149 protein-coding genes, 1 tRNA gene, 1 pseudogene and 1 riboswitch are annotated in these 180,847 nt (G+C 66.7%); of the genes and pseudogenes, 57 read left to right on the plus strand and 94 right to left on the minus strand.

Features of this window, described 5'->3' with window-relative positions; translation table 11 throughout:
* Positions 1 to 166: 166 nt before the first annotated feature.
* Positions 167 to 295, minus strand: a complete 129-nt coding sequence (locus AWC25_RS27725; protein WP_280523413.1) for a hypothetical protein — start codon at positions 293 to 295, stop codon at positions 167 to 169.
* Positions 296 to 445: 150 nt separating this feature from the next.
* Positions 446 to 2,467, minus strand: a complete 2,022-nt coding sequence (locus AWC25_RS19970; RefSeq protein WP_085167334.1) for a serine/threonine-protein kinase — start codon at positions 2,465 to 2,467, stop codon at positions 446 to 448.
* Positions 2,468 to 2,660: 193 nt separating this feature from the next.
* Between AWC25_RS19970 and AWC25_RS19975 the strand changes: the two genes are divergently transcribed.
* The 6 genes from AWC25_RS19975 to AWC25_RS20000 all read left to right on the plus strand — a co-directional run bounded on the left by AWC25_RS19975 (position 2,661) and on the right by AWC25_RS20000 (position 9,111).
* Complete coding sequence (locus AWC25_RS19975; protein WP_085167335.1) at positions 2,661 to 5,276, plus strand: ATP-binding cassette domain-containing protein; 2,616 nt, start codon at positions 2,661 to 2,663, stop codon at positions 5,274 to 5,276.
* Between the two features lie 93 nt (positions 5,277 to 5,369).
* Positions 5,370 to 5,810 carry a ribonuclease FAU-1 family protein gene (locus tag AWC25_RS19980; protein ID WP_069399454.1) on the plus strand — a complete coding sequence of 147 codons (441 nt, stop codon included), beginning with the start codon at positions 5,370 to 5,372 and terminating at the stop codon, positions 5,808 to 5,810.
* A gap of 50 nt (positions 5,811 to 5,860) precedes the next feature.
* Complete coding sequence (locus AWC25_RS19985; protein WP_085167424.1) at positions 5,861 to 6,436, plus strand: DNA polymerase ligase N-terminal domain-containing protein; 576 nt, start codon at positions 5,861 to 5,863, stop codon at positions 6,434 to 6,436.
* Complete coding sequence (gene ligD, locus AWC25_RS19990; protein WP_085167336.1) at positions 6,433 to 7,443, plus strand: non-homologous end-joining DNA ligase; 1,011 nt, start codon at positions 6,433 to 6,435, stop codon at positions 7,441 to 7,443. Before AWC25_RS19985 ends, ligD (AWC25_RS19990) begins: the two co-directional genes overlap by 4 nt.
* On the plus strand, positions 7,443 to 8,333 hold the full coding sequence (ligD, locus tag AWC25_RS19995; protein ID WP_069399456.1) for a non-homologous end-joining DNA ligase: 891 nt from the start codon (positions 7,443 to 7,445) through the stop codon (positions 8,331 to 8,333). The genes ligD (AWC25_RS19990) and ligD (AWC25_RS19995) overlap by 1 nt, the downstream gene beginning before the upstream one ends.
* Positions 8,326 to 9,111: an Fpg/Nei family DNA glycosylase gene (locus AWC25_RS20000; protein WP_069399457.1), complete on the plus strand. Its 786-nt coding sequence runs from the start codon at positions 8,326 to 8,328 to the stop codon at positions 9,109 to 9,111. The genes ligD (AWC25_RS19995) and AWC25_RS20000 overlap by 8 nt, the downstream gene beginning before the upstream one ends.
* A gap of 9 nt (positions 9,112 to 9,120) precedes the next feature.
* Here the strand turns inward: AWC25_RS20000 and coaE are convergent, their stop codons facing one another.
* The 3 genes from coaE to polA form a co-directional block, all read right to left on the minus strand.
* Entirely contained in the window at positions 9,121 to 10,335 is a 1,215-nt protein-coding gene (gene coaE / locus AWC25_RS20005; protein WP_069399458.1) for a dephospho-CoA kinase, read from the minus strand.
* Between the two features lie 12 nt (positions 10,336 to 10,347).
* On the minus strand, positions 10,348 to 11,793 hold the full coding sequence (gene rpsA, locus AWC25_RS20010; protein WP_069399459.1) for a 30S ribosomal protein S1: 1,446 nt from the start codon (positions 11,791 to 11,793) through the stop codon (positions 10,348 to 10,350).
* Positions 11,794 to 12,000: 207 nt separating this feature from the next.
* The gene (gene polA, locus AWC25_RS20015; protein WP_069399460.1) at positions 12,001 to 14,742 is read right to left on the minus strand and encodes a DNA polymerase I; all 2,742 of its coding nucleotides are present in this window, start codon (positions 14,740 to 14,742) and stop codon (positions 12,001 to 12,003) included.
* A gap of 89 nt (positions 14,743 to 14,831) precedes the next feature.
* Between polA and AWC25_RS20020 the strand changes: the two genes are divergently transcribed.
* Together AWC25_RS20020 and AWC25_RS20025 are read left to right on the plus strand one after the other, a co-directional pair.
* Positions 14,832 to 15,275: a Zn-ribbon domain-containing OB-fold protein gene (locus tag AWC25_RS20020; RefSeq protein ID WP_085167337.1), complete on the plus strand. Its 444-nt coding sequence runs from the start codon at positions 14,832 to 14,834 to the stop codon at positions 15,273 to 15,275.
* Positions 15,272 to 16,471 carry a lipid-transfer protein gene (locus tag AWC25_RS20025; RefSeq protein ID WP_069399541.1) on the plus strand — a complete coding sequence of 400 codons (1,200 nt, stop codon included), beginning with the start codon at positions 15,272 to 15,274 and terminating at the stop codon, positions 16,469 to 16,471. The genes AWC25_RS20020 and AWC25_RS20025 overlap by 4 nt, the downstream gene beginning before the upstream one ends.
* Positions 16,472 to 16,761: 290 nt before the next feature.
* Here the strand turns inward: AWC25_RS20025 and AWC25_RS20030 are convergent, their stop codons facing one another.
* Positions 16,762 to 17,388, minus strand: a complete 627-nt coding sequence (locus AWC25_RS20030; RefSeq protein ID WP_069399462.1) for an ANTAR domain-containing response regulator — start codon at positions 17,386 to 17,388, stop codon at positions 16,762 to 16,764.
* Between the two features lie 113 nt (positions 17,389 to 17,501).
* Here AWC25_RS20030 and AWC25_RS20035 point away from each other — a divergent pair.
* Positions 17,502 to 17,575 (plus strand) — tRNA-Leu (locus AWC25_RS20035).
* 73 nt (positions 17,576 to 17,648) lie between these two features.
* Here the strand turns inward: AWC25_RS20035 and AWC25_RS20040 are convergent.
* Positions 17,649 to 18,758, minus strand: coding sequence for an oxygenase MpaB family protein (locus AWC25_RS20040; RefSeq protein WP_085167338.1), 1,110 nt, complete (start codon positions 18,756 to 18,758; stop codon positions 17,649 to 17,651).
* A gap of 381 nt (positions 18,759 to 19,139) precedes the next feature.
* Here AWC25_RS20040 and AWC25_RS20045 point away from each other — a divergent pair, with 381 nt between their 5' ends.
* From AWC25_RS20045 to cydC, 6 genes are read left to right on the plus strand one after another with little or no spacing between them, the layout of a single operon-like run.
* Positions 19,140 to 20,480 (plus strand): adenylate/guanylate cyclase domain-containing protein, encoded by a 1,341-nt coding sequence (locus tag AWC25_RS20045; protein WP_069399464.1) that lies wholly within the window; start codon positions 19,140 to 19,142, stop codon positions 20,478 to 20,480.
* A gap of 42 nt (positions 20,481 to 20,522) precedes the next feature.
* A complete protein-coding gene (locus tag AWC25_RS20050) occupies positions 20,523 to 21,098 on the plus strand; it encodes an HdeD family acid-resistance protein (protein ID WP_372513468.1) in 576 nt (191 codons plus the stop codon).
* 44 nt (positions 21,099 to 21,142) lie between these two features.
* Positions 21,143 to 22,597 (plus strand): cytochrome ubiquinol oxidase subunit I, encoded by a 1,455-nt coding sequence (locus AWC25_RS20055; protein WP_069399466.1) that lies wholly within the window; start codon positions 21,143 to 21,145, stop codon positions 22,595 to 22,597.
* Between the two features lie 31 nt (positions 22,598 to 22,628).
* A complete protein-coding gene (gene cydB, locus AWC25_RS20060) occupies positions 22,629 to 23,681 on the plus strand; it encodes a cytochrome d ubiquinol oxidase subunit II (protein ID WP_069399467.1) in 1,053 nt (350 codons plus the stop codon).
* Between the two features lie 56 nt (positions 23,682 to 23,737).
* Complete coding sequence (gene cydD, locus AWC25_RS20065; protein WP_069399468.1) at positions 23,738 to 25,351, plus strand: thiol reductant ABC exporter subunit CydD; 1,614 nt, start codon at positions 23,738 to 23,740, stop codon at positions 25,349 to 25,351.
* On the plus strand, positions 25,338 to 27,077 hold the full coding sequence (gene cydC / locus AWC25_RS20070) for a thiol reductant ABC exporter subunit CydC (RefSeq protein ID WP_069399469.1): 1,740 nt from the start codon (positions 25,338 to 25,340) through the stop codon (positions 27,075 to 27,077). The genes cydD and cydC overlap by 14 nt, the downstream gene beginning before the upstream one ends.
* On the opposite strand, the gene AWC25_RS20075 is transcribed toward cydC, so the two are convergent.
* From AWC25_RS20075 to AWC25_RS20125, 11 genes and pseudogenes are all read right to left on the minus strand, one after another.
* Positions 26,990 to 28,387 (minus strand): bifunctional lysylphosphatidylglycerol flippase/synthetase MprF, encoded by a 1,398-nt coding sequence (locus AWC25_RS20075; RefSeq protein WP_142278961.1) that lies wholly within the window; start codon positions 28,385 to 28,387, stop codon positions 26,990 to 26,992. The two genes, cydC and AWC25_RS20075, sit on opposite strands and share 88 nt — an antisense overlap.
* A gap of 148 nt (positions 28,388 to 28,535) precedes the next feature.
* Entirely contained in the window at positions 28,536 to 29,444 is a 909-nt protein-coding gene (locus tag AWC25_RS20080; RefSeq protein ID WP_069399471.1) for an acyl-CoA thioesterase II, read from the minus strand.
* A gap of 15 nt (positions 29,445 to 29,459) precedes the next feature.
* A complete protein-coding gene (pyk, locus tag AWC25_RS20085) occupies positions 29,460 to 30,878 on the minus strand; it encodes a pyruvate kinase (RefSeq protein WP_069399472.1) in 1,419 nt (472 codons plus the stop codon).
* A 95-nt stretch (positions 30,879 to 30,973) separates the two neighbouring features.
* On the minus strand, positions 30,974 to 31,414 hold the full coding sequence (locus AWC25_RS20090; RefSeq protein ID WP_069399473.1) for a DUF2752 domain-containing protein: 441 nt from the start codon (positions 31,412 to 31,414) through the stop codon (positions 30,974 to 30,976).
* A complete protein-coding gene (locus AWC25_RS20095; RefSeq protein WP_069399474.1) occupies positions 31,404 to 31,772 on the minus strand; it encodes a TM2 domain-containing protein in 369 nt (122 codons plus the stop codon). Before AWC25_RS20095 ends, AWC25_RS20090 begins: the two co-directional genes overlap by 11 nt.
* A 184-nt stretch (positions 31,773 to 31,956) precedes the next feature.
* Positions 31,957 to 33,234: pseudogene (locus tag AWC25_RS20100) on the minus strand (prolipoprotein diacylglyceryl transferase); the annotation flags it as partial.
* A complete protein-coding gene (trpA, locus tag AWC25_RS20105) occupies positions 33,231 to 34,037 on the minus strand; it encodes a tryptophan synthase subunit alpha (RefSeq protein ID WP_085167339.1) in 807 nt (268 codons plus the stop codon). The pseudogene AWC25_RS20100 and the gene trpA, both read right to left, overlap by 4 nt.
* The gene (gene trpB / locus AWC25_RS20110; RefSeq protein WP_085167340.1) at positions 34,034 to 35,308 is read right to left on the minus strand and encodes a tryptophan synthase subunit beta; all 1,275 of its coding nucleotides are present in this window, start codon (positions 35,306 to 35,308) and stop codon (positions 34,034 to 34,036) included. The genes trpA and trpB overlap by 4 nt, the downstream gene beginning before the upstream one ends.
* Before the next feature lie 64 nt (positions 35,309 to 35,372).
* Positions 35,373 to 36,203: an indole-3-glycerol phosphate synthase TrpC gene (gene trpC, locus AWC25_RS20115; RefSeq protein ID WP_069399477.1), complete on the minus strand. Its 831-nt coding sequence runs from the start codon at positions 36,201 to 36,203 to the stop codon at positions 35,373 to 35,375.
* A 104-nt stretch (positions 36,204 to 36,307) separates the two neighbouring features.
* On the minus strand, positions 36,308 to 36,985 hold the full coding sequence (locus tag AWC25_RS20120; RefSeq protein ID WP_085167428.1) for a TIGR02234 family membrane protein: 678 nt from the start codon (positions 36,983 to 36,985) through the stop codon (positions 36,308 to 36,310).
* Positions 36,978 to 38,540: an anthranilate synthase component I gene (locus AWC25_RS20125; RefSeq protein WP_069399478.1), complete on the minus strand. Its 1,563-nt coding sequence runs from the start codon at positions 38,538 to 38,540 to the stop codon at positions 36,978 to 36,980. Before AWC25_RS20125 ends, AWC25_RS20120 begins: the two co-directional genes overlap by 8 nt.
* A gap of 71 nt (positions 38,541 to 38,611) precedes the next feature.
* Between AWC25_RS20125 and AWC25_RS20130 the strand changes: the two genes are divergently transcribed.
* Positions 38,612 to 39,076, plus strand: coding sequence for a peroxiredoxin (locus tag AWC25_RS20130; RefSeq protein WP_069399479.1), 465 nt, complete (start codon positions 38,612 to 38,614; stop codon positions 39,074 to 39,076).
* A gap of 27 nt (positions 39,077 to 39,103) precedes the next feature.
* On the opposite strand, the gene hisI is transcribed toward AWC25_RS20130, so the two are convergent.
* Genes hisI through hisD form a run of 8 tightly spaced genes read right to left on the minus strand, consistent with a single transcriptional unit; the run spans position 39,104 to position 45,485 of the window.
* The gene (hisI, locus tag AWC25_RS20135; RefSeq protein WP_069399480.1) at positions 39,104 to 39,454 is read right to left on the minus strand and encodes a phosphoribosyl-AMP cyclohydrolase; all 351 of its coding nucleotides are present in this window, start codon (positions 39,452 to 39,454) and stop codon (positions 39,104 to 39,106) included.
* Entirely contained in the window at positions 39,451 to 40,236 is a 786-nt protein-coding gene (hisF, locus tag AWC25_RS20140; RefSeq protein ID WP_069399481.1) for an imidazole glycerol phosphate synthase subunit HisF, read from the minus strand. Before hisF ends, hisI begins: the two co-directional genes overlap by 4 nt.
* A gap of 1 nt (position 40,237) precedes the next feature.
* On the minus strand, positions 40,238 to 41,038 hold the full coding sequence (locus AWC25_RS20145; protein WP_069399482.1) for an inositol monophosphatase family protein: 801 nt from the start codon (positions 41,036 to 41,038) through the stop codon (positions 40,238 to 40,240).
* Positions 41,039 to 41,042: 4 nt separating this feature from the next.
* A complete protein-coding gene (gene priA / locus AWC25_RS20150) occupies positions 41,043 to 41,789 on the minus strand; it encodes a bifunctional 1-(5-phosphoribosyl)-5-((5-phosphoribosylamino)methylideneamino)imidazole-4-carboxamide isomerase/phosphoribosylanthranilate isomerase PriA (RefSeq protein WP_069399483.1) in 747 nt (248 codons plus the stop codon).
* Entirely contained in the window at positions 41,790 to 42,410 is a 621-nt protein-coding gene (hisH, locus tag AWC25_RS20155; protein WP_069399484.1) for an imidazole glycerol phosphate synthase subunit HisH, read from the minus strand. It lies immediately after the preceding gene.
* Positions 42,407 to 43,039 carry an imidazoleglycerol-phosphate dehydratase HisB gene (hisB, locus tag AWC25_RS20160; RefSeq protein WP_069399485.1) on the minus strand — a complete coding sequence of 211 codons (633 nt, stop codon included), beginning with the start codon at positions 43,037 to 43,039 and terminating at the stop codon, positions 42,407 to 42,409. Before hisB ends, hisH begins: the two co-directional genes overlap by 4 nt.
* Complete coding sequence (locus AWC25_RS20165) at positions 43,036 to 44,172, minus strand: histidinol-phosphate transaminase (RefSeq protein WP_069399486.1); 1,137 nt, start codon at positions 44,170 to 44,172, stop codon at positions 43,036 to 43,038. Before AWC25_RS20165 ends, hisB begins: the two co-directional genes overlap by 4 nt.
* Positions 44,169 to 45,485 carry a histidinol dehydrogenase gene (gene hisD, locus AWC25_RS20170; RefSeq protein ID WP_142278965.1) on the minus strand — a complete coding sequence of 439 codons (1,317 nt, stop codon included), beginning with the start codon at positions 45,483 to 45,485 and terminating at the stop codon, positions 44,169 to 44,171. The genes AWC25_RS20165 and hisD overlap by 4 nt, the downstream gene beginning before the upstream one ends.
* Before the next feature lie 153 nt (positions 45,486 to 45,638).
* On the opposite strand from hisD, the gene AWC25_RS20175 reads away from it, so the two are divergent.
* The gene (locus tag AWC25_RS20175; RefSeq protein WP_085167342.1) at positions 45,639 to 46,007 is read left to right on the plus strand and encodes a nitroreductase family deazaflavin-dependent oxidoreductase; all 369 of its coding nucleotides are present in this window, start codon (positions 45,639 to 45,641) and stop codon (positions 46,005 to 46,007) included.
* Positions 46,008 to 46,055: 48 nt separating this feature from the next.
* Here AWC25_RS20175 and nadC read toward each other — a convergent pair whose 3' ends face one another.
* Genes nadC through nadA form a run of 3 tightly spaced genes read right to left on the minus strand, consistent with a single transcriptional unit; the run spans position 46,056 to position 49,533 of the window.
* Positions 46,056 to 46,910 (minus strand): carboxylating nicotinate-nucleotide diphosphorylase, encoded by an 855-nt coding sequence (gene nadC, locus AWC25_RS20180; RefSeq protein WP_069399543.1) that lies wholly within the window; start codon positions 46,908 to 46,910, stop codon positions 46,056 to 46,058.
* Positions 46,911 to 46,918: 8 nt separating this feature from the next.
* Complete coding sequence (locus AWC25_RS20185) at positions 46,919 to 48,484, minus strand: L-aspartate oxidase (RefSeq protein ID WP_211281063.1); 1,566 nt, start codon at positions 48,482 to 48,484, stop codon at positions 46,919 to 46,921.
* The gene (nadA, locus tag AWC25_RS20190) at positions 48,484 to 49,533 is read right to left on the minus strand and encodes a quinolinate synthase NadA (protein ID WP_069399490.1); all 1,050 of its coding nucleotides are present in this window, start codon (positions 49,531 to 49,533) and stop codon (positions 48,484 to 48,486) included. Before nadA ends, AWC25_RS20185 begins: the two co-directional genes overlap by 1 nt.
* 56 nt (positions 49,534 to 49,589) lie before the next feature.
* Between nadA and AWC25_RS20195 the strand changes: the two genes are divergently transcribed.
* Together AWC25_RS20195 and AWC25_RS20200 are read left to right on the plus strand one after the other, a co-directional pair.
* A complete protein-coding gene (locus AWC25_RS20195; protein ID WP_085167344.1) occupies positions 49,590 to 50,312 on the plus strand; it encodes an NUDIX hydrolase in 723 nt (240 codons plus the stop codon).
* 111 nt (positions 50,313 to 50,423) lie between these two features.
* On the plus strand, positions 50,424 to 51,764 hold the full coding sequence (locus AWC25_RS20200) for a lipase family protein (RefSeq protein ID WP_085167345.1): 1,341 nt from the start codon (positions 50,424 to 50,426) through the stop codon (positions 51,762 to 51,764).
* 13 nt (positions 51,765 to 51,777) lie between these two features.
* On the opposite strand, the gene AWC25_RS20205 is transcribed toward AWC25_RS20200, so the two are convergent.
* Genes AWC25_RS20205 through bioB form a run of 3 tightly spaced genes read right to left on the minus strand, consistent with a single transcriptional unit; the run spans position 51,778 to position 53,732 of the window.
* On the minus strand, positions 51,778 to 52,446 hold the full coding sequence (locus tag AWC25_RS20205; protein WP_085167346.1) for a DUF2567 domain-containing protein: 669 nt from the start codon (positions 52,444 to 52,446) through the stop codon (positions 51,778 to 51,780).
* Positions 52,443 to 52,670 carry a biotin synthase auxiliary protein BsaP gene (bsaP, locus tag AWC25_RS20210; protein WP_069399493.1) on the minus strand — a complete coding sequence of 76 codons (228 nt, stop codon included), beginning with the start codon at positions 52,668 to 52,670 and terminating at the stop codon, positions 52,443 to 52,445. Before bsaP ends, AWC25_RS20205 begins: the two co-directional genes overlap by 4 nt.
* Positions 52,671 to 52,682: 12 nt before the next feature.
* Positions 52,683 to 53,732, minus strand: coding sequence for a biotin synthase BioB (gene bioB, locus AWC25_RS20215; protein WP_069399494.1), 1,050 nt, complete (start codon positions 53,730 to 53,732; stop codon positions 52,683 to 52,685).
* Between the two features lie 137 nt (positions 53,733 to 53,869).
* Here bioB and AWC25_RS20220 point away from each other — a divergent pair, with 137 nt between their 5' ends.
* From AWC25_RS20220 to AWC25_RS20235, 4 genes are all read left to right on the plus strand, one after another.
* Positions 53,870 to 54,049, plus strand: coding sequence for a hypothetical protein (locus AWC25_RS20220; RefSeq protein WP_069399495.1), 180 nt, complete (start codon positions 53,870 to 53,872; stop codon positions 54,047 to 54,049).
* 249 nt (positions 54,050 to 54,298) lie between these two features.
* Positions 54,299 to 56,026: a hypothetical protein gene (locus AWC25_RS20225; RefSeq protein WP_372513472.1), complete on the plus strand. Its 1,728-nt coding sequence runs from the start codon at positions 54,299 to 54,301 to the stop codon at positions 56,024 to 56,026.
* 19 nt (positions 56,027 to 56,045) lie between these two features.
* Positions 56,046 to 56,405 (plus strand): hypothetical protein, encoded by a 360-nt coding sequence (locus AWC25_RS20230; protein WP_372513471.1) that lies wholly within the window; start codon positions 56,046 to 56,048, stop codon positions 56,403 to 56,405.
* Between the two features lie 50 nt (positions 56,406 to 56,455).
* Positions 56,456 to 57,751: a hypothetical protein gene (locus tag AWC25_RS20235; RefSeq protein ID WP_244899565.1), complete on the plus strand. Its 1,296-nt coding sequence runs from the start codon at positions 56,456 to 56,458 to the stop codon at positions 57,749 to 57,751.
* On the opposite strand, the gene AWC25_RS20240 is transcribed toward AWC25_RS20235, so the two are convergent.
* From AWC25_RS20240 to AWC25_RS20255, 4 genes are read right to left on the minus strand one after another with little or no spacing between them, the layout of a single operon-like run.
* The gene (locus AWC25_RS20240; protein ID WP_085167348.1) at positions 57,748 to 58,254 is read right to left on the minus strand and encodes a 2'-5' RNA ligase family protein; all 507 of its coding nucleotides are present in this window, start codon (positions 58,252 to 58,254) and stop codon (positions 57,748 to 57,750) included. The genes AWC25_RS20235 and AWC25_RS20240 overlap by 4 nt on opposite strands.
* On the minus strand, positions 58,254 to 58,946 hold the full coding sequence (bioD, locus tag AWC25_RS20245) for a dethiobiotin synthase (protein ID WP_085167349.1): 693 nt from the start codon (positions 58,944 to 58,946) through the stop codon (positions 58,254 to 58,256). The genes AWC25_RS20240 and bioD overlap by 1 nt, the downstream gene beginning before the upstream one ends.
* The gene (locus tag AWC25_RS20250; RefSeq protein ID WP_069399500.1) at positions 58,943 to 60,091 is read right to left on the minus strand and encodes an 8-amino-7-oxononanoate synthase; all 1,149 of its coding nucleotides are present in this window, start codon (positions 60,089 to 60,091) and stop codon (positions 58,943 to 58,945) included. Before AWC25_RS20250 ends, bioD begins: the two co-directional genes overlap by 4 nt.
* Positions 60,092 to 60,095: 4 nt before the next feature.
* A complete protein-coding gene (locus AWC25_RS20255) occupies positions 60,096 to 61,412 on the minus strand; it encodes an adenosylmethionine--8-amino-7-oxononanoate transaminase (RefSeq protein WP_069399501.1) in 1,317 nt (438 codons plus the stop codon).
* 161 nt (positions 61,413 to 61,573) lie between these two features.
* Here AWC25_RS20255 and AWC25_RS27040 point away from each other — a divergent pair, with 161 nt between their 5' ends.
* The 6 genes from AWC25_RS27040 to treZ all read left to right on the plus strand — a co-directional run bounded on the left by AWC25_RS27040 (position 61,574) and on the right by treZ (position 71,564).
* The gene (locus tag AWC25_RS27040) at positions 61,574 to 61,969 is read left to right on the plus strand and encodes a hypothetical protein (RefSeq protein WP_069399545.1); all 396 of its coding nucleotides are present in this window, start codon (positions 61,574 to 61,576) and stop codon (positions 61,967 to 61,969) included.
* Between the two features lie 320 nt (positions 61,970 to 62,289).
* Entirely contained in the window at positions 62,290 to 63,027 is a 738-nt protein-coding gene (gene ripD / locus AWC25_RS20265; protein ID WP_069399502.1) for an NlpC/P60 family peptidoglycan-binding protein RipD, read from the plus strand.
* Positions 63,028 to 63,129: 102 nt separating this feature from the next.
* On the plus strand, positions 63,130 to 65,295 hold the full coding sequence (locus tag AWC25_RS20270; protein WP_085167433.1) for an acyltransferase family protein: 2,166 nt from the start codon (positions 63,130 to 63,132) through the stop codon (positions 65,293 to 65,295).
* A 34-nt stretch (positions 65,296 to 65,329) separates the two neighbouring features.
* Positions 65,330 to 67,543, plus strand: a complete 2,214-nt coding sequence (gene glgX / locus AWC25_RS20275; protein ID WP_085167350.1) for a glycogen debranching protein GlgX — start codon at positions 65,330 to 65,332, stop codon at positions 67,541 to 67,543.
* A gap of 3 nt (positions 67,544 to 67,546) precedes the next feature.
* Positions 67,547 to 69,847, plus strand: coding sequence for a malto-oligosyltrehalose synthase (gene treY / locus AWC25_RS20280; RefSeq protein WP_085167351.1), 2,301 nt, complete (start codon positions 67,547 to 67,549; stop codon positions 69,845 to 69,847).
* Entirely contained in the window at positions 69,840 to 71,564 is a 1,725-nt protein-coding gene (gene treZ, locus AWC25_RS20285) for a malto-oligosyltrehalose trehalohydrolase (RefSeq protein WP_085167352.1), read from the plus strand. The genes treY and treZ overlap by 8 nt, the downstream gene beginning before the upstream one ends.
* A 27-nt stretch (positions 71,565 to 71,591) precedes the next feature.
* On the opposite strand, the gene AWC25_RS20290 is transcribed toward treZ, so the two are convergent.
* The gene (locus AWC25_RS20290) at positions 71,592 to 72,182 is read right to left on the minus strand and encodes a TetR/AcrR family transcriptional regulator (RefSeq protein WP_069399546.1); all 591 of its coding nucleotides are present in this window, start codon (positions 72,180 to 72,182) and stop codon (positions 71,592 to 71,594) included.
* Positions 72,183 to 72,385: 203 nt separating this feature from the next.
* Between AWC25_RS20290 and AWC25_RS20295 the strand changes: the two genes are divergently transcribed.
* Positions 72,386 to 73,915, plus strand: coding sequence for a class I adenylate-forming enzyme family protein (locus AWC25_RS20295; protein ID WP_211281062.1), 1,530 nt, complete (start codon positions 72,386 to 72,388; stop codon positions 73,913 to 73,915).
* Positions 73,916 to 73,956: 41 nt separating this feature from the next.
* Complete coding sequence (locus tag AWC25_RS20300; RefSeq protein WP_069399507.1) at positions 73,957 to 74,748, plus strand: alpha/beta hydrolase; 792 nt, start codon at positions 73,957 to 73,959, stop codon at positions 74,746 to 74,748.
* Between the two features lie 128 nt (positions 74,749 to 74,876).
* Here AWC25_RS20300 and ilvA read toward each other — a convergent pair whose 3' ends face one another.
* Both ilvA and AWC25_RS20310 read right to left on the minus strand, forming a co-directional pair.
* Positions 74,877 to 76,190, minus strand: a complete 1,314-nt coding sequence (ilvA, locus tag AWC25_RS20305; protein ID WP_069399508.1) for a threonine ammonia-lyase IlvA — start codon at positions 76,188 to 76,190, stop codon at positions 74,877 to 74,879.
* 43 nt (positions 76,191 to 76,233) lie between these two features.
* Complete coding sequence (locus AWC25_RS20310; protein WP_069399509.1) at positions 76,234 to 76,671, minus strand: nitroreductase family deazaflavin-dependent oxidoreductase; 438 nt, start codon at positions 76,669 to 76,671, stop codon at positions 76,234 to 76,236.
* A gap of 853 nt (positions 76,672 to 77,524) precedes the next feature.
* Between AWC25_RS20310 and AWC25_RS20315 the strand changes: the two genes are divergently transcribed.
* Both AWC25_RS20315 and AWC25_RS20320 read left to right on the plus strand, forming a co-directional pair.
* Positions 77,525 to 78,358 (plus strand): mycofactocin-coupled SDR family oxidoreductase, encoded by an 834-nt coding sequence (locus tag AWC25_RS20315; protein WP_069399510.1) that lies wholly within the window; start codon positions 77,525 to 77,527, stop codon positions 78,356 to 78,358.
* A 37-nt stretch (positions 78,359 to 78,395) separates the two neighbouring features.
* Positions 78,396 to 79,064, plus strand: a complete 669-nt coding sequence (locus AWC25_RS20320) for a nitroreductase family protein (RefSeq protein WP_069399511.1) — start codon at positions 78,396 to 78,398, stop codon at positions 79,062 to 79,064.
* On the opposite strand, the gene AWC25_RS20325 is transcribed toward AWC25_RS20320, so the two are convergent.
* The 4 genes from AWC25_RS20325 to AWC25_RS20340 form a co-directional block, all read right to left on the minus strand.
* Complete coding sequence (locus AWC25_RS20325) at positions 79,042 to 79,359, minus strand: helix-turn-helix transcriptional regulator (protein ID WP_084229207.1); 318 nt, start codon at positions 79,357 to 79,359, stop codon at positions 79,042 to 79,044. The genes AWC25_RS20320 and AWC25_RS20325 overlap by 23 nt on opposite strands.
* Positions 79,360 to 79,478: 119 nt before the next feature.
* A complete protein-coding gene (locus AWC25_RS20330; RefSeq protein WP_085167353.1) occupies positions 79,479 to 79,847 on the minus strand; it encodes an AraC-like ligand-binding domain-containing protein in 369 nt (122 codons plus the stop codon).
* On the minus strand, positions 79,832 to 80,011 hold the full coding sequence (locus AWC25_RS20335; protein WP_084229209.1) for a hypothetical protein: 180 nt from the start codon (positions 80,009 to 80,011) through the stop codon (positions 79,832 to 79,834). The genes AWC25_RS20330 and AWC25_RS20335 overlap by 16 nt, the downstream gene beginning before the upstream one ends.
* Positions 80,012 to 80,033: 22 nt before the next feature.
* Entirely contained in the window at positions 80,034 to 81,959 is a 1,926-nt protein-coding gene (locus AWC25_RS20340) for a lysophospholipid acyltransferase (RefSeq protein ID WP_069399548.1), read from the minus strand.
* A 208-nt stretch (positions 81,960 to 82,167) separates the two neighbouring features.
* Here AWC25_RS20340 and AWC25_RS20345 point away from each other — a divergent pair, with 208 nt between their 5' ends.
* Positions 82,168 to 83,013: a class I SAM-dependent methyltransferase gene (locus AWC25_RS20345; RefSeq protein WP_069399549.1), complete on the plus strand. Its 846-nt coding sequence runs from the start codon at positions 82,168 to 82,170 to the stop codon at positions 83,011 to 83,013.
* Here the strand turns inward: AWC25_RS20345 and AWC25_RS20350 are convergent.
* Positions 83,010 to 83,384: a MerR family transcriptional regulator gene (locus AWC25_RS20350; RefSeq protein WP_372513466.1), complete on the minus strand. Its 375-nt coding sequence runs from the start codon at positions 83,382 to 83,384 to the stop codon at positions 83,010 to 83,012. The two genes, AWC25_RS20345 and AWC25_RS20350, sit on opposite strands and share 4 nt — an antisense overlap.
* Before the next feature lie 60 nt (positions 83,385 to 83,444).
* Here AWC25_RS20350 and AWC25_RS20355 point away from each other — a divergent pair, with 60 nt between their 5' ends.
* Complete coding sequence (locus AWC25_RS20355) at positions 83,445 to 83,885, plus strand: PPOX class F420-dependent oxidoreductase (RefSeq protein ID WP_069399513.1); 441 nt, start codon at positions 83,445 to 83,447, stop codon at positions 83,883 to 83,885.
* A gap of 120 nt (positions 83,886 to 84,005) precedes the next feature.
* Here AWC25_RS20355 and dnaE read toward each other — a convergent pair whose 3' ends face one another.
* From dnaE to AWC25_RS20375, 4 genes are all read right to left on the minus strand, one after another.
* The gene (gene dnaE, locus AWC25_RS20360; protein ID WP_085167354.1) at positions 84,006 to 87,557 is read right to left on the minus strand and encodes a DNA polymerase III subunit alpha; all 3,552 of its coding nucleotides are present in this window, start codon (positions 87,555 to 87,557) and stop codon (positions 84,006 to 84,008) included.
* 65 nt (positions 87,558 to 87,622) lie between these two features.
* A complete protein-coding gene (locus AWC25_RS20365) occupies positions 87,623 to 88,054 on the minus strand; it encodes a type II toxin-antitoxin system Rv0910 family toxin (RefSeq protein ID WP_069399515.1) in 432 nt (143 codons plus the stop codon).
* A gap of 168 nt (positions 88,055 to 88,222) precedes the next feature.
* Positions 88,223 to 89,026 carry an SDR family NAD(P)-dependent oxidoreductase gene (locus AWC25_RS20370; RefSeq protein ID WP_069399516.1) on the minus strand — a complete coding sequence of 268 codons (804 nt, stop codon included), beginning with the start codon at positions 89,024 to 89,026 and terminating at the stop codon, positions 88,223 to 88,225.
* 4 nt (positions 89,027 to 89,030) lie between these two features.
* Positions 89,031 to 90,047: an SDR family NAD(P)-dependent oxidoreductase gene (locus AWC25_RS20375; RefSeq protein WP_085167355.1), complete on the minus strand. Its 1,017-nt coding sequence runs from the start codon at positions 90,045 to 90,047 to the stop codon at positions 89,031 to 89,033.
* Between the two features lie 222 nt (positions 90,048 to 90,269).
* Here AWC25_RS20375 and AWC25_RS20380 point away from each other — a divergent pair, with 222 nt between their 5' ends.
* The 3 genes from AWC25_RS20380 (at position 90,270) to AWC25_RS20390 (ending at position 92,144) form a co-directional block, all read left to right on the plus strand.
* Entirely contained in the window at positions 90,270 to 90,680 is a 411-nt protein-coding gene (locus AWC25_RS20380) for a group I truncated hemoglobin (RefSeq protein ID WP_069399518.1), read from the plus strand.
* A 67-nt stretch (positions 90,681 to 90,747) separates the two neighbouring features.
* Entirely contained in the window at positions 90,748 to 91,368 is a 621-nt protein-coding gene (locus AWC25_RS20385; protein ID WP_069399519.1) for an MliC family protein, read from the plus strand.
* A 17-nt stretch (positions 91,369 to 91,385) separates the two neighbouring features.
* Positions 91,386 to 92,144: a class I SAM-dependent methyltransferase gene (locus tag AWC25_RS20390; RefSeq protein WP_069399520.1), complete on the plus strand. Its 759-nt coding sequence runs from the start codon at positions 91,386 to 91,388 to the stop codon at positions 92,142 to 92,144.
* A gap of 4 nt (positions 92,145 to 92,148) precedes the next feature.
* Here the strand turns inward: AWC25_RS20390 and AWC25_RS20395 are convergent, their stop codons facing one another.
* On the minus strand, positions 92,149 to 93,072 hold the full coding sequence (locus tag AWC25_RS20395) for an RluA family pseudouridine synthase (RefSeq protein WP_069399521.1): 924 nt from the start codon (positions 93,070 to 93,072) through the stop codon (positions 92,149 to 92,151).
* Entirely contained in the window at positions 93,069 to 93,707 is a 639-nt protein-coding gene (lspA, locus tag AWC25_RS20400) for a signal peptidase II (protein ID WP_142278962.1), read from the minus strand. The genes AWC25_RS20395 and lspA overlap by 4 nt, the downstream gene beginning before the upstream one ends.
* 75 nt (positions 93,708 to 93,782) lie before the next feature.
* Between lspA and AWC25_RS20405 the strand changes: the two genes are divergently transcribed.
* Positions 93,783 to 94,709 carry an asparaginase gene (locus AWC25_RS20405; protein WP_085167358.1) on the plus strand — a complete coding sequence of 309 codons (927 nt, stop codon included), beginning with the start codon at positions 93,783 to 93,785 and terminating at the stop codon, positions 94,707 to 94,709.
* On the opposite strand, the gene AWC25_RS20410 is transcribed toward AWC25_RS20405, so the two are convergent.
* A complete protein-coding gene (locus AWC25_RS20410; protein ID WP_069399524.1) occupies positions 94,674 to 96,092 on the minus strand; it encodes a DNA polymerase IV in 1,419 nt (472 codons plus the stop codon). The two genes, AWC25_RS20405 and AWC25_RS20410, sit on opposite strands and share 36 nt — an antisense overlap.
* A gap of 31 nt (positions 96,093 to 96,123) precedes the next feature.
* Here AWC25_RS20410 and AWC25_RS20415 point away from each other — a divergent pair, with 31 nt between their 5' ends.
* Both AWC25_RS20415 and AWC25_RS20420 read left to right on the plus strand, forming a co-directional pair.
* On the plus strand, positions 96,124 to 96,690 hold the full coding sequence (locus tag AWC25_RS20415; RefSeq protein WP_069399525.1) for a class I SAM-dependent methyltransferase: 567 nt from the start codon (positions 96,124 to 96,126) through the stop codon (positions 96,688 to 96,690).
* A 79-nt stretch (positions 96,691 to 96,769) separates the two neighbouring features.
* A complete protein-coding gene (locus tag AWC25_RS20420) occupies positions 96,770 to 97,576 on the plus strand; it encodes a class I SAM-dependent methyltransferase (RefSeq protein ID WP_069399526.1) in 807 nt (268 codons plus the stop codon).
* An 84-nt stretch (positions 97,577 to 97,660) separates the two neighbouring features.
* Here the strand turns inward: AWC25_RS20420 and ileS are convergent, their stop codons facing one another.
* The 7 genes from ileS to AWC25_RS20455 form a co-directional block, all read right to left on the minus strand.
* Positions 97,661 to 100,828, minus strand: a complete 3,168-nt coding sequence (gene ileS / locus AWC25_RS20425; protein WP_085167437.1) for an isoleucine--tRNA ligase — start codon at positions 100,826 to 100,828, stop codon at positions 97,661 to 97,663.
* Between the two features lie 253 nt (positions 100,829 to 101,081).
* Complete coding sequence (locus AWC25_RS20430) at positions 101,082 to 101,303, minus strand: Rv1535 family protein (RefSeq protein ID WP_069399527.1); 222 nt, start codon at positions 101,301 to 101,303, stop codon at positions 101,082 to 101,084.
* 271 nt (positions 101,304 to 101,574) lie between these two features.
* Positions 101,575 to 101,744: riboswitch (M-box (ykoK) riboswitch) on the minus strand.
* A 140-nt stretch (positions 101,745 to 101,884) separates the two neighbouring features.
* Positions 101,885 to 103,009 carry an NAD(P)H-dependent flavin oxidoreductase gene (locus AWC25_RS20435; RefSeq protein ID WP_069399528.1) on the minus strand — a complete coding sequence of 375 codons (1,125 nt, stop codon included), beginning with the start codon at positions 103,007 to 103,009 and terminating at the stop codon, positions 101,885 to 101,887.
* Positions 103,010 to 103,041: 32 nt separating this feature from the next.
* Positions 103,042 to 103,611, minus strand: coding sequence for a carboxymuconolactone decarboxylase family protein (locus tag AWC25_RS20440; RefSeq protein WP_069399529.1), 570 nt, complete (start codon positions 103,609 to 103,611; stop codon positions 103,042 to 103,044).
* A gap of 110 nt (positions 103,612 to 103,721) precedes the next feature.
* The gene (locus AWC25_RS20445; protein ID WP_085167360.1) at positions 103,722 to 111,392 is read right to left on the minus strand and encodes a non-ribosomal peptide synthetase; all 7,671 of its coding nucleotides are present in this window, start codon (positions 111,390 to 111,392) and stop codon (positions 103,722 to 103,724) included.
* Complete coding sequence (locus AWC25_RS20450) at positions 111,392 to 121,681, minus strand: non-ribosomal peptide synthetase (RefSeq protein ID WP_085167362.1); 10,290 nt, start codon at positions 121,679 to 121,681, stop codon at positions 111,392 to 111,394. Before AWC25_RS20450 ends, AWC25_RS20445 begins: the two co-directional genes overlap by 1 nt.
* Positions 121,682 to 121,725: 44 nt before the next feature.
* Positions 121,726 to 121,956, minus strand: coding sequence for an MbtH family protein (locus AWC25_RS20455; RefSeq protein WP_069399532.1), 231 nt, complete (start codon positions 121,954 to 121,956; stop codon positions 121,726 to 121,728).
* Between the two features lie 967 nt (positions 121,957 to 122,923).
* Here AWC25_RS20455 and AWC25_RS20460 point away from each other — a divergent pair.
* The 3 genes from AWC25_RS20460 to AWC25_RS20470 are packed head-to-tail and all read left to right on the plus strand — an operon-like array spanning position 122,924 to position 129,181.
* A complete protein-coding gene (locus AWC25_RS20460) occupies positions 122,924 to 123,343 on the plus strand; it encodes an MmpS family transport accessory protein (RefSeq protein WP_069399551.1) in 420 nt (139 codons plus the stop codon).
* Positions 123,340 to 126,237, plus strand: coding sequence for an MMPL/RND family transporter (locus tag AWC25_RS20465; RefSeq protein ID WP_085167364.1), 2,898 nt, complete (start codon positions 123,340 to 123,342; stop codon positions 126,235 to 126,237). Before AWC25_RS20460 ends, AWC25_RS20465 begins: the two co-directional genes overlap by 4 nt.
* A 22-nt stretch (positions 126,238 to 126,259) precedes the next feature.
* Positions 126,260 to 129,181, plus strand: coding sequence for an MMPL/RND family transporter (locus tag AWC25_RS20470; RefSeq protein WP_372513469.1), 2,922 nt, complete (start codon positions 126,260 to 126,262; stop codon positions 129,179 to 129,181).
* 79 nt (positions 129,182 to 129,260) lie between these two features.
* Here AWC25_RS20470 and AWC25_RS20475 read toward each other — a convergent pair whose 3' ends face one another.
* Positions 129,261 to 130,079: an FkbM family methyltransferase gene (locus tag AWC25_RS20475; protein ID WP_158089766.1), complete on the minus strand. Its 819-nt coding sequence runs from the start codon at positions 130,077 to 130,079 to the stop codon at positions 129,261 to 129,263.
* Between the two features lie 284 nt (positions 130,080 to 130,363).
* On the opposite strand from AWC25_RS20475, the gene AWC25_RS20480 reads away from it, so the two are divergent.
* Genes AWC25_RS20480 through AWC25_RS20490 form a run of 3 tightly spaced genes read left to right on the plus strand, consistent with a single transcriptional unit; the run spans position 130,364 to position 132,839 of the window.
* Entirely contained in the window at positions 130,364 to 131,311 is a 948-nt protein-coding gene (locus AWC25_RS20480; RefSeq protein WP_069399535.1) for an ATP-binding cassette domain-containing protein, read from the plus strand.
* Entirely contained in the window at positions 131,308 to 132,051 is a 744-nt protein-coding gene (locus AWC25_RS20485; RefSeq protein ID WP_069399536.1) for an ABC transporter permease, read from the plus strand. Before AWC25_RS20480 ends, AWC25_RS20485 begins: the two co-directional genes overlap by 4 nt.
* Positions 132,052 to 132,065: 14 nt before the next feature.
* Positions 132,066 to 132,839 (plus strand): ABC transporter permease, encoded by a 774-nt coding sequence (locus AWC25_RS20490; RefSeq protein ID WP_085167367.1) that lies wholly within the window; start codon positions 132,066 to 132,068, stop codon positions 132,837 to 132,839.
* An 8-nt stretch (positions 132,840 to 132,847) separates the two neighbouring features.
* Here AWC25_RS20490 and AWC25_RS20495 read toward each other — a convergent pair whose 3' ends face one another.
* Entirely contained in the window at positions 132,848 to 133,810 is a 963-nt protein-coding gene (locus AWC25_RS20495; RefSeq protein WP_085167438.1) for a GDP-L-fucose synthase family protein, read from the minus strand.
* Positions 133,811 to 133,818: 8 nt separating this feature from the next.
* Positions 133,819 to 134,841: a GDP-mannose 4,6-dehydratase gene (gene gmd, locus AWC25_RS20500; protein ID WP_085167369.1), complete on the minus strand. Its 1,023-nt coding sequence runs from the start codon at positions 134,839 to 134,841 to the stop codon at positions 133,819 to 133,821.
* A 185-nt stretch (positions 134,842 to 135,026) separates the two neighbouring features.
* Between gmd and AWC25_RS20505 the strand changes: the two genes are divergently transcribed.
* Positions 135,027 to 135,788, plus strand: a complete 762-nt coding sequence (locus AWC25_RS20505) for an FkbM family methyltransferase (RefSeq protein ID WP_085167371.1) — start codon at positions 135,027 to 135,029, stop codon at positions 135,786 to 135,788.
* On the opposite strand, the gene AWC25_RS20510 is transcribed toward AWC25_RS20505, so the two are convergent.
* From AWC25_RS20510 to AWC25_RS20545, 8 genes are all read right to left on the minus strand, one after another.
* Entirely contained in the window at positions 135,783 to 136,553 is a 771-nt protein-coding gene (locus tag AWC25_RS20510; RefSeq protein ID WP_085167373.1) for an FkbM family methyltransferase, read from the minus strand. The two genes, AWC25_RS20505 and AWC25_RS20510, sit on opposite strands and share 6 nt — an antisense overlap.
* A 49-nt stretch (positions 136,554 to 136,602) precedes the next feature.
* Positions 136,603 to 137,385, minus strand: a complete 783-nt coding sequence (locus tag AWC25_RS20515; protein WP_244899568.1) for a 6-hydroxymethylpterin diphosphokinase MptE-like protein — start codon at positions 137,383 to 137,385, stop codon at positions 136,603 to 136,605.
* A 21-nt stretch (positions 137,386 to 137,406) separates the two neighbouring features.
* Positions 137,407 to 138,129: an SDR family NAD(P)-dependent oxidoreductase gene (locus AWC25_RS20520; protein ID WP_085167375.1), complete on the minus strand. Its 723-nt coding sequence runs from the start codon at positions 138,127 to 138,129 to the stop codon at positions 137,407 to 137,409.
* Complete coding sequence (locus AWC25_RS20525) at positions 138,126 to 139,058, minus strand: phosphoglycerate dehydrogenase (RefSeq protein WP_085167377.1); 933 nt, start codon at positions 139,056 to 139,058, stop codon at positions 138,126 to 138,128. The genes AWC25_RS20520 and AWC25_RS20525 overlap by 4 nt, the downstream gene beginning before the upstream one ends.
* On the minus strand, positions 139,055 to 139,729 hold the full coding sequence (locus AWC25_RS20530; RefSeq protein WP_085167379.1) for an acylneuraminate cytidylyltransferase family protein: 675 nt from the start codon (positions 139,727 to 139,729) through the stop codon (positions 139,055 to 139,057). Before AWC25_RS20530 ends, AWC25_RS20525 begins: the two co-directional genes overlap by 4 nt.
* A 21-nt stretch (positions 139,730 to 139,750) precedes the next feature.
* Positions 139,751 to 140,710 carry a glycosyltransferase family 2 protein gene (locus tag AWC25_RS20535; RefSeq protein ID WP_085167381.1) on the minus strand — a complete coding sequence of 320 codons (960 nt, stop codon included), beginning with the start codon at positions 140,708 to 140,710 and terminating at the stop codon, positions 139,751 to 139,753.
* Between the two features lie 228 nt (positions 140,711 to 140,938).
* Positions 140,939 to 141,805, minus strand: a complete 867-nt coding sequence (locus AWC25_RS20540; RefSeq protein WP_085167384.1) for an SMP-30/gluconolactonase/LRE family protein — start codon at positions 141,803 to 141,805, stop codon at positions 140,939 to 140,941.
* Between the two features lie 12 nt (positions 141,806 to 141,817).
* Positions 141,818 to 142,579, minus strand: a complete 762-nt coding sequence (locus tag AWC25_RS20545; RefSeq protein WP_244899562.1) for an FkbM family methyltransferase — start codon at positions 142,577 to 142,579, stop codon at positions 141,818 to 141,820.
* A 258-nt stretch (positions 142,580 to 142,837) separates the two neighbouring features.
* Here AWC25_RS20545 and AWC25_RS20550 point away from each other — a divergent pair, with 258 nt between their 5' ends.
* The gene (locus tag AWC25_RS20550; protein ID WP_085167386.1) at positions 142,838 to 143,803 is read left to right on the plus strand and encodes a class I SAM-dependent methyltransferase; all 966 of its coding nucleotides are present in this window, start codon (positions 142,838 to 142,840) and stop codon (positions 143,801 to 143,803) included.
* Between the two features lie 14 nt (positions 143,804 to 143,817).
* On the opposite strand, the gene AWC25_RS20555 is transcribed toward AWC25_RS20550, so the two are convergent.
* Positions 143,818 to 144,588: a glycosyltransferase family 2 protein gene (locus AWC25_RS20555; protein WP_085167388.1), complete on the minus strand. Its 771-nt coding sequence runs from the start codon at positions 144,586 to 144,588 to the stop codon at positions 143,818 to 143,820.
* Between the two features lie 364 nt (positions 144,589 to 144,952).
* Here AWC25_RS20555 and AWC25_RS20560 point away from each other — a divergent pair, with 364 nt between their 5' ends.
* Positions 144,953 to 145,651, plus strand: coding sequence for a class I SAM-dependent methyltransferase (locus AWC25_RS20560; protein ID WP_085167444.1), 699 nt, complete (start codon positions 144,953 to 144,955; stop codon positions 145,649 to 145,651).
* On the opposite strand, the gene AWC25_RS20565 is transcribed toward AWC25_RS20560, so the two are convergent.
* On the minus strand, positions 145,632 to 146,708 hold the full coding sequence (locus AWC25_RS20565; protein WP_142278968.1) for a glycosyltransferase: 1,077 nt from the start codon (positions 146,706 to 146,708) through the stop codon (positions 145,632 to 145,634). The genes AWC25_RS20560 and AWC25_RS20565 overlap by 20 nt on opposite strands.
* A 389-nt stretch (positions 146,709 to 147,097) precedes the next feature.
* Here AWC25_RS20565 and AWC25_RS20570 point away from each other — a divergent pair, with 389 nt between their 5' ends.
* The 3 genes from AWC25_RS20570 (at position 147,098) to AWC25_RS20580 (ending at position 150,534) form a co-directional block, all read left to right on the plus strand.
* Entirely contained in the window at positions 147,098 to 147,859 is a 762-nt protein-coding gene (locus tag AWC25_RS20570) for a class I SAM-dependent methyltransferase (protein WP_158089767.1), read from the plus strand.
* Between the two features lie 119 nt (positions 147,860 to 147,978).
* Entirely contained in the window at positions 147,979 to 149,235 is a 1,257-nt protein-coding gene (locus tag AWC25_RS20575; RefSeq protein WP_085167394.1) for a glycosyltransferase, read from the plus strand.
* A 24-nt stretch (positions 149,236 to 149,259) separates the two neighbouring features.
* Positions 149,260 to 150,534, plus strand: a complete 1,275-nt coding sequence (locus AWC25_RS20580) for a glycosyltransferase (RefSeq protein ID WP_085167396.1) — start codon at positions 149,260 to 149,262, stop codon at positions 150,532 to 150,534.
* Here AWC25_RS20580 and AWC25_RS20585 read toward each other — a convergent pair.
* The 11 genes from AWC25_RS20585 to mutA form a co-directional block, all read right to left on the minus strand.
* On the minus strand, positions 150,531 to 151,340 hold the full coding sequence (locus tag AWC25_RS20585) for a class I SAM-dependent methyltransferase (RefSeq protein ID WP_198166680.1): 810 nt from the start codon (positions 151,338 to 151,340) through the stop codon (positions 150,531 to 150,533). The genes AWC25_RS20580 and AWC25_RS20585 overlap by 4 nt on opposite strands.
* Before the next feature lie 153 nt (positions 151,341 to 151,493).
* On the minus strand, positions 151,494 to 152,300 hold the full coding sequence (locus AWC25_RS20590) for a TylF/MycF/NovP-related O-methyltransferase (protein WP_085167398.1): 807 nt from the start codon (positions 152,298 to 152,300) through the stop codon (positions 151,494 to 151,496).
* A 227-nt stretch (positions 152,301 to 152,527) separates the two neighbouring features.
* Positions 152,528 to 153,829, minus strand: a complete 1,302-nt coding sequence (locus tag AWC25_RS20595; RefSeq protein WP_142278964.1) for a glycosyltransferase — start codon at positions 153,827 to 153,829, stop codon at positions 152,528 to 152,530.
* A 204-nt stretch (positions 153,830 to 154,033) separates the two neighbouring features.
* A complete protein-coding gene (locus AWC25_RS20600; RefSeq protein WP_085167402.1) occupies positions 154,034 to 155,302 on the minus strand; it encodes a glycosyltransferase in 1,269 nt (422 codons plus the stop codon).
* A 31-nt stretch (positions 155,303 to 155,333) separates the two neighbouring features.
* A complete protein-coding gene (locus AWC25_RS20605) occupies positions 155,334 to 156,140 on the minus strand; it encodes a TylF/MycF/NovP-related O-methyltransferase (RefSeq protein ID WP_085167404.1) in 807 nt (268 codons plus the stop codon).
* Between the two features lie 220 nt (positions 156,141 to 156,360).
* Complete coding sequence (locus tag AWC25_RS20610; protein WP_069401229.1) at positions 156,361 to 157,458, minus strand: class I SAM-dependent methyltransferase; 1,098 nt, start codon at positions 157,456 to 157,458, stop codon at positions 156,361 to 156,363.
* A gap of 191 nt (positions 157,459 to 157,649) precedes the next feature.
* Positions 157,650 to 158,729: an NAD-dependent epimerase/dehydratase family protein gene (locus AWC25_RS20615; RefSeq protein ID WP_085167405.1), complete on the minus strand. Its 1,080-nt coding sequence runs from the start codon at positions 158,727 to 158,729 to the stop codon at positions 157,650 to 157,652.
* 161 nt (positions 158,730 to 158,890) lie between these two features.
* Complete coding sequence (lipL, locus tag AWC25_RS20620; protein WP_085167407.1) at positions 158,891 to 160,177, minus strand: esterase/beta-lactamase LipL; 1,287 nt, start codon at positions 160,175 to 160,177, stop codon at positions 158,891 to 158,893.
* 64 nt (positions 160,178 to 160,241) lie between these two features.
* A complete protein-coding gene (gene meaB / locus AWC25_RS20625; RefSeq protein ID WP_085167409.1) occupies positions 160,242 to 161,231 on the minus strand; it encodes a methylmalonyl Co-A mutase-associated GTPase MeaB in 990 nt (329 codons plus the stop codon).
* A gap of 129 nt (positions 161,232 to 161,360) precedes the next feature.
* Positions 161,361 to 163,622, minus strand: a complete 2,262-nt coding sequence (gene scpA, locus AWC25_RS20630) for a methylmalonyl-CoA mutase (protein ID WP_069401177.1) — start codon at positions 163,620 to 163,622, stop codon at positions 161,361 to 161,363.
* Between the two features lie 4 nt (positions 163,623 to 163,626).
* The gene (gene mutA, locus AWC25_RS20635; protein ID WP_085167446.1) at positions 163,627 to 165,498 is read right to left on the minus strand and encodes a methylmalonyl-CoA mutase small subunit; all 1,872 of its coding nucleotides are present in this window, start codon (positions 165,496 to 165,498) and stop codon (positions 163,627 to 163,629) included.
* A gap of 201 nt (positions 165,499 to 165,699) precedes the next feature.
* On the opposite strand from mutA, the gene AWC25_RS20640 reads away from it, so the two are divergent.
* Both AWC25_RS20640 and AWC25_RS20645 read left to right on the plus strand, forming a co-directional pair.
* Positions 165,700 to 166,455, plus strand: coding sequence for a TVP38/TMEM64 family protein (locus AWC25_RS20640; RefSeq protein WP_085167411.1), 756 nt, complete (start codon positions 165,700 to 165,702; stop codon positions 166,453 to 166,455).
* Positions 166,456 to 166,505: 50 nt separating this feature from the next.
* Positions 166,506 to 167,498, plus strand: coding sequence for a S1 family peptidase (locus AWC25_RS20645; protein ID WP_085167413.1), 993 nt, complete (start codon positions 166,506 to 166,508; stop codon positions 167,496 to 167,498).
* 1 nt (position 167,499) lies between these two features.
* Here AWC25_RS20645 and AWC25_RS20650 read toward each other — a convergent pair whose 3' ends face one another.
* From AWC25_RS20650 to AWC25_RS20660, 3 genes are read right to left on the minus strand one after another with little or no spacing between them, the layout of a single operon-like run.
* Positions 167,500 to 167,859 carry a DoxX family protein gene (locus tag AWC25_RS20650; protein WP_085167416.1) on the minus strand — a complete coding sequence of 120 codons (360 nt, stop codon included), beginning with the start codon at positions 167,857 to 167,859 and terminating at the stop codon, positions 167,500 to 167,502.
* Positions 167,860 to 167,877: 18 nt separating this feature from the next.
* Complete coding sequence (locus AWC25_RS20655; protein WP_069401182.1) at positions 167,878 to 169,020, minus strand: SPFH domain-containing protein; 1,143 nt, start codon at positions 169,018 to 169,020, stop codon at positions 167,878 to 167,880.
* 48 nt (positions 169,021 to 169,068) lie between these two features.
* A complete protein-coding gene (locus AWC25_RS20660; RefSeq protein WP_069401183.1) occupies positions 169,069 to 169,497 on the minus strand; it encodes an NfeD family protein in 429 nt (142 codons plus the stop codon).
* A 56-nt stretch (positions 169,498 to 169,553) separates the two neighbouring features.
* Between AWC25_RS20660 and AWC25_RS20665 the strand changes: the two genes are divergently transcribed.
* The gene (locus tag AWC25_RS20665) at positions 169,554 to 170,492 is read left to right on the plus strand and encodes a hypothetical protein (protein WP_085167418.1); all 939 of its coding nucleotides are present in this window, start codon (positions 169,554 to 169,556) and stop codon (positions 170,490 to 170,492) included.
* Here AWC25_RS20665 and AWC25_RS20670 read toward each other — a convergent pair.
* The 4 genes from AWC25_RS20670 to AWC25_RS20685 all read right to left on the minus strand — a co-directional run bounded on the left by AWC25_RS20670 (position 170,489) and on the right by AWC25_RS20685 (position 173,968).
* On the minus strand, positions 170,489 to 171,526 hold the full coding sequence (locus AWC25_RS20670; protein ID WP_069401185.1) for a ferrochelatase: 1,038 nt from the start codon (positions 171,524 to 171,526) through the stop codon (positions 170,489 to 170,491). The two genes, AWC25_RS20665 and AWC25_RS20670, sit on opposite strands and share 4 nt — an antisense overlap.
* A 6-nt stretch (positions 171,527 to 171,532) precedes the next feature.
* Entirely contained in the window at positions 171,533 to 172,342 is an 810-nt protein-coding gene (inhA, locus tag AWC25_RS20675; protein WP_085167420.1) for an NADH-dependent enoyl-ACP reductase InhA, read from the minus strand.
* A gap of 19 nt (positions 172,343 to 172,361) precedes the next feature.
* On the minus strand, positions 172,362 to 173,117 hold the full coding sequence (gene fabG1 / locus AWC25_RS20680) for a 3-oxoacyl-ACP reductase FabG1 (protein ID WP_069401187.1): 756 nt from the start codon (positions 173,115 to 173,117) through the stop codon (positions 172,362 to 172,364).
* Positions 173,118 to 173,185: 68 nt separating this feature from the next.
* On the minus strand, positions 173,186 to 173,968 hold the full coding sequence (locus tag AWC25_RS20685; RefSeq protein ID WP_244899569.1) for an alpha/beta hydrolase: 783 nt from the start codon (positions 173,966 to 173,968) through the stop codon (positions 173,186 to 173,188).
* 155 nt (positions 173,969 to 174,123) lie between these two features.
* Here AWC25_RS20685 and AWC25_RS20690 point away from each other — a divergent pair, with 155 nt between their 5' ends.
* Positions 174,124 to 174,966 carry a type IV toxin-antitoxin system AbiEi family antitoxin gene (locus AWC25_RS20690; protein ID WP_069401188.1) on the plus strand — a complete coding sequence of 281 codons (843 nt, stop codon included), beginning with the start codon at positions 174,124 to 174,126 and terminating at the stop codon, positions 174,964 to 174,966.
* A gap of 64 nt (positions 174,967 to 175,030) precedes the next feature.
* On the opposite strand, the gene AWC25_RS20695 is transcribed toward AWC25_RS20690, so the two are convergent.
* The 5 genes from AWC25_RS20695 to ripA form a co-directional block, all read right to left on the minus strand.
* On the minus strand, positions 175,031 to 176,038 hold the full coding sequence (locus AWC25_RS20695; RefSeq protein ID WP_069401189.1) for a VWA domain-containing protein: 1,008 nt from the start codon (positions 176,036 to 176,038) through the stop codon (positions 175,031 to 175,033).
* Positions 176,035 to 176,997, minus strand: coding sequence for a DUF58 domain-containing protein (locus AWC25_RS20700; protein ID WP_069401190.1), 963 nt, complete (start codon positions 176,995 to 176,997; stop codon positions 176,035 to 176,037). The genes AWC25_RS20695 and AWC25_RS20700 overlap by 4 nt, the downstream gene beginning before the upstream one ends.
* Positions 176,994 to 178,121, minus strand: a complete 1,128-nt coding sequence (gene moxR1, locus AWC25_RS20705; protein WP_069401191.1) for a chaperone MoxR1 — start codon at positions 178,119 to 178,121, stop codon at positions 176,994 to 176,996. Before moxR1 ends, AWC25_RS20700 begins: the two co-directional genes overlap by 4 nt.
* Positions 178,122 to 178,237: 116 nt before the next feature.
* Positions 178,238 to 178,969, minus strand: a complete 732-nt coding sequence (ripB, locus tag AWC25_RS20710; RefSeq protein ID WP_069401192.1) for an NlpC/P60 family peptidoglycan endopeptidase RipB — start codon at positions 178,967 to 178,969, stop codon at positions 178,238 to 178,240.
* Positions 178,970 to 178,978: 9 nt separating this feature from the next.
* Positions 178,979 to 180,397, minus strand: coding sequence for an NlpC/P60 family peptidoglycan endopeptidase RipA (ripA, locus tag AWC25_RS20715; RefSeq protein ID WP_085167422.1), 1,419 nt, complete (start codon positions 180,395 to 180,397; stop codon positions 178,979 to 178,981).
* Between the last annotated feature and the right edge of the window lie 450 nt (positions 180,398 to 180,847).

Raw genomic sequence — 180,847 nt, forward strand, 5'->3', positions numbered from 1 at the left:
GCCACGTGAGCGATCGGACGATCAGCGCAACGGGCCACGAGTCGACGACGGCCTTCAACGGACAACGGGGCATTACCGTGGGTCACGGACGGGTTCCTTCGGTAGTCAGGACGAGGGGTTTGGCGATTTCTCATCCTGCCGCCGAAGAACCCGTCCCCCGAACACCTCAACCCGTGTCGGCGTCTACAACCTCATGACCCGCAACAGCTAGCATCTCCCGCAGCACGTCGGGGTGGCAGGTGGTGAGTCGTTCGGCCAGCACAGCAGGCAGGTCGATATTGTGGGCAGTGGTCATCGCGTCGATTCCTTTGCTCGAGAAACTTTGGACGGTCTCTCGAAGAATCACGCGATGACCTTCATCCACTCGGCTACGACACGCCGGTCACCAGAATCAGGTCCGACTCGTACACCACCTTGGTGGACGCAACCTCAGCCCGACGCTCACTCAGTGCCGGGTCCACATCCGGGTGACCGGGTCGCATTGCAGCAGATAGCCGTCGTTCGAGGTGGACATCGCGAACACCGGGACGTCGGGCAGGTCGCACGAGCTGCCCGCGGTGTGCACTCCGGCCGCGATCGGCGCCTTGTCCCAGGTGTTGCCCTCGCACACGACCTGCTGGTTACTGGTCGGGTCGTAGGCGAGCTTGTCGACGTCGGTGCACAACCCGCCGAGCACGGCTGGCGCCGGGTGCGCCGGTGCGGTCGAGGTGCTGATCACCTGGTTGGGGTCGGCCAGCGTCACCCCCGCCGGCGCGTCACCGACCCGGGTGGCCACCACCGGCACCCGCACCACGGCGCCCTGCGCGCCGCACTCGTTGCTGAGCACCGTCTCGGTTTCGGTGCCCCGCAGCGTCCCGTCGGGCTGGGGCGCCAACGACCAGGAGAGGGTTTCCTGTTGGGTCGCCCCGAGTTGCCCGTTGGGCTGTCGGCAGCCGACCCGCTCCTGCTGTGGCCCCCCCTGCCAATAGCCGCCGACATAACGCAAGGTGTCCGTCTCGCCGCCGTCGGCGGTGCTGGCCACCTGGTGGTTGGTGTCGTCCAGCTTGGTGCCGGTGGCCGCGCATCCGTTCGTGGTGCATGCCGAGCGAAATGCCCACCAGCCCGTGTCCGAGCCGTCGTGGCGGATCGGGATGCCGTTGGTCGTCCGCTTGGTCTGGTCGTAGCTCAATTGATAGGTGCCGCCCAACACCGGTCCACCGGGCCGCGGGGCGGCGCTGGCGACGGGCGCCGACGGCCGTGACGCCAACGCTGGCTTGGGTTGCGGACTTGCCGGCTCAAAGGAGTACAGCGTCGACCACGTCGCCGCGACGGCGATCAACACCGCGCAGACCAGCGCGGCCGACCAGCGGACCCGCGATGAGGACCTGCGGTACGCCGCCGGAATCAAACGTCGCCGGTGCGGCGTGGTCGCAGAGTCTTCGGCGACGGCGTCGACCTGCTCGCTGACGGCGGCGGCGAATAGGCGACAACGCTCGAAGCGCTCGGCGGCTTGCTTGGCAAGGGCTTTGGCGAACACGTCGTCCAGATACGCCAACTCCGGACGGTAGTCGCTGAGCCGCGGCGGATCCTCGTGGAGATGCTGGCCGATCACCGCGATCGGGTTGGCGTGCTGGAACGGCGGGGCGCCCGTGAGCAGATGAAATGCCGTGGCCGCCAACGCGTATTGGTCCGCGCGGCCGTCGATGTTGGATCCGGTCAACTGCTCGGGCGCCGCGTAGGCGACCGTTCCGACCGCGACATTGGTCTCGGTGATCCCGCTGATATTGCCCAGGTGTCGCGCTACACCGAAGTCCGCCAACAAGATTCGCTGATCGTCAGCACCGGGATGGGTGAGCAGAATGTTGGCGGGTTTGACGTCGCGGTGCAGCAACCCGCGATCGTGCGCGTAATCGAGTGCGCCCGCGACGGCTTGGAGAATCGCACACACCTCGCCGACCGGCATCCCTTCGTGGTAGCGCTCTTTCACCAGCCGGGACGCGTCGGTGCCCTCGACGTAGTCCATCGAGATCCACAGCCGACCGTCGAATTCGCCGCGATCGTGCACGCCGACGATGTGCGGGTGCCACAGCGTGGCGGCGAGATCGGCCTCCCTGTTGAACCTTTCGCGGAACTCGCCGTCGGCGGTGACGGGCTCGGCGAGGACTTTGATCACGTCGCGGCGCGGCAGCCGCGGATGCAACGCCAGATAGACCTCGGCCATCCCGCCCGCGCCCAGTGGCCGCAGGATGGTGTAGCCCGCGAAGGATGCGCCGTTGGTCATCGCCGGGTGCGATTCGCTGACCTGATCAGCGGCGGGTGCGGGGTTCGGCGTTGAGTTGACCGGAGGGACAAGGCGAAACAAGTTCGCGACGGTCACCGAGGAACGTGGATGAAATCCCGCACGCAGCGCCTCGCGCGCCAGTCGCGGGTTGGTCAGCAACCGCCGGCCGCGGCCTAGGCGCCAGGTCGGGCGCTTCAGCTCGTCCATGTGTGATGGCCCCCTCGTGTGTCGGCATTCGTGCGCACGTCGGCACAGCTCCCCGTCACGCATCCTGCCCGACGCGGATGGGCGAAAGGCCGTTCAACGCTATGAACCAGCTATGAGCCGTCGAACGGAAACAAAGCTAAGTCACAGGCGAATCCAATGGGGAGCACTGTCCCGGCGCACCGATACTTGAGTGGTGAGTCGACCCGCCCCACCTGTCCTGACAATTCGGCACGACGGGTCTCAGAGAACATTCGCCGCCGGTCGAGAAGTGATCGTCGGGCGCGATCGGCATGCCGATCTGCACATTGCCGATCCGCGGATATCCCGCGCCCACCTGGTCGTGCGCTTCGATCGGGGCCGCTGGCTGGCCATCGACAACGGCTCGCTGAACGGAACCTACGTCAACGGCTACCGGATGCCGGTCGTCGACATTCACGACGGCCAGAGCATTCACGTCGGCAATCCCCAGGGACCGCAGCTGACCTTCGCCATCGGCCCGCAGCAGGCCCGGGCCAACCGCCCAGCGCAGGGACGACCCACGCCGCAATCCGGCCCACCCACGATCGCCTGGTCCGCGCTGCCCGACCCGCCGACGACAACCTCGCAGCCCGTGCCCCCGCCGCCGCGGCAAAACGCGGCGCCTCGCACGCCCCCCGGGCGTCAACAGCCCCGAATGCCCAGCCCGTCAAGGCATCCCGACATGCCCCCGCGGCGCGCGACACCACCCGAGGAACTCACCGTCGTCCACGCAGCCCGGGACGCGACACCGCCCGCCGAGTCCACCGTGATCGACGCCAAGACCGCCGACGTGTCGAATTTGGCGACGCGGTTTGTGAAGTTGCTCTCACCGCGGTCGTCGTCGGCCGCAGGGACGGCGGGCGCGATGACGATCGGGCGCGCCCCGGAGAACGACATCGTCGTGCCCGACGTCCTGGCCTCCCGTCAGCACGCGGCGCTGATTCCCACCCCGCTGGGTCTGGAGATCCGGGACAACAGCATCAACGGAACGTTCGTCAACGGCACCCGGGTCGGATCGGCGATCCTGAGCGACGACGACGTGGTGACCATCGGCAACGTCGACCTAGTCGTGCGCGACGGCACCCTGTTGACACTTGGCGAGACCGCGACCCGCACCGGCGGCCTGCAGGTCCGCGACGTCAAGTACGTCGTCGACAACGGCAAACAACTGCTGGACAACATCTCGCTGACCGCCCGCCCGGGCACGCTGACCGCCGTCATCGGGGGATCCGGCGCGGGCAAGAGCACGCTGGCCCGGTTGATCGCCGGCTACACCAGCCCCAGCTCCGGGACGGTGACCTTCGCGGGCCACGACATTCACGCCGAGTACGCCTCGCTGCGCAGCCGGATCGGCATGGTCCCGCAGGACGACGTCGTGCACCGGCAGCTCACCGTCACCCAGGCGCTCAGCTATGCCGCCGAGCTGCGGCTGCCCCCCGACACCAGCAAGGCCGACCGGGCCAAGGTGGTCGCCCAGGTGCTGGCGGAACTCGAGCTGACCAAGCACGCCGACACCCGCGTCGACAAGCTCTCCGGCGGGCAGCGCAAACGGGCCTCGGTCGCTCTGGAGCTGCTCACCGGGCCGTCGCTGCTGATCCTCGACGAGCCGACGTCCGGGCTTGATCCGGCGCTGGATCACCAGGTGATGACGATGTTGCGCCAGCTGGCCGACGCCGGCCGGGTGGTGGTCGTCGTGACGCACATGCTGTCGTATCTCGACCTGTGCGACCAGCTGCTGCTGGTGGCCCCGGGCGGTAAGACGGCCTACTGCGGCCCGCCGGACCAGATCGGCGCGGCGATGGGCACCACCAACTGGGCCAAGATCTTCACCAAGGTGGGCGCCGATCCCGACGAAGCCAACCGGCGCTTCGTGGAACGCAAGCAGGCCGAGCGGCGGCGGCAAAAACCGTTGCCGGCCAACGACGATGAGCCCGGAGAACTCGGTGAGCCGGTGCACACCAGCGTGCGGCGTCAGGTCTCGACGATCGCGCGCCGACAGATCCGGCTGGTCGTGGCCGACCGGGCCTATTTCATCTTTCTGGCGGTGCTGCCGTTCATCCTGGGGTCGTTGTCGTTGACGGTCCCGGGGTCGTACGGATTTCACCTGCCCGGCGCCAACGCCGGCACCCCCGACGAATCCGCACAGATACTGGCGCTGCTGATGCCGGCCGCGGCGTTCATGGGCACCGCGCTGACGATCCGCGATCTGGTCGGTGAGCGCGCCATCTTCCAGCGCGAACAGGCCGTCGGGCTGTCCACGACGGCCTACCTACTCGCCAAGACGGCGGTGTTCTGCGGGTTCGCGGTCGTGCAGTCGGCGATCATCACCGCGATCGTAGTGCTCGGCAAAAGCGCACCGACGCGTGGCGGTGTGCTGCTGGGGCACAGCACGGTGGCCGCCACCGTCGAACTGTTCGCCACCGTGGCAGCCACCTGCGTCGCCTCGGCCATCCTCGGCCTGGCCATCTCGTCGCTGGTCCGCTCCAGCGAGCAGATCATGCCGCTGTTCGTCGTCGCAGTGATGGCGCAGCTGGTGCTGTGCGGCGGCATGGTCCCGGTGACGGGCCGGCTCGGACTCGACCAGCTGTCGTTCGTCACGCCCGCCCGCTGGGGTTACGCCGCGGCGGCGGCAACGGTCGACCTGCGCCACCTGGTGCCCGACACGCTGCTGCCGCAGGACCGCTTCTGGCAGCACACGACGAAGACCTGGCTGCTCGACATGGGCATGCTGGCCGGCCTGTCCGTGCTGTATCTGGGCTTCGTGCGGTGGAAGATCCGGTTACGCCGGTGACCGCCGCCGCCGGAGTAAGGTGACGCCATCCATCCGCCCAAGCACGAGACGTTCGACCTGCTCGCCCGCACCAACACCGATCCCAAGGGCATCGTGCGGGCGGTCGACGAGTATGCCGTGCGCCCGTGGGGCCTCTATGTCGCCCGGCCCACCCCCGGCCGAGCCCAGTTCCACTACCTCGAATCCTGGCTGCTCCCGTCATTGGGCTTGCGCGCCACCGTGTTTCACTTCAACCCCGGCCACGAACGCGACCACGACTACTACCTCGACATCGGTGACTACCGCCCGGGCCTGGACGCGTGGACGTCGGAGGACCACTACCTGGACATCGAGGTGCGTACCGGCGCCGGCGCGCACCTGGCCGACGTCGACGAGTTGCTCGATGCGGTGCGGCTCGGCCTGCTGCGCCCCGAGACGGCCGAGCAGGCGATCCGGCGAGCCGTTCACGTGCTCGAGGGGCTGGCCGGCAACGACTATGACTTGGCTCGCTGGCTGGCCGGCGACGGCATCGACCTCACCTGGCGCGGCCGATGACGATGCCGCCCCGCGGTTTTCCCAGGCTGTGCTGGGGTATTTCTCCCGCCATGCCTTTGAGCGAATACCGGCGCAGACCACGGTCCGGGAAAAGCCCAGAACCGCCCGGGCGGCTGCGGCGCAGACGCCGCGGCACCCCGACCGCGCCGTGTTTCGTCATCCAGCACCACGCCGCCCGCAGCGATCATTACGACTTCCGGCTGGAAATCGACGGCGTGCTCGTCTCCTGGGCGGTCCCCCGAGGACCGTCGACGAATCCGAAGGACCGACGAATGGCGCGCCGCACCGAGGATCATCCCCTGGCCTACGCCGGATTCGAGGCGGTCATTCCCGATGGCGAGTACGGCGCGGGCCCGGTGATCGTCTGGGACCGCGGCGCCTACGTCAACGCCACCGAGCACGAGATGCGCGAATGCCTGCGCCGCGGCCACCTCTCGGTCCGACTGCAAGGTGCCAAGTTACAGGGCGGATTTACCCTCACCCGGATTCGTGAGGGTAAGGACGAGACCTGGCTGCTGATCAAACGCAAGGACGCGGACGCCGACGCCCGACGCAAACCCGTCAAGAGTCAACCCGAATCGGTGTTGTCCGGCCGCACGCTGGACGACCTGACCGCCCCGTCATGACCGATCTCGCCGGTCTGCCCGACTCGGTGCGCGCCGCCTTGCGCGCCGAGCCGGTGCCGGATTGGCGGGCGCCGATGCTGGCCACGCTGACCGACAAACGGTTCGACGACCCGAACTGGATTTTCGAGCGCAAGTTCGACGGCATGCGTTGCCTGGCGTTTCGTGACGGCGATCACATTCGTCTGTTATCGCGAAATCGCCAGCCACTCAATGGAACCTATCCGGAGCTGGTCGACGCGCTTGCCGCCCAGCGCACCACCCGCTTCGTGGTCGACGGCGAGGTCGTGGCGTTTCAGGGACGCCGCACCAGCTTCGCGCGGCTGCAGGGCCGGCTGGGCATCACCGACGCCGAGGTGGCCCGGGCATCGCAAATCCCGGTGTACTACTACCTTTTCGACCTGCTGCACCTCGACGGCGAAGATACGACCGCGTTGCCGTTGCGGTGGCGCAAGCGCCTGCTGCGCACCGCCATCAGCTTCGACGATCCGTTGCGTAACACTGCCCACCGCGTCGGCCACGGCCTTGCCGCCTACCAGGCCGCGTGCAAACGCGGGGACGAAGGAGTGATCGCCAAGCTGGCCGACTCCCCCTACGAGGGAGGCCGGTCGAAGAATTGGCTGAAATTCAAATGCGTGCGCGACCAGGAGTTCGTCGTCGGCGGCTACACCAGCCCGAAAGGCAGCCGAATCGAGTTGGGCGCGTTGTTGATCGGCTACTATGCCGGCCCCAAGAAAAACCGAGACCTGGTCTACGCCGGCAAGGTCGGCACCGGCTTCGACGAGGCCACCCTGCGCGGCCTGCACCAGCGGCTCCGTCCCCTCGAACAGGACACACCACCGTTTAGCCGAGGACTGGTGCGCGAGAACGGCGCTCGCTGGGTCCGTCCGGAGATGGTGGTCCAGATCGGGTTTACCGAGTGGACCCGCGACGGCAAGCTTCGCCATCCGCGCTACCAGGGCCTGCGAACCGACAAGGAACCCGCCGAGGTGATACGGGAGACGCGCTGATGGCACGCATCATGGTCGACATCACCCACCCGGATCGCGTCCTGTTCCCGAAGGACGGGATCACCAAGCAACACCTGGCCGACTACTACGGCGATGTCGCCGAGACCATGCTGCCGCATTTGCGGGGCCGGGCGCTGACCGTGCAGCGATTTCCTCGCGGTATCGGCGAAAAAGGATTCGTGCAACAGGATTTCGCCGACGCACTGCCGGATTGGATGAACGGGGTCAAGGTCGACAAGGAGGGCGGCACGCTGGTCCATCCGCTGGTCGACCGCCCCGAAGCGCTGCGCTGGCTGGCCAACCAGAGCTGCATCACCCTGCATGTGTGGCAGTCTCGGCAAGACCGGCTGCACCATCCCGACCGGCTGGTGTTCGACTTCGATCCCACCGGCGGCGACTTCGCGGTGGTGCGGGCGGCCGCCCGCGCGGCGGCCGACGTGCTCGACGAGTTGGGTTTGGCCCGCTACGTGCAGACGACCGGGTCGCGTGGACTGCACGTGGTGGTGCCGCTACGCCCGGAGACCGACTTCGACACCGTGCGTCAATTCGCCCGTGACGTCGCCGAAGTCGTCGCCGCCGACGACCCCGCGCATCGCACGGTCCAGGCCCGCAAGGACAAGCGCGGCGACCGCGTCTACCTCGACATCATGCGCAACGCCTACGCACAGACCGCGGTCGCGCCGTACTCGGTGCGGGCCCGCGATGGTGCGCCGGTGGCCACCCCGCTGGAGTGGGACGAACTCGACAGCCGGGGGCTGCGCGCGGACCGGTTCACCCTCCGCGACGTCCCCAAACGCCTGGCCGCCCAAGGCGATCCGTGGGCCGACCTGTACCGGCACGCCCGCTCGCTGACCGGTCCGCTCGAGCGGTTGGCGAAGCTTCGTGCCTGAGCTGCCCGACGTCGAGGGGTTCCGGCGCGAACTGGCGAAAACTTTGCCCTGCCGCAAGATCGCGCACGTGCGGGTCGACGACCCCGGGATCCTGCGCAACACCTCTGCCACCGAGCTCGGTCGCCGCCTCGCCGGGCACCGCTTCAAGTCCCCACGCCGGCACGGCAAGTGGCTGATCCTGCCCACCGACGGCCCGACGCTGGTAGTGCACAGCGGCATGACCGGGCACCCGTTCTACGCCGAAACCGGTGCCGAGCCGGAAAAGTATGAACGACTGGTGGTCTCGCTGGACAAGGGTGAACTGCGCTACGCCGATCTTCGCAAGCTGCGCGGGGTGTGGCTGGCCGACGACGAGGACGACCTTGCGGACGTCCTGGGGCGACAGGGGCCCGACGCGTTGGGTATGGGCCTGCGGGAATTTCGCGAGGTTGTCACCGGCCGCCCCCGCAAGGCCGGCCGGCTGAAGCCGACGCTGATGGACCAGGCGGTGATCGCCGGTCTCGGAAATCTGCTCACCGACGAAATCGCTTGGCGGGCCAGGCTTCGGCCCACGCATCCGGTGGCCGACCTCGGCGCCGACGACGTGAAGCGGCTGCACACCGCGGTGACCCAAGTGTTGCGCACCTCGGTGCGGCATGGCCGGGTGCCCGGACTGCCCAACTGGTTGACCCGGGTGCGTGACGACCCCGACCCGAGTTGCCCGCGCTGCGGGACACGGCTGCGCCATGACCGGGTGGGCGGCCGAACGTCGTTGTGGTGCCCGCACTGCCAGCACTGACCGCGCGGGTTACGGCCGCCAGCCGGTGAAGTCCGCCCACCCCCACGCGCGGCGGTAGGCCCCGGCCAGCCACGGCTCCTTCGCCTCCGCGTAGCTGGCCGTGTCGCCTCCGGCCTGCTGTTCGGCCGACTTCTTGGCGGCCAGGTAGTCCGCCCGCTCCTGCGGGTTGGCGGCCAGCCAGTCCACGAACAGCAACCCGAACTGCTGGTTGGGCCAGCCATTCACCCGGATGTGCACGTTGGTCGGACGGCCGGGGTCAGCGGAACCATGAATTCGCTTGCGCCACAGCGCCGCATCGTCGTTGTGGTCGTAATCGGCGACGGTGCTGCGGGCCTCGGTATGCGCCTCATCCCGGTCGATGTGTTCGACGTGCGGGTAGCCTGCCGACAGCAAGGCACCGGCGAGTTCGTCGGCGACCGCGAGTGATTCGACGGTGACCTGGACGTCGATGACGTCCTTGGCGTCGAATTCCGGCACCGCGGTCGATCCAATGTGGTCGACGCGCAACGCGTTATGGCCACACGCCGTGGACAGCCGGGCGACGATGCGCCGGGCCTGGTCCGGCCAGGTCGGATCGGCTGCCACCACCCGCGTCGCAGCGCGGGCGGTTCGACGCTCGGACAGATTGTGTGCAAACGGCACGATCCGGTCGTTCCACACCTCGCGGGCGCGCTTGACCAGTTCCTCCTGGCTGCCCGAGTTGTCCATCCAGATATCGGCGACGGCACGCCGCTGATCGTCGTCGGCCTGGGCGGCGATCCTGGCCCGGGCGTCTTCCTCCGGCATGCCGCGGAGCTCGACGAGCCGCCGCACCCGCACCTCGACATCGGCGTACACGATGATCACGAGTGGAAACAGCGGTGCCATACCGGATTCCACCAGCAGCGGAATGTCCTCGACCACCACCGCGTCCTCGGGCACCGACGCGATGATCTCCGCGCGCCGCCGAGCCACCAGCGGATGGATGATCCCGTTCAGCTTCTGGCGTGCCGCGTCATCGGGAAACGCTCTGGCGGCCAACGTCGGACGATCCAGCGACCCGTCGGGCAGCAGGATGTCCTCGCCGAACGCCTCGACGAGCGACGCCAACCCCTCGGTGCCCGGTCGGACGACCTCTCGAGCGATGACGTCGCCGTCGACGATGACCCCGCCGCACTCCGCGAACGTGGCCGACAGCGCGGATTTGCCGGCGCCGATGCCGCCGGTCAACCCGATGCGCAGCATCCCGGACCGACGTTAGGCGTTGCCGGCGAGCTTTTCCCGCAGCGCGGCCAGCTGTGCGTCGCTGGCCAGCGAACCGCCTGCCGCCTTCTCCGCGGGCGCGCCGTTACCCGGCGCGTGCTCGCCGTCGCCGTGCCCGGCCGCTTCGGCCGCGGCGAACTTCTCCATCTGCGCGGTGTGCATCTTGTGCCGGCGCTCGGCCTCGGCGTAGCGGGCCTCCCACTCCTGGCGCTGGGCGTCGAAGCCTTCCATCCACTCGTTGGTTTCGGCGTCGAAGCCCTCGGGGAAGATGTAGTTGCCCTGCTCGTCGTAGCTGTCGGCCATGCCGTACTTCGCCGGGTCGAACTCTTCGGTGTAGTCCTCATTGGCCTGCTTGAGCGACAACGAGATTCGGCGGCGCTCCAGGTCGATGTCGATGACCTTGACCATCGCGTCGTCGCCGACCGCGACCACCTGGTCGGGCACTTCGACGTGGCGCTCGGCCAGCTCCGAGATGTGCACCAGGCCCTCGATGCCCTCCTCGACGCGGACGAACGCACCGAACGGCACCAACTTGGTGACCTTGCCGGGCACGATCTGCCCGATCGCGTGGGTCCGGGCGAAGTGGCGCCACGGGTCTTCCTGAGTTGCTTTGAGCGACAACGAAACCCGCTCGCGATCCATGTCGACGTCGAGCACCTCGACGGTGACCTCGTCGCCCACCTGGACCACCTCGGACGGGTGGTCGATGTGCTTCCAGGACAGCTCCGAGACGTGCACCAGGCCGTCCACCCCGCCCAGGTCGACGAACGCGCCGAAGTTGACGATCGAGGAGACCACGCCCTTGCGGATGGTACCCTTCTGCAGCTGGTTGAGGAACTCGCTGCGCACCTCGGACTGGGTCTGCTCCAGCCAGGCGCGCCGCGAGAGCACCACGTTGTTGCGGTTCTTGTCCAGCTCGATGATCTTGGCCTCGATCTCCTTGCCGATGTAGGGCTGCAGATCACGGACCCGGCGCATCTCGACCAGCGAGGCGGGCAGGAAGCCGCGCAGCCCGATGTCGAGGATCAGGCCGCCCTTGACGACCTCGATGACGGTGCCCTTGACGGCCTCGTCCTTCTCCTTGAGTGCCTCGATGGTGCCCCAGGCGCGCTCGTACTGGGCGCGCTTCTTGGACAGGATCAGACGGCCTTCTTTGTCCTCCTTGGTGAGAACAAGGGCCTCGACCTCATCGCCGACGGAAACGACCTCGTTGGGGTCGACATCGTGCTTGATGGAGAGCTCGCGGGCGGGGATGACCCCTTCGGTCTTGTAGCCGATATCGAGGAGCACCTCGTCCCGGTCCACTTTGACGATCGTGCCTTCGACGATGTCGCCATCGTTGAAGTATTTGATCGTTTTGTCGATTGCGGCGAGAAAGTCCTCGCTGGAGCCAATGTCGTTGACGGCTACTTGGGGCGAGGTGACGGTGGGACTCGGCATATTGTTGGGGTGCTCCGGACAGGTTGGGTCGTAGGGATTAATCAGGGATTTACGTGTTGAGGCTACTCGACTTGGCTCACGCTGGCCAAACTCGGGCTCTTATAACCGCTGGGTATCTGACGCGGACGTTACATCCGTGCGAATACGGGGACGCGTGAGCCGCCCCGGTCGGTGTCGCGGTGGCGTCGGGTCGCGCTAGTGCGCGGCTTAGTGTGCTGCCGAGTCCCAGGAGTGCCCGTAGCCGACGGAAACCTCCAGCGGGACGTCCAACGGGTAGGCGGACCCCATCTTCTCGCGCGCCAGCGCCTCGACCTGCTCGCGCTCACCGGGGGCGATTTCGAACAACAATTCGTCGTGGACCTGCAACAACATCCGCGATCTGAGTCCGGCGTCCTTGATCGCCTTGTCCACCTCGATCATGGCCACCTTGATGATGTCGGCGGCGCTGCCCTGAATGGGTGCGTTGAGCGCGGCGCGTTCGGCGGCCTCGCGGACGTTGCGGTTGCTGCTGTCCAGCTCGGGGAGATAGCGCCGGCGGCCGAACACCGTGGAGGTGTAGCCGTCCTTGCGGGCCTGCTCCACGACATCGCGCAGGTAGTCGCGGATGCCGCCGAATCGGGCGAAGTAGGCGTCCATCTGCTCTTTGGCTTCTTCGGTGGAGATCTTGAGCTGCGCGGACAGCCCGTAGGCGCTCAACCCGTACGCCAGACCGTAGGACATCGCCTTGACCCGGCGGCGCAGCTCGGCGGTGACGTCCAGGATCGGCACCCCGAACGCCCGCGACGCCACGAACGAGTGCAGGTCCTCGCCGGTGTTGAACGCCTCGATCAGGCCCTCGTCCTTGGACAGGTGTGCCATGATCCGCATCTCGATCTGGCTGTAGTCGGCCGTCATCAGCTCGGCATAGGCCCCCGACTCACCCGAGCCGACCACGAACGCGTCGCGGATGCGTCGGCCGGCCTCGGTACGGATCGGGATGTTCTGCAGGTTCGGCTCGGTCGAGGACAGCCGGCCGGTCGCCGCGATGGTCTGGTTGAACGTGGTGTGGATGCGCCCGTCGGAGGCCACCGCGTTGAGCAGCCCGTCAACGGTGACCTTGAGCCGGGTGGCGTCGCGGTGGGTGAGCAGGTGCTGCAGGAACGGATGACCGGTCTTGTCGAATAGCGACTGCAGGGCGTCCGCGTCGGTGGTGTAGCCGGTCTTGGTGCGCTTGGTCTTCGGCATGCCCAGCTCGTCGAACAGCACGGTCTGCAACTGTTTGGGCGAGCCCAGGTTGATCTGCTTGCCGATCACCCCGTACGCCGCCTCCGCCGCGTCGCGGATCTGGTGGGCGAAATCGCTCTGCAGCTCGCTCAGTCGCTCCATGTCCACCGCGATGCCAGTGTGCTCCATCCCGGCCAGCACCCGCTGCACCGGCAACTCCATGTTCGCCAACAGCGAGGTGGAGTTGATGCGCGCCAGTTCCTCGTCGAGCGCATCGGCGAGATCCAGCACAGCCACCGCCCGCAGGATCAGCGTCTGCACCGCCTGATCGTCGACGCCTTCGGAGTCGTCGAGCAACGAAAGCTGTTGCTGCTCAGGCGTTTCAGCGCGCAATTCGCGGCGCAGGTAGCGCAGCGACAGATCGTCGAGGGCGAAGCTGCGTTGCCCCGGCCGCACCAAGTAGGCGGCCAGCGCGGTGTCGGAGGTGACGCCGTTCAGCGTCCAGCCCCGCCCGGCCAGATCGTGCATCGCCAGCTTGGCTTCGTGCAGCGCCTTGGGCGGACCGGGGTCGGCCAGCCAGGACGCCAGCGCCGCCTCGTCCTCGGGAGCCAGCGTCGCGGTGTCGATGTAGCGGCCCTCGCCGTCGGCGGAGACGATGGCCAGCGCGGTGGCGTCCGCGTCGTAGGCCAGGTGGGTGCCGACGACGGCCAGGCCGAACCGCTTGCCCGAGCTGTGCTCGGCCAGCCAGACGGCCAGCTCGCCGGGCTCCAGCGCGCCGCCGCGCACGTCGAATCCCTCGTCGACCTCGGGCTCGACGGCGGCCAGGGTCTCGAACAGCCGGTCGCGCAGCACCCGGAACTCCAGGTCGTCGAACAGGCGGTGAATCTGGTCACGGTCCCATGGCAGCAGCCGCAGCGTGTCCGGGGTTTGCGCCAGCGGCACGTCCTTGACCAGCTCGGTGAGCTCCCGGTTGCGGATGACGTTGGCCAGGTGCGCCCGCAGCGCATCGCCTACCTTGCCCCGCACCGCGTCGGCGTTGTCGACCAGACCCTGCAGCGATCCGTATTCGATGATCCACTTCGACGCGGTCTTCTCCCCCACGCCGGGAATGCCGGGCAAGTTGTCGCTGGGATCGCCCCGCAGCGCGGCGAAGTCGGGGTACTGCGCGGGAGTCAACCCGTACTTTTCGACCACCGCGTCCGGGGTGAAGCGGGTGAGCTCGCTGACGCCCTTGCGGGGGTAGAGCACCGTGACGTCGTCGCTGACCAACTGCAGCGCGTCGCGGTCGCCGGTGACCACCAGCACCCGATAGCCCTCCTGTTCGGCCTGCGTGGCCAGCGTCGCAATCAGGTCGTCGGCTTCGAACCCGGGCTCGGCGAGCACCGTGATGCCCAGCGCGACAAGCACTTCCTTGGTGATGTCGATCTGGCCGCGGAACTCGTCGGGGGTTTCCGACCGGCCGGCTTTGTACTCCGGGTAACGCTCGAGCCGGAACGTCTGGCGGGACACGTCGAACGCCGCGGCGACATGCGTCGGCGTCTCGTCGCGCAACAGGTTGATCAGCATGGCGGTGAAGCCGTACACCGCGTTGGTGGTCAGGCCGCCGCGGGTCTTGAAGTTCTCCGCGGGCAGCGCGTAGAACGCGCGGAAGGCCAGCGAATTGCCGTCCAGCAACATCAGTGTCGGCTTGGTCTGTTGCTCGCTGGGAATGACGGTCGCGGCAGGCACGGCTCTCACTCTAGGCATCGGGTGTGACGGCCGGCCGCCCCCGACCGGCCGCGGATCAGAACTGCAACACGTTTCAGTTTTGTGTCCAGGCTGGGTAGTCTGACCGAGTGCCAGAGGTCACCAGTACAGAACCCGCGATCGACGGCTGGTTCGCCGTCGACGACGCCGGAAATCCGCATCTGATCGGCAGCAAGTGTCCCGCCTGCGGCACGTACGTTTTCCCGCCGCGAGAGAACAACTGCCCCAACCCGGCCTGCGCCAGCGACACCCTCGCGGCCGTCCCGCTGTCGACCCGGGGAAAGCTGTGGAGCTACACCGAAAACCGGTACCCACCCCCGGCCCCGTATCCGGCGGCAGATCCGTTCGAGCCGTTCGCCATCGCGGCGGTCGAGCTGTCCGACGAGGGGATCATCGTGCTCGGCAAGGTGGTCGAGGGCGCGCTCGCCGCGGACTTGAAGGTCGGCATGGAGATGGAACTAACCACCATGCCGCTGTTCACCGACGATGGCGGGGTGCAGCGGACGGTGCACGCGTGGAGGATCTCGTCATGAGTCCTGAGCCGTTGTACATCCTGGGTGCCGGCATGCACCCATGGGGCAAGTGGGGCCGCGACTTCACCGAATACGGCGTCGTCGCCGCCCGGGCCGCCCTGGCTGAGGCCGGGCTGGACTGGCGGCAGATTCAGCTGGTCGCCGGGGCGGACACCATCCGCAACGGCTACCCCGGCTTCATCGCCGGTTCGACGTTCGCTCAGAAGCTGGGGTGGAACGGTGTGCCGGTCAGCTCCAGCTATGCCGCCTGCGCCAGCGGTTCGCAGGCGTTGCAGAGCGCCCGCGCCCACATCCTGGCCGGTTTTTGCGACGTCGCGCTGGTGATCGGTGCCGACACCACCCCGAAGGGCGCCTTCGCGCCGGTCGGCGGGGAACGCAGAGGTGACCCCGACTGGCAGCGATTCCACCTGATCGGCGCGATGAACCCGGTGTACTTCGCGCTGCTGGCCCGGCGCCGGATGGACCTCTACGGCGCGACGGCGGAGGACTTCGCCGCCGTGAAGGTCAAAAACTCCCAGCACGGGCTGCAGAACCCGAATGCCCGCTACCGCAAGGAATCCTCGATCGAGGATGTGCTGGCCAGCCCGGTGGTCAGCGACCCGTTGCGGCAGCTGGACATCTGCGCGACCTCGGATGGCGCCGCGGCGCTGATCGTGGCCAGCGCCGAGTTCGCCCGCAAGCACCTGGGCTCCCTCGAGGGTGTGCCGTCGGTGCGCGCGGTCAGCACCGTCACCCCGCAGTACCCGCAGCACCTGCCTGAATTGCCGGACATCGCAACGGATTCCACTGCCGTGGTGGCCGCCCCGGAGCGGGTGTTCAAGGACCAGATCCTGGACGCCGCCTACGCCGAGGCGGGCATTGGGCCCGAGGATGTGAGCCTGGCCGAGGTCTACGACCTGTCCACCGCGCTGGAACTGGACTGGTATGAGCATTTGGGGCTGTGCCCCAAGGGTGAGGCCGAGCAGCTATTGCGCAGCGGCGCGACCACGATCGGCGGCAAGGTCCCGGTCAACCCGTCCGGTGGGCTGGCCTGCTTCGGCGAGGCCATTCCCGCCCAGGCGATCGCGCAGGTCTGCGAGCTGACCTGGCAGCTGCGCGATCAGGCCACTGGCCGCCAGGTGGAGAACGCCACGGTCGGTGTCACCGCCAACCAGGGGCTGTTCGGCCACGGCTCGTCGGTGATCGTCGCCCGCTAGCCGTACTCGGCAGCCGCGGCGCTGGGCCTCTTGGCGTCGAGTGTGCATCCGTAGCGCTGGGCCTCTCGGCGTCGAGTGTGCATCCGTAGCGTCGAGTGTGCAGCCGCGGCGCTGGGCCTCTTGGCGTCGAGTGTGCATCCGCGGCGTCGAGTGTGCGGCTACGGCAGGGCGCCGCGGCGTGTCGGCACCCGGAGCACACACGCAACGCCACCGGGTCACACTCAACGCCACCGGGTCACACTCAACGCCGTAAGCGCACACGCAACGCCGTAAGCGCCCACTCAACGCCGTCAGCCCGAGGCCTCGTCGGGTTGATCGCTCAAGGTCTCCAACACGACTTCGGCCACGCGTTTCATCGTGGTCCGGCGGTCCATCGCCGCACGCTGGATCCACTTGAATGCCTCGGGCTCGGTCATGCCCTGCTTGGCTTGCAACAGCCCCTTGGCGCGCTCGACGATCTTGCGGGTCTCCAACCGGTCGCCCAGCGTCGCCACTTCGTGTTCGAGGGCACGAATCTCACCGAACCGGCTGACGGCCAACTCGATGGCCGGAATGAGGTCGCTGATCGTGAAGGGCTTCACCAGGTAGGCCATCGCCCCGGCATCGCGGGCCCGTTCGACGAGATCGCGCTGGCTGAACGCGGTCAGCACCACGATCGGCGCGATGCGCTTGCTGGCGATCTCGGAAGCCGCGTCGATGCCGTCACGGCGGGGCATCTTCACATCCATGATCACCAGATCGGGCTTATGCTGCTCGGCCAGCTCGACGGCCTCTTGCCCGTCGCCGGCCTCGCCGACGATCTCGTACCCCTCCTCCCGGAGCATCTCGGCCAGGTCGAGTCGGATGAGCGCTTCGTCTTCCGCGATCAGGACCCGGCGCGGCACATCGACGTTGGTGTCGGTCGTGGAGCCTGTCATGACCGATATTCTGTCGTGGATCGTCGCGACCAGCCACGTCGGGGCCTGTGAGAACTGACCACCACACGGATCCTCTATGGTGGGAGGCTCGTTTAAGGTAGTAGGCCGGACACGCCCTCGTATCCCAACTGGCAGAGGAAACGGATTCAAAACCCGTCCAGTGTGAGTTCGAATCTCACCGAGGGCACTCTCAATCGAAGGCCAAAACCGCTGGACTCCGAACCGCCCGCCCGAGACGCGGCCCGAAGACCGCAACCGGGTTACCCGGCAGCGAGCACCCCGTGGGGCTCATTCGTTGGTGGACTTTCCGGGGCGAGGCGGCGGCCGCGGTTTTCCCGGAGTGCTCGCTGGGCCGACTCCAAGGTGATGCGGCGCGGATCGACCCCTTCACGCTCGAAGCCTTCCACCGCAACAGGCAAGTAGAGAAACTTCAGCGGCACCAGACGCTCGACGACTCCGTAGAACCGTCGGTACATGCGCATAAAGCGACGCGCCAACTCCTCGTCCTCGGGGGTCCACTCTAAATTGAACAGCTCCCGCGCGTGGGGCGGAAAACTATTGACAACGATTTGCCGGCGCGCCGCCACCCAGGGCCATACAAATTTTTTCATGGCCGACGGCCACCATCGCGGCGCCGGGCGAGGATCCATAAATTGTTCCAGCATGACCTGCGTTACCTGTGAGTTCACCAGGTAATTACGCTCGATGTTTTCCAGATACCGCTCGAAATCGTCGTAGGTGTCCGGCTGAGGAGTATCGTCCACGCCCCACATGCTGTACCACTCCTTAGATTCCTCGAATATCTGCTCCTTCATCGCCCGGGGCATGGACCCGTCGAAATACAGCTGTTCGGTGATTATTATCAATAAGTGGTAGAAGAAAGTGACATGCGCAAAATAGAAGGTTTCCGCATTGAGCGCGTGGTACGTGCCTTCACGCAGTTCGCCCTTGACGGATTTGTGCATGTTTCGCGTCTTCAGTCCGTATTTCTTTGCATCGTCGGCGGCTTCGTACACCGTGCCGTAAATGTATTCACGGGATCGCTGCCGTCGCACTTTATATATCTTGGCGCGTGCACCGAAGGAACTGTCGCCGGTAAAAAGAACCGAATTCGTGGTCGCTTTCGCCATCTGCGGCCAGGCACCCGCAATGGTGCCCACTACCCCGCTGCCGAAAAAGATCACATCAAGGCGGCCCCAATACTTCCAAATCAGGGAATCAGCGGGAATCGGGTGTTGAGAAAGGTCTTTGCGTGACAAGCTGTTATCGCCGGTGAATTCCGTCACCCTGGCTTCGTCCGGAATCACGAGCTCTGGATCAAATGTTGTCTGCATGATCTTCTTGAGCGCCCTAAGACCCCGAACCGCCATGTCAACTCCTTGCGTTGCAGATTCCCGTTGCCCGGTGAATCAGTACCCGGCTTCCGCCCCCGGCTTCGGGTAACCGATCGAATGTCCTCATCACCTAACCATCGCTGTGGCGGCGGTGTCTCGGGTTTGGCGGATGCCGCATCGCCGGAGTCGGGCTGCGCGCGCCACGCTGTGGCTCATTTGACGGGATCATCTGCCGGACAACGCATTCACCGGTGAAGTTTGCAGACGCGTCAATAAAGCGACGGAGCCTCGTAGCCATCCGCCAGAATTATTGGCGGACAACGTCGTTGCCCGGGTTGAAGCCGACCGCGAACCCCGGCAGCGAGCCAACGGACCGCCACGCTGGGTATATGCCGATTTTGCGGTTACGCTTTGACCGTGGTGGCTAAGAAATGCGGCGCCCCACCGAGTCGGCCGGGCGGGTCGACCCGCCCGGACTGTAAAGCGGCGGTGCGGGTCGAAACTCGCGCCCGCAGCCAGCACTACGCCGACAGCAACGCCCGACGGGTGCGGGTGCTCAACATCAACGCCTTGATGGGCGTGCTGGTGTGTTTGACCTTCGCCGTCCTCGGCTTCTGGTCGGGCCCCGGGGCCCACCCCATCCAAGTCGTCAACGTCTGCACCGGCATGATCTTCGCGTGCGTCCCGTGGCTTCATCGGTTCGGGGAACTGGTTGCGCCACTTACGTTTATCTTCACGGCCTATGCCGCCGTCGTGGTGACCTGCTGGCATGTCGGCACCGGCGGCGGAATGCAGTACTACCTGATCACCACGGCCAGCCTGGTGGTCTTGCAGCTCGGCATCGAGCGCATCGGTTTGGCGGCGCTGCTGGCGACGCTCGGGGCGGCGTTGGTCATCATGCTGCAGTTCCTCGTCCCGCGCACCACCGGTCTGGAACCGCCCTGGGCGATGACGATGAGCTTCGTGATCACCACTCTGTCGGCGTGCGCGATGGTGGTAGTGACGGTGTGGTACGCGATGCGCGACACCCAGCGCGCCGAGGCCGGGATGGAAGCCGAGTACGAGCGCTCCGAGGCGTTGTTGGTCAACATGTTGCCGACCAGCGTCGCCGAACGGCTTAAAGAACCCGAGCGCGACGTCATCGCCGACCGATACGACGAAGCCTCGGTGCTGTTCGCCGACATGGTCGGCTTCACCGAGCGCGCCAGCACCACCGCCCCGTGTGACCTGGTCAAGTTCCTGGACCGCCTCTACGGCGCGTTTGACGAACTGGTCGATCGGCACGGCCTGGAGAAGATCAAGGTCAGCGGGGACTCTTACATGGTGGTCAGCGGGGTTCCGCGGCCCCGGCCCCACCATGTGCAGGCCCTGGCGGATTTCGCCCTCGACATGGTCGCGACGGCGGCCGAACTCAAGGACCCGCACGGCCTGTCGGTGCCCCTGCGGATCGGCTTTGCGACCGGCCCGGTGGTGGCGGGCGTCGTGGGCTCGCGGCGCTTCTTCTACGACGTGTGGGGCGACGCCGTCAACGTCGCGGCCCGCATGGAATCGACCGATTCCGTGGGACAGATCCAAGTCCCCGAGGATGTCTACGAACGACTGAAGGACGAATTCGTGCTGCAGGAGCGCGGCCGCATCGAGGTCAAAGGCAAAGGTTTGATGCGGACCTGGTACCTGACCGGCCGTCGGCCGGCACCCCGCGACGAGGGCGACCTGGCGGTTGAGACCCCGCGCACAACGCACGGCGCCACGGTCTAAAGTCCCTACCCGCCATACCCAGGGTTATGCCAAAGTGTGGCTATGCAGCCCGCCGCAGTTCCGACCATGTTGCCGCACTTGTGGAAATCCACGCTCGCATCGGGAGCGCTGACCCTGATCGTCGGCGTCGTGGCGATCGCGTGGCCGGGCATTTCGGTGCTCGCCGCGGCGATCGCATTCGGGGCGTATCTGCTGATCACCGGCGTCGCGCAGGTGGTGTTCGCGTTTAGCCTGCGGGTTTCGGGGGGCAGCCGCATTTTGTTGCTCGTCAGCGGCGCGGCGTCATTGATCTTGGCGGTGTTGGCATTTCGACACTTCGGCAATGCTGTTCTGCTGCTGGCCATTTGGATCGGCATCGGATTCATCTTCCGTGGGGTCGCGACGACCGTGTCGGCGATCAGCGACGTGACGCTGCCGGGGCGGGTGTGGTCGATCGTGCTCGGCGTGCTCACGCTGCTGGCCGGCATCGTGGTGTTGGCGGCGCCGTTCGCGTCGATCATCACGTTGGCACTGGTGGTCGGTGCCTGGCTGGTGGTCATCGGCGTCTTGGAAGTCGTCGCCGCCTTCGGAATCCGGAAAGCCGCCAAGGTACTCGAACATGGCGCCGACCCCGCTTAGCTACTACACTCCGTCGTAGGTCCTGCAGCCATGGGAGATGACCGATGAATGTCGTCGACATTTCGCGGTGGCAGTTCGGTATTACTACCGTCTACCACTTCATTTTTGTGCCGCTGACGATCGGCCTGGCCCCCTTGGTCGCGGTCATGCAAACAATCTGGGTGGCGACGGGAAACGCGGCCTGGTACCGGCTGACCAAGTTCTTCGGCAAGCTGTTCCTGATCAACTTCGCGATCGGGGTGGCGACGGGGATCGTGCAGGAATTCCAGTTCGGCATGAACTGGTCTCAGTACTCGAAGTTCGTCGGCGACATCTTCGGTGCCCCACTCGCGATGGAGGGCCTGGCCGCGTTCTTCTTCGAATCCACCTTCCTCGGTTTGTGGATCTTCGGCTGGGGCCGGTTGCCGCGGCTGGTGCACCTGGCCTGCATGTGGGTCGTCGCGATCGCGGTCAACGTGTCCGCGTTCTTCATCATCTCGGCGAATTCGTTTATGCAGCACCCGGTCGGAGCGCATTACAACCCGGCGACGCGGCGTGCGGAACTGGACAGCATCGGCGCGCTGCTCAGCAATAACACTGCGCGAGCGGCGTTTTCGCATGCCGTGACCGGCTCCTTGTTGACGGCGGGCACCTTCGTCGCCGCAGTCAGTGCCTGGTGGCTGGTTCGTGCGCAACGCAACGGCGACGTCGACCTCGGCCGCGTGTTCCGCCCGGCGGCCGTCCTGGGCTGTTGGGTGGCGCTAGTGGCCACCGTCGGACTGTTCTTCACCGGCGATCAGCAGGGTAAGCTGATGTTCCAGCAGCAGCCGATGAAGATGGCCTCGGCAGAATCGTTGTGCGACACCGAAACCGATCCGGACTTCTCCATCCTGACGGTCGGCACCCACAACAATTGCGACAGCGTCACCCGCGTCATCGAGGTGCCTTATGTCTTGCCGTTCCTTGCGGAAAGCAAATTCACCGGCGTGACCTTGCAGGGCGTGCGTAACATCCAGCAGGACTACGAACAGCGGTTCGGGCCGAACGACTACCGACCCAACTTGTTCGTCACCTACTGGTCGTTTCGCACGATGATCGGGTTGATGGCGATCCCGGTCCTGTTCGCGCTCACCACATTATGGCTGACGCGACGCGGACGCACCCCGGACAAACCGTGGTACTCCTGGTTTGCGTTGCTGACCATTCCGGCGCCGTTCCTGGCCAACAGCGCCGGGTGGGTGTTCACCGAAATGGGCCGCCAGCCATGGATTGTCGTCCCGAATCCGACCGGCGATCAGCATGTCCGGTTGACCGTCAGCGCCGGCGTCTCCGACCACGCCGCCGGCATGGTCGTGACCTCACTGGTGACGTTCACGTTGGTCTACGCCGTGCTGGCGGTCATCTGGTTCTTCCTGCTCAAACGCTACGTCGTCGAGGGCCCGCTGGAACACGACGCGGAGCCCGCACCGCCGAAGGCCCCCGGCGACGATGAAGTGGCACCCCTGTCCTTCGCCTACTGATCCGCTAGATAGACCGGAAAGGAGCTCACCGATGGCATTGCAAGAGCTGTGGTTCGGTGTCATCGGGGTGTTGTTCCTCGGCTTCTTCATCCTGGAAGGCTTCGACTTCGGCGTCGGCATGCTGATGGAGCCGTTCGCACGCTCGACGCGGTCGGGCGCCGGTGGTGACGCGGAAATCCATCGGCGGACGGCGCTGAACACCATCGGTCCGGTGTGGGACGGCAACGAAGTGTGGCTGATCACCGCGGGTGCGGGGATGTTCGCCGCGTTTCCCGGCTGGTATGCCACGGTGTTCTCCGCGCTGTACCTGCCGTTGTTGGCGATCCTGTTCGGCATGATCGTGCGTGCCGTGGCGATCGAGTGGCGCGGCAAGATCGACGACACCGGCTGGCGCAGGCTGGCCGACCTCGGGATCGCGGCCGGATCGTGGCTGCCCGCCCTGCTGTGGGGCGTGGCGTTCGCCGCGCTGGTGCGCGGCCTGCCGGTGGACGCCGCCGGTCGCATCCATCTTTCGATCGGCGATGTGCTCAACGCCTACACCCTGCTGGGCGGCTTGGCCACGGCCGGGCTGTTCCTGTTGTACGGCGCGGTGTTCGTGATGTTGAAGACGTCCGGTGCGATTCGCGACGACGCGCACCGGTTTGCGCTGCGCCTGTCGCTGCCGGTGACGGGTTTGGTTGCCACCTTTGGGATTTGGACCCAGCTGGCGCACGGCAAGAACTGGACCTGGGCGGTGCTGGCGGTGGCCGTCGTCGCGCAACTGGGCGCGGTCGCCCTGGTGTGGCGACGCGGATCCGACGGCTGGGCGTTCACCTGCACGGCGCTGGTGGTGGCGGCGGTGGTCATCCTGTTGTTCGGCGTGCTCTACCCCAATCTGGTGCCCTCGACGCTGAACCCGCAATGGAGCGTCACGATCTACAACGCGTCGTCGACGCCGTACACGCTCAAGATCATGACGTGGGTGACCGCATTCCTGGCGCCGCTGGCGGTCGTCTACCAGGCGTGGACGTATTGGGTGTTCCGGCAACGTATTTCGACTGACCGGATCCCGCCACCGATCGGTCTGTCGAGGCGTCCGTCCTGAGTAGGCAGAGCTCCCGGGCGCCGCTGGACCCGCGACTGTGGCGGGCATCGGCCGCATTGCGGCGGTATCTGGCCGCCACGGTGAGCTGCGGAGTGCTGATCACCGCCTGCGCGATCGGATCTGCAGTCGTGTTGGCGCGCATCGTGGCGGGGGTCATCACCGACCCGTCGACCCGTCACGTGCCCGCGTGGCTGGGCCCGTTGTCGATCCTGGTGGCGCTGTGGGTGGTTCGCACGGCCGCGCACTGGCTGCAGGCGCGGCTGGGCCAGCGTGGCGCCAGCGCGGTGATCGCCGATCTCAACAGCCAGGTCCTCTCCGCCGTCACCGCGCGCCAGCCCGGCGAGCTCGCCGCGCAACGCGACGCGGCGACCGCGGTGGTCACCCGCGGCCTCGACGGGCTGCGGCCCTATTTCACCGGCTATGTGCCCACTCTGCTGCTGGCGGCGGTGCTGACTCCCGCGAGCGTGGCGGTGATCGCCTGCTTCGATCTGAAATCGACGGCGATCGTGGCGATCACGCTGCCGCTGATCCCGATCTTCATGGTCCTCATCGGGTCAGCGACCGCCGATCGGTCGGCGGCGGCGCTGGCCGCGATGACGACCTTGCAGGGCCGGCTGCTGGACCTGATCGCCGGCATACCCACGCTACGGGCCCTGGGCCGCGCCTCCGGCCCGGAGCGCCGCATCGCCGAACTGGCTGCGGCGCACCGACGTTCGGCACTTGCGACGCTGCGCATCGCGTTCCTCTCCGCACTGGTGCTCGAGCTGCTCGCCACGTTGGGGGTCGCCCTGATCGCGGTCGGCATCGGGTTGCGGCTGGTGTTCGGCGAGATGAGCCTGACCACCGGGTTGACGGTGCTGCTGTTGGCACCCGACGTGTATTGGCCGCTGCGCCGCATCGGGGTGGAATTTCATGCCGCCCAAGACGGCCGAACCGCGGCCGACAAGGCGTTCGCATTGATCGGCACACCCACGGACACGGCGGCGCGCGGCCGTACGACCACCGCGGCGGGCGCGCACATCAGGCTGGAGGGGCTCAGCGTTGCCGGGCGGGACGGCCGCGCGCCGTGCGAGCTGACCGCGGTGCTGCCGCCCGCCCGGGTGACGGTGCTGACGGGGCGCAACGGTGCCGGCAAAACCACCACGCTGCAGGCCATCGCCGGGCTCACCGTCCCGTCGAGTGGCCGGGTCACCGTCGACGGGGTCGACGTCACCGAGCTGGACCCGGCGCGGTGGTGGCGGCAACTGTCCTGGCTGCCGCAGCGGCCCGTGCTGGTCCCCGGCACCGTCGAGGACAACCTGCACCTGTTCGGTGAGCTGGACGACATCGAAACAGCCTGCGCCGCAGCCGGGTTCGATGCGGTGCTGGGTGAGCTTCCGAACGGCTTGAATACCGTGGTCGGCCGCGGCGGGGTGGGGCTGTCGCTGGGACAGCGGCAGCGACTGGGATTGGCCCGGGCGTTGGGAGCCGCCGCGCCGGTGCTGCTGCTCGACGAACCCACCGCGCACCTGGACGCCCGCACCGAAGAGCACGTGCTGCGGTCCATCGTCGAGCGGGCACGCGCCGGGGCGACCGTCGTGGTGGTCGGTCACCGGGAGTCGGTCATGGCGATCGCCGACCAGGTCGTCGAGGTGATGTCCGACGGGCAGGTGCGCTGTGCGCAGGTCTGATCCCCTGCTGGCCGCGGCCGGCTTGCTGCGGCCCCGACTCCCCCGCCTGTTGGCGGCCATCGCGCTGGGGGTGCTGTCGCTGGGTAGCGCGCTGGCGCTGGCCGGGGTGTCGGCGTGGCTGATCACGCGGGCCTGGCAGATGCCGCCCATCCTCGACCTGTCGGTCGCGGTCGTCGCGGTGCGGATGTTCGCGATCTCACGCGGGGTGCTGCACTACTGCGAGCGGCTGGCCACTCATGACACCGCGCTGCGCGCGGCCGGCGTTGCGCGCACCGAGATCTACCACCGGCTCGCCCATGGGCCGACCGCGGCAGCCGCCCGGCTGCACAGCGGCGAGCTGGTGGCCCGCGTCGGCGCCGACGTCGACGAACTGTCCAACGTCTTAGTCCGCGCGCTGGTGCCGATCGGCGTGGCCGCGGTGTTGGGAGTCGCGGCGACCACCGCCGTCGCGGTCATTTCCCCGGCGGCCGGTGCGGTGCTGGCCGGGTGTCTGCTCGTCGCGGGCGTGGTGGCACCCCGGCTGGCCGGCAAGGCCGCGGCGACGCAGGAAGAGGTTGCCCGCCAACATCATTCCGAGCGCGACACGTCGGCCATGATCGCCCTCGAGCACGCCCCGGAGCTGCGGGTCGCCGGCGCCTTGCCCGGCGTCATCGCCGACGCGCATCGTCGGCAACTGCAGTGGAGTGATGCCCTGGATGTCGCCGCGAAACCGGCCGCACTCGCCGAGGCCATGCCGACCGCCGCCGTCGGGATCAGCGTGCTCGGCGCGGTCGTCGCGGGCATCGGGCTGGCCCCGGCGGTCGCCCCCACCACGCTGGCGGTCCTGATGCTGTTGCCGCTGTCGGCGTTCGAGGCGATGACCCCGTTGCCCGCCGCCGCCATTGCGCTGACCCGGTCCCGCATCGCCGCGCACCGCCTGCTCAGCCTGACGCCGCGCCGCGTTGCGGCCGAACCCGCAGCGCCGGCACCGATACCCATCGGCACCGCGCGTTTGTCCGCCGACGCGCGCTGCGGCCATGTCGGTGCCGTCGCGGTTCCGATCAGGCTCGAACTCGAACCGGGCGCGCGCCTGGTCGTCACCGGACCCAGCGGTTCGGGCAAGACGACGTTGCTGATGACGCTCGCCGGATTGCTACCCCCGTTGGACGGTGCGGTGATGCTGAACGGAATTGACCTCGGCTGCTTCGACGGTGCCGAATTACCCTGCGCCATCGGCTTTTTCGCCGAGGACGCGCACATCTTTGCGACGACCGTGCGGGACAACCTGCTGGTCGCCCGGGGTGACTGCGCCGACGATGAGCTGGTCGAAGCCCTGCACGCGGTGGGGCTAGGCGACTGGCTCGATGGTTTGCCCGAGGGTCTGTCGACGGTGCTGACAGGTGGCGCGCAGGCGGTCTCCGCCGGTCAGCGCCGACGACTGTTGCTGGCCCGCGCGGTGCTTTCGCCGGCCCGTATCGTGCTGCTCGACGAACCCACCGAGCACCTCGAAACGGCCGATGCCGAGCGGTTTTTGGCGCAGCTGCTAACCCCGGATGCGGGGCTGATGACCGCGGACCGCACGGTGGTGATCGCCACGCATCACCGGCCCGCGGGCGTGCGGTGTCCCGAACTGCGCGTCGGAGCGGCCGATCGAACGGGCTACAGCGCGCGTCGACGTGGCATGAATTCCAGTGACAGCAAGACGACGATCAGCGGCAGCACCTGGGTCAGCGAGATGACCGCGTAGCGGCGCGCGTCCAGCGCGTGAAACTTTCGCACGTACCGGTACAGCGACTCGAGCGCGATCAACGGGTCGAGCAGATGAATCATCCGGTAGCAGATCCATTGCACCCGGCCACGGTGCTCGTCGTCGAAAATCTCCGGAAATGCCGCGAAGGCCAACGATACCCGTTGCGCCCCAGCGCTTTTACCGGCCACGATCATGTCGACGCTGAGCCGCTCGTCTATTCCGTTGGGCGCGCCGCGGCGACGCCACGGCACATCGAGGCTGATGTCGCTGCCGGCCCCGGCCGTCGCATAGCGGTGGAAGCCCTGGACTCGGCCGTCGGCGTCTCTGGCGATGATCAGCTGTATGCCGGGGAATCGGCCTTCGAGTACGCCGTCGAGGTTCATGTGGAACCCGCGGTCGGCATGGGCACCCCGCGTCGATGCCCGCACCACATCGGTCAATTCGGCTAGCAGCGGGCCGCCGAGTTCCTGTTCGGCCACGATCTCGGTGGTGATCCCCGCGTTGTGCGTGCGCTGGACCGCTTGCCGCAGATTGCGGAACTTGCGTCCCGCCATATCAAACTTCGACACGTCCACCACGACATCGCGGCCGATCGGCACCGCGTGCAGCTTCTGCTTGAGAACCGTTGAGTCAGTCCATAATTCGAGCTGGCGTTCGCTGCAGCCCACCACCGCTATCCGCCAGCCGCGGGTGCGGCACATCACGGCGAAGTCCGCCACCAGCTGAGCGAAAGCTGTCTGCTCACCGATCGGGTCGCCACCGACCACCGCGAACCCCATCCGCGTGCGGTAGGCGAGTGCGGCGGTGCCGGTGGCGTTGAAGAAGTAACTCTTCCCCGTCTGCATGGTGAACGGGGCCAGCGGGTCGTCGGTGGTCGCTTCGATCAACGCCCACGCGCGCGGAAGGTCTTCGGGCCGTGGATGCGACGACGTCGGCCACATCAACACCAGTCCGGATCCGGCGATCAGAAAGTTGCCGAGTAGTCCGATGCCCAGCACGTGTGAACCCAGCCCGCCGACCACGCACAGCGCGGCCAGCGCGGCGTGCAGGCTGGTCACCGGACGGCCCAGGAAGATGCCGCGCGCGATCAAGGCCGCCGCGGCGAGCACCGTCAACGACCAATCCAGTCGGTCGGCATAGTGCCACTGCGGCTGATCCCGGTGACGAGCAAGGATCAGGACCAGCCAGCACGTCGCGCTCAGCAGGGCGAATGCGCCGAGACAGCGCGCGGCGAGCGAATCGACATGCACCACAACACGTTCGCGCGCGCGGAGCTTCGGGAGGAGGTCGACTGACGGGCTTTTCACACTTCACCTCCCGATGGGCTGACACTAGGTGGCGCTGTCGGCGCACCACCTTTCCCACCGCATACCCGGCCGAACCGAATCTACGCTCAATTACCAGCCTGCAGAACCGAAATCGGACGGGTGTCAAGTAACTATTCGATAACCGTTATCACCGGGACCGCGGAAAGTATTTGAGCACACCCTCCTGCACGACGGTCGCGACGAGTTGCCCAGCGCCGTCGAAGAAGTGGCCGGTCCCCAACCCCCGCGAGTCCGCGGCTACCGGCGACGATGTCGAATACAACACCCAGTCGTTGAAGTTGACCGAACGGTGAAACCACACGGAATGGTTGGCCGAGGCCGCGAAGATACGGTCAAAACCCCACGACAATCCGTGCGTGGTGATCACCGAGTCCAGCACGGTGGTGTCCGACGAATACACCATCGTGGCGGTGTGCAGCACCGGGTCGTCGGGCACCGTGCCCAGGGCCTTGAGCCACACCCGGTTGTGCGCCAGCCGCTCGCCCTTATCGCGCATCACCCACGCGGGGTCGTTGGTGTAGCGCCATTCGATCGGCTGCAGGGCGTTGACGAAATGCGGGACGGTCTGCTCGTAGCCGCGCAGCAACTCGCCGATCGGCGGCTGGGTGTGTGGCGGCGGCACCGCCGGCGCATCGACGGCATGCTCGAGGCCGCGCCCGCCGGACATGTAGGAGATCATCGCCGTGGACAGCAGCACGCCGTCCTGTACGGCGTCGACGCGGCGGTTGGCGAAGCGCCGTTCGTCGCGCAGCCGCACCACGTGAAATTCGATGTCCTTGGCGGTGTCGCCGCCGTTGATGAAGTGCACCGACAGGGCGCTGGGCGGCAGATCGTCGCGGCGCAGGCTGCGGCTGCTGGCGACGAACGATTGCGCCATCAGCTGCCCGCCGAAGGTCCGCATCGGGTTCTTGCTGGGGTGAGAACCGACGAATAGGTCGTCACCGAGACGATTGAGGTCCAGCACCGCCAGCAGCTCTTGAAAATCAGGTGAGCAGTCGGTATTCGGCTCTCGGTCAGATTCCAAGCCGGCCGGCACGGGCTCTCCTTCGCGCTAGAGGTCGTCCTCCCCGATGCGGTGGACGTGGATCAGGTTGGTCGACCCTACTGTGCCAGGTGGTGCGCCGGCGACGATCACCACCAGGTCACCGCGCTTGTAACGGCCCAGTTCAAGCAGCGATTTGTCGGCCTGGCGGATCATCTCGTCCGTGGAGTCCACGATCGGGACGATGAACGTCTCGGTGCCCCAGGTCATCGCCAGCTGGCTGCGCACCTCGGGCCAGGCGGTGAATGCCAACAGCGGCAGCGGGGTGTGCAGGCGGGCCAGCCGGCGCACGGTGTCACCGGACTGGGTGAACGCGACCAGCGCCTTGGCGTCCAGCCGCTCGCCGATGTCGCGGGCGGCGTAGGAGATCACGCCGCGCTTGGTGCGCGGCACATGGGTCAGCGGCGGGGCGGCCGTGGAGTTCTCCTCGACCGCGGTGACGATGCGGGCCATGGTGCGGACCGCGGCCAGCGGGTACTTCCCGACCGAGGTCTCACCGGAAAGCATCACCGCGTCGGCGCCGTCGAGGACGGCGTTGGCGACGTCGGAGGCCTCGGCACGGGTGGGCCGCGAACTGTCGATCATCGACTCGAGCATCTGGGTGGCGACGATGACGGGTTTGGCGTTCTCGCGGGCCACCTGGATGGCCCGTTTCTGCACCAGCGGAACCTCTTCCAGCGGCAGCTCGACGCCCAAGTCGCCGCGCGCCACCATGATCCCGTCGAAGGCCAGCACGATCGCTTCGAGATTGTCGATGGACTCCGGCTTTTCCAGCTTGGCGATCACCGGCACGCGCCGGCCCAGCCGATCCATCACCTCGTGCGCCAGCTCGACCTCCGACGGCGACCGCACGAAAGACATCGCGACCAGGTCGACGCCCAAGTCCAGAGCGAAAGTGAGGTCGTCAATGTCCTTGTCCGACAACGCCGGAGCGGACACGTTCATCCCGGGCAACGAGATGCCCTTGTTGTTGCTGACCGGGCCACCCTCGACGACCCGGCACACCACGTCGTCGCCCTCGATGGCCTCGACAACGAGTCCGACCTTGCCGTCGTCGACCAGGACACGATCGCCCACCGCGGCGTCCTTGGCCAACCTCTTGTAGGTGGTCGACACCCGGTCGTGGGTGCCCTCGCAGTCTTCGACGGTGATCCGGACCGTTTCGCCGTCCGCCCAGAAGGTGGACCCGGTGGCGAAGCGCCCGAGCCTGATCTTGGGGCCTTGCAGGTCGGCGAGCACGCCAACCGCGCGTCCGGTGGCATCCGATGCGGCACGTACCCGCTCGTAGGCCGCCTTGTGGTCCGAATAGTCGCCGTGGCTGAAGTTCAATCGGGCAACGTCCATCCCGGCCTCGACCAACGCCAACGTCAGCTCATCCGTTTGGGTTGCGGGGCCTAGGGTGCAGACGATCTTTCCGCGTCTACTCACGCCGATCAGCTTAGTCGTGGCGCGCGCGGCGGGAGTGACCCTCAGGTGACCGCAGGTAAAGCCACAGGGAAATCATCCCGGCGCGTCGCACGCCATCAACCGCTCAGCATCGTCGGAACCAGCGGAAAGCCGCTTAAATTGCGCAACACCGTCCACCCGATTGTCGTGACAACGATCGCAGTCAGCGCCGCCAGCGGTACCGACCGCCGGGCGCGCCGCCACCGGAACAGCAGCCATCCGGCCAGCAGCGGCAGGCCGATGAGCAGAAAGACGTTGTCGTGGACGCTCGCGGCCAGATCGCCGTGCAGCAGGTCGTGGGTCATCCGCAGCCCGCCGCAGAACGGACAATCCCAGCCGGTGAGCGCCTTGAACGGGCACTGTGGGTACAGCGAAGCGGCGTTGTGCGGGTCGACCAGCGCGATGTAGCCCAGTGCTCCGCCCAGCAGCAGGCCGGTCCCGGCCGCCAGATAGCGGCGCTGCTGGGGTAGAGGCTGGCCCGGTTGTCCCGACGGGCGCGAGGCGGGTTCAGGTGCCATCGCGCAGCGGGCGGCCCTGCGGATCGTTGACTTTGTCGGAGAGGATCAGCACCGCGTCGACGATGCTCCAGATCAATCCGATTCCACAGGTCAGCAGGCCCACGAGCAGTTGTGCGACGCCCATTCCGACATCGCCGATGTAGAACCGGCCGATGCCGCCGATGCCGACCAGGCTGAGCAGTTGCAAGAGACCGGCGATGGTCTTCGATTTGTCCGAATACGGCAGCCCCGTCACCGGGTGGCGACCATAGGGTGCCGACGGATCGGCAAGCGGCGCTGCCGCCGGATGGGGCGGATACGGCGGTTGTTGCGGTTGTGCACCTGAGTCTGGGGCATCGCCCCATGACGGATCGGTCACGGTCTCAGCATGCCAGATCCGCCGGTGATACCCCAGCCTCGCGATTGAGGAATCTTCGCTAGGGGTGGCCCTAACGCTGGCTTCTGCGCCGCAGCGACCAGCGCCGTCGCGGTTGTTGAACATCGACGCCGAGCTCCAATGGTTCGGCGGCGGGTTTGTCGGTGTCCGGTTCCGCGGCCGCTTAGGTCTCCGCCTCTTCGGCCCCGGGCTTTTCGGACTCCGGCAGCTGGGATTCCGGCTCCTCGGCCTCCTCAGGCTCTTCCGCCACCGGTTTTTCGGCTTCTTTGGCCGCTTCGGTCTTTTCGGCTTCTTCGGTCTTTTCGGCCGCAGGCTCCCCGGCGTCCGGCTCCGAGACTTCCGGCTCGACTATTACCGCTTCGTCTACTACCGCTTCGTCGTCCGCGAGTGACGCGGCTTCGTCGCGCCCCTCGTCGGCGTCAGCCGATTCCACCGCCTCCTCGGCACTCTTCGGTTCGTCCTGATCGTCAGCACTCGCCGCCACAGCGGGGGACGCCGCGGAAGAGGACGCCACGGCAACGCTGGTCAGCTCGTCGGCCGGCTTCGCCTCCGCTTCGGATTCAGCGTCGACGACGTAATCCTTGCCGCGCAAACTCTCCGGATCCTCGCGGCCCTTGGGCGCCAACATGATGTACACCACGGCGCCGATGAACACGAACGTCGACGTGAACGTGTTGATCCGGATCCCGGCGATATGGGTGGCGGTGTCGTCTCGCAACAGCTCGACCCAGAACCGTCCGACGCAATAAAGGGCGACGTACGCCGCGAAAAGGCGGCCGTGACCCAGCAGGTAGCGCCGGTCGATGAAGATCAGGATCGCGAAAACGATGACGTTCCAGATCAATTCGTAGAGAAACGTCGGTTGCACCACGACCGCCAGCTGCCCCGTCGAGACACCATCGAGCGAGTGCGGGTCGATGTATCCGGACGGGTCGCGGCGATAGAAGATCTCGAGGCCCCAGGGCAGCGTGGTCTCGCGGCCGTAGAGCTCCTGGTTGAAATAGTTGCCGAGCCGCCCGATGGCTTGGGCCAAGATGATGCCGGGGGCAACCGCGTCGATGAAGGCGGGCAACGGAATGCCGCGGCGCCGGCAACCGATCCACGCCCCGAGCACCCCGAGGGCCACCGCGCCCCAGATGCCCAATCCCCCGTCCCAGATCCGCACCGCCGCGCTCAGCCCGGCACCGCCCGGTCCCCAGTACGTGCGCCAGTCGGTGGCCAGGTGGTAGAGCCGGCCCCCGATCAGACCGAACGGCACCACCCACAGCGCAATGTCGTAGATGACCCCCCGCTGCCCGCCGCGCGCGGCCCAGCGCCGGTCGCCGATCATCAACGCGACCACGATCCCGGCGATGATGAACAGGGCATATGCGCGGATCGGCAACGGCCCAAGATGCCAGACACCCTGTGGCGGGCTCGGGAAATACGTGGGCAAACTTCTCATGATGTCGACACTCGCACACCTTGAGCCAATTCCTGGCACAAGGCACGCAAGTGTGGCAGACCGTCGCCGAGTGCCGACACCAACGCCGAACCCGTGATGACCCCGTCGGCGTAGCTGCCAATTTCGGCGGCCTGCTCACGCGACCGCACGCCCAGCCCCACCCCAACCGGAATGTCGGATACCGCCTTGACCCTGCTCACCAGTTCTTCCGCGGCGTTCGACACCGCATCGCGGGCCCCGGTCACGCCCATGGTCGAGGCGGCGTAGACGAATCCGCGGGACGCCTCGACCGTGCTGACCAGCCGCTCGGGCGTCGACGACGGCGCCACCAGGAAAATACGATCCAGCCGATGTTCCTCGGACGCGACGAACCACTCGTCGGCCTCGTCGACGATGAGGTCCGGCGTGATCATCCCGTGCCCGCCCGCTGCTGCCAGATCACGTGCGAAGGCGTCAATCCCGTAGCGCAGCACCGGGTTCCAGTACGTCATGACGACCGCGCGCCCACCGGCCGAACTGATCGCCTCGACCGCCGTCAGCGCGTCTCGGACCCGCACACCACCGCGCAGCGCGGCCTCGGTGGCGCGGGCGATCGTCGGTCCGTCCATGCCCGGATCGGAATACGGGATGCCGACTTCGATGAGGTCGCAACCGGATTCGACCAGCGCAACCATTGCGTCCACCGAGGTGCGCACGTCGGGATAGCCGGTGGGCAGATACCCAATCAGCGCGGCCCGGTTTTCCGACCGGCACGCATCGAACAGCGGGCTTAGCCGGCTGGCCTGACCTTGCTCGACGGTCATCGGCTGCCCTGGTCGTCCAGCAGCCCGAACCACTTCGCGGCCGTCTCGACATCCTTGTCGCCGCGCCCCGAAAGGTTCACCACGATGATGGTGCCGGGCCCCAATTCGTTGCCGAGCTTTACCGCGCCCGCCACCGCGTGCGCGGATTCGATGGCCGGGATGATGCCTTCGGTGCGACACAGCAGCCGGAATGCGTCCATCGCTTCGGAATCGGTGATCGGCCGGTACTCGGCGCGCCCGCTGTCGCGCAGCCACGCGTGCTCCGGCCCAACGCCTGGGTAGTCCAAACCCGCTGAGATCGAATGGGATTCGACCGTCTGACCGTCTTTGTCCTGCAACAGATACGAGAACGACCCCTGGAAGGCGCCGGGCGATCCGCCGGTGAATGTCGCCGCGTGCCTGCCGGTCTCGACACCGTCACCACCCGCCTCGTAGCCGATCAACCGCACCGCGGGGTCGTCGATGAAGGCGTGAAAGATGCCGATCGCGTTGGATCCGCCGCCGACGCACGCCGTGACGGCGTCGGGCAGCCGGCCGGCCTGCGCCTGAATCTGCGCGCGCGCCTCCAGGCCGATGATTCGCTGGAAATCGCGCACCATCGTCGGGAACGGGTGCGGTCCCGCCGCGGTGCCGAAGCAGTAGTAGGTGGTGTAGGCGTTGGTGACCCAATCCCGGAACGCCTCGTTGATGGCGTCCTTGAGGGTCTGCGAACCCGCATCCACCGAGACGACCTCGGCACCCAGCAGTCGCATCCGCGCCACGTTGAGTGCTTGACGAGCCGTGTCCACCGCCCCCATGTAGATCAAGCACTCCAGGCCCAGCAGCGCGCACGCGGTGGCCGTGGCCACGCCGTGCTGCCCGGCGCCGGTCTCGGCGATTACCCGGGTCTTACCCATCCTCTTGGCCAGCAGTGCCTGACCGAGCACGTTGTTGATCTTGTGAGAACCAGTGTGGTTCAAGTCTTCTCGTTTGAGGAAGATGCGCGCGGACCCGGCGTGCGCACTCAGCCGGGTGGCCTCGTACAGCGGCGATGGCCGGCCCGCGTAGTTGGCCTGCAGGCCGTCGAGCAGGTCCAGGAACTCCGGGTTGACCCGTTCCTTCTCGTAGGCTGCGGTGACTTCCTCGATCACCGCCATCAATGCCTCGGCGACGTAGCGGCCGCCATAGCTGCGCGGGCCGCCGAAATGCCCACGAGCGTCGGGGTCGTGGCGGGTGGGTGTGGAGATGGCCTCGCTGGTAAGCGGCAGGGCGGGGCGAGTGCGATCCACCATCACCAATGCTCGACGCGGGGACGGCTCATGGGGTTCAACGTTTCACGACGGGGGTTCGTCACAGCTATTCGGAAGAATAGCGAGCCGGTTTCGGACAGGACGGATGGGTGCCGGCGGTCACCAGGTCGGCCACCGCCGCACGCGGGTCGCCACTTTTGACCAGGCCCTCACCGACAAGCACGGCGTCCGCACCGGCGCCGGCGTAGGCCAACAGGTCCCCGGTGCCCCGCACGCCGGATTCCGCGATGCGGATTACGTTGCTGGGCAGCCCGGGTGCGATGCGCGCGAAGCAATCCCGATCCACGTCCAACGTCGTCAGGTCGCGGGCGTTGACGCCGATCACGTTGGCCCCGGCCTTCAGCGCCCGGTCGGCCTCCTGTTCGGTGTGGACCTCGACGAGCGCTGTCATACCGAGGGATTCGGTGCGGTCCAGCATCGCCGCCAGCGCGGACTGTTCCAACGCGGCAACGATGAGCAACAACATGTCGGCGCCATGCGCACGCGCCTCGTGGATTTGGTACGGCTGGACGATAAAGTCCTTGCGCAGAACCGGGATTGACACCGCGGCGCGCACGGCATCGAGGTCGTCGAGCGAACCCTGAAAACGCCGCTTTTCGGTCAGCACGCTGATGATTCGCGCCCCGCCGTCTTCGTAGGCGCGGGCCAGCTTGGCCGGATCGGCAATGGGCGCCAACGAACCCGCCGACGGACTGGCACGCTTGACCTCGGCGATGACGCCGATACCGGGCTCGCGCAACGCGGCCATTACGTCCAGCGGTGGCGGCGCCGCCGCGGCGGCCGCCTTGATCTCAGAAAGTGGGATACGCGCCTCGCGCGCGGCAACATCGGCCCGGACTCCCTCAAGGATGGAGTCGAGGACAGTCGCCGGACTCATACCTGTCGTTTCCCTTCCCGCAGCCACACAGACGGTCACCTCACCGGTTCTGAGCCGATTTCGACGACGTCACGCAAGGGTAGCGACCGTCGGCTTGCAGCCCGTCACCGACCCTCGGTGTCCGCCCCCCCGGGCCGGTCCGTCGGGTCGTGTCCCTCATCGAGTGCGTCCCAGATCATCCGCTCCGACATACCGGGGGCTCCCGGTTGCTCCAGGATGGCGCCCTCGGCGCCTTCACGTTTCACATTCCAGCGGCGAGTCGCCGGCGCGGCGTACTTGGTGGCGCTGCGGCGGGCCGCCTCCGCATTCGAAGCCGAGCGCATCAACAGCACCGCCGCGATCAAGGTGCACATCGCGGCGCCCACCGCGACGCCCGCCCCCCAATAGCGCCGCTCGCTACCCACCAGCGTCACCAGCGAGACGTGGGCGAGTTCGGTTCCGCGCACCGCCACATCGGGCAGCACCCACAGCCCGACACCCAGATAGCCGACCGCCAGGCTGGCGACGGCCAGCAAACCCGCCAGCACCCGCAACGCCCAGCCGCGCACCGCGAGCGCGGCCACGGCGGTGGCGAGCAACAACAGCGCCAGCGGCAGCAGTGCCGCCGACCAGGTCCCGCCGGACAGGCTTACCTCCTTGGGCGGCCCCAACTCGTCAAACGACCGGATGATCACCCAGGGCAACCGCGACGACGCCCACAGCGCGGCGGCGGCAACGACCAGCAGCAGCTGAGCTACGCCGATCGTCACCCGGGCCTGCCGGTCCGGCCGGGCATCACCCATCGCGCGAGCCACCGCGAGAGCCCCTGCGCGGCGCGTCCGGCGCGCTCAGCGTCTCTGCGGCCGCGATCGCGTTCAACACCGCGCGCGCCTTGTTGGACGCCTCGTTGTGCTCGTAGGGGCCGTTGGAGTCGGCCACTACCCCGCCGCCCGCCTGGACGTAGGCCACACCGTTGCGCATCAGCGCGGTGCGGATGGCGATCGCGAAGTCGGCGTTGCCGGCAAAGTCGAGATAGCCCAGGACGCCGCCGTACACACCGCGACGTGTCTTCTCCACCTCCTCGATCAGCTCCATCGCCCGCACCTTGGGCGCACCCGAGAGCGTCCCGGCCGGGAAGCACGCGGTGACCGCGTCCAAGGCGGTACGGCCCTCGCCGAGCAGCCCGGTCACGGTCGACACCAGGTGCATGACGTGGCTGTAGCGCTCGATGTGGCTGTAGTCTTCGACGCGGACGCTGCCCGGCGCGCAGACCCGGCCGAGGTCGTTGCGGCCGAGGTCGACCAGCATCAGATGCTCGGCCCGTTCCTTGTCGTCGGAGAGCAGCTCCTTTTCCAACAGCTGGTCTTCTTCCTCGGTCTGTCCCCGCCACCGGGTACCGGCGATCGGATGGGTCGTCGCGCGACCTTCGGAGACGGTGACGAGCGCTTCGGGGCTGGAGCCGACGATCGAGAAGTCCGTTGCGCCAAGGCTATTCGGCACATGCAGCAAATACATGTAGGGGCTCGGGTTGGTCACCCGCAATATCCGGTAGACCTCGAACGGGTCGACGTCGGTGTCCATCTCGAAGCGTTGGGAGGGCACCACCTGGAAGGCCTCACCGGCGGCGATCTGCTCGACGAGGTAGTCGACGATCTTGCCGTACTCCTCGACCGTGCGCTGCGAGCGGAACGACGGCTCGGGGCGGCGGAACGTGGCGACCGTGGACGGCAGCGGCTGGCTCAGCGCCTCGGTCATGACGTTCACGCGGGCGACGGCGTCGTCGTAGGCCTCGTCGACGCGCTGGTCGGTGCCGTTCCAGTTCACCGCGTTGGCGATCAGGGTGATGGTGCCCTCGTGGTGGTCGACGGCGGCCACGTCGGTGGCCAGCAACATCAGCATGTCCGGCAGCCCCAGGTCGTCGACGGCCAGCTCGGGCAGGCGTTCCAGTCGCCGCACCATGTCGTAGGCGAAGAACCCGACCAGTCCGCCCGACAGTGGCGGCAGCCCCGGGACCGCGGCCGTGGCCAGCAGCTCCAAAGTTGCCCGCAGCGCATCCAGCGGGTCACCACCGGTGGGCGCGTCCTGCGGCGCGGCCCCCAGCCACACCGCCTGGCCGTCGCGCACGGTCAGCGCCGACGGCGCGCCCGCCCCGATGAACGACCAGCGCGACCACGACCTGCCGTTTTCCGCGGATTCCAGCAGGAAGGTGCCGGGGCGATTGGCGGCCAGCTTGCGGTAGGCCGACAGGGGTGTCTCGCTGTCGGCCAAGACCTTCCGGGTCACCGGCACTACCCGGTGTTCGGCCGCGAGCTGGCGAAACTCCTCCCGTGAGGTCGTATGAGCGAGGTCGGGGTGCACCGAACCATCCTCGCAGATCGCTTCGAGCCGACGTCGCGGCAATCCGGCGAGCCCGGCGTACCCTGACGCCCATGAAACCTGGTGACACGGTGCCCGACTTCGAACTTCCCGATCAGTCCGGGACACCACGCAGGCTCAGCGCGCAGTTGGCCGACGGCCCGGTGGTCTTGTTCTTCTACCCCGCCGCGATGACCCCCGGGTGCACCAAGGAGGCCTGCCACTTCCGCGACCTGGCCGCCGAGTTCGCCGCCGTCGGCGCCAACCGGGTCGGTATCAGCACCGATGCCGTGCAAAAGCAGGCCCGGTTTGCCGACAAGGAAAAGTTCGACTACCCGCTGCTGTCCGACGCCGATGGGGCGGTTGCCACACAATTCGGCGTCAAACGCGGGTTGCTCGGCAAGCTGCTGCCGGTCAAGCGCACCACGTTCGTCATCGACACCGACCGCACGGTACTCAACGTGATCTCCAGCGAATTCAGCATGGACGCGCACGCCGACCAGGCGCTGCAAACTTTGCGGGCGCGTTCGTCGGCCTAGACCTAGACCGCGAACGGCCGGCCCCGGTCAGGGTTCGGGTGCCAGCAGCACGTCCTTGTCGAAACAGCTGTGGTCGCCGGTGTGGCAGGCCCCACCCACTTGATCGACCGTCAGCAGCACGACGTCACCGTCGCAGTCCAGCCGCACCGAGTGCACGTGCTGGGTGTGCCCGGACGTCGCGCCCTTGATCCACTGCTCGCCGCGGGAACGCGAAAAGTAGGTAGCCTCACGGGTTTCCAGCGTACGGGCCAACGCGTCGTCATCCATCCAGGCAACCATCAGCACGTCGCCGCTGCTTCGCTCCTGCACGACCGCGGTGAACAAACCGTCGCCGTTGCGCTTGAGGCGGGCGGCGATGTCGGGATCAAGTCTGGTCATCGCACCGTGATCCCTTCGTCTGCCAGCGCGGCCTTCACCTGTTTGATGGTCAACTCACGAAAGTGAAAAACGCTGGCCGCCAACACCGCATCGGCGCCGGCAGCAACGGCGGGCGCGAAGTGGTCCACCGCCCCGGCACCGCCGCTGGCGATCACCGGAACCGTGACCGCCGCGCGGACCGCCCGCAGCATGCCGAGATCGAAGCCGGCCTTGGTGCCGTCGGCGTCCATCGAATTGAGCAGGATCTCCCCCACGCCCAGCTCGGCGCCGCGGGCCGCCCATTCGACGGCGTCGATGCCGGTGCCACGCCGCCCCCCGTGCGTGGTGACCTCCCAGCCGGACGGCGTCGGTGCCGAATCGGGTGGCACGGTGCGCGCATCGACGGACAGCACGATGCACTGCGAGCCGAATTGCCGGGACAGCTCGGCCAATAATTCGGGCCGGGCGATCGCCGCGGTGTTGACCGAGACCTTGTCGGCCCCCGCGCGTAGCAGCACGTCGACATCGGCGACGGTTCGCACCCCGCCGCCGACGGTCAGCGGAATGAACACCTGCTCGGCGGTCTGGCGCACCACGTCCAGCATCGTCGCCCGGCCCGACGAGGACGCCGTCACGTCCAGAAAGGTCAATTCGTCGGCCCCCTCGGCGTCGTAGGCCGCGGCGAGTTCCACGGGATCCCCCGCGTCGCGCAGGTTTTCGAAGTTGACCCCTTTGACGACGCGTCCCCCGTCGACGTCCAGGCACGGGATCACCCGCACCGCAAGGTCGGTGCCCGTGTGCATGTCAGTAGTCCTCCGGGCTGCCGACGCTGCGGACGATGTCGAGGACCTGCCCGTACGCGCCGGGCGCCGCAGCCAGCACCGAGCGCGACTCGGGCGTCCACGGCTGTCCGGCCAGGTCCGTAACGGTGCCACCCGCGGCCCGCACCTGCACGACCCCCGCGGCGTGATCCCATACATGCCCGCCGAAAGCGATTGCAGCAGAAAGTATCCCGTCGGCCACATAGACGAGGTCGATGCCGGTGGAGCCGTGCATGCGCAAGCGCGAACACACCGTGCTCAGCTTCTCCAACAACGCAATCCGATAACGCCCGGGGAACCGCCCGCGGGATTCGAAGTTGAACGTGCCGACCCCGATCAAGGTGTCGGCCAGATCCGTCTGAATCAACGCCGGTCGTGCGACACCGTTCCGGATCAGCGGACCATCGGCGATGGCGGTGTAGTAGTCGTCGGTGAACGGCATCCAGGTCAGGCCCGCCACCGGTTCGCCGTCGTGCAGCAGAGCCAACAGGATCGCGGCCATCGGCGATCCCGCGGCGTAGTTGAAGGTGCCGTCGATCGGGTCCAGCACCCACACCCACGACGAATCGACCGGTGCGCCACCGAATTCCTCGCCGTGCACCCCGATTCCGGTCGCCGCGTGCAGCGCGGCCACCACCTGCCGCTCGATTTCTAGGTCCACCTGGGTGGCGAAATCGTTACCCTTCTTGCGAACCGCCGAATCCGCCCGGTGGCCGGCGACGAACGGTTCTGCGGCGGCGTCGAGAATCGCCGACGCCTCGGCCAGCAGCCCGCTGAGGTCCATAGGTCTAGTCCCGTACCGCGTCCAGTGCCTGCGGCAGCGTGAACCGCCCCGCATACAGCGCCTTGCCTACGATTGCACCCTCGACGCCGCGCTCGGTGAGCGTGGCGATCGCGCGCAGGTCGTCGAGGCTGGACACGCCGCCCGAGGCGATCACCGGGGCGTCGGTGCGCTCGGCAACGCGGGCCAGCAGGTCGAGATTCGGGCCGCCCAGGGTGCCGTCCTTGGTGACGTCGGTGACGACGTATCGCGAACAGCCCTCGGCATCAAGGCGTTCCAACACATCCCACAGATCGCCACCGTCGGTTTCCCAGCCGCGCCCACGCAGCCGATGCTCGCCGTCTGGATGACTGTTGTCGATCTGCACGTCCAGGCCGACGGCGACTTTGTCGCCGTGCGCGGCGATGGCCTGGGCGCACCACCGCGGGTTCTCCAGCGCCGCCGTGCCCAGGTTGACCCGGGCGCATCCGGTGGCCAGCGCCGCCGCCAGCGACTCGTCGTCGCGGATCCCGCCGGACAGCTCCACGTGCACATCCAATTTGCCCACCACCTCGGCGAGCAGGTCGCGGTTAGAACCCCGCCCGAACGCCGCGTCGAGGTCCACCAGATGAATCCACTCGGCGCCGTCGCGCTGCCAGGTCAGCGCCGCGTCCAGCGCGGAGCCGTACTCGGTTTCGCTGCCGGCCTTGCCCTGCACCAGGCGTACGGCACGGCCTTCAACGACGTCGACGGCGGGAAGCAAAATCAGCGGCATCTACAGTCCCTCAACCCAGTTGCTCAATACGGCCGCCCCGGCGTCCCCACTCTTCTCGGGGTGAAATTGCGTGGCGGAAAGCGGCCCGTCCTCGACGGCGGCCAGAAACGGCACCTGATGGGTGGCCCACGTCAGCACGGCCTCCGGCGCCCCGTCCCAGTGTTGTGCCGCATAAGAATGCACGAAGTAGAACCGGGCGGACGGGTCCAACCCCTTGAAAAGCTGGCTGCCGGAACCGGTTTGCACGACGTTCCAGCCCATGTGCGGGATCACCGGGGCGTCCAGCCGAGTCACCGCACCCGGCCACTGCGCGCAGCCGGTCGACTCCACCCCGAATTCAACACCGCGTGCGAACAGAATCTGCATGCCGACACACACCCCGAGCACCGGCCGGCCGGCGGCCACCCGCTCGGCGATGATCCGCTCCCCGGCAATCTGGCGCAGTCCGGCCATGCACGCTTCGAAGGCGCCGACGCCCGGGACCACCAACCCGTCGGCGGACGCCGCCGCCTGAGGGTCGGCGGTGACTTCCACTTTGGCCCCGGCGCGCTCCAGCGCACGCTGCGCCGAGCGCAGATTTCCCGAACCATAGTCCAGGACGACTACGGATTTCTCTGTCACAGAACACCTTTGGTGGACGGCACCCCGAGCACCCGGGGGTCGGGTTCGACCGCCTGGCGCAGGGCGCGTGCCACGGCCTTGTATTCGGCTTCGGTGATGTGGTGCGGGTCGCGCCCGTACAGCACCCGCACGTGCAGGGCGATGCGGGCGTTGTACGCCAGCGATTCGAATACGTGCCGGTTGATCACCGTGTGATAGGGCACCGAGTTGCCGGCGATGGTGGTGTGTTGCAGGTGATCCGGTTCTCCGGTGTGCACACAGTACGGCCGGCCGGACACATCGACGGCGGCGTGGGCCAGCGTCTCGTCCATCGGGATGAAAGCGTCCCCGAACCGCCGGATGCCGCGCTTGTCGCCGAGGGCCTGACCGAGCGCCTGCCCCAGCGCGATCGCGGTGTCCTCGATGGTGTGGTGGCCTTCGATCTCGACGTCACCCTTGGTGCGCACGGTCAAGTCGAAGCTGGCGTGGCTGCCCAATGCCGTGAGCATGTGGTCGTAGAACGGCACACCGGTGTCGACGTCGACCTGTCCGGTGCCATCGAGGTCGAGCTCGATGACGATGTCGGATTCCTTGGTGCGGCGCTCGATCCGGGCACGGCGCGCCGCGCTGTTGGTCTGCGAGGTGGTCACGGCGCTCCTACTATGACGGGGGCCAGCTCGGTCGTGGCGATCCGGGCGCTCGCCTTCAAAAACGCGTCGTTCTCCTCGGCCAGTCCGACGGTGGTACGCAGATAGCCCGGAATCCCGACGTCACGGATCAGCACACCGTCGTCCAGGTAGCGCTGCCATGCCGCCGAGGCGTCGGGGAACTGACCGAACAGGACGAAGTTGGCATCGCTGGGGATGACCCGAAAACCCAAGCCGCCCAAGGCCGCCACGACTCGCTCGCGTTCGGCGATCAGCGTGGCCACGCTGCCCAGGGTGTCGTCTGCATGCCGCAACGCGGCGCGGGCGGCGGCCTGCGTGACCGAGGACAGGTGATACGGCAACCGCACCAACAGCATCGCGTCGATCACCGCTGGGGTGGCAACCAGGTAGCCGAGCCGACCGCCGGCGAAGGCGAACGCCTTGCTCATGGTGCGGCTGACCACGAGCCGGGTCGGGTACTGCTCGATCAGGGCCACCGCGCTGGGCTGCGACGAGAACTCACCGTAGGCCTCATCCACGATCAAGATGCCCGGCGCCACGTCGAGCAGCCGGCGCAGGTCCGGCAGCGGAATGCTTTGCCCCGAAGGGTTGTTCGGGCTGGTCACAAAGACGACGTCCGGCCTCCGGTCGGAGATGGCGGCCACGGCCGCATCGACGTCGAGGCGGAAATCGTCGGCACGCGCGGCCACCAGCCATTCGGTGTGGGTGCCGTCGGAGATAAGCGGATGCATCGAGTAGGACGGGACGAACCCGATGGCGCTGCGGCCGGGCCCGCCGAATGCCTGCAGCAACTGCTGCAGGATCTCGTTGGAACCATTGGCAGCCCACAGGTTGTCGACGCTGAGCGAGGTCCCGGTCTGCGCCGTGAGGTAACTCGCCAGATCGCTGCGCAACGCCACCGCGTCGCGGTCGGGATAGCGGTGCAGGTCGCCGGCGACCGCCTGCACCGATCGGACCACGTCGTCGACCAGCGCTTGGCTGGGCGGATGCGGGTTCTCGTTGGTATTCAACCGCACCGGGACCGCCAATTGCGGTGCGCCGTACGGTGATTTGCCGCGCAAGTCATCGCGCAACGGCAGGTCGTCGAGGGTGACCCGCCGGTCGGTCGCCGTCATCGTTCGAACCTCCGCCGTACCGCCTCGCCGTGCGCCGGCAGATCCTCGGCCTTCGCCAGGCTCACCACGTGACCGGAGACATCCTTCAGGGCGGCCTCGGTGTAGTCCACGACGTGGATGCCACGCAGGAAGGTCTGCACCGACAGGCCGCTGGAGTGGCGGGCGCTGCCGGCGGTCGGCAACACGTGGTTCGACCCGGCGCAGTAGTCGCCGAGGCTCACCGGCGACCACGGTCCGACGAAAATGGCTCCGGCCGAACGTATCCGGCCGGCCACCCGGGGCGCGTCCGCGGTCTGAATCTCGAGATGCTCGGCGGCGTAGGCGTTTACCACCTTGATCCCGGCGTCCAGGTCGTCGACCAAGATGATCGCCGACTGTGGTCCGCTCAGCGCCGTCGTCACCCGCTCGCGGTGCACGGTGGTCTGCAGTTGAGCCGCGACCTCGGTGTCGGTGGCCGCGGCGAGTTGCTCGCTTGCGGTCACCAGCACGCTGCCCGCCATTTCGTCGTGTTCGGCCTGACTGATCAGGTCGGCGGCCACGTGTGCGGGGTCGGCGGTGTGGTCGGCCAGGATCGCGATCTCGGTCGGCCCGGCTTCGGCGTCGATGCCCACCAGCGAGCGGCACAGCCGCTTGGCCGCCGTGACGTAGACATTGCCCGGCCCGGTGATCATGTCGACCGGCGCCAGCGCGGCACCGTCGGTGTCGACACCGCCGTAGGCCAGCAGCGCGACCGCCTGGGCGCCGCCGACCGCCCAGACCTCTTCGACCCCCAGCAGCCGGGCCGCGGCCAGGATCGTCGGGTGGGGCAGGCCGTCAAAGCGGGCCTGGGGCGGGCTGGCCACCACCAGCGACTCGACCCCCGCGGCCTGCGCGGGCACCACATTCATCACCACGCTGGACGGGTACACGGCGTTGCCGTCGGGCACATACAGACCCACCCGCTCGACCGGAACCCAGCGCTCGGTGACCGTCGCACCCGGCCCGAGCACGGTGGTGACGTCGGCACGGCGCTGGTCGGCGTGGACCGCGCGGGTCCGCTCGATCATCACCTGCAGCGCGTCGCGCACGTCGGCGGCCAAGGCGTCCAGCGCGGCCTGCAACGCGCCCGCGGGTACCCGGACGGCGGCCGGACGCACGCCGTCGAACGACTCCCCGAACTCCAGAGCCGCTTCGGCGCCCCGTTCGGCCACGGCGTCCACGATCGGACGCACCTGCGGCAGCACCGTCTCCACGTCAGCACCACCGCGCGGCAGGGCCGCCCGCAGCCGGGCAGCGGTCAGCTCCGCGCCCCGCAGGTCGATGCGGGTCAGCACAGAGGGTGGTGAGGCAGTCACAACGTCCATTGTCCCAGAGGAGCTCAAATCAATAACCGACCGGTAGTCTGCCGGTGATCAGGCCTACCGACGCCCCGCAAAGGAGCAGGCAGGTCGAGCAAGGATCACCCGAACAACGCGCCGGGCATTCCCATGGTGTACCCGACATGGTTCGAGAACTTCCAGGTCAAATACGTCAACCCGGCGCTGAAGCCGATCGCACGCTTTCTGCCGGGGACGGGAACCATCGAGCACCGCGGACGTACCTCCGCCAAACCGTACAAGACCATTGTCACCGCCTACCGCAGCGGCAATGTGCTGTGCATCGCACTGGGCCACGGAAAGACCGATTGGGTGAAGAACGTGCTGGCCGCGGGCCAAGCCGACCTGCGCTTTGGCCGCAAGACCGTGCACCTCACCAATCCCCGGATCCTGCCCGCCGGCGCCGACGGTACCGGCCTGCCCTGGCTGGTGCGCCTGCAGCTGCACCGGATGGCGGTGCTGGTCTGCGACCTCGACTAACCGGGCATGACATGGGCATGACGTGGGCCTAAGCGCCTTGGGACGGGGCTACATGTCCAGGCCGATGTCGAGCACACGCACCGAGTGCGTCAGCGCCCCGACGGCCAAATAGTCCACTCCGGTCGCGGCGTAGTCCGCCGCGGTTTCCAGGCTGAGCCCGCCCGAGGACTCCAGTAGGACGGTCGGCGCACGCGAATCCCGACGCTGCACCGCGATCTGGGTCTGCCACACCGGGAAGTTGTCCAGCAGGATCAGCTCGGGCCTTTCCGGCAGGACATCGTCGAGCTGGTCGAGGGAGTCGACCTCGACCTCGCAGGGCAGCTCGGGTGCGGCCGCACGCACCGCCCGCAGCGCCGCGACGACCGAGCCCGCGGCCGCGACGTGGTTGTCCTTGATGAGCGCGGCGTCGCCGAGGCCGAGGCGGTGGTTGGTGCCGCCGCCGACCCGCACGGCGTACTTCTGCAGGGCGCGCAGCCCGGGCAGGGTTTTGCGGGTGTCGCGAACCTGCGCCTTGGTGCCGCTGACGGCGTCCACCCAGGCCGCGGTGGCGGTCGCGATGCCCGACAGGTGACAGATCAGGTTCAGCATCGTGCGCTCCGCGGTGAGCAGGCCGCGGGTCTGCGCCCGCACGGTCAACACCGCCTGCCCCGGTTGCACCCGGGCGCCGTCCTCGACGCGGTCGAGCACCTCGTACGCCCCCGCGCCCAACACCTCGTCGAGCACCAGCACCGCGACGTCGAGCCCGGCGATCACGCCCGGTTCACGCGACACCATCGATGCCGAGGCGATGCCATCGGAAACCGTTGCGAGCGTGGTGATGTCGGGCCCGTAACGCAGATCTTCCTCGAGACCGCGCCGCACGGTGTCATACGCGGCGGCAAGTTCGGCGTCCGACAGTGCCATCCGGGCCATCAGGACACCGCCGCCAACGCTTCCGCGCACACGGTGTCGTCCAGCCGGACCACGATGCTGCGGGCTTGTTCCGGTGCGGTGTCCGGGAATTCGGCGCGATGGTGACAGCCGCGGCTTTCGTCGCGAGCCAGGGCCGCCGCGGCCACCGCGCGGGCGGTCAGCGTCAACGCCACGTCCTCGAAATCGCGGCGCCCCTCGACGACGCGCACCCGGGCCCGCGACAGCATGTCGGACAACCGTTGCAACCCCGCGGCGTCGCGCACCACCGAGGCGTCCCTCGTCATCGCGGTCTGCAGCTCGCGCCGCTTCACCGCGGTGTGGGTGAGCGGCTCCGGCACGACGACGGGCGTCGGCCCGGCGGCCTCGGCATGCGCGGCCGCCGCCTTGCCGGCTCGACCGCCCACGACCAGACCCTCCAGCAAGCTGTTGGAGGCCAACCTGTTCGCGCCGTGCATGCCGGTGCGGGCCACCTCGCCGGCCGCGAACAGGCCGGGCAGCTCGGTTTGACCGTGCACGTCGGTGATCACGCCGCCGCAGCTGTAGTGCGCGCCCGGCAGGACCGGAATGGGCTCGGTGACGGGGTCGACGCCGGCGTCCCGGCACGCGGCCGTGACGTTGGGGAATCGCACCGCGAAGTCCTTGATGTTGCGTGCGTCGAGATAGACGCAGTCGTCGCCGGTGGCCCTCAGCCGCGCGTCGATGGCGCCGGCGACAACATCGCGCGGCGCCAGGTCGCCCATCGGGTGGACGCCTTCGGTAACCGAATTCCCATGCCGGTCAACCAGTCTCGCGCCCTCACCGCGGATCGCCTCGGTGATCAACGGCCGGCGACCGCCGGTGTGGCCGGCGAACAACATGGTGGGGTGAAACTGGATGAATTCGAGATCGCCGACTCCGACGCCGGCCCACAAAGCCAGCGCGATGCCGTCACCGGTGGATCCGTCGGGATTCGTGGTGGCGCTGTAAAGGTGGCCGAGCCCACCCGAAGCCAGAATTACCGACGGTGCGCTGATGATCCCGACGCCGTCCGGGTTCCCGACGGCCACCCCGGTGACCGCGGCACCGTCGTGCAGCACCTGCAGCGCCACGTGACTGGTCCGGATGTCGAGCTGATGCGCCGCGTGGTCGAGCGTCCGCTGGACCTCGGCGCCGGTGGCATCGCCACCGGCATGCACGATCCGCCGCCGCGAGTGCCCGCCTTCGCGGCTCAGCGCCCACCGGCCGGGTGTCGATTCGTCGAATCGTGCCCCGTCGCCGACCAAGTCGCGAACCGCGCGGTGGCCATCGGCGACGATCGAATACACCGCGTCGGCATCACACATACCCGCACCGGCGGCGAGAGTGTCGGCGACATGGGCGTCGACAGAATCGTCGTTGTCCGGCAACACGACCGCGATGCCGCCCTGCGCGTAGTGCGTAGCGGTGACGGCGTGGGTCTGGTCGGCCTTGCTGAGCACGACGACACTGCGGCCGGCCCGATGGGCGGCCAGCGCGGCGGCCAATCCTCCGACGCCCGTGCCGATCACCACCACGTCGGCCGCGTGAGTCCAGGCGGGACGGGTGATCATTCGCCGCCGCCCGGCTGACCGATCGCGATCATCCGCTGCACGCTGCGCCGTCCGGCCGCGGCGACCTCCGGGTCGACGTGCACCTCGTCGGCGCCTTCGACCAGGCAGCGCAGCAACGCAGCCGGGGTGATCATCTTCATGTATTTGCAGGATGCGCGGTCATTGACGGCGCGAAAGTCGACTTCCGGTGCGGCGCGGCGCAATTGGTGCAACATGCCGACCTCGGTGGCCACCAGGACCTTGCGGGCGTGGGTCTGGTGCGCGGCGTCGAGCATGCCGCCAGTGGACAAAATCTTCACCCGGTCCTCCGGGAAGGCACCCTCGCCCGCGAGGTACAAGGCCGAAGTGGCGCAACCGCATTCGGGGTGGACGTACAGTTCCGCGTCGGGGTTGGCGCGGGCCTGCTCGGCGAGTTCATCGCCGTTGATTCCAGCATGCACGTGGCATTCCCCGGCCCAGACATGCACATTCGTGCGGCCGGTCACCCGCCGCACGTGGGCGCCGAGGAACTGATCCGGGCAGAACAGCACCTCACGGTCGGGGTCGATTGACTCGACCACATCGACGGCGTTGGCGGAGGTGCAGCAGATGTCGGTCAGCGCTTTGACGGCCGCCGTGGTGTTGACGTAGGAGACGACGACGGCACCGGGGTGTTCGTCCTTCCAGGTGCGTAACTCGTCGGGCGTGATCGAATCGGCCAGCGAGCAACCGGCCCGCTGATCGGGGATCAGCACGGTCTTGTCGGGGCTCAAGATCTTGGCCGTTTCGGCCATGAAGTGCACGCCGCAGAACACGATGGTGTCCTCCGGGGCCTCGGCCGCGATGCGGGACAACGCCAGCGAATCGCCGACGTGATCCGCGACGTCCTGAATGGCCGGCAATTGATAGTTGTGGGCAAGTACCGTGGCACCGCGCAGTCTGGCCAACCGTCGAATCTCGTTGGCCCACTGCGCATCCGCATCGACACCGTGGTAGCCGACGTCGGAGTTGGTGACGTTGGCGATCATGTCTTCGGCGAGCGTGTCCATGCGATTAAGAATCGTCACGGCGGCTCCTTTCGACCCAGTACTGCCCGAATGGTTTTCGACTTATAATCGAAAACATGGCCCATACTAGCACCGCGCACGAAGTGCTTGCGGTCGTGTTCCAGGTGCGCCGGCCCTCCGGGCCGGTTACCGGAACCTCCCCGGCCGGGAAACCGCAGCTTAACGTGCTGTTATGGCAGCGTGCCCGCGAGCCACAGCGGGGCGCATGGTCACTGCCCGGCGGGCAGCTGCGGACCGACGAGGACATGACCACCTCGGTGCGCCGCCAGCTGGCCGAGAAGGTGGATCTGCGGGAATTGGCGCACCTGGAGCAGCTGGCCGTGTTCTCCGACCCGCACCGTGTTCCCGGTGCACGGGTCATCGCGTCGACCTTCCTGGGGTTGGTGCCCTCCCCCGCCACGCCGGAACTCCCGCCGGACACCCGCTGGCATCCGGTGAATGCGTTGCCGCCCATGGCGTTTGACCACGGCCCGATGGTTGAGCATGCTCGCACCCGGCTGGTCGCGAAGATGTCCTACACGAACATCGGATTCGCCTTGGCACCAACGGAATTCGCGCTCTCGACGTTGCGTGACATCTACGGCGCGGCGCTGGGCTACCAGGTGGACGCGACGAATCTGCAGCGGGTGCTGGCGCGGCGCGGCGTCATCACGAAGTCCGGCACCGTGGCGGCGTCGGGACGCAGCGGCGGCCGGCCGGCGGCGTTGTACCACTTCACCGATTCCCGGTTGCGGGTCACCGACGAGTTCGCCGCGCTGCGCCCGCCCGGCCAGCCCTGATCCGCGGCGTTTCCGATAACGCAGCAGACCCGATTCACAGCTTCGGCCATTACGTTTTGGTTACCCGTCGTTCATACGCGAAAATGCCGGGTGGCCTAGAAGGGACCCTGAATGGTTGAACTCGGCAATTTGGCGGGCACGGACGGTGCGGAGTGGATCGGTCGGCCGCCACATGAGGAATTGCAGCGCAAGGCGCGACCGCGGCTGCCCTCGGACGACCCGTTCTACCGGCCGCCTGCGGGCTTCCAGCACGCCGAACCCGGTACCGTGCTGCGTTCCCGCGACGTCGAACTGGCGTTTTTGGGCCTGATCCCGCAACCCGTCTCGGCCGTCCAACTGCTGTATCGGACCACGGACATGAACGGCAAGCCCGAGGCCGGCGTCACCACGGTGATCGTCCCGACCGAGCGGGTGGGCGGGCAGCACAGCCCGCTTCTGTCGTATCAGTGCGCGATCGATGCCATGTCGTCGCGCTGCTTTCCGTCCTACGCGCTGCGACGCCGGGCCAAGGCCTTCGGTTCGCTGGCCCAGCTGGAGTTCTTCCTGATCGCCGCCGCGGTCGCGGAAGGCTGGACGGTGTCGGTACCCGACCACGAGGGTCTACTGGGCATGTGGGGCGCCCCGTATGAGCCCGGGTACCGCACCCTGGATGGCATCCGGGCCGCGATGAACTCCGATCGGGTGCCCTCGACGTCGTCGGCGCCGGTGGGATTGTGGGGATACTCCGGCGGCGGGCTGGCCAGCGCCTGGGCCGCCGAGATGTGTGCGGACTACGCGCCCGAACTCGACATCGTTGGGGCTGTGCTGGGGTCGCCGGTCGGCGACCTGGGGCACACCTTCCGTCGGCTCAACGGCAGCTTCCTGGCCGGGCTGCCCGCTATGGTGGTGGCCGCGCTCGCCCACGTCTACCCCGACCTGGACAGGGTGATCACCGAGCACACCAACGACGAGGGACGCGAGCTGCTGGACCGGCTGCAGTCGATGACGACGGTCGAGGCCGTGTTGCGGATGGCCGGCAAGAACATGGGCGACTACCTCGACGAGCCGCTGGAGGGCATCCTGTCGACGCCGGAGGTCTCGCAGGTGTTCGACAGCATCAAGCTCGGCGTGGCCACCCCGGCGCCGCCGGTGCTGATTGTGCAGGCCGTGCACGATTATCTGATCGACGTCCACGACATCGACGCGCTGGCGGATGCGTATTCCGCCGGCGGTGCCGACGTCACCTACCACCGCGACGCGTTCAACGAGCACATGTGCCTGCACCCGCTGTCGGCGCCGATGACGCTGCGCTGGCTCACCGACCGGTTCGCTCGCCGTCCGCTGAAGGACCACCTGATCAGGACGACCTGGCCGACCGCGTTCAACCCGATCACCTACGCCGGCATGCTCCGGTTGGGCGTGATCGCGGCAAAGGTGCTCACCGGCCGCCGAATCCGCCGCCGGCCGCTCTAGCTCTTGGGCCGCGTCAGTGGCTGGAAAACCCTAGCGAACCGGCCTGGGGTGCCGTCGGCACGGCAGGTGACGGCTGACCAGGCGAGTCCGAAGCACCGAGGTCGTCATGTGGGCTGGCCGCCGCCAGCACGGCGTACACCAGCGCCGCGACGCCCGCCGGCCACAACAGCGTGAGGGCGACCTGCAACGCCCCCGATCCGAAGAACACCGGCGGCGCCTGGACGACGTAGGACACCGATGGGCTGCCCACCAGCGGCACCCGGTCGATGTCCAGCGCGCCGTACCGGGTCAGCACCAGCACCGCCCCCACCCCCGCGGCCAGCGCGGCGGCCAGCACCATGCCGGTCACCAGCCCGAGGACCATGCCCGGGCCGCGCAGCCGACGCCACTGCCAGGCCAGAACCGGCGCCGCCACGGCCAGCACGCTCAGCAGACCCAGCATCAGGCACGGCACGTCGAAGAAATGCTCGGATTCGGTGCCTAGGTACTCGTGCACCCGCTCACCCGCGCGCGTCATCGCCACCACCAAGTGGATCGGCGGGGCCATCCACGCCCACAGCGCGCCCAGCAGCACCCCACTGGCCGCGAAGCCAAGCGTCGCAAGGACAATCGTGCGCCTGCCCGACGGCGCTGACTCGCCCGCGGTCGCGGGTGTGGCGGCTAACCCCCCGGGTGCGGTCACCGCTGCGTCTCCAAGTCTGTCGAGTCCACCTCACCGTGCCGCGAGCACCGTGCCCGCCAGCCGTCCGGACGGACCTGAACGATCATCCGGCGCCCGCACTGAGCGCAGAACCGCGGGGGCTCAAGGCCCAACTGCGCCGCCGTCGGCACGACGGTGCCCCCCAACTCTCCGGTATAGACGTTGTACACGCCGGCGCTGACCGGGGCGCCCAGATCGCCAACCACGCTTCCAGTGTCTTACAGCGTGGCGTTCAGCGCCTTGATCGGCATCTGCAGATCTTCGAGCAGCTCCAGATCGGATTCGGCGGGACGGCCCAGGGTGGTCAGATAGTTCCCGACGATCACGGCGTTGATGCCGCCGAGGATGCCCTGTTTGGCGCCCAGGTCGCCCAGGGTGATCTCGCGGCCGCCCGCGAACCGCAGCATGGTGCGCGGCAACGCCAGCCGGAACGCGGCCACCGACTTCAGCGCCTCGCTGACCGGCATCACCTCAAGGTCGCCGAACGGTGTGCCGGGACGCGGGTTGAGGAAGTTCAACGGCACCTCGTCGGGGCCCAATTCGGCCAGGTCGGCGGCGAACTCGGCGCGCTGCTCCAGCGTCTCGCCCATGCCCAGAATGCCGCCGCAGCAGACCTCCATGCCGGCGTCCCGCACCATCGTCAACGTCTGCCAGCGTTCTTCCCAGGTGTGGGTGGTCACGACGTTGGTGAAGAACGAACGGGCGGTCTCCAGGTTGTGGTTATAGCGGTGCACGCCCATCGCGGCGAGCTCGGCAACCTGCTCGGCGGTCAGCATGCCCAGCGAGCAGGCGACGTTGATCTCCACCTCGTTGCGGATCGCCTCGATCCCGGCTGCCACCTGCGCCATCAGCCGCTTGTCCGGGCCCCGCACGGCGGCCACGATGCAGAACTCGGTGGCACCCGACTTCGCGGTCTGTTTGGCGGCCTCGACCAGGCTGGGAATGTCGAGCCAGGCGCTGCGCACGGGCGACGCGAACAGCCCGGATTGGGAGCAGAAGTGGCAGTCCTCGGGGCAGCCGCCGGTCTTGAGGCTGATGATGCCCTCGACCTCCACCTCGGGGCCACACCAGCGCATCCGCACCTCGTGCGCCAGCGACAGCAGTTCCTCGAGCCGCTCGTCGGGCAGCTGCAGCACCTGCAGGACCTGGTCGCGCGTCAGCCCGTCGCCACCGTCCAGCACCTGCCGCCGGGCCACCGCCAGGATGTCTTCCGGAATATCTCCGCCGTGGCCGGCCCCGGCCGCGGGTCGAGTTGCCGCTTGAGTCACCAAGTACTCCCCTGCATGTTGGTCGCGCCCGCCCCTGCGGTCACATCAGCCACGGCGTCGTGGCCGCCTGAACGAAACGGTGTTCCAAGAAGGGTAACGGCCGTAGTACGACGAGCCCGTTGGGGTATACCGCCATCATGTCCGCTTCGCACGTCGAGTACCTGGCACACCACATGCTGCTGCTGGCCGCTCCGGCGTTCCTGCCGGCGGTCGTCGTCGTCGCGGTGATCCTCTACGTGGCGTTGCGGGACCGTCGCGACGGGCAAACCGACGAGACCTCTGCGGAGGACGACATTCCGGCCGAAAAGCGTGATTAACCGCCCCGGGATTGGGGCATTACACCTTGGACCAGTGAACTTACCTGCCGGTAATAAGTGATCTCCCGGGACGTCCCGGCGCAGAGGGAGGACATGACGGACATGACAATGGTGTCGGAGCTGTCGGAAACGTCGCAGGCGTCAGAAGTCTCCGGGGCGCTGCAGCTTATCGCCGAACCGGCGGCGCGCGGCGCCGGACTCAATCAAGTGATCGGGCTGTCCGTCGCTGCCCTGGTGATCACGCTGATCATGCTGTGGATTGGTTACGCACATCGGACTCATCGGATCACCTGGCTGACCCGCGTCGCCGACAAGCTCGGCGAAAAGTTCCGCCGGCCGAACTGGGTGGCGCTTCCGGTGCTGATCTTCACCACCTCGATCATCTGCGCCCTATTCGGGTTCATCTGGGACGTCAGCTGGCACATCGGCAACGGCCGCGACCCGGGGCCGCTGGCCAACCCGGCGCACTACTTCATCATCATCGGTTTATTCGGGGTGTTCCTGGGCGGCGTGGTCTCGATGGTGATCCCGTTCGAAAAGCCCGGTCCGGCCGCGGTGCGCATCACCCGCAACTGGTACGCGCCGGTCGGCGCCGTGCTGATGGCGGCGTGCGGACTGTACGCGATGATCGGATTCCCGCTCGACGACATTTGGCACCGAATCTTTGGTCAAGACGTGACCCTTTGGGGCCCAACGCATTTGATGATGATCGGCGGAGCCTGTTTCTCGCTGTTCGCGGTGTTGATGCTGGAGCGTGAAGGCGAAGCGGTGCAGGCCATCGAGGCCGCCCATGGGGCATTCATCACCTTCCTGCGCTACCTGTCGTTCGGCGGGATGTTCATCGGATTATCGGTCTACCAAATCGAATACGACTTCGGCGTTGAGCAGTTCCGCCTGGCGTTGCAACCGATGATGATCTCCTTCGCAGCCGCGCTGGCGGCCGTGGCCGCCCGCATCACCATGGGCCGTGGCGCGGCGATCATCGCGGCGTTGTTCGCCATCGCGCTGCGCGGTGTGGTCGCGTTGCTGGTGGGCCCCGTCCTGGGTGCGCCGATCAACTGGTTCCCGCTGTACTTGGGCCCCGCCCTCGTGGTCGAGGTGATCGCGCTGACTCCACTCTTCAAGCGCCCCATCGTCTTTGGGGTCGTCTCCGGTCTGGCGGTGGGCACCGTCGGGCTGTGGCTGGAGTCGCTGTGGATCGGGGCGGTGTACCACTACCCGTGGCCGGTCAGCATGTGGGGCGAGGCCCTGGCCATGGCGGTGCCGGTGGCGGTGCTCGCCGGAACCTGCGGCGCGCTGTTCGGCATGGTGCTCACCGGTCAGCGGCTGCCGCGGCGTTCGGTCGGCATCTCCGTGGTGGTGGCGACCGTCCTGGTCGTCGGCGGCGCGGTGGCCAACGGACTGCACATCGTGGTGCCCCAGCACGCCAAGGCGGCGATCACGCTTACCAAGTTGCCCAGCCCGCCCGGGCAGCGCATGGTGTCGGCCGACATCCAACTGACACCGGCGAATATCGTTGGTGCTCAACCGGATTGGGTGACCGTGTTGTCGTGGCAGGGCCGAATGGAAAACCAGCGCGGACTGGTCATCGACCGCCTCGAAAAGGTCGGCCCCGGCCACTACCGCACCACCGCGCCGGTGCCGGTCTGGGGATCGTGGAAGACGCTGCTGCGAATTCAGGACGGCTACACGATGACGGGCGTCCCGATCTACGAACCGGCCGACGACGCCATCCCGGCGGCCGAAGTGCCCGCCCTGTCGTCGATCGACCGGCCTTTCGTCCCGGAGATCACCATCTTGCAGCGGGAGCGCGACCAGAACACCCCAACCTGGCTGTTCACCGCCGGAGGCATCGTGGTGCTCATCCTGTCGCTGCTGGTGATTGCCGGCCTGACCTGGGGCGCGGGCCGCATCAACAATGCCCTGTCCGAGCCGGAACCGGTCGAGCAAAAGCAGCCGTTACCGCGGGCGGCGTGAGGCGATGACGTTGCGGACGATGCACGGCACGCTGGTTGCGGTGTGGGTGACGGTGTTGACCTGCGCGCTGGTGGGCTGTAGCGGCAAAACCGATCAGGCCGGCGCGCCCGGCGCGTTGGACGTCAACGTGACCATCTCGCACGGTCAGGTCGACCCGACCAACGCCACGTTGCAGGCCAAGGTCAAGCAACCGATCACCCTGCACGTCGCCAGCGACGTCACCGACGAGCTGCACGTCCACTCGGTGCCCGATCACAAGTTCCAAGTCGCGGCCCAGCCCGACCAGATCTTCCGTTTCACCGTCGACGTCCCCGGCAATGTCGACGTCGAGCTGCACCACCTGGACCGCACGATAGCGACCATTCACGTCCAGCCGTGACGCTGCTCGCGCACGGTTTGGGCGGGTCGAGCGATCTGCCGGTGCCCTACATGTACGCGATGGTGGGCGCGGCCTGGGCGCTGACGTTCACCTTCGCCCTGGTCGCCTTCGCGTGGAAGCGTCCGCGGTTTGATCCGGACGCACCCGGTCGCCCCCTGCCGGCGTGGGTGACGAAGGTGGTCGACGCGCGCGCCACCCGCTGGACGGCGGCAAGCCTGGCCCTGGTGTTCGCGGTGTGGGCGGTGCTGGCCGGCGTGTGGGGTCCGCAAACCCAACGCAATCCCCTGCTGGGGTCGTTTTACGTGCTGCTGTGGGTCGGGTTGGTGCCGCTGTCGCTGGCCTTCGGACCGATGTGGCGGGTGCTTTCCCCGATCCGCACGGTGTATTTGCTGCTGCGTCGCGTCATGCCGGAGGCGCTGAGCCGTCCGCGTGCCGCCTATCCGCAGAGTTGGGGGTACCGCCCGGCCGCGGTCGGCTTGCTCGCGTTCGTGTGGCTGGAGCTGGCGAGCCCGAATTCGGCGTCACTGACGTGGGTGCGCGGCTGGCTGTTGATCTACGCGGTGCTATTGCTGGTCGGGGCGTGGCTGTGCGGGCAGCGATGGCTGGCCCGGGCCGACCCGTTCGCCGTGTACAGCATGGCGGTGTCGCGGCTTTCGCCGTTTCGCCGCTCGACGGCCAGCGGACGAATCGTCCTGGGCAACCCGTTCGACCATCTGCCGTCGCTGCCGGTGCGACCCGGTGTGGTTGGCGTGCTCGCGGTGCTGCTCGGTTCGACGGCTTTCGACAGCTTCTCGTCGTCGCCGACGTGGCGCAACTTCGCCGATGGGCTGTCCCGGTCGGCTCATGTCGTACCGGCGTCGCTGATGCCGTCGGCGTTGCGAACGGCAGGCCTGCTGGTCTTCATTTCGGTTGTCGCGCTGACCTTTTCGTTGGCAGCGCGGGCGACCGGCGGCGTGGACCGGGCACAGCGTCGCGCGTTGCCCGGGCAGCTGGCGCACTCGCTGATCCCGATCGTGGTGGGCTACATCTTCGCCCACTATCTGTCCTATCTGGTGGAGCGTGGCCAGCAGACCGTCATCGCCCTCGCCGACCCGTTCGGGCACGGCTGGAACCTGTTGGGGCTGGCGCATCTGCAGGTGGCCTACGTGCTGTCCCAGCACCCGCCGGTGCTGGCCGCGATCAAGGTGATCTGCGTGGTGACCGGGCACATCGTCGCGGTCATCGCCGCCCACGACCGAGCGCTGCGGCTGTTGCCGGCCGGTCACCAGCTCACCGGGCAGCTCACCATGATGCTGGTGATGGTCGGTTACACCTTCACCGGGCTGTACTTGCTGTTCGGTGGCTAAAGCAGGTGCTCGACGCGCTTGCTGCCGTCCCAACGGCGCAGGCCGGCGAAGCTGCCGTGCAGTTGGGCTGGTCGCCCGGCGATGCGCAGCGCACGGCCCAGTTGGCCGGCCCCGACGCGGCGCGCCAGCGTCACGTGCGCGGTCCACTGCCCGGGCAGGCTATTGGGCAGCGCGGCGGGCATCAGATACGGACCGCACAGCCGGTGCACCTCCGCGTGCAGCGCCAGCAGCTCGACGCTGGGCACCAGCAGCCGGGCGAACACGGCGTCGGACCGGCCGAACAGCAGGGGCGCGCCGATGAGCGCACCGATCGGCAGTCGTGCGGAGACCGGGCGCAGCAGGTCGTCGACGTCGGCGGCGATGTTTTCGGCAACCGCAAGCGTGACGTGTGGACGGCTGGCCGGGGCCTGGCTGGGAATGCCGGCGCCGGCCAGCTCGTCCCAGATCCGGCGGACCGCGTCCTCGGTGTCGCGGTCGAAGATTAACTCGATCGAGTGCACCATCAGCCGGCCAGCGCGGTCACCCAGTCGCGGTCGAACGCCGCGGTGCTCAGCGCCGCGAACTCGTCGGGGCTCATCGAGCCGGCCCCGGCGGGCAGCACGGCCCGCACTGGCGCCAGCCGGCCCAGCGCCGACCGGTTCGAGGTGTGCACCGCCCCGGGCTGTGGCGGCCAACTTCCGAGCACCAACCCCGCACACGGAACTCCTTGTCCGGCAAGCGATTCCAGAGTCAGCGCGGTGTGGTTCAGGGTGCCCAGTTCGGCGGTGACGGTGACCAGGACGACGGCCCCGAGGTCGACCGCGAGATCGCGCAGGGTGACGCCGGCTTGACCGTCTCGTCGGCCGAGCTCGACCAGTAGCCCGCCGGCCCCCTCGACCACGGTCAGTCGCCCGGGCCGGTCCAAGTCGCGGATTAGGCGCAGCAGGTCGTCGCCGGTGGGCAGCGACAGCCCGGCCTGTTCGGCCGCGGCGACCGGCGCCAGCGGCTGCGGGTAGCGCGCCAGCCCGGCCGTCTGCGTCACCCCGGACAGCCGCGCGACCTCGGCGAGGTCGTCGTCACCGCAGGCGGTGCCGGTCTGCACCGGCTTGCACACCGCAACGTCGATCCCGGCCAGCCGCGCGTGACAGGCCAGCGCCGCCACGGCGACCGTCTTCCCCACCCCCGTGCCGGTTCCGGTGACGACCAGGACGGTCAACGGCGCGCCACGGCCAGCACCTCGGTCAGCACGCGGCGCGCCACCGCCAGGTCGGCGGCATCCAACGAGGCGCGGGCGGACAGCCGCAGCCGCGAGGTCCCGGCGGGAACGGTCGGCGGCCGGAAGCAACCCACCCGCACCCCCGCGTCCAGGCACGCCGTCGCCGCGGCCAACGCGACCTCCGGCTGCCCGAGGATCACCGAAACCACCGCGGACTCCGGGGAGTCCGGCACCCCGCAGATGCGGGCCAGTTCGCGGGCGTGCCGCAGCACCGCCGCGGGGCGCCAGGCCTCGGCCCGCAGCACGTGCAGCGCGGCCAGCGCGGAGCCGACCGCGGCCGGTGCCAGGCCGGTGTCGAAGATGAACGGGCGTGCCGCGTCGATCAGGTGGGCGCGCACCTCGGGGGGGCCCAGCACCACGCCGCCCTGACTGCCCAGCGCCTTGGACAGCGTCGTGGTCATCACCACGTCGGGAGCACCGGCGAGTCCGAGTTCGTGCAGCAGGCCGCGGCCGCCGCCGCGCACGCCGAGCCCGTGGGCCTCGTCGACGATCAGCAGCGCCCGGTGGCGACGGCAGACCTCATGCAACTCGTGCAGCGGGGCCAGGGCCCCGTCGGCGCTGAACACCGAATCGGTGATGACGACGGCCCGCTCCTCGTCACGGCCGGCCAGCGCCGACGCGACCGCCGCCACGTCGCGGTGCGGCGTCACCACCACGCGGGCCCGGGACAGCCGGCACGCGTCGACCAGCGAGGCGTGCGAATGCGCGTCGGAGACCAGCAGCGAGCCCGGGCCCGACAGGCCGACGACGACGCCGAGGTTGGCGGTGTAGCCCGACGAGAACAGCAGAGCGGCGGCGGCGCCGACGTACTCGGCGAGCTCGGCCTCGAACTGCTGGTGCAGCTCGGTATCGCCGGTGACCAGCCGCGATCCGGTGGACCCGGCACCCCAGATCCGCAGCGCCGCGACGCCCCCGTCGATCACGTCGGCATGCTGTGACAGACCGAGGTAATCGTTGGAGGCCAGGTCCAGCTCGGTGGCCACCGGCGGGCGCGGCCGCAGCGAACGACGCAGTCCCGCCTTCCGGCGCTGTTGTGCTACCTCGTCCAGCCAGGCCAGCGGGGAAACCTCGATCGGTGCCTTCATCGCCCTAGAGCCTACGAGAGCCGGCACGCGTGGCGACTTCGACCATCGCGGAGGTGATCTGGGCGATCTCGGCGGGCGTGCAGATGTAGGGCGGCATGGCGTAGATCAGGTTGCGAAACGGGCGCAGCCAGATGCCGTGGTCGAGTGCCGCCGGGGTGGCCACGGCCAGGTCGACGGGCTTGTCGCATTCGATGACGCCGACGGCCCCGCACACCCGCACGTCGGCGATGCCGGGCTGGGCGCGCGCGGGCTCGAGTCCGGATGCCAGACCCGCCGAGATGTCGGCAACGCGGGATTGCCAGTCCTGCTCCAACAGCACCTGCACGCTGGCCACCGACACCGCACAGGCCAGCGGGTTGGCCATGAATGTCGGGCCGTGCATCAGCGCACCGGCCTCTCCGGTGCTGATGGTGTGGGCGATCCCGGCAGTGCACAGCGTGGCGGCCAAGCTGAGATAACCTCCGGTCAGGGCCTTGCCGACGCACATGATGTCCGGGCTGACCCCGGCATGGTCGGCGGCGAAGAGCTGTCCGGTGCGTCCGAAGCCGGTGGCGATCTCGTCGAAGATCAGCAGCACACCGTGCCGGTCGCAGATGTCGCGGAGGTCGCGCAGGTAGCGCGGATCGTGAAACCGCATGCCGCCGGCGCCCTGCACGACGGGTTCGACGATCACCGCCGCCAGCTCACCGGCGTGCCGGGCCAGCTGGGCTTCGAACGCCGCGCTGTAGGCCGCGTCGTAGTCACGGGGCACCTGCGGGGCGAACAGCTGGCGCGCCAGGATGTCGGTCCACAGCGAGTGCATGCCGCCGTCGGGGTCGCAGACGCTCATCGGGGTGAACGTGTCCCCGTGGTAGCCGCCGCGCCAGGTCATCAGCCGGTGCTTTCCCGGCCGGTGCCGGCTGCGCCAGTACTGCAACGCCATCTTGACCGCGACCTCGACCGATACCGAGCCGGAGTCGCTGAAGAACACCGTCTCGAGGCCGGCCGGGGTGATGTCGACCAGCAGCTCGGCCAGCCGGGCGGCCGGCTCGTGGGTCAGGCCGCCGAACATGACGTGATTCATGGTTTTCAGCTGGGCGGCGAGCGCCGCGTCCAGCACCGGATGCCCGTGCCCGTGGATCGCGGTCCACCACGAGCTCATCGCGTCCAGCACCTCGATCGGCGCGCCATCCCTGATCAGCTTTAACCAGGGGCCGCGGGCCCCGACGGCAACCAGCGGCGCAAGGCTTTCATTGCCGATGGTGCTGTAGGGATGCCACAGATGTGCGGCGTCGATCGCGCTGATTTGCTCGGGCGTCAACCCGGATCTTGCCGCAGGCATAGAGACCGAGCGTAAAGCAGCCGGCTCGCACAAAACCCCCCCATCGGGGAGCATCTATCGGCATGGCATTGCCCTACCCGTTCGAAGACCCGCACGGCGGTGACCGCCCCGACTCCCGGCACGCGCCCCAGCAGCCGGACGGCGCGGTCGACTTTCAACCAATGCCTTACGGCGACAACAACTTTGACGCTGCGAAGACGCACGTAGTGCGGGTGCGGGTGGCTCCGTGGGATTTGATCGCGACGGTCACCCTGGTGGTGCTGCTGATCGTCCTGGCGACGGCGACGACGTGGCCGACCCGGCTGTACGGCTTCCTTGGCGAGGTGTGCTCGGACGAAACCTGCGGAATGGTGCCGTTTCAGCTCGACGTGTACATCTACCCGGTGGTGTGGGGCGGTATCGGGGCGGCGATCGCCGCGGCCGGCATCGGTCCGTTCGTTTCGCTGCTCAAGGGCTGGTATATGTCCTTCTGGCCGGTGCTCTCGCTGGCGATCATCATGGTCAGTTCGGCCATCGGCGACTCGCTGACGGTGTTCAGTTCGCGGTACTGGCACTGACCGCAACCCATCGCGATCGCGTACCGGCGTGAGACCGAAATCACAACTGCCGATAAAGATTTGAGCTCGGCGGTCTCCGTCCGGTTACGGTCCGACAAAAAATCTTTCGTGGAGCTCAGCGGCTATTTTCGGGCGCGCTGTTCTGTTGTAAAAAGTGTCTGCAGTGACTGGTGTGACTCACCGGGTTAACCGACTGATTCACGTCCCCGCAAGGAGGCGGCGTTCGACCCTCGGGTCGTCGCGAGTCATCGCACGGCGGCCGAGGCGACCTACCGCGCCAAGGCCTTGACCCGACAGAGTTCAGGAAGGGCGGAACTCCCATGAAGCGCATCTATACGTTTGCTGTCGGCCTCGCCATCTTGGCGGCGCCGATGGCCGCCGCCCCGGTGATCGCCGCGGCCGACCCGGGAATCCGGGCCACGGACTACCAGCAAGTCACCGACGTGGTGATCGCCCGGGGCCTGTCGCAGCGCGGCGTGCCCTTCTCGTGGGCGGGCGGCGGAATCAACGGCCCCTCTCGAGGCACCGGCACCGGCATCAACACCGTCGGCTTCGACGCGTCGGGCCTGATGCAATACGCCTACGCCGGCGCCGGCATCAAGCTGCCACGCTCGTCCGGGGCGATGTACCGAGTCGGGCAGAAGGTACTGCCGCAACAGGCACAGAAGGGCGACCTGATCTTCTACGGCCCGGAAGGCACCCAAAGCGTCGCCATGTACCTGGGCAACAACCAAATGCTCGAGGTGGGTGACGTCGTGCAGGTCTCGCCGGTACGCACCAACGGCATGACGCCCTATCTGGTGCGGGTGCTCGGCGCCCAGTCGCCGCTGCAAACGCCGCTGCAGCAAGCCCCGGCGCAGCAGGCGCCAACCCAACAGACGCCGCTACAGCAGCTGCCGACCCAGCAGGCCCCGTTGCAGCAGCTTCAGGCACAGCAACCGCCGCTGCAGCCCGCCCCGCTGCAGCAGCAGCCGGCCCAACCGCAGCTGCCGCAAATGCCGCAGCTGCCGAACCTGCAGGCACTGCTGCAGCCGTCCCCGACGGGCACGACGCCGTAGGTTCCCAGCCTTCCGAACACCGCTACCTGCTCCGCCAGGCCGCCTCGCCGAAAGGCGGGTGGTCAGGCGCAGGTGGCGGTTTTCGGTAAATTAACGGTGACCATGCAGATCTCGTCGCCGTTCCCGCACTTCGCCGCTGCCGCAAAACCGGCCGCCGGCGGCGCGCCGACCAAGGGATCTCAGGAGTTCTACCGCTACGACCTGGACGGTTTGCGCGGCATCGCGATTGCGCTGGTCGCGATGTTCCACATCTGGTTCGGCCGGGTGTCCGGCGGGGTGGACGTGTTTCTGGCATTGTCCGGCTTCTTCTTCGGCGGCAAGATTTTGCGCGCCGCGCTCAACCCGGCGGTGTCGTTGTCCCCGATCGCAGAAATCATCCGGCTGATCCGCCGGCTGGTTCCGGCTCTCGTCGTGGTGCTGGCCGGGTGCGCGGTGCTCACCATCCTCGTGCAACCGCAAACACGCTGGGAGACCTTCGCCGACCAGAGCCTGGCCAGCCTCGGCTACTACCAGAACTGGGAGCTGGCGAACACCGCCTCGGACTACCTGCGTGCCGGTGAAGCCGTGAGCCCGCTGCAGCACATCTGGTCGATGTCCGTGCAAGGCCAGTTCTACGTCGCCTTCCTGTTGTTGATCTTCGGCTGCACCGTGGCGTTCCGGCGTCTGCTCAAGGCGCACCTGCGCACCCTGTTCCTGGTGCTGCTCAGTGTGCTGACCGTGGCGTCGTTCGGCTACGCGATCTACGCGCACGGCGCCGACCAGTCGATCGCCTACTACGACAGCTTCGCGCGCGGCTGGGAGCTGCTGCTCGGCGCGCTCATCGGCGCGGTCGTGACCTACATCCGGTGGCCGATGTGGCTGCGCACCGCCGCCGCCACCGTCGCGCTGGCCGCGATCGTGTCCTGCGGGGCGTTGATCGACGGCGTCGACGAATTCCCCGGCTCGTGGGCCCTGGTGCCGGTCGGCGCCACCATGCTGATGATCCTGGCCGGGGCGAACCTGGGGGCGGGCAACCGGATGCCGCTGCCGAATCGCCTGCTGGCCACCCGTCCGCTGGTCGAACTGGGCGCTATCGCCTACTCGCTGTACCTGTGGCACTGGCCGCTGCTGATCTTCTGGCTCTCCTACAGCGGCCACAAGCGTGCCAACTTCCTCGAGGGTTCGGCGGTGCTGTTGATCTCCGGCCTATTGGCATACCTGACCACCCGCCTGGTCGAGGATCCACTGCGCTACCGGGCACCGCGCGGCACCGAGCGGGCGACGGTCACGCCGGCGAGGTCCTGGTGGGTGGGCTGGCGCCGGCCGACGATGGCGTTGGGCGGGCTGGTCGTGCTGCTGGGCGTCACGCTGACCGCCACCTCGTTCACCTGGCGTCAGCACGTCACGGTGTTGCGCGCGGCCGGCAAGGAACTGTCCGTGCTCAACCCGCAGGACTACCCCGGTGCCCGTGCCCTGACCGAGCACGTGCGGGTGCCCAAACTGCCGATGCGTCCCAGCGTGTTGGAGGTCAAGGACGATCTGCCGGCCTCCACCCCGGACGGCTGCATCAGCGACTTCGTCAACCCGGCGGTGGTCAACTGCATCTATGGCGACCAGGCGGCGTCGCGGACCATCGCGCTGGCCGGCGGTTCACACGCCGAGCACTGGCTGCCGGCCCTGGATATCCTGGGACACGCCCATCACTTCAAAGTTGTGACATATCTCAAAATGGGTTGCCCGTTGTCGACCGAGCAGGTCCCGCTGATCATGGGCAACAACGCCCCGTACCCGCAATGTCGCGAGTGGGTGCAACGCACGATGGACAAACTCGTCGCCGACCGCCCCGATTACGTCTTCACCACCACCACCCGCCCCTGGAACATCAAAAGCGGTGACGTGATGCCCGCGACGTACATCGGCATTTGGCAAACGTTGTCCGACAACAACATTCCGATCCTCGGTATGCGCGACACCCCGTGGCTGGTCAAGAACGGCCAACCGTTCGACCCGGCGGACTGCCTGGCCAAAAAGGGTGCCACCCCCGCGTCGTGCTCGATCAAACGTTCCGAGTTGCTCTCCGACCGCAACCAAACCCTGGACTTCGTCGAGCAATTCCCGCTGCTCAAGGTGCTCGACATGTCAGATGCCATCTGCCGCAGCGATGTTTGTCGACCGGTCGAAGGAAATGTGTTGATCTACCACGGCGCTCACCACCTGACTCCCACCTACATGCGGACGATGGCCCACGAGCTCGGCCTGCAGATCGCGACCGCGACCGGTTGGTGGTAGGTCAGACAGGACAGCCCACCGCGGATAAGGTCACATGGTGCCGTCAATCAACCCGGGTTCCGATCCGGCCGCAGCTTCGGGTGCTGCACCGGCTCACCCCAGACCCACACTGCCCACCGTCTGGCCAGGAGACGCCTATCCCCTCGGCGCCACCTATGACGGCGCGGGCACTAACTTTTCGCTGTTCTCCGAGATCGCCGAGAAGGTCGACCTGTGCCTGATCGACGAGCACGGCACCGAATCGCGGATCCCGCTGGACGAGGTCGACGGCTACGTCTGGCACGCATACCTGCCCAACATCACGCCGGGACAACGTTACGGATTTCGGGTGCACGGTCCGTTCGATCCGGCGGCCGGGCACCGGTGCGATCCGAGCAAGCTGCTGCTTGATCCGTACGGGAAGTCCTTCGACGGCGACTTCACCTTCGGCCAGGCGCTGTTCTCCTACGACCTGAAGGCCATCGACCCCGACGGCGACACCGCGATCACCGGCACGCCCCCGATGATCGACTCGTTGGGCCACACGATGACCAGCGTGGTGATCAACCCATTCTTCGACTGGGCCTTCGACCGCGCGCCCCTGACGCCGTATCACGAGACGGTGATCTACGAGGCCCATGTCAAGGGCCTGACCCAGACCCATCCCGGCATTCCCGAGGAGTTGCGCGGCACCTACGCCGCGCTGGCCCATCCGGCCATCATCGACCACCTCAAGGCGCTCAACGTGACCGCCCTGGAACTGATGCCCGTGCATCAGTTCATGCACGACCAGCGACTGCTGGACCTCGGGCTGCGAAACTACTGGGGATACAACACATTCGGGTTCTTCGCCCCGCACTACCAGTACGCGTCCAACCGGCAGGCCGGCGGCGCGGTCGCCGAATTCAAGATGATGGTGCGCAGCCTGCACGAAGCCGGCATCGAGGTCATCCTCGACGTGGTCTACAACCACACCGCCGAAGGCAACCACCTGGGCCCGACCATCAACTTCCGGGGCATCGACAACCGCGGCTACTACCGGCTCGTCGACGAGGACCTGCGGCTGTACAAGGACTACACCGGCACCGGCAACAGCCTGAACCCGCGCCACCCGCACGTGCTGCAGCTGATCATGGACTCGCTGCGGTACTGGGTGACCGAGATGCACGTCGACGGGTTCCGCTTCGACCTGGCCGCCACCCTGGCCCGGGAGCTGCACGACGTGGACCGGTTGAGCGCGTTCTTCGATCTGGTGCAACAGGATCCGATCGTCAGCCAGGTCAAATTGATCGCCGAGCCGTGGGACGTCGGCGAGGGCGGCTATCAGGTGGGAAATTTCCCGGGTTTGTGGACCGAGTGGAATGGGAAGTACCGCGATACTGTGCGTGACTACTGGCGGGGCGAGCCCGCAACCCTGGGCGAGTTCGCTTCCCGGCTGACCGGGTCGTCGGACCTGTACGAGGCGACCGGTCGACGCCCGAGTGCCAGCATCAACTTCGTCACCGCGCACGACGGGTTCACGCTGGCCGACCTGGTCTCCTACAACGAGAAGCACAACGAGGCCAACGGCGAGGACAACCGCGACGGCGAAAGCCACAACAGGTCGTGGAACTGCGGAGTGGAAGGGCCCACCGACGACCCGGAGATCGTCGAGCTGCGCTGCCGGCAAATGCGCAACTTCTGGGCCACCCTGATGGTCAGCCAGGGCACGCCGATGATCGCCCACGGTGACGAACTGGGGCGCACCCAGCAGGGCAACAACAACGCCTACTGCCAGGACTCCGAATTGGCTTGGATGGATTGGTCTTTGGTGGACAAGAACGCCGATCTGCTGACGTTCGCCCGCCGCGCGACCAAGCTGCGCAAGAGGCACCCGGTGTTTCGGCGGCGTCGGTTCTTCGACGGCGAGCCGATTCGCAGCGGTGACGAAGCCCGCGACATCGCCTGGCTGACGCCGTCCGGCCGGGAGATGACCCACGAGGACTGGAATCAGGCCTTCGACAAATGCGTCGCAGTCTTCCTCAACGGCGAGGCCATCACCGCACCCAACGCCCGAGGAGAGCGCGTGGTCGACGATTCGTTCCTGCTGTGCTTCAACGCCCACAACTGCGACGTCGAGTTCGTCACGCCCCGCGACGACTACGCGCAGGAATGGACGGTCGAACTGGACACCAACTGCCCCACCGGGGACGCGGGTCAAGTCGTCACGGCGGAGGAAACGCTGACCATCCCGGGCCGCTCGATGCTGATTCTGCGAAAGACCGCCTGACACATGGCCTTTCCGGTGCTATCCACCTATCGCTTGCAGCTGCGCGGTCCCGCCAGCGGCGAGGCATTCACATTCGCCGATGCCGTGCAACTGCTGGACTACCTCGACGAACTCGGTGTGTCGCATCTGTACCTGTCGCCCATCTTGACCGCCGTCACCGGATCGACGCACGGGTATGACGTCACCGACCCGACCACCGTCTCACCGGAGCTGGGCGGCCCCGACGGCCTGGCGCGATTGTCGGCCGCCGCCGCCGAACGCGGTCTCGGATTGATCGTCGACATCGTGCCCAACCACGTCGGGGTCGACCAGCCCACCCAGAACCCATGGTGGTGGGACGTGCTGCGACACGGTCGATCATCCTCGTATGCAACGTTTTTCGACATCGACTGGGACCTCGACGAGCAGGGCCGAATCGTGCTGCCGGTGCTGGGATCCGACGACGACGTCGCCGAGCTGAAGGTGGACGGCGACCTGCTGCGGCTAGGTGAGCTGACCCTGCCGATCGCGCCCGGCACCGGGGACGGCACCGGACCGCAGGTGCACGACCGCCAGCATTACCGGCTGGTGGGCTGGCGCAACGGCGTCGTCGGCTATCGCCGATTCTTCTCGATCACCTCGCTGGCCGGTTTGCGCCAAGAGGACCGGGCGGTGTTCGAGGCCAGCCACGCCGAGGTCGCGCGGTGGGTCCGCGAGGGACTCGTCGACGGGGTACGCATCGATCACCCCGACGGATTATCGGATCCCACCGGCTATTTGGCGTGGCTGCGTGACCTGCTCGGCCCGCAGGCGCTGATCGTGATCGAGAAGATCCTGGCGGTCGACGAGGCTTTGGAACCCACGCTGCCGATCCAGGGCACCACCGGATACGACGTCCTTCGCGAGGTGGGCGGGGTGTTCGTCGACCCCGCCGGGGCGCCGGCGCTTACCGAACTCGTCGAGTTCGCCGGTGTCGACTATCACGGCATGCCGCGGCAGCTGGCCGACCTCAAGGTGCAGGTGGCCACCGACACCCTGGGCAGCGAGCTGGCCCGGCTGCTGCGCGCCGTCGCGACGGCCGCCGGCACCGATCACCCGCAGTTACCCGAGGCGATTGCCCAGCTGCTCACCCATATCGACGTGTACCGCACCGACTACCTTGGCCTGAGCGCCGTCCTGCCCACCGCGCTAGCCGAAACCCAGTCCGCGCGACCGGAACTGGGCCCCGCGCTTCAGGTACTCACCGCGGCGCTGGCCCACGGTGGCGAGCCAGCCACCCGGCTGCAGCAACTGTGCGGGGCCGTGACGGCCAAGGCCGTCGAGGACTGCCTGTTCTACCGCGACGCCCGGCTGGTGTCGCTCAACGAGGTCGGCGGCGAGCCGCTGCGGTTCGGTGTCGGCGCCGCAGAGTTCCACCACCGGGCCGCCGCCCGGGCACGGCTGTGGCCGCAGGCGATGAGCGCGCTGTCCACTCACGACACCAAACGCGGCGAGGACGTGCGCGCCCGCATCGGCGTGCTGTCGCAGGTCCCGTCGTTGTGGACCGAATTCGTGGCGCGCTGGGAAGCCCAGGCGCCATCCCCCGATTCCGCAACCGGACAGTTCCTGTGGCAGAACATCTTCGGCGTGTGGCCGGTCAGCGGAGAGATCACCGGCAAGTTGCGTGACCGGTTGCACGCCTACGCGGAGAAGGCCATTCGGGAAGCCGCCCTGCACACCTCGTGGAACGACCCGGACACCGCGTTCGAAGATTCGGTCCATCGATGGGTGGACACCGTGCTGGATGGGCCCGTGGCCGGGCAGCTGACCGAGCTTGTCGCCCAACTGAATCCGCACGCCGCCAGCGATGCGCTGGGTCAGAAGCTGCTCGCCTTGACCGTGCCGGGCATCCCCGACATCTATCAGGGCACCGAGCTGTGGGACGACAGCCTCGTCGACCCCGACAACCGCCGCGCCATAGACTATGCCGCGCGCCGGGCCGCCCTCGCCGCCCTGGAACACCCCAAGATGCGGGTGGTCACGACGGCGCTGCGGGTGCGCCGCTCCCATCCGGACACCTTCGGCCACGGCGATTACGTCCCGGTGCTCGCCGACGGCGAAGCCGCCGATCATGTGCTGGCGTTTGCCCGGGGTGACGACATCGTGGTCGCGGTCACCCGCTGGACCGTGCGGCTGACCGAAAAGGGCTGGGGGAACACCGTGTTGACGCTGCCGGAGGGCACCTGGAAGGACACGCTGACGGGGGCCATCGCGGACGGGCCGACGTCCGCTGCCCAATTGTTCGCCGACCTGCCCGTCGTCCTGCTGGAGCGCCATCATGGCTGAATTTCGCGTCTGGGCCCCTAAGCCCGAGCAGGTCCGGCTCGACGTCGAGGGCACGGTGTATCCGATGACCCGCACCCGGGACGGCTGGTGGCACGCCGACGTCGACGACGGCCGCGACGCCCGCTACGGATATCTGCTCGACGACGACCCCACCGTGTTGCCCGACCCGCGATCGGCTCGCCAGCCCGATGGGGTGCACGAGCGCTCGCAACTGTGGGACCCGGCGGGCGCCAGCTGGACCGACGGTGATTGGCCCGGCCGGACGCTGGACGGCGCGGTGATCTACGAGCTGCACATCGGCACCTTCACCCCGGCGGGCACCTTTGACGCCGCCATCGAAAAGCTGGACTATCTGGTCGATCTCGGTGTCAATTTCGTCGAGCTGATGCCGGTCAACTCCTTCGCGGGAACCCACGGCTGGGGATACGACGGCGTGCTCTGGTACAGCGTGCACGAACCCTACGGCGGCCCCGACGGTTTGGTCCGGTTGGTCGACGCTTGCCACGCGCGGGGTTTGGGCGTGCTGATCGACGCGGTGTTCAACCACCTGGGCCCGTCCGGGAATTACCTGCCGCGGTTCGGCCCGTACCTGTCGTCGGGCAGCAACCCTTGGGGCGAGGGCATCAACATCGCCGACGCCGATTCCGACGAGGTGCGTCGCTACATCATCGGCTGCGCGTTGCGCTGGATGCGCGACTTTCACGCCGACGGTCTGCGGCTAGACGCGGTGCACGCCCTGGTTGACACCACGGCCGTGCACATCCTCGAAGAATTGGCCACCGAAACCGATTGGCTCGCACAGCAACTGGGCCGGCCGCTGTCGTTGGTCGCCGAGAGTGACCTCAACGATCCGCGACTGATCACGCCGCGGGATCACTACGGCTACGGCCTCACCGCGCAATGGGCCGACGATATCCATCACGCCATCCACACCGCGGTGTCCGGCGAACGTCAGGGCTATTACGCGGACTTCGGTTCGCTGGCCACGCTCGCGGAGACGTTGCGCCGCGGGTTCTTCCACGCCGGCACCTATTCGTCGTTCCGCCGCCGACGGCACGGCCGCCCGCTGGACACCCACGCGATCCCGGCCAGCCGGCTACTCGCCTACACCTGCACGCACGACCAGGTCGGCAACCGCGCCCTCGGCGACCGCCCATCGCAGAACCTCGACCCCGGGCAGCTGGCGATCAAGGCCGCCCTGGTGCTCGCCTCCCCGTACAGCGCAATGCTTTTCATGGGTGAGGAATGGGGAGCGTCGACGCCGTTTCAGTTCTTCAGCTCGCATCCCGAGCCGGAGCTGGCCCGGGCCACCGCCGAGGGACGCAAGGCCGAGTTCGCCGAGCACGGCTGGGACGCCGACGAGATTCCCGATCCGCAGGACCCGGAAACGTTCCAACGCTCCAAATTGGACTGGGGCGAACTGGACTCCGCACCGCATGACCGGTTGCGCGGCTTCTACCGGGACCTGATCATCCTGCGCCACAAGGAACCCGACCTGGCCGATCCCTGGCTGGACCACCTCGCCGTCGACTACGACGAAGAGCTGCGCTGGATCGTGTTGTCCCGCGGCCAGTTTCGCATCGTGTGCAACCTGGGCACCGAGCCGGTGACGATTCCGATGGTCGGCGACGTCATTCTTGCCTGGGGCGAGCCGGCCACAAGCGCCGATGGCACGGTGCTGCAAGGCCATTCGGTAGCAATATTGCGCCTGCCGTAACGGTTGCGGCGTCGCGCCGCAGGTCGTCTAGACCGACGCGGGCTGGTAGGTGGCAGCCAGGATCGCCCGGGTCGCGGCGCCCACCCGGTCCGACACCGCCGCCGGGTCGGAGGCGTCGAATTTGCCATCGAGGTGCAGGAACGCCAACCCGTGCACCAGGCTCCAGACGGCGTTGGACAGCGCCTCGACGTCGGAGTCGGGATACGTTCTGCGTACCCCGCCGCTGACCAGGTCCCAGATGGCCATCGTCGCCGCGACTCGCTCGGCATTCTCCCGATCGCACGGCGCGCCGAAGATCAGGTGGAACAGCGCGGGCCGGCGTACCGCGAACTCGACGTACGCGGTGCCGATCGCCACGAGGTCGTCCGGAGTCGCCGGCGCGGGATGAGCGCCGGCCATGCATGCGGCCAGCTCTCGGTAACCGACCGCGGCCACGGCGGAGATGAGGGCGTCGCGATCCGCGTAATGACGGTAGGGCGCCCCCGGGGACACCCCGGCTCGCCGAGCCACCGCGCGAAGCGAAAGTTCCGCAGTGCCGCCGTCTTCCTCAAGCAGCTCCATCGCCGCGCGTACGCACGCCGCGGCCAGATCCCCATGGTGGTAACGCATCTTCGGCATGAGCCAGATCACATACTCCGCAGTGTAGACAATGCTTACATACGCGTCCTAATGTAAGCGGTGTACACAGTCTAATGGGCCGAAGCGACGGTTCACCATCGTGCCCGGTACGACGCGGTTCCGCCACTGTCCCCTCGATCCGAAGGTTCGTGATCGCCAATGCCAATTCCTTACGTCGAAGCGTCGCTGCCGGTGGGCCACCGATGGTCTTGATCCGCGAGATTCCCCGCGACCGCAACCCCTTTCCTGTTACCGGCACTCGTCGTGACAGCAGCGGCGTCCCCTATTACGACCAGTTGCCAACCACCCTGCTGGACATGCTTGCGGCGCGGGTGGACGACCACCCGGACAGCGAGGCAGTCGTCGAACTCGGCGGCGACCGGATGACCTACCGGCAGCTGTGGGACCGTGCCGCCCGCGTTGCGGGGGGACTACGTGAACACGGCCTGACCCGGGGTGACCGAGTAGCGGTGCGCTACCCCGGCGGGCTCGATTGGGTCCTGGCGTTCTGGGGCACCGTGATGGCAGGCGGCATCGCGACCTTGGTGAACACCCGATCGGACCAATCCGAAATCGAGTTCGTGCTGGCCGACTCGGGCGCCCGCATCGACCTCACCCCTGACAAGGCATTGCCCGATGGGCGACCGTATGTGACCGAGGGGCTGCAGGGCGCCGACACGGCGGCGCTTTTTTATACTTCCGGGACCACCGGCCGCCCCAAGGGGGTGCCGACCACCCACCGGGCGTTTGTCGCCAACTGCGAGAACGGGGCCAGAACCGTCGGACTCGCGCCCGACGCCGACCAGCTACGCACGCTGATCTCGGTGCCGCTGTTCCACGTAACAGGTTGTGGTGTACAACATTTGGCGATTACCTACCAAGGTGGCGCCTCGGTCATCATGCCCACCCTGAACGTCGAGGCGATGCTGAACGCGTTGGCAGCCGAACGCATCTCGTTCCTGGTGACGGTTCCCGCCATCTATTCGCTGTTGTTGCGTCACCAAGGCTTTGCCGCAACCGACGTGTCCGGGGTGCGCTGGGTCGGCTATGGCGGCGCGCCGATCGCCCCGTCGCTGGTGAGCAGATTGAAGGTCGCCTTCCCGCGGGCCCGGACATTCAACGGGTATGGCATGACCGAGTCGGCCGGACTGATGACCATGTTGCCCGACTCGGACGCCATCGAGCACGCCGATTCCGTGGGGTATGCCGTGCCGTCGGTGGACCTGGGAGTCATCCCGATCGGTGACGATCCGAATGTGGGCGAACTGACGGTGCGCGGAGCCAATGTCACTGCGGGCTACTGGAATCGGCCGGAAACGACTGCCGAGTCGATGGTGGACGGGTGGCTACGCACCGGCGACATGGTCCGAGCCGACGAGGCGGGCCGGGTGCATATCATCGATCGGCTGAAGGACATCATCATCCGCGGCGGCGAAAATGTGTCCAGCGTCGAGGTCGAGGGGGTGCTGCTGTCGGCACCCCACGTCGCCGACGCGTGCGTGCTGGCCGTGCCCGACGACGTGCTGGGCGAGAAGGTCGGCGCCGTACTGGTCGGCGGGCAGCACGAGATCGACGTGACCGCGGTCATCGACTACTGCAGCCGCCGGCTCGCTGATTACAAGGTTCCCCAATACGTCGCGGTGGTCCGCGACCCGCTGCCCCGCAATGCGGGCGGAAAACTGCTCAAAACCAAGTTGCGCCAACAGGTTTGCTGGGGCACCGCGTTGCGCTGAGCCGCTGTGGCGGACCCTGACACACGGAAAAGAGAACTCTGATGCTCGAAGTGATCGACAAAGGGGAAGCGACCCCGCAGCACCCGGCCCCGCTGCTGTTCGTGCACGGCGCGTGGCAGGCCAGCTGGTGCTGGGAGGTGAATTTTCTCGATTTCTTTGCCGCACACGGCTTTCGCGCGGTGGCGCTGAGCATGCGCGGTCACGGCGGCAGCTCCCCCGCCAAACCCTCACGGCTCTGCTCGATTTCGCATTACCTCAGCGACGTGAGAACTGTCGCGGACAAGCTGCCCGCAGTACCGGTGGTGATCGGGCATTCGATGGGCGGATTCGTGGTGCAAAAGTACCTGGAGGGTCGCGAACTACCCGCCGCGGTGCTCATGGGTTCGGCACCGCCGCGAGGTCAGATTCTGTCGCTGCTCCGGTCGGTGGCCCGAAACCCTTGGCGTTCCATGAAGTTCTCCATTACCGGCAAACCTACTGCCTTGTGCGGGCCCTCAGCGGCGGGGGCCCGGGAACTCTTCTTCGGCGATTACGCGCCCGACGATCTGGCCGCCGCCTTCGCAGCGCGGCTACAATCCGACAGCGCTCGGGCGATCTTCTTCGACATGGTGGCCGGCAACCTGGTGCGTACGGCAAAGGTCAGCACGCCGCTGCTGGTCATCGGCGGCGAGAAGGACCAGATCTACAGCCAGAGCGACGTCCGTCGGACCGCGAAGGCCTACCAGACCCAACCCGTATTCATACCCGGGATGGGACACGAGATGATGATCGAACCCGGCTGGGCGGTGGTCGCGGACACGATCAAGGTCTGGCTCGGCCGGCACGGCCTGTGAACCGTTTGCCGTGGATTCGCCGCGCACCCTCGAGCGGCCGGAGTTGCGCACCGCCTCGGCGATCGCCGCGGCCTCGGTCCCGCGATCGTCGCGCCCGACTAACGGACGCGGTACCCGCGGGTGACGGGTCACAGCAGCAGGTAGCGGTAGGCCGGCGACCCGGGGTGCAGCTTCTCGACGTGAATCTCGGTCTCCCGCATCCGCGCGACCAGGTCGTCCAAGTCGGCCGACGACCCGAGCTGGATCCCGACCAGCGCTTCACCGGTTTCCCGGTTGTTGCGCTTGACGTACTCGAACAGCGTGATGTCGTCGTTGGGTCCGAGCACCTCGTCGAGGAATCGCCGCAGCGCGCCGGGTTCCTGCGGAAAGTCCACCAGGAAATAGTGCTTCAACCCGAGGTGGACCAGCGACCGCTCGAGCACCTCCCCGTAGCGGGAGACGTCGTTGTTGCCGCCCGAGATCAGGCAGACGACCGTGGAGCCGGGCTCGACCGGCCCGTCGGTGGCCTCCAGCAGGCCGGTGACTGACAGCGCGCCCGCCGGTTCGGCGATGATGCCCTCGTTCTGGTACAGGTCCAGCATCGCGGTGCACACCGCGCCCTCGTCGACCGTGGTGATCGAGACCATGTCGCCCGCGGCAGCCAGCGCGGCATGCGGCAGCGTGCCCGCCCGTTTCACCGCGGCGCCGTCGACGAACTGGTCGACGTGATCCAGGGTGACCGGTTCACCGGCGGCCAGCGCGGCCATCATCGCCGCAGCCCCGGCCGGCTCGATGCCCAGCACCGCGGTGCTCGACGTCCGCTCGGCCAGATAGGTCGTGATGCCCGCGATGCACCCGCCCCCGCCGACGGGGACGACGACCAGGTCCGGCTCCCCCACCCCGAGTTTGTCCAGCTGGTCCAGCATCTCGACGGCGATGGTGCCCTGGCCGGCCATCGTGCGGACATCGTCGAACGGCGGCACCAGCGTGGCGCCGGTGCGCTGCACGTCTTCCAGCGCGGCCTCGGCGGCCAGATCGTAGGTCGACCCGCCCACGATCAGCTCGATGAACCCATCGCCGTGATAGCGGATCCGGTCGCGCTTCTGCTTGGGCGTTTTCGCCGGCACATAGACGCGGCCGCGCACCCCGAGGGCCCGGCACGCGTAGGCGAAGCCCTGCGCGTGATTGCCGGCCGAGGAGCACACCACCCCGGCGCCGATCTCCTCCGCGGACAGCTGTACCAGCAGGTTGTAGGCACCTCGCAGCTTGTAGGACCGCACCACCTGCAGGTCCTCCCGTTTCAGGTAAACCTGCGCGCCGGTGATCGCCGACAACCGGTCGCTGTACTGCAGTGGAGTGGGCGTGACCACCGCGGCAATTCGCTGGGCCGCGGCGTCAATGTCGGCCGCGGTCAGGACGGGCAGCGGTGACATGCTCGGGCTCTGGCTCAGTGAGGCGGACACCGGTCAATGGTGCCACGCACCACCCGCCACCTGCCTAATCGGCTCAATCCACCGGGGTCAACACAAACACCGGGATCTGGCGTTCGGTCTTCTTCTGGTACTCGGCATAGTCCGGCCAGGCCGCCACCGCCCGCTCCCACCAGACGGCCTTCTCGTCGCCGAACACCTCGCGGGCTTCGTAGTCGCGGGTGACCGGCCCGTCTTGCAGCTCGACTCGCGGGTTCTTGGCGATGTTGTAGTACCAGACCGGGTTCTTCGGGGCGCCGCCGAGCGAGGCGACGACGGCGTATTCGCCGTTGTGCTCGACGCGCATCAGCGGGGTTTTGCGGAGCTTGCCGGTCTTGGCCCCGACCGTGGTCAGCAAGATGATCGGCTTGCCCTTCATGTCGGCGGCCTCGCTTCCGCCGGACTCGGCATATTTCTCGGCTTGTTCGCGCGACCAGTCCCAGGGCGAAGGTTCGTACTCTCCGGTGAGTGGCATGGGTCAACTGTAGTGCGCGGGTCCGTGCATCGAACCGTCGCTGGGCCGCGGCACTAGAGCAGACGTGCCCGGCTCTCAGCGACGACTTCCGGCGCAGTTGTCGTGCGGCGATGGGCACATCCACATCGTCGAATGCCGAAACGTCTTCCCGCCTGTGGCCCTCACGGCTCCGGCCGAGTCAAGTAGCGCGGGTCAGGACGGGCCCGGCCACTCGGTGAGAGTCGTGTCGTCCATCCCGGCAAGCGACGGCACGCCACTACGCGCGGGCCATCGCGACGCCCAGGACGTTGGAATTGACCAGTGCGGCCCGTTCGTCGGCGCGGTCTGGCGTCCGCGACTGTCGTAATGGCGGCCAGCACGGGGGCCACCTATTCCACGAACACCACGAGCAGCGCATCAGCCGCGGTCCGATTGGTCGGCGCCGCGTAACAGCGGGAGGAACGAGCCCGGGGATTCCGCACCTGGACGAAAGTGGCACCAGCACGTCAGCCAAGAGGTCGGGCGCGACGCTGGCCAGGTCGGAAAAGCTGACCTCGAGGCGCGACACCGCGACGACAGATCCACGTTGTTGCCGAAGTAGTGCATGACCAACGACGGTCCACCCCCGCGGTAACCCGGAACCCGTCGGCAAGCAGGTGCTGTTGCGGTCCGGGCTGGTGGGCCCGCGCCGTCACGCCCCACCCCCGACCGGCCCGATTGTCGCGACACGTGTGGACCCCTGCTGCTCCGCTTCCCGCGGTGCGCGGCGCCTCAGTGGGCGCCTCCGGACAACTTCGTTTCGCGCGCATACAAATAAACCCGCCCGGTGGCGCGCACAGTGGAGGCGAAGTGCAACGACGACTGGAGGGGGTTAATGACAGGGCAATTCGAGCAAAAGGTCGCGTTCATCAGTGGGGCCGCGCGGGGGCAGGGCCGGGCGCACGCCGTGCGGTTCGCCAGAGAGGGCGCCGACATCATCGCGATCGACATCTGCCAGCAGGTCGACAGCGTGGCCTACCCGATGTCCCGGCGCGAAGACCTCGACGAGACGGTAAACCTGGTCGAGAAGACCGGCCGCCGCATCGTGGCCGACCAGGCCGACGTGCGCGACTTCCCGCGGCTCCAAGCCATCGTTGCCGACGGGGTCGCCAAGCTCGGCCGCCTGGATTTCGTATTGGCCAACGCCGGGTTGGCGCCGGGCCCCGGCCTCCCGGAACCGACCATGCGGGCCTACTTGGATTCGATCGACATCATGCTCAACGGTGTCTACTTCACCATAGAGGCCGCGTTGCCCGCCCTGCTCAGGCACGGTGACGGGGGCGCCATCGTGATCACCAGCTCCGTGGCCGGGTTCAAATCGCTCGGACGGAGCACGGGCACCCGCGAGCATGGCCTGGCCGGCTACACCGCTGCCAAGCATGGAGTGGTCGGGTTGATGCGCTACTTCGCGACGGTGCTCGCCGCGGACAAGATTCGCGTAAACTCCGTGCACCCCACCGGTGTCGCCACGCCCATGATCCAGAATGAGTCGGTTGACGCCTACCTCGCCGAACATCCGGATTTCGCCGAAGCCTTCGCCAACCTTCTGCCGGTGCCACTCGTCGACCCCGAGGACGTCACCGCGGCGATCGTATACCTGTGCGGCGAATCCGGGCGCTACATCACCGGCGTCACTCTGCCGGTGGACGCCGGTCTTCTCGTCAAGTGAGCACGTTCTCCAGTCCGATCACGCAAGGAATGCAAACATGACCGATATTGCCCGCGCACCGCGCCTCAACCTGTCCGCCGACGAGGTCCTCACCACCACCCGCAGCGTGCGCAAGCGACTGGACCTGGACAGGCCGGTCCCCCGCGAGGTGCTCGTCGAATGCCTGGAGATCGCGCTGCAAGCGCCGACGGGATCGAATCAGCAAGCCTGGCAATGGGTCTTCGTCGAGGACGACGAACGCAAGCGCGCGCTGGCCGACATCTACCGCGAGTTCGCCGCCGACTATCTCGGCAACCTGCCGCTGCCCAGTTACGGCGACGTTCGGGACAAACAGCTTCCCGCGGTGGCCGATTCGGCACGGTATCTGGCGGCGCACATGCATGAAGTCCCAGTGCTGCTGGTGCCCTGCCTGAAGGGCCGTCCCGACAACAAGCCCGCCGGGATCACCGCCGACTTCTGGGGTTCTCTGCTGCCCGCGGTGTGGAGCTTCATGCTCGCGTTGCGCTCCCGGGGGCTCGGCTCCGCGTGGACGACGTTCCACGTCGTCCGGCCCGAGAACGAGCGGCGAGCTGCCGACATTTTGGACATCCCCTACGACGAGTACAGCCAGGGTGGCCTGTTCCCGATCGCCTACACAAAAGGCACGGACTTTCGACCGGCCAAGCGGTTGCCGGCCGAGCAGTTCATTCACTGGAACACGTGGTGAGGCGGTAATCCCGCGGCGAGACCCCATAGGCCGACTTGAACAGCCGGGAGAAGTGGGCCTGGTCGACCAGACCCCAACGGGTGGCGATGGCGCCGATCGAGTGCGACACGAACGTCGGATCGCACAAGTCCCAGTGGCAGTGCTCGAGCCGCCGCGTGTGGATCCATCCCGTCACGGTCTGCTGTTCGCCGTGGAACAGCTTCTGCAGCGTTCGAACCGACATGTAGTGCGCCGCACCAATACTCGGCACGTCGAGATCGGGGTCGGACAGCCGGTCCTCGATATTGGCCCGCACTCGCCACAGCAGACTCGCCCGGCCCTCCTGCGGGTCGGGGCGACACCGCGGACCGCAAGTGCTCGGCGAACAACGCCGCCAGCAAGTCCAAGCCGGCGGCGCCCAGATGTTGCGCCGGTCTAAGGTGTCCGGGTGTCGAGCTCTCGCAGGCCGTTCAGGTAGCGCACCAGCACTGCGCCCAGGCCCGCCCGGCAATCGATGGGACGCAGCCACAGGCGGTCCAGCTCCGTGGCCGACAACTGCAGCGCCTGGGGGGAGAACAGCATCGTGTGTGCGCGGAACAACGGGCCCGCGGCGAGCCGGTACGGCCGGCTGGTGTCATAGACCGTGAGCTGTCCAGGCTGCACCGTGCTTGCCCTCCGGCCCTGGGAAACGGCGGAGAGCCCGGACAGCTGAAGTCCGACCTTGAGGTAGCCCCCGCGGCGGCGGCGACGTGCCTGCGGGTGCGATCGGCCACGAACGCCTCGCGCGCCTACAGTTGGGAGAATCGCATGGGCCCCAGATCCATCGAGCTGCCTCCGGCCAGGAAGGCGTCCCCGTCGTCAGTCGACATCCGCATCGGGACCAGCTCTTCGGTTAGAAACCGGTCGAACGCTTCGACCGAGGTCTGGCCGTCATTGGCGGCCCCATCGTGGCTTAGTGCACCGCGCATCCCGTTGTCCCCCGGTCCTTGCTCAGGTGTGACACGAGCTGGGTGGGCTCGCGGTTCGACGAATCCGGGCCAGCTCGGCAAGCGCGTTGACCCGTCGCGTCGCGGTCGCGATCTCGTCGGCGAACTCCTGGCGACGCTTGGCCAGGTGCTCGCGGTCGCCACCGTCGACCAGCTCGCGGTGCCGGGCCAGCCGCAGCGCCGTCTTGAACAGCTCCATCGATCTGGACTCGGCGCTGGCGATCCGGCGCTGCAGTTCCCACTGCTTGCCCAGTTCCAGGCAGTCGGCCAGGAACTCGTCCTCGTCAAGTTCGTCGTCCTCCAGCGCGGCCAGCCGGTCGGCGACGATGTGGTAGGCGTCGAGGAACGGCCGCAACACCAGGTGCGCCAACAGCAGGTCCGCCGATTCCAGCAACCTGCGCACGTCGGCGGCGGCCGCGGGCTTGCTGGTGTCCTCGACCGGGCCGATCAGCCGAACCTCGTCGGCCAGCTCCTTTTCGAACTGGGCTCGCCCGGAGAACAGGAACTCGAACTTCAGCAACTCCCGCAAGTTCAGCGCCTCGTCGCGTACGGTCACCGGCGACACCATGCCGTCGGCCGCATTCGTGGCGTGTTCCACCGCGGCCAGCAACGCCGTCTCCGCGATCGCGCGGTCGACCAGGATGTGGATCGCGGTGTTGCGGTAGAACGCGGCGACCAGATGCTGGTCCGCGCCGATCCCCCAGACCGCTTCGGTGCCGGCGTCGTAGACGCTGACCACACCGGAGGCGACCAGCTGATGCAACGTCCAACGGATGGTGGAGCGATTCGTCAGATCCGCCGCCCCGGCGACCGCCCAGTTGCGTGCCGTGATGTAGCTGGCCAACGGTTGCACGGTGGCCAGCACCTCGCTGATCGACAGCGACCGGTCGGCCCCCAGCAGCGCCAGGCTCACCACGGCGGTGGGCGTGACCGGCGTCGCCCGGTTGATCCGGTGCTCGACGTCAAGCGCGATCCGTTCGATCTCGGTCCCGATGCCCACCTCGTCGCCGCGCATCTCCTCGAGGCGCTTGCGCAGCGGCAGCGGTTCGCCGAAGTCCAGGTACGCCCGACCGAGCCGCTTACCTTGCTGGCGAGCCAGCCCGACCAAGAATCGCAGATCCTCCGGCCGCTTCACCGCGCCGTAGGCCTCGGTGGTCATCGCCTCCACCTCGTGCAGCTGGTCGTACACGATCGAGGTTGGCACCAAATACACTTCGGGACCGTCGATTTCGTCGACGGCATCGGTGATATAGCGCAGGATGCCGAAAACCGGCGGTCGCAGCTTGCCGGTCCTGGTCCGTCCGCCCTCGATCGACCACGCCAGGTTGGCGTGATCCTGCACCAGCTGCGCGGCGTAGGCGCGCAGCGCGAAGCGGTACACGGGAATGTCTTTGGTCTGGCGACGGATGAAAATCGTGCCGGTGCGCTTGGCCCACCCACCCATCGGGAAGAAGTTCAGGTTTGCCCCGCCGAAGGTCAGCGCGGGCGAAAGCCGGTTGGCCAGCACCATTTCCGGCAGCAGCATGCCGTCCAGGTACGAGCGGTGGGAGAAGGCAAACGCCAATGTGGCTTTGCGGTCCAATTTGCGCAGCTGCGCGATCTGATCCTCGTCCACCAGCACGTCGTAGGCCCGCATCAGCCAGCGGCTGAACCCGCGCCAGCCCTGCACGGCCCGCTTGTCCAGCGAGGCCGCCATCTCGCGCAGGTACCCGACGGCCTCGGCGCGCACCTGGGAGGTGTCGCGACCCAGCTCATCGGCCAGCCTGGTCAGCCGCTCGTCGTACCAGGGCGCGCCCAGCAGCCGCGTCACCGCGGGCGGGTCGGTGGGCAACGGTATCACCGCCTCCTCGATAACCCCGGTGCGCTGCAACACTTTTCGGACGCCGGCCCGACCGAGTTCGCGTGCCGTCGCGAGCCGCTTGTCGGTCATGCCGCGCGCCCCGTTGCCGTCGCGGATTGGGTCGTCGTCATGTCCGTTCTCCTCAAATGTCACCGGGTGGCGGGACGGCTCTGACCAGCTGCGCTTGTCCACCTCCCCTGGCTGAGCGTACGTCCGCGGCCGGGTCGCTCGAAGCACATTTTGGGATTTCGCGGGGTAGCGCCTGCCCGCGCGGGTGCCCGCCGAGTACGTTCGGATCATGCGGTCCCGACCCCGTACCGGCGCGCACGACCTGACGCCGCTCGAGGAGACCGCATTGCTGACCCAATACGCCCGGGCACTGGACAGCAGCTGGCCCCGGCCGATTCTCGGCGACACCCTCGCCGCAAAAATCGTCGAGCGAATCGACTATGACTTTGCTGGGCTGGGCATTCCCGCGAGCGTGGTGTGCCAGACGGCGCTGCGCGCCAAGATGCTCGACGAGCGGGTGCGGGCCTTTACGGCCGAGCACCCGGACGCCGTCGTCGTCGACCTCGGTGGCGGGCTCGACTCCGGTCCGTTCCGGGTGGGCCCGCCCGACACCGTCGACTGGTACAGCATCGACCTGCCGGGGGTCAGCGCGTTACGTGCGCAACTGCTGCCGACCAGCCCGCGCGCCCACGTGTTGACCGCGTCGGTGGCCGATCAATCCTGGCCCAACTCCATACCCACCGATAGGCCGGCCATGGTGATCGCCGACGGGTTGTTCGCGTTCCTGTCCGAGCCGGTGCTGATCGCGTTGTTTCGGCGCATCACGACGTACTTCGGCTCCGGGCAGTTGGCGTTCAACGACTATGGCCGGATCGGCCGGATCAGCCGGCTTGCGGTCAAGTTGGCGCCGCAGCGGATGTTCAGCAGCGTCGGCGCGCAATGGGGCTATCCGGGGTTCGAGGATCCCCGGCTGCCCGAGAAGTGGAATCCGGCGCTCACACTCGTCGAGGAGGCGAGTCTGGCCCACCAGCCGGAGGTCGAGCTATTTCCGGGCTGGATTCGGTTCGCCACCAGGATCTCAGGCATGTTCGAAGTCTCCGCGCGCAAGGCGCGAATCTTGCGCTACCAGTTCTAGGCGGAATGGATGCCACACGTGCAGGCGTCGATCGACGGGCAGGTGCAGTTCATGCCCCACTCGATGACGGCCCTGGCCCGGGCTAGCGCCGCCATTTGCGCGTCGATCTCGGCGAGTTTGGCCTCGGCCAGTGCGCGGCTGGCCGGACGGCCGGGGGCGTCGTCGGCGAACAGCAGCTGGATTTCGTCCAGCGCGAAGCCCGCGGATTTGCACAGCCGGATGACCTCGAGGCGGGCCAGGACCGCGTCGCCGTAGCGGCGCTGGCCGCCTTGCCGCGTGGGCTGCGGTAACAGGCCGATCTGCTCGTAGTAGCGCAGTGTGGTCGCGGCGACGCCGGATTCGCGAGCCACCTCGCCAATGGTCAGCGACACTCGGACCTCCCGGCAACTCATGCTTGACTTAGAGTCAACTCTAAGTTCTGTACTGGCAGCATGCATACCCTTCAGCACCTCAGCACCGCCCGCTACGCCTCGCTGCGGTCGTTTCGCCGCGACGGCACACCCGTGGACACCCCCATCTGGTTCGCCATGGATGGCGACGCCCTGGTATTCCGCACGAAGGCGGGACCCAAGACCAAGCGGCTAACCGGCCGGCCCGAGGTGGAACTGGTGGCCTGCGATTACCGCGGCCGGGTCCACGACGGGGCGCCGACGCTGACCGGACGCGCGACGCTGTTGTCGGGCGAGGAAGCCGAACGGGCCAATCGGTTGCTGCACCAGCGCTACGGCTGGCAGTGGAACATCGTGCCGCTGCTCAAGATTCCGGGAGTGACCAATGTGCACCGCGACCTGCCGCTGCGGGAAAAGCTGCGGCGGGCCCGATCGCGCGGCCTGTGGGACGACAGCGTCATCGTTCGGGTAGATCTCGGCTGACAGTGTGCAGCCACGGTTTTGCGTGTGCAGCCACGGCGACGACACGCCGGGCCACGCCGCCGCAGCCGCACAGTGAAAGCCGTCAATGCACACACGAAGACGCGGCGAGCCGGTCCGCGGCTAGCTACCCAAACAGCCCGGACCCAGCAGCTCTTTCAGGTCGCCCATCAATGCCGGCGACGGCGTCACGCACAGCGACTGGTCCAATTCCAGCGTCGTGATCCGGTCGCCGCTGATCAACCGCAGATGAACGTGTGAGGTGCCCGGATGCCGCGCCAGCACCTGCTTGAGCGCGCTCACCTTGTCGATGGTGCACTGCCGCGTGGGCAGGCTCACCGCCAGCGGCCGATTCGGTTGGGCGTTGGAAAAGTCGGGCACCACAAGCTCGTTGGCGATCAGCGAGATGCGGTCGTCACGAATCGCCACCTTCGCGTTGATCAGCACCACCGCGTCGTCGGCGATGTCGGCACCGTACGCGGAGTACGCGTGCGGGAAGAACATCACCTCGATGCCACCGGTGAGGTCTTCCAATTGCGCTGACGCCCAAGGCATTCCGTTCTTGTTGACCCTGCGATTCACCGAGGCCAGGATGCCGCCGACCCGCACCTGGGTGTCGTTGGGCACATCGCCGTCGAGGATGGCCGGGATCTGGGTGTCGACCTGGGCGGCCAGCAGGTGTGCCACGCCGTTGAGCGGATGCCCGGACACGTAGAGCCCCAGCATCTCCCGCTCCAGGGCAAGCTTGTGTTTGTCTTCCCACTCGTCGTCGGGAACCTTGATGGTGAACACCGAATCGGTGCCATCGATCCCGTCATTTCCGCCGCCGAACAGATCGAATTGGCCGATCGCTTCGGCCTTTTTGGTGCCCAGCACCGAATCGACCGCGTCGGTGTGGACCAGGAACAGGCCCTTGCGGGCGTGCCCCAGCGAATCGAAAGCGCCCGCCTTGATCAGCGACTCGGTGACCTTCTTGTTGCAGGCCGAGATGTCGATCTTGTTCAGGTAGTCCGAGAAGTCGGTGAATTTGCTTTTCTCGGTGCGGGTCTTGATCAGCGAGGCCACCACGTTAGCGCCCACGTTGCGCACCGCACCCAGTCCGAAGCGGATGTCCTTGCCGACCGAAGCGAAGTTGACCAGCGACTCATTGACATCCGGCGGCAGCACGGTGATGCCGAGCTTGCGGCAGTCGGCCAGGTACACCGCGGCCTTGTCCTTGTCGTCACCCACCGAGGTCAACAGGCCCGCCATGTACTCGGCCGGGTAGTTCGCCTTGAGGTAGGCCGTCCAGTACGACACCAACCCATACCCTGCGGCGTGCGATTTGTTGAACGCATACCCGGCGAACGGGAGGATGGTGTCCCACAACGCTTTCACCGCTTTTTCGGAGAAGCCGTTGGCGGTCATGCCCTCGTAGAAGCCCTTGTACTCGGCTTCGAGCACCTCGAGCTTCTTCTTGCCCATCGCCTTGCGCAGCGCGTCGGCCTTACCCATCGTGTAGGAAGCGACCTTCTGGGCGATGAACATGATCTGCTCTTGGTAGACGATCAACCCGTACGTCTCGGCGAGGATTTCGCGCAGCGGTTCCTCGAGCTCGGGGTGGATCGGCTTGATCGCTTGCCGGCCGTTCTTACGGTCCGCGTAGTCGTTGTGGGCGTTCATACCCATCGGTCCCGGCCGGTACAACGCCAGCACCGCCACGATGTCGTTGAATTCGGTGGGCTGCATCCGGCGCAGCAGATCGCGCATCGGCCCGCCGTCGAGCTGGAACACCCCCAGGGTGTCGCCGCGCCCCAGCAGCTCATAGGTCGGCTTGTCGTCCAGCGGCACCGACTCGAGGTCGAGGTCGATGCCCCGGTTGGCTTTGATGTTGTCCAGCGCGTCGCCGATGATCGTCAGGTTGCGCAGGCCCAGGAAGTCCATCTTCAGCAGGCCGATGGCCTCACACGACGGGTAATCCCAGCCGGTGATGATGGCCCCGTCCTGCGGCCGCTTCCACAGCGGGATCGCCTCGGTCAGCGGTTCGCTGCTCATGATCACCGCGCACGCGTGCACGCCGGCGTTGCGGATCAACCCCTCCAGGCCGCGCGCCGTCTGGTAGATGGTGCGCACATCGGGGTCGGTCTCGATCAAGCCGCGAACTTCCGCGGCCTCCTTGTACCGCTCGTGGCTGGGATCGGTGATCCCCGACAGCGGAATGTCCTTGGCCATGATCGGCGGCGGCAGCGCCTTGGTGATGCGATCGGCGATCGCGAAGCCCGGCTGCCCGTAATGAATACGTGCCGAATCCTTCAGCGCCGCTTTGGTTTTGATGGTGCCGAAGGTAATGACCTGGGCGACGCGGTCGTGGCCCCACTTCTCGGCGGCGTACCGCACCATCTCACCGCGCCGACGGTCGTCGAAGTCGATATCGATATCGGGCGCCGACGGGCGTTCGGGGTTGAGGAACCGCTCGAACAGCAAACCGTGCGGAATCGGGTCGATATTGGTGATGCCCAGCGCGTAGGCCACCAGCGAGCCCGCCGCCGATCCACGCCCCGGTCCGACCCGGATGTCGACCGAGCGGGCGTAGCTAATCAGGTCGGCGACGATCAGGAAGTACGACGGGAAACCCTTGTCGCAGATCACCTTGATCTCGTAGGAGGCCCGATCGATGTAGTCCTGGCCGACGCCGTCGGGGAACCGGCGCCGCAACCCCGCCATTACCTCGTGATGCAGCCAGCTGGCCTGGTCGTGCCCATCGGGCACCGGGAAGATCGGCATCCGGTCGCGGGGGGTCCACACTTCGTCGTAGGACTGCACCCGCTCGGCGATCAACAACGTGGAGTCGCACGCGCCGGGAACCGTGTCGTCCCAGATCTGGCGCATCTCCGCGGCCGACTTCAGGTAGTAGCCGTCGCCGTCGAACTTGAACCGGTTCGGGTCCGACAGCGTCTTGCCGGTCTGCACGCACAGCAGCGCCTCGTGGTTGTGCGCGGCGTCGCGAGTGACGTAGTGGCAGTCGTTGGTGGCCAGCGGCCGGATGCCGAGCTTCCGGCCGATCTCGAGCAGACCCTCGCGGACCCGTTGCTCGATCGACAGCCCGTGATCCATCAGCTCGAGGAAGTAATTGTCCGGCCCGAAGATCTCGCGCCACTTGGCCGCCGACTCCAGCGCCTCACGGTCGTGCCCCAACCGCAGCCGGGTCTGCACTTCCCCGGAAGGGCAGCCGGTGGTGGCGATGATGCCCTCGGCGTGTTCGGCCACCAGCTCGGCGTCCATCCGGGACCACTTGCCCAGCTGCCCCTCGAAGGAGGCCCGCGAGGTCAACTTGAACAGGTTGCGCAGCCCGGTGGCGTTCTCGGCCACCATCGTCAGGTGGGTGTAGGACCCGCTGCCCGAGACGTCGTCGGACTTCTGGCTCGGGTCGCCCCATAAGACCCGCCGGGTGTCGAAGCGGGACCCGGGCGCGATGTACGCCTCGACACCGATGATCGGTTTGATCCCCGCCTTGGTCGCCGCGTTGTAGAACTCGCTGGCGCCGAACATGTTTCCGTGGTCGGTCATCCCGACCGCGGGCATCTGCAGCCGCTGGACCTCGGCCAGCATCGGCGTGATCTTCGCGGCACCATCAAGCATCGAATACTCGGTGTGGTTATGCAGGTGCACAAAGGACCGCGAAGATGAACCGCTCATAGGGACGCCAGTCTATGACCGACCACCGACACTTCATCGGCGTGTCGCGCAAGTGTGTCTGGGTTTTATCCGTACAGCTCGACGAAGTTCTTCAGCGACTTCTCGACGTCGCCCTTGACGGCACGCGCCGCCGCCGATCCGACCGGCCCGAACAGCGGCCGGCCGCCCAATTCAAGCCGCAGCCCGAGGGTCGAGCCCACCTCGGTGGGCCGCACCGTGAGGGTGACGCCGTATTTGGTCCCGCCCTTGCCTGAACCCGCCATCACCACCCGGTGCGGCGGGTCCCAGACGGTCACCGTCCAGGTGACCCGGTTGCGCATGCCCTTGGCGCGGGCCACACCGACGATCTGGGTGCCTTCGGTGATCTCGTCGGGCAGTTCGCTGCGCCACCCCTCGTGCATGGTCAGCCAGTCGCCCAGGTCCGACAGATCGGCGACGTGGTCCCACATGTCCTGCGGGGTCATCGGGACGTCCAGGGTCAAATCCACAGCGGCCATCCCGCAAACCTAGCCCGTGACCGGTGTGCGCTCACGGTTTTCGGTGTGCGCTCACGGTTTTCGGTGTGCGCCCACGGTGGCGTGGCTCCGGCGTGTCGCCGCCGCAGACGCACACCCGAGGCCGCAGACGCACACTCGACGCCGCAGACGCACGGCGAGCCGCGAAAGTCAGTGGCTGGGGCCGCCGCGGAACCGGTTACCGATGCGGATCGCCGGCAGTAGCAGGCTGCGCGGGGTGTACCGGCCGCCGTTGCTGACCACCTTGGGCACCACACCGGGGACGACGGTGCGCTTGCCGGTCAGCATCCCGTCGATGGCGGCCTCGGCGACGTCCGCCGGCGACACCTGCGCCAACGGCACGCTGAACCGCTTGGCGTTGGCGATCTCGGCCCACTCGGTGGGCACCGGTCCGGGACACAGCGCCGTCACCGACACCCCGGTCCCGTGCAGCTCCTCGTGCACGGCTTCGGAAAACGTCTGCACAAAGGCCTTGGTCGCCGAATACACCGCCATGTAGGGCAGCGGCTGAAACGCGGCGATCGAGGCGATGTTCAGCACCGCTCCGGCGCCGCGCTCGACCATGCCGCCCAGCGCCGCGTGGGTGAGCTCCATCAACGCCAGGGCGTTAAGCGTGACCTCTTCACTTTCGCGTTCCAGCGGCAGCTCGCGGAACACCCCGCTGGTGCCGAATCCGGCGCTATTGCACAGCCCGGCAATCGATTCGGTGCGCAGCCGGTCGGCCAGCTTCGCGCGGGCCTTGGCGTCGCTGAGGTCCAGCGGCAGCACCTCGACGGCGACCGAGAATTCCTCGCCCAGCTGGCCCGCTAGCTCGTCGAGGCGCTCGCGCCGCCGCGCCACCAACAACAGCGGAAAACCCCGCCGGGCCAGGCCGCGGGCCAGCTCGGCGCCGATACCGGAGGACGCCCCGGTGATGACGACGGTGGACTGGTTTGCGGGTTTCGGGAGGCTCATCGCGTCACCAGTGAATTCCGCGGGTCGCTTGCACGAAGGTCTCGCTTCGCCGATCGAATTTGGTTGTGTCGTCAGGGTGTTCGCCGCCCTTGGCGGCGTGGGAATCGTCGAACATGCCGAACGCCCGGTTCCGCAGGCGGTCCATCACGGCGGGGTTGACGGCGTCGGCGACGGCGGCGAATTGGCCGAGCGGTGAGCTGGCCCGCCGCGGTCGGTGCACGATCGCGTCGCTGATCACCCCGGCCGCCTGGTCGGGGGTGAGCGCGGGGAACTTGTCGTACATCGTCGTCGGGCTGATCATCGGGGTCCGCACCAGCGCCATGTGCACCGTGGTGAACTTGATGTCGTCGTTGACCACCTCGGCCTGCAGCGCGTCGCACAGGCTGTCCAGCGCGGCCTTGCTGGCGATGTAGGCGCCGAACCGCGGTGCGCGGGTTTGCACACCGACGGACGAGACGTTGATGATCTGTCCGAACCCGCGCTCGCGCATCCCGGGAATGAATTTCAGGATGAGCTGCACGGCGCCCAGGTAGTTCAGCTGCATGGTGCGCTGGTAGTCGTGGATCCGGTCGTAGGACAGCTCCAACGAGCGGCGGATCGAGCGGCCCGCGTTGTTGATCAGAATGTCCACTCCGCCAAGTTCGTTGAGCACCTTGTCGGCCATGGCGGCGATGGCGTCCATGTCCGAGAGGTCGCACGGGTAGACGTGGGCGATGCCACCCTCGTCGCGAATCTCGTCGGCGACCCGCTCGAGGTTTTCCGCGGTGCGGGCCACCAGCGCGACTTCGCCGCCGGCTTCGACAATCTTCTTCGCCGCGGCCTCCCCGATCCCGGACGAGCCGCCGGTGATCAGGATGGTCTTGCCGGCGACGGCGTCGTCGAGAGTGCGGCCCTGCACCGCGTCGAGCAGATTCCGCAGATAGAACGGCCGATATCGTCCGGCGGAGTTGGGAGTGTTGATGATGTTGGAGACCACCGCGAATGGCTTTTCCACCAAGTTCGTTAAGTCGCCCAAGTTCATCGGTTGCTGCTCCTGACGGTCGACGGCGTGACGTGGGTCATACAGTCAACCTAGGGCATCCGCGGGCGGCGCCGACGCATTATTTCCGTCCAGCCCGGCCGATCGGCCTCACGTCCCGGGAAAAGACCCGGCGATCCGCCGGCAACCCGCTTGTTACCCCGGGCAATCCAGCTGTGATCGCCGACTAACTGATGGGCAACGCCGGGGTGGTCGGATCGACAGATGAAACTGTTGGCACACTTCCGCAAACCGGAGCCGACCACGATCTACCACCGGATCGGTGGGCACGAGGCGCTCGAAGTCGTCGTCGAGGACTTCTACGCCCGGGTGCTTGCCGACGAACAGCTGGCTGGCTTCTTCACCGGAACGAACATGAACCGGCTCAAGGGCAAACAGGTCGAATTCTTCGCCGCCGCCCTCGGCGGCCCGGAGCCTTACACGGGCGCCCCGATGAAGCAAGTCCATCAGGGCCGCGGCATCACCATGCACCACTTCAATCTGGTGGCCGCCCACCTGTCCGAGGCGCTCAAGGCCGCCGGGGTTCCGACGGGCACGGTGACCGACATCATCAGCGCCATCGCGCCGTTGGCCCCCGAGATCGCCTCCGGCGACACCAACACCGCCCCGGTCTGATCGATCTTTTCGGTGCCCGTGGGCGTGTCGCGCCCGCCGGATCGGGATGCGCCGGTAGTCAGCAGGTATGAGGCCGATAGCAGTCCTGGCCGCGGCGCTGGCCGTCGCCGCGTGTAGTTCCACCACCAGCCGGCCGGCGGCCAGTTCCAGCGCGCCGACGGTGACCAGCGCGCCCCCGGCGGCCGTCGATTGCGGCAACCCTGCCAATTCCGTCCAACGGCTGGTCTGCAGCGACCCGCTGCTCACCGATCTCGATCACCGGCTGCAGGCCGCCTATCAGCAGGCCCTGGCCCGCGCCGGCGCGGATGCCGCGGCCCTGGGCAGTGCGCAGGCCGGGTGGGCGGCCGCTCGAGATGGCTGCGCGGGCAACGCCGACGTGCCCACCTGTGTGCGGGAGGCCTACCAGACCCGGCTGGTGCAGCTGGCCATCGCCGACCCCACCACCGTGACTCCGCCCGTCGTCAACTACCGCTGCCCGGCCGACCTGGGGCCGCTGACCGCGCAGTTCTACAACGAACTGGACCCGACGACCGCGGTGCTGGATTGGAAAGGCGCCCAACAGATCCTGTTTCTGCTGCCGTCGGGCAGCGGTGCGCGGTACGGCCGGCAAGGCTCGGAGTACTGGGAGCACCAGGGCGAAGTGACACTCGATCTCAACGGCACCAAGTTCGTCTGTTCCACCTCGTGACGCCCGACAATGCTCGGATGGGCCGCACGTTCGAAGATCTGGTCGCCGAAGCCGAGTCGGTTTCCGTCGACGGGTGGGACTTTTCCTGGCTGGACGGGCGCGCTACCGAACAGCGACCGTCATGGGGCTACCAAGCACTGATACGCCGGCGCTACGCGACCGTGTCGGCCGCGCTGGACGTGCACACCGGCGGCGGGGAGGTGTTGGCCGGCGCGGCGCCCTTCCCGCCGACCATGGCCGCCGTCGAAACCTGGCCTCCCAACGCGGCATTGGCCACCGAGCGGCTGCATCCCCTGGGCGTGGTCGTGGTGGCCACCGAGCCCGATGCACCGCTGCCGTTCGCCGACGCAGCCTTCGACCTGGTGACCAGCCGACACCCCCACACGGTGCCGTGGTCGGAGATTGCGCGGGTGCTGCGCCCCGGCGGCACCTACCTCGCCCAACACATCGGGCCCGCCACGGTCGGCGAGCTGACCGAATTTTTCGTCGGCCCGCAACCGCAGGCGTGGGCGCGCCGGCATCCGGACACCGAACGCGCCGAGGCGCAGGCGGCTGGCCTGCAGGTGCTGGACATGCGGCTGGAGAAGCTGCGCGCGGAATTCTTCGACATCGGCGCGGTCATTTACTTTCTGCGCAAGGTGATCTGGACGGTGCCCGACTTTTCGGTGCAGCGCTACCGCGATCGGCTGCACGAGTTGCACAACCGGATCCAGACGCACGGCCCCTTCGTCGCCCACCCGACCCGGGTGCTGGTCGAGGCCCGCAAGCCCGGCTGAATCATTACTCGTCGCGCAGCACGGCCAACGCGTGTTGTAGGTCCGACGGGTACGGGCTGACGAACTCCACCCACCGACCGTCGGCCGGATGGGCGAACGCCAGCGACCGGGCATGCAACCATTGCCGTTGCAGCCCAAGCTTTTTCGCAAGCTTGGGGTCGGCGCCGTAGACAAGGTCGCCGCAGCAGGGGTGGTGCAGCGCCGCGAAATGCACCCGAATCTGATGGGTGCGGCCGGTTTCCAGGTGCACGTCGAGCAGGCTGGCCGCGACGTGCGCCTCGACGGTGTCGTAGTGGGTGATGCTGTGCCGGCCGTTCTGGGTGACGGCGAACTTCCACTCGCCGCCGCGGTGCCGGCCGATCGGGGCGTCGATGGTTCCGCTGGACGGGTCCGGGTGTCCTTGCACCAGCGCGTGATAACGCTTGTCGACGGAACGCTGTTTGAACGCCCGCTTGAGCACGGTGTATGCCCGCTCGGACAGCGCGACCACCATCACCCCGGAGGTGCCCACGTCGAGGCGATGCACGATGCCCTGCCGCTCGTGCACACCCGAGGTGGTGATCCGGTAGCCCGCGGCGGCCAGCCCGCCGAGCACCGTCGGCCCGGTCCACCCCATGGACGCGTGCGCGGCTACCGCGGCCGGCTTGTCGACCACGACGATGTCGTCATCGGAGTACAGGATCGTCATGCCCTCGATGTCGACCGGGGTGTTCTCCGGCGGCGGCGGCGCCTCGGGCAACCGCACCTCCAGCCACGCGCCGGAGGTCAGCCGGTCGGACTTGCCGGCGGGCACACCGTCGAGTTCGACGCCGCCGTCTTCGGCGATGGCGGCCACCGCGCTGCGGGACAGGCCGAGCAGACGAGACAGCCCGGCGTCAACACGCATGCCCGCCAACCCTTCCGGAACGGACATCGAGCGGTTGGTCATCGGTCGCGGTCGGCCTGGTCCTGGTGCTCGCGCACCTCGGTCTTACGCCGTCCCACCGAGTCGAAGTCGAACCCGAACACCGAGAGCACGACGAGCAGAATGGCCCCACCGACCACCGAAGGATCGGCGACGTTGAACACCGGCCACCAGCCGATCGAGAGGAAGTCCACGACGTGGCCGCGCAGCGGGCCGGGCGCGCGGAAGAAACGGTCGACCAGGTTGCCCATCGCGCCGCCGAGGATCATCCCGAGGCCCACGGCCCACCAGGGCGACACCAGCCGTCGGCCCATCCAGAAGATGCCGATCACCACGCCGGTGGCGATCAGCGTCAACACCCAGGTGTATCCGGTGGCCATCGAGAACGCGGCCCCGGAATTGCGCACCAGCGTCCAGGTCACCGTGTCGCCGATGATCGACACCGGCTGCCCCGGCGGCAGCAGCCGCACCGCCAGCACCTTGGTCGCGACGTCGAGCGCCAGCACCACCGCCGCCACGGCGAGCAGCAACCGCAACCGCCGCGGCGGCGACTGCGGCGCGCCGGAGTCGGTGGCGTCGGGTGTTGTCACGCCCGGGGACGGCACGGTCTCCCCAGCTGGCGTCACCGGCTCCGCCGATCGGGTTGGTTCTTCGGGCACCCCCCCATCATCCCCTAACCGCGGCCCAGGTTGGGTGCGGCCTCACCGCCGCGGCGGATGGGGAATGATTTGGCCATGGCTCGAATCACCGTCATCACCACCGGCGGCACCATATCGACGAGCACCGGCGCCGACGGCGTGCTGCGTCCGAGCCGCAGTGGCGCGGACCTGACCGCGGGGCTGGACGTCGACATCGTCGACCTGATGGCGGTGGACAGCTCGGAACTGACGGTGACGGACTGGGATCGCATCGCCGACGCCATCCGGACCGCGACGGCCGCCGGCGCCGAGGGCGTGGTCGTCGCCCACGGCACCGACACCATGGAAGAAAGCGCGCTGTGGCTCGACCTCGGCTACGCCGGTGCCGCCCCGGTCGTGCTGACCGGCGCGATGCGCAGCGCCGACGCCCCCGATGCGGACGGCCCGCGCAATCTGCGCGACGCGGTGGCCGTCGCGGCCAGCCCGACCGCCCGCGGCCTGGGCGTGCTGGTGGCGTTCGCCGGGCGGGTGCTGCAACCGCTGGGCATGCACAAGGTCGCGACGCAGGACCTGGGGGGTTTCGCCGGCGAGCTGGTCGGCACCGTCGCCAACGAGGTGTCGTTGACCGGCAGCAAGGTCCGCCCGCAACTCGGGGAGCTGTGCGCCGTCGACGCGCCGCGGGTCGACATCGTCGCGGCTTATTTGGGCAGCGACTCGGTGGCGCTGGACGCGTGTGTGGCCGCCGGCGCGCGGGCCGTCGTGCTGGAGGCGCTGGGGTCGGGCAACGCCGGGGCAGCGGTGGTCGACGGCGTGCGACGGCACTGCCGCGACGGGATCGCCGTCGCGGTGTCCACCCGGGTGCCCGGCGGCGGGGTCAGCGCGGGTTACGGGCCCGGCCACGATCTGGTCGAGGCCGGCGCGGTGATGGTGCCGCGGCTGCGGCCGCCGCAGGCGCGGGTCCTGTTGATGGCGGCGCTGGCCGCGGGGTCATCGGTCGCCGACGTGATCGGCCGCTGGGGCTGACGCGTCGTCGCCGTCCTGGGCGCGCAGCGCGGCGAGGTAGTCTGTCCAGTCCAGGGAGTCGACAGGGTTGGCGCGCAGCAGGTCGGCGGTGTCGGCGGCGAACGTCCGGGCCTGTCCCGGACCGGTGCTTCGGGTTTCAAACCGCACGGTGACAACGCCGTGGCCCGCGCCCTGCACCCAGCCGTGCCCCAGGTCGGCGTGGGTGACGTCGTCGCCCACCCGCCACGGCGAGGCCTGTGGTTCGGGCGCCGGCGCGAACATCGCCTCGGTGGCGGTCTCGACCGAATGGTGTGCCTGCGTTTCCGGGGCCGACAGGTCCAGGTCGGGAAACAGCGACTCCTGGCGCACGTCGCTCAGGCCCGAAAACCCCACGCCGAGAAGACGAATGGGGCCGATCTCGCGCGGGTCGAGCAGTAGTCGCCGGGCCACGGCAACCAGTGCGCCGGCCTCGGTTGTCGCGTAGGGCAGTGTCGCCGAGCGGGTGAGGATGCTCATGTCGGATTTCTTCAGCTTGACTGTGACGGTCCGGGCGCCGCGGCCGTCGCGCAGCAGGCGTTGATGCGCGTGCTCGGCGATGGGTTCGATGGCGTCGTGCAGCTGTTCGAGGCTGGTCAGGTCGGCGGCGAAGGTGGACTCGGAGCTGATCTGTTTGGCTTCGGCACGCTCCGCGACCGGGCGATCGTCGATGCCGCGCGCCAGCCGGTGCAGTGCCGGGCCGATCGTGGCGCCCAGAATGTTGGCGGCTTCGGCGTCGGTCAGCGCGGCCAGCTGGCCGATGGTCTCGATGCCGAGCCGGTTCAGCTTCTCCTCGGCCACCGGGCCGATCCCCCACAACCGCCGTACCGGCAGCCCGTCGAGCAGCAACCGTTCCTCGGCGCGCGACACCACCCGCACGCCATCGGGTTTGGCCAGCCCGGAGGCGATCTTGGCGATCTGCTTGCCCGACCCGGCGCCGACCGAGGCCGTCAGCCCTGTCTCGTCGCGTACCCGTCGTCGCAGCGCCTCGCAGAATTCCTCGACGTCGCCCGCCGACGCCCCGGCGAGTTGCGACGGCTCACCGAATGCCTCGTCGAAGGACAGCTGCTCGACGACGGGCACCAGGCCGCGGACCGCCTGGAACACCCGTCGGCTGGCGACGCCGTAGACCACGCCGCGCGGCGGCAACACCACCGCCGCCACGCCGACCATCCGGCGCGCCTGGTGCATGGGCATGGCCGACCGCGCCCCGAACACCCGCGCCTCGTAGCTCGCACCGGCCACCACTCCCCGGCCGCCCAACCCGCCGACCAGTACCGGCCGGCCACGCAGGGTCGGGCGGGTTAGCTGCTCGACGGAGGCGAAAAATGCGTCCATATCCAGATGCAGCACCCAACGGGACTCCACACGCTGATGCTAGGGCGCTACCGTTTTGCTCATGGCCATGAACCTCGCGCATCGCCGGCTGTGCAGTTCGGATCGCTGGGCGAACACCGTCGAACACGACCTGCTGCCATGGGCGCTGGCGGATGTCGACCTGGGCGACAACACCCTCGAGATCGGGCCGGGCTACGGCGCGATCCTGCGGGTGCTGGTGGACAAGACGCCGAAACTCACCTCGGTCGAGATCGACGGCCCGATGGCCGCGCGGCTGCAGCGGTTGTACGGCGACCGGGCGCGGATCATCAACGGCGACGGCACCAACACCGGATTGCCGGCCGACGAGTTCAGCTCGGTGGTGTCGTTCACGATGCTGCACCACGTGCCGACGGCCGAGCTGCAGGACAAGTTGTTCGCCGAGGCGTTTCGGGTGCTTCGCCCCGGCGGGGTGTTCGCCGGCAGCGACAGCAGCACGTCGCTGCTGTTCCGGATTCTGCATTTTCGCGACACCTGCAACACGGTATCGCCGGACACGTTGCCGGATCGCTTGCGTGCGGCGGGATTTCGCGACGTCGACGTCGAAGCCCGCGGCGGCAGGCTGCGCTGGCGCGCCGTCAAGCCTTAGCGTTGCTGTCGTGCGGGCAGCGCCCGGGGCCGGCGGTTGCTGGGCCGCAGCGGGTCGACGCAACGGGTAGAACGGAGGCATGACAAGCCTTTCGACTGAACCGTCGCCGTCATCCGACCGGCAGCCGCACCTGCTGCGCGATGTCGCGGAGTCCTTCGGCGTCGACGCCGACCGCTACGATCGCTCCCGGCCCCGCTACCCCGAGGAGATGATCCAGCGCGTCATCGCCGCCAGCCCCGGTTGCGAGTTCCTCGATGTCGGGTGCGGCACCGGCATCGGCGCGCGGCAGTACCGGGCGGCCGGTGTCACGGTGCTGGGCGTCGACCCGGACCCGCGGATGGCCGAAGTCGCCCGGCGCAGTGGCATCGAGGTGGAGATCGGCAACTTCGAAACCTGGGATGCGCGCGGCCGAACCTTCGACGCGGTGGTGGCCGGGCAGGCGTGGCACTGGGTCGACCCGGTGCGGGGCCCCGGCAAGGCCGCACAGGTGCTGCGACCCGAGGGGCTGCTGGCGCTGTACTGGCACGTTTTCGATCCGCCTGCGGACATCGCCGCGGCCTTCGACGACGTCCTGCAACGGGTGGCGCCGGACGCGCCGCTGCAAACCCCCGGCGTCGAGCTGCAGGAGGCAAATCTCAAGCGGGCCATGGACGGTATCCGCACCGCCGGCGGCTTCACCGAACCCCAGCGCTGGGAGTTCGAGTGGGAGCGCCGCTACACCCGGGACGAGTGGCTGGACCATCTGGCCACCACCGGCACGCTTACCGTGCTTCCCGCGGAGCAGGTCGCGGCCGTGCGCGACGCGGTGGGCGCCGCGATCGACGCGGTCGGCGGCGCGTTCACGATGCACTACGTCACCCTGGCCAGCGCCGCGCGGCTGACGTGATCATCCCCTTATCGATAGCGAGACAGTAAGTACGGACGGGTCTTCTCGTCGGGAAACGCGTCGCAGAATACAGTTTCGCGCAGGTCAGGCCTTGGCGATCGCGACCCGCACACCGTCGCCGATCTGGGCACCGTCGGCCGGCTCGCCGAATTGGAAACTCGTGGCGAGTATTTCACCCGCGATGAGCTCGCGATGACGCTCGGCCCAGTCGGCCCGCTCCGCGGGCACCGACATCACCACCCGGATGCGGTCGGAGACGTCCAGCCCGGTCGACTTGCGCAGCTCCTGCAATTCGCGGATCCGGTCCTTGGCCCAGCCCTCGGCTTCGAGCTCCGGGGTTACCGTGCCGTCCAGCACCACCAGCCCCGCGTCGTCGGGCAGCGCGGCGGTGAACTCCGGGTCGGCGGCCACCAGCCGCGAGCTGTACTCCTCGGGCTGCAGCACCGCCGGGCCCGCGGTCAGGGTGCCGTCCGGGTTGACCACGCCCGCACCGGCTTTGACCGCCTTGATCGCGGCCTGCACGTCCTTGCCCAGACGCGGCCCGGCGACCCGGGCGTTCACGGTGAGCTCGAACCGACCGTAGTTGTCGATCGCATCGGTGAGTTCGACGTTTTTCACGTTGAGCTCGTCGGCGATCAAATCGGTGAACGGCGCCAGTTGCTGCGGATCTTCAACGGCCACAGTCAGTTTCGGCAACGGAAGCCTTACCCTCAGCTTCTTGGCCTTGCGCAGGGACGACGCCGCCGAGCACACGTCGCGAACCTGGTCCATCGCGGCGACCAAATCGGCATCCGCGGGCAACTCACCGACCTGCGGCCAGTCCGTCAAATGCACCGACCGCTGTCCGGTCAGCCCTCGCCAGATGATCTCGGTGATCAACGGCAGCAGCGGCGCGGCCAGCCGCGCGGTCACTTCCAGCACGGTGTGCAAGGTGTCGATGGCGTCGGGATCTTCGGCCCAGAACCGCGAGCGGGACCGTCGCACATACCAATTCGTCAGCGCCTCGGTGAACTGCCGCAACTGTTCGCAGGCCCCGGAGATATTGCAGACGTCCAGCGCGCCGGTCAGCTCGTCACGCAGCACCGCCAGCTTGGCCAGGATGTAGCGATCCAGCACATGGGTCGAATCGGTGCGCCAGACACCGACTTTGGGCGCATACAGGGCCAGGAACGTGTAGGCGTTCCACAGCGGCAGCAAAACCTGGCGCACGCCTTCGCGGATGCCCTGCTCGGTGACGATCAGGTTGCCCCCGCGCAGGATCGGTGAGGCCATCAGGAACCAGCGCATCGCGTCGGAGCCGTCGCGGTCGAATACCTCGCTGACGTCCGGGTAGTTGCGCAGCGACTTACTCATCTTCTGGCCGTCGGATCCCAGCACGATGCCATGGGCCACACAGGTTTTGAACGCGGGCCGGTCGAACAGCGCGGTGGCCAGCACGTGCAGCGTGTAAAACCAGCCACGGGTCTGCCCGATGTACTCGACGATGAAGTCGCCCGGGAAGTGTCCGGCCTCGGCCGCCGACCCCGCGAACCAGTCCGCGTTCTCGAACGGGTAATGCACCTGCGCGTACGGCATCGAGCCCGAGTCGAACCACACGTCGAGGACATCGGGGATGCGCCGCATCCTGGAACGCCCGGTCGGGTCGTCGGGGTTGGGCCGGGTGAGTTCGTCGATGTAGGGCCGGTGCAGATTGTCCGGCCGCACCCCGAAGTCGCGCTCCAGCTCGTCGAGGCTGCCGTAGACGTCGATGCGCGGGTACGCCGGGTCGTCGGATTTCCACACGGGAATCGGTGTGCCCCAGTAGCGATTTCGCGAGATCGACCAGTCGCGCGCGCCCTGCAGCCACTTACCGAACTGGCCGTCTTTGACGTGGTCAGGGTACCAGGTGATCTGCTGGTTGAGTTCGACCATGCGGTCCCGGAATTCGGTGACCGCGATGAACCAGGACGACACCGCGCGGTAGATCAGCGGGTTGCGGCATCGCCAGCAGTGCGGATAAGGGTGTTCGTAGGTCTCGTGCCGGATCAGCACCGGCTGGTTGACCCCCGCCGCACCGCCACCGTTCTTCAGGTCGCGGATGATGTGCGGGTTCGCGTCAAAGACGTGCTGCCCCTGGTAATCCGGGACGGTGGCGTCGAAACGGCCCTTGGAATCGACCGGGGTGACCGGCGCGATGCCGGCGGCATCGCAAACCGCCATGTCGTCCTCGCCGTAGGCCGGCGCCATGTGGACGATCCCGGTGCCGTCGTCGGTGGTGACGAAGTCGCCGGGCAACACCTGAAATGCGTTGGCAGTCCCCATGAAATAGGGAAAAGGCGGCAAATAGCGAGTGCCCAGCAGGTCGGCGCCGCGATACGTGCCCAGCACGTCGGGCTGCTGGCCGGGCTCTTCACCCAGCTCCTTCGCGTAGGCGGCCAGCCTGGGCTCGGCCAGCACGAAACGATGGTCGCCCGACCGGACCTGCACATAGGTGACGTCCGGGTGCACCGCGACGGCCAGATTGGACGGCAGCGTCCACGGCGTGGTCGTCCACACCACCAGGTAGGCGCCGTCCAACGCGCCGCCCACGATCCGGAAGCCCACCGTGACCGCCGGGTCCTGGCGGCTCTGATAGACGTCGTCGTCCATGCGCAGTTCGTGGTTGGACAACGGGGTTTCGTCGCGCCAGCAGTACGGCAGCACCCGGTAGCCCTCGTAGGCCAGACCCTTGTCCCACAGCTGTTTGAACGCCCAGATCACCGACTCCATGTAGGGCAGGTCCAGCGTCTTGTAGTCGTTGTCGAAGTCCACCCAGCGGGCCTGCCGGGTGACATAGGCCTGCCATTCATCGGTGTAGCGCAACACCGACTCGCGGCAGGCTTCGTTGAACGCGGCGATGCCCATGTCGTCGATCTGCGACTTGTCGGTGATGCCCAGCTGGCGCTCGACCTCGAGTTCGGCGGGCAGCCCGTGGGTGTCCCAGCCGAATCGGCGGTCCACCTTGAACCCCCGCATGGTGCGATACCGCGGCACAATGTCTTTCACGTAACCGGTGAGCAGGTGCCCGTAGTGCGGGAGCCCGTTGGCGAAGGGCGGCCCGTCGTAGAACACATACTCTTCGGCGCCGTCGCGTCGCGCGATGCTGGCCCGGAAGGTGTCGTCGCGGGTCCAGTAGTCGAGGACCTCGAGCTCGAGCCGGGAAAAGTCGGGGGCTCCCCCGGCCAGCTTGGGATAGGTCCTGGCGTCAGCTTCGCCGGTGGCTGAGTCGGTCACGGTGCGCGTCGTCTCCTGCGTGCCTACGGTCAGGCCGGGGACGACGACGCGCGACCTGCGCGAGCGCCGCGGTACCACCCCGCTTGTCACGCGTGCGCGCGACCGCTCGAATGGCTGTGACGGGCCTACCCGTTCGGGTCTACTGGGCTGCAAAGGCTGTTCTTCCGAAGGCTCCCCGGTGATGGCCGGATCGGTGCCGTTGAAAAGATTCTACGGACCGTTGCAAATCGCTTCGTCGGGGCAACCCTACGGTTCAGCCGCGGACCTCGAGCACCCCGGCGCGTAGCAGGGCCGCGTATACGTGCCGGACCGGCACGGTCAGCAGCATCGCGACACCGTCTACCAGCGGGTCGGGTCCGATGCCGAACGGCAACCCGTCGGTGCGGCGGGCCGGCTTCTTGGGTGCGCATTGCGGCACCGGCAGGCTGCGCGTGGCTGGGACGGCAACCACTTCGTCGAAGAGCACCGCGGTCATGATCGTCTCCTATCGGATTTCGAAACAAGCTGGGACGCAGCTGTCCCGTCTCGTAACCGACTCAGAACCGAAAATGCCTGGCGGAGAAGCTGATTCGCTTTAGCGCAGGACGCCGGTTGCGGAGGTTGGGCCGGGACGGAACATGCCGGGATATCCATCCGGACTGCCACTGGAACTCATGCGTCCCTCACCTCCTTCACGGCCACGACGCGTGTGGTGCCCCGCGTCTACTGCGCACCACAAGGAGTTCAGCACCGGCGACCGCCGGGAATCCGCACCCCTCTCGTCAGAGCTTTGGCACTACCCGACGTGTCCGAGACTCCGGAAGCCACTTTGGCTCAACCCTTAAGCCGGGAGGAGCTGTCCTGACCCGGGGCGTCTTTCGACGTTGGGGGTCAGTGGCCTGTATTCGTGTAGCCGCCTCACCTAACGAGGTGCAGTCCCATAGTCCACGAGGGGCCGCGGCGGGTCAACACGATCGGTGCGGTGTCGGGCAATCTTTACGATTTTCCCCGGCTTTCACCCAGGTCCGACGCGCTGACCTGCCCAGACTCTCAACTGTGATGCCGTTCACAGCGCGATCAGCCGCCGGCCAGGTCTTCCAGGCGCCCGATGGTGTCGGCGAACTCCTCGACCATGTCCAGCACGACCGCGCGGGTGGGCCGGACGCGGTCGAGCGAGCCGACCACCTGTCCGACGAAATACGTCGCCAGCTCGCGCGCCTTGGCGCCCGGGTGGGCGGCCGCCTGGTTGATGCGCAGCTGCGGTTCGGTCACCAGCGTGGTCTGCAACGGCATCCCCAGCGGCTTCGGGTTGTCGGGCCGGTCCCATTCGTCGGTCCAGGCGGTGCGCAACATGCGGGCCGGTTTGCCCGTCATGGACCGCGACCGCACGGTGTCCGAGGAGCTGGCGGCCAAAAACTTCTCCTTGACCACCGGATCGGTCTCTGCCTCTTCGGTGGTCAACCACACCGAGCCGCACCACACCCCCTCGGCGCCCAGGGCCAGGGCCGCCGCGACCTGCCGACCGCGGGCGATGCCGCCCGCGGCGAGCACCGGAACCGGTGCGACCGCGTCGACGACCTCGGGGACCAGGACCATGGTGGCCACCTCGCCGGTATGGCCGCCGGCCTCGGTGCCTTGGGCGACGATCAGGTCGACCCCGGCGGCGGCGTGCCGACGCGCGTGCGCGGTGGTGCCGGCCAGCGCCGCCACCAACACGTCGTGGCTGTGGGCGCGGTCGACGAGGTCGGCCGGCGGTGGCCCGAGCGCGCTGGCGATCAACCGGATGTTGTGCGCAAACGCGACGTCCAGCAGCGGCTCGTAGCCTTTTGGCGAGATGTTCAGGCCGCCCCGCGGCGCCGACTGCGGTTCGGCCGGCGCCGGGATGTCGTAGCGCGCCAAGAGGTCCTCGACAAACGCGCGGTGCTCGTCGGGCAGCAAGTCTTTGACCTGCTTGGCGTCGATGCCGCCCTGCTCGGCGCCGACGTATTTCGGTGGCAGCAGCAGGTCGACGCCGTAGGGCTTGCCGCCGGTCTGCTCCTCGATCCAGCTCAGCTCGGTCTCCAGCCGCTTCGGGCTGTGTGCCACCGCGCCCAGCACCCCGAATCCGCCCGCGTTGGTGACGGCGGCGACGACATCGCGACAGTGGCTGAAGGCACATATCGGGAACTCCACACCGAGCAGCTCAGCGACTCTGGTCCGCATTGGTTCCTCCTAGATCAAGCCGGACATGGCAATCAACTCGCCGGCGCCCGCCCGTCCGGCGGCCAGCCCGCAACACCGTCCTCCAGCGGGACCTGCAGACTCTGCAGGATCGACGACACCATTCGCCACGCGCTGATCGCCGTGACGATCTCAATGAGAAGTGTTCTGTCGCTTTGCAATTCGCGTTCGCAGGCGGCCCAGCTCGGTGCGCTGACGGCGCCGTCACGCACCACGTCGTCGGTGGCCGCCAGCACCGCACGCTCGGCCGGGCCGAATGCCGCGTGCCGCTCCCAATCACGCACGCCGACCAGGTCCTCGGCGCTGACCCCCAACCGGGTCGCCACCCGCCAGTGCTGCGTCCACTCGTATTCGCAGGCGGTGAGCCAGCCGATCCGCATGATGACCAGCTCGCGCAGCCGCGCGTCCAGGGAGCCGTGCCACAGCATGGTGGCGAGCAGATCATTGACGGCCCGCGCCAGCGGCGGATGGTTGAGCAGCACCTGGAAGATGCTCAGTTCGGCCATGTAGTCGGGGACGGCCGCTTCGTCGGCGGCGGCCTTGGCCTCCTCGAGCGGCAGTCCCGGCACGCGCGCTGTTGTCATGGTTGAGCACTCCGATGTACTTCGCGAAACGGCTTAGCGTTCACCGCCAATCGTAGTCAGCCCGCCGCCGATGTCCGGGTGCACATGGCGGCGCGTCATGGGTGCTGGGGCTAGAGCAGTCCCACCAGCTGCAGATCGGTCACGTACTTGATGATGACCGGTGCCGTGATGTGCGGGATGTCGTTGTCCGGCCCAATCTTGGCTTCCTGCACCGCGGCCCGGAAGCGGTCGGTCGGCGCGAACGACCCGCGTGTCGGTTCCAGCGGCTGGATCTGGTCCGGGTTGTGCAACAGCAGCTGCAGCATCTGCAGCACCGAGTGCTGACGCTGCCGATCCGGCAGAGCCCGAAGCTTGGCCTCGAACTGCCGCACCCATTCCCCGAAGTCGTCGATCCGCTCGATCGGATACCCGGCCTCGATCAACCAGTCGACGTACGTGTCGATTCCGATCCCGTCGTCGTGCGGGTTCATCACGTGGTAGGTCTCGAAGCCGTCGACCACTTGAGCACCCAGCGTGGCGATCGCCTCGGCGACAAATTCGACCGGCAGCCCGTCAAAGTGGGCGCGTTGCCGGTTTCCGTTGGCGTCACGCTGATAGAACGAGCCGGGCGCGACGCCGGTGGCCACCAGGCTCAGGATCATCCGGGTGACCACGTCGGTCACGTTGAACTGGCCGGCATAGCTGGTGTCGGACAGGATCATGTCGCTGCGGAACACCGAAACCGGAAGCCCGAACTGCTCGTTGGCCTCCCGCAGCAGCACCTCGCCGGCCCACTTGCTGTTGCCGTAGCCGTTGGCGTAGCTGCCGTCGAGGACCCGGGTGGGGCTGATGACCCGGATGTCGGCGTCCTCGGTGAACAACGACGGCTCGATCTGGCGACCGAGGTCCGACGTCGACACGTAGGCGTACGGCTTGATCCGGGTGGTCAGCGCGAACTTGATCAGCTCGGCGGTACCAACGACGTTGGGGCCGAACAGTTCTCGGTACGGCAGCACACCGTTGACCACCGCGGCAGAGTCGACGATCAGATCGACGGACTCGGCCAGCCGCTGCCAGGTCTGCTCGTCGAGGCCCAGGTGAGCCTCGCCCTTGTCGCCGGCGACGACCTCGAGGTGATCGGCGGCCAACTGGTGGAAATGCTCCACCAGCCGCGGGTCACCGGAGTCGAAGGTCTTCTCCAAACGCCGCCAGGCCTCTTCGTCGGAGCCGGCGCGCACCAGGCAGATCAGTTTGCCCTCGACACGCTTGAGCTGCTTGAGCCACTCCAGGGCCAGGTAACGGCCCAAGAAACCGGTCGCCCCGGTCAGCAGCACCGTGCGGGCCTCGGCGCTCGGCCCCGGCAAGGTCGGGGCGGTGATCAGCGTGGTCTCGTCGATGAACTTGTCCAGGGTGAGGTCACTGGCGCGGAGTCCGGTCGTGTCACGGCCGTGCACGAAGGCGTAGCTGGGCCCGTGCGAATCGGCATCGTCCGCGTCGGTGTCGTGGTCCAGCCGATGGCTGACGCTGCGCACCGACGGCGCCTCGAACAGCGTGCGGACCGACAGGTTGGAATCGAACGCGGTGTTGATCGCCGCGACCACCCGCATCGCCGACAGCGAGTCACCGCCCAGGTCGAAGAAGGAGTTCTCCACCCCGACTCGCTCCAGCCCCAAAACCTGGCCGTAGATGCCGGCCACGATCTCCTCGGTGGGGGTTTCCGGCGGGGAGTAGCGGACCGCGTTCTGGTATTCGGGTGCGGGCAGGGCGCGTTTGTCGAGTTTGCCGTTGACCGTGCGGGGCAGCGTGTCGAGCACGACGATCGCCGCCGGGACCATGTAGGGCGGCAGGCCCTCGCCCAGCGCGCTGCGCAGCTGCGCCGTGTCGACGTCGCCGGTGACGGTGACGTAACCGACCAGCCGCTTGTCGCCGGGACGATCCTCGCGGGCGACCACCGCCGCGGCCTGCACACCCTCCAGCGCGGCCAACGCCGCCTGAACCTCACCCAACTCGATGCGGTAACCACGAATCTTGACCTGCTCATCGGCGCGGCCCAGATACTGCAACTGCCCGTCCGAACCCCAGCGCACCAAGTCCCCGGTGCGATACATCCGATCCCCGGGCGCACCGAACGGACACGCCACGAACCGCGACGCGCTCAGCCCGGGCCGACGCATATAGCCGACCGCGACTCCCCGTCCGGCGATGTACAACTCGCCGACCACGCCTTCCGGCGCCGGCCGCAACCATTTGTCGAGCACGAACAGCGCCGCTCCGGGCACCGGCACGCCGATCGGTGCGCCGCCGCCGGCCTTCATCGGTGCGCTGATCGCGGCATAGATGGTGGCCTCGGTCGGGCCGTAGGCGTTGATCATCACCCGCCCCGGCGCCCACTTGTCCACGATTTCGTTCGGCGAGGCCTCGCCCGCCATCACCAGGGTCACCGATTCCAGGCCCTCGGGCGGCATCATCGCCAGCGCCGAAGGGGTTTGGCCCACCACCGTCACCTGCTCGGCGACCAGCAGGTCACGCAGCTCGGGTGCGGACGCCGCCGCCGACTCGGGCACCACGACCAGGCGGGAGCCGTGCAGCAGGGCGCTGAAGATTTCCCACACCGACACATCGAAGCTGTACGAATGCCATTGCGACCACACCTGTTCCGGGCCGGTGGGCGCGTTGGGGTCGGGCGACTCCAATAGCGACGTCGCGTTGTGATGGGTGATCGCAACACCTTTGGGCACCCCGGTGGTGCCCGAGGTGTAGATCATGTACGCCAGGTCCTCCGGTGCCGCCACCGGCAGGGTGACGTCCGCCGGGTTGGGCAGCTCGGGGTCGTCGACGTCGATGACGGCCAGGGTGGCGCCGTCGAACCGGGACCGCATCGTCGCGTTGGTCATCGCGGCGACCGGGGTGGCGTCGTCGAGCATGAACTCAAGTCGCGCGTCGGGCATTGCCGGGTCGATCGGCAGATACGCCGCCCCGGACTTCAGCACGGCGACCATGGCGACGATGGCCTCGGCCGAGCGGTTGAACAGCAGTGCCACGCACTCGCCCGGGCCGGCGCCGTGGCCGACCAGGACCCGGGCCAACCGTTCGGCGGCGTCGTCGAGCTCGCGGTAGGTCCAGGACCGGTCGCCGTCTACCAGGGCGACGCCGTCCGGGGTGCGGGCGACCTGCGCGGCGAACATCGCCGGAATCGTGGTGCCGGTCGCGGGCTGGGTCAGCACCGCGCGGTTGCCCCATTCGTCCAGGCGGGCGTGTTCGCCGGCGTCGAGCACATCCATCGACGACAGCCGCTGGTCGGGGTCGGCGGTCATGGCGACCAGCACCCGCTGAAAACGCCCGACCAGCGTCTCGATGCTGGCCGGGTCGAACACGTCGGTGTCGTATTCGACGCGCACACCCAGTTCGTGGCCCGGCAGCGCCATGACGGACAGCGGGTAGTGGTTGTACTCGCGGTTGGTGACGTCGGTGATGGCCAGCTCGTGCACGCCCATCGGCACGTTGGTGTCGATCGGGTAGTTCTCGTACAGGAACAGGGTGTCGAACAGCTGGTCGTGCCCAGTGGCGCGGTGGATGTCGCTCAGCCCTAGATGCTCGTGTTCGAGCCGGTTGTTGTGCTCGTTCTGCAGCTGCTCGAGCAGGTCGCGCACGGTCGTGCCCACGGTGGTGTTGGCCCGCACCGGTACGGTGTTGATCAGCAGTCCCACAATCGATTCCGAGCCCACCACTTCGGCGGGACGTCCGGAAACGGCGGTGCCGAAGGCGATGTCGCGCTGCCCGGTCAGCCACATCAGCAGCTGCGCCCACGCGGCCTGCAGAACGGTGTTGACGGTGGTGTGGCAGGCGCGGGCCAGCGTGCTCAGCTCGCGGGTGGTCTCCACCGGCACGCGGTAGGAGTCGACGCGGCGGCGGCCGAGGCCCATCCGGGTAGCGGGACCCACCAGGGTCGGGTCGTCGAAGCCCTCGAACATCTCGCGCCATGCGGCCTGGGCGGCGCCGCGGTCCTGGGCGGCAAGCCAGGACAGGATGCTGCGGTACGGGGCGGGCGCGGGCAGCCGCTCCCCGTAGTAGCTGGCGAAGATCTCGCGTAACAGGATCGGCAGCGACCATCCGTCCATCACGATGTGGTGGTTGGTCATCACGAACCGGTGCCGGTTCTCGCCGAAGCGAATCAGGGCCGCGCGGAAGGCCGGCCGCGCGGCCAGGTCGCTGACCGCGTCGCGTTCTTCGGCGCAGAGCCGCTCGATCTGTTTGTCGTGGTCGCGCTCATCGCCATCGAGTTGCACATAGCGCCAAGCCATTACGGGTTCGGCGGGAATGACCTGCACGGGTTCGTCGAACTGGGCGCAGAACCGGGCCGCCAGGTTGGGATGCCGGTTGACTACCGCCTGCACCGCGTCGCGCAGCCGGTGCGGGTCCAGTGCGCCGGCGACGGTGATCCCGAGTTGCACCGCGTAGACGTCGTCGCCGTTGTCGGTGCCGCCCTGGGCGACGCTGGCGTGAAACAGCAGTCCCTGCTGCACGGGGGTCAGCGGCAAGATGTCGGCCAGGTGGTACTGCTGGTCGAGCTGGTCGAGCTGCTGCTGGGTCAGCCGGGCGGGCAACAGGTCCGACGGCGTCAAGCCGCCGCCGCCGTTGCGCACGTGCGTGCAGATACCGGTGAGGGCCTCGAACCACAGCCGACTGAGCCGGCTGATCTGGTCGCGGTCCAGCGCCGACGGCGCCCAGGTCCAGCTGGCGTGCAGATGCGGACCGGCCTCGGTGTCCATGGTGCCGGCGTTGAGGTCGACGGTGTGCATCAGCGGCAGCGGGACCGCGGTGGCCGCGCCGGCGACCGCCAGGCCCTCTTCGGAGATCCGCCACAGATCGCCGGAGAGTTCGGCGGCGGTGCCCGCGCCGAGCCGGCCCAGGTAGTTGAACCCGATCACCGGGTCGGTGCCGTGCAGGTCGACGTCGTCGTTGAGGTAGCGCAGCAGCCCGTAGGTCAGCGGGTCGGGCAGCGAACGCAGCTGCTCCTTGGCGTCCTTGATCACCGGCCCCAGCGCCGCCTCACCGGCGGCCACCTGCGACCAACCCAGGCCGCCGACGGACAGCGACACCGGGTATTTGGTGGTGAACCAGCCGACCGTGCGGGACAGGTCGACGCCCCGCGCCAGCTCCTCGTGACGGCCGTGACCCTCGACACCGATGCCCAGCGGTGCACCGCCCGTGCCCAGGAACTCCGCCCAGGCCAACGCGAACGCGATCAGCAGAATGTCTTGCACGCCAGCGTGAAACGCCGCCGGCACCTCACCCAGCAGCAGCTTGGTGGTTTCGACGTCGAGCTCCGCCGAGAGCTGCTCGGCGGTGACGTAGGTGTCCACCTCGGGCCGTACCGCCGGCAGCGCGGTCGGCACCGCTGTCACTCGACGCCACGCCTCGGCCTGCTCGATCACCGCCGGGCGCTGCGCGTGTTCTTCGAGCAGCGACGACCACCGCGCGAACGACGTGCCGCCGGGCGGCAACTCGACCGGCTGGCCGCTGTGGTGCTGCGCCCAGCCAATGTTGAGGTCTTCCAACAGGATTCGCCATGACACGCCGTCGACGGCCAGGTGGTGGATGATCAGCACCAGCTGCGAGGTGGAGTTGATCCACAAGGCGCTCAACATGATTCCCGCGGCGGGGTTCAGGCGGGTCCGGGCCTCGACCAGCGCCTCGTCGGTCAGCTCGTCGACCGACTGCAAAAGCTCGCTCGCGTCCACGGTGCCGACTTCGGGTACCTGCAGCGACCATTCGCCGGCGTCGTCGTCCTCGACCCGCAGCCGCAGGGTGGCGTGCCGGTCGACCAGTGCTTGCAGCACCGCGGCCACGTCGGCCTCGGTGACGCCGCTGGGCGCCTGCACGACCATCGTCTGGTTGAACTGCTCGACGGGTCCGACGACGCCCTGCAACCAGCGCATGATCGGGGTGGCGACGACCGGACCGATGCCCTCGTCGACCACGCCGTCGGCACCGTCGGTCAGCTGCGCCACCCGGGCCAGCCGGGCCACCGTCTGCTCGACGAAAATGTCTCGCGGACGGCACATTACGCCGGCCGCGCGGGCGCGGGCGGCCACCTGCATCGACAGGATGCTGTCGCCGCCCAGGTCGAAGAAGGAGTCGTCGATGCCGACTCGCTCGACGCCGAGCACCTGGGCGTAGATCCCGGCCAGGATTTCTTCGACCGCATCCGACGGCGCCCGGTAGCCGCTGCCGGTGCTGCGGTATTCGGGTGCGGGCAGGGCGCGTTTGTCGAGTTTGCCGTTGACGGTCAGCGGCAGCGTGTCGAGCACGACGACCGCCGAGGGAACCATGTAGGCCGGCAACCGCTCGGCCAGTGCGCTGCGCATCTGGGAGGGGTCGACGTCGCCGGTGACGGTGACGTAACCGACCAGCCGCTTGTCGCCGGGACGATCCTCGCGGGCGATCACCGCCGCGGCCTGCACACCCTCCAGCGCGGCCAACGCCGCCTGAACCTCACCCAACTCGATGCGGTAACCACGAATCTTGACCTGCTCATCGGCGCGGCCCAGATACTGCAACTGCCCGTCGGAGCCCCAGCGCACCAAGTCCCCGGTGCGATACATCCGATCCCCGGGCGCACCGAACGGGCACGCCACGAACCGCGACGCGGTCAGTGGGCTGCGGCGCACGTAGCCGCAGGCCACGCCGCGCCCGGCGATGTACAACTCGCCGGTGACGCCTTCGGGGGCGGGCCGCAACCATTTGTCGAGCACGAACAGCGCGGCGCCCGGCACCGGCGACCCGATCGGTGCGCCCGCCTCGGGGGTCAAGGCGCCGCTCATCGCGGCGTAGATGGTGCCCTCGGTCGGGCCGTAGGCGTTGACGATCGTGCGCCCCGGCGCCCACCGGTCCACCACCTCGGACGGCAGCGCTTCCCCGGCGACGAACAGCACCGTGGACTCCAGGCCATCTGAGGCCAACATCGCTGCGGCAGAAGGGGTTTGGCACAAGACGCTGACCTTCTCGGAGATCAGCAGCGCGTGCAGATCCTCCGGCGAGCTGGCCACCGACTCGGGGACGATCACCAACCGGCCGCCGTGCAGCAGGGCGCCGAAGATCTCCCACACCGAGACGTCGAAGCTGTAGGAGTGCCATTGCGACCACACCTGGCCGGGCCCCGGCGGCACCGTCGAGTGCAGCTTTTCAAGTAACGAGGTCACGTTGCGATGGGTGATCGCAACACCTTTGGGCACCCCGGTCGTTCCTGAGGTGTAGATCATGTACGCCAGGTCTTCCGGCGCCGGCGCGGTGGGCTCGACGCCGGGATCGGCACCCGGGTCGTCGAAGTCGACGACGACCAGGTCGGCGCCGTCCAGCCGGGACCGCAGGGTGGCGGTTGTCAGCGCGGCGACCGGTGCGGCATCGCCGAGCATGAATTCCACCCGGGCGTCCGGCAGCGCCGGGTCGATCGGCAGATACGCGGCCCCGGCCTTGAGCACGGCCATCATCGCCACGATCGCTTCGGCGGACCGCGAAAACAGCAGCGCCACAGTCTGACCCGGGCCCGCCCCGTGACCGGCGAGCACCCGCGCCAACCGGTCCGCGGTCTCGTCGACCTCGCGATAGCTCCACGACCGGTCACCGAAGACCAGCGCCACCGCGTCGGGGGCGTTGGCGACCTGTGCGGCAAAAAGTTCCGCGACCGTCGCACCGGCCCACGGCTTGGTCAGCACGGCACGGTTGCCCCACTCGTCTAACCGCGCGACCTCTCCCCCGTCGAGTAGGTCAATCGATAAGAGCCGCCGTTTTGGGTCGGCCATTACTCGTCCCCTGCATCGTCGGTCATGGCCACCAGCACCCGCCGCAACCGCTCGACCAACGTTTCGATGCTCGCCTTGTCGAACACATCGGTGTCGTATTCGACGCGCAGCACCAGCTCGTGGCCGGGGACAGCCTGGACCGACAGAGGGTAATGGTTGAATTCACGGTTCGTGAACTTGGTGATCGTCATGTCCTGGACGCCCGACAGCGCCGCGGTGTCGATCGGGTAGTTCTCGTAGACGAACATCGTGTCGAACAACTGATCGTGCCCGGTGATTCGGTGAATTTCGTTCAACCCCAAATATTGGTGCTCGAGGGTCTCGGTGTAAGACCCCTGCAGCTGCTCCAGTAGGTCGCCCACGGTGGTGGCCGCGGTGATGTTAGCCCGCACCGGCACCGTGTTGATCATGAGGCCCACAATCGATTCCGCTCCCGGAAGGTCCGTCGGCCGCCCGGACACGGCGGTGCCGAAGGCGACGTCGGGCTGGCCCGTCATCCGCATCAGCAGCTGCGCCCACGCCGCCTGCAACACGGTGCTGACCGTGGTGCGGCAGGAGCGGGCGAGCTCGCTCAGTGCCTGCGTGGTCTCGGCGGAGACCTGGAACTCTTCGACGCCGCGCGGTCCCAGTCCCATCCGTTGCGGCGGGCCAACCAAGGTCGGGGTGTCGAAGCCGTCGAACACCTGGCGCCACGCGGCCCGGGCGGCGCTGCGGTCCTGGCCGGCCAGCCAGGAAACGAACCGACGGTAGGGCACCGGCGCGGGCAGCTTGGCCCCGTAGTAGCTGGCGAAAATCTCCTGCAGCAGAAGCGGTTTCGACCAGCCGTCCAAGACGATGTGGTGGTTGGTGAGCACAAACCGGTACTGGTCTTCACCGGTGCGAAGCAGGGCCGCGCGGAAGGCTGCCTGGTTCACCAGGTCGCCCACCGCGGTACGTTCGTCGGCCGAGAATTGCTCGATCCGGCCGTCGACGTCACTGTCACCGTCGCCCAATTCGAGGTACTGCCAATCCAATTCGGGCTCGGCGGGCAGGACCTGCAGCGGCTCGTCGAAGTCGCCGGTGAAGCGGGCCACCAGGTGCGGGTGCCGGGTTACCACGGTGTGCACCGCAGTGCGCAACCGCTGCGGGTCGACGGCGCCGGTGATGCTGACGTCCAGCTGCACCGCGTACAGGTCGTCACCGCCGACGCCGAGATCCTCGGCGGTGCTGGCGTGGAAGAACAGGCCTTGCTGCAGCGGGGTCAGCGGCAACACATCGGCGACCGGGCCGCGTTGCTGCAGTTCGTCGATCTGCTGCTGGGTCATCCGCGCCGGCGCCAGGTCGGACGGCGTCAACCCGCCGCCACCCGCGCGCACGTGCGCGCAGATGCCCGTCAGAGCGTCGAACCACAGCCGGCTCAACCGGTCGACCTGGGTTTGGTCGAGCGCCGACGCCGCCCACGTCCAGTTGGCCTGCAGCTGCGGGCCCTCCTCGCGGTCCAGCGTGCCGGCGTTGAGCTCCAGGGTGTGTGCCAGCGGCATGGCGACGGCCGTCGCCGCCGCCACGGCGGGCAGGTCGTCCTGGGCGATCCGCCACAGGTCGTCGCTGAGGTCGCCGATGCCTGCGCCCAGCCGTCCCAGGTAGTTGAACCCGATCACCGGGTCGGAATCCTTAAGGGCGACATCGGGATTCAGGTATCGCAACAGGCCGTAGGTCAGCGTGTCGGGCAGCGCGCGCAGCTGCTCCTTGGCCTCCTTGATCACCGCACCCAGCGCAGCGTCACCGGCTGTCACCTGCGACCAGTCCAGCTCGCCGACGGTCAGCGCGACCGGGTACTTGGTGGTGAACCACCCGACCGTGCGCGACAGGTCCACGTCGGCGGCCAATTCCTCGTGCCGCCCGTGCCCTTCGACGTCGATGCCGATCGGTGCGCCGCCGCTGCCGAGGAACTCCGCGAAGGCCAGGGCGAACGCGATCAACAGGATGTCCTGCACCCCGGCGTGGAACGCCGCCGGCACCTCGCCAAGCAGTTGACGGGTGGTGTCGACGTCGAGGCCGACCGACAGCTGACCGGCGGTGGCGAAGGTGTCTTCGGCGGGCCGCACGGCCGGCAGCGCCGCGGGCACCGCGGCGACCTGTCGCCACGCCTCGGCCTGGGCGGCGACCTCGGGCAGGCGGGCGTGCTCGTCGAGCAGCGCCGACCAGCGGGCAAACGACGTGCCGGGCACCGGCAACGCCACCTCTTGCCCGCTGTGATGCTGGGCCCAGCCGATGTTGAGGTCTTCCAACAGGATTCGCCATGACACACCGTCGACGGCCAGGTGGTGGACGATCAGCACCAGCTGCGACGTCGAGTTGACCCACAACGCGCTGAGCATGACTCCGGCGCCCGGGTTCAGCCGGGACCGCGCCGCCACCAGCACGTCGTCGGACAGCGCGTCGGCCGTCCACAGCAGGCTGGCCGCGTCGACGGAACCGACGTCGGGCACCGACAGCAACCAACCGCCGGCGCCGTCGTCCTCGACCCGCAGCCGCAGCATCGCGTGCCGGTCCACCAACGCCTGCAGCACGACCTTCGCGTCGGCCTCGGTGGCTCCGGCCGGCGCCTGCACCACCATCGTCTGGTTGAACTGGTCGACAGGTCCCTGAGTTTCCTTGAGCCAGTGGGTGATCGGCGTCGCGACCACTTCGCCCAGGCCCTCGTCGACGGCGCCGTCGCCGTCGGCGGCCAGCGTGGCGACGCGGGCAAGCCGGGCCACGGTCTGTTCGACGAAGATGTCCCGGGGGCGGCAGACCACACCGGCCGCGCGGGCCCGGGCCACCACCTGCATCGACAAAATGCTGTCACCGCCGAGGTCGAAGAAGGAGTCGTCGACGCCGACCCGCTCGACCCCGAGCACCTGGGCGTAGATACCGGCCAGCACCTCTTCGACCGCGGTGGTCGGTGGGCGGTAGCTGTCGACATCCTGGTATTCCGGCGCCGGCAGCGCCCGGGTGTCGAGTTTTCCGTTGACGGTCAACGGAAGTGAATCCAGCACCACCACCGCGACCGGCACCATGTACGTCGGGAGCCGTTCGGCGAGTTTGCCGCGAATCTCGTTCGGGTCGGCGGTCCCGGTGACGTAACCGACCAGCCGCTTGTCGCCTGGACGGTCCTCGCGGGCGATCACGGCCGCCTGGCCCACCCCGTCGAGGGCGGCCAGCGCCGCCTGGATTTCGCCGAGTTCGATGCGGTAGCCGCGGATCTTGACCTGCTTGTCCGCACGCCCCATGTAGCGCAGCTGCCCGTCGGTGCCCCAGGAGACCAGGTCTCCGGTGCGGTACATCCGTGCTCCCGGCGCGCCGAACGGGCACGCGACAAAACGGGTCGTCGTCAGATCCGGCCGGCCGACGTAACCGCTGGCCACCCCGGCCCCCGCGACATACAACTCGCCGATCACCCCGGGCGCGACGGGCCGCAGCCAGCCGTCCAGGACGAAGAACGCCAGGTGCGCCAGCGGCACGCCGATGGGGCTGCTGTTGCTGTAGATGTCGGAGTCGACGATCTCGCGGAACGAGGCGTGCACGGTGGTCTCGGTGATGCCGTACATATTGATCATCCGCGGCAGGCCCGGATGGTTGTGCAGCCATGTCTGAAGACGTTGCGGCTCAAGGGCTTCGCCGCCGAACACCACGGTCTGCAGCTTCAGCTGCTGGCCCAGTTCGGGTTGCAGCGCGTCGGCGGATTGCAGTGCGTAGAACGCCGACGGCGTTTGACTCAGGACGCTGACTTGCTCGCTGACCAACAAGGCGTGCAGGTCTTCGGGTGAGCGGACCACCGCGTCGGGCACCACGACCACCCGGCCGCCGTGCAGCAGCGCGCCCCAGATCTCCCAGACGGAGTAGTCGAACGCCAGGGAGTGGCATTGGGTCCACACCTGCCCCAGCTCCATTTCGGCGTCCAGCGACTCCAGCAACTGGATGACGTTGCGGTGAGTGACGGCCACGCCCTTGGGTTTTCCGGTGGTTCCGGAGGTGTAGATGATGTAGGCGATGTTGTCGGCCGCCGGTGTCGGCAAGGCGGTGTGGGGTGCGGCCTTGACCGCCGGGTCGTCGATGTCGATGACCTTCACGTCGACGCCGTCCAGCCGTGGCCGCAGATCCGCGGTGGTCAGCGCGGCGATCGGCGCGGAGTCGGAGAGCATGAACTCCATGCGGGCGGTCGGATGTGCGGGATCCATCGGCAGATACGCCGCGCCCGTCTTCAACACCGCCAGCAACGAGACGACCGCCTGGGCGGATCGGTTGAGCAGCACGGCGACTCGCTGTCCCGGGCCGGCTCCTACATCGGAAAGCAAGTGCGCCAACCGGTTTGCGGCCTCGTCGAGTTCCCGGTAGGTCCAGGACTCGTTGCCGTAGTTGACGGCCACGGCCTCCGGTGCGCGAGCAACCTGGGTGGCGAACCGTTCCGGAATCGACATCGCCGCGGCGACGGGCTGATCGAGCACCGCTCGGTTGCCCCATTCTTCCAGCCGCGAATGTTCTTCGGCGTCAAGCAGATCGATCGACGACACCCGCCGGGTGGGGTCGGTGGTCATGGTGACCAACACGCGACGCAACCGCTCGATCAGGGTGTCAACGGTGGCCACATCGAAGACCTGGGTGTCGAATTCGACGCGCAGGCTCAGCTCGTGGCCCGGCGTCACCACCACCGACAGCGGGTAGTGGTTGAATTCGCGACTGCTGAATTCGGTGATCGCCAGCTCGTGTACGCCCAGCAGCGCGCCGGTGTCGACCGGGTAGTTCTCGTAGAGGAACAGCGTGTCGAACAGCTGGTCGTGACCCGTGACGCGATGGATGTCGCGCAGCGCCAGGTGCTCGTACTCCAGGGTGTCGTTGTGGACCCGCTGCAGCTGACCCACCAGGTCGGCGATCGTGGTGGTCGCGGTGGCGGTGGCACGCACCGGAATCGTGTTGATCAGCAGGCCGACCAGCGATTCCGCGCCGGGCAGCTCGGTGGGACGGCCGGATACCGCGGTGCCGAATGCGATGTCCTGGTGGCCGGTCAGCCACATCAGCACCTGCGCCCACGCGGCCTGCAGCACGTTGCTGACCGTCGTGTGGTGCGCCCGCGCCAGCTCGGTAAGGGCCTGGGTGGTGTCGGCGGCGACCCGATACGATTCGACGCCCCGTTCTGGGCCCGTCACGGAGGCCTGCCCGGGCGGGCTCACCAGCGTGGGGGTGTCGAATCCGGCGAGCACTTCTGCCCACGCCGCCTGGGCGGCCTCGCGATCCTGCGCGGCCAGCCAGGTGACGAAGCTTCGATACGACGGCGGCGCGGACAACCGCTGGCCGTAGTAGAGCGAGAAGATTTCCTGCAACAGGATCGGCAGCGACCAGCCGTCGATCACGATGTGGTGGATCGTCAGCACGAAACGGTGCCGGTTGTCCCCGGTCTGGATCAACGCCACCCGGAAGGCCGGCTGGTTGGCGATATCGCAGACCGCGGCGCGCTCGGCCGCACACAGCCGTTGTACCTGTTCCTCGACATCGCCGTCGGCGCCGGTGATTTCGGCGTACTGCCACGCCATCACCGGCTGGGCCGGGATGATCTGGATCGGCTCGTCGAATTCTTGGGAGAACGACGCCGCGAGGTTGGGGTGGCGGTCGATCACTGTCTGCACCGCGTCGCGCAGCCGCTTCTGGTCGAGGGGTCCGGTTACGGTGATGCCCAGCTGCACCGCGTACAGATCGTCGCCGGAGCCCTCCGCGATGGCGCTGTGGAACAGCAGGCCCTGCTGCACTGGGGTCAACGGCAGCACGTCGGCGATCGGCATCCGCCGCGCCAACTCGTCGATCTGCTGCTGGCTCAACCGCGCCGGCGCGACATCCGACGGCGTCAATCCCCCGCCGCCGGCGCGCACGTGTGCGCAGATGCCGGTCAGGGCGTCGAACCATAGTTGGCTGAGCCGGGCGATCTGGGTGTCGTCGAGCGCCGACGGCGCCCAGGTCCAGTTGGCGTGCAGGTGTGGGCCGGCGTCGCTGTCGACGGTGCCGGCGTTGAGCTCCACGGTGTGCGCCAGCGGCATCGGAACCGCCGCGGCCGCGGCCGCCAGCTCCAGGCTTTCCTGGCTGACCCGCCACAGGTCGTCGGACAGCTCGGCCGCGGAGGCGCCCATCCGGCCCAGGTAGTTGAACCCGATGACCGGGTCGGAATCATCAAGGGCGACATCGGGATTCAGGTACCGCAGCAGGCCGTAGGTCAAGCCGTCCGGAAGGGAGCGCAGCTGCTCCTTGGCGTCCTTGATCACCGGGCCCAGAGCGGGGTCGCCGGCAACCACACGGGCCCACGACAGTCCACCGACGCTCAGCGCCACCGGGTATTTGGTGGTGAACCAGCCGACGGTGCGCGACAGATCGACGTAGGCGTTCAGCTCTTCGTGGCGGCCGTGTCCCTCGACATCGATCCCGAGCGGTGTGCCGGATTTGCCCAGGAATTCGGACCAGGCCAATCCGAACGCGATCAACAGAATGTCTTGCACGCCAGCGTGAAACACCGCGGGCACCTCACCCAGGAGCTGGCGGGTGGTCTCGACGTCCAGGTCCACCGCCAGACGGCCGGCGGTGGCGTGCGTGTCCGAGGCGGGTTGCACCGCCGGCAGCGGGGCCGGCGCCGACGCCACCTGCCGCCAGGCGTCCGCCTGGGCGACGACGGCTTCGGATCGGGCGTGCTCGTCGAGCAGGGCCGACCATCTGGCGAACGACGTGCCCGGGGCCGGCAACTCGATCTCTTGGCCGCTGTGGTGCTGGGCCCACGCAATATTGAGGTCTTCCAACAGGATTCGCCACGAAACGCCGTCGACGGCGAGGTGGTGGATGATCAGCGCCAGCTGCGACGTGGAAGTGACCCATAGCGCGCTGAGCATCGCGCCGGTGGCGGGGTTCAGCCGCGACCGCGCTGCCACGAGCGCCTCGTCGGTCAGCACGTCGACGGAGTGCACCAGCGCGGCCGCGTCCACCGATCCGGCCTCGGGTACCCACAGCGACCAGCCGCCGACGCCGTCGTCGTCGACGCGCAGGCGCAACGTGGCATGCCGATCCACCAGCGCCTGCAGCACCACTGCGACATCGGCTTCGCTCACGCCGGCGGGGGCCTGCACCACCATCGACTGGTTGAACTGCTCGATCGGCCCGTCGACGCTCTGCAGCCAGCGGATGATCGGGGTCGCGACCACCTCGCCGAGGCCCTCGTCGACCGCGCCGATCTCGCCGGTGGCGACGCTGGCGACCAGGGCCAGCCGGGCCACGCTTTGTTCGACGAAGATGTCGCGGGGACGCAGCAACACGCCCGCCGCGCGGGCGCGGGCCACCACCTGCATCGACAGAATGCTGTCGCCGCCCAGGTCGAAGAACGAGTCGTCTACGCCGACCCGCTCGAGGCCCAGGATTTCGGCGTAGATACCGGCCAGCACCTCTTCGACCGCGGTGGTCGGCGGGCGGTAGGTGCCGCCGACGTTGTGGTACTCCGGCGCCGGCAAGGCGCGGGTGTCGAGCTTGCCGTTGGGCGTGAGTGGCAACGCCTTTAGCACGACGACGGCGGCGGGCACCATGTACGCGGGCAGCCGCTCGGCGAGCTTGGACCGCGCGGCGGCCGGGTCCGCGGTGCCGGTGATGTAGCCGACCAGACGTTTGTCGCCGGGACGGTCCTCGCGGGCGATGACGGCGGCCTGCTTGACACCGTCCAGCGCGGCCAACGCCGCCTGCACTTCGCCGAGCTCGATGCGGTAGCCGCGAATCTTGACCTGCTCGTCCGCGCGGCCAAGGTAGAGCAGCTGTCCGTCGTCGCCCCACGAAACCAGGTCGCCGGTGCGATACATCCGCTCCCCCGGGCGGCCGAACGGGCATGCCACGAACCGCGACGACGTCAGACCGGCCCGTCGCACATATCCGCACGCGACTCCGGCGCCGGCGACATACAGCTCGCCGACCACACCGGGCGGTACCGGCTTCAACCATCGGTCCAGGACGAACAGCGCCGCACCGGGGACCGGCGAGCCGATCGGCACCGCGCTCGATCCCTCGACCAGAGGGGCGCTGATCGCCACGCAGACGGTGGTTTCGGTGGGGCCGTAGCCGTTCACCATGACCCGGCCGGGCGCCCATTGGTCCACCACCTCGGGCGGGCAGGCCTCGCCGGCCACCACCAGCGCGGCCGTCTCCAGGCCTTCGGGCGAGAGCATCCCGACCGCCGAGGGTGTCTGGGTGAGCACGCTGACGTGCTCTCGAACCAGCAGGGCGTGGAAGTCGTCCGGCGAACGAGTCACCGTCTCCGGCACGACGACCAGCCGCCGGCCGCCGAGCAGCGCCGCCCAGATTTCCCACACCGAGAAGTCGAAAGACAGGGAGTGGCACTGCGACCACACACCGGTGCGCGGCAGCCCGGCGTCGAAGCAGGCGAACAGCTGCGTGACGTTGTGGTGCGTGACGGCGACGCCCTTCGGGGTGCCGGTGGTGCCGGACGTATAGATGATGTGGGCGATGTTGTCCGGGTCCGGCGCCGGCGGGGCGGTGCTCGGCTGGGCCGCAATCCGCGGATCGGCGATGTCGATGACGACCAGATCCTTGCCGTCTAACCGTGACACCAGGTCGGCGGTGGTGATCGCGGCCACCGGGGTGGCGTCGGCCAGCATGAAGTCCGTCCGCGCGGTCGGCAGCGCCGGATCGATCGGCAGGTACGCCGCGCCGGCCTTCAACACCGCGAGGATTGCGACGATCGCGTCGGCCGAGCGGGCGAATTGCAACGCCACGCAATGTCCGGGGCCGACGCCCTCGCTTGCCAGCAGGTTCGCCAACCGGTTGGCGGCTTCGTCGAGCTCGCGGTAGGTGGTGGATTGGCCCTCGAAGGTCACCGCCACCGCGTCGGGTGCACTCTCCACGCGTTCGGCGAACACCGCGGGAATCGACAGCTTGGCCTTGACGGGCTTGGTCAGCACCGCCCGGTTACCGATCTCGTCCAGGCGGGAGGTATCGGCGGCTTCCAGTGCGTCGATCGACGACAGCGGCGCCGAGGGGTCCTCGACCATCGCCAACAACACGGCCTGCAACCGGGCGGCCAGGTCGGCAACGGGGAAATTCGCGAAGGGTTGCCCGGGCCCGGCAATGCTGAGGTGCAGCTGATCGCCGGCACCGAGGAAGAAGAAGCCGAAGTGGCCCACCGGGCCGTGGTTGGTGTACCCGGCGTGCGCCGGGGCGCCGGCCAGGTTCAACGTCAGCCGCGACGGAATGAAGTTGACGCCGACGCGGTTCGCGTCGGCCCGGGCGGCACCCTCACCTTCGAGCGTGTGCACCGGGAAGCGCTGGTGCTGCAGCAACTCGCGAATCCGGATGTCGACGTGCGCGACGAAATCGGCCACGGTCGACTCCGGCGAAGTGGACAACACCAGGGGAACGACGCCGGCGAGCATTGCGGGCAACGTCTTTGATTCGGGAGTTACCCGGCGGCTGACCGGAAAGTCGAGCACCACCTCGGACGCGTTTCCCGACCAGCCGCGAACCAGCAGCGCGCACGCGGCGGTAATCGCCGAATAACGACGTACCCGCAACTGTTTCGTCAGCTGTTGCATGCGTCCCACCACGGCCGGATCCAACTGCACGGACGCGGACGTCAAATAGGGGTCACGCTCGTCGGTCGCCTGGGGTAGGCGGTAATGGAATCCGCTTTCGGACGGCAGATGTTCCTGCCAATAGGCCAGGTCATCCTGGTAGTCGGCGGAGGCCTCGTAGCCGGACTCGCAATCGATCAGGTCCTGCAGCGAACCGAAGTAGGCGTCGGGGACGGGTTCACCGGCTACCAGTGCGGAGTAGATGGTGGCGACCCGGCGGCTGACCAGGGCCATCCCCATGCCGTCGACCGCGATGTGGTGGCAGCAGGCGAATAAATAGAATTCGGCGTCTTGCGTCTGAAAAAGCACGAATTTGAATAGCGGACCCGAGAATGGCATTGGCGTCCGTTGAATTGACGACGCCATTTCCCGGGCTTTTCGCACGGGATCGTCCGCGTCTCGTAAATCGTAAAAGCCCAGCTCGGTATCCGGGTACTCGACGGCCTTTTGCAAAACGTGGCCGTCCGCTTCGAAGAACGACACCCGACCCGGTTCGGCCTCCGCGACGACCTGGCGGATCGCCTGCTCCAGCAAAATCCGGTCGACGGCGCCCTCGATCCAGACCAAAAGTCCGAGCTGCCATTCGGTACCCGCGAAACCGGTTTCCTGCGAAAGCCAGATGTCCAGCTGCCCCCGCGTCAGCGGGTGTGCCCGCTCACCACGCTCCATGCGAGTCCCCCAAGGCTCCACCCGAGTCCGAGTACCCAGGCGGTTTACTTATCAAAACTCCGCCCCGCTGCCAGCCGGTCGCGCAGACTCTTCGGCCGAATGTCGGGCCAGTTCTGCTCGATGTAGTCCAGGCATGCCGCCCGGTCGGCTTCACCAAAAACCACCCGCCATCCGGGCGGAACGTCGGCGAACGTCGGCCACAAGCTGTGTTGCTCCTCATCATTGACCAACACGAAAAAACTGCCATTATCGTCGTCGAACGGATTCGTGCTCACAGTTCTCCAGGCGTTCTCTCGATATAAGCGGGATCGCTCCAAACCATACTGGAGGCCAACAGGCTCGGTCGGGCGTTTGGACAAAGTTCCCGGTGTGATCTGTTAAGCACTCGTGACACCGCTTGGCAATTGGTTGCGGGGGCGCTACGCGGGGCGTTGGCGCCTGGGAGTGCAGTAACCTGCAGGGACGGCATGGGCTGTCTATTGCCTGACCAGGCTACGGTACAACCCGCAGTAAGACGAATGAGTTACGGTCAGGTTGCTCAATAGTTGCGGGATCTCAACCGCCCGGCGCGGGTCTCGACATGGGGCCCGGACGCCCCCGCAGCCGCTTGAGCCGAAGAATTCCGCAGCAACGTGCGTCGACGTTGCGGTCAATGGATCACGGATGCCGATCGTGAGGGCGCGATTTCGCGGCCTCGACTTTCACCGGACTTTGTTAGCTGGTGGCCAAGAACGCTGGTAAGTGGGCTGTTCGCGCAACATCGGGTAAGAATGTAATATGCGTCACCATTGTTCGGGACAATGATGCAGGCCACACGTTACCGGTGAGGGGATTCGGCACTTTGGTAACGTGCCGTTACGCAGGAAGCAGGAGTTACGATCCGATATCGGGTTTCCAAAGATCCGATGTCGGAGCCGCTGACATGGTTTACTCGTCAAGATCTGGTTGCACTCGCCGAACGCCGCTCGTTTGAGATGACCGCCGCAGGTCTGGCAGGGTGCGACCGCGGTTTAGGTGAATGTCGAGCGGGTGACATAGCGAGTCCGGGAACGGGTTGAAGGGGGTGCGGTGGTCGAACACGACGTTCGAGCCCGGTCCGACGTCGCCGCCGAAGGCAGTGCCGACGCTAACGGGCCGTCCGGTCGTTTCGGACGGTTCGGTCGTCAACCGTCGCCCGAGTCCCAACCGGTGAAGCCTTCCCGATCGAACCGCCGAAATGTCGGGGCGGGCGCACTCAGGCTGCTGGGTCGGCTGTGGATCCCCTTGCTCATCGTGGCCGTGCTTACTGCCGGCGGGTTCACGGTCTCGCGACTGCACGGCATCTTCGGCTCGGAGAAGCGCCAGTCGTATGCCGACACTCGGATCAAGGACAGCAAGCCGTTCAACCCCAAGCATCTGAAGTACGAGGTGTTCGGGGCCCCGGGCACGGTCGCCGACATCAGTTATTTCGACGTCAACGCCGACCCGCAGCACATCAACGGGGTCACGCTGCCGTGGTCGATGGATCTCTCCACTACGCTGCCCTCCATTGTGGGAAACGTTGTGGCACAAGGCGATAGCGACACGATCGGCTGCCGCATCATCGTTGACGGCACCGTCAAGTCCGAGAAGGTCTCACACGAGGTGAACGCCTTCACGTACTGCGTGCTGACGGCTGCATGATTGACCAAAACGTCGGCACACCGCGGCCCGCGCGACCACCGTTAATTGCGCGGGGAATCCACCGGTTTTCGGTACTCATCATCTTGGGCTGGCTGGGCCTTACCGTCTTACTGACCATCGGCGTTCCCCCCCTTGAGGTTGTGGAGCAACAGCATTCGGTCTCGCTGAATCCCGTCGGCGCCCCCGCTTTCAAAGCCATGGCCCGGTTGGGCCAGGACTTCAAGGAATCCAATTCCGGCGCCTTGGCGATGATCGTGCTGGAGGGCGACCGTCCGCTCGGCCAGGACGCGCACAACTACTACGACGAATTGATCCGCCGGCTGGAAGCCGACACCAAGCACGTCCAGCACATTCAGAACTTCTGGGGCGACCCGGTCACCGCAGCGGCCGCGCAGAGCACCGACGGTAAGGCCGCCTATGTGCAGTTGAACCTCGGCGGCAGTCAGGGCGCATCGGCGGGCGACGCCTCGGTGGAAGCGGTCCGAAAGATCGTCGCGAGCGTGCCGACGCCGCCAGGCCTGAAGGTCTACGTCACCGGCCCCGCCGCAACGGTCGCGGATATGAACAAGGCCGGCCAGGAAACGGTCACGACGGTCACCCTGGCGAGCCTCTCCGTAATCTTCATCATGCTGTTGCTCGTCTACCGCTCGATCTTCACCGTCATTCTGCTGTTGCTGATGGTTGGGCTGGAGCTGCAGGTATCCCGTGGAATGGTGGCGTTCCTTGGGTATCACGGCCTTGTCGGCCTGACCACTTTCGCGGTCAATCTGTTGGTCGCCGCGGTCATTGCCACGGGAACCGATTACGGCATCTTTTTCGTCGGCCGATATCAGGAAGCCCGGCAAGATGGCGAAGATCGCGAGACTGCCTTCTATACCACCTTTACCAGCGTCGCCAAGGTCGTCTTGGCCTCCGGCCTCACGATTGCCGGCGCCGTTCTATGTTTGAGCTTCACTCGGCTCCCCTATTTCCAGCCGCTCGGCATTCCGAATGCGGTCGGCATCGCCGTCGCTGTCCTGGTGGCCATCACGCTGGGACCGGCGCTCATCGCCGCCGGAAGCCGGTTCGGGTTGTTCGAGCCCAAGCGGAAGATTCAGGTCCGGAGCTGGCGAAGAATCGGTACCGCGATTGTGCGCTGGCCAGTACCCATCCTCGTCGCGACGATCGCCGTCGCATTGGTCGGGCTGCTTACTCTGCCGGGGTATAACCCGAGCTACGACGACCAGAAATTCATTCCGGCAGATATCCCTGCCAGCGTCGGAAGCACGGCCGCGGCACGACATTTTCCCGAGTCGCGAACCATGATGCCCGAAATTCTTCTGGTCGAGACCGATCACGATTTGCGTAATCCGACGGACATGCTGGTGCTCAACCAACTAGCCAAGGGCGTTCTCGCGGTACCCGGCGTCTCCACGGTGCAGAGCGTGACCCGTCCCGAGGGAACTCCGTTGGCGCACACCAGCATTCCGTACATCATGAGCATGTCGCAGTCGACCCAGTTGACCAACATGGCGTTCCAAAAGGACCGCATGGAAGACATGCTGAAGCAGGCCGAAGAGTTGGCCAAGATGATCGCGTTGATGCAGCGCATGCTAGGGCTGATGAAAGAACTAGTCGGCGTCACCCATGACATGGTCGGCAAGACGCATGAGATCCAGAAGGCGACCGCGGAGGTGCGAGACCATGTGTCGAACTTCGAAGATTTCTTCAGACCGGTGCGCAGCTATTTCTACTGGGAAAAGCATTGCTATGACATCCCCGTTTGCTTTGCATTGAGAAACATTTTCGATGCCCTCGACGGCGTTGACGAGGTGAACGACAAGTTCACCGAATTGGTGGGAGACCTCGATAAGCTCGACGTCCTTCTGCCCCAGTTGGTTATACAAATCCCGCCGATGATCGACACCATGCAGAGCATGCGGATGATGATGCTGACCATGCATAGCACCATGCAGGGCACCCTTGGGCAGATGGAGGTGAACGGCGGCCAGAACCCCAACGCGATGGGCCAAGCCTTCGATAGCTCCAAAAACGACGACTCTTTCTATATTCCGCCGGGCATTATCGAAAGCTCCGACGCCTTCAAGCGTGTCATGAAAATTTTCTTGTCGCCCGACGGCAAGAACGCTCGAATGCTCATCTCGCAGAAGGGCGATCCGGCTACGCCCGAAGGGCTTTCCCGTGTCGAGCCGATCAAGACGGCAGCCGAGGAAGCGTTGAAGGGCACACCGCTAGAAGACTCGAAGATCTATCTCACCGGGACGGCGGCGGTGGTGAAAGATTTGGTTGACGGCGCCAAATATGACCTATTGATCGCGGGCGTCGCCGCGCTGTGTCTGATTTTCATCATCATGTTGATCATGACGCGAAGCTTTATCGCCGCCCTGGTCATCGTGGGTACGGTCTTGCTCTCATTGGGCGCGTCGTTCGGCATGTCGATTCTGGTGTGGCAGTACCTGCTTGGGCTGCAAATTCACTGGACCGTGCTGTCGATGTCGGTGATCGTCCTGCTGGCCGTGGGGTCCGACTACAACTTGCTGTTGGTGTCCCGAATGAGAGAAGAACTCCACGCCGGCATACACACCGGCATCATCCGGGCGATGGCCGGCACGGGCAAGGTCGTGACAAATGCGGGGCTGGTGTTCGCGTTCACCATGGCCTCCATGGCGGTCAGCGACCTGCGCAGCATCGCCCAGCTGGGCACCACGATCGGGATGGGACTGCTCTTCGACACGCTCGTGGTGCGCGCCTTCATGACGCCGTCGGTCGCGGCGCTGCTGGGGCGGTGGTTCTGGTGGCCGCAAAAAGTACGCACCCGGCCGGCCAGTCAAATGCTGCGGCCGTTGGGGTCTCGGCCGCTGGTCCGGTCGCTGCTGCTGAAAGAATCGCGGTGAGGCTCGCGTGACCACAGAACCGATCCGCATCGAACAGTCCGAGCGGTCCGCGGAGAAGCCGCCGGTCGCCAAGGCACTTCGCAGGCTGTCGGCGCTCACCATCCTGGGCTGGGTGGCCCTGACGTTGCTGGTGACCTTCGCGGTTCCCTCACTGGAGCGAGTCGGCCGCGAGCACTCCGTGCCGTTGGCTCCCCAGGACGCGCCGGCGGTCCAGGCAATGCTGCGGATGGGCAAGGTCTTCAAAGAGTCCGACTCGGACAGCTTTGTCATGCTCGTCCTCGAGGGCCAGCACGAGCTCGGCGACAATGCGCACCGGTACTACGACAAGCTGGTTCGCGAGTTGCGAGCCGATACCAAACACGTTGAGCACGTACAGGATTTGTGGGGCGACCGGCTCACCGCCGCGGGCGCGCAGAGCGCCGATGGTAAGGCCGTCTATGTCCAGTTGAACCTGGCCGGAAACCAGGGCACCACGTTGGGCCAGGATTCGCTTGCGTCGGTCCGGGGCATTCTTGCTAAGAACCCGCCACCGCCCGGCATCAATGCCTATGTGACCGGCCCGTCAGCGTTGTTCTCGGACATGCAGCAGGCGGGCGATAGATCCATCCTGAAGATGACCGCGGTGGGCGCGGTGATCATTTTCGTGGTGCTGCTCTTCGTGTACCGGTCGATCATCACCGTGATCCTGCTGCTGATCACCGTCGGTATCGAGGTACTCGCCGCTCGCGGAATTGTCGCGTTTCTCGGTGATCACAGTCTGGTTCAGCTGTCGACCTTCGCCGTGAACCTGCTGGTGGCCCTGGCAATGGCGGCCGGCACCGACTACGGCATCTTCTTCTTCGGCCGATATCAAGAGGCACGGCAAGCGGGTGAGGACCGAGAAACCGCGTTCTACACCACTTTTCAAAGCGTTGTTCCCGTTGTCCTGGGTTCCGGTTTGACGATCGCCGGCGCCATGCTGTGCCTGAGCTTCACCCGCATGCCGATTTTCCAGACGATGGGTGCGCCGTGTGCGCTAGGCATGGTCGTGTCCGTGGTGATCGCGCTGACGTTGGTGCCGGCGGTCATCACCATCGCGAGCGGTGTCGGGTTACTTGACCCCACCCGGGCCATCCGCTTCGGTCGGTGGCGCCGGATCGGCACGGCAATAGTGCGCTGGCCCGCGCCCATTCTGATCGCGACGATCGCCGTCGCCCTGGTCGGTCTGGTGACATTGCCGGGCTACCAGACGAGTTACAACAACCGGCTCTACATGCCCGACGACATTCCCGCCAATGTCGGCTACGCCGCCGCCGACCGGCACTTCTCGCAAGCCCGCATGTTGCCGGAAATCGTGATGATCGAGTCCGATCACGATATGCGCAATCCTGCCGACTTCATCGTCCTGCACCGACTAGCCAGGGGAATTTTCAAGATTCCGGGGATCGCGCGCGTTCAGGGCATCACGCGCCCCGAAGGCACGCCGATCCAACACACGTCGATTCCTTTCATGCTGAGCATGCAAAACGCAGCCCAGACGCAAAATGTGAAGTACTTGAACGCCCGCATGGATGACATGCTGCACCAGGTCGCACTAATGGATGTTCAGCTCGCCTCGATGAGGCGTTTGTACGAACTGCAGAAAGAACTCACCGCTCTCACGCACGATTCGATTGTCAAGACCGGCGAAATGACGCAGATCCTCTACGAGCTGCGGAATCGTTTCGCCGATTTCGAGGACTTCTTCAGGCCAATCAAAAGCTACTTTTACTGGGAAAAGCATTGTTTCGACATTCCCATTTGCTGGGCGCTGCGAAATATTTTTGACACGCTCGACGGGGTGGACGAGCTGAGCGACAAGCTCGGGGATCTACTGGTGGACCTCCACAAGATGGATGTGTTGCTGCCGAAGCTGCTCGAGCAGTATCCGCAGATGATCGCGACCATGGAGTTCTTCAAAAAGACGACGCTGACGATGCACAGCACGATGTCCGGAATTCTCGGACAGGTGAACGTCGACAGCAAGGACGCCACCGCGCTCGGCCAGGCGTACGACGACTCCAAGAATGACGACTCGTTCTACCTGCCCCCGGATATTTTCAAGAACCCGGATTTTCAGAAGGCCATGACGCAATTCCTGTCACCGGACGGGAAGGCGGCGCGTTTCATCATCTCCCACAAGGGGGACCCGGCATCGCCGGAGAGCGTGGACCGCGTCGACAAGGTGCGAACGGCGGCCGAGGAAGCGCTCAAGACGACTCCCCTGGAAGACGCCAAGATCTATGTCGCCGGAACCGCGTCAACGTTTAAGGACTTCAAGGACGGGTCCAAGTTCGACCTGTTGATCGCCGGAATCGGAGCTCTGTGCCTGATTTTCACGATCATGCTCATCATCACGCGCAGTTTTGTTGCGGCGCTGGTGATCGTCGGCACGGTGGCCCTCTCCCTCGGCTCCTCGTTCGGGCTGTCAGTGCTGATTTGGCAGTACATCCTGGGCATCAAGCTGTACTGGATGGTTTTGCCGATGTCGGTGATCGTCCTTCTTGCGGTCGGATCGGACTACAACTTGTTGCTGGTTTCCCGCATGAAAGAGGAAATCGCCGCCGGCATCAACACCGGCATCATTCGCGCCATGGGCGGCACCGGCAAGGTCGTGACCAACGCTGGACTGGTGTTTGCCTTCACCATGTCGTCCATGGCATCCAGCGACTTGCGCATCATCGGTCAGGTCGGTACGACGATCGGCCTCGGCCTGTTGTTCGACACCCTGGTCGTGCGCTCGTTCATGACGCCGTCAATCGCGGCGCTGCTGGGGCGGTGGTTCTGGTGGCCACAGATCGTCCGACCGCGGCCGTCCAGTCAAATGTTGCGGGCCGAAGGCCCGCGCCCGTTAGTCCGCGCCCTGATAGGTCGGGAGTTCCAAGATGACGCCGCCACGGCCGAGATCCCGAGGCAGTCGGTCTAGGCCGCAAAACCAGCATTCGTAGGCCGACGTCTTCGCTTTCAATTGGTAGAACTCCGATCGCTACGGCTGCGGTTGTGTTTCAAAACCACGGTTGCCCAGCAGATTCGGGGCCAAGTGGGAACTGAAGGACCTTGGGGAGTTCGGTAGTTAGCGGCTCACGTGTGAATAGCAGATCGGCACCCGTATAGACCTCATTAATGACGGCTACAAACTTGTAGCCATAGTGCTCGGCCGCTGGCAGAATGCGTTGCACACCCTCAAGATCCAGCCAGGTCACTTCAAGAAAGAGATACTGCACGCTCGCCAGTGAGTCCCGGGCACCGCGTAGGACTGCGCCTTCCAGTCCCTGCACATCGATCTTTAGGACGTCGATAGGTTGTATGGAGTGCTCAGCCGAAAAGGAATCAACCGAAACGCAGCCGATCGTCTCTTTCTCGATCTTGGTGGAGTCGAGAAATGCTGTTACTGCAGAGATTTGCAAGCTGTTCGTCTGTTGCGAGTAAGGATTCACATATAGCGTCACCTCCCCATTCCGATCGGCGACAGCCAGTTGGTGAACGGTAATATTGGGGGACGTGCAGTTCAACGCCAAGATAGGTTGCAGTTTTTGGGCAGGTTCGAACGCGTGTATGGTAGCGTTGGGAAATTTTCGGGCACAGAGCGCAGCGAAAATGCCGCAGTTAGCTCCGACGTCGAATATTGTCCTCGCGTCATGAATCAAGCCCACCATGCGCACAAGCTTGGACGTCGAATGGCGTGCGTGATACAGCGCGGTTGGCTCTGAGTTCAGGTAATAGCTCTCTCCATCAACTTTGACACGCAAGGGCTTTCCACGCCGATCGAGCGAACGAAGCCTCAGCACGTCGACCAAGGCATTCGCTCGATCGAATAATTGCATTGTCCCTCCCGCGGATTTCGGACTATCTGACATTGGGATCGTAGGACGACCGTACGGCGGAACCGCCATGCGCGCGCAATGTTGGTCGATCCTCCACTGTTCGCGGATCGCCGTGGGCCTCACTAGTCGGTTGATATTGGCGTGGGCCCTGACACGGCACGGTGCGGCCAATTTGGTTGCGACATGCATCTTTACCGGGCCACGCGCGGGCCTGAGAGCACACGAGGAACCATGTCGACCTAATCCTGCCAACTGTAAGCGTCCACCATGAAATACTTCAACCTGTGAGCCCGCTTGCGATAGAGGTCGATGACCTGACCAAAACGTTCGGGGAAACGACGCACGCCCTGCGCGGCGTGAGCTTTTCGGTTCCAGCCGGGACGGTCTGCGGCGTGCTGGGCCACAATGGCGCTGGCAAGACGACCACCATCAACATCCTGTCCACCCTGATCCGTCCGACCTCCGGCCATGCCCTGGTCAACGGCTACGACATCGTGCGCCAAGCATCCGAGGTGCGTTCGAGCATCGGGATCGCCGGGCAATTCAGTGCGATGGACCCCTTGCTGAACGGGCGCGAGAATCTGGTGCTGTTCGGCCGATTGCGCGGACTGAGCCGTCGTGCAGCCAAGGCCCGTGCGGATGAACTGATAGAGCAATTCGATCTCGTCGACGCGGCCGACAGGCGGGCGTCCACCTATTCGGGAGGAATGCGGCGCCGTGTCGACCTCGCCATCGCCTTGGTGGTGTTACCCGATGTACTGTTCCTCGACGAGCCGACCACCGGGCTCGACCCGCGCAGCCGCCGTACGTTGTGGTCGCTGGTGGGTTCGATGACGCGGCAAGGCATTACGGTGCTGTTGACCACCCAGTATTTGGAAGAGGCCGATCTACTGAGCGACTCGATCGTCGTCATAGACCAGGGGCGGGTCATTGCCAGCGGCACCGCGGAGGAGCTCAAGCGCAGGGCCGGCTCCGGCTACTGCCAGGTCACCCCAGCAAATCCCGCCGACCTCAATGCGGTCGCGACCGCACTGACCGGGCTGCAAGGTATCGATGTCGACATCGACACGAACTCGGTCTCGGTGCTGGCCCCGGACGGAGTGGCAACCCTCAGCGAGGTATTTCGCCGTGTCGATGCGCTCGGCATCGAACTCACCGACATCTCACTACGCAAACCTTCACTCGACGAGGCTTTTTTGCACCTCACGGAACGAGCCGTCACACCATCATGAGTGCCCTCGCTGCCTTGACCGAACGTTCGATGACCGGCTCGGTACGCGATGGCGGACTTATCTTCGAGGTGCTCTCCCCCGTCGCATATTTGGCGGGTTTCAGCGTGGCTCTGCACGGTCTGGTCGATACGGGTCAGATCAGCTATTCGCAGTATTTGGTGCCGGCCGTGGTGGTCCAATCGGTTGTCTTCGTCGCGCTGGTCACCGCGGACCGGGCGGCACGCGACCGCCTGACAGCGGTGGGTGAGCGGATCGCGGCATTGCCGATCCCAGCGGCATATCCCGTGACCGCGCGCATCGCGGCCACCCTGATGCGGGCCACGCTTGCCCTCGCGGTGGCCCTGATCGCCGGCTACGCGTTCGGATTCCGGATGACCGGCGGTCTTGGCTATGCGCTGGCTTTCGTGCTCATCGCGTTATTCCTATGCCTGGCTGTCGCTTTGGGAGCCGACGCCTTGGGATCGGCTTCGACGAGTTTGGAAGCGGTCACTCCCCTGCTGTTTGTGCCGCAAGTACTGCTCTTCATGTTGTCCACCGGCATTGCGCCCGAAAAGACCTTTCCCGAATGGCTGCGTCCCTATGTGCGCAATCAGCCGGTGTCCCAAGTGGCTGAGACGCTGCGCGGCATGGCCAGTGGACAGGTGAACGCCACCAACTTGGCGACCAGTCTCGCGTGGTGTCTCGGAATGATGGTGGTCTTCGGGGCTATCACCCTGAAGATGCAGAGGCGGGCCAGGTGACGACACAACCCGGGATGCAAGGCTCGCTGCTCACCCAGAGCTGGGTACAGGCGGGGGTCCTGCTCACCCGATGGCGCCGCGACCAAGGTGTGCTGATGGGATCGCTGCTGCTCCCGGTTTTCCTGCTCGTCGTTTACCAAGTGGTGTTGGGTGAACGGGTTCGTGCGGTCACCGGCGTGGACAGCGTGTACGGCCTGGTTCCGCTGTGCACGGTGCTGTCGGCAGTGTTCGGTGCGCTTGGCGGCGCCGTGGGCATTCAGATGGAACGTGATTGGCGGCTGCTCAGCCGAATGTGGGTGCTGCCGGTGCACCGGTCGAGCGCGTTGATCGGCCGCCTTTCCGCCGAAGCGGTGCGCGCGTTGGTGTCGACGGTGCTGATCACGGTGATCGGAGTGGCCATGGGGTTGCGCTTCGTGCACGGTTGGCCCTCCGCATTGTTTTACATTTTGATTCCGTCGATCGCGGTGACCGGATACACGGCGATGGTCATGGCTCTGGCCATTCGCACGAATGGCCGCACCGTGATGACGTGGTTGGTGGCGGTGACCGTCTCACTTGCTTTCCTGAATCCCGGCACCACCCCAATCGGGCTCTTTCCGCCGTGGCTTCAGCCTGTGGTCCGCGCGCAACCGATGTCGCCGCCCATCGAGGCGATGTGGGCGCTGGCCCACGGCGGATCACTCGTGCGGCCATTGGCGACAACGTTCGCCTGGACGGTCGTCCTGCTCGTGGTCTTCATTCCGATCGCGGTGCGTGGCTATCGGCGCGCCGCGGAATCCAGCGCCTAGCCCCGGACTTACTGGCGGGCGACATCCACGTTTGCGCGATACCAGGCGATCGTGGACTGGATGCCTTCGCGCAGTGTGATTTTGGGCCGCCAACCCGATTCCCGTAACACGGAGACGTCCAGCAGTTTGCGCGGTGTGCCATCAGGTTTTGTTGGGTCCCAGCGTGTTTCACCGGTGTAGCCGACAGCGTCAGCAACCATGTCTGCGATCTGGCTGATGGTGTGGTCGATGCCGGTTCCCACGTTGACATGGGTAGGCCCGTCGAAGCGTTCCAGGAGGTGCAGGCAGGCACTCGCCAGATCGTCGACGTGGAGTAATTCGCGCTGCGGCGTGCCGGTCCCCCAGTTCGTCACCGTGGGGGCACCACTGGCCTTGGCCTCCTCGTAGCGCCGGATGAGCGCCGGTAACAGGTGTGAGCCGGAAGGCGAAAAGTTGTCCTCTGGCCCATAGAGGTTGGTGGGCATTGCTGAAATCCATGCCAAGCCGTGCTGACGCCGAACCGCCTGCACCTGAAGGATTCCGGCGATCTTGGCGATCGCGTAGGCGTCGTTGGTCTGTTCCAGTGGACCGGTGAGCAGTGCGTTCTCCGGAATGGGTTGCGGGGCGAACTTCGGGTAGATGCACGACGATCCGAGGAACAGCAGCCGCGGTACTCGGGCGGCCACCGCGGCGTCGAGGAGGTTGACCTGAATCTGCAAGTTCTCCGACAGGAAGTCGGCGGGATAGGTGTTGTTGGCCATGATGCCGCCGACGCGCGCCGCCGCGTCGATGATCACCTGCGGCCTCGTCTCCAGGATGAAGTCGAACGTCGCGGCTCGGTCCGTCAGGTCGAGCTGATCATGCGACCGCACAACAAGATTCGTGAAGCCCTCCGCCTCGAACGTGCGGACCAACGCGGATCCGACCAGCCCGCGGTGCCCGGCGATGTACACGGGTAGCGCGCGGTCCAGGGTGCCGATTGACGTCTCCATGCCGGTGCTCAGCTCCAGCCGGGAAGGGTCGGCTTGTCGATCCATGGTCGGCCGTCGCAGTCGAGTGCGGCGATGTCGGCGTCCACCATGATCCGGGCGAGTTCGCCCGTGTGCACCGATGCCTTCCATCCCAGCGACTGGGCGGCCTTGGTCGAGTCGCCGATCAGCGAGTCCACTTCGGTGGGCCGCAGATAGCGATCGTCGAACTTCACGTGCTTCTGCCAGTCGAGCCCGGCGTGCTCGAATGCGGTCTGGGCAAAGTCGCGCACCGAATAACTGCGCCCGGTCGACAGCACGAAGTCCCCGGGTTCGTCGGCCTGCAGCATCCGCCACATCCCTTCGACGAACTCCGGCGCATATCCCCAGTCACGCACGGCATCGAGATTGCCTAGATACACCTCGGATTGCACGCCGGCCTTGATCCGGGCTACCGCGCGCGTAATCTTTCGAGTCACGAATGTCTCACCGCGCCTTGGCGATTCGTGGTTGAACAAAATGCCGTTGACTGCGAATAATCCATACGCTTCGCGGTAATTGCGGGTGACCCAATAGGAATAGACCTTTGCCGCACCGTACGGTGACCGCGGGTAAAAGGGTGTCTGCTCGTTCTGCGGCGGCGGGGATGCGCCGAACATCTCCGACGACGACGCCTGGTAGAAGCGGCAGTCGACGCGGGACAGGCGGACCGCCTCCAGCAGGCGGATCGATCCCATCCCCGTGGTGTCGCCGGTGTGTACCGGTTCGTCGAAGCTGACCCGCACGTGCGACTGTGCCGCCAGGTTGTACACCTCGTCGGGGTCAATCGTGCTCAGCAAGGTCACCAACCGGGTCCCATCGGTCAGATCCCCGTAGTGCAAGAACAATCGTGCGTCCGGTTGGTGGGGGTCGACGTAGAGGTGGTCGATCCGGGACGTGTTGAAGGTGGAGGCTCGGCGGATGAGCCCGTGGACCTCGTACCCCTTGGCGAGCAGCAACTCGGCTAGGTACGAGCCATCCTGCCCGGTGATCCCGGTGATCAGCGCTCTCTTCACTGGACTCCTGCCTCTGTTGGTCCACGCTAGTCACAGCTAGCATTCGATCGTCGCTGCGCCTTCATAGTAGATGTCGGGCTGCGCGTGCACCGCGAACCAGGCGGCGCCGAGACTACCTCCCACGTCCACCAAAACGGTAGAGTGCGAGCCGTGCGATTTCCCGGAAGGCGACGGCTAAAGTGAAAATGATTCAGCAAACTGCGGCAAGCATTAGGACCCGCGTCAACGAGTATTTTTACAAACGCCGACTTCCCTTCGTCGCGACCGTGACGGAATTCGATGCCGCTGGCGTGCGGTTCGAGATTAGCAATCTCGTGGAAACCTTCCGCGTGCTCGAGCATGGCGGCGAGACGGAATACACCGCCGCGATGCTCGCCGACCTGTGCCCCGACGACGTATTGTTCGACATCGGCGCCAACATCGGCATGGTCGCACTCCATGCCGCGAAGATCTGCCGCACCGTTGCTTTCGAGCCCGACCCCGCCATCCAACGTCGACTCACGGTCAATAGCAACCTCAATCCTGATCGGAGTTTCGCGGTCGAACCGATCGCCGTCAGCGACGCAGACGGCAGCGTTTTGCTATATACCGACGGCGACGACGGCAACAGTCCAAGCTTGGTTCATCAGCGTGGTGAAAGTGGCAGCGTCCCCGTCACCGCTCGGTCGTTGGATAGTCTCATGGCCGAGGGCCGACTACCGCGCCCGACTGTGATCAAGCTTGATGTTGAGGGCGCCGAGATCCTCGTCTTGCGAGGGGCTAAGCGGTTGTTAACTGGACCGAACCGACCTCGGGCTCTGTTCATCGAAGTCCACGACACGTTCCTTCCGGGGTTCGGTTCGTCGGCCGAAGAGGTAAATACGCTGCTCAAAAAATTTGGGTACAGCAACGCCACCTACCGATCCGAGCGCTGGGACCAGACACATCTGATCTTGCACGCCTCATGACTCGGCCCAGCGGCGAATGCGCATCCGCCTGACGGCGGATTGCCCTGCCCGTTCAATGGATTCGAGCAAAGACGGGTCGACTGCGATGAGGTTGCCCCACGTATCACCGCCAAGCTCGGTCGGGTATCGCGCGAAACGTCGCCACGTATGCCGAACGCCGTACTGGGTGATCGGTTCCCACTCCGAGACCACGATGGAGTAGCCCTGCTGCTGCAAGAATCGTGCGATGTCGTGCACGTCGTAGCCCAATCGGGTTGTCTTGTTGTCCTCGAACTCACACACCACGGCCTTGGGATGCAGCGTGTCCCAGGGGAATGTGCGCAGCACGAACAGGTCGAACCCTTCGGTGTCGGTCTTCAGGAAATCGACTTGCTCGATGCCGTGCTCCCGGATGTAGGTGTCGAGCCGCACGGTTCGCACCGTGGTGGTCGGCGTATGAGTCGAGTGAAACGGCGACAGGGTGCTGATGCCCGTCGAAACGTCACTGGTAAACAGCTGGACCTCGTCACCGTCCCGCTCGGATATCGCGCGCGGATCGATGGTCAGGTTCGGAAAGCGCTTGGACAGGATCGCACGATTGGCCGGGTCGGGTTCAAACGCGTAGACCGTCCACTTGCGTACCAAAAATGGTGCGGCCGAATACCCTTGGTGCGCTCCCACGTCGAGCATGGTCCCCGGCGTCCTGCCGATGGCATAAAACACCATCCCGACCTCGTCGAGATCCCACGGTGGCAACACTCGCCGCGCCAATGCCTTCAAAACCATCTGTTCACCTGTCTGCGAATCCCCTGTGGTTGACGTCCCACCCGACCCGTCATGTATTGAGGGCCTCTTCGAGGGAAAGCTTGGGAAACACCGTCAACGCGCCGTCGACGGTCGCGTCGACTATGCGCCGGCCGTCCTCCTCGAATGCCTTGCGGGCCAACCGGTATGCGATCTCAGAGTTCTCCAAATCGGGCAATTGCCATTTGAACCCCTTGGGGAAATACTGCGGGTCGAAATGGCTGGCGTCCGGTCCGGTCGACTCGACCAGTTGGTTGGGGGTGCCGCTTACGGCGAAGCGGTGATCGACGCCGATCAGTATGACCTCAGAGAAGCCCATGTAGTAGGCGAGCTGCATCGCCACGTAGGTGACCGTATAGCCTTCCCACACTCCGCGGGCGGCATCACGCGAGAAGTACGGCCACAACCCGACGATCGTGTTGAGAAACGCAGTATTGGTTGCGCCGTCGAGGAATTCGCGGTTCAACGCGGTGGTGAACAGGGGTGCCTTGATCTTGCGAAAGTCATCGGCACATTGTTCAACCACATGCCGATTGATGACGACATGGAAGCTCGTCTCGAATCCGAGTTCGTCGAACATCAAGTAGATGCGGTTGAGGCCAAACGTGTACTCGTCCCGCAACAGCCCCATGTTCGTGTTCTTCAGGCTGGGACCGTTGCCGATGATGACGCACCGGTCACCGCGATGAATCCCGCTGAACTGGCGTATAAATGCGTGGTTTGCCCGGCCTGCAGAGGTCAATGTGTCGTTCAACCAGTATTGCGTGCTCGCGATGGAGCGGGTCAGGATGCGGGCGGAGTGCTCACGAAACATGTTCACTGAGTGCCGATCTCCTCACTCGGATCCCAGACGGGCGGTGGCCCCGCCGTCGACCACCAACACCGTTCCGGTGATGAAACGCGCGTCGTCGCCGATCAAGAACGACACCGCTCCGGCGACGTCGCCGGGCTCCCCGATGCGCTGAAGCGCCGTGCGCTGGCGCAACAGTTCTTTGCGTTCCTCGGCGGTCTCCCCCCAACGCGCGAACCCCTCGCGTAGCTTCGCCGTGTCGATTGCTCCAGGCGCGATGGCATTGACGCGGATACTCGGCGCCAAATCCATGGCCGCAGAACGCACCCACCCCTCCAGCGCGGCCTTTGTTGTGGCATACGCCGTGATGCCACCGGTGGTGGCCCGACCATGCACGCTGCTGATGACGACCACCGAACCATCGTTCGCGGCCAGGCTTTCGCGCGTGCCCGAAACCAAGGCATCGACAGCAAGCACATTGACCCGCAACGCATTCGCCCACTCATCGAACGGCGTGTCCCCCGCCCCCGCAATCGGCTGCACCGCGCCGTTGTGGACGACCGCTTTGAGCTCGTAATCGCTGCCCAGCCGCCGGCCCAGCTGTACCAGCTGCTCGGACTCCCCCAGGTCGACCTGCAAATGCAGATCGGCCGCCGGCGCGACATTCCTGTCGATACCGATCGCAAGGTACCCGTCTTTGCGCACGCGTTCGCACAGGGCGGTACCGATCCCCCCGGCGGCGCCGGTGACGATGATCGCGGCGCTCACCGGATCAGCTCCTCTATCAGGAAGTCGACCGCCGTGGCGCTTGCGCGCACCACACCCTCGCGCGTGTTGGATCCGTTGTGCGCACCAAGCACAACATTGGGCAGCGTCCGAAGCTCACTGTCGAGCGGCAACGGCTCGACCTCGAACACGTCGAGCGCCGCCCCCGCGAGCCGGCCGTTCTTCAGCGCCTCGATAAGATCTTTCTCCACGACGACGGGACCGCGGGCCACATTGACCAGAAAAGCGTCCGGACGCACTAATGCGAGACGCTCGGCGTTGACCAGGCGTAATGTCTGCTGCGTCAACGGACACGCCAAAACAATGAAACGGCTTGTTGCCAAAAGCTTCTCGAGCTGGACGATCGGCACGTCGGACTGGGCGGCATCGATGAGCGGGTCGTGGGCAACGACATCCATGTCGAAACCCTTTGCCCGCTTGGCGATTTCACGACCAATCGCACCGTAGCCCACGATTCCGAGCTGCGCGCCGGCAAGCGTGACACCCTCGAACTTCGGCCATTCACCACGGCGTACGGCAGCGTCCACCGCGATGTAGCCGCGAACCAGGTTCAGGATGTAGCCGAACGCCGCATCAGCGACCTCCTGACCAAATACCCCCGGGGTGTTGCGTACCGTAACTCCACGCTCACGGGCGGCCTCATGATCAACGGAGTCCATGCCGATCCCCCAGCGGATCACCGTCTTCAGGTTGGGGGTTCCGTCGAAGAACGTGCGGTCGAGTTCGTCATCGCCGGCGATGATGCCGACCAAACGGTCACCGTACTCGAGCAGCTCGGCAGCGCTGAATTGTTGGCGCCCACCCAGATCGGGCGCCAGCACGTCATAGCCGAGCTCCTCGATCCGGTCGCGGTGCCGCGGCAGCTCGATCTGCATCTGCCGGCACGTCACGAGGATCAGCGGGGCGCTCATGTGCGAATTCCATTGGTTTCGGCGAGGGCGGCCGCCAACAGGAAATCGTCTTCGTTGTCGATGTCCACGGCCTCCAGCGGAGCCATCTCCACCGTGCGAGGATGCGCACCGATGCGAGTTCCTCGTTCACGCAACAACTCCGGGGTGAAGATGAAGAAACAAGAATTCTCGATGAACAGCGGCGGCAGATCCTGCGTCCGCAGTAAAACCGACGGATCGTGATTGACGGGCCGCATTTCGCCGTCCCAGAGGCGAGCCTGCAGACGCGTCACACTGAACACCGAGTCGTATTCGGGATGCGAGGATTGAAATAGTTTCAGCGCCGCCGACACCGTGCTGGACTTGAGAAACGGATTGGTCGAGTGGGTCTGCAGCACCACGTCGGCAGCGACCTGCTCAAGCGTGTTCAGGAGCACGTCGTTCATGGCGATGTTGCCGTCGCGCAGCTGCTCCGGGCGCAGCAGCACCTGCACCTGCGGGAAGTGTTCGGCGCAGTCCTTGATGATGAAATCACTGTCGGTGTCGACGACGATCAGGTCGATCTCGGGCACCGCAACCAACGTCCGGACGACGTGGTGGTACAACGGAATTCCCGCCAGCGGGCGGTAGTTCTTCCCGGGGACGCGCTCACTGTTGTGGCGCATCGGAACGATCGCGACGGTGCGGCTCATTGCTCCCTAACGGTCGGTGATTCAGGAGTCTTCGGAGTAGACGATCTTGCGACCCGGCGCGGGCGCGGGCTCACTGCTTTGCGATTCGGCCGGATAGTAGAAGCGCTCCAACAACCGCGCCGATACATGGTCGGGCTCCCGAAAGCCTTGCCATGCCCCGATGAACTGAGCGAATCGAAACTGCGGGATGCTCAATGCGTTACTGCGCCACAGGTTCGCCTTCACCGCGTCCCGGTAGTCGCTTGCGATGTTCGTCAGCGCAAGACTTAAGGCCCGCGGCAATGACATTTCCGACCCTTTGACGATCCGGGCATAAGCCATCGCCTCGCGCCGATACCGATTGCGAATGGTGCTCCATGTCTCCTCGTGCACATGCACCACCGGCGCATCCGCGACGTAGGCGATCTTGTACCCCTTGTCCAGGGCCTTCTTGGCGAAGTCGAGGTCTTCAAGGCCGGTGAGAGTCTCGTCGTAGTGCGTTTCCTCCCACACTGACCTCAAAACCGCTGCATTGGCGTTGTTACTGAACGGGTGGCCCTGGTCCCAGATGTTCTGGTTTGGAAACCATTTCAGCATCACCCGCGATTCGGAAAACTTGGTCCGCTGATCACCGACTTGGCGCCCGTAGGCAATGGCCACGCCTTCGCGCTCGAAGGCGCCGACGATGTGCTCCACGTAGGTGTTGTAGACCGGATACACGTGCGCCGACGCAAACAGCAAGATGTCGCCCGTCGCCACTGAGCAGCCTCTGTTGAGCGCACGCCCAAAAGAGAATTCATTTTTCGCGATGTGCACGATGGTGCAACCGGCGGCTTCGGCGATCGCAACCGTATCGTCCGTGGACCCCGAGTCGACCAGGATGATCTCGTCGAGTTTGACGGTCTGCTGCTCGAGTCCCTTCAGCAACCGGCCGATGTGTTTTCCTTCGTTCAAGGCGCGGATCACCGCCGACACCCGGCGCCGCGAACTGTTCTCACTCATCGCTGGCGAGCTTGCCCCCATGTCGATTGCCGTCTGTCTGCGAAATTACTGTCGTCCGAGGTGCTGTCGGCTTGGGACCATACCGAAGAGAGCGGGCCGCGGTACATCCCCCGTTCCGGCGCCCGCAAGGTCGTGCGAATTCCTCCTGGAGCAGCATCGTGGCGTAACGATACTCGCAGGTGACAGAATTCGAGGCCGTTGTAGAGCACAGGCGGAGGTTGGTTGACGTCACCCGGCAAATGCGGCGACAACGGCGCCTTGCACCTGGGTGTGAACGGTAAATATGCCGCCGGCAGAAGGCTCCTCATGGTCAGCCAATCCCTGGCGTGAGGTGGTGATGAATAGCAGGTCGCGGTCCTTGCCGCCAAACGCGCATGAACTGACCTGGCTCACACCGGGCACGCCGATCGTCTCGACCAGCTGGCCCGCCGCGTCGTAATGGATGACGGCACCCCCGCCCCATAACGCAATCCAGAGCCCATCGTCTTCGTCGATGGCCATGCCATCGGGATATCCCGCTGCGTCATCAAGGTGCAAGTGGGGGCGCCGACCAGACCACACACCCGTGTCGGCGTCGACGTCGAAGACATCCACCCGCCTCGTCGGGGTGTCGATGTAGTAGGCACGAGTACCGTCCGCCGACCACTGCACACCGTTCGAGATCGACACCGGTGATAGCAGCTCGACGACCTCGTGCTTGGGCGTCAGCCGGTAGACAGCCCCCGCACCTGGTCGTTCGTCGTAGGCCATGGTGCCGATGACGAAGCCGCCGGCCGGGTCACATCCGCCGTCGTTGGTCCGCACGTTCGGATCGTTGGTGATCGTCGCGATTGGTTCATAGCTAGACAGGCATTCATCGGCACCGAAGACGCCGCGTTCGGTGGCGATCACGAAGCCGCCAGCTGTGCGGCGCCTGATTACCGTGACGACCGGGCTCGGCCCCTGAAAGCGGGTCACGCTACCGGATGAATCGAGCGAAACGATCTCGCCTGCGAGCACGTCCATCGACAGCAACCGACTCGATGGCGCATCCCAAAAGGGCCCTTCACCGTGGTAGGCCACCGGCGAAGTTACCCGTTCGGCGGTGCGCGCCACAGGTATTGGCGCCTAAAGCTCGTACGCGGCGCGAATCGCCTCGGCGACCGGTCCGACCGCGCCACGGCGCAAGAAGACGCAATCGTTCTGCGAATCGAACGTCCCGTGTGGCGGATACTCCTTCACCAGGCTGAAGCCCAGTCCGTCGGCAATCTCCTCAACCTCGGGTCGCAGCGCTATCCCTTCGTACAGCGGGATTTTGAATAGCTCCAGGTGCAAGGCAAAGCAGTCTCCACCAGCGAGATAGTTGGCCGCTCCTTCTAGAATTTGACGCTCGGCACCCTGCGCATCGATCTTTAAAACGTGATACCGCTCGGGGCGTTCGGCTAACACGGTGTCTAGTGTCGTGCACTGAATCTCCTCAGTGTGATCCAGGCGCACACGTTCAAACCAAGTTTCGGCGAGATGGGATGGCCCAATGCTGCGTAGCCTCTCGAAGTTCTCACGGACGTAGTCGGAGTTTGCACGAAACAGTGACGACCCGTGGCCAGCCTGGCCGGAGTAGACGTAAAAGGGCAGCGTAGCCGGTTGGCTCCACAGAGCAGCGTCAATGGTCACCACCTGAGGTTGCTCCTCGCGCGGATCTCGCGGCTCGAATTTAAGGACGCGGCTAACAAGGTCGGATCGCTGATGCCATGGGTCCGGCAAATCGCCGACCGAGCCGACGTCGATCAGTCCGACGACACCTCGGCCGCCGCGATTGATGACGCCGTATCCGCGCACCCTGTCGATCGCGCTCTGCGCGAGGCGGTAGACGGATTCGAGCGTCCCCATGCGTCCTCCTCTGTCAGGCCACGCCTGATTGCACGTCCAAGGCCAAAGTCTGGCACGAACAGAAAGTTCCCCGCAGGCAATGCTGACATGCGTCCTAGTCCGGTCCGACCGGCGCCTCGCCGGGACGGACGGAATGGACCGGTCACATCGGAACCGCGTCACCGGACCACCGAAAAAATTTCGACGGTGATGTTACGATCGCCGAGTGAGCGAAACTAAATCGCGCCAAATTGTCTGGAAATGCACGATCAGTAACGCATGATGCAAAAAGTCCGAAAATTTTGTTTCTCGCTGATCGATTTTGCACTGATTCCGATCGCCGCAACCGCGTCGCTCGCGCTGCGCGCCATCCGCCAGACTGGATTTTCGCGTATGCCAATGACCTTGCGAGTGTTCCGAAAAGTGGGAATCTATCCGGTCCTCGATCATTACTACGAGCCGCTGTTCAACCCCGACCATCTCCGCAAACCGCTATCCGAAGATCGCGAGCTGCTCGGCATCGACTGGAACGTCGACGAGCAATTAGAACTGCTGCGAAAATTTCACTTCAATGACGAATTGCTGCGATTTCCGCTAGACCGGCAGGCCGACCAGGAATTTTACTACCGGAACGGCTTCTTCGAATCCGGTGACGCCGAGTACCTCTACAACATGATCCGGCTCTTCAAGCCCAAGCGCATCTTCGAGATCGGCAGCGGCCGGTCGACCCTGTTGGCCGCCAGCGCGCTACGGGCCAACCGCGCCGAAGATGCCGGTTACCGTTGCGAACACGTCTGTATCGAACCGTACGAAGTCGACTGGCTTGAGCAACTGGGCGTGAACGTCATCCGCAAGCCGGTGGAGCTGATGGACACGTCGTTGTTCACCCAATTGGAAGACAACGACATCCTCTTCATCGACTCGTCGCACATGATCCGGCCGCAGGGCGACGTCCTGTTCGAGTACTTCGAGATCCTGCCAATCCTCAAACCCGGTGTGCTGATTCATATTCACGACATCTTCAGCCCGAAGGATTACCTGGACGAGTGGATCCAGTCGGTGTGCTTCTGGAACGAACAGTATCTGCTCGAGGCCTTTCTGAGCTATAACTCAGAGTTCAAAATCATTGGGGCACTAAACTTTTTGAAGCACCACTACCCAAACGAACTGAGCGCGGCCTGCCCGGTATTGCGGGAACAGTTCGAATCCCGCGAGCCCGGCTCGTTCTGGCTCAGGCGGGCGTAGTCAACCGGCGTCGCTTATCGTCGGAATACGAAAGCCAAGGCCGCGAAGTAGTATTCGCATCCTCTCAGGTAGACGCGCGACACGCTGCGCCCGCCGAAGGGGTAGCGGCCGTGCATGTCCCACATGCGGCGTAGGTCATTGAAGACCTCACTGGGAGCGCGATTCGTCCCGACCCCGGTGGTGTCGAAATCGCAGAGCACGCGCCGAAGCGTGATTGGCTCACGCAGTAACGCAGCACGAAGGATGAACTCCTGGTCGGCGGCGATCCCGAAATCGAGGTCGTAGCCGCCCAACCGTTTGATCAGCGACGCTCCGTAGAACGAGGCTTGATGCGGGACAACCTGCCAACCGGCAAGGAACTTGCGGAGGCTGAACGGCATGGGGCTGCGCACCCGCCCCAGGCCGACGAGATTGTCCATCCCGTACCCCCACACCTCGCGAACAGGCCCCCGATCCGAGATCGCGTTGATGGCATCGGCCACCGCGTCGGGATCGGGGAAGCAATCGCTGGAATGCATGAACCACAACACATCTCCCGAGGCCCGGGCGATGCCCTGATTCATCGCGTCATAGCGGCCGCCGTCCGGCTCCGACTGCCAGTAGGCGAAAGCCGGCTCCACCCCGGACAGATATTCGACAACCTCCTCGCCGGACCCGCCGTCGATGACGATGTGCTCGATGCGCCCCGAATAACGCTGGGCTCGCACACTGTTCACGGTGCGTTTGAGCCCGTCGAGGTCCTTGAAGGTAATCGTTATCACCGACACGGTCGGAGCTGATGTCACCGGTCCCCCCCTCGTGCAGCTCTCGCCGCTCGACGTGACAACACGATCCCAACCTCCTACGCGCCTGCATCCTGAAAGAACCGCGCCGGTGCGTCGGCCCGCCCCGCACGTCCCCCATGACCTCGGTGGAAAGCCTTGCTGATCCCGGCATCGATCACCTTAAACCGTGCTCGACGCGAAAATCCGCGGGTTGCTGAAACCGACCCATCCGTGCCCGATCATGGCGAAACCAAACAGCCGTGCCTGCGCTGCCCGACCTGTAGGGTGATCGCGTGGGTCCGATCGCGAGGGCCTGATCCGAACGAGAAGCGACTTGTGCCCATCAGCCGGCTAATTGAGCGATCAGGAGGTGTTGAAGGTCACGATGTTTGGTCTCTTCCGGAAGATTCTGCAGGACAAAGTCGACATCATTGATCAAGCATTCACATCTCTGAACATCGAGTCGTTCGCGGACCTCGGTGGCGTATGGCGGGTGGAAGGCGGCTACACCTTCCACGCCCTCGACAAGCACAACATCAAAGATGCCGCGTTGGTCGATACGCATCCGACCGAAAAGGTCATCGCCAAAGCCAAGAAGTATCCCCAACTCCGCCTGATCAAAGGCAATTTCGGCGACCCTGCCATTGCTGATCAGGTTGGCAAGGTCGACGCGGTGCTGCTGTTCGACGTGCTGTTGCACCAGGTGGCCCCCGATTGGGACAAGATCCTGGAAATGTACGCCAAGAACGTGCGCGCCCTGGTGATCTACAACCAGCAATGGACCGGCCCGGGAAGCAACGTGCGGTTGCTGGATTTAGGTGAAGACGAATACTTTCGCAATGTCCCACACAATCCGCGTCAGGAAAACTACAAGGACCTGTTCGGGAAACTCGACCAGATTCATCCCGACCACAACCGGCCTTGGCGCGACGTGCACCACATCTGGCAGTGGGGAATCACCGACACGGACCTGGAGGCGAAGGTCGACGAACTCGGGTTCACATTGCTGCACAAGAAGAATTGCGGAAGGTTTGGCCGACTACCGAATTTCGAGAATCACGCCTTCATTTTCGCGCGTCGGTAGCCGCGTCCTGCTCGCCGAGCGGTCGCAGGACATTTCCACTGTCCTGTGGCTGCCGGTATTGAAGGCTGAAAGGCCACACATCCACCATCCCTTTCGCGTGCGGCGCCACCAGGGCGAACCGGCGCCACCACTGCTTACGTCGCTGCGAACGCGGCGCCCAGCGGTACTTCATCGCAAGCTCGGCCATGCGCGGGTATTTCGAGATCGTTTCCTCGAGCAGCGCGCGCCCTTCGGCACCGGGGACGTTGCCGATCTGGCGCAAGATCCAGTCCGCCATCGCCGCGATGAGTTTCTCGCGCTCGGGGTCGTCGGGGAAAAGGTCGAGCATCGCGTCGAACGTCGCAGCGTGCCCCGCGCCCAACGTCAGCCAGAATTTGGGCGGATCCGCAACTTGGTTGTGCCACATGCCCTTTGAATGACGACGGTAGACGGACATGGTGTCGGGCAGCATCCCGATGTCGCCGCGGGCCGCGTGGCGTACGTGCAGGTACCAGTCCAACGGCATCACGTCGGCGGGGATGTCGTCGTAGCGCTCGAGACGACGATAGACAACGGAGTTCGTCTGAATGAAGTTCATCAGCAGCAGGGCGTCGACGGTCAGGTTGCCGCGCAAATGGGGCGGTGGGAACTTCGAGTCCTTCGCGTAGCCGTCTTCCCAAACCACGCGCACGGGGTGGAAACACACCGTGGTCCCCGGGTGGCGGTCGAGGAAAGCGACCTGCTTTGCCAGTTTGAGCGGGTCGGTCCAGTAGTCGTCTGCTTCACAGAGCGCGACGTACTCGCCTCGGGCAGCAGACAGCGCCCCGGTCATATTCCGGTTGAGACCCAAGTTTTCAGGCCTGAAGATCGGCCTGAACAGGCGCGGATATTTTTCGGCGTACTCCCGGATGACCGACGGTGTGGAGTCGGTCGAGGCATCGTCGGCGACGATGATTTCTACCGGGAAATCCGTCCGCTGCGCCAGAAAGCTGTCGAAGGCCTGGCGAGCGTAGCCCTCCTGGTTGTGGGTGGTCGCCACGATGCTTACTTTGGGGCTCACTTTCGGCGAAGTCGCCACCGGACCGTCGGTCACTGCGAATCTCCTTCCGCTAGAGCGCCGTCACGAGTCATCTCGCACCCGCATGAAGTATGGCAGCAGGTTTGCCCACGAACCCGTAGACGCAATGAGCCGCGTGAATACCCCGTGAGCGCGGGAGCCGTGTGGTTCAATGGCCGAGACGATTGGCGCGACGCGCGCACCACGCGGTTGCGGTGCCCAGCAAACGATCCGGGGCCGCAGTTCGCCTGTACCGGCAGTTGGGCGCCGACCTGTGACCACTTACTGAAGTCGGCGTCCGCGGGCTAGATTCCACCGAGCTGGACGAGATCGGAGAGGTGTTAGTGGGGATTCGCAGACGTCTGATCGAATTCAAACCGGCCCGCACGGCGTTCAACGCCGCCACCTATGTGCTGTTTCAGGCCCGGCTTTTTGTGGTGACGCTTCGTGAACGCGGCACGGACGCGGCGCAGGAACCCGTTCCGCCGGCAAAAATCCGATGGCGGGTGCACGGCACGCTCGACAAGGAATCGTATGTGGCGGTCGGTAAGTTACTCGCGCAGAACATCCGCGATCTTTCCGAGGCCGCCGGGCAAGACTTTTCCTCCTGCAAGGACATCCTGGATTTCGGCAGCGGCTGCGGAAGGGTTATCCAGAATTTCCGTAGCGAACCGCGCCCCTACACGCTGTACGCAACCGATATCGATCCGGAGTTGGTCGCGTGGGGCCAAAGCAATCTCGACGGGATCAATTGGAGTGTCAACGCGCACCGACCGCCGCTGCCATTCGACGAGGACTCCTTCGATTTGATTTACGGGATCTCCGTCTTCACCCACCTCGACGAAGACTTTCAGAATGTCTGGCTGGCCGAGCTGCAACGAGTCGCCCGACCCGGATCGACGCTGATCTTGACGGTCCACGGCGAACATGTCTTGAAGGGCCTGCGGATGCTGGACGAATCCTACCTGGATGAGATCAAAGAACGTGGGATACTGTTCTTCAACTGGGCGAACGGAAAGCTCAAAGTGGACGGGTTTCCGGATTTCTACCAGACCGCGTTCCACACCAAGGACTACGTTTATCGCGAGTGGTCCAAATATTTCGACATCGTCGACTATGTAGAACGCGGGATCGGTAACTACCAGGACGCTGTGGTCCTGCGGAACCGGTGAATCGTCCCTGCCGACGGGTGCACCGAAAAGCAACGCGAACGGCCGACCGGCAACAGCTCGAGCAAGAGATAATGGCCTTCGACGTCGCCGGACCACCCGACCCCGGAAGCAGGTGAGTTGTGAAGTTTGCCCTGGCGAGCTACGGGACCCGCGGCGACATCGAACCCAGCACCGCCGTCGGGCGCGAATTGCGACGCCGCGGTCACGACGTCCGCCTGGCCGTTCCGCCCAACCTGGTGGGCCTGGTCGAGTCGGCCGGGCTGGAGGCGGTTGCTTACGGGCCGGATCAGCAAGAAGGGTTCTGGGATGTCGATTTCCTGCGCAAGTTTTGGAAGGTCAACGAGGTAATCGCCTCCTGGCGCGAGGTCCAGGAACTCTTGGCGCAGTCTTGGGCGGAGATGAGTACCACGCTGGTCCGGCTCGCGGACGGGGCCGACCTGCTGTTCACCGGGCCCGGTTTTCCGGGGGTGCCCGCCAATGTGGCCGAGTACTACCGCATTCCGCTGGCCAGCATGCATTACTTCCCAATGCTGCCGAACGGTCAGGTCGCTCCGGGTGTGCCGGCGCCGCTGGTGCGCGCCGCCGTGCGGGCACTCGACTGGCCGCAGCGGTTCGTCACGAAGCGAGCCGAGGACGCGCAGCGCCGAGAATTGGGTCTGCCGAAGGCCACGGGCCCGGCACCTCGACGGATCACCGCGCGCGGAGCGCTGGAAATCCAGGCCTACGACGAGGTGTGCTTTCCGGGCCTGGCCGCCGAATGGAAGAAATGGGGCGATCGACGCCCCTTCGTCGGCACGTTGACGATAGAGATGGCCACCGACGCCGACCAGGAGGTTGCGTCCTGGATCGCCGCCGGGACACCGCCCATCTTCTTCGGGTTCGGCAGCACGCCGGTGCGATCGCCCGTCGAGACCATCGACATGATCGGCGCCGCCTGCGCGCAGTTGGGCGAGCGCGCACTGGTTGCTTCCGGGCAGACCGACTTCAGCAATGTCCCGCAGTTCGACCATGTCAAGGTGGTCGGCCCCGTCAACTACGCGAAAGTTTTTCCCGCCTGTCGCGCGGTGGTGCACCACAGTGGGGCGGGCACCACGGCCGCGGGTTTGCGTGCCGGGGTGCCCACCCTGAGCCTGTGGAGTCTGGGCGATCAACGGATCTGGGCGGGCCAAATCAAACGGTTGAAAGTGGGTACTGCCCGGCCATTTTCGGCCACAACCCGGGAAACCTTGGTCACCGACTTGCGCGAAATCCTCGCCCCGGACTGCGTCGCACGCGCCCGCCAGATCGCAACGCGGATGACGACAGCCGCCGAAAGCGCCACCAAGACAGCCGATCTCCTCGAGAACTTCGCCCGCGTGCCGGCGACGAGCAACTAGACGACTGGAAGGCTAAGCTGCGCAATGAAATTCGCCCTGGCCAGTTATGGAACGCGCGGTGACGTCGAACCCTCCGCAGCTGTGGGCCGCGAGCTTGCACGGCGGGGCCATGAGGTCTGCCTGGCCGTCCCCCCCGGGCTGCTGGACTTCGCCGAGGCCGCAGGTCTGTCCGCCGTCTCGTACGGACCCCCGATTGAAGAATTCTTGGACGAGGATTTCCTGCGCAACATGTGGACGGATTTCTTGCGCAGCGCGTGGACAATTCACGGGCCGATCAACCTCGTGCGCAAAATATGGGAGCCCATCAACGTACACTGGGCGCAGGTGAACAAGACGCTGCTGGCCCTGGCGGACGGAGCCGACCTGCTGTCCACCGGAATCAATTTCGAGCAAGCCGCCGCCAACGTGGCCGAGCACTACGACATCCCGCTGGCCACCCTGCATCACTTCCCGATGCGGGCCAACGGCCAGCTGGTCCCCACTTTTCCGGCGCCGCTGGTCCGGTCGTCGATGACCGCGATCGAATGGCTGTTTTGGCGCTCGACGAAGAAGGTCGAAGACGAGCAGCGCCGCGAACTCGGCCTCCCCCCTGCGACATCGCGCTCCCAACGCCGGATCGCCGACCGCGGATCCCTGGAGATCCAGGGTTACGACGCGGTGTGTTATCCCGGTCTGGCCGCCGAATGGGCGAAATGGGGTGGTCACAGGCCCTTCGTCGGTGCCCTGACGATGGAACTGGCCACCGATGCGGACGACGACGTGGTGGCGTGGATCGCGTCGGGAACACCACCCATCTGCTTCAGCTCGGGCAGCATACCGGTCGAATCTCCCACCGAGATGGTGGAGATGATCGCCGAGACCTGCGCGCTGTTGGGCGAGCGCGCCTTGGTGTGCTTCGGCGGCACGGACTTCGCCGACGTTTCGCCTCCAGACCATGTGAAGCTGGTGGGACCGGTGAACTACGCGACCATTTTCCCGGCGTGTCGGGCGGCCGTGCACCACGGCGGTTCGGGCACCACGGCCGCGAGCCTGCGGGCCGGAATTCCCACGCTGATCCTGTGGAGCTCGGCCGATCAACCGTATTGGGGAGCCCAGGTGAGGCGATTGAAAGTCGGTGCTGCCCGGCGGTTTTCGGCGACCACCCGGGCGACGCTGCTGGCAGACCTGCGGGAGATCCTGGCGCCGCCGTACGCCACCCGTGCTCGCGCACTCGCGACCCAGCTGACCGCACCCGCCGACAGCATCGGCCGCACCGCGGATCTGTTGGAGGGCGCGGCCAACCGGAAGTCGTTCGGCTAAACCGATCCTTGCGCCGGCTTGATCAGCAGCCCCTGGCCGGTCGGCAACGAACAGATCGGCACGCCCAATTCCACTGCCAGCGCATCCATCGCGGCGCGCTGCTCGTCGCGTCCGCGGTTCGCATAGTCATCCAACAGGACGAAGGCACCCGGAGTGAGGCGCGGCCAGAAATGGCGCAGCGCGGCGACTTCGGGTGGGGCACAGTTCATGTCGATATGCAGGTAAGCCACCGCGCTGGCCTCGACCTGGTCGAGCGTCTCCGGAACCGCACCGACGATGATGCGGTGGTTCTGCCACTGGGCGAAATTGGCCCGGACGCCGTCGACACCGCTGACGTACATGCCGTTGCGGAGCTTGGACTGGCTGCGCTCGACCTCCCCCGATTGACGTTCGGCGTCTGTGACAAAGCGCGGATCGATTCCCGCGAAGGTGTCCAGCAGATAGAACGTCTTGCCAAGCCGGTCCCAGTCCAGGTGCTCCATGATGGCGCTGCTCAAGAACCCATAGCTGACGCCACATTCGACGAAGTCGCCGTCCAGCTTGCTCGCGTTCTCCGCCGCCCACAGGCCGACGTGCACCCGCCATTGCCACTGATACCAATCCGGGTCGGGCAGGGCACGCGCGCCGCGCTGGTAGGCGCGCTGGAAGGCCGGGTTCTCGAGGAACGCATCGTTGTGGAAGCTGATCAGCCCGTCGCTCGCATAGACATCGGGCAGCAGGGCGCGCGCGAGCCAATATTCGGTGCGCACCCACCACATCAGTAGTCGAGTTTTAGCGTCTAGACCGGTTGCCACGGCGGCAACCATAACACTGGCGCTTACCGCGCCTGCGCCGAATCGGACGGGTTGCTAGTGCGATACCGAATTGCAAAACCTGTTCTTGGGCACGGTTTTTAGCCGACCGGCCGGTGCCGATCGTGCGGGTGAAGAGCAATTCCCGCTGCTACCGTTGCGGGATGGTTACGGCTTTCGCCACAGCACGCCCGTGCCGTCGATTTCTTGGATTTCCGCGGTGATCCCGTGCTTGTTCCGGTAGTCGGCGACCGCCTGCTCGCACGGTTTCAGCGCGTGGTAGTCGTCGATGATGCAGAAGCCCCCGGACGATAACCGCGGATACAGCGCATCCAACGCCTGAATCGTCGACTCGTACAAGTCGCCATCGAGCCGCAACACCGCGATCTGCTCGATCGGAGCGTCGGCCAACGTATCCTTGAACCACCCCGGCACAAAACGCACCTGATCGTCCAACAACCCATAGCGTTCGAAGTTTGCCCGGACCACCGATTCGGGGATTCCCAGCACATTGGCATGCCGATCCAGTCGAATCCCTTTGTCGGCCTTGTAATTCACCGTATCCGGCGGCGGCACGCCCTCGAACGAATCACACAGCCATACCCGCCGCGTCTGGTCGCCGTAGGCCGCCAGCACCGCGCGCATCAAAATGGACGCCCCGCCGCGCCACACGCCGCACTCGACCAGATCCCCCGGCACGTCGTCGGCCAACACGGTCTCGACGCAATGCTGCAAGCTGGTCAACCGCTGCATCCCGATCATCGTCAACGCATCCGCCGGCCAATCCAGGCCGCGATCCCGCGCGTACGCGTTGAACGGCCGCTTCCGCACCAGCATGAAGTTGCGCGTGTTGAAGATGGGTCGTCCCAGCCGATACCACCCCACCGGCACCAGCTCGTCCTGACCGTAGCGTGTCAGGTCGCGACGGAGCAGATCAAGATAGGCAGACCGCGCGTCGGTTTCCGTCACGGTCAAATCTGTCCCTTTCCTCGCATACCACTACTCCCAGTCATGGCGCCTAGACGCCCAGCCACGCAACCAACGCGGTTCACGATTTCCTGTCAACCCCCAACCGCGGTTCGAGACATCGTCTACACCGAACCCACAGCATGGTAGCTGAGTGCCCGGCTGACGTTGGCGGAATCGAGGGCTGAAGTGCGATTACCAAAGCCGGGATGGGTCGCGACTAGCAATCTCCGACGTCAAAGACGCGCGCGTTGGCGCCGGACGGGAAAACGCCCTGCCTGACCAAACCGCTCGAGCAAGTCGGCGGCGCGGGTCACGCTTTCCTGCGCCGTGGTCATCCGCGTGGCCAGTTCGCGGGCACGAAGGGCGTACTCGGGGGCGAGGATCTGGCGCAAATCCTCGACGAGTGTTTCCTTGGTCGTCGCGGAAAAGCGGCGGCCGGCGCCCACTTTCAGCTTCTTGAGGTGGCCGCCCCAGAAGGGTTGGTCACCGGCGGTCCATAAAATCAGCGCGGGGATTCCGGCGCGCAGTCCGGCCGCCGTCGTGCCCGACCCGCCGTGGTGCACCACCGCACGGCAGGACGGGAAGGTCGTCGCATAGTTCACCACGCCCACCACCTTGACGTGGTCGAAGTGCGGCACGTCGCTGAAGTCGCTCCAGCCGGCACAGATCAGCGCCCGCTCGCCGAGCTCTGCGCAGGCCGCGCTGATCATCTCGACGGTGTCGGCCGGCGACTCGGTGACCGGCATGCTGCCGAAGCCGAAGCAGATCGGCGGTGTGCCCCCGGAAATCCACGACAGCACGTCGTCGTCGGAGTCGGTCGTCAGACCCATCGTCAGCGTGCCGACAAAGGGCCGCCGATCCCCCCACTTCGACCATTCGGCCGCCAGTCCCGGGAAGCACACCTCGTCATACGCCTGAAGTTCCAGCGACCCGAGATCGGCGATCCGGCGCGGTGACGACGACGTCGTCTTCGGTAGGCCCAACTTGCGGCGCTGCTCGTCCTCGGCCTTCTTGTTCATCCGCCACACGAGCCAGTCGTACGCCGTCATGCCGGTGCGGACCAGCGGCGACGGCAGGTTCGGAATGAGTTGCCCGTTGGGGCGCATCGGGATGTAGTGCAAAACCGCCATCGGGATGTCGTAGTACTCCGCCACGTTGATGGCGAGGTCCTGATACAGCTGGCCGGTGAAAAGCACGTCTGCGCCGGCCGTGAGCGCGGTGAGCGTCGTGCTCATGTCGGTCCACGCGCGCAGTACCGGCTCCCACGCCTCGCGCACCATTTTGATCGGGCCGCGGATGGTCCAGAACTCGCGGCGCAGATCCGACCAGAAGTTACGCAGGAACTCGTCGTCCCAGAAGGCCTGCATGTCCGGCCCGTAGGACACCGCGGAGAGCCCCGCACCCTCCGCCAAGCCAATCAGATTTGGCGGGATTGCCATGCGGACTTCGTGGCCTCGGCGCAGCAGTTCCCGCCCCGCCGCCAGCGAAGGCTCTACATCACCACGAGTTCCGTAACACGCCAGAGCAAATTTCATCGCGAGGCTAGCTCTATCACCTTCCCGCCGACCTAGGCAAGCTCACAGTAGCCTGTTTACGACTGGTTCACACCGATCTTCCGCATGTCACACAGCCACGAAAATTTGCCGGCGGTGTCGCCCTCGTCGACATCAGCCGATGTAATACGAACGCCAAAGGCATTCTGTCCATTTGATACTCGGTGGCCACGCCGGTGTGGGCGGTTAGGCCACATGCTTTGCGCGGGCGAAGCTCTCCACGAGATCGGCGGCAGCGTTCACGCTGTCGGCGGGCTTGGTCATCTGCGCAGCGAGCGTTCGCGCGCGCGTAGCATACTCCGGTGCGAGTATCCGGCGCAGGTCCGCGACGAGCGTGTCGCGGGTGGTGCTCGAAAATCGGCGAGCAGTACCAACTTTCAGCCGCTTGAGCTGTGCACCCCAGATCGTCTGATTAGGGTCCATCGAGAGAATCAACGTCGGAACGCCCGCGCGCATGCTGGCGGCCGTGGTTCCCGAGCCGCCATGGTGGACGACGGCGCGGCAGCCCGGAAACACCTTCGCGTAGTTGACCGCCCCGACCACCTTGACGTGGTCCGAGTGCGGAACACCGCTGAAATCACTCCATCCGGCACAGACCAAGGCCCGCTGGCCCAACTCCGCGCAAGCGCCGCTGATCATCTCGATCGTGTCGGCCGGCGATTCCACCGGCATGCTGCCGAAGCCGAAGCAAATCGGGGGTGAACCGTCGGCGATCCACGACGCGACCTCGTCGTCGATCTCGGTGGTCAACTCCATGGTGAGGGTGCCGACGAAGGGACGGTGACCGTTCCATTTCGCCCATTCTTCGGCCAATCCGGGAAAGCACGCCGCGTCATAACCCTGAATTTCCAGCGCATCTCGCGCGGCGATTCGTCCCGCGGACGGGCCGGTCGCCTTGGGCAGGCCGAGCTCGCGCCGTTGCGCGTCCTCGACCTTCTTGCTCAGCCGCCACGTGAACCAGTCGAACACCCGCATCGCGTATCGCGCCAACGGCGCGGGCAGAAACGACACCACCTGGCCGTTGGGCCGCATCGGCACGTGATGCAGCGTGACCAACGGAATGTCGTAATACTCAGCCACATTGGCCGCCGGCTCTTGGTAGCTCAGGCCGGCGAACAGCAGATCGGCATCCTGCGCCAGCGCCACCAGCGTCGTGTTCATTTGCGTCCAGCACTGGTCGCTGAGGTCCCACATCTCGCGCCACAACCTCTTGATCTGGCGGACCCGCCAGAACCTGCTGAAAAACGAGGTCCACAAGTTGCGGTACACATCCAGCCAGGTTCGTGTGTCGAGACCGTAGGAGACCGCCGGCAGCCCCGCCGCCTCGACGAAGTCCATCAAGTCGGGCGCAACCGCCATCTGCACGTCGTGTCCCCGGCGCTGCAGTTCGCGGGCGACCACCAGGGACGGCTCGACATCGCCCCGGGTTCCGTAATTTGCCAGCACGAATTTCATTGTGGTTCCGGGCCTTACGGTTGTGCCAGGGTCAGGGCTTGCGCCACAGCACGCCCGTGCCGTCGATCTCCACGATCTCGGCGGTGATCCCATGCTTTTGCCGGTAATCGGTCACAGCCTGCTCGCACGCACTGAACACATGGTAATCGTCGATGATGCAGAAGCCCCCGGACGACAACCGCGGATACAGCGCATCCAACGCCTGAATCGTCGACTCGTACAAGTCGCCATCGAGCCGCAACACCGAGATCTGCTCGATCGGGGCGTCGGCCAACGTATCCTTGAACCACCCCGGCACAAAACGCACCTGATCGTCCAACAACCCATAGCGATCGAAGTTCGCCCGGACCTCGGTCTCCGGCACGCCCAGCACCCTGGCATGCCGGTGCAGCCGAATCCCTTTGTCGGCCTTGTAATTCACCGTATCCGGCGGCGGCACGCCCTCGAAGGAGTCACACAGCCACACCCGCCGCGTCTTATCTCCGTAGGCCGCCAACACCCCACGCATCAAAATGGACGCCCCGCCGCGCCACACGCCGCACTCGACCAGATCCCCCGGCACGTCGTCGGCCAACACGGTCTCGACGCAATGCTGCAAACTCGTCAGCCGCTGCATCCCGATCATCGTCAACGCATCCGCCGGCCAATCCAAGCCCCGATCCCGCGCATGCGCGTTGAACGGCCGCTTCCGCACCAACATGAAATTGCGCGTATTGAACAGTGCCCGCCCCAGCCAGTGCAACCCCACCGGCACCAGCTCGTCCTGACCGAAACGGGTCAGGTCGCGACGGAGCAGATCGAGATACGCGGACCGCGAGTCGGTCTCCGCCACGGTCAAGATTGCCCCTCTCCTCGCATACCACCATTCCTCCCAGCCCAGGAGCCTAGACGCCAGACCACGCCCGCAACGCGTTTCACGGATTTTCCGTTATCGTCGCGACGCCCGCGCTTGCCGGAATGCACTGGGCAAACCACTGGGCAGGCACGTCCTCGGCTCTGGTCACGCGCAAGCAAAGATACCGATCGCTGCCAGGAAACGTAAATCCCGCGCCAAGCGCCTAGCGGGCCGGCTTCAGCTTCCCCAAGCCGGTGATCTCGAGGCTCACCGACTTGCGTGAGCCAACGGCACCGAGCAGGAAGAGCATGTCGCCCAGCGGCGCCCCCAGCCAGAACCGCCAGAACGGCTTGCGGAAGCATATTGAGGCGAACCGACCCTCCCCCAAGAGCCAGAAAATCGGGATCGCGACGGCGTAGTAGAGCAGCCGCATCCAGCGCGACTGGACCATCTCGATATTCATTTCCATCATTTCCAGGCCCCACGCGCGGTAATTCCATTCCAGCTCGTAACGGCTCTGGAACTCGTAGAACGCCCGCATCTCGCCATTGGTGACCAGATACTCGTCAAAAACGAGGATGGACCCGGGAACGAAGCGCTCCTTGCAGGTTTCCAGCGCGTGCAGGCAACTCTCGTAGGTGTCCAAGTCCATGTGGAACAGCCTGATCGGGGCGCCCGGATGCTCGGCCAAAAACGGCGCCAACGTGTCATAGGTGCTGCCCTTGATGAACTGCACTTTCCGGCCGAGTGCGGCCGGCAGGCCGTCTTCCTGGAACACCACCCCGGTGTCGCGGATGAAGCGTTGCGCGAACGGGTCGGACAGCGAGAAGGTGCCCCGTTTGACGACTTGGTCTTCGAGTTTCCAGTCTTCGACCAGGCCTTCGAAGCTGTCGAAACCGTAGACCATCCGACCGCTGGCATCCGATATGAGCCGGGTGGACCAGCCGATCCAGACACCGAGGTCGAGCAACAGTTCATCGGAATCTCCGAGGGTCGGCCCGGCCAGGGTCGACGCCTCGGTCAACAGGGTGTGCCCGCGGATCCGGCGCTTGCGCAGCTCGGCCATGGTGCGGCGGATGAATGCGCGGTAGCCCTCGTCGTAAACCCGGATGTCGCGCGCATACAGGTTGGGGATGTAGCGATCACGCCCCGGATACACCAGGCGCGCGCCCAAAAGCACCACAACGAGTGCGCCCAGCACCAGGGCAAGGATCGGCACGAAAAAGCACGCGACCGCGGTGATGACGGCGAAGGCAGCCAGGGTCGTCTTCCACAGACGATGAACGGTCGTCCGATCCACGGTCTGCCTGTCGACCGCCACACCACCACCCACCGGTTCACCTCCCTGTTCTCGGGCTAGAGTAAGTCGAACCAGCCCGATTTATTAATGAATCACACGAATACGTGAACAGGTGCGCGTCCCTCGCCGGGCGCTGCCGATTCTGCGCAAGATGTCCGCGACGCGAAGCCAGGTTTGGCGCGGGCCCCGCTGTGCGGCCACCAATTCGGTCGTTAGGTGGGAAAGCTTGCCGTTGAAGGTGATTCGAGCCGCTCGCCGATCCAATCCAGGAGCACCCGCAAGCCGTCGTCGAGCGACCATTTAGGGCGCCAGTGCAGCTCGCTTTGCGCGGGCCCGATATCGCAACTCGCCGAACGCACGTCTCCGTCCCGGAATTGCGCGGTGACAATGGGTTCCGGAGCGCCGAACGTTGCGGCGATCTTGCGGGCCAACTCGTGGATCGTCGTGGCAATCCCCGACCCGATGTCGAGCCGACGCGAGCCCGTCGCCGGATTCTCGACGGCGGCGAAGAGCGCGTCGACGACGTCCTCGATGTAGACAAAGTCGCGGACGATCCGGCCGTCTTCATAGACGTCGGACGGGCGCTGTTCGCGGGACACCTGCGCGAAAAAGGGGACCACGCCGGTGTACGGATTGGTCAGCGACTGGCCCGGCCCGTAGACGTTTTGCAGGCGCAGCACGCTCAAGTTGGTATCGTGCGCGGCCGACCAGGACGCCAAGATGTGCTCCTGTGCCAGCTTGGTGGCGGCATAGATGTTGGACGGCCGCGGCTCGGTGCGCGCCGCGCAGCTGGCCAGCGCGACCGCAGGCTCGCCATCCGGGCCCGGCGGATCCCACACGCCCGCCGCCAGCTGGGCGTGGCTGCGCGGGCCCGGGTAGAAGACCTGCGAGCCGGCTTGCCAGGCGCCCTCGCCGTAGACGGCCCGCGAGGACGCCAGCACCAGCTGCTCGGGCACCAATCCGGCACGGCTCAGCGCGTCGACCAGCTGGGTGGTCCCGACCACGTTCACCGAGCCGTGGCGCGTCGCCTGGGACAGCGATTGCGCGGTTCCCGTCTCGGCGGCCAGGTGGACAACCTGGTCAGGGCGGAAAAGCCGGAGCACCGCGTCGCAGTCCGGCCCATGGGTCACGTCCCCGGTGAACAGGCGCACAGCGGACGGCAGGTCCGGTGCTTGTCCTGCCGCATGCACCTGCGGGTGCAGGACATCCATGGCCGCGACGTCGTAACCCGCCTCGACCAGTCGATGCGACAGCGCGGAACCGATGAATCCCGCTCCACCGGTGATCAGCACGGTTGTTGACACGAGCCGGCATCTCCCTGTGGTCCGCGGAGCAAATGGTTCACCGGCGCTGCCGGGAATTGGTCGGGGTCGATCATATCGATGACCTGCCCGGTCATTGGCCAGGATCCGACAATATTCTGCAAAGACTTAGCGCCGCAACGACTTCGGCCTCAGCCGGCGACGGCGTCGGCTTCCACGAACGGTGCCCCGAATTCGGTTATCGGCCGAAAGCCGCCTTTGCGGGCCTTGGCCACGCCGATGCGCAGCAGGTTGCCCAGCGTCGCCACGCCGGAGTGGTCGAGCACCAGGAACGGCGACAACAGCCGGTTGTGCACGAACGAGAACGCCAGACCGGACGACGGATCGGCCCAGCCGAACGAACCGCCCATTCCGACGTGTCCGAAGCCGGGCATCACGTTGCCGAACGGAACGGTGTGGTAGCCGAGGTGGAATGACAAGGGCATGATGATGTTTCGGTCCCTCTTCAGGCTGCGCCGCCCGGTCAGGCCCGCGACAATGTCGCGCGACAGGAACCGGCTGCCGTCGATCTCACCACCGTTGGCGATGGCGCCGTACATCCGCGCCAGCGCGCGGGCGGTCGCCACGCCGTTGGCCGCGGGCATTTCGGCGTCCAGCAACGGGATTTCGCCCTGCACGGCGGCCATCACGCCGCGGAAGTACAGCGACCGGAACCCGCCGGAGAGCTGCGTGGCGACCTTGCGCGCGGCGTAGCCGATGATCGGATTTCCAATCACGTTCTGCGGCATGATGATTTCGGCGACCCGTGTCGGCGCGCCGGCGGGCGGCCGGCCCAGGTGCATGCCGTCGGTGCCCAACGGCGCGGCCAACTCTTCGCGGATCAGCTGGCGCATGCCCTTGCCGGTGACGCCGCGGGCCAGGCCGGACATCAGCCAGCCGAAGGTGAGCGCGTGGTAAGCCGGTTTGCCCAGCAGGCGCCCGGGCGACGCCGCGGCGAGCCGTTCTTCCATGACGCGGTGGTCCAGCAAGTCTTCCTGGGTCGCTCCGCGCAGGCTCGACAGGCCGCCGCGGTGCCGCATCACCTCACGCACGGTGAGCTTCGCCTTGCCGTTGGCGGCGAACTCCGGCCAGTACTCGGCGATCGGGGCCTCGTAGTCGATCAGCCCCCGATCGGCGAGGCGGTGGATGACGGTGGCGGCCATGCCCTTGGTCGCCGAGAACACCATCGGCGCCCGGTCTGCCGTCCAAGGCACCCGCCCGGCACGGTCTGACCAGCCCGTCCACACATCCACGACCGGTTGACCGTCGAGGTAAACCGCCAGCGCTCCCCCGCCGAACCGGCGGCCGGGGAACATGCTGGAAAAGCCACGAACGACGCACGAGAAGTTCGGGTCCGCCGCGCCGAACACACGATGACCTGCGTCACGGACATCGTGGGAGGGGTTCGCGCGGTGATCGACCCCGTTGTCTACCGTCACAATTTTGAATTTACTTTGAATCGGGCGGGCACAAGGGCAAACACCGGATTAATTTACCTTTCCGTTAGCGCGACGCTGCGTCCAGTATTTGCTGGGCCGCTAGCGCAGGTGTCAGTTCACCCGCCTTGACCCGACGTTCCACATCGGCGCGCATCGCGCGCACCGTGGGGTTGGAGAGCACCCGATCCAGGACGGTGTCGCGGACCATCTGCCAGGTCCAGTCGACCTGCTGCGCCCGGCGTCGATCTTCGAACTCGCCGGCCTCGGTCAGTACCTTACGATGTCGTTCGACGGTGTCCCACATCTCGGCCAGACCACTACCTTCCACCGCGCTCATCGTGAGAACCGGTGGCCGCCAAAGGGTTTCGCGTGGGTAGATCAACCGGATCGCCGACGACAGCTCCCGCGCGGCCTTGCGCGCCTCCGGCAGGTGCGCGCCGTCGGCCTTGTTGACCACCACGATGTCGGCCAGTTCCAGGACGCCCTTCTTGATTCCCTGCAGTTGATCGCCGGCGCGTGCCAACGTCAGCAGCACAAACGTGTCGACCATGTTCGCCACGGCGACCTCGGATTGTCCGACGCCCACCGTTTCGATCAGGATCACATCAAAACCGGCCGCTTCCAGCAGAATCACCGTCTCGCGGGTGGCCTTGGCCACCCCACCCAACGTGCCCGACGTCGGGGAGGGCCGGATGTAGGCGTCGGGGTGTGCGGCCAGCCGCGACATCCGGGTCTTGTCGCCCAGGATCGAGCCGCCGGTGCGTGTCGAGGACGGATCGACCGCCAGCACCGCGACCCGGTGGCCGCGATCGATCAAATGCATGCCCAGCGCCTCGATGGTGGTCGACTTACCCACTCCCGGAACACCGGTGATACCCACCCGATGCGCATTCCCGGAGTCGGGCAGCAGATTCAGCAGTAACTGCTGGGCTTGCTCACGGTGATCGGCGCGGGTGGACTCCAGCATCGTGATGGCCCGGGGCAGCGAGGCGCGATCACGGCTGCGAATGGCCGTGGCCAGTTTGTCGACCGTGGCGCCGGTTGTCGATGCCATCTACCCTGCCGGCTCTACGTAGCGGGTGCCGTTGTGCCCGCCTTCGAGCGACAAATCGCGCGTGGGCGGGCAGCTGTCGCCGCCATCGGATCCGAGTTGTCGCTCGAAGGCGGGCACTAGAGGTGTCATTTAACCGAGGTCGTAGCCCAACCGCTCGGCGAGCTTGTTCAGCAAGCCGATAGCGGCCTCGGCGATCACGGTGCCGGGCGGGAAGATAGCGGCGGCACCCGCGGCGTAAAGCTCGTCGAAGTCGCCAGGCGGAATGACGCCGCCCACCACGATCATGATGTCGGGCCTGCCCACCTCGGCCAGCGCGTCGCGCAGCGCCGGCACCAGGGTCAGGTGCCCGGCCGCCAGCGAGGAGACCCCCACCACGTGCACGTCGTTGTCGGCGGCCTGGCGCGCCACCTCCTCAGGGGTGGAGAACAGCGAGCCGACGTCGACGTCGAATCCGATGTCGGCGAACGCCGTTGCGATCACCTTCTGGCCTCGGTCGTGGCCGTCCTGGCCCATCTTGGCCACCAGAATCCTGGGCCGGCGGCCATCGGCTTCGGCGAACTTCTCGACGAGTTCGGTGGCGTCAGACAAGGACGTCATGTTTCCGCCTCCCGATGCTTCGTCGCGATAGACGCCGGCGATCGTGCGAATTTCCGCCTGGTGACGGCCGTACACTCGCTCCAGCGCATCCGAGATCTCCCCGACGGTGGCCTTGGCGCGGGCGGCGTTGATGGCCAAGGCCAGCAGGTTGTTGCCCAGCCCGTCTTCTCCGGCGCGGCCGTGCGCGGCGGCCGCGCGAGAAAGCTCCGCCAACGCGGTCTCGACGGCGTGCGAATCCCGGCTTGCCCGAAGCTCTTTGAGCTTGGCCAACTGCTCGGCGCGCACCCGGCTGTTGTCGACCTTGAGGACCTCGACCTCCTGGTCCTCTTCGACCTGGTACTTGTTGACCCCGACGACCGGCTGGATGCCGGAGTCGATCCGCGCCTGGGTGCGCGCGGCCGCCTCCTCGATACGCAGTTTGGGGATGCCGTCATCGATGGCCTGGGCCATGCCGCCGTGCTCGACGACCTCGGCAATGTGGGCGCGGGCCCGCTGCGCAAGCTGATGGGTCAGCCACTCGACGTAATACGAACCGCCCCACGGGTCGATCGGCCGCGTGGTGCCCGACTCCTGTTGCAACACCAGCTGTGTGTTGCGGGCGATGCGCGCGGAGAAGTCGGTGGGCAGTGCCAGCGCCTCGTCGAGTGCGTTGGTGTGCAGCGACTGGGTGTGCCCCTGCGTGGCTGCCATCGCCTCGATGCAGGTGCGGGCAACGTTGTTGAAGGCGTCCTGCGCGGTCAGCGACCAGCCCGAGGTCTGCGAATGTGTACGCAGCGACCGCGATTTCGCGCTCTTCGGGTTGAACTGACTGACCAGTTCGCTCCACAACAACCGCCCCGCCCGCAGCTTGGCGACCTCCATGAAAAAGTTCATCCCGATGCCCCAGAAGAACGACAGCCGGGGCGCGAAGGAGTCGATGTCCAGGTCGGCGTCCAGGCCCGCCTTGATGTAGTCGACACCGTCGGCGAGCGTGTAAGCCAACTCCAAATCCGCTGTGGCCCCGGCCTCTTGGATGTGATACCCGGAGATCGAGATGGAGTTGAACTTCGGCATCTTGGCGCTGGTGTAGCCGAAGATGTCGGAGATGATCCGCATCGACGGCTTGGGCGGATAGATGTAGGTGTTGCGCACCATGAACTCTTTGAGGATGTCGTTCTGGATGGTGCCGGCCAGCTTCTCCGGTGGTACTCCCTGCTCCTCGGCGGCCACCACGTACAGCGCCAAGATCGGCAGCACCGCGCCGTTCATCGTCATAGACACCGACACCGACGACAGGTCGATGCCGTCGAAGAGCTGCCGCATGTCCAAGATGGAATCGATTGCCACGCCGGCCATTCCGACATCGCCCTGAACGCGGGGATGGTCGGAGTCGTAGCCGCGGTGGGTGGCCAGGTCGAAGGCCACCGACAGCCCCTTCTGGCCCGCGGCCAGGTTGCGACGGTAGAACGCGTTGGACTCCGCGGCGGTGGAGAACCCGGCGTACTGGCGGATGGTCCAGGGCTGGTTGACATACATCGTCGGGTACGGGCCCCGCACGAACGGCGGCTCGCCGGGGAAGCTGTGCAGCGGAAAGCCGTCGGCCTCGACCGCGGCCCGGTCCGCGGCGATGTACACCGGTTTCACGGCGATGTCCTCGGGCGTATGCCAGACCAGCTGATCCGGCGAGTACCAGTGCGCCGCCGCGGCGGCGGCGACATACTTGTCCACGTCGGCCACGGTCGGCGCCCGACCCGCGCGGTCGCCGTGCAGCGGCACGTCGGCGAAGCTGCCGATAACCGGAGTAGACGTCGTCATCGTGTCATGCCCCCAACCGAGTGAGCAGATCCGAAAGCGCTTGGATCGCATTGATTTTGGCCGTCAGGTAGGCGTCGGGCCGGTGCTGCGGCGCAACGTCGGCGACCGCCTTTTCCGGTCCGGCCAAATACACTTGCGACACCCCCGCGGCGCGCGCGGCGGCGACGATTCCGGCCACTTCGGTGCCGTAGCGCCGGTCGGTGCCGCAGATCACCGCCGCGGCGGGCGAGCCGGCCTGCGACACCGCGGCCGCGACACCGTCGGCATCGACAGTCCCTGGATTGACCGCCTCGATGCCGCCGGAGGCCAGCAGGTTCGCCGCGAACGTGGCGCGGATGTTGTGCTCGGCCAGCGGGCCCAGCGGCAACAGCAGCGTGGTCGGCCGCGCACCCGTACGCGCCAGGAAGGCGTCCGAACGATCACGCAGCGCCTCGAACCCCGCGGCGTAGCGCTGCAAGTTCCCGACGTCCGGTTGGCCGATCGAATCACTGTGCGGCAGTGCGGGTTCGGCGAGGTTGGGAAATTCGTTGACGCCGGTGATCGCGGTGCGACGGTGCGCGATGTCGTCGGCGCGGCGCGCCGCGACCTCGGCGATCTGCCCGGCCAGGTAGTGGCGCGCGTCGGCGAAGCCGCCGCGCGCCTCGATAACCTGGAAGTGCTCCCAGGCCTGCTTAGCCAGCTGCGCAGTCAGATCTTCGACGTACCAGGAACCGCCCGCCGGGTCCAGAACCCGGCCGACGTGCGACTCCTCCAGCAGCAGCAGCTGCGTGTTGCGGGCGATGCGTCGCGCGAAACTCCTTGCGGTGCCCGGGAAACCGCCCGGGATCGCGATGTCGAACGGGAACACCAGCACGCTGTCGGCGCCGCCGACGCCGGCCCCGAAGGCGGCGAGCGTGCAGCGCAGCATGTTCACCCAGGGGTCGCGCTGGGTCATCATCGGCAACGACGTCTGCGCATGCACGATCGCCCGACCGGTGTCCGGCTCGCCGACGACCTCGCCGACACGCGCCCACAGTTGACGCACCGCACGCATCTTGGCGATCGTCATGAACTGGTCGTCATCGGCGGCCAACCGGAAACTGATCTGACCCAGCGCCTGGCCGACCGGCAGCCCGGATTCGGTCAGCACCCGCAGGTAGGCCACCGCCGCCGCGACGCTGCCGGCCAGCTCCCAAGACGCGTTGGCCCCCAGGTTGTGCAACGCCGGTCCGTTTACCGTGATGGCCCGCACGCCGCGCTCTCCGGCCGCACGCGAGGCGACCGCGACGACGTCGTCGATCGCCGGGGCGCCGCGCCCACTCAGCGCGGCGGTCAGCGGGTCGGCACCCAGGTCGACCGACAAGGTCGCGCGCTGGTCGGGCTCGACGGCGGCCACCAGGGCGAGCACCGCGGCACTGGCCGCGGCGTAGTCGGCGCCGGCGTCGACGATGAGCGGCGCCATGCTCAGGTAAACCCCCGCCAGCAGCGCCTCGAGCTCGTCGGGCGCGACACCGCCGTCGCCGACCCGGATGAGCAGCGCGGAGACGCCCTCGCCCAGGGCGCCGAGTATCGCGGCGTTGGCTTCGGCGGCCCCGGTTGCGGCGCTCGGAAAGATCTCGACGACCTTCCAGCCGGACTTGACGTCGCGGAACGGGTCCCCGCCGCGCAGGTAGGGCCACTCCCCGGGCAGCGCCGGCTCGGGCAACTCGTCGAAGGCGGTGTAGAGCGGACGGACGGCGAAGCCGTCGTAGGTCGGGATGTCCAGCAGATGTTCGGGCTCTTGCCCCAACTCGGCGGGTTCCTTGCGGGTGCTCTTGGCAAGCACACCGGCAACCGCGGTGCGCCAGCGCTCGCGAACCTGTTCCAGGCCGGCGAGCTCGGGTACATCAATGGACACCGACTGCTCCTGTTTTCGCAGCTGTGGCAACGTTGTTTGAGGTTGCTCGGGATATGCGACTCGCTAATCAGGCTAATTGATTGACCCCGCCGCTAAAAAACCGCTCGGCGCCGCGATCGGGCCGCGCACGGGGCCGGTGGGCGGCGAAACGCCAGGCTCGGGATACGGGTTATTCATGTGCGGCCCGTAACGTGGCATGCCGTGACGGGTCCCGCCACCCCCAAAACCGCCGGCACGCTGCGCACTCTGGCGCGCGCGCTGGGAATGACCGCGCGCGGGCTGTCGCGGCCCCGCGCCCTGGCCGCAGTGGTTGGGATCACAGTCCTGATCGCGGTGGCGCTGTGGGTTCCGCTGCCCAGCGCGGTGCAGCTGCGCGACTGGGCCGAATCGGTCGGCCCGTGGTTCCCGCTGGCGTTCCTGGTTGCGCACATCCTGGTCACCGTCTTCCCGATCCCGCGCACCGCGTTCACCCTGGCCGCGGGTCTGCTGTTCGGGCCGGCCCTGGGCGTGCTGATCGCCGTGGCGGCCAGCACGGCCAGCGCGGTGCTGGCGCTGATCCTCGTCCGTGCCGCCGGGTGGCGGCTCAACCGGCTGGTGCGCTACCGGGCCATTCACCGCGCCGACGAGCGACTGCGCGAGCGGGGCTGGGTGTCGGTGCTGTCGTTGCGGCTGATTCCTGTCCTGCCGTTTTCGGTGGTCAACTACGCCGCCGCCGCGTCGGCGGTGGCCCTGGCCCCGTACACGCTGGCCACGCTGGCCGGGCTGCTGCCGGGCACCGCCGCGGTGGTGTTCCTCGGCGACGCGCTGGCCGGGCACCCCAGCCCCCTGCTCTTTGTGTTCTCGTTGTGCACCAGCGCCCTGGGACTGACGGGTCTGTTCCGGGAGGTCCGTCACTACCGTCGGCAGCACCCGTCGCGGCCCGACGACCCGGCCGCCGAGCCGGCCGTCGTCAGCTAACTCCCAACGCACGGTTGAGTGCGTCGGGAGTTGCCTGAAAGATCTACTCAATGGAGAGGCTTTACGCCCAGCAGTTGGCGAGTTTCAGCGTGCAGCCGTCGCGCACCGGCCTGCTGATGCTGCTGCTGGGCGCGTTCGCCTCGGTGGCCGTCGCGGTGCTGTCGTTCGTGCTCGACCGCATCAAGCTGCATCGCGTTCCGGGCGGGGCGGTGCTGGCCGCCCGCGCCGCGATCCCCTACACACCGGCACCCCGGCCCCGGGCCCATGCCTCGAAGTTGACGATCGCGGCCGCAGTCGTCGCCGCGATCTGCATCGTGGCCATCTGGCTGATGCCCAAGAACATCGGCTATGTGTCCGATCCCATCCCGGTACCCGACCCGACGCCCATCGCGCTGCCCGCGGCCGGTGCGGCGGGGCCGGGCAGCGGCATCTACGTCGAATACGGCGACGGCTCCGGCGGAATGGGTTGTACCGCAGGGTTTTTGGTGCACACCAGCACGGGCGCGGCGGGCATCTTGACCGCCGGGCACTGCAACCGGCCCGGCACGCCGAGCAAGGTGTGGATGAACCTCGGCGGCATCCTCCCCTACGCAACGATCGGCACGTTCGTCAAGACCGTCAGCGAAGGGGTGCACAGCGAACAGCACGACATCGGCCTGATCGTGCTCAGCGACCATGTTCCACAAAGTTCGGCCGTCGCTGCCACGCTGCCGATCACCGGGGTCACCGGCGATCTGGCGATCGGCCAGCAGTTGTGCAAGTTCGGCATGAGCAGCGGCGAGGCCGAATGCGGACAGATCCTCGACGTCACCGAAAGCAAGGTTACGTTCGCTGCGGGCGGCCAATGCGGCGATTCGGGCGGCCCGGTCTATCTGATGCGCGGCGACGGCACCGCCACCGCCGTCGGCATCGACATCCGCGGCAGCAACCCCGCCAGTCCCAATGCGGGCTGCCTGGCGCCCGCGAAGTATTCCGTGGCCGAGCTCGTGCAGCCCTGGCTGGACCGGTGGCAGCTGACGGCCGTGACCGCGCCACCGCACTGACCTACCGGGTGCGGGCGGGCCCCTTGACCGTCATCGCGGCGAACAGCGCCAAGAACACCGCGGCCGGCAAGCCGTTGACGACCTTGTCCCGTACCCGCACGTGCGCGCCCGCCGCCAACACGAAGTACAGCGTCAGCATTGCCGTCGTCAGCCTCGCCAGAGCGGGGAAGCGGCCGACCGACGCCAGGCCGACCGCCGCGGCGGCCTTCACCACCGGGAACACCGGCCGGATGTTCTCCGGGACGCCCACGTCGTCCAGCGTCTTTTTGACCGGAGCCACCTGCATACCGCACGCCACCGCGTCGACGGCGTGGAACGCCGCGAGGGCCGCATAGGTTTTCGGCGAAGTCAAAACGCTCATCCAGCAATCCTAGTGCCGCTACCGGGTCAATTCCGGCGGCGCTCCCGGCCGGCCGTCGACCGGCTGGCGCGCTATCGCCTCCGCCTTGGCCACCGCCTGCGCGATCGCCGGATCGCTTTCGGTGGAGAACCAGTCGGCGACGTCGGCGTCGTCGTCGGCGCTGTGCTTGGGGGCGTCGTCGACGGGCGATGGCTGGAACCGGAACACTCCGTCCTCGCCCGGCGTGCCCAGCAGCTTGGTGAAGCCCTGTAACGCCGCGCCGAAGTCGCTGGGCACCACCCAGACCTTGTTGGCGTCACCACGCGCCATCTCCGGCAGCGTCTGCAGGTACTGGTAGGCCAGCATTTCCGGAGTGGGCCGGCCCGCCTTGATCGCCGCGAACGTCTTCTCGATGGCCTTGGCCTGTCCTTGCGCCTGCAGGTAGGCCGCGGCCCGTTCCCCCTGCGCGCGCAGCATCCGGGACTGGCGGTCGGCCTCGGCGGCCAGGATCGCGGCCTGCTTGGCCCCCTCGGCGGCCAGGATCTGTGCTTGCTTGGCGCCCTCGGCCTGCTTGATCGCGGCCTCCCGGGTGCCCTCGGCGGTCAGGATCATCGCCCGCTTCTCCCGGTCGGCTTTCATCTGCTTTTCCATCGATGCCTGGATCGACGGCGGCGGGTCGATGCTGCGCAGCTCCACCCGGGCCACCCGAAGCCCCCAGCGCCCGGTGGCCTCGTCCAACACGCCGCGCAGCTGCGCGTTGATCTGATCGCGGGAAGTCAGGGTCTGCTCGAGGGTCATGCCGCCGACGACGTTGCGCAGCGTGGTCGTGGTGAGCTGCTCGACGCCAACGATGTAGTTGCTGATCTCGTACACGGCCGCCTGCGGAACGGTGACCTGGAAGTAGACGACGGTGTCGATGTTGAGCGTGAGGTTGTCCTCGGTGATCACCGGCTGCGGCGGAAACGACACCACCCGCTCACGCAAATCCACCCGCGCGCGGACGCGGTCGATGAAGGGCACCAACAACGTCAACTGGCCGCTGACGGTGCGGCTGTACCGACCCAGCCGCTCGATCACCGCGGCCTCGGCCTGCGGGATCAACGCCACCGATTTGGCCACCACGATGATCGCAAAGATCACCAGGACGGCCAGCAACACCAAACCCGCAACCGCACCTTCCACCGGAGTTCCTTTCTCTCGCAGCGTGTTCGCAGCGCTTGTGGCCGACGGTCAATGTTTCAAGACGACCGCCGTGGCACCGTCGATGTGCACGACGGTGACCGATTCCCCCGGTTCGTAGACATCGTCATCGTTGAACGGTCGCGCCGTCCACACCTGGCCGTCAAGCTTGACCTGGCCTTCGTCGCGGGCGACCCGGCCCAGCACCAGGGCCTTCTTGCCCTCCAGCGCCTCGACTCCGGTCGGCAACGACTTCGGCGTGACCCGCTGCCGCAACGCCGGCCGGACCAGCACCACCAGCAGGACCGACACCACGAGGAACACCGCGCCGTCGGCCAGGATCGGCCAATCGGTGAGCCAGGCCGTCCCGGCCGCGGCCAGCGCGCCGCCCCCCAGCATCAGCAAAAACATGTCGCCAGTGAGCGCTTCGGCACCGGCCAGGGCCAGTGCGAAGATTAGCCAACCCAGCGCGATCGCCATGCCGTCAGAATACGCGCGATCCGCCTTTGCCGGACCAAACAACTACACTGCGCATCATGTGGTGTCCCAGTGTTTCGCTGTCCCTGTGGGCTAACGCCTGGCTCGCGGGCAAGGCCGCGCCCGACGACGTGTTGGACGCGTTATCTCTTTGGGCGCCAAAGCAATCCGTCACCGCGTATGATGCGGTCGCCGCCGGTCACACCGGGCTGCCATGGCCCGATGTGCATGACGCCGGGACGGTCACGCTGTTGCAGACACTGCGCGGTGCCGTCGGCCGGTCGACGTGCCCGGGTTCCGCCGGCACCCCGGCGCCCGCGCGGGGAACGATCAATGTGGTGTTGCCGGTGCCCGGCGACGTGCGCGGCCTGGCTCCCGGCACCCAGTTCGAGCGTGACGCGCTGGCGGCCGGTGAGGCTGTGATCGTCACCAACGCCGACGATCCCGCCGCCGCCGTCGGCCTGGTCCCCGAGTTCTCCTACGCCGATTGCGACGACGACGACGAGGGCGGTGCACCGGAGCTGTGCGCGCTGGGGTGGACGGTGTACTCGCTACCCGGCGCGCCGGTGTTGGACCATCACGAGCTCGGCGATGCCGAATACTCGCTGCGGTCGGCCGTGCGTTCGGCGGCCGACGCACTGGGCGCCATCGGGCTGGGAGCGGCCAGCGCCGTCGACGACCCGCGAGGTTTGGTCGAGCAGCTGCTGGAATCCGCACGGCAACACCGGGTTCCCGACCACGCACCGCGGCGGGCACTGCGGGTGCTGGAGAATGCCGCGCACGTCGACGCGATCATCGCGGTCAGCGCCGGGCTTACCCGGTCCGACTCATCCGAGCGGTTCACCGCGCCGGTCGCGGCCGGGCTGGAACCCCTCGGCACGCAATCCGCATCCGAGGCGCGCATCGCCGGCGATGCGCTGCGACCGTTGACCGGGGTGGTGCGGTCGGCGCGGATAGCCGCGGTCAACGCGATTCTGCACTCGGCCTGGGCCGACTAACTGCGCTGTCCCGCAACGCAATGCGGCGGGCGGCAGCCCTGTCCGTCGACGCTGGCGAGGCAGCCGGGTACCGGGTCGGGACCGCTCACCCGCTCGGGTGCGCGGCCATACCGTAACTCGTCGATCAAGTCCACGGCCAACTGCGCGAATCGCGGGTGCGCGTTGGGCGTTGCGGCCCGCACCAGCGTCATGCCGGCCGTCTCCGCCTGCGCTCGCAGCTCTTCGTCGAGATCCCACACCACCTCGATGTGGTCGGCCACGAAGCCGACCGGGCACACGATCACGGCCTTGGTGCCCGCTTCGGCCAGGGCGGCCACCTGGTCTTCGACCTCGGGTTCCAGCCACGGCACCTGGGGTGGCCCCGACCGCGACTGCCAGGACAGGTCGTACTCGGTGTATCCGGCCGCGGTCGCGACCAGCCAAGCGGCGTAGGCAACCTGGCGGCTGTATAACCGCGGGCCCATCCGTTCGTCGGCGGCCACCGGAATCGAATGGGCCGTGAAAAGCAGTCGGGCGCCGGCTTGTTGCTCGGGCGTCAACGCGCCGGCGGCCGCGCGGATGGCGTCGGCGAAAATCTGCACGAACCGCGGATGGTCGAAATAGGGCCGCAGCTTGACCAATTGGGGCGCATCGGGTCCGGCGGCCTGGCGGGCGCGGGCAATGTCTTCGACGTACTGCGTGCAGCTGGAATAGCCGCTCCACGCCGAGGTGGTGAACACCGCCGCACGGCGAATGCCGTTGTCGCGCATGGCCGTCACCGTGTCCTCGACGTACGGTTCCCAGTTGCGGTTGCCGAAATACACCGGCAGGTCCAGGCTCCGGTTGGCAAGCTCGTGTTCCAGCTGGGCGATCAGTGCCCGGTTGATGCCGTTGATCGGCGAGACGCCGCCGAAGTACATATAGTGCTCGGCGACATGGTCGAGCCGTTCCGGCGGCACATCGCGCCCACGGGTGACATTCTCCAGGAACGGCCGTACCTGTTCGGGGCCCTCTGGCCCGCCGAAGGACAGCAGCAGGACGGCGTCGAATTCCATTGCTGTCTACAGCAATTGGGTGCTGGCGCCGCCGTCGGCGTAGATGATGGTGCCGGTGGTCGCCGGCAGCCAGTCGGACAGCAGCGCGCACACCGTCTTGGCCACCGGGGTGGGATCCTTCATGTTCCACCCGATCGGGGCCCGCTGGTCCCAGCCTTCCTCCAGCAGCTGCATCTGGGCGCCGGCCTCTTCGCCCAGCGCACCACCGACGATCGCGCTCATTGCGAGCGTCCGGATCGGCCCGGCGGCAACCAGATTGGAGCGCACGCCGGCCTTGCCGGCCTCACGTGCCACGAATCGGTTGACCGACTCCAGCGCGCTCTTGGCGACCGTCATCCAGTTGTAGGCCGGCATCGCCCGGGACGGGTCGAAATCCATGCCGACGATGGAGCCGCCGGGATTCATGATCGGCAGCAGCGCCTTGGCCAGCGAGGCATACGAATATGCCGAGATGTGAATGCCTTTGGAGACGTCTTCGTACGGCGCGTCGAAGAACGGGTTGATTCCCATGCCGGTCTGCGGCATGAAGCCGATCGAGTGCACCACGCCGTCCAGCTTGTTGCCCGCACCGATCTCGGCGGTTACCCGCTCGGCCAGGGTGTCCAGGTGTTGCTCGTTTTGCACGTCGAGTTCGATCAGCGGGGCCTCCTCGGGCAGCCGGTCGGCGATGCGCTGGATCAGCCGCAACCGGTCGAATCCGGTCAGCACCAGCTGCGCACCGGCTTCCTGGGCGACCTTCGCAATGTGAAACGCGATCGAGGAGTCGGTGATGATCCCGGTGATCAGGATCCGTTTACCGTCGAGCAGTCCTGACATGTGAAAGTCCTTTTCTCTCTTAATGACCCATGCCCATGCCGCCGTCGACGGGGATGACCGCGCCGGCGATGTAGCTCGCATCCTCCGACGCCAGGAAGCTGACCACCCCGGCCACCTCCTCGGCCGTGCCCACCCGCTTGGCCGGGATGAATTCCAGTGCACCCGCTTGGATCCGCTCGTCGAGCGCGCGGGTCATCTCGGTGTCGATGTAGCCGGGGGCAACCACGTTGGCGGTCACCCCGGCCTTGGACAGCTCGCGGGAGATCGAGCGGGCCATGCCGATCAGGCCGGCCTTGGCGGCGGCGTAGTTGGCCTGGTTGCCGATGCCCCACATGCCCGATACCGACCCGATGAAGATGATCCGGCCGAACCGCTTGCGCTGCATGCTGCGCGACGCCCGCTGGGCCACCCGGAACGCGCCGGTGAGGTTGGCGTTGATGACCTCGGTGAACCGTTCCTCGGTCATCCGGATCAAAAAGGCGTCCTTGGAGATGCCGGCGTTGGAGACCAGCACCTCGACCGGGCCTTGGTGTTCTTCGACCTCCTTGAACGCGCGGTCGACGGCGTCGCTATCGGTGACGTCACACACGACGCCGAAGAGGCCGTCGGGTGCCCCGGATCCGCGGTGGGTGACGGCGACCTTGTGGCCGTCGGCGGCCAGCCGCTGCGCGATCGCCAATCCGATGCCCCGGTTTCCGCCGGTGACCAGGACTGAACGCGATACGAAGGGGGGTTTACCGCCGGTCGCGGCGAGCTCGGTGGCTGTGTCAGTCACCCGGTCAACTTATCGCCTTGCCTTGACGACGCCGAAATCACCCGCCGGTTGCACCGCAAACCTGCGTCCTACAGCCCGCGCTGGATCAACCAGGACAGGATGCATTCGGCGACCACCGGCCAGCGGGGTTCGAGCATCATCTCGTGCCCGATCCTCGAGATGATGCTGGGCTCGGTGCGGTAGTACGCCGCCGTGGCAACGACGTCGCGGGGCGGATACATCACGTCGTCCTGTCCGCCGACCACCAGCACGGGAGCACCGATCCGAGCTCTGCGCAGCAGCGCCGCCGGCCCCATGTCGACCAGCAGCGCCCGGGTGCTTTCGGGTTGCATCCGGTCGACCGCCGCCGCGATCGCCGTCTCCGGCATGTCCTCGCCGAAAAACAGCTCGCGGGCTCCCCTCGTCGAGCGCCCGCACAGGTCGGACACGCGGCCGGTGAGGCTGAATTTCGTGGCGCGGCCCGGGTGCCGGCGGAGCATCCGCAGCAGCGTGCGCACGTGGCCGCGCGGCGGGGCCGACGCCAGCAGCACCGCTGCCGGGGCGGTGTTGCTGACCAGATACTTCTGCACCACGAAACCGCCCATCGAATGCCCCACCAGAATCGGGCGCGGGGTCAGCGTGTCGACGACCGATGCCAGGTCATCGACGTAGTCGGATATCGAGCACAGCCGCAGCGGCTTGTTCGTGACGCTGTCGCCGTGCCCGCGCAGACTCGGGGCTAGGACGCGGAATCCCCGTTCTGCGAAGAAGTCCAGGATGTGTTCGTCCCAGCACCATCCGCCCTGAAAGGCGCCATGGACGAACACCAGCGGGTGCGGGTGCGCCTCGGTGGGCTGACCCTTCGCAATCACTGCGAGCAATCGACACTCCTCACGCACGACAAACGCGGCCACGCTTCACTATTCGGCAGCGGCTCCGCCCACGACTTGCTCGCCCGCGCAGGACTCTTGCCCGTCCGCGCCCGATGTCCAGTGGTCGTGTCGGTGGCGCTCGGCACACTTCCGGCATGGTCGAGCCGTTTCTGGGCAGCGAGGCCCGGGCCGCGGGCACGCTGACGCACTATCAGTTGCGGAGCCGCTACGTCGCGCTGCACAAAGACGTCTATATCTCGCGCGATGTCGAGTTGACCGCGCGATTACGCGCCAAAGCGCTGTGGCTTCGCTCCCGCCGCCGCGGCATTCTGGCCGGTTACTCGGCTTCGGCGCTGCACGGCGCCAAATGGGTCGGCGCGAGTCTGCCCGCCACCGTCATCGACACGAACGCGCGCCGCGAACCCGGTATCCAGGTCTGGGAGGACCGCATCGAGGCCGACGAGGTCTGCATCGTCGACGGCATGCGGGTGACCTCTCCGGAGCGAACGGCGCTCGACCTCGCCAGCCGTCTCCCCCAGGACGTCGCCGTCGCCGCGGTCGACGCTCTCGTTCAGGCAACCCAGCTCAAACTGGCCGACGTCGAGCAACTGGCGGAGCGCTACCGCGGCCGCCGTGGCATGAAGGCCGCCAGGGCCACTCTGGACCTCGTCGACGGTGGGGCGCAGTCGCCGAAGGAGACCTGGCTGCGCCTGCTGTTGATCCGCGCCGGATTCCCGCGCCCGCAGACACAGATTGCGGTCCGCAACGAATTTGGTTGGGCCGAAGCATTTTTGGACATGGGTTGGGAGGAGATCAAGGTCGCGGCCGAATATGACGGCGGACATCACGCCACCAGCCGTTACCACTACCGCAAGGACATCCGCCGGCACGAGAAGCTGTCGAATAAGTACGGATGGATCGTGGTCCGCGTCGTTGCGGAAGACCACCCCAACGACGTGATCCAGCGGGTACGGGAAGCGCGGGCCTCGCGAACCTAACCGGGTGGCGAAATTCACGACGGAAAGTCGCACTCCGGTTAGGTTCGCGGGGAAAGGGAATTGGTCAGTTCGGCAGGCGACGGTTGATCAGCAGGGCCGCCAGGGCGGCCAGCGCCAGCACCAGCGCCCCCAGCCGCAGCCAGCCCACGCTGGCATCGCCCTTGATGGTCTCGTACCCGATCTGCTGCTGCAAGGAGGCGTAGACGGCCTTTAGCTCCGCCAAAGTGGCTGCGTTGTAAGAGTTTCCGCCGGAGAGTTGGGCGACTTTCTTCAGCGTCTCGTCGTCGACCGGCACCGGCTGGCGCTGGTCGTTGATCTCCACGAAGCCGTAGGGGGTGCCGAACGAGATCGTCGAGATCGGCACGCCCTGATCCTTGGCGGTCCGCGCGGCGGTGAACGCGCCCTTCGGGTTGTCGGGGTTGGTCGGCATCGTCTCCTTGCCGTCGGAGAACAACACGATGCGCGCCGGCGGCGGCTTGTCGCCGCCGCCGATGACCGCTCCGACCGTGGCGATGGCCTGCAGCGCGGTGAAGATGCCCTCCCCGGTGGCGGTGCGGTCGGCGAATTGCAGCTTGTCCAGGGCGACCTTGGTCGCATCGCGGTTGGTCGTCGGCGACACCAGCACGGTCGCGGTCCCCGCGTAGGCGATCAGGCCCAGGTTGATGCCCGGGGTGAGCTCGTCGGCGAACTGCTTGGCCGCCTCTTGCGCGGCGGCCATCCGGTTGGGTTCGACGTCGGTGGCCCGCATCGACTGCGACACGTCGATCACCAGCATCACCACCGCCCGGTTGCGCGGGATCCGCACATCGTTGGTGGGGCCCGCCATCGCGACGGTGAGCAACACCAGCGAGGCCACCAAGAGCATGGCCGGCACGTGCCGCCATTTGGCGGGCCGTTTGGGGGCCACGCTTTCCAGCAGCTCCATGTTGGCGAACCGCAGCATCCGCCGTTGGCGGGCCAGCTGCATCACCACATAGAGCACGACCAGCCCGGCGACGACGAGCAGGAACAGGAACCACCACGCGTGAGCGAACCCGGACAGCGACATTGCGCCGAGCAGAGGCACCGTCACTGGCGCCCCGCCAAGGCCCCGCGCCGTCGGGACTCCACGAAGCGGACGATGTCGGCGATCCAGTCGCGGTCGGTGCGCAGCGTCAAAACCGGTGCGTCGCAACCGCGAATCGTGCGGGCCACGTCGGCGCGGTGCGCCGCCGCCGCCTTGGCGAAGTCGTCACGGAGTTGCGCGTCGACGGTGAACTCGCGGGTCAAGCCGGTCTCGGCGTCCTGCAGCACAACGTCCCCGACGTCGGGCAGTTCGATGTCCCGGGGGTCGAGCACCTCGATGGCCAGCACCTCGTGCCGGGCCGCGATCGCGCGCAGCGGACGCATCCAGTTGATCGGCCCCAGGAAGTCGCTGATGATCACCGCCATGCCGCGGCGGCGCTCCGGCCGGCGCAACGCGTCGATGGCGACCGCCAGGTCGCCACGCACCCCCACCGGCGCCTTGGGCATCGTCGCGATGGTGCGCAACAGCGTCTGTTCGTGCTGACGCCCGGACCTGGCCGGCACCCGAACCGTGGTGGCGCCGTTGGTGATCAGCGCACCGAGCCGGTTACCGCCGCCGCTGTTGAGAAACGTGATCGCCGCGGCGGCGGCCACCGCCAGGTCGCGCTTTTCGCAGACCGTGGTGCCGAAGTCCAGGCTGGCCGACATGTCGACCACCATCCACGTCTCCAGCTCGCGGTCGGCGATCATCTGCCGCACGTGCGGGTGGGTGGTGCGCGCGGTGACCGCCCAGTCCATCCGGCGCACGTCGTCGCCGGGCTGGTATTCGCGCGACTCCCCCGGCTCCGAACCGGGCCCGGGAATCAGGCCAAGGTGATCGCCGTGCAGCACGCCGTCCAGCTTGCGCCGGACGGTGAGCTCGAGGGTGCGCAGCGCCGCCGACAATTTCGGGTCGTCGATCTGTCCGCGCTGAAACGACGGCGGATGCAGCGCCGCGGGCTTGGCGGCGGGTTTTGCGTAAGTCACCGACTGCCGGCCGCACCCGCAGCCTGCATCACCGACGGTACCGAATGCCCTTGCTGCGGAACGGCATTCACTTGCGGAAGGGCGACGGTCTGCAGGACTCGGTTGATCACGATCTCCGGCGAGATCTCGTCGGCGAGCGCGTCGTAGGTGAGCACCAACCGGTGCCGCAGCACGTCAGGGATGACCTCCACGATGTCTTGCGGGATCACATAGTCGCGGCCGCGCACCAACGCCAGCGATCGCGACGCGGCGATGATGCCCAGCGAGGCGCGCGGGGACGCACCGAAGGAGATCCAGGTCTTGACGTCGTTCATGCCCAACTGCTCGGGGTGCCGGGTGGCGGTGACCACGCGCACCACGTAGTCGACCAGCGCGTGGTGCACGAAATTGTTGGCCGCGATGTCTTGCAGTCGCAGCAGGTCGCCGGTCTCGAGAATCTGTTTGGGCTGCGGGGGTTTGACACCCATCCGGTAGATGATCTCGCGCTCTTCCTCCGGCGAGGGGTAGCCGACGTTGATCTTGAACAGGAAGCGGTCGCGCTGGGCCTCCGGCAGCTGGTAGACACCCTCGTGCTCGATGGGGTTTTGCGTCGCCATCACCAGGAACGGGTTGGGCAGCGGGAACCGCTTGCCGCCGATCGACACCTGACGTTCGGCCATGACCTCCAGCAGCGCCGACTGCACCTTGGCGGGCGCGCGGTTGATCTCGTCGGCGAGCAGGAAGTTGACCACCACGGGTCCCAGCTCGGTGTCGAACTCCTCCTTGCCCTGCCGGTAGATGCGGGTACCGATGATGTCGGTGGGCACCAGGTCCGGCGTGAACTGGATGCGCGCGAAGGTCCCGCCCACCACCTTGGCGAACGTCTCGACGGCCAGCGTCTTGGCGACACCCGGCACACCCTCGAGCAGCACATGCCCCTTGGACAGCAGCCCGACCAGCATCCGCTCGACGAGTTGGTCCTGGCCGACGATGATTCGCTTGACCTCGAAGATGGCCCGCTCCAGGGTGTGCACCTCGGCAGCCAATCCGTCGGGGCCCCCGGGCGGCGCCGCATGGGCTCCGGGCCCCGACTGCCCACCCGGGTAACCGCTGGCCCCCTGGGGTGGCCCACCTGCTGCTGTCATCACATCCCTTTCTCGGTCCCGCCGACAAAGCTTCGCCGTGCCCTGGTCCAACTATTCCAGGCCGCTGGGAATCCGTCGACGCCACGCGGCGCGGGGAGCAAATCAGCGCCCCCGGGTCAGTACTCGATGATCCTAGTCAGGTACGGCGTCATGCCGGGCTTGCGCACGGGGCTCACGGTCACCTTGCCCGCGCTGCCGGAGGCTTCCAGCATCTGCCCGTTGCCCAGGTACATGGTGACGTGTTGGCCGCCGCCCGGGCCGTAGAAGATCAGATCGCCGCGGCGCGCCTCGTTGGGCGGGATGTGGCGACCGGCGTTGTACTGGTCACCGGAGAACCGCGGGATCAGCACGCCGACGCCGGCGAATCCGTACCGCATCAGGCCCGAGCAGTCAAAGCCGGTGATGTTGGCGCCGTCGCCGACGCCCTTGCTCGGGCCGTCCAGCGAGCCGCCGCCCCACGAGTACGGAACACCCATCTGGGAGCCCATCCGCTTGATCACGTACTCGATGGCCTGCCGGCCGTAGACCCGCGGGATCTTGCCGCCGGGGTTGGTGGGAGTGGCCGCGGCGGGGGCGGGATCGCCGAGGATGTTGATCCCCAGGCCACCGAGGAATTGCCGGCCCAGGTCCATCGTGGTCTGGGTGGCCTGGGCGGTGGCCTGCAGCGAGGCGTTCGCCACGGCCAGCGGGTCGCCGGGGGCGCCGGCACTGATGGTCGCCGGCAGCGTGGGGTCCCACGCGGGATCGGCGTTGGCCACGGGAGCCGGGGCGGCGACAGACAACATCAGCCCGGCCACCACGGCGGTGAGCCAGGCCAAGTTGATCATGCGAAAACGCTTGTGCCGCATAGCTCCTCGTTAATATTCGATGTAGCGAACCACGTACGGTGTCATGCCGCTGGTACGCACCGGCGCAACGCGGACCTTCAGTCCGATGTCGGGCGCCTCGAGCATCTGGCCTTGACCGAGATAGATGGTCACGTGCTGGCTGCCGCCCGGGCCGTAGAAGATGACGTCGCCGCGGCGCATCTGGGAAGACGGGATCTTGCGGCCCAGGTTGTACTGCGAGCCGGAGTAGTGCGGCAGCTTGATACCGACCCCGGCGAACGAGTACAGGACCAGACCCGAACAGTCGAAGCCGGTGATCCCGGCGCCGGAGTCGATTCCCTTGCTGGGCCCGGCCGCGTTGCCGCCACCCCAGGAGTAGGGCACGCCGACCTGCGAGAGGCCGCGGCGGATCACGTATTCGGAGGCCTGCCGGCCGTAGACCCGGGGGATGCGGCCACCCGGCGAGGCGTTGGTGATGCCGGTGTCGTCGGGCCGCAGGATGCCGAGCTGCTGCAGGAAGCCCTTGCCCATCTGGGCGGTGACCTGCGTGGAGGTGGCCGAGATTCCCAGCACCTGGTTGATCACCGCGACCGGGTCACCCGGGACGTTGGCACTGGGCACCATCGGCAGGGTGGGGTCCCACCCGTCCCACCGGCGCCCACCCGAGATGGACGGCCCGGCCGGGGCTCCCGGATCCCAGCGATCGCCGGTCGTCGGCCCGCCGCCCTCCGACCAATGCGCCGACGCCAGCTGCGCCTGCTGGAGTTTGGCTTGGGCCTCGTCCCGCTCGGCGGCCAGCCGGGCGATCTGGTCGCGCTGCTCGTCGAACTTGCGCTTCGACTCGGTGAGCGCGGCGACGGCCGCGTCCTGGCTGGCTTTCGCGTCGGCGGCGGCCGTTTCGGCCTTCTGCTTGGCCAACCGCGCCGCGGACTCCCTATTAACCTGCTCGGTCCGCGCCCGCTGCAGGTTGTCCATCACCGTCTGCGTGCTCGCTGTCAGGGTCCGCGAGGCGGACTCGGTGGCGATGATGTCCTCGGGGCTTCGCGCGGTCAGGTAGCTGCCCGACGGACCGTTCATGTACATCGCCGCGGCGAAGGTATTGAAACGGCGTTGCGCGGCGGCGATGGCCGCGTTGGCGTCCTTGACCGACTGCTGGCTGACCTCCAGGTCGTGCTGGGCGGACGCGAGGTTGTCACGCGAGGACTCCACGTCGACCAGCGCCTTGTTGACGGCCTCCTGCTCACCCTGAATCTCGGCGCTCAGATCTTCCAGGCGCTGGTTGGCCTTCGCGACGTTGGCGATCAGCGCGCCGAGGCTGTCGGCGTTCGGATCACTGTGCGCCAGACCGGGGGTGGTGACGAGCAGGGCCACACTCAAGGCCGAGGGAATGAGCGGACGGATCAGCCTGCGGAACGGTCGCGAAGCGGAGCCGCGGCGTGTAGGTCTCATTCGACTTGGCTCCCCTTGGGCTCAACGCGGACGGCGGCGCCAGCCCCATTTTTCTCTACAGGCGCCATACACAACACAAGCATCATTTGCACCGTACGTCACAGTGGTGCGCGGGGAAATGCTCGTCACAAATCGCAACCCACTACGTGCGTTTAATGTGACCGAACGGTTATCTGTCCGGTTTGCCGTGCGCTGTCACGCAATTCACTCGGCGACCGCCGATGTGACGGATTCGGATGCTAGGTGTTGCGGGTCATGAGGTTGTAGACGCCGACACGGGTTGAGGTGTTCGGGGGACGGGTTCTTCGGCGGCAGGATGAGAAATCGCCAAACCCCTCGTCCTGACTACCGAAGGAACCCGTCCGTGACCCACGGTAATGCCCCGTTGTCCGTTGAAGGCCGTCGTCGACTCGTGGCCCGTTGCGCTGATCGTCCGATCGCTCACGTGGC

It is taken from the genome of Mycobacterium sherrisii, assembly GCF_002102355.1.
GTDB lineage: Bacteria > Actinomycetota > Actinomycetes > Mycobacteriales > Mycobacteriaceae > Mycobacterium > Mycobacterium sherrisii.

What these genes read in the sequence shown, in the direction of transcription:
- AWC25_RS27725 (WP_280523413.1), bottom strand. Translation starts at nt 295, where the DNA reads ATGACCACTGCCCACAATATCGACCTGCCTGCTGTGCTGGCCGAACGA.
- AWC25_RS19970 (WP_085167334.1), bottom strand. Translation starts at nt 2,467, where the DNA reads ATGGACGAGCTGAAGCGCCCGACCTGGCGCCTAGGCCGCGGCCGGCGG.
- AWC25_RS19985 (WP_085167424.1), top strand. Translation starts at nt 5,861, where the DNA reads ATGCCTTTGAGCGAATACCGGCGCAGACCACGGTCCGGGAAAAGCCCA.
- ligD (WP_085167336.1), top strand. Translation starts at nt 6,433, where the DNA reads ATGACCGATCTCGCCGGTCTGCCCGACTCGGTGCGCGCCGCCTTGCGC.
- ligD (WP_069399456.1), top strand. Translation starts at nt 7,443, where the DNA reads ATGGCACGCATCATGGTCGACATCACCCACCCGGATCGCGTCCTGTTC.
- coaE (WP_069399458.1), bottom strand. Translation starts at nt 10,335, where the DNA reads ATGCTGCGCATCGGGTTGACCGGCGGCATCGGCGCCGGCAAATCCGCG.
- rpsA (WP_069399459.1), bottom strand. Translation starts at nt 11,793, where the DNA reads ATGCCGAGTCCCACCGTCACCTCGCCCCAAGTAGCCGTCAACGACATT.
- polA (WP_069399460.1), bottom strand. Translation starts at nt 14,742, where the DNA reads ATGCCTAGAGTGAGAGCCGTGCCTGCCGCGACCGTCATTCCCAGCGAG.
- AWC25_RS20025 (WP_069399541.1), top strand. Translation starts at nt 15,272, where the DNA reads ATGAGTCCTGAGCCGTTGTACATCCTGGGTGCCGGCATGCACCCATGG.
- AWC25_RS20030 (WP_069399462.1), bottom strand. Translation starts at nt 17,388, where the DNA reads ATGACAGGCTCCACGACCGACACCAACGTCGATGTGCCGCGCCGGGTC.
- AWC25_RS20040 (WP_085167338.1), bottom strand. Translation starts at nt 18,758, where the DNA reads ATGGCGGTTCGGGGTCTTAGGGCGCTCAAGAAGATCATGCAGACAACA.
- AWC25_RS20050 (WP_372513468.1), top strand. Translation starts at nt 20,523, where the DNA reads ATGCAGCCCGCCGCAGTTCCGACCATGTTGCCGCACTTGTGGAAATCC.
- AWC25_RS20055 (WP_069399466.1), top strand. Translation starts at nt 21,143, where the DNA reads ATGAATGTCGTCGACATTTCGCGGTGGCAGTTCGGTATTACTACCGTC.
- cydB (WP_069399467.1), top strand. Translation starts at nt 22,629, where the DNA reads ATGGCATTGCAAGAGCTGTGGTTCGGTGTCATCGGGGTGTTGTTCCTC.
- AWC25_RS20090 (WP_069399473.1), bottom strand. Translation starts at nt 31,414, where the DNA reads ATGGCACCTGAACCCGCCTCGCGCCCGTCGGGACAACCGGGCCAGCCT.
- trpA (WP_085167339.1), bottom strand. Translation starts at nt 34,037, where the DNA reads ATGACCGTCGAGCAAGGTCAGGCCAGCCGGCTAAGCCCGCTGTTCGAT.
- trpB (WP_085167340.1), bottom strand. Translation starts at nt 35,308, where the DNA reads ATGGTGGATCGCACTCGCCCCGCCCTGCCGCTTACCAGCGAGGCCATC.
- trpC (WP_069399477.1), bottom strand. Translation starts at nt 36,203, where the DNA reads ATGAGTCCGGCGACTGTCCTCGACTCCATCCTTGAGGGAGTCCGGGCC.
- AWC25_RS20120 (WP_085167428.1), bottom strand. Translation starts at nt 36,985, where the DNA reads ATGGGTGATGCCCGGCCGGACCGGCAGGCCCGGGTGACGATCGGCGTA.
- AWC25_RS20130 (WP_069399479.1), top strand. Translation starts at nt 38,612, where the DNA reads ATGAAACCTGGTGACACGGTGCCCGACTTCGAACTTCCCGATCAGTCC.
- hisI (WP_069399480.1), bottom strand. Translation starts at nt 39,454, where the DNA reads ATGACCAGACTTGATCCCGACATCGCCGCCCGCCTCAAGCGCAACGGC.
- hisF (WP_069399481.1), bottom strand. Translation starts at nt 40,236, where the DNA reads ATGCACACGGGCACCGACCTTGCGGTGCGGGTGATCCCGTGCCTGGAC.
- AWC25_RS20145 (WP_069399482.1), bottom strand. Translation starts at nt 41,038, where the DNA reads ATGGACCTCAGCGGGCTGCTGGCCGAGGCGTCGGCGATTCTCGACGCC.
- priA (WP_069399483.1), bottom strand. Translation starts at nt 41,789, where the DNA reads ATGCCGCTGATTTTGCTTCCCGCCGTCGACGTCGTTGAAGGCCGTGCC.
- AWC25_RS20165 (WP_069399486.1), bottom strand. Translation starts at nt 44,172, where the DNA reads ATGACGGCGACCGACCGGCGGGTCACCCTCGACGACCTGCCGTTGCGC.
- AWC25_RS20175 (WP_085167342.1), top strand. Translation starts at nt 45,639, where the DNA reads ATGGTGTACCCGACATGGTTCGAGAACTTCCAGGTCAAATACGTCAAC.
- nadC (WP_069399543.1), bottom strand. Translation starts at nt 46,910, where the DNA reads ATGGCACTGTCGGACGCCGAACTTGCCGCCGCGTATGACACCGTGCGG.
- AWC25_RS20195 (WP_085167344.1), top strand. Translation starts at nt 49,590, where the DNA reads ATGGCCCATACTAGCACCGCGCACGAAGTGCTTGCGGTCGTGTTCCAG.
- AWC25_RS20200 (WP_085167345.1), top strand. Translation starts at nt 50,424, where the DNA reads ATGGTTGAACTCGGCAATTTGGCGGGCACGGACGGTGCGGAGTGGATC.
- AWC25_RS20220 (WP_069399495.1), top strand. Translation starts at nt 53,870, where the DNA reads ATGTCCGCTTCGCACGTCGAGTACCTGGCACACCACATGCTGCTGCTG.
- AWC25_RS20225 (WP_372513472.1), top strand. Translation starts at nt 54,299, where the DNA reads ATGCTGTGGATTGGTTACGCACATCGGACTCATCGGATCACCTGGCTG.
- AWC25_RS20230 (WP_372513471.1), top strand. Translation starts at nt 56,046, where the DNA reads ATGCACGGCACGCTGGTTGCGGTGTGGGTGACGGTGTTGACCTGCGCG.
- AWC25_RS20235 (WP_244899565.1), top strand. Translation starts at nt 56,456, where the DNA reads ATGTACGCGATGGTGGGCGCGGCCTGGGCGCTGACGTTCACCTTCGCC.
- AWC25_RS20240 (WP_085167348.1), bottom strand. Translation starts at nt 58,254, where the DNA reads ATGGTGCACTCGATCGAGTTAATCTTCGACCGCGACACCGAGGACGCG.
- AWC25_RS20250 (WP_069399500.1), bottom strand. Translation starts at nt 60,091, where the DNA reads ATGAAGGCACCGATCGAGGTTTCCCCGCTGGCCTGGCTGGACGAGGTA.
- AWC25_RS20255 (WP_069399501.1), bottom strand. Translation starts at nt 61,412, where the DNA reads ATGCCTGCGGCAAGATCCGGGTTGACGCCCGAGCAAATCAGCGCGATC.
- AWC25_RS27040 (WP_069399545.1), top strand. Translation starts at nt 61,574, where the DNA reads ATGCCTTACGGCGACAACAACTTTGACGCTGCGAAGACGCACGTAGTG.
- ripD (WP_069399502.1), top strand. Translation starts at nt 62,290, where the DNA reads ATGAAGCGCATCTATACGTTTGCTGTCGGCCTCGCCATCTTGGCGGCG.
- AWC25_RS20270 (WP_085167433.1), top strand. Translation starts at nt 63,130, where the DNA reads ATGCAGATCTCGTCGCCGTTCCCGCACTTCGCCGCTGCCGCAAAACCG.
- glgX (WP_085167350.1), top strand. Translation starts at nt 65,330, where the DNA reads ATGGTGCCGTCAATCAACCCGGGTTCCGATCCGGCCGCAGCTTCGGGT.
- treY (WP_085167351.1), top strand. Translation starts at nt 67,547, where the DNA reads ATGGCCTTTCCGGTGCTATCCACCTATCGCTTGCAGCTGCGCGGTCCC.
- treZ (WP_085167352.1), top strand. Translation starts at nt 69,840, where the DNA reads ATGGCTGAATTTCGCGTCTGGGCCCCTAAGCCCGAGCAGGTCCGGCTC.
- AWC25_RS20290 (WP_069399546.1), bottom strand. Translation starts at nt 72,182, where the DNA reads ATGCCGAAGATGCGTTACCACCATGGGGATCTGGCCGCGGCGTGCGTA.
- AWC25_RS20295 (WP_211281062.1), top strand. Translation starts at nt 72,386, where the DNA reads ATGGTCTTGATCCGCGAGATTCCCCGCGACCGCAACCCCTTTCCTGTT.
- AWC25_RS20300 (WP_069399507.1), top strand. Translation starts at nt 73,957, where the DNA reads ATGCTCGAAGTGATCGACAAAGGGGAAGCGACCCCGCAGCACCCGGCC.
- AWC25_RS20310 (WP_069399509.1), bottom strand. Translation starts at nt 76,671, where the DNA reads ATGCCACTCACCGGAGAGTACGAACCTTCGCCCTGGGACTGGTCGCGC.
- AWC25_RS20315 (WP_069399510.1), top strand. Translation starts at nt 77,525, where the DNA reads ATGACAGGGCAATTCGAGCAAAAGGTCGCGTTCATCAGTGGGGCCGCG.
- AWC25_RS20320 (WP_069399511.1), top strand. Translation starts at nt 78,396, where the DNA reads ATGACCGATATTGCCCGCGCACCGCGCCTCAACCTGTCCGCCGACGAG.
- AWC25_RS20335 (WP_084229209.1), bottom strand. Translation starts at nt 80,011, where the DNA reads ATGCGCGGTGCACTAAGCCACGATGGGGCCGCCAATGACGGCCAGACC.
- AWC25_RS20340 (WP_069399548.1), bottom strand. Translation starts at nt 81,959, where the DNA reads ATGACCGACAAGCGGCTCGCGACGGCACGCGAACTCGGTCGGGCCGGC.
- AWC25_RS20345 (WP_069399549.1), top strand. Translation starts at nt 82,168, where the DNA reads ATGCGGTCCCGACCCCGTACCGGCGCGCACGACCTGACGCCGCTCGAG.
- AWC25_RS20355 (WP_069399513.1), top strand. Translation starts at nt 83,445, where the DNA reads ATGCATACCCTTCAGCACCTCAGCACCGCCCGCTACGCCTCGCTGCGG.
- dnaE (WP_085167354.1), bottom strand. Translation starts at nt 87,557, where the DNA reads ATGAGCGGTTCATCTTCGCGGTCCTTTGTGCACCTGCATAACCACACC.
- AWC25_RS20365 (WP_069399515.1), bottom strand. Translation starts at nt 88,054, where the DNA reads ATGGCCGCTGTGGATTTGACCCTGGACGTCCCGATGACCCCGCAGGAC.
- AWC25_RS20370 (WP_069399516.1), bottom strand. Translation starts at nt 89,026, where the DNA reads ATGAGCCTCCCGAAACCCGCAAACCAGTCCACCGTCGTCATCACCGGG.
- AWC25_RS20375 (WP_085167355.1), bottom strand. Translation starts at nt 90,047, where the DNA reads ATGAACTTGGGCGACTTAACGAACTTGGTGGAAAAGCCATTCGCGGTG.
- AWC25_RS20380 (WP_069399518.1), top strand. Translation starts at nt 90,270, where the DNA reads ATGAAACTGTTGGCACACTTCCGCAAACCGGAGCCGACCACGATCTAC.
- AWC25_RS20385 (WP_069399519.1), top strand. Translation starts at nt 90,748, where the DNA reads ATGAGGCCGATAGCAGTCCTGGCCGCGGCGCTGGCCGTCGCCGCGTGT.
- AWC25_RS20390 (WP_069399520.1), top strand. Translation starts at nt 91,386, where the DNA reads ATGGGCCGCACGTTCGAAGATCTGGTCGCCGAAGCCGAGTCGGTTTCC.
- AWC25_RS20395 (WP_069399521.1), bottom strand. Translation starts at nt 93,072, where the DNA reads ATGACCAACCGCTCGATGTCCGTTCCGGAAGGGTTGGCGGGCATGCGT.
- AWC25_RS20405 (WP_085167358.1), top strand. Translation starts at nt 93,783, where the DNA reads ATGGCTCGAATCACCGTCATCACCACCGGCGGCACCATATCGACGAGC.
- AWC25_RS20415 (WP_069399525.1), top strand. Translation starts at nt 96,124, where the DNA reads ATGGCCATGAACCTCGCGCATCGCCGGCTGTGCAGTTCGGATCGCTGG.
- AWC25_RS20420 (WP_069399526.1), top strand. Translation starts at nt 96,770, where the DNA reads ATGACAAGCCTTTCGACTGAACCGTCGCCGTCATCCGACCGGCAGCCG.
- AWC25_RS20430 (WP_069399527.1), bottom strand. Translation starts at nt 101,303, where the DNA reads ATGACCGCGGTGCTCTTCGACGAAGTGGTTGCCGTCCCAGCCACGCGC.
- AWC25_RS20435 (WP_069399528.1), bottom strand. Translation starts at nt 103,009, where the DNA reads ATGCGGACCAGAGTCGCTGAGCTGCTCGGTGTGGAGTTCCCGATATGT.
- AWC25_RS20440 (WP_069399529.1), bottom strand. Translation starts at nt 103,611, where the DNA reads ATGACAACAGCGCGCGTGCCGGGACTGCCGCTCGAGGAGGCCAAGGCC.
- AWC25_RS20445 (WP_085167360.1), bottom strand. Translation starts at nt 111,392, where the DNA reads ATGGCCGACCCAAAACGGCGGCTCTTATCGATTGACCTACTCGACGGG.
- AWC25_RS20450 (WP_085167362.1), bottom strand. Translation starts at nt 121,681, where the DNA reads ATGGAGCGTGGTGAGCGGGCACACCCGCTGACGCGGGGGCAGCTGGAC.
- AWC25_RS20465 (WP_085167364.1), top strand. Translation starts at nt 123,340, where the DNA reads ATGATTGACCAAAACGTCGGCACACCGCGGCCCGCGCGACCACCGTTA.
- AWC25_RS20475 (WP_158089766.1), bottom strand. Translation starts at nt 130,079, where the DNA reads ATGCAATTATTCGATCGAGCGAATGCCTTGGTCGACGTGCTGAGGCTT.
- AWC25_RS20485 (WP_069399536.1), top strand. Translation starts at nt 131,308, where the DNA reads ATGAGTGCCCTCGCTGCCTTGACCGAACGTTCGATGACCGGCTCGGTA.
- AWC25_RS20490 (WP_085167367.1), top strand. Translation starts at nt 132,066, where the DNA reads ATGCAAGGCTCGCTGCTCACCCAGAGCTGGGTACAGGCGGGGGTCCTG.
- AWC25_RS20495 (WP_085167438.1), bottom strand. Translation starts at nt 133,810, where the DNA reads ATGGAGACGTCAATCGGCACCCTGGACCGCGCGCTACCCGTGTACATC.
- AWC25_RS20505 (WP_085167371.1), top strand. Translation starts at nt 135,027, where the DNA reads ATGATTCAGCAAACTGCGGCAAGCATTAGGACCCGCGTCAACGAGTAT.
- AWC25_RS20510 (WP_085167373.1), bottom strand. Translation starts at nt 136,553, where the DNA reads ATGGTTTTGAAGGCATTGGCGCGGCGAGTGTTGCCACCGTGGGATCTC.
- AWC25_RS20515 (WP_244899568.1), bottom strand. Translation starts at nt 137,385, where the DNA reads ATGTTTCGTGAGCACTCCGCCCGCATCCTGACCCGCTCCATCGCGAGC.
- AWC25_RS20525 (WP_085167377.1), bottom strand. Translation starts at nt 139,058, where the DNA reads ATGAGCGCCCCGCTGATCCTCGTGACGTGCCGGCAGATGCAGATCGAG.
- AWC25_RS20530 (WP_085167379.1), bottom strand. Translation starts at nt 139,729, where the DNA reads ATGAGCCGCACCGTCGCGATCGTTCCGATGCGCCACAACAGTGAGCGC.
- AWC25_RS20535 (WP_085167381.1), bottom strand. Translation starts at nt 140,710, where the DNA reads ATGAGTGAGAACAGTTCGCGGCGCCGGGTGTCGGCGGTGATCCGCGCC.
- AWC25_RS20545 (WP_244899562.1), bottom strand. Translation starts at nt 142,579, where the DNA reads ATGGGGACGCTCGAATCCGTCTACCGCCTCGCGCAGAGCGCGATCGAC.
- AWC25_RS20550 (WP_085167386.1), top strand. Translation starts at nt 142,838, where the DNA reads ATGATGCAAAAAGTCCGAAAATTTTGTTTCTCGCTGATCGATTTTGCA.
- AWC25_RS20560 (WP_085167444.1), top strand. Translation starts at nt 144,953, where the DNA reads ATGTTTGGTCTCTTCCGGAAGATTCTGCAGGACAAAGTCGACATCATT.
- AWC25_RS20580 (WP_085167396.1), top strand. Translation starts at nt 149,260, where the DNA reads ATGAAATTCGCCCTGGCCAGTTATGGAACGCGCGGTGACGTCGAACCC.
- AWC25_RS20585 (WP_198166680.1), bottom strand. Translation starts at nt 151,340, where the DNA reads ATGGTTGCCGCCGTGGCAACCGGTCTAGACGCTAAAACTCGACTACTG.
- AWC25_RS20595 (WP_142278964.1), bottom strand. Translation starts at nt 153,829, where the DNA reads ATGAAATTTGCTCTGGCGTGTTACGGAACTCGTGGTGATGTAGAGCCT.
- AWC25_RS20600 (WP_085167402.1), bottom strand. Translation starts at nt 155,302, where the DNA reads ATGAAATTCGTGCTGGCAAATTACGGAACCCGGGGCGATGTCGAGCCG.
- meaB (WP_085167409.1), bottom strand. Translation starts at nt 161,231, where the DNA reads ATGGCATCGACAACCGGCGCCACGGTCGACAAACTGGCCACGGCCATT.
- scpA (WP_069401177.1), bottom strand. Translation starts at nt 163,622, where the DNA reads ATGACGACGTCTACTCCGGTTATCGGCAGCTTCGCCGACGTGCCGCTG.
- AWC25_RS20645 (WP_085167413.1), top strand. Translation starts at nt 166,506, where the DNA reads ATGGAGAGGCTTTACGCCCAGCAGTTGGCGAGTTTCAGCGTGCAGCCG.
- AWC25_RS20650 (WP_085167416.1), bottom strand. Translation starts at nt 167,859, where the DNA reads ATGAGCGTTTTGACTTCGCCGAAAACCTATGCGGCCCTCGCGGCGTTC.
- AWC25_RS20660 (WP_069401183.1), bottom strand. Translation starts at nt 169,497, where the DNA reads ATGGCGATCGCGCTGGGTTGGCTAATCTTCGCACTGGCCCTGGCCGGT.
- AWC25_RS20665 (WP_085167418.1), top strand. Translation starts at nt 169,554, where the DNA reads ATGTGGTGTCCCAGTGTTTCGCTGTCCCTGTGGGCTAACGCCTGGCTC.
- AWC25_RS20670 (WP_069401185.1), bottom strand. Translation starts at nt 171,526, where the DNA reads ATGGAATTCGACGCCGTCCTGCTGCTGTCCTTCGGCGGGCCAGAGGGC.
- inhA (WP_085167420.1), bottom strand. Translation starts at nt 172,342, where the DNA reads ATGTCAGGACTGCTCGACGGTAAACGGATCCTGATCACCGGGATCATC.
- AWC25_RS20690 (WP_069401188.1), top strand. Translation starts at nt 174,124, where the DNA reads ATGGTCGAGCCGTTTCTGGGCAGCGAGGCCCGGGCCGCGGGCACGCTG.
- moxR1 (WP_069401191.1), bottom strand. Translation starts at nt 178,121, where the DNA reads ATGACAGCAGCAGGTGGGCCACCCCAGGGGGCCAGCGGTTACCCGGGT.
- ripB (WP_069401192.1), bottom strand. Translation starts at nt 178,969, where the DNA reads ATGCGGCACAAGCGTTTTCGCATGATCAACTTGGCCTGGCTCACCGCC.
- ripA (WP_085167422.1), bottom strand. Translation starts at nt 180,397, where the DNA reads ATGAGACCTACACGCCGCGGCTCCGCTTCGCGACCGTTCCGCAGGCTG.